The organism is Nocardia sp. PLKS1-43 (assembly GCF_059510335.1).
Genome location: NZ_JCAJZQ010000004.1, coordinates 621989 through 803902 on the forward strand (window position 1 = coordinate 621989; position 181914 = coordinate 803902).

181 protein-coding genes, 1 tRNA gene and 1 pseudogene (1 of these 183 running past the window's edge) are annotated in these 181914 nt (G+C 68.8%); 91 read left to right on the forward strand and 92 right to left on the reverse strand.

What is annotated here, in order from left to right:
- From hflX to AC5WS7_RS18550, 3 genes are all read left to right on the forward strand, one after another.
- Positions 1–1194, forward strand: partial view of a GTPase HflX gene (hflX, locus tag AC5WS7_RS18540; RefSeq protein WP_495955735.1) — the 3' portion only. The gene continues 327 nt to the left of window position 1, outside the view; only the last 1194 of its 1521 coding nucleotides appear in the window; the start codon falls outside the window, past its left edge; the stop codon is at positions 1192–1194.
- Positions 1195–1385: 191 nt separating this feature from the next.
- Positions 1386–2189: a lysophospholipid acyltransferase family protein gene (locus AC5WS7_RS18545; RefSeq protein WP_495955952.1), complete on the forward strand. Its 804-nt coding sequence runs from the start codon at positions 1386–1388 to the stop codon at positions 2187–2189.
- Positions 2190–2366: 177 nt separating this feature from the next.
- A complete protein-coding gene (locus AC5WS7_RS18550; RefSeq protein ID WP_495955736.1) occupies positions 2367–3512 on the forward strand; it encodes an acyl-CoA dehydrogenase family protein in 1146 nt (381 codons plus the stop codon).
- A gap of 62 nt (positions 3513–3574) precedes the next feature.
- Here AC5WS7_RS18550 and AC5WS7_RS18555 read toward each other — a convergent pair whose 3' ends face one another.
- The 3 genes from AC5WS7_RS18555 to AC5WS7_RS18565 all read right to left on the reverse strand — a co-directional run bounded on the left by AC5WS7_RS18555 (position 3575) and on the right by AC5WS7_RS18565 (position 5417).
- The gene (locus tag AC5WS7_RS18555; protein ID WP_495955737.1) at positions 3575–3799 is read right to left on the reverse strand and encodes a hypothetical protein; all 225 of its coding nucleotides are present in this window, start codon (positions 3797–3799) and stop codon (positions 3575–3577) included.
- Between the two features lie 342 nt (positions 3800–4141).
- On the reverse strand, positions 4142–4381 hold the full coding sequence (locus AC5WS7_RS18560; protein WP_495955738.1) for a hypothetical protein: 240 nt from the start codon (positions 4379–4381) through the stop codon (positions 4142–4144).
- Between the two features lie 55 nt (positions 4382–4436).
- Positions 4437–5417, reverse strand: coding sequence for an alpha/beta fold hydrolase (locus AC5WS7_RS18565; RefSeq protein WP_495955739.1), 981 nt, complete (start codon positions 5415–5417; stop codon positions 4437–4439).
- An 89-nt stretch (positions 5418–5506) separates the two neighbouring features.
- On the opposite strand from AC5WS7_RS18565, the gene AC5WS7_RS18570 reads away from it, so the two are divergent.
- Positions 5507–6094 carry a TetR/AcrR family transcriptional regulator gene (locus AC5WS7_RS18570; RefSeq protein ID WP_495955740.1) on the forward strand — a complete coding sequence of 196 codons (588 nt, stop codon included), beginning with the start codon at positions 5507–5509 and terminating at the stop codon, positions 6092–6094.
- 523 nt (positions 6095–6617) lie between these two features.
- Here the strand turns inward: AC5WS7_RS18570 and AC5WS7_RS18575 are convergent.
- From AC5WS7_RS18575 to AC5WS7_RS18585, 3 genes are read right to left on the reverse strand one after another with little or no spacing between them, the layout of a single operon-like run.
- On the reverse strand, positions 6618–7484 hold the full coding sequence (locus tag AC5WS7_RS18575; protein WP_495955741.1) for an SDR family NAD(P)-dependent oxidoreductase: 867 nt from the start codon (positions 7482–7484) through the stop codon (positions 6618–6620).
- On the reverse strand, positions 7484–8386 hold the full coding sequence (locus AC5WS7_RS18580) for an NAD(P)-dependent oxidoreductase (RefSeq protein ID WP_495955742.1): 903 nt from the start codon (positions 8384–8386) through the stop codon (positions 7484–7486). The genes AC5WS7_RS18575 and AC5WS7_RS18580 overlap by 1 nt, the downstream gene beginning before the upstream one ends.
- A gap of 3 nt (positions 8387–8389) precedes the next feature.
- Entirely contained in the window at positions 8390–8773 is a 384-nt protein-coding gene (locus AC5WS7_RS18585; RefSeq protein ID WP_495955743.1) for a carboxymuconolactone decarboxylase family protein, read from the reverse strand.
- Between the two features lie 206 nt (positions 8774–8979).
- Here AC5WS7_RS18585 and AC5WS7_RS18590 point away from each other — a divergent pair, with 206 nt between their 5' ends.
- On the forward strand, positions 8980–9630 hold the full coding sequence (locus AC5WS7_RS18590; protein ID WP_495955744.1) for a TetR/AcrR family transcriptional regulator: 651 nt from the start codon (positions 8980–8982) through the stop codon (positions 9628–9630).
- Between the two features lie 53 nt (positions 9631–9683).
- On the opposite strand, the gene AC5WS7_RS18595 is transcribed toward AC5WS7_RS18590, so the two are convergent.
- On the reverse strand, positions 9684–10310 hold the full coding sequence (locus AC5WS7_RS18595) for a TetR/AcrR family transcriptional regulator (RefSeq protein WP_495955745.1): 627 nt from the start codon (positions 10308–10310) through the stop codon (positions 9684–9686).
- A gap of 727 nt (positions 10311–11037) precedes the next feature.
- On the opposite strand from AC5WS7_RS18595, the gene AC5WS7_RS18600 reads away from it, so the two are divergent.
- The 13 genes from AC5WS7_RS18600 to AC5WS7_RS18660 all read left to right on the forward strand — a co-directional run bounded on the left by AC5WS7_RS18600 (position 11038) and on the right by AC5WS7_RS18660 (position 24716).
- Entirely contained in the window at positions 11038–11982 is a 945-nt protein-coding gene (locus AC5WS7_RS18600; protein ID WP_495955746.1) for an HpcH/HpaI aldolase/citrate lyase family protein, read from the forward strand.
- Positions 11979–12737, forward strand: a complete 759-nt coding sequence (locus AC5WS7_RS18605; RefSeq protein ID WP_495955747.1) for an SDR family NAD(P)-dependent oxidoreductase — start codon at positions 11979–11981, stop codon at positions 12735–12737. The genes AC5WS7_RS18600 and AC5WS7_RS18605 overlap by 4 nt, the downstream gene beginning before the upstream one ends.
- A gap of 10 nt (positions 12738–12747) precedes the next feature.
- Positions 12748–13710 (forward strand): TIGR03621 family F420-dependent LLM class oxidoreductase, encoded by a 963-nt coding sequence (locus AC5WS7_RS18610; protein WP_495955748.1) that lies wholly within the window; start codon positions 12748–12750, stop codon positions 13708–13710.
- Between the two features lie 25 nt (positions 13711–13735).
- Positions 13736–14617, forward strand: a complete 882-nt coding sequence (locus AC5WS7_RS18615) for an enoyl-CoA hydratase/isomerase family protein (RefSeq protein ID WP_495955749.1) — start codon at positions 13736–13738, stop codon at positions 14615–14617.
- A gap of 30 nt (positions 14618–14647) precedes the next feature.
- On the forward strand, positions 14648–15838 hold the full coding sequence (locus AC5WS7_RS18620) for a CaiB/BaiF CoA transferase family protein (protein ID WP_495955750.1): 1191 nt from the start codon (positions 14648–14650) through the stop codon (positions 15836–15838).
- A gap of 15 nt (positions 15839–15853) precedes the next feature.
- Positions 15854–17143 carry an aromatic ring-hydroxylating oxygenase subunit alpha gene (locus AC5WS7_RS18625; RefSeq protein WP_495955751.1) on the forward strand — a complete coding sequence of 430 codons (1290 nt, stop codon included), beginning with the start codon at positions 15854–15856 and terminating at the stop codon, positions 17141–17143.
- 13 nt (positions 17144–17156) lie between these two features.
- Positions 17157–17492, forward strand: a complete 336-nt coding sequence (locus tag AC5WS7_RS18630; RefSeq protein WP_495955752.1) for a hypothetical protein — start codon at positions 17157–17159, stop codon at positions 17490–17492.
- Between the two features lie 8 nt (positions 17493–17500).
- Positions 17501–18337 (forward strand): TauD/TfdA dioxygenase family protein, encoded by an 837-nt coding sequence (locus AC5WS7_RS18635; protein ID WP_495955753.1) that lies wholly within the window; start codon positions 17501–17503, stop codon positions 18335–18337.
- 67 nt (positions 18338–18404) lie between these two features.
- Positions 18405–19166, forward strand: coding sequence for an SDR family NAD(P)-dependent oxidoreductase (locus AC5WS7_RS18640; RefSeq protein ID WP_495955754.1), 762 nt, complete (start codon positions 18405–18407; stop codon positions 19164–19166).
- A gap of 27 nt (positions 19167–19193) precedes the next feature.
- Entirely contained in the window at positions 19194–20684 is a 1491-nt protein-coding gene (locus tag AC5WS7_RS18645) for an aldehyde dehydrogenase family protein (RefSeq protein WP_495955755.1), read from the forward strand.
- 73 nt (positions 20685–20757) lie between these two features.
- Positions 20758–21333: a hypothetical protein gene (locus tag AC5WS7_RS18650; RefSeq protein WP_495955756.1), complete on the forward strand. Its 576-nt coding sequence runs from the start codon at positions 20758–20760 to the stop codon at positions 21331–21333.
- A 176-nt stretch (positions 21334–21509) separates the two neighbouring features.
- Positions 21510–23057, forward strand: coding sequence for an AMP-binding protein (locus AC5WS7_RS18655; RefSeq protein WP_495955757.1), 1548 nt, complete (start codon positions 21510–21512; stop codon positions 23055–23057).
- Between the two features lie 48 nt (positions 23058–23105).
- Positions 23106–24716 carry an MFS transporter gene (locus AC5WS7_RS18660; RefSeq protein WP_495955758.1) on the forward strand — a complete coding sequence of 537 codons (1611 nt, stop codon included), beginning with the start codon at positions 23106–23108 and terminating at the stop codon, positions 24714–24716.
- An 86-nt stretch (positions 24717–24802) separates the two neighbouring features.
- On the opposite strand, the gene AC5WS7_RS18665 is transcribed toward AC5WS7_RS18660, so the two are convergent.
- Together AC5WS7_RS18665 and AC5WS7_RS18670 are read right to left on the reverse strand one after the other, a co-directional pair.
- Positions 24803–25840 (reverse strand): phosphotransferase, encoded by a 1038-nt coding sequence (locus tag AC5WS7_RS18665; RefSeq protein WP_495955759.1) that lies wholly within the window; start codon positions 25838–25840, stop codon positions 24803–24805.
- Complete coding sequence (locus tag AC5WS7_RS18670) at positions 25837–26907, reverse strand: phosphotransferase family protein (RefSeq protein ID WP_495955760.1); 1071 nt, start codon at positions 26905–26907, stop codon at positions 25837–25839. The genes AC5WS7_RS18665 and AC5WS7_RS18670 overlap by 4 nt, the downstream gene beginning before the upstream one ends.
- Before the next feature lie 250 nt (positions 26908–27157).
- Between AC5WS7_RS18670 and AC5WS7_RS18675 the strand changes: the two genes are divergently transcribed.
- The 4 genes from AC5WS7_RS18675 to AC5WS7_RS18690 all read left to right on the forward strand — a co-directional run bounded on the left by AC5WS7_RS18675 (position 27158) and on the right by AC5WS7_RS18690 (position 30678).
- A complete protein-coding gene (locus AC5WS7_RS18675; protein WP_495955761.1) occupies positions 27158–28144 on the forward strand; it encodes a LysR family transcriptional regulator in 987 nt (328 codons plus the stop codon).
- 147 nt (positions 28145–28291) lie between these two features.
- Positions 28292–28801: a hypothetical protein gene (locus AC5WS7_RS18680; RefSeq protein ID WP_495955762.1), complete on the forward strand. Its 510-nt coding sequence runs from the start codon at positions 28292–28294 to the stop codon at positions 28799–28801.
- Positions 28802–28849: 48 nt separating this feature from the next.
- Positions 28850–29587: a hypothetical protein gene (locus AC5WS7_RS18685; protein WP_495955763.1), complete on the forward strand. Its 738-nt coding sequence runs from the start codon at positions 28850–28852 to the stop codon at positions 29585–29587.
- Positions 29588–29622: 35 nt separating this feature from the next.
- On the forward strand, positions 29623–30678 hold the full coding sequence (locus tag AC5WS7_RS18690; RefSeq protein ID WP_495955764.1) for a phosphotransferase family protein: 1056 nt from the start codon (positions 29623–29625) through the stop codon (positions 30676–30678).
- Positions 30679–30720: 42 nt separating this feature from the next.
- Here the strand turns inward: AC5WS7_RS18690 and AC5WS7_RS18695 are convergent, their stop codons facing one another.
- Positions 30721–31518 (reverse strand): hypothetical protein, encoded by a 798-nt coding sequence (locus tag AC5WS7_RS18695; protein WP_495955765.1) that lies wholly within the window; start codon positions 31516–31518, stop codon positions 30721–30723.
- A 600-nt stretch (positions 31519–32118) separates the two neighbouring features.
- Positions 32119–32550 carry a hypothetical protein gene (locus tag AC5WS7_RS18700; RefSeq protein ID WP_495955766.1) on the reverse strand — a complete coding sequence of 144 codons (432 nt, stop codon included), beginning with the start codon at positions 32548–32550 and terminating at the stop codon, positions 32119–32121.
- Positions 32551–32727: 177 nt separating this feature from the next.
- Here AC5WS7_RS18700 and AC5WS7_RS18705 point away from each other — a divergent pair, with 177 nt between their 5' ends.
- Complete coding sequence (locus tag AC5WS7_RS18705; protein ID WP_495955767.1) at positions 32728–33621, forward strand: dioxygenase family protein; 894 nt, start codon at positions 32728–32730, stop codon at positions 33619–33621.
- Positions 33622–33636: 15 nt separating this feature from the next.
- Here AC5WS7_RS18705 and AC5WS7_RS18710 read toward each other — a convergent pair whose 3' ends face one another.
- Entirely contained in the window at positions 33637–35037 is a 1401-nt protein-coding gene (locus AC5WS7_RS18710; protein ID WP_495955768.1) for a CYTH and CHAD domain-containing protein, read from the reverse strand.
- A 135-nt stretch (positions 35038–35172) separates the two neighbouring features.
- Here AC5WS7_RS18710 and AC5WS7_RS18715 point away from each other — a divergent pair, with 135 nt between their 5' ends.
- Complete coding sequence (locus AC5WS7_RS18715; protein WP_495955769.1) at positions 35173–35562, forward strand: hypothetical protein; 390 nt, start codon at positions 35173–35175, stop codon at positions 35560–35562.
- Positions 35563–35577: 15 nt separating this feature from the next.
- Here the strand turns inward: AC5WS7_RS18715 and AC5WS7_RS18720 are convergent, their stop codons facing one another.
- From AC5WS7_RS18720 to ctaD, 6 genes are all read right to left on the reverse strand, one after another.
- Positions 35578–36036, reverse strand: a complete 459-nt coding sequence (locus AC5WS7_RS18720; protein WP_495955770.1) for a hypothetical protein — start codon at positions 36034–36036, stop codon at positions 35578–35580.
- Positions 36037–36156: 120 nt separating this feature from the next.
- Positions 36157–36972 (reverse strand): enoyl-CoA hydratase, encoded by an 816-nt coding sequence (locus AC5WS7_RS18725; RefSeq protein WP_495955771.1) that lies wholly within the window; start codon positions 36970–36972, stop codon positions 36157–36159.
- A 161-nt stretch (positions 36973–37133) separates the two neighbouring features.
- Positions 37134–38360, reverse strand: coding sequence for a cytochrome P450 (locus AC5WS7_RS18730; RefSeq protein ID WP_495955772.1), 1227 nt, complete (start codon positions 38358–38360; stop codon positions 37134–37136).
- A gap of 440 nt (positions 38361–38800) precedes the next feature.
- Entirely contained in the window at positions 38801–38989 is a 189-nt protein-coding gene (locus AC5WS7_RS18735) for a hypothetical protein (RefSeq protein WP_495955773.1), read from the reverse strand.
- Positions 38990–39206: 217 nt separating this feature from the next.
- Positions 39207–39539, reverse strand: coding sequence for a hypothetical protein (locus tag AC5WS7_RS18740; protein ID WP_495955774.1), 333 nt, complete (start codon positions 39537–39539; stop codon positions 39207–39209).
- A 15-nt stretch (positions 39540–39554) separates the two neighbouring features.
- Positions 39555–41300: an aa3-type cytochrome oxidase subunit I gene (ctaD, locus tag AC5WS7_RS18745; protein WP_495955953.1), complete on the reverse strand. Its 1746-nt coding sequence runs from the start codon at positions 41298–41300 to the stop codon at positions 39555–39557.
- A 342-nt stretch (positions 41301–41642) separates the two neighbouring features.
- On the opposite strand from ctaD, the gene AC5WS7_RS18750 reads away from it, so the two are divergent.
- Positions 41643–42152 carry a DUF6328 family protein gene (locus AC5WS7_RS18750; protein ID WP_495955775.1) on the forward strand — a complete coding sequence of 170 codons (510 nt, stop codon included), beginning with the start codon at positions 41643–41645 and terminating at the stop codon, positions 42150–42152.
- Here the strand turns inward: AC5WS7_RS18750 and AC5WS7_RS18755 are convergent.
- The 3 genes from AC5WS7_RS18755 to AC5WS7_RS18765 form a co-directional block, all read right to left on the reverse strand.
- The gene (locus tag AC5WS7_RS18755; RefSeq protein ID WP_495955776.1) at positions 42100–44520 is read right to left on the reverse strand and encodes a molybdopterin oxidoreductase family protein; all 2421 of its coding nucleotides are present in this window, start codon (positions 44518–44520) and stop codon (positions 42100–42102) included. The genes AC5WS7_RS18750 and AC5WS7_RS18755 overlap by 53 nt on opposite strands.
- Positions 44521–44652: 132 nt before the next feature.
- A complete protein-coding gene (locus AC5WS7_RS18760) occupies positions 44653–45135 on the reverse strand; it encodes a Dps family protein (protein WP_495955777.1) in 483 nt (160 codons plus the stop codon).
- Positions 45136–45207: 72 nt separating this feature from the next.
- Positions 45208–45849: a flavodoxin family protein gene (locus AC5WS7_RS18765; RefSeq protein WP_495955778.1), complete on the reverse strand. Its 642-nt coding sequence runs from the start codon at positions 45847–45849 to the stop codon at positions 45208–45210.
- Positions 45850–46190: 341 nt separating this feature from the next.
- Between AC5WS7_RS18765 and AC5WS7_RS18770 the strand changes: the two genes are divergently transcribed.
- Positions 46191–47387, forward strand: a complete 1197-nt coding sequence (locus AC5WS7_RS18770; RefSeq protein WP_495955779.1) for an alcohol dehydrogenase catalytic domain-containing protein — start codon at positions 46191–46193, stop codon at positions 47385–47387.
- Positions 47388–47392: 5 nt separating this feature from the next.
- Here the strand turns inward: AC5WS7_RS18770 and AC5WS7_RS18775 are convergent, their stop codons facing one another.
- The 5 genes from AC5WS7_RS18775 to AC5WS7_RS18795 all read right to left on the reverse strand — a co-directional run bounded on the left by AC5WS7_RS18775 (position 47393) and on the right by AC5WS7_RS18795 (position 50744).
- Positions 47393–47599, reverse strand: coding sequence for a CDGSH iron-sulfur domain-containing protein (locus AC5WS7_RS18775; RefSeq protein ID WP_495955780.1), 207 nt, complete (start codon positions 47597–47599; stop codon positions 47393–47395).
- Positions 47577–48233, reverse strand: a complete 657-nt coding sequence (locus AC5WS7_RS18780; protein ID WP_495955781.1) for a HemK2/MTQ2 family protein methyltransferase — start codon at positions 48231–48233, stop codon at positions 47577–47579. Before AC5WS7_RS18780 ends, AC5WS7_RS18775 begins: the two co-directional genes overlap by 23 nt.
- Positions 48234–48260: 27 nt before the next feature.
- Positions 48261–49325 (reverse strand): iron-containing redox enzyme family protein, encoded by a 1065-nt coding sequence (locus AC5WS7_RS18785; protein WP_495955782.1) that lies wholly within the window; start codon positions 49323–49325, stop codon positions 48261–48263.
- Positions 49326–49443: 118 nt separating this feature from the next.
- A complete protein-coding gene (locus AC5WS7_RS18790) occupies positions 49444–50262 on the reverse strand; it encodes a SigB/SigF/SigG family RNA polymerase sigma factor (RefSeq protein WP_495955783.1) in 819 nt (272 codons plus the stop codon).
- Between the two features lie 320 nt (positions 50263–50582).
- A complete protein-coding gene (locus AC5WS7_RS18795) occupies positions 50583–50744 on the reverse strand; it encodes a hypothetical protein (protein ID WP_495955784.1) in 162 nt (53 codons plus the stop codon).
- Between the two features lie 237 nt (positions 50745–50981).
- On the opposite strand from AC5WS7_RS18795, the gene AC5WS7_RS18800 reads away from it, so the two are divergent.
- The 6 genes from AC5WS7_RS18800 to AC5WS7_RS18825 all read left to right on the forward strand — a co-directional run bounded on the left by AC5WS7_RS18800 (position 50982) and on the right by AC5WS7_RS18825 (position 56867).
- Positions 50982–51998 carry a TIGR03557 family F420-dependent LLM class oxidoreductase gene (locus tag AC5WS7_RS18800; protein WP_495955954.1) on the forward strand — a complete coding sequence of 339 codons (1017 nt, stop codon included), beginning with the start codon at positions 50982–50984 and terminating at the stop codon, positions 51996–51998.
- A gap of 229 nt (positions 51999–52227) precedes the next feature.
- Positions 52228–52836, forward strand: a complete 609-nt coding sequence (locus AC5WS7_RS18805) for an Rv1733c family protein (RefSeq protein ID WP_495955785.1) — start codon at positions 52228–52230, stop codon at positions 52834–52836.
- A gap of 28 nt (positions 52837–52864) precedes the next feature.
- Entirely contained in the window at positions 52865–53680 is an 816-nt protein-coding gene (locus AC5WS7_RS18810) for a nucleotidyltransferase family protein (protein ID WP_495955786.1), read from the forward strand.
- 8 nt (positions 53681–53688) lie between these two features.
- Positions 53689–54423 carry a metallophosphoesterase family protein gene (locus AC5WS7_RS18815; protein WP_495955955.1) on the forward strand — a complete coding sequence of 245 codons (735 nt, stop codon included), beginning with the start codon at positions 53689–53691 and terminating at the stop codon, positions 54421–54423.
- A gap of 165 nt (positions 54424–54588) precedes the next feature.
- Complete coding sequence (locus tag AC5WS7_RS18820) at positions 54589–54789, forward strand: hypothetical protein (RefSeq protein WP_495955787.1); 201 nt, start codon at positions 54589–54591, stop codon at positions 54787–54789.
- A gap of 125 nt (positions 54790–54914) precedes the next feature.
- Entirely contained in the window at positions 54915–56867 is a 1953-nt protein-coding gene (locus AC5WS7_RS18825; protein ID WP_495955788.1) for an aconitate hydratase, read from the forward strand.
- A 23-nt stretch (positions 56868–56890) separates the two neighbouring features.
- Here AC5WS7_RS18825 and AC5WS7_RS18830 read toward each other — a convergent pair whose 3' ends face one another.
- The 6 genes from AC5WS7_RS18830 to AC5WS7_RS18855 form a co-directional block, all read right to left on the reverse strand.
- Complete coding sequence (locus AC5WS7_RS18830) at positions 56891–57577, reverse strand: PAS and ANTAR domain-containing protein (protein WP_495955789.1); 687 nt, start codon at positions 57575–57577, stop codon at positions 56891–56893.
- A 119-nt stretch (positions 57578–57696) separates the two neighbouring features.
- Positions 57697–58521: a SigB/SigF/SigG family RNA polymerase sigma factor gene (locus AC5WS7_RS18835; RefSeq protein ID WP_495955790.1), complete on the reverse strand. Its 825-nt coding sequence runs from the start codon at positions 58519–58521 to the stop codon at positions 57697–57699.
- Positions 58522–58640: 119 nt separating this feature from the next.
- The gene (locus tag AC5WS7_RS18840) at positions 58641–58823 is read right to left on the reverse strand and encodes a hypothetical protein (protein WP_495955791.1); all 183 of its coding nucleotides are present in this window, start codon (positions 58821–58823) and stop codon (positions 58641–58643) included.
- A 28-nt stretch (positions 58824–58851) separates the two neighbouring features.
- The gene (locus AC5WS7_RS18845) at positions 58852–59274 is read right to left on the reverse strand and encodes a CBS domain-containing protein (RefSeq protein ID WP_495955792.1); all 423 of its coding nucleotides are present in this window, start codon (positions 59272–59274) and stop codon (positions 58852–58854) included.
- 34 nt (positions 59275–59308) lie between these two features.
- Positions 59309–59635, reverse strand: a complete 327-nt coding sequence (locus AC5WS7_RS18850) for a plasmid stabilization protein (protein WP_495955793.1) — start codon at positions 59633–59635, stop codon at positions 59309–59311.
- A gap of 440 nt (positions 59636–60075) precedes the next feature.
- Positions 60076–61029: a TIGR03557 family F420-dependent LLM class oxidoreductase gene (locus tag AC5WS7_RS18855; protein ID WP_495955794.1), complete on the reverse strand. Its 954-nt coding sequence runs from the start codon at positions 61027–61029 to the stop codon at positions 60076–60078.
- A gap of 41 nt (positions 61030–61070) precedes the next feature.
- On the opposite strand from AC5WS7_RS18855, the gene AC5WS7_RS18860 reads away from it, so the two are divergent.
- The gene (locus AC5WS7_RS18860; protein ID WP_495955795.1) at positions 61071–62843 is read left to right on the forward strand and encodes a glycoside hydrolase family 15 protein; all 1773 of its coding nucleotides are present in this window, start codon (positions 61071–61073) and stop codon (positions 62841–62843) included.
- A gap of 31 nt (positions 62844–62874) precedes the next feature.
- Positions 62875–63933 carry an SDR family oxidoreductase gene (locus AC5WS7_RS18865; RefSeq protein ID WP_495955796.1) on the forward strand — a complete coding sequence of 353 codons (1059 nt, stop codon included), beginning with the start codon at positions 62875–62877 and terminating at the stop codon, positions 63931–63933.
- 11 nt (positions 63934–63944) lie between these two features.
- Here the strand turns inward: AC5WS7_RS18865 and AC5WS7_RS18870 are convergent, their stop codons facing one another.
- Together AC5WS7_RS18870 and AC5WS7_RS18875 are read right to left on the reverse strand one after the other, a co-directional pair.
- Positions 63945–65057 carry an enolase C-terminal domain-like protein gene (locus AC5WS7_RS18870; protein WP_495955797.1) on the reverse strand — a complete coding sequence of 371 codons (1113 nt, stop codon included), beginning with the start codon at positions 65055–65057 and terminating at the stop codon, positions 63945–63947.
- Positions 65054–67975 carry an FAD-binding and (Fe-S)-binding domain-containing protein gene (locus AC5WS7_RS18875; RefSeq protein ID WP_495955798.1) on the reverse strand — a complete coding sequence of 974 codons (2922 nt, stop codon included), beginning with the start codon at positions 67973–67975 and terminating at the stop codon, positions 65054–65056. Before AC5WS7_RS18875 ends, AC5WS7_RS18870 begins: the two co-directional genes overlap by 4 nt.
- A 160-nt stretch (positions 67976–68135) precedes the next feature.
- Between AC5WS7_RS18875 and AC5WS7_RS18880 the strand changes: the two genes are divergently transcribed.
- The 9 genes from AC5WS7_RS18880 to AC5WS7_RS18920 are packed head-to-tail and all read left to right on the forward strand — an operon-like array spanning position 68136 to position 74738.
- Complete coding sequence (locus AC5WS7_RS18880; protein ID WP_495955799.1) at positions 68136–69929, forward strand: thiamine pyrophosphate-requiring protein; 1794 nt, start codon at positions 68136–68138, stop codon at positions 69927–69929.
- A 26-nt stretch (positions 69930–69955) separates the two neighbouring features.
- Positions 69956–70522 carry a hemerythrin domain-containing protein gene (locus tag AC5WS7_RS18885; protein ID WP_495955800.1) on the forward strand — a complete coding sequence of 189 codons (567 nt, stop codon included), beginning with the start codon at positions 69956–69958 and terminating at the stop codon, positions 70520–70522.
- Positions 70519–71034, forward strand: coding sequence for a hypothetical protein (locus tag AC5WS7_RS18890; protein WP_495955801.1), 516 nt, complete (start codon positions 70519–70521; stop codon positions 71032–71034). Before AC5WS7_RS18885 ends, AC5WS7_RS18890 begins: the two co-directional genes overlap by 4 nt.
- Positions 71031–71294, forward strand: coding sequence for an MrpF/PhaF family protein (locus tag AC5WS7_RS18895; RefSeq protein WP_495955802.1), 264 nt, complete (start codon positions 71031–71033; stop codon positions 71292–71294). The genes AC5WS7_RS18890 and AC5WS7_RS18895 overlap by 4 nt, the downstream gene beginning before the upstream one ends.
- On the forward strand, positions 71287–71616 hold the full coding sequence (locus AC5WS7_RS18900; protein WP_495955803.1) for a hypothetical protein: 330 nt from the start codon (positions 71287–71289) through the stop codon (positions 71614–71616). Before AC5WS7_RS18895 ends, AC5WS7_RS18900 begins: the two co-directional genes overlap by 8 nt.
- On the forward strand, positions 71613–71852 hold the full coding sequence (locus AC5WS7_RS18905; RefSeq protein ID WP_495955804.1) for a Na(+)/H(+) antiporter subunit B: 240 nt from the start codon (positions 71613–71615) through the stop codon (positions 71850–71852). Before AC5WS7_RS18900 ends, AC5WS7_RS18905 begins: the two co-directional genes overlap by 4 nt.
- Positions 71849–72586, forward strand: coding sequence for an MnhB domain-containing protein (locus AC5WS7_RS18910; RefSeq protein ID WP_495955805.1), 738 nt, complete (start codon positions 71849–71851; stop codon positions 72584–72586). Before AC5WS7_RS18905 ends, AC5WS7_RS18910 begins: the two co-directional genes overlap by 4 nt.
- Entirely contained in the window at positions 72583–72930 is a 348-nt protein-coding gene (locus AC5WS7_RS18915) for a sodium:proton antiporter (protein WP_495955806.1), read from the forward strand. The genes AC5WS7_RS18910 and AC5WS7_RS18915 overlap by 4 nt, the downstream gene beginning before the upstream one ends.
- Positions 72931–72959: 29 nt before the next feature.
- Positions 72960–74738: a complex I subunit 5 family protein gene (locus AC5WS7_RS18920; RefSeq protein WP_495955956.1), complete on the forward strand. Its 1779-nt coding sequence runs from the start codon at positions 72960–72962 to the stop codon at positions 74736–74738.
- A 16-nt stretch (positions 74739–74754) separates the two neighbouring features.
- On the opposite strand, the gene AC5WS7_RS18925 is transcribed toward AC5WS7_RS18920, so the two are convergent.
- Both AC5WS7_RS18925 and AC5WS7_RS18930 read right to left on the reverse strand, forming a co-directional pair.
- Positions 74755–75330, reverse strand: coding sequence for a type 1 glutamine amidotransferase domain-containing protein (locus tag AC5WS7_RS18925; RefSeq protein WP_495955807.1), 576 nt, complete (start codon positions 75328–75330; stop codon positions 74755–74757).
- 141 nt (positions 75331–75471) lie between these two features.
- Positions 75472–76458: a TauD/TfdA dioxygenase family protein gene (locus AC5WS7_RS18930; protein ID WP_495955808.1), complete on the reverse strand. Its 987-nt coding sequence runs from the start codon at positions 76456–76458 to the stop codon at positions 75472–75474.
- A gap of 256 nt (positions 76459–76714) precedes the next feature.
- Here AC5WS7_RS18930 and AC5WS7_RS18935 point away from each other — a divergent pair, with 256 nt between their 5' ends.
- The 7 genes from AC5WS7_RS18935 to AC5WS7_RS18965 all read left to right on the forward strand — a co-directional run bounded on the left by AC5WS7_RS18935 (position 76715) and on the right by AC5WS7_RS18965 (position 83504).
- The gene (locus AC5WS7_RS18935) at positions 76715–77914 is read left to right on the forward strand and encodes an ROK family transcriptional regulator (RefSeq protein WP_495955809.1); all 1200 of its coding nucleotides are present in this window, start codon (positions 76715–76717) and stop codon (positions 77912–77914) included.
- Between the two features lie 53 nt (positions 77915–77967).
- On the forward strand, positions 77968–79053 hold the full coding sequence (locus AC5WS7_RS18940) for an ABC transporter substrate-binding protein (RefSeq protein ID WP_495955810.1): 1086 nt from the start codon (positions 77968–77970) through the stop codon (positions 79051–79053).
- Between the two features lie 4 nt (positions 79054–79057).
- Positions 79058–79915, forward strand: a complete 858-nt coding sequence (locus tag AC5WS7_RS18945; RefSeq protein ID WP_495955811.1) for an ABC transporter permease — start codon at positions 79058–79060, stop codon at positions 79913–79915.
- The gene (locus AC5WS7_RS18950) at positions 79891–80646 is read left to right on the forward strand and encodes an ABC transporter ATP-binding protein (RefSeq protein WP_495955812.1); all 756 of its coding nucleotides are present in this window, start codon (positions 79891–79893) and stop codon (positions 80644–80646) included. The genes AC5WS7_RS18945 and AC5WS7_RS18950 overlap by 25 nt, the downstream gene beginning before the upstream one ends.
- A gap of 39 nt (positions 80647–80685) precedes the next feature.
- Complete coding sequence (locus tag AC5WS7_RS18955; protein ID WP_495955813.1) at positions 80686–82029, forward strand: LLM class flavin-dependent oxidoreductase; 1344 nt, start codon at positions 80686–80688, stop codon at positions 82027–82029.
- Between the two features lie 201 nt (positions 82030–82230).
- Positions 82231–82821: a TetR/AcrR family transcriptional regulator gene (locus tag AC5WS7_RS18960; RefSeq protein WP_495955814.1), complete on the forward strand. Its 591-nt coding sequence runs from the start codon at positions 82231–82233 to the stop codon at positions 82819–82821.
- Positions 82822–82886: 65 nt separating this feature from the next.
- Positions 82887–83504: a dihydrofolate reductase family protein gene (locus AC5WS7_RS18965; RefSeq protein ID WP_495955815.1), complete on the forward strand. Its 618-nt coding sequence runs from the start codon at positions 82887–82889 to the stop codon at positions 83502–83504.
- Between the two features lie 372 nt (positions 83505–83876).
- Here AC5WS7_RS18965 and AC5WS7_RS18970 read toward each other — a convergent pair whose 3' ends face one another.
- Together AC5WS7_RS18970 and AC5WS7_RS18975 are read right to left on the reverse strand one after the other, a co-directional pair.
- A complete protein-coding gene (locus tag AC5WS7_RS18970; protein WP_495955816.1) occupies positions 83877–84026 on the reverse strand; it encodes a hypothetical protein in 150 nt (49 codons plus the stop codon).
- Between the two features lie 123 nt (positions 84027–84149).
- Complete coding sequence (locus AC5WS7_RS18975) at positions 84150–84548, reverse strand: hypothetical protein (RefSeq protein WP_495955817.1); 399 nt, start codon at positions 84546–84548, stop codon at positions 84150–84152.
- 356 nt (positions 84549–84904) lie between these two features.
- On the opposite strand from AC5WS7_RS18975, the gene AC5WS7_RS18980 reads away from it, so the two are divergent.
- Entirely contained in the window at positions 84905–85396 is a 492-nt protein-coding gene (locus AC5WS7_RS18980; protein WP_495955818.1) for a DinB family protein, read from the forward strand.
- A 31-nt stretch (positions 85397–85427) separates the two neighbouring features.
- Here the strand turns inward: AC5WS7_RS18980 and AC5WS7_RS18985 are convergent, their stop codons facing one another.
- Positions 85428–87119, reverse strand: a complete 1692-nt coding sequence (locus tag AC5WS7_RS18985; protein WP_495955819.1) for a DUF885 domain-containing protein — start codon at positions 87117–87119, stop codon at positions 85428–85430.
- Between the two features lie 135 nt (positions 87120–87254).
- On the opposite strand from AC5WS7_RS18985, the gene lhgO reads away from it, so the two are divergent.
- Positions 87255–88472: an L-2-hydroxyglutarate oxidase gene (gene lhgO / locus AC5WS7_RS18990; protein WP_495955820.1), complete on the forward strand. Its 1218-nt coding sequence runs from the start codon at positions 87255–87257 to the stop codon at positions 88470–88472.
- 125 nt (positions 88473–88597) lie between these two features.
- Here the strand turns inward: lhgO and AC5WS7_RS18995 are convergent.
- Both AC5WS7_RS18995 and AC5WS7_RS19000 read right to left on the reverse strand, forming a co-directional pair.
- A pseudogene (locus tag AC5WS7_RS18995) lies at positions 88598–88720 on the reverse strand (acyl-CoA dehydrogenase family protein); the annotation flags it as partial.
- Between the two features lie 215 nt (positions 88721–88935).
- Positions 88936–89784, reverse strand: a complete 849-nt coding sequence (locus tag AC5WS7_RS19000) for a TetR-type transcription factor C-terminal domain-containing protein (RefSeq protein WP_495955821.1) — start codon at positions 89782–89784, stop codon at positions 88936–88938.
- 119 nt (positions 89785–89903) lie between these two features.
- Here AC5WS7_RS19000 and AC5WS7_RS19005 point away from each other — a divergent pair, with 119 nt between their 5' ends.
- On the forward strand, positions 89904–90947 hold the full coding sequence (locus AC5WS7_RS19005) for a phosphotransferase family protein (protein WP_495955822.1): 1044 nt from the start codon (positions 89904–89906) through the stop codon (positions 90945–90947).
- Positions 90948–91071: 124 nt separating this feature from the next.
- Entirely contained in the window at positions 91072–91368 is a 297-nt protein-coding gene (locus tag AC5WS7_RS19010) for a hypothetical protein (RefSeq protein ID WP_495955823.1), read from the forward strand.
- A gap of 27 nt (positions 91369–91395) precedes the next feature.
- Here the strand turns inward: AC5WS7_RS19010 and AC5WS7_RS19015 are convergent, their stop codons facing one another.
- Positions 91396–91740 carry a MerR family transcriptional regulator gene (locus tag AC5WS7_RS19015; RefSeq protein ID WP_495955957.1) on the reverse strand — a complete coding sequence of 115 codons (345 nt, stop codon included), beginning with the start codon at positions 91738–91740 and terminating at the stop codon, positions 91396–91398.
- A gap of 179 nt (positions 91741–91919) precedes the next feature.
- Between AC5WS7_RS19015 and AC5WS7_RS19020 the strand changes: the two genes are divergently transcribed.
- The 3 genes from AC5WS7_RS19020 (at position 91920) to AC5WS7_RS19030 (ending at position 92748) form a co-directional block, all read left to right on the forward strand.
- Positions 91920–92339, forward strand: a complete 420-nt coding sequence (locus AC5WS7_RS19020; RefSeq protein ID WP_495955958.1) for an Hsp20/alpha crystallin family protein — start codon at positions 91920–91922, stop codon at positions 92337–92339.
- A gap of 89 nt (positions 92340–92428) precedes the next feature.
- Positions 92429–92608, forward strand: coding sequence for a hypothetical protein (locus tag AC5WS7_RS19025; protein ID WP_495955824.1), 180 nt, complete (start codon positions 92429–92431; stop codon positions 92606–92608).
- On the forward strand, positions 92596–92748 hold the full coding sequence (locus AC5WS7_RS19030; RefSeq protein ID WP_495955825.1) for a hypothetical protein: 153 nt from the start codon (positions 92596–92598) through the stop codon (positions 92746–92748). Before AC5WS7_RS19025 ends, AC5WS7_RS19030 begins: the two co-directional genes overlap by 13 nt.
- Before the next feature lie 4 nt (positions 92749–92752).
- Here the strand turns inward: AC5WS7_RS19030 and AC5WS7_RS19035 are convergent, their stop codons facing one another.
- Positions 92753–93406: a TetR/AcrR family transcriptional regulator gene (locus tag AC5WS7_RS19035; protein ID WP_495955826.1), complete on the reverse strand. Its 654-nt coding sequence runs from the start codon at positions 93404–93406 to the stop codon at positions 92753–92755.
- A 111-nt stretch (positions 93407–93517) separates the two neighbouring features.
- On the opposite strand from AC5WS7_RS19035, the gene AC5WS7_RS19040 reads away from it, so the two are divergent.
- Positions 93518–93649, forward strand: a complete 132-nt coding sequence (locus AC5WS7_RS19040) for a hypothetical protein (RefSeq protein WP_495955827.1) — start codon at positions 93518–93520, stop codon at positions 93647–93649.
- An 11-nt stretch (positions 93650–93660) separates the two neighbouring features.
- Positions 93661–93888, forward strand: coding sequence for a DUF6480 family protein (locus AC5WS7_RS19045; protein WP_495955828.1), 228 nt, complete (start codon positions 93661–93663; stop codon positions 93886–93888).
- A 96-nt stretch (positions 93889–93984) separates the two neighbouring features.
- Here AC5WS7_RS19045 and AC5WS7_RS19050 read toward each other — a convergent pair whose 3' ends face one another.
- Positions 93985–98385 (reverse strand): cation-translocating P-type ATPase, encoded by a 4401-nt coding sequence (locus AC5WS7_RS19050; RefSeq protein ID WP_495955829.1) that lies wholly within the window; start codon positions 98383–98385, stop codon positions 93985–93987.
- A gap of 321 nt (positions 98386–98706) precedes the next feature.
- Here AC5WS7_RS19050 and AC5WS7_RS19055 point away from each other — a divergent pair, with 321 nt between their 5' ends.
- Positions 98707–98847: a hypothetical protein gene (locus tag AC5WS7_RS19055; RefSeq protein ID WP_495955830.1), complete on the forward strand. Its 141-nt coding sequence runs from the start codon at positions 98707–98709 to the stop codon at positions 98845–98847.
- On the opposite strand, the gene AC5WS7_RS19060 is transcribed toward AC5WS7_RS19055, so the two are convergent.
- From AC5WS7_RS19060 to AC5WS7_RS19070, 3 genes are read right to left on the reverse strand one after another with little or no spacing between them, the layout of a single operon-like run.
- Positions 98844–99095, reverse strand: a complete 252-nt coding sequence (locus tag AC5WS7_RS19060) for a hypothetical protein (RefSeq protein WP_495955831.1) — start codon at positions 99093–99095, stop codon at positions 98844–98846. The genes AC5WS7_RS19055 and AC5WS7_RS19060 overlap by 4 nt on opposite strands.
- Positions 99096–99108: 13 nt before the next feature.
- Positions 99109–99948 carry an SDR family oxidoreductase gene (locus AC5WS7_RS19065; RefSeq protein ID WP_495955832.1) on the reverse strand — a complete coding sequence of 280 codons (840 nt, stop codon included), beginning with the start codon at positions 99946–99948 and terminating at the stop codon, positions 99109–99111.
- Positions 99949–99988: 40 nt separating this feature from the next.
- Positions 99989–100204 (reverse strand): hypothetical protein, encoded by a 216-nt coding sequence (locus tag AC5WS7_RS19070; RefSeq protein ID WP_495955833.1) that lies wholly within the window; start codon positions 100202–100204, stop codon positions 99989–99991.
- A 203-nt stretch (positions 100205–100407) separates the two neighbouring features.
- Between AC5WS7_RS19070 and AC5WS7_RS19075 the strand changes: the two genes are divergently transcribed.
- Entirely contained in the window at positions 100408–101451 is a 1044-nt protein-coding gene (locus AC5WS7_RS19075) for a polysaccharide pyruvyl transferase family protein (protein WP_495955834.1), read from the forward strand.
- Here the strand turns inward: AC5WS7_RS19075 and AC5WS7_RS19080 are convergent.
- From AC5WS7_RS19080 to AC5WS7_RS19160, 17 genes are all read right to left on the reverse strand, one after another.
- Complete coding sequence (locus AC5WS7_RS19080; protein WP_495955835.1) at positions 101419–102318, reverse strand: glycosyltransferase family 2 protein; 900 nt, start codon at positions 102316–102318, stop codon at positions 101419–101421. The two genes, AC5WS7_RS19075 and AC5WS7_RS19080, sit on opposite strands and share 33 nt — an antisense overlap.
- Complete coding sequence (locus tag AC5WS7_RS19085; RefSeq protein ID WP_495955836.1) at positions 102315–103181, reverse strand: glycosyltransferase family 2 protein; 867 nt, start codon at positions 103179–103181, stop codon at positions 102315–102317. The genes AC5WS7_RS19080 and AC5WS7_RS19085 overlap by 4 nt, the downstream gene beginning before the upstream one ends.
- Positions 103182–103227: 46 nt before the next feature.
- Positions 103228–103413: a DUF2795 domain-containing protein gene (locus AC5WS7_RS19090; protein WP_495955837.1), complete on the reverse strand. Its 186-nt coding sequence runs from the start codon at positions 103411–103413 to the stop codon at positions 103228–103230.
- A gap of 89 nt (positions 103414–103502) precedes the next feature.
- Complete coding sequence (locus AC5WS7_RS19095) at positions 103503–104834, reverse strand: UDP-glucose dehydrogenase family protein (RefSeq protein WP_495955838.1); 1332 nt, start codon at positions 104832–104834, stop codon at positions 103503–103505.
- A complete protein-coding gene (locus AC5WS7_RS19100) occupies positions 104824–105774 on the reverse strand; it encodes a glycosyltransferase family 9 protein (protein WP_495955839.1) in 951 nt (316 codons plus the stop codon). The genes AC5WS7_RS19095 and AC5WS7_RS19100 overlap by 11 nt, the downstream gene beginning before the upstream one ends.
- Positions 105765–106466, reverse strand: coding sequence for an SDR family oxidoreductase (locus AC5WS7_RS19105; protein WP_495955840.1), 702 nt, complete (start codon positions 106464–106466; stop codon positions 105765–105767). The genes AC5WS7_RS19100 and AC5WS7_RS19105 overlap by 10 nt, the downstream gene beginning before the upstream one ends.
- 43 nt (positions 106467–106509) lie before the next feature.
- Complete coding sequence (locus tag AC5WS7_RS19110; RefSeq protein ID WP_495955841.1) at positions 106510–107889, reverse strand: PfkB family carbohydrate kinase; 1380 nt, start codon at positions 107887–107889, stop codon at positions 106510–106512.
- Entirely contained in the window at positions 107886–108506 is a 621-nt protein-coding gene (locus AC5WS7_RS19115) for a D-sedoheptulose-7-phosphate isomerase (protein ID WP_495955842.1), read from the reverse strand. The genes AC5WS7_RS19110 and AC5WS7_RS19115 overlap by 4 nt, the downstream gene beginning before the upstream one ends.
- Positions 108469–109536, reverse strand: a complete 1068-nt coding sequence (locus tag AC5WS7_RS19120) for a glycosyltransferase family 9 protein (RefSeq protein ID WP_495955843.1) — start codon at positions 109534–109536, stop codon at positions 108469–108471. The genes AC5WS7_RS19115 and AC5WS7_RS19120 overlap by 38 nt, the downstream gene beginning before the upstream one ends.
- On the reverse strand, positions 109533–111080 hold the full coding sequence (locus AC5WS7_RS19125) for an HAD-IIIA family hydrolase (protein WP_495955844.1): 1548 nt from the start codon (positions 111078–111080) through the stop codon (positions 109533–109535). Before AC5WS7_RS19125 ends, AC5WS7_RS19120 begins: the two co-directional genes overlap by 4 nt.
- Complete coding sequence (locus tag AC5WS7_RS19130) at positions 111077–112699, reverse strand: carbamoyltransferase family protein (RefSeq protein WP_495955845.1); 1623 nt, start codon at positions 112697–112699, stop codon at positions 111077–111079. Before AC5WS7_RS19130 ends, AC5WS7_RS19125 begins: the two co-directional genes overlap by 4 nt.
- Positions 112700–112737: 38 nt before the next feature.
- Positions 112738–113721 carry an NAD-dependent epimerase/dehydratase family protein gene (locus tag AC5WS7_RS19135; RefSeq protein ID WP_495955846.1) on the reverse strand — a complete coding sequence of 328 codons (984 nt, stop codon included), beginning with the start codon at positions 113719–113721 and terminating at the stop codon, positions 112738–112740.
- Positions 113718–114968, reverse strand: coding sequence for a glycosyltransferase (locus AC5WS7_RS19140; RefSeq protein WP_495955847.1), 1251 nt, complete (start codon positions 114966–114968; stop codon positions 113718–113720). Before AC5WS7_RS19140 ends, AC5WS7_RS19135 begins: the two co-directional genes overlap by 4 nt.
- Positions 114910–115998, reverse strand: a complete 1089-nt coding sequence (locus AC5WS7_RS19145; RefSeq protein ID WP_495955848.1) for a glycosyltransferase — start codon at positions 115996–115998, stop codon at positions 114910–114912. Before AC5WS7_RS19145 ends, AC5WS7_RS19140 begins: the two co-directional genes overlap by 59 nt.
- Positions 115995–118064, reverse strand: a complete 2070-nt coding sequence (locus tag AC5WS7_RS19150; protein ID WP_495955849.1) for a catalase — start codon at positions 118062–118064, stop codon at positions 115995–115997. Before AC5WS7_RS19150 ends, AC5WS7_RS19145 begins: the two co-directional genes overlap by 4 nt.
- A gap of 123 nt (positions 118065–118187) precedes the next feature.
- A complete protein-coding gene (locus AC5WS7_RS19155) occupies positions 118188–119648 on the reverse strand; it encodes an MFS transporter (RefSeq protein ID WP_495955850.1) in 1461 nt (486 codons plus the stop codon).
- Between the two features lie 12 nt (positions 119649–119660).
- Entirely contained in the window at positions 119661–119882 is a 222-nt protein-coding gene (locus tag AC5WS7_RS19160; RefSeq protein ID WP_495955851.1) for a hypothetical protein, read from the reverse strand.
- A 155-nt stretch (positions 119883–120037) separates the two neighbouring features.
- Between AC5WS7_RS19160 and AC5WS7_RS19165 the strand changes: the two genes are divergently transcribed.
- Complete coding sequence (locus AC5WS7_RS19165; protein WP_495955852.1) at positions 120038–120619, forward strand: hemerythrin domain-containing protein; 582 nt, start codon at positions 120038–120040, stop codon at positions 120617–120619.
- Positions 120620–120637: 18 nt separating this feature from the next.
- Here AC5WS7_RS19165 and AC5WS7_RS19170 read toward each other — a convergent pair whose 3' ends face one another.
- Positions 120638–121441, reverse strand: coding sequence for a Zn-ribbon domain-containing OB-fold protein (locus tag AC5WS7_RS19170; RefSeq protein WP_495955853.1), 804 nt, complete (start codon positions 121439–121441; stop codon positions 120638–120640).
- Between the two features lie 322 nt (positions 121442–121763).
- Between AC5WS7_RS19170 and AC5WS7_RS19175 the strand changes: the two genes are divergently transcribed.
- Together AC5WS7_RS19175 and AC5WS7_RS19180 are read left to right on the forward strand one after the other, a co-directional pair.
- Positions 121764–123056 (forward strand): diguanylate cyclase domain-containing protein, encoded by a 1293-nt coding sequence (locus tag AC5WS7_RS19175; RefSeq protein ID WP_495955854.1) that lies wholly within the window; start codon positions 121764–121766, stop codon positions 123054–123056.
- Between the two features lie 124 nt (positions 123057–123180).
- Positions 123181–124254, forward strand: a complete 1074-nt coding sequence (locus AC5WS7_RS19180) for a DUF3349 domain-containing protein (protein ID WP_495955855.1) — start codon at positions 123181–123183, stop codon at positions 124252–124254.
- A gap of 248 nt (positions 124255–124502) precedes the next feature.
- Here the strand turns inward: AC5WS7_RS19180 and AC5WS7_RS19185 are convergent, their stop codons facing one another.
- The 5 genes from AC5WS7_RS19185 to AC5WS7_RS19205 form a co-directional block, all read right to left on the reverse strand.
- Positions 124503–125150 carry a response regulator transcription factor gene (locus tag AC5WS7_RS19185; RefSeq protein WP_495955856.1) on the reverse strand — a complete coding sequence of 216 codons (648 nt, stop codon included), beginning with the start codon at positions 125148–125150 and terminating at the stop codon, positions 124503–124505.
- 37 nt (positions 125151–125187) lie between these two features.
- On the reverse strand, positions 125188–126180 hold the full coding sequence (locus tag AC5WS7_RS19190; protein WP_495955857.1) for an Acg family FMN-binding oxidoreductase: 993 nt from the start codon (positions 126178–126180) through the stop codon (positions 125188–125190).
- Between the two features lie 84 nt (positions 126181–126264).
- Complete coding sequence (locus AC5WS7_RS19195) at positions 126265–127140, reverse strand: DUF302 domain-containing protein (protein WP_495955858.1); 876 nt, start codon at positions 127138–127140, stop codon at positions 126265–126267.
- Positions 127141–127298: 158 nt separating this feature from the next.
- A complete protein-coding gene (locus AC5WS7_RS19200; RefSeq protein ID WP_495955859.1) occupies positions 127299–129008 on the reverse strand; it encodes a GAF domain-containing sensor histidine kinase in 1710 nt (569 codons plus the stop codon).
- A 162-nt stretch (positions 129009–129170) separates the two neighbouring features.
- Complete coding sequence (locus AC5WS7_RS19205) at positions 129171–130145, reverse strand: Acg family FMN-binding oxidoreductase (protein ID WP_495955860.1); 975 nt, start codon at positions 130143–130145, stop codon at positions 129171–129173.
- Positions 130146–130321: 176 nt separating this feature from the next.
- Here AC5WS7_RS19205 and AC5WS7_RS19210 point away from each other — a divergent pair, with 176 nt between their 5' ends.
- Complete coding sequence (locus AC5WS7_RS19210; protein WP_495955861.1) at positions 130322–130954, forward strand: Rv1733c family protein; 633 nt, start codon at positions 130322–130324, stop codon at positions 130952–130954.
- A 51-nt stretch (positions 130955–131005) separates the two neighbouring features.
- Positions 131006–131641, forward strand: coding sequence for a CBS domain-containing protein (locus tag AC5WS7_RS19215; protein WP_495955862.1), 636 nt, complete (start codon positions 131006–131008; stop codon positions 131639–131641).
- Between the two features lie 115 nt (positions 131642–131756).
- On the opposite strand, the gene AC5WS7_RS19220 is transcribed toward AC5WS7_RS19215, so the two are convergent.
- Both AC5WS7_RS19220 and AC5WS7_RS19225 read right to left on the reverse strand, forming a co-directional pair.
- Positions 131757–132206, reverse strand: coding sequence for a pyridoxamine 5'-phosphate oxidase family protein (locus AC5WS7_RS19220; RefSeq protein ID WP_495955863.1), 450 nt, complete (start codon positions 132204–132206; stop codon positions 131757–131759).
- Between the two features lie 394 nt (positions 132207–132600).
- Entirely contained in the window at positions 132601–134064 is a 1464-nt protein-coding gene (locus AC5WS7_RS19225) for a bifunctional aminoglycoside phosphotransferase/ATP-binding protein (protein ID WP_495955864.1), read from the reverse strand.
- 179 nt (positions 134065–134243) lie between these two features.
- Between AC5WS7_RS19225 and AC5WS7_RS19230 the strand changes: the two genes are divergently transcribed.
- The 4 genes from AC5WS7_RS19230 (at position 134244) to AC5WS7_RS19245 (ending at position 137724) form a co-directional block, all read left to right on the forward strand.
- Positions 134244–134705 carry an SRPBCC family protein gene (locus AC5WS7_RS19230; protein ID WP_495955865.1) on the forward strand — a complete coding sequence of 154 codons (462 nt, stop codon included), beginning with the start codon at positions 134244–134246 and terminating at the stop codon, positions 134703–134705.
- A gap of 12 nt (positions 134706–134717) precedes the next feature.
- Positions 134718–136316 carry a phytoene desaturase family protein gene (locus AC5WS7_RS19235; RefSeq protein WP_495955866.1) on the forward strand — a complete coding sequence of 533 codons (1599 nt, stop codon included), beginning with the start codon at positions 134718–134720 and terminating at the stop codon, positions 136314–136316.
- 827 nt (positions 136317–137143) lie between these two features.
- Positions 137144–137272, forward strand: a complete 129-nt coding sequence (locus tag AC5WS7_RS19240) for a hypothetical protein (protein ID WP_495955867.1) — start codon at positions 137144–137146, stop codon at positions 137270–137272.
- Positions 137272–137724, forward strand: a complete 453-nt coding sequence (locus AC5WS7_RS19245; protein WP_495955868.1) for an SRPBCC family protein — start codon at positions 137272–137274, stop codon at positions 137722–137724. Before AC5WS7_RS19240 ends, AC5WS7_RS19245 begins: the two co-directional genes overlap by 1 nt.
- On the opposite strand, the gene AC5WS7_RS19250 is transcribed toward AC5WS7_RS19245, so the two are convergent.
- From AC5WS7_RS19250 to AC5WS7_RS19270, 5 genes are all read right to left on the reverse strand, one after another.
- Positions 137703–138080, reverse strand: a complete 378-nt coding sequence (locus tag AC5WS7_RS19250) for a hypothetical protein (RefSeq protein WP_495955869.1) — start codon at positions 138078–138080, stop codon at positions 137703–137705. The genes AC5WS7_RS19245 and AC5WS7_RS19250 overlap by 22 nt on opposite strands.
- Positions 138081–138105: 25 nt before the next feature.
- A complete protein-coding gene (locus AC5WS7_RS19255) occupies positions 138106–138606 on the reverse strand; it encodes an NAD-dependent epimerase/dehydratase family protein (RefSeq protein WP_495955959.1) in 501 nt (166 codons plus the stop codon).
- The gene (ligD, locus tag AC5WS7_RS19260) at positions 138542–139549 is read right to left on the reverse strand and encodes a non-homologous end-joining DNA ligase (RefSeq protein ID WP_495955870.1); all 1008 of its coding nucleotides are present in this window, start codon (positions 139547–139549) and stop codon (positions 138542–138544) included. Before ligD ends, AC5WS7_RS19255 begins: the two co-directional genes overlap by 65 nt.
- A 396-nt stretch (positions 139550–139945) precedes the next feature.
- A complete protein-coding gene (locus AC5WS7_RS19265) occupies positions 139946–140803 on the reverse strand; it encodes a cyclopropane mycolic acid synthase family methyltransferase (protein WP_495955871.1) in 858 nt (285 codons plus the stop codon).
- Between the two features lie 159 nt (positions 140804–140962).
- A complete protein-coding gene (locus AC5WS7_RS19270) occupies positions 140963–141607 on the reverse strand; it encodes a TetR/AcrR family transcriptional regulator (RefSeq protein ID WP_495955872.1) in 645 nt (214 codons plus the stop codon).
- A gap of 98 nt (positions 141608–141705) precedes the next feature.
- Here AC5WS7_RS19270 and AC5WS7_RS19275 point away from each other — a divergent pair, with 98 nt between their 5' ends.
- The 4 genes from AC5WS7_RS19275 (at position 141706) to AC5WS7_RS19290 (ending at position 145612) form a co-directional block, all read left to right on the forward strand.
- Positions 141706–142698 carry a substrate-binding domain-containing protein gene (locus AC5WS7_RS19275; protein WP_495955873.1) on the forward strand — a complete coding sequence of 331 codons (993 nt, stop codon included), beginning with the start codon at positions 141706–141708 and terminating at the stop codon, positions 142696–142698.
- 42 nt (positions 142699–142740) lie between these two features.
- Positions 142741–143736: an ABC transporter substrate-binding protein gene (locus tag AC5WS7_RS19280; RefSeq protein ID WP_495955874.1), complete on the forward strand. Its 996-nt coding sequence runs from the start codon at positions 142741–142743 to the stop codon at positions 143734–143736.
- A 372-nt stretch (positions 143737–144108) separates the two neighbouring features.
- Positions 144109–144813: a GAF and ANTAR domain-containing protein gene (locus AC5WS7_RS19285; RefSeq protein ID WP_495955875.1), complete on the forward strand. Its 705-nt coding sequence runs from the start codon at positions 144109–144111 to the stop codon at positions 144811–144813.
- Between the two features lie 46 nt (positions 144814–144859).
- A complete protein-coding gene (locus AC5WS7_RS19290) occupies positions 144860–145612 on the forward strand; it encodes a GAF domain-containing protein (protein WP_495955876.1) in 753 nt (250 codons plus the stop codon).
- A gap of 4 nt (positions 145613–145616) precedes the next feature.
- Here AC5WS7_RS19290 and AC5WS7_RS19295 read toward each other — a convergent pair whose 3' ends face one another.
- From AC5WS7_RS19295 to AC5WS7_RS19305, 3 genes are all read right to left on the reverse strand, one after another.
- Entirely contained in the window at positions 145617–148934 is a 3318-nt protein-coding gene (locus AC5WS7_RS19295; RefSeq protein WP_495955877.1) for a protein kinase domain-containing protein, read from the reverse strand.
- Positions 148935–149210: 276 nt separating this feature from the next.
- Positions 149211–149390, reverse strand: coding sequence for a hypothetical protein (locus tag AC5WS7_RS19300; protein ID WP_495955878.1), 180 nt, complete (start codon positions 149388–149390; stop codon positions 149211–149213).
- 167 nt (positions 149391–149557) lie between these two features.
- Positions 149558–150208, reverse strand: a complete 651-nt coding sequence (locus AC5WS7_RS19305) for a TetR/AcrR family transcriptional regulator (RefSeq protein ID WP_495955879.1) — start codon at positions 150206–150208, stop codon at positions 149558–149560.
- Between the two features lie 139 nt (positions 150209–150347).
- Here AC5WS7_RS19305 and AC5WS7_RS19310 point away from each other — a divergent pair, with 139 nt between their 5' ends.
- Genes AC5WS7_RS19310 through mhpA form a run of 5 tightly spaced genes read left to right on the forward strand, consistent with a single transcriptional unit; the run spans position 150348 to position 156238 of the window.
- Entirely contained in the window at positions 150348–151481 is a 1134-nt protein-coding gene (locus AC5WS7_RS19310) for a VOC family protein (RefSeq protein ID WP_495955880.1), read from the forward strand.
- On the forward strand, positions 151478–152416 hold the full coding sequence (locus AC5WS7_RS19315) for a fumarylacetoacetate hydrolase family protein (RefSeq protein ID WP_495955881.1): 939 nt from the start codon (positions 151478–151480) through the stop codon (positions 152414–152416). The genes AC5WS7_RS19310 and AC5WS7_RS19315 overlap by 4 nt, the downstream gene beginning before the upstream one ends.
- Positions 152413–154329: an acyl-CoA synthetase gene (locus tag AC5WS7_RS19320; protein ID WP_495955882.1), complete on the forward strand. Its 1917-nt coding sequence runs from the start codon at positions 152413–152415 to the stop codon at positions 154327–154329. Before AC5WS7_RS19315 ends, AC5WS7_RS19320 begins: the two co-directional genes overlap by 4 nt.
- Entirely contained in the window at positions 154326–154682 is a 357-nt protein-coding gene (locus AC5WS7_RS19325) for a DoxX family protein (RefSeq protein WP_495955883.1), read from the forward strand. Before AC5WS7_RS19320 ends, AC5WS7_RS19325 begins: the two co-directional genes overlap by 4 nt.
- Positions 154679–156238 carry a bifunctional 3-(3-hydroxy-phenyl)propionate/3-hydroxycinnamic acid hydroxylase MhpA gene (gene mhpA, locus AC5WS7_RS19330; protein WP_495955884.1) on the forward strand — a complete coding sequence of 520 codons (1560 nt, stop codon included), beginning with the start codon at positions 154679–154681 and terminating at the stop codon, positions 156236–156238. Before AC5WS7_RS19325 ends, mhpA begins: the two co-directional genes overlap by 4 nt.
- 370 nt (positions 156239–156608) lie before the next feature.
- Here the strand turns inward: mhpA and AC5WS7_RS19335 are convergent, their stop codons facing one another.
- A complete protein-coding gene (locus tag AC5WS7_RS19335; RefSeq protein WP_495955885.1) occupies positions 156609–157802 on the reverse strand; it encodes a cytochrome P450 in 1194 nt (397 codons plus the stop codon).
- Between the two features lie 135 nt (positions 157803–157937).
- On the opposite strand from AC5WS7_RS19335, the gene AC5WS7_RS19340 reads away from it, so the two are divergent.
- The gene (locus tag AC5WS7_RS19340; RefSeq protein WP_495955886.1) at positions 157938–158606 is read left to right on the forward strand and encodes a TetR/AcrR family transcriptional regulator; all 669 of its coding nucleotides are present in this window, start codon (positions 157938–157940) and stop codon (positions 158604–158606) included.
- A gap of 94 nt (positions 158607–158700) precedes the next feature.
- Entirely contained in the window at positions 158701–159720 is a 1020-nt protein-coding gene (locus AC5WS7_RS19345) for an amidohydrolase family protein (protein WP_495955887.1), read from the forward strand.
- 244 nt (positions 159721–159964) lie between these two features.
- Here the strand turns inward: AC5WS7_RS19345 and AC5WS7_RS19350 are convergent, their stop codons facing one another.
- On the reverse strand, positions 159965–160777 hold the full coding sequence (locus tag AC5WS7_RS19350; protein WP_495955888.1) for a putative antibiotic biosynthesis monooxygenase: 813 nt from the start codon (positions 160775–160777) through the stop codon (positions 159965–159967).
- A gap of 418 nt (positions 160778–161195) precedes the next feature.
- A tRNA-Pro gene (locus tag AC5WS7_RS19355) sits at positions 161196–161269 on the reverse strand.
- A 340-nt stretch (positions 161270–161609) separates the two neighbouring features.
- Here AC5WS7_RS19355 and AC5WS7_RS19360 point away from each other — a divergent pair.
- On the forward strand, positions 161610–162323 hold the full coding sequence (locus tag AC5WS7_RS19360) for an HAD family hydrolase (RefSeq protein ID WP_495955889.1): 714 nt from the start codon (positions 161610–161612) through the stop codon (positions 162321–162323).
- 61 nt (positions 162324–162384) lie between these two features.
- On the opposite strand, the gene AC5WS7_RS19365 is transcribed toward AC5WS7_RS19360, so the two are convergent.
- Positions 162385–163614, reverse strand: coding sequence for a helix-turn-helix domain-containing protein (locus AC5WS7_RS19365; protein ID WP_495955890.1), 1230 nt, complete (start codon positions 163612–163614; stop codon positions 162385–162387).
- Between the two features lie 332 nt (positions 163615–163946).
- Here AC5WS7_RS19365 and AC5WS7_RS19370 point away from each other — a divergent pair, with 332 nt between their 5' ends.
- On the forward strand, positions 163947–164972 hold the full coding sequence (locus tag AC5WS7_RS19370; protein WP_495955891.1) for a TauD/TfdA family dioxygenase: 1026 nt from the start codon (positions 163947–163949) through the stop codon (positions 164970–164972).
- 78 nt (positions 164973–165050) lie between these two features.
- Here AC5WS7_RS19370 and AC5WS7_RS19375 read toward each other — a convergent pair whose 3' ends face one another.
- Complete coding sequence (locus AC5WS7_RS19375) at positions 165051–166475, reverse strand: helix-turn-helix domain-containing protein (RefSeq protein WP_495955892.1); 1425 nt, start codon at positions 166473–166475, stop codon at positions 165051–165053.
- Between the two features lie 225 nt (positions 166476–166700).
- On the opposite strand from AC5WS7_RS19375, the gene AC5WS7_RS19380 reads away from it, so the two are divergent.
- Positions 166701–167078, forward strand: coding sequence for a hypothetical protein (locus tag AC5WS7_RS19380; RefSeq protein WP_495955893.1), 378 nt, complete (start codon positions 166701–166703; stop codon positions 167076–167078).
- Here the strand turns inward: AC5WS7_RS19380 and AC5WS7_RS19385 are convergent.
- A complete protein-coding gene (locus AC5WS7_RS19385) occupies positions 167018–169279 on the reverse strand; it encodes a sensor histidine kinase (RefSeq protein ID WP_495955960.1) in 2262 nt (753 codons plus the stop codon). The two genes, AC5WS7_RS19380 and AC5WS7_RS19385, sit on opposite strands and share 61 nt — an antisense overlap.
- Before the next feature lie 342 nt (positions 169280–169621).
- Between AC5WS7_RS19385 and AC5WS7_RS19390 the strand changes: the two genes are divergently transcribed.
- Positions 169622–170842 (forward strand): cytochrome P450, encoded by a 1221-nt coding sequence (locus AC5WS7_RS19390; RefSeq protein WP_495955894.1) that lies wholly within the window; start codon positions 169622–169624, stop codon positions 170840–170842.
- A 180-nt stretch (positions 170843–171022) separates the two neighbouring features.
- Here AC5WS7_RS19390 and AC5WS7_RS19395 read toward each other — a convergent pair whose 3' ends face one another.
- The 3 genes from AC5WS7_RS19395 to AC5WS7_RS19405 all read right to left on the reverse strand — a co-directional run bounded on the left by AC5WS7_RS19395 (position 171023) and on the right by AC5WS7_RS19405 (position 173617).
- Complete coding sequence (locus AC5WS7_RS19395; RefSeq protein ID WP_495955895.1) at positions 171023–172420, reverse strand: MFS transporter; 1398 nt, start codon at positions 172418–172420, stop codon at positions 171023–171025.
- A 79-nt stretch (positions 172421–172499) separates the two neighbouring features.
- Positions 172500–172934, reverse strand: coding sequence for a MarR family winged helix-turn-helix transcriptional regulator (locus tag AC5WS7_RS19400; RefSeq protein WP_495955896.1), 435 nt, complete (start codon positions 172932–172934; stop codon positions 172500–172502).
- Between the two features lie 50 nt (positions 172935–172984).
- Entirely contained in the window at positions 172985–173617 is a 633-nt protein-coding gene (locus AC5WS7_RS19405; protein ID WP_495955897.1) for a helix-turn-helix transcriptional regulator, read from the reverse strand.
- Positions 173618–173713: 96 nt separating this feature from the next.
- Between AC5WS7_RS19405 and AC5WS7_RS19410 the strand changes: the two genes are divergently transcribed.
- The 3 genes from AC5WS7_RS19410 (at position 173714) to AC5WS7_RS19420 (ending at position 176028) form a co-directional block, all read left to right on the forward strand.
- Positions 173714–174562, forward strand: coding sequence for an oxidoreductase (locus AC5WS7_RS19410; protein WP_495955898.1), 849 nt, complete (start codon positions 173714–173716; stop codon positions 174560–174562).
- 152 nt (positions 174563–174714) lie between these two features.
- Positions 174715–175572: a crotonase/enoyl-CoA hydratase family protein gene (locus AC5WS7_RS19415; RefSeq protein WP_495955899.1), complete on the forward strand. Its 858-nt coding sequence runs from the start codon at positions 174715–174717 to the stop codon at positions 175570–175572.
- A gap of 120 nt (positions 175573–175692) precedes the next feature.
- On the forward strand, positions 175693–176028 hold the full coding sequence (locus tag AC5WS7_RS19420; protein ID WP_067899872.1) for a histone-like nucleoid-structuring protein Lsr2: 336 nt from the start codon (positions 175693–175695) through the stop codon (positions 176026–176028).
- Between the two features lie 92 nt (positions 176029–176120).
- Here the strand turns inward: AC5WS7_RS19420 and AC5WS7_RS19425 are convergent, their stop codons facing one another.
- On the reverse strand, positions 176121–177326 hold the full coding sequence (locus AC5WS7_RS19425) for a COG4705 family protein (protein ID WP_495955961.1): 1206 nt from the start codon (positions 177324–177326) through the stop codon (positions 176121–176123).
- A gap of 242 nt (positions 177327–177568) precedes the next feature.
- Between AC5WS7_RS19425 and AC5WS7_RS19430 the strand changes: the two genes are divergently transcribed.
- Positions 177569–178177, forward strand: a complete 609-nt coding sequence (locus tag AC5WS7_RS19430) for a DedA family protein (RefSeq protein ID WP_495955900.1) — start codon at positions 177569–177571, stop codon at positions 178175–178177.
- 181 nt (positions 178178–178358) lie between these two features.
- A complete protein-coding gene (locus tag AC5WS7_RS19435; protein ID WP_495955901.1) occupies positions 178359–179582 on the forward strand; it encodes an oxygenase MpaB family protein in 1224 nt (407 codons plus the stop codon).
- A 73-nt stretch (positions 179583–179655) separates the two neighbouring features.
- On the opposite strand, the gene AC5WS7_RS19440 is transcribed toward AC5WS7_RS19435, so the two are convergent.
- Together AC5WS7_RS19440 and AC5WS7_RS19445 are read right to left on the reverse strand one after the other, a co-directional pair.
- Entirely contained in the window at positions 179656–180285 is a 630-nt protein-coding gene (locus AC5WS7_RS19440) for a GyrI-like domain-containing protein (RefSeq protein ID WP_495955902.1), read from the reverse strand.
- Between the two features lie 64 nt (positions 180286–180349).
- Positions 180350–180964 (reverse strand): TetR/AcrR family transcriptional regulator, encoded by a 615-nt coding sequence (locus AC5WS7_RS19445; RefSeq protein ID WP_495955903.1) that lies wholly within the window; start codon positions 180962–180964, stop codon positions 180350–180352.
- Between the two features lie 222 nt (positions 180965–181186).
- Between AC5WS7_RS19445 and AC5WS7_RS19450 the strand changes: the two genes are divergently transcribed.
- Positions 181187–181914: hypothetical protein (locus tag AC5WS7_RS19450; RefSeq protein WP_495955904.1), on the forward strand; the 728-nt coding region annotated here is incomplete at its 3' end.

Consider the following 181914-nt stretch of genomic DNA (forward strand, 5'->3'; position numbering starts at 1 on the left):
GCGCTGATCCAGCGCCGCGACAAGCCCGATCCGGCCACCTACATCGGCTCCGGTAAGGCCGACGAGCTGCGCGCCGTGGTGCTCGATACCGGCGCGGACACCGTGGTCTGCGACGGTGAGCTGACGCCCGCGCAGCTGACCGCGCTGGAGAAGGTCGTCAAGGTCAAGGTGATCGACCGGACCGCGCTGATCCTGGACATCTTCGCCCAGCACGCGACTTCCCGCGAGGGTAAGGCGCAGGTTTCGCTGGCGCAGATGGAGTACATGCTGCCGCGGTTGCGCGGTTGGGGTGAGTCGATGTCCCGGCAGGCCGGTGGCCGCGCGGGCGGTGCGAGCGGCGGCGTGGGTACCCGTGGTCCCGGTGAGACCAAGATCGAGACCGACCGCCGCCGTATTCGCGAGCGGATGGCGAAATTGCGCCGCGAGATCCGGGAGATGAAGACCGCCCGCGATACGAAGCGGTCGCGACGCACCTCCAGCGGCATTCCGTCGGTGGCGATCGTCGGTTACACCAACGCGGGCAAATCCAGCCTGATGAACGCGCTGACCGGCGCGGGCATCCTGGTACAGGACGCACTGTTCGCCACCCTGGATCCGACCACCCGCCGCGCCACCCTGGAGGACGGGCGCGAGGTCGTGTTCACCGATACCGTCGGCTTCGTCCGGCATCTGCCGACGCAGTTGGTGGAGGCGTTCCGCTCGACGCTCGAGGAGGTCACGGGCGCGGATCTGCTGCTGCACGTCGTGGACGGTTCCGATCCGCTGCCCGGCGAGCAGATCAAGGCCGTGCGCGGGGTGGTCACCGATGTGCTGCGCGAGACCGGCACCCCGGCGCCGCCGGAGTTGTTGGTGGTCAACAAGATCGACGCTCTGGACCCGATGGAGCTGACGCAATTGCGCGGGCTGCTGCCCGACGCCGTGTTCGTCTCCGCGCGGACCGGACAGGGCCGAGACGAACTCCGCGACCGCCTGGCCGACATTCTCGGCGGCCTGGATGTCGAGGTCAGCGTGCTGCTGCCGTACAGCCGGGGCGATCTGCTGTCCCGGATCCACGCGGACGGCAGCATCATCAGCTCCGACCACCAGGAATCCGGAACCCGGGTCTGCGCGCGTGTCCCGCGTGCACTGGCCGCGTCGCTGGCCGAATACGCCCACGCCGGAAGCGAACCGCAGGGCCTGGTTTCCCAGGGCTGATCGCACGAGGCCGAGTCCTCTCGAGGCCGGATTCGCGGCGTTCGGCCGGTGGCGCCTGCTCTGAGAATCCTCTCAGCCGGTATCGCTAGCATGGCGGCATTGCACACGGCCCGCAGGGAGAATTCTTGTCCGGTATCGAGCCGGTAGCGACGGCTACCGCCAGCACCTTGACGGATGGCGCGCCGCTACGAATGTCGTTGACCGAGAACGATATTCGAAGACTCGAGGCGCTGGCCGCGCCCTTCCGGGCATGGACGAGCCCGGTATTCCACGGATTGTCGAACATCCCCGCCGACGGTCCGGTGCTCCTGGTGGGCAACCACAATTTCCTCGGCATCGACACCCCCGTGCTGTGGCCCGAACTAGCGCGCACGCGCGGCCGGCTGCTGCGCGGTCTCGCGGAAAACGTGCTGATCACCGTGCCGGGCGTTCGGCATCTGCTGCACGGTATCGGGTGCGTGCGCGGTAACCGGGCGAACTGCCGCACCCTGCTCGAAGAAGGGGAGATGGTGCTGGTCTTCCCGGGCGGCGGTCGCGAGGCCGTACGTCGCAAGGGGGAGAAGTACGTCCTGAAATGGGAGGGGCGCACCGGTTTCGCGCGGATGGCGATCGAGACCGGAGCGCCGATCGTGCCGCTGGCGATGATCGGCGCGGACGACGTCTACGACATCATCTTCGACGGCGACGACCTGGCCATGCGCCCGGTGCGGATGCTCGTGCAGGCGCTGGGCATGCGCGCGCATCTGACTCCGCCGCTGGTGCGCGGCGTCGGCCCGACGCTGCTGCCCAAACCGGAGCGGTTCTACTACTCGGCCGGCACGCCCATCGAGACCACCCCGTGGGCCGACGCGCCGGATCTGGACAAGGCCGCCGAGGATCTGCAGGCCGTGGTCCGCAAGGCGCTCGAGGAGGAGTTGCGGTTCCTTTTCGCCGAGCGCGACCGCGACCGCGGCCGCACGCTGTGGGGCCGGGTGCGCGGCGCGATCGGCCTGTGAAGCCGCCGGGCCGTATTTCGGCAGGTTTACCGCGGTTCGGAGCCTCGCCACCCTCGACTGATTGGAGTGTCACGCAGTTGGGACCCATTTTTCGAGGATCGAAGTAAACGGCGATTCGACTTCCATGTACCGTATGGGCAGAGGCGAGGTAGCCCATGTGGTCACTAGGAGGTTGGCGTGGAGCGCACCCTTTTCGAACCGGAGCACGACCTGTTCCGGGAGTCGTACGGCAAATTCCTCGAGCAGTACGTCGCACCGAATCACGCGAAGTGGGAGCAGGAGGGCGTCGTCGACCGGCAGGTCTGGCTCGAGGCCGGTAAGCAGGGGTTCCTGGGCATGGCCGTGCCCGAGGAGTTCGGCGGCGGCGGTGTGAAGGACTTCCGCTACAACGCGATCATCACCGAGGAGACCGCCAAGGGCCAGTACTCGGGTCTGGGATTCACGCTGCACAACGACGTGATCGCCCCCTACCTGCTGGATCTGGCGAACGAGGAGCAGAAGCAGCGCTGGCTGCCCGGCTTCTGTTCCGGTGAGATCATCACCGCCATCGCGATGACCGAGCCCGGCACCGGCTCGGATCTGCAGGGCATCAAGACCCGCGCGGTCAAGGACGGCGACGACTGGATTCTCAACGGCGCCAAGACATTCATCACCAACGGCATCAACTCCGACATCGTGATCGTGGTCGCCCAGACCGATCCGGAGAAGGGGTCGATGGGCTTCTCGCTGCTGGTCGTCGAGCGCGGCATGCCCGGTTTCGAGCGCGGCCGCAACCTGGACAAGATCGGCCTCAAGGCGCAGGACACCGCCGAGCTCAGCTTCACCGACGTCCGGGTCCCCGGTAAGAACCTGCTGGGCACCGAGGGCATGGGCTTCATCCACCTGATGCAGAACCTCCCGCAGGAGCGGCTGTCCATCGCGGTGATGGCCGCCGCGGCCATGGAGAGCTGCCTGGATATGACCATCCAGTACGTCCGCGACCGCAAGGCTTTCGGCAAGCCCATCGGCGCACAGCAGAACACCCGCTTCGTCCTGGCCGAACTCGCCACCAAGACCACCGCGGTCCGCGTACTGGTCGACAAGTACATCGAGGCGCTCAACGACGGCAAACTCACCGTCGAGGAGGCCGCCATGGCCAAGTGGTGGAGCACCGAGGAAGAACTCGACCTCATCACCAAATGCCTGCAGTTGCACGGCGGTTACGGCTACATGCGCGAATACCCCATCGCCAAGGCATACATGGATGCCCGCATCCAGACCATCTACGGCGGCACCACCGAAATCATGAAGGAGATCATCGGGCGTTCGCTCAAACTCGCCTGATAGGGACAACACGGGGCGACCCGCGGATCCGATGAGCGGATCCGCGGGTCGCCAGAAGCCGGCTAGTTGTGCTGCAGCCGCTTCTTGGTCATGTCCTTGTCGTTCATGTCGGGCTGCGCCTGCTGCGTCTCACGCTTCATTCCGCCGCCCAGCCTGTCCGCATCCCGCTGCTGGTCGTCGATCATGCGATCCGAGTCGCGCTCCATACGCCGGCCCTGGTTTTTCGTGCCCTTCTTGGCCTTTCCGGCCATCTGGCCGGGTTTCCTGCCCCGATTGCGATCAGACATCTGAACCTCCACATCGGTAGGTCTCGTCCGAACTGCGATATCGGACGCGGAAATGCGTAGCGTCCGCCGAATCTCCGAGCGCTGTCGAAAGATCTCGCCTCCTCGGCGAGAACTGTCGGCAACCAGACAATCGCCGCAACTGCATAGACAACAATTGCGGCCCATCCATCCTGACGATGCCGGCGCCCCGATGTCAACGGGTCTGGTCATTCCGGGGCTCCGACCCTGGAAGCGTCGATCACGCCTGGTAGCGACCGGCGGAAAGCCTCGGTGGTCCGAGCGTGGATGCCACATGTGGTGCCGTACTCGATCCGGTTGGTCGAGGCGGCATCGTTCGCGGGTTCAGTGCGGCACGTCACCCCAGCAGTTCGGTCCTTCGCCGGTGATAGCGCAGATGGCGTTGAGCGCCGCATCGAGGAGGTTGCCCGAGCCGGATGAGGAACCGGAGTCGGCGGCAACTCCGGCGATGGGGGCGGGGGCGGCCGCCGATGCCGCTGGTGCCGCGGCCGAGGCGAGTGCCACGCCGACCGCGACGATGGCGGCGGCCCGTAGCGACGGGGTGCCTGCGATTCTCTTGTGCATATTGCGCAACTATGCCGTCGCTCGAGCGGGAGGCAAGCCCCAGAATCAGCGGGGTTCAGCGGGATGTCACTGTGGGCTCGCCGGGTTCGAGCTGGTCGGCGCGCTTTCGATCGATGAACGCGGTCAACGCGTCGAGAACCGCCTCGGGTTGCTCGTCGGGAATGAAGTGTCCGGCACCGGGGATGACGACCCCGCGTGTGTTGTGTGCCCAGGGGCGCAGCGAGGCGGCCATGTCCGGAATCGAGCCATGCGAACCGGAGATGCCCAGGACCGGGACGGTGATGTGTCCCCGGGCCAGCGCGTCGTGATTCTCGCGCGCGGATCGCGCGGCATCGCGGTAGTAGGCCAGCAGTGCTCGCAGGCCGTCCCCGGCGGCGATCGCGGCGGCATAGTGGTCGATCTCGGCGCTGTCGAACGTGCCGGGGGAGAGCGCCTTTGCCGTCAGAAACCAGTCGACGTAGTCACGTTCGCGACCGGTGAGCAGCGTCTCGGGTAGTTCGGGCACCAGGTGGAACGCGAAATGCCAAGTCTTCCAGGCTCGTTCGGGATCCGTGGGAACCGAGTCCGGGAGAGTGATGCCGGGGATGCCGGCGTCCAGCAACGCGACTCCGTGCAGTTGCTCTTCGTGGTTCAGGGCCAGTGTGAAGGCGACCCAGGCCCCGATGTCGTGGGCGACGAGCCAGTATTTCCGCACGCCGAGCTCGGTCACCGCGGCCTGGACGAGTGCTGCGACGGTGTGCGTGTCGTAACTGCCGTGCGGCCGGTCCGAGTGGCCCTGTCCGGGGAGGTCGATCGCGATCACGTGGTACCGCTGGGCGAGTCCGGGCATGACTGCGCGCCACGCCCACCAGGTCTGCGGGAATCCGGCGAGCAGGACGACGGCGGGGCCGGTCGGCCGGCCACCTTGTACGGCATGCAGCCGGACGCCCGCCACCTCGACCCATCGGTGGGTGAAGCCCGCGAGATCGGGCAGCGGCAGTTCGGAGATCGGGAGCCGATCGCGAGAGCTTTTCGGTGTGGTGGCGGTGTCATCCATATTTCCAGCCTAACTCATCTTGAACTAGTTAGTTCAAGATAGGATGGTGCGGTCGCAACGAACCGGTTCGAGAACGAGGTGCATGCCCGATGGTGGGGAAGAAGCAGTTCGACGTGGACGTCGCGCTCGATGCGGCGATGGTCCAGTTCTGGCGCGCCGGGTACGCCGACACCTCGCTGGACGACCTGTCCCGCGCTACCGGACTGAATCGCAGTTCCATCTACTCCTCGTTCGGCGACAAGGACGCGCTGTATCTGCGCTGCCTGGACCGCTATGCCACGCGGTACGGCGCCCGGTACGACCAGGCCCTGTCGGTCGCGTCCGAGGAGCCGCTGCGTGCGGTGCGAGAATTCTTCGACGTCACCCTGCGACGTATCGCGGATCCGGAGGTGCCGGACGGATGCCTGATCGCCCAGACCACGATGGCGATACCGGCGCTGAGCCCCGTCATCGCCGCGCGGGCGGTCGAAGCTCTTGCCGCACAACAGGATCGGTTGCGCAACGCCTTGACCGGCACCGAGTCGCTGACCGGCGACACCGCGGGCGAGTTCGCCGTTCACCTCGCGGCGGTCAACCAGTCACTGGCCGTGATGAGCCGGGCCGGGGCGAGTCGGCAGCAGCTGCGCACGATAATCGACGTCAGCCTGAACGCGCTCGAACAGGCGTTGCGGAGCTGACCGGGCGATCGAGCGGGAGGATGGTGTGACGGCCGACCAGCGCCGGGGCGATCGCCCGGTTCGCCGACGGTCTCGCAGACGAAACGACAAGGGGCGCGAATACCGTTCTGCGCGAAGGTGATCGGCGCGGCGCACGCTCGTGCCACCCTGTCTTCGCACCTCCACCACGCGACGCTCGGCTCGACTCGCCCCGATCGCCCAGATGCCCTCGCCGGGCTCGGCCGGGATGGCGTCGCTGGGTTCGGGCGGGGTGGTGTCGCTGGGTTCGGGTGGGGTGGTGTTGCTGGGTTCGGGCGAGATGGCGTTGAACACGGGGACAACGGGTTTGGCGGTAATCGAGCCGAGCAGCAGCTGCAAGGGTTGTGCGAAGCCGTGGTCGAGGACCATTCGCTCCGACAGTGCGGTGTCGATGCCTCGGCGAGTACCGATGGCGGCGGTCGAGATTCACGCCTTCACCCGCCTGTTCGGCCTGGGTTCGGGCGGGATGGCGTCGCTGGGTTCGGGCGGATGCTGTTGCCGGGATTCAGGCTCCGTAGCCGAGTGTGTCGAGCAGGTTCTCGGTTTCGTACCAGAGCCGGGCGGCGGCGATGTTGTCTCGGGCCGTGTCGCTCGGTGTCTCTTCGGCGTGGCGGTGGAAGTATCTTCCGCCATCGCGGCCGCCTTCGGGCTCGGTGGCGAGCCAGGCCAGCGTCTCGGCCGGTTCTTCGGGCGATACCGTATCGGCCGCCGCCATGTGGGCTTGCATCGTGGCGTCGCCGTGGGTTGCGAAATTGCTCGCGACCACGCCGGGATGCATTGTCTGCGCGATGATTCCGTCCGGGCCGGTGCGGCGGGCGAGTTCGCGGGTGAACAGGATGTTCGCCAGCTTCGCGCGGCCGTAGGCCAGGGCCGCGTGGAAGCGGCCGAGGCTCTGCAGATCGTCCCAGGCGAGACTGTCGACGATCCGGTGGGCGTTCGACGAAACGCCGAGGACGCGCACCGCGCCCGCGGGACTGCTTGCCGCGGTCGGGGTGAGCAGCGGCAGCAGTTCCCGGGTCAGCAGAAATGGGGCGAGATGGTTGGCCGCGAAGGTCGCCTCGGTGCCGTCCGCGGTGACGATCCGGCGATCCCGCACGCCACCGGCATTGTTGATCAGGATATCGAGTCGTGGTGTGCGGGAACGGATTTCCTCCGCCACCCGAGTGACGTCTGCCATGCGGGTGAAATCTCCACGCAGCATGGTGAATTCGCCGGTCGCCGAGATCTCGGCCGTGGCCGCGTCGCATCGTGCCGGATCGCGACCGACTCCGATGACGGTCCAGCCGAGTGCGGTGAGCCGGCGCGCGGTGGATTTGCCGATTCCGGAACTGGCTCCCGTGACGACCGCGACGCGGCGGCTGCCCTCGGGCATCACGCCGGTTCCTGTGCCTCGTTGCCCACCCGGACGCCGACCGCGTCCTCGAGCGGCTTCACCACCGAGGTGAAATCGGATTCGGGCCCCTCCCGCTCGAGCGTGGTTTCCCACAGGCGCGCCGCGGCGTCGGCGAGTTCCGTCGGCGAGCCGATGGCCTCGGCCTCTTGCAGATACAGCCGGACGTCCTTGACCATCAGGCCGGTGGCGAAGCCGAAATCGAAGGTGCGCGGGAGCACGGACCTGGGGAACTTGTCGCGGCTGGCGTGGGTCGCACCCGACCCGGCGTTGAGCACGTCGAGCATGACCTGCGGATCCAGGCCGGCTTTGACTCCCATCACCATGACCTCGGCGGTCGCGGCGAGGGTGGTGGCCGCCATGAGATTGTTGACCAGCTTCATGGTCTGCGCCGCACCGGGTTTCTCGCTGACGAAGATCGGCCTGCCGATGACCTCCAGAACCGTTGCGACGGAATCGAACTCGTCACGCGGGCCGGACACCATGATGGCGAGCGTCCCCTCGTTCGCGCCCTTGACGCCACCGCTGACCGGGGCGTCGAGCGCGGCGATGCCGCGTGCGGCCAGGCCCTCCTGATTGCGTTGCGCCACTTGACTTCCGACTGTGGACAGATCGACGAATCGCTCGATCCGGGAACCTTCGATCACCCCGTCGTCGCCCAGAGCGACTTGCGCGGATGCCTGCAGTGACGGCAGGCTCGCCAGCACCGTGCGCGCGCGGTCGGCGACCTCGCGCGGCGAGGACGCGGCGGTCGCGCCGAAGGCCACCGCCGCGTCGGTCACTGTTTCGCGGGTGTCGTAAACGACGAGGTCGTGGCCCGCGGCGGCGAGTCGGCGGGCCATCGGGAAGCCCATATTGCCCAGTCCGACGAAACCGATCTCCATGGCTCACCCCTCCTGGTCGTACTCGGCGAACGCCTCGCGGGCGATCCGGAAGCTGTCCACCGCCGCCGGAACACCGGCGTAGATCGCCACCTGCATGAAGATCTCCCGGATCTCCTCGCGGGTCACGCCGTTGGTCAGCGCGCCCTTGACGTGGGTTCGCAATTCGTGCGGGCGATTGAGCGTCGCGATCATCGCGAGATTGAGCATGCTGCGAGTTTTCGGCTCGAGTCCCTCTCGGCCCCATACCGCGCCCCAGCAGTACTCGGTGACGAGTTCTTGGAAGGGTGCGGAGAAGTCGTCGGCCTTGGCCTCCGCCGCTTGCACGTAGGCCTCGCCCAGGACCGCGGTCCTGATCTCCCGGCCCCTGTCGTAGGTCTGCCGATCCATCCCCGCTCCGTTCGTTTTCCAGGTGCGGGCAGGAGTCCGCCCATCAAGAAGTACACTCAGCGGTATATTTTGTCAACGACTGCGAAATCCGCCTGGCAGTACGAAAGATACTGTGGCCGTTGGAATCACGAGGAAGACGGATTCGCACGGCATGCCTGAGCCTGCCGATGCGGGGCGAAAAATATCCATCCCGGTATAATTGTTCGATGGTGGCAACTCGGCGCGGACGCCCTACGCGGGCACAGACGGCAACGCTCGACCTCGCGATCCGCAAGGCGGCTGTCGCGACTTTTCTCGAGTTCGGTTACCCGGGCGCGACCGTCGACGCCATCGCCCGTGCGGCCGGCACCACCAAACGTTCGGTCTACGCCCGGTACGCGGACAAGCGCGCGATCTTCATCGACGTCATCCCGTGGGCGTTGTCGCGCTACGCCGACAGCGACCGCGACGAGATGCCCGGCGACGACGAGGAGGAGGATCTCGAAACCGCACTGCTGCGGATCGGCCGGGTGGCGCTGGCCCGTGCGGTGGATCCGGAACACGTGGGTTTGATGCGGATCGCGATGAACGAGGCGGCTCGCTTCTCCGAATTCGACGTGGCCATGCATTCGATGATGTGGTCCGGGCGTCAGCGCGCGGTGGTGCGATTGCTCCGACGTCACCAGGAGCGCGGACACGTGCGGGTGGACGATATCCAGATCGCCGCCGAGCACTTTCTGGCGATGGTGGAACTCGTGCCGGGCCGTCTGGCGGACTTCGGTTTCTTCCGGACCGAGAAGGACTCCGAACATCATCTGCGGCAGGCGGTTTCGCTGTTCATGCGCGGAGCGGTGCCGCAACGCACGGGACGGCGCTGAGTCACCGGCGGTCCGGCGTCGTCGTGTGCCCGGCCCGCGCGACGAGGGCCGCGTCAGTCCGCATCCGGCGGGTGCGGGACGATCGTGCGGGACCAGGGCTTGCCTTCGAACAGTCGCACGAAATCCTCGGCGAACTCGGCCAATTCGCGATGCCCCAGGGTGATGCCCAGGCTCGATTCGTTGACCAGGGTGGCGCCGAGGCTGCTGATCACCACCGACATCATCGCGGGCGGCAGCTCCTCGACGTCGAAGCCGCGGCTGCGCAGGATGATGGTCAGCGCGGTGAGCTGGCTTTCCCGATAACGCTCGGCGTAGGCGGCGATCTCGGCGCGAATCTCCTTGCGGTGGTTGGCCAGTGCCATGAACTCCATCAGCAGCGCGGTGCCGCGGGCGTCGGTGGCCGTCTCCCAGAGGGCGCGCATCGGATTCTCCGAGGCCAGCGCCTTGCGCTGGCGTTCCAGATTGGCCTCGGCGCCCTTGCGGAAGACGGCCAGGAACAGGTCGTCCAGGGAGGGGAAGTAGTAGTACACGAGCGCGGGATTAACCCCGACCTTCGCCGCGACGCGCCGGGTGGTGGCTCCCGCGTAGCCCTCCTCGAGCATGAGTTCGGCGGTGGCCTCGATCAGTTGATCGCGGGTGTCGGTGTCGTCGCCGCGGCGACGCTTGCGCGGTGCGCTCACCGGGCCTCCTCACAACGTTCGCCGGTCGCCGCCCTGCCCGTGTCGAGTGCGCTCACGGCGCCCCTCTCTGCAGTGCTCGACCGCATCGTGCGCGCCACGCGCAGGGCCGATGATTCGCTCGCAGGCTCGCTCACGTGATCGAACCTATCAATAGCTGTTCAGCGGATGTCCCGGTGGAGGCCGTGCGCGCGGGACGCGGCGCGGCCGGCCGGGATCGAGGCGAGGGCGCACGGCCGCAGTACATGCCCGGGACGCCGCGGGTGCCCGCGGCGTCCGGCCGGAGCCCGACCGGCGGATGTTCGGTACGCGTGGTTGCTAATCGATCGTTTAGTAACGAGGTGTCGTACGGGCTGGCCCGCGTCGGATGAACCGGCATGAGCGCAGCTAGGCGAACTTTGGTGACGCGACGATGGCGGACGGGCGTTGACATGGTTCGACGATAGGTGTTAAACAGTTGTCGAACAAGTGGAACCCGGACGACCGGACGCGCAGCTCTCTCGGCGCCCGGCGGGACGGTCCTCGCGTCTACTCCAAAACTGCTGGAGTAACCGATATTTCAGTTCGCGGAGGTCGATTCGATGATCCTCTTCGAATGCACCGAAAGTTGTGTTGGGATGCAAATATTGATCGACCGGTTAGCGATCGGGATATCCGGCGCTCATCGGGCGCCGGCGCTTCGGGGGCGGCTTGTCGCGGGGCTGTCGGCCACGGCCGCAGGAGTCGCGAAATGACCGGCGCGACACCGGGAGTCGCCCGATCGCGGCGGTCGGAGCTGGCGACTCCGGCGAGCAACGAGTCCATGTGCGCCGCCGCGGCGCGGTCCGGTGCGGATCTGGTGTTCCTCGATCTCGAGGATGCCTGCGCCCCGTCGGCAAAGGCGGCCGCGCGGTCGATCGCGGTGCGCGCGTTCACCGAACTGGACTGGGGCCGGACCGCACGCGCGGTCCGCATCAACGGGCTGGATACGCCGTGGTGTCATGACGACCTGATCGAGGTCGTCACCGGTGCTCGCGATCGCCTGGATGTGGTGATCGTTCCGAAGGCACGGTCCGCCCGTGACGTGTGGTGGGTGGATGTGCTGCTCACCCAGTTGGAGACCAAGCTGGGTCTGTCGCACCGCATCGGGCTGGAGGTGCTGATCGAGGAGGCGGAGGGGTTGCTCAACGCCGCCGAGATCGCCACCGCCAGCCCGCGCTTGGAGGCGATCATCTTCGGCGTCGGCGATCTGTCCGCCTCGCTGCACGCTCGGGTGGGCGGCAATTTCCGTCCCGAGCCGGGCGCGTATCCGGGCGATTTCTGGCATGCCGCGCGGGTGCAGGTGCTCGCGGCGGGCCGCGCGGCCGGTATCGATGTGATCGACTCGCCGTATCCCGACTACGCCGATGCCGACGGTTACCGTGCCGACGCCGGGCATGCCGCGATGCTGGGATTCGACGGCAAATGGGCGATCCACCCGAGCCAGGTGCCGATCGCCAACGAGGTGTTCACTCCGACCGCCGATGAAATCGATCACGCCCGAACGCTTGTCGACGGTTACCGCGCGGCGCAGCGCAGTGGCGTGGGAGCGATCGGGCAGTCCGGTCAGCTCGTGGACGCCGGACATCTCCGTCTCGCGGAGAACGTCCTGGCCAAGGCCGCACTCGCGGGAATCGGAAGTGGTGCTACTCGATGAGCGATTCGAAATATGACGGACGCCTGGCCGGAAAGGTCGCGGTGGTCACCGGGGCGGGGTCTGGCATCGGCCGGGCCAGTGCGCTGCTGTTCGCCCGCGAGGGGGCGAAGGTGGTCTGCGCGGATATCAGTGGCGGGCAGGACAAGACCGCCGCCGATATCGGCGACGCCGCGGTCGCGGTCCAGGTCGATGTCGCGAAATCGGTTGAGGTGCAACGGATGATCGCCGCCGCGGTGAACTCGTTCGGCCGCTTGGACGTCCTGTTCAGCAATGCCGGGATGAGCGGCACCCGGGGGCCGATCGCCGATCTGGACGAGGAGTCGTTCGACACCGTCGTCGCGGTCAATCTCAAGGGCGCGTTCCTCGGCATGAAGTACGCGATTCCGGAAATGCTGGCCTCGGGCGGGGGGTCGGTGATCAACACCGCGTCCGCGTCGGCACTGGTCGGATGGAAGGGCATCGCGGCCTACTCCGCCGCGAAGGGCGGGGTCGTGCAGCTCACCAAATCCGCCGCACTGGACTACGCGGAGCGGAACATCCGGGTGAACGCGATCTGTCCGGGCATGACCTGGACCGGATTGGCGAAGGCCCCCTTGGACAGCGAGCCGCCGACCGATGTCGTGCCACCGCAGCCGATGAAGCGCTGGGGAAAGCCCACCGAATTGGCCGCGGCCGCACTGTTTCTCGCCAGCGACGAGTCCTCCTTCATCACCGGAACGGCCATACCGGTCGACGGTGGATACGTGGCGAGGTGAGCACCGGACAATGACCAGACCTTTCCGCTTCGCGGTGCAGGCCACCCGTGCGACCACGGCGGCCGAATGGCGCGAAACCGCAGGACACATCGAGGATTCGGGCTACTCCACCCTGTTCCTGGCCGATCACTACCTGGGCAAGGGCCCAGCCGCCAAGGCCGCCAGATGGCCTCCGCAGCATCTGGCTCCGATCGCGGCGATGTCCGTCGCGGCCGCGGTGACCAGTTCGCTGCGGGTCGGGTGCCGGGTGTTCTGCGCGGACTATCACGTCCCGGGCGTGCTCATGAAGGAGGCGACCACGCTGGACCTGTTGTCCGGCGGCCGGCTGGAGTTCGGCATCGGCGGCGGCTGGAGCGAGTACGAGTACCGGGCCATGGGCGTGCCGTTCGCGCCCGGCCCGCAACGGATCTCGAAACTCGAGGAGGTCGTCGCGCTGTTCAAGGCGCACTGCGCGGGTGAACCGCTGGACCTCGCCGGCGAGTACGTCACCGCGCACGATTACGCGGGATTGCCGCTGCCCGTGCAGAAACCGCATCCGCCGATCATGATCGGCGGCGGCCGCAAGCGGGTGCTGTCCCTGGCCGGGCGCGAGGCCGACATCGTCAGCATCAACAATGTCCCGTTCGACCCGGTCGACGCCGCGGGCCGCACGCCTCGGCAGGAAGCGGTGCGGCGCTTGGGATTCGTGCGGGCGGGCGCGGGGGACCGGTTCGCGAGCCTGGACATCGAGAGTTCCCCCTTCTTCACCGCGGTCACCGATGACCCGGCAGCGGCGCTGGAGCGGATCGCCGGGAGGTTGGGCATCCCCGCGGGCGGACTCGGCGATCACCCGAACGTCCTGGTCGGCACGGTCGACCGGATCGTCGAGCTGCTGCTCGAACGACGAGAGGTCTTCGGCGCGAACTACATCACCGTGCAGCAGAGCGAATACGAGGCGTTCGCGCCCGTCGTCGCGGCGCTGGCGGGGAGCTAGCGAGAGAAACTTCGGAAGGATCGACATGGTCAAGCGCTCGCGCTACAGCGAATACAAGGATCGGTACCGGAACTACCGTTTCGAACTCAGCGAGGACGGCATCCTGCTGATGCAGTGCCACACCGACGGCGGCTCGCTGGTGTGGGACTGGAAGGCCCACGACGATATGGCCGACGCCTTCGCCGATGTCGCGGGCGATCGCGAGATCAAGGTGCTCATTCACACCGGCACCGGCGAGAACTACAACGCCGACTGGGGATTCATGCCCGACGGCTCGCCCATCGATCCGCCGATCTACCAGGCCATGCCCGGTGATCGCGGGCTGTGGAAACTGGACGAGAAGGCCTGGTACAACCGCAATCTCATGTTCAACGTGCTGAACGTGGACGTGCCGATGATCAGCGCGGTGAACGGCCCGTGCAACATCCACTCCGAGGTCCCGCTGATGGGCGATATCGTGCTCGCCTCGGAAGACGCCTGGTTCCAGGACGTTTCGCACTTTCCGCGCGGGCAGGTCCCGGGCGACGGGCAGCACGTGATCTGGAACTTCCTGGTCGGCCACAATCGCGGCCGCTATCTGCTGCTGACGGGCAAGAAGCTCGCGGCGCGCGAGGCGCTGGAGTGGGGCGCGGTCGCCGAGGTGCATCCGAAGGACCAATTGCTGGACCGGGCTTGGGAACTCGCCCGCGAACTGGTGAAACGCCCGCCGCTGACGTTGCGCTACACCCGCCAGCTGTTCACCCACGAACTCAAGCGCGCGTTCCTGGACCAGATGGGCCAGGGCATCGGGTTCGAGACCTACGCCCAGCGCGGCTTCTTCCCGGCCGGGGGCCGGATGGAGCCGCTGGACCGGGCCTGGGACGACAAGCCGTGGAGCGGCGGGGCCGAACCGGGACCGCAGGACTGACGAAAGTCACAGTGCCGGAGGGATTCTCATATGCATGCGCTCGACGGAGTGCGGGTCCTGGACCTGGGCACCTACATCGCCGGCCCGTTCTGCGCGACCGTGCTCGGCGAGTTCGGTGCCGATGTCGTCAAGATCGAACGTCCCGGCAGCGGTGACCATCTGCGCCGCTTCGGCACCGAAACCGACTGCGGCGACACCTTGGTGTGGCTGTCCGAAGCCCGCAACAAACGCTCGGTGACGCTGAACCTCGCCGATCCGCGCGGCCGAGAGTTGTTGGCGGAGTTGGTCGCTCAGGCGGATGTGGTGATCGAGAACTTCCGACCCGGCGTGCTGGAGCGCTGGGGACTGAGCTTCACGGAGATCCGGGCGATCAACCCGCGCGCGATCCTGCTGCGGATGTCGGCCTACGGGCAGACCGGCCCGCTGGCCGACCAGCCCGGCTTCGCCCGGGTGGCGCACGCCTACGCGGGATTGTCACTGCTGGCGGGCGAGCCGGACGGACCACCGGTGACGCCCGGATCCACCTCGCTGGGCGACTACCTCAGCGGTCTGTACGCCGTGGTCGGCGTGCTGCTGGCGCTGCGCGCCCGGGAGAGCACCGGGCGTGGCCAGTGCATCGATATGGCACTGTACGAGCCGATCTTCCGGGTGCTCGACGAGATCGCGCCCGCATATCAGCAGTTCGGCTTCGTACGCGAGCGGATGGGCGCGGACACCGTGAACGTGGTGCCGCACAGCCATTATCGAACCGCCGACGACCGCTGGATCGCGATCGCCTGCTCCAACGACGAGATGTTCGCCCGGCTGGCCCGGGCCATGGGCGAACCAGCGCTGGCGGACCCGGACCGGTTCGGGCCCAAGGCATCCCGGCTCGCTGCCCGGGACGAGGTCAACGCGCTGGTCGGCGCGTGGGTGGCGGAGCTGTCCCGGGACGAGGTGCTGGCCCGCTGCCGGGCCGCCGAAGTGCCCGCGGGGCCGTTGAATTCGATCGCGGACATCTTCGCCGACCCGCAGTTCGCCCATCGCGGGACCATCGTCGGCGCCGAATCCCGGATCGGGCCGCTGGCAGTGCCGGGCGTGCTGCCGAAACTGTCCGAGACCCCCGGCGAGATCCGCTGGCTGGGGCGGGCTCTCGGGGCCGACACCGATGCGGTGCTGGCCGAGCTGTTACACCGCGACGCGGCGGAGATCACCCATCTGCGCGACGCGGGCGTCATCTGAGAAAGGTTGTATGTCATGGCAATTCAGGAGAAACTCAGCACGGGGCGGGGCAAGTTCACGCCCGAGTATCCGGAACTGGGCACCGGCCCGGTCGATTACGACGACGCGGTGTCCGAGGAGTTCTTCCGGGCCGAACGCAAGGCGGTGTTCGAGCGGGCGTGGCTGAAAGTCGGCCGGATGGAACAACTTCCACGCACCGGTAGCTACTTCACCCGGGAGCTGGCCGGGCTCGGCTCGATCGTGATCGTGCGGCAGGCCGACGGCACCGTCAAGGCGCTGCACAACGTCTGCGCGCACCGCGGTAACAAGGTGGTGTGGCAGGAGCATCCGGCGCAGGAGTCCGCGGGCTCGTGCCGCGTGTTCACCTGCAAGTACCACGGCTGGCGGTACGGCCTGGACGGCAAGGTCGCGCACGTCACCAACGAGGACCAGTTCTTCGACCTGGACAAGGGCGCCCTGGGCATGCCGGAGCTGCACTGCGACACCTGGGCCGGGTTCATCTTCGTGAACTTCGATCCGCACGCCCAGCCGCTGCGCACCTTCCTCGGGCCGAAGTTCACCGAGGTGGAGAGCTATCCGTTCGAGCAACTGACCGAGCGGTACGCCTACAAGACCCGGGTCAAGGGCAACTGGAAGTTGTCGATCGACACGATCCTGGAGTGGTACCACCCGCCGTACGTGCACGGCCGGTTCATCAATCCGGACGTGTCGAAGGCGGAGAAACTGGTGCCGCCGCCGGATGCGTACTACTACGACCTGTTCACCTCGCACATGCTGAACTCGGTGCCCGGCCCGCCGCCGCTGCCGCCGCGCGCGCCCGGTGAGCTGGGTCCGGCCAAGCGGGATCAGCGCTGGATCTACAAGCTGTTGCGGGCCGGTCTGTTCGGCCCCGACGACATCGCCGACCTCGGGCCGCTGCCGGACGTGCTCAACCCCGGCCGGATCAAGTCCTGGGGTAACGACGCCTACTGGTTGTTACCGAATTTCTCGGTGCAGATCTGGGCCCGCAATTTCTACATCACCTACCAGTACTGGCCCGAGGCGGTCGACTCGCACACCTACGAGCTCGACATCTACTTCACGCCGCCGCGCAATGCCGCCGAACGGCTGGCGCAGGAGATGACCGCGCAGACCACCATCGAATTCGCGATGCAGGACTCGAACACCGTCGAGGCCACGCATTCGGCCCTGGCGACCGGCGCCAACCGGCAATTCCACCTGTCGGATCAGGAACTGATGATCCGCAATTTCCACAAGGTCATCCGGGACACGGTGACCGCCCACCAGACCCTCGACGAGAAATAACCAGGAGCATCCGATGACGAACGCGGTTCTCCCCGCAGCATTCAGTGAACTCGAGCCCTGGGTCGAGACCTGGGCCAAGGCCACTCGCCAGGAACGCTACGACACCCGGCTCGCGAGCACCATCGAAGAACTCGACGCGTTCTACGACGCCATCGCCCCGCGCGCCGAGGAAGCCATCGACCACTTGAACACGTTCGATCTGAACGAGCTGCCCGAGGCCGAAACCCGGCTGCTGCGGCTGATGTATTCGCTGGTGATGGTCTCCTACCCGGTGAACGTGTTCAAGCAGCCGCGTATCCCCGATTCCGGCGCCTCGTTCTTCGACACCGTTTCCGAACCCGCGGTGTGAGGCCGGGTATGGGATACACCGTTTCCGAGCTCACGCCGGCGACCGGCGTGGAGTTCACCGGCGTGCGGGGCGGCGATCTGCTCGAGGAGAAGATCGCCGCGCAAACCCTCGACGCCCTGGACAGCCGTGGCGTCGTGGTGTTCCGGGCAGCACACGCCACCGACGACGAGCTGGTCGCGTTCGCGCGGCTGCTCGGTGAGGTGGTGCCGCTGCCGATGGGGAGTCATCCGAAATACCGTGAGATACAGAAGATCACGCGCGACGCGTCGAAGAGCAAGCTCGCCGCGTACCGGGAGGGGACGTTCCACTGGCACATCGACGGTTCGACCGACGCGGTGCCGAGCCGGGCGACGTTGCTGACCGCGCGGGAGATCTCCGGCGACGGCGACGGCGATACCGAATTCGCGAATACCTATGCCGCGTACGAGGGTTTGCCCGAGCCCGAGAAGCGCGCGCTCGACGGCCTGCGGGTGGTGCACAGTTTCGCCGCGTCGCAATTGCTGGTCGAGCCGAACCCGTCCGAACAGGAGCGTGCGGCGTGGGATCGCAACCCGTCGCGGGAACATCCGCTGGTGTGGACCCATCGCAACGGCCGCAGATCCATGCTGCTGGGGTCCACCGCCGAGAGGGTCGTGGGCCGCTCGCCGGCCGAGGGGCGAGAACTGTTGGACCGCTTACTGGAATGGTCGACTCGGTCGCAGTACGTGGTCCGGCACACCTGGCAGGTCGGCGATCTGGTCGTCTGGGACAACACCGGGATGCTGCATCGCGCACTTCCCTACGGGCCCGAGTCGACTCGTCTGATGCACCGTGCCTCACTGGCGGGCGAGGAGGCGGTCGCGTGAGTGCGCGGACAGCCGATGTGGTCGGGTCGAGGCTCGTGCCCGAGCGGAATGTCTGCGAGGTTGCGGCATGAGTGCGCAGACCGGGCGGGTCGCGGTGGTGACCGGCGGTGGTTCGGGAATCGGCCGGGCCATCTCACAGCGATTGGCGGCGAACGGGTTTCAGGTGGCGATCCTGGATCTGAACGGTACCGCCGCGAAGACGGTCGCCGAGGAGATCCGTGCGGCGGGACATTCGGCGACGGCGTTCGGCGAGGTCGACATCTCCGCGCGCAATCAGGTCGACGCCGCGTTCGAGCGGGTGCGCGCGGAACTCGGGCCGGTCCTGGTCCTGGTGAACAATGCGGGACTGACCGGGTTCAAGAAGTTCCTGCACATCACCGACGAGGTCTGGCGGCGGACCCTGGCGGTCAATCTGGACGGCACGTTCTACTGCTGCCAGGCGGCCGTGCCGGACATGCTGGCCGCCGGCTGGGGGCGGATCATCAACATCTCCTCCTCCAGCGCCCATTCCGGCCAGCAGTTCATGAGCCATTACGTGGCGGCCAAGGCCGGTGTCATCGGGTTCACCAAATCCCTCGCGCTGGAACTGGGTCCGTCCGGAATCACGGTGAACACCATTCCGCCCGGCTTCGTGGACACTCCCATGCTGCGCGATTCGGAGAGCCACGGGCTACTGGGCGGCACGGTGGATCACCACGCCGAACTCACGCCCGTGCGCCGCGCGGGCAGGCCGGAGGACATCGCCGCTGCCTGCGCATTCCTGGTCTCGGAGGACGCCGGATACATCACCGGGCAGGTGCTGGGCGTCAATGGCGGCCGAAATACCTGAGTACCACAATCTTTGGAGACGATCATCATGACCACTGAGCAATCAGCGGCATCCGCCACGAGCGGAAACGAATCGAAGGCCGACCGGCGACTGTTGATCGGCGGCCGGCTCGTCGACACGGCGCGGACCTATCCGTCGTACAACCCGGCCACCGAGGCCGTGGTGGGATACGCCCCCGACGCGACGGTGAACGACGCCCACCTCGCGATCGCCGCGGCGCGCGAGGCATTCGACAACGGAGTCTGGGCAACGGACGTCGCGCTGCGCATCCGGTGCCTGGAACAACTGCACCGGGCGTTGACCGACCACGTCGAGGAACTGCGCGAACTCACCATCGACGAGGTCGGTGCGACGCTGTCCCTCACTCGCGCAGCGCAATTGGAGGGCCCGCTCGAGATCGTGCGGTACTACGCCGATCTGCTGAAGACGTACTCCTTCACCGAGGACCTGGGTCCGGTCGAATATCTCGGCCAACAGCACCGGCGGTGGGTGGAGAAGGAGGCCGCGGGCGTGGTGTCGGCGATCGTCGCCTACAACTACCCGAATCAGCTGGCGCTGGCGAAACTGGCGCCCGCCCTGGCGGCCGGGTGCACGGTGGTGCTCAAGGCGGCGCCGGCCACCCCGCTGATCACCCTCGCCCTGGGCGAGATCATCGAGAAATACACCGACATCCCGCCCGGCGTGGTGAATATCCTTTCTTCGCAGGAGGTTTCGGTCGGCGAGGCGTTGACCATCCATCCCGACGTGGACCTGATCACCTTCACCGGGTCGACCTCGGTGGGCCGGTCGATCATGTCCGCGGCCGGTACCGGCCTGAAACGGGTATTCCTCGAGCTGGGCGGCAAGTCGGCCGCGATCGCGCTGGACGACGCCGACTACCAGGGCGTCGCGCAGTACGCGGCATTCGCCGCGACGCTCAATGCCGGGCAGGCCTGCGCGCTCACCACACGCCTGCTGGTGCCACGGGCGGATCACGACGCGGTCGTCGATCTCGTCGCGGCCAATATGGCCCGGGTGCGCTTCGGCGACCCGCACGATCGCAAGACCTACATGGGCCCGTTGATCAGCGAGGCGCAGCGCGACAAGGTCGACGGCATGGTGCAGCGTGCCGTGGCCGCGGGCGCGAAACTCGTGACCGGCGGTGAGAAGGCCGGGCCCGGATACTTCTACCGGCCCACCCTGCTCGCGGGTGTCGATCCGGACAGCGAGATCGCCCAGGAGGAGGTGTTCGGCCCGGTGCTGGCGGTGATCGCGCACGACGGGGACGACGACGCGGTCCGCATCGCGAACAACTCCGCCTACGGCCTGTCCGGGGCGGTGTTCAGCGCGGACCACGAGCGCGCCCTCGCGGTGGCCCGCAGGGTCCGCACCGGCACGTTCAGCATCAACGGCGGCAACTACTTCTTCCCCGACGCGCCCTTCGGCGGTTACAAGCAGTCCGGCATCGGCCGCGAAATGGGCGTCGCCGGTCTGGAGGAATTCCTCGAACGCAAGACCCTGGCCTCGATACTCGGCTGAGGCCGGGGTGCGGATTCCTATGGTCGTTCGATCCCTCGATACCCTCGATCGTGGTGTGTGTGCGATTCGCACGGTGGCCGATGCGCGGGCTCATGCGTGCAGGCATCGGTTGCGGTACCGGGTGGCGATCATCGCCCCGAGTGTGCTGGATGCGGTGCATTCGGTGGGGGGCTGGGTGTTCGATCGGGTGATGGCGGGCTGGGAGGTCACCGTCGTGGTGCCGGATCTGGGCGATCCGGCGCCGTTGCGGATTCTGGGTGCGGTCGTGGTGAATCTGGAGGATTCACTGGGTTCGCCGCCGGACGCGGTGCAGATCTGGCCGCATGAACTCGTGGTCGCGGCAACGGTTTTCGAGTCCGATGCGCGGGTGCGTGCGGGGGTGACGGCGAATCTCGAGGCGCACGCCGAGGCGATCATGTTCTGGGGGCGGTGCGAGGAGGGTGTTCGCAATGTGGAGCATCGGTTGTCCGTGGCCGCGCGGGCGTTCAAGGCCAGTGCGTTGATGTTGGCCGGGGCGCCGGCCGCGGCTGTGCCGGGCGTGGAGACGTTTCATCGCCGTGGCCCGTTGGGCGGTTCGGTGGCCGATGCCGTGGTCATCGACATCACGCGGAGGCTGCGTCGCCGCGGATACCTCGAATCCGACCGCTAGTTCTCCATTACCGCCAATTTGCTCTCGAGAATGAGAAGGACGTTCTACTCTCGACTAGAGCCAGGTTCTTTCAGCCGGGCTTCGCCGGATCGGATTCCCGGCGCCGCACCTCGTATCACCTCGATGGAGCGGCGGAGCGAGCCGCCGGCCGTCGTGCAGGGCATTGGAGCTCGAATATGCGTGTTGTCCCCCCGGATCTGGTCGAACGGTACGAACGCGAGGGGCGGTGGACCTCCGATACGATCGCGGATCTGCTCGCTCGCGGGTTGGCCGCCGCACCGGATACCGAGTTCCGAGTCCATTCCGCCGTCCGGCCGTGGTCGGGCACCTTTCGCGACGTCGAGTTGCTGGCCCGGAGGTTGGCCGGCGGGCTGCGCGCCCGCGGCGTTGGCGCCGGGGATACGGTCGCCTTCCAGCTGCCGAACTGGATGGAGGCGGCGGCCGCGTTCTGGGCGGCCGCGGTGCTCGGTGCGGTGGTGGTGCCCATCGTGCACATCTACGGGCCCAGGGAGGTGGACCACATTCTCGGCTCGGTCCGGCCGCGCGCATTCCTCACCGCCGACCGATTCGGTTCGCGCACTTACGATCCCGCGGTGTACGCCGGAGTGCCGATCGTCGGCGTGGTGGGCGGCCGGGATCGCGCGACGGCCTTCGAGGCCCTGCTCGCGGACGAGCCGTGGGCGGGGCGGGCGACGGTGGATCCGGCCGCGCCGGTACTGATCGCCTTCACCTCCGGAACCACGAGCGCGCCGAAGGGCGTGATCCACAGTCACCGGACCCTGCTGTTCGAGACTCGCCAGATGACCGCGCGGCGTCCCGCCGATCTGACCCCGCAGCTCATCACCGCTCCGGTCGGCCATTTCATCGGCATGCTCTGCGCGTTCCTGGTGCCCGTCCTGGAGGGCAGCACGATCGATATGGTCGACACCTGGAATCCGGAACAGGTTCTGGAGCTGATGACGACCTACGGCATCGCCGTCGGCGGCGGTGTGCCGTACTACATGACGAGCCTGGTCGACCATCCGAAGTTTACCCCGGAGCATCTGGCCCTGATCAAGTACGCGGGGCTGGGCGGTGCGCCCGTCCCGGTCGCGGTGGTGGAGCGGCTCACGGCGCTGGGTATCAAGGTCACCCGGTCCTACGGGAGTACCGAACATCCGTCGATGACGGTGTCGGAGTACACCGATTCCCCGGAAAAGCGGATCTACACCGACGGCTGTGCCGCGCCCGGTGTGGAGGTCCGGTTGAGCGTGGACGGCGAAATCCTCAGTCGCGGACCGGATCTGTGCCTCGGATACACCGACGACGCGCTCACGGCCGCGCGGTTCGATGCCGAGGGCTGGTATCACACCGGTGATATCGCCACACTCGATGCCGACGGATACCTCACGATCACCGACCGGACCACCGATCTGATCATTCGCGGCGGTGAGAACATCAGCGCACTCGAGGTGGAAGACATCCTGATCACCGTGCCGGGGGTGGTCGAGGCGGCGGCGGTGGCCGCGCTGGATACCCGGCTGGGCGAGCACGTGGCGGCGGTGCTGCGGCTCGCGGCCGATGTTGCGGCCCCCACCCTCGAGGATTTGCGCGCGCATTTCGCACACGCCGGTCTGGCCAAACAGAAATGGCCCGAGGAGATCCACATCGTGACCGATTTCCCGCGTACCGCGAGCGGCAAGGTCCAGAAATTCGTGCTGCGCCGGAACCTGCGTTCCGCGTAATTCCCGGCGTCCCTTCGCCGTTCGTTTCATTCCTTCCGGGAGACACCCATGTCCACAACCCAGGCCGGTCCCGTGCCGGACGACACCGGCGCACCGATCACCCACAGCGCCACCAGACTCGACGACGCCTCGAAATTGCGCATCGCCGCGATACTCGTGGTGATCGTGCTCTACACCGAAATCGCTCCGCTGCAATACACCATGGTCGCCGCCGCGCTGCAGAAGATGACCACGACCTTTCCCACGGTCGGCGGCAACATCAACTGGGCCGTGATCATCCTCGGACTCGTAGGCGCCTCGGCCACACCGGTTCTCGGCAAGGCGAGCGACATCTGGGGTAAGAAGCGGATGCTGCTCGTCTGCGGTGTGCTGTTCCTGGCCGGGTGCGTGATCTGCGCGACGACGAGCGACTGGACCGTCTTCCTGATCGGGCGCGGACTGTCCGCATTCGCCATCGCCACCCAGTTCATCTCCTACGGGCTGGTCCGGGACCTGTTGCCGCGCAAGTACGTTCCGATCGGGCTCGGCTTCATCGGAACCGGCGTCGGGTTCTCCGGCGTGGCCGCGCCGCTGATCGGCGGTGTGCTGGTCGACCATTTCGACTGGCGGTCGATGTTCTGGTTCCTGGCCGTGTTCACCGTGGTGCTGACCCCGCTGCTGATCTGGCTGGTGCCGGAATCCACTGTGCGGCTGCGTGATCGGATCGACCCGTTCGGCGCTGTGCTGCTGTCCGCGGGAGCCCTGCTGACCCTGTTGTATCTGGACAACGGGCAGAACTGGGGGTGGACGCGAGTGACGAGTCTGCTGTGGCTGGTCGTCGGCCTGATCCTGCTGGTGTCCTTCGTGTTCGTCGAGCGCCGGGTGTCGCGGCCGATCATGGATATGCGGCTGCTGCTGAATCCGAAGGTCAGCGTGGTGTTGTTGATGACGGTCATCGGCATGGGCGTCACCGCCGTGCAACCGCTGGCGCTCGGGTACATGACCCAGACGCCGGACAGCGACACGCTGCGCGGGCAGATCGCCGGGGGCGCCGCGGCGCGCGCGCAGGCCGCGGGCCATCCGATACCGCGTGACATGATTCGCGTATTCCTGGATCCCGGTTACAGCTACGGCAACGGCTACGGCATGGTCCAGTACGCGCTGCACATCGGTATGTGGGCCGGGGTTCTGGGCATGATCGTCGGCCCGTTCGCCGGTGCGCTGATCCGCCGGATCGGCGGGCGGATACCGGCGATCATCGCCTTCGCACTGCTGACCGTGTCCGCCGTCGGATTCGCCGTCTCGCACTACAGTCTGCTCACCTACCTGGTGCTGTACATCGTGTCCGGCATCGCCTTCGGCTTCCTGTACGCCGCGCTGCCCTCCCTCATCGTCGAGGCGGTGCCGCCGGAGCAGCAGGGGATCAGCAGCGGAATGCTCGGTGTGACAACGAGTCTGGGCACCGGGGCGGCCATGGCGGTGACCACTGCGCTGCTGAACAACAACCCGGTCGTCGCGCGTATCGATATCGCGGGCCACACGACGAGCCAGGTGATTCCGCAGGTGTTCGCCGATCGCGGTTATACCGGCAGTTTCTGGGTGATGGTCGGCACGACCGCCGTCGCCCTGGTGATCGCGGTGTTGATGCGGCACGGCCGCAAGCCCGCGACCGGCGGATAGCGCGATGGAGCTGCCGTCCTGGCGACGGCAGCTCCTCCGGCTGCGAATGGCGCAGCGCCCGTTGGTATTCGAACGCCGCGCTGCGTTCAGACTCCGAGCAGATCCAGACTGCGGTGGCGTTCGACCGCGCGGGCCAGCCGGTCGGTGAGATGTTCGATGACCGGGCGTTCGACCGCGCGCGTGATCGCCCACATGAACAGGCCGTAAGGCAGCGATGCGCGGTACAGCCACCAGGCTCGGTCGCGATCGGGCGGGGTGACGCCGTGCCGGTCCAGCCGGCCGAGGTAGTGATCGACCAGCTCGCGTTCGTGCCGGGCCAGGTCGTCCGGGTGCAGCACGGTCGCCAGATGATAGGCGACGTCCAGGGCCCAGACGCCGTGCTGAACCACCTGCCAGTCGATCAGGCCCGGACTGCCGTCCGGGAGCTGGTAGATATTGCCGGTGTGCAGATCGCCGTGTACCAGGCAGATCGCCGAATCCCGCGCGAGTGCGCCGATCGCGTGCATCGCCGCGATGAGCCGGTCGGCGCTGTGTACCTTCGTCGAGATCGCTTGTGCGCGACCGTCTTCGAGCTGTGATTGCAGTTGTTCGGCGGTCAGGTGCCCGGCGAGCGATACCGGGCGGGGCGGGAAGATACCGGTCGGCAACGGGAGTTTGCCGTTCCAGGTGGCCGCGTGCAGGGCGGCGAGCTGATCGAGTGTGGCCGTTGCCTGCTCGGCCCCGTACCCGACGCGCGGGTCCAGGAAGCGCGCTCCGGCGGCGACGAGGTCGTGCATCAGCACGAGTGCGTGACCGCCGCGCTCGTCCACCGCGGCGTACACACACGGCGGCGTGCGCACCGGAAGATGCCGGGCGGCAACACGATAGAAGTCGGCCTCGGCGCGCGCGGCGCGCCGGACGGCCGGGTTGAAGTAGCCCTTCGCGCACAGTGCGGCGGGTGCTCCGGTCGCCTGGGCGTACTCGACCCGGAAACGCACTTTGGTGGCAACGGTTTCCAGCCGCTCGACCGTCTCGGTGGCGGTCACGACGATATCGGCGTGCTCGGCGCGCAATGCCGCGGTGAGCCATTCCGGCGAGAGCACCACCGTCTCCTCTCGGGGCGCCGGGCCGCCGGGCGCGGTCACCGAACCCCCTCGGGCACAACGATGCCGGCCAGATCGCAGGCATGGTGCAGATACGAGAAATGCCGGGTGCCGGTGGCCGCCATCGGCGGCAGGGACCGGCGGCTGTGCAGACTCAGCAGGCCGACCTTCACCCGGGCGAACACCTCGTGCCAGTGCAGATCGTCCGGTGTGCGGCCGGTGGATTCACGCCACAGCGCGATCGTCTCCGCGCGAGTGCCCAGACCGTCCAGCCGCGGCACGCCCTGCCCGGCCGACAGCGATTCGTCGAACAGCAACCACCAGGCCAGGTCCGCCACCGGTCCGGCCAGCGAGACCTGTTCCCAGTCCATCACCCCGACCACCTGGAAGTCGTTGTCGTACATGATATTCCCGATCCGGGCATCGCCCCAGGACAGCCCGGGGACGGAGCTGGACGGCCGGTGGGCCTGCAGCCATTCCAGCAGCGCCAGCGCGACGTCCGGAGTCTTGTCCCCGAATGCCCAGTCCGCGTACGCATGCCAGTAGGACAGCTGTTGCTCGTTTCCGGCCGGGCCGTGCTCGGGCCGGTCCACGAACGCCACCTGGGTGACCGGCACGCGATGGATCGCGGCCAGCTGCCGCATCGAGTTCTCCCACAGCGTCCGGCGCTGCGCGGGAGTGGCGTCGAACAGCCAGCCCGAGGAGTTGTACACCGGCATACTCACCGGCACCCGGCCGCGCATCCGCCGCATCACGTAGAACGGCCTGCCCAGGACCGTGGGGTCGGATTCGAACCAGAGTGGTTCGGGCACCCGGACATCGGATCGGCCGAACAGGGCGCGCAGGATGTCGTACTGCAGCCGGAACCGGGGTTCGTAATACATCTGATGTTCCGGGCCGGGCGAGATCCGCAGAGCGTAATCCTCGACCCGGCCGTCGGCACGGGCTCGGATCAGCAGCGTCTCGTTGGAAGCGCCCGCTCCCCTGGGATAGCCGGGCGGTTCGATCTCGACCCGCGATGCGCCGAGCCGGGCGGTCAGCCACGGGTGCAGGGCGCTCATGGCGGCGTCGAGATCACGGCCTTTGGAAAATACGGGTGCATGCTCCATTGCGCGACACCATCAACCTCTCGGGCGATGACCGCCGAAGGCGGCCGGACGGAACGACCACAGGTCACCTCATCGAGCAACCATAGAATCGGATTCTCATCCACAGTAGAACATGACTCTCTTTTAAAGGAAGCAAAACTCCAGAGCGAAGGTGAGGTCAGCGGTTACCCATGGCCACGTCTGATGGGGTATAGAAAGAATGGGATTCTCGTGGTCCTCGGTTTCGGTAACGCCTGGTCAGGAGCAGCGCATGGATCTCAAACAGCTCAAAGCGCTGGTCACCGTGGCCGAGGTGGGCAGCGTCACGCGCGCGGCCGAACTGCTGCACCTGGCCCAGCCCGCCGTGACGCGCCAGATCCGCACGCTGGAGCACGAATTGGGCGTGGAGTTGTTCGAACGCAGTCACACCGGGATGCGACTGACGAATGCGGGTGCGGTGATGGTCGAGCGGGCCGGGCGGGCGCTGCGTGAGCTGGGCCGGGCACGGGCGGAGATCACGCCGCCGCCGGGTGTGGTGGGCGGGGTGGTGACCGTCGGCCTGCTGGAGAGCGCGGTCGATCTGATCGCCGGCCGGCTGACCTCGACGGTGCGGCGCGACTATCCCGGTATCGAATTGCGTATCGTCACAGCCTATTCCGGGCATCTGCAACAGTGGATGGACGACGGCGACCTGGATCTGAGCCTGCTGTACAACCTGTGCGACTCGCCGTCGCTGAATGTGGCCCCGCTGGTCAGCGAGCGACTATGGGCCGTGGCCACGGTGGATGCGGGTCTGTGCGCGGACCGGCCGGTGGCGCTGGCCGAGTTGGCGGCGCATCCGGTGGTCATGCCGTCGTCCGGACACGCGCTGCGGGTGTTGATCGATGCGGCGGCGGCCGAGGCCGATGTGGTGTTCGAGATCGGGGTGCAGACGAATTCGATGCATCTGCAGAAGTCGCTCGTCATCGCCGGGCACGGCTGGACGATTCTGCCCGCGGCCGGGATCGTGGCCGACGTGGCCGCGGGCCGGTTGAGCGCTGCGCCCTTGCGGCAGCCCGAGATTCGGCGATCGATCGTGCTGGGCATGCCGCGCGCCGGACGCATGCCCGCCGCCGTGGACCTGGTGGCTCAGGAGGTCGCTCGTTCGATGCGCGCGGCCGTGCGCGAGGGCGGGTGGCTGTCGGCGCGATGGTGCGGCGATCCGGAGGCGATCGAGCCGATGCCGCCGCGTCGATCGCGCGTCGATCGCACGGCGTGATCACCTGCGCGCGGGCATGCCGATCCCGCATGGGTGCATAGCGATTTTCTATTTTCCAAACGCGGCTCTCATCGATCATTATTCTCCGAGTAGGAGAATCTCATTTCCCCAAGCATTTATTCGCACGCACGACGAGGACCTGCGACGATGTATCACATTTCCAGAGCCACCGCGATGGTCGCCATGATATCAGCGGCTACGGTGATCTCCGCGGGCGCGGCTAATGCCGATGCGGTGAATCCGGCGCAATCCGCGCCGCAATCCAATCCCGCGGCTCCTGCCGACAATGCGCCGCAGCCCGCTCCGGTCGATCCGGGGGCCGAATATCTGAAGGCGTTCGACGGCATCGCGGGCACCTTCTCGAACGACTCCACCGTGGGACGCGTCGTCGGCACGACGGCAGGAATACTGGTCGGATGCCCAGTCGGCGCGGTCACCGGAGGAACGCTGTTCATTCCCGTCGCTCCGCTCACCCCGGTCGGAATCGTCGGCGGATGTCTCATCGGCGCGGCCGCTCTGGGATTCGTCGGCGGGACGGTCGGCAGTGTCGTCTCCGGCTCGCCCGCGACGATGAACGCATTGAATCAGCAATATCAATCGCTGCATTCCAAGGGGCTCATCGCCGCACCCGTTCCGGTGCAGAATAACGCGCGGTGAATCCGATTCTCCATCCGATTTTCGAACTATCCACATTGTGAGTAAAAGATGACATTCAAGAATAGCGGCGTGGCGGTAACCGCATTGACCGCGATGGCAGTGGTCGCGGCGGCAGGTGTCGCGAACGCCGATACCGCCGTACCCGCGGACTCGGCGAAAACGCCCACCGTCGCCACCGACGTCGCGCCGGGCGTCCGCTACAGCGATGATCCGGCTACCGGTCTGGCCGTCCTGCGCACCCCCTTCGGCACGGTTGCCGTTCAGGGCGGGCAGTTCGGCATCCAGGACACCGCGGGTCACACCGTGGCCGGGGCGGCGATCCCGGCGGCCGGTCCGTCGGCGCAGTCGACCGTCGCGCGCCCGGTTCCCGCCCAGCCGGCCGCACCGGCTCCGGTCCAGGTAGCCGCACCGGCGCAGCAACCGCCCGATGACGTGATGTCGGACCTGAATCAGGCTGTGGAAGCGGCCAATCCGCATATGGGTATGGCGATGGGCGTGGGCTCGCTCGCCGGTTCGATCATCGGTGCGGCCATCGGCTGCCCGTTCGGCGTCGCCACCGGCGGAACGCTGATGGCGCTGGCGACGGCGGGCACCATGACCGTTCCGGCGTTCGCCGCCACCTGCCTCGTGGGTGCGGTCGCGGTCGGCGGTGTGGGGGCGTTGGTCGGCGGGGTCGCGCTGGCGATTCCGGTCGGCATCGCGGCGGGAGCGCAGACGTTCAACGCGTTGCAGGCCCAGCATCATGCCCCGCACGCCGCGCCGCCCGCGGGTGGGGCCAGGGGCTGATACGAGCCCGAATGCCGAGCGGACCTGGAGGATCGGTGAGTTCGGAATCGTCCGGCCCCCCGGTCGGGATCGATGTCGTGTCGGTGGGACGGTGGCTGACGGAGCGGGTGGCCCGCGCCGCGCCGCCGTTCACCTACGAGCGGATCACCGGCGGGCATTCGAACCTCACGTATCTGGTGACCGATCGCGCCGGGCGGCGGTATGTACTGCGCCGTCCGCCGGTCGGTCACCTGCTCGCGACCGCGCACGATGTGATTCGCGAGCACGACATCATGCGGGCACTGGCCGGGTCCGGCCTGCCGCTGCCCCGGATGCTCGGCGCCTGCTACGACGAAAAGGTCACCGGCGCACCGTTCTACCTCATGGAGTACGTCGACGGTGTCGTGGTGGGGTCGCAGGCCGACGCCGAGCGATTCCTGCCCGCGCCCGATGCGCGCGAGCGGGCCGGACACGAGTTGATCGATGCGCTGGCGACCCTGCACGGCATCGATGTCGATCGCGCCGGGCTCGGCGAATTGTCCCGTCGCGGTGGCTATCTCGAACGGCAACTACGGCGATGGGCCGGGCAGTGGGCGGCGGCCGGACTGGACGAACTGGACGAACTGGAGGATATGACCGTCCTGCACGCCTGGCTCGTCGACCATCGGCCGGCCGAGACGACGCCGTGCCTGGTGCACGGTGACTTCCGGCTCGGCAATGCGCTGATCGACCGCAGCGGTCGTCTGCTGGCGGTGCTGGATTGGGAATTGTGCACTCTCGGTGAGGGATTGCTCGATCTGGCGTATTTCCTGCGGTCCTGGACGGCCCCGGATCTGCGGCCGGAATTCTCCCGGCCGCCCGGCCTGCAACCCGGGTTCGCCGCCGGTGCGGATCTGATCCGCCGCTATGCCGAACGCTCCGGTCGCTCGGTCGCCGACCTCGACTACTGGCGGGCCTTCACGGCGTGGCGATCAGCGGCGATTCTGGCGGGGGTGTATCGGAGATATCTCGACGGCCAACTCGGCGAGCGGCCCGGCGATCTGGAATCCTTTCGCGCCGAGGTCGTTTCGCGGATCCAGCAGGGGCTGGACATCGCCCGTGCGATCGGGTGATCGGGCGGCCGGATCACCGCTGGAGCGGCGACCCGGGCTCGCCTACGCGAAGTCGGCCGTGATGTAGTCGGCCGCGGCGGTCGTCCACGGCGTATCGGTTCCCGGCATGTTCTGCGCGGAGTAGAGCACGTGCTGGCCCTGCGGATACGGCGTGAGGTATCCGATCACGCCGTTGACCGCCTCGGCGTAGCGCTGAAGGTTGGCCAGCGGGTTCAGCATCAGGAATTCCAGCAGCTGGGCGAAGATCAGGTGGCCGGCGTTGCCGATCCGGGCGCCCTCGACGAACGAGAACGGCGAGATGCCGACATCGATCACGCGCAGTGGCGAATCGGCCGGTGACGCGGTGATGATGTCGCCCGGATTCGCGTACTCCCGGGTCGCGACCCCGGCCGGCCAGGTTCCGCGCTGGCCGTGCAGCCCGAACGTGGTCGGCGGGCACAGATTGTTCACCGAATCGCCCGCTTTGCGCAGCGGATTGGCGATGAAGACGGCGAAGGCGATCTCCAGGGGACTGCCGTCGGTGTTGGTGTACTGCCCCGATGCCACTCCCTCGAGAATTCGGCTCGCGCAGATCCCGCCGAGCGAATAACTCAGCAGCCCACAGACATTCGGCGACTGCTGGATCGCCTGCACCCCCGCTGCGGTGCCCAGTCGCACCGAGGTGTCCAGCGACGGCCCCCATAGGTTCGGGTCCGGCCCGACCGAGGCGGGCCAGTCGGGTTCGAAGAAACTGAAACTGGTGGCCGGCAGCAGATCGGTGATCGAGGCCAGCATGCCCGCCGGCGATCCGTCGGTGTTCCGCGTCTCCCCGGTGCCTCGCAACGTGATGATGTCGATCATGGATTCTCCTTGACCGCAACGGTTTTCCCGGTGCCTTCAGAGTAGACCCAGGGGTGTGACGTGCGCCACTCGGACTTTCGCGGCAGCATGACTCGAAGCCGTGATCCCGCGCCCGGACTCGGCGCCATCGTCGACGCCGGACAGCGCGTGGACCTCGGACACCACAACCGGCTGCGGGAACTCCCGCGCCCGCGCGAGGCCGTCGGCGGTCAGCGCGCTGTCGCGCGGCGCGGGCCGGATATCGACCTCGCGGGTGCTGGAGTTCGAGGGGCTCGCTGCCTCGATCGGCCGCGGGGACGGACGCGGCCGGACCGCGACCGAGGCTCATCGAGCGTGGTGCTCGATTCGGCACGCCGCCGGGAAACGTTCGTACACCGGACATTCCGCCACCGCGGGCGCGTGCTTCGGCACGCTGTGTCGCGGTGTGGCGTGCCGGTGTGCCGCCGGATTGCCTTGTGCGGGAGAAGCATTCACCCAACCCGGTGCCCGGCTCGCGCGTCGTCGACGAGCCGGCATTCCTCCGGCCGAACGCGCGGGTTCCGGCGTGCCCGGCCGATCGCGGGCAGGTCCGCCGGTCGGCGGTCAGCGGTGTCCGAGGGTTCAGCCCCGGGCTGACGAGGTCGCGGCGGCTCGGTCGCTGTGCCAGGCGGCGGCCAGGGCGGCCAGCAGTGTTCCCTTCAGATGGCGTGCTTCCCGGGTGTCGGTGCGGCGGGGCCGCAGCGCGTCGTCGAGCATCTCCACGAAGCGATGGCGGTCGACGCCGAAGGCGACCAGCAGGTCACCGGAGCCGGCTCCGCCGAACGGCGCCCAGCGAATGGCGAGTTCGATCACCGGAACCGCGGCGGCGTCGATCGACCGGGTGGCGCGCAGGAAGTCCAGGCCACGCAGCGACGACCGAACCCAGTGACAGTCGTAACGCCGTGCTGTCCGGGGGCCTGTTTCCTGCGCCCGCGGACGCGCCGGGTTGCGAGAGGAGGACTGCCCGCGCTGCGTCGTGCTGGAAGCATTCTGCTGTCGACGCTGTGGATCCATGGTGGCTTCCGATGGTCGTGGTGAACGGTCATCGCAAGCGTTCCCGGGACGGCCCCTCGCGGCCACGGCAGAACTACCTATCCGCATGCCTGTTTTCCGGGCACGAGCGACGCGCCCCGGCGACGTTCCGGGCCGAAGGCCGGTCATCGGCCGCTCGCACGCACGAGGATGATGAGTATGACCGAAACTCCCTCCGCCGAGCAGACCGCTGCCGAGGAGCGCGTCGTCGAGACGGTTCTGGCTTCCTTCGACGACACTCCGGACCCGCGCCTGCGGGAGCTGCTGCGGTCGCTGACCCGGCACCTGCATGCCTTCATCCGCGACGTGCGCTTGACCGAGCGGGAATGGCGCGCCGCGATCGAATTCCTGACCGAGACCGGGCACATCACCGACGACAAGCGACAGGAATACGTCCTGCTGTCGGACGTCCTCGGCGCGTCGATGCAGACCATCGCGGTGAACAACCAGGCCTACCGGAACGCCACCGAGGCGACCGTGTTCGGCCCGTTCTTCGTCGAGGCGGCCCCGCGGATCCCGCTCGGCGGCGATATCGCCGGTGGCGCCGCGGGACAGCCGTGCTGGGTCGAGGGCAGCGTCACCGACACCGACGGCAACCGGGTGCCGCACGCCCGGATCGACGTGTGGGAATGTGACGAGGAGGGCTTCTACGACGTCCAGTACCCGGACCGCCGGATCGGCGGCCGGGGCCGGCTGTACTGCGACGACCGGGGCGAATTCCGGTTCTGGGGTCTCACGCCGGTGCCGTACCCCATTCCGCACGACGGCCCGGTCGGCAGGATGTTGCAAGCGGTACGCCGGTCGCCGTACCGGGCGGCGCACCTGCACTTCATGGTCGCCGCCGCGGGGCTGCGCACTCTGGTCACGCACGTTTTCGTCGAAGGCGATCCGCAGCTCGCGATCGGCGACAGCGTCTTCGGCGTCAAGGACTCGCTGATCAGGAAGTTCGAACAGCAGGAACCCGGCACCCCGGCACCGGACGGCCGCGATCTGGGGGACCGGTCCTGGGCGCGGACCCGGTTCGACATCGTCCTGGCCCCCGCCGGCGTGTGATATCCGCGAACCGCGTCAGGCCGCCGAAGCCGCGGAGCGCTTGTGCACCGTCCGGCCCAGGGACTGCTCGATCGCGGCCGCGCGGGCCACTTCCTCGCCGTACAGCAGGCCGTAGGTGAAGCCGTTGCCGCCGGCGAGATGGGCCTGGATGCCCAGTGCGCGCAACTCAGCGCGCGCGACCACGGAATCGTGGTGGTCGCCGAGCGACTTCTGCAGCTTCTTCATCCGGCGGGCGTGCTTGCGGTGCCCGGTCGCCTCGGCCGCGTACCGGCTGCGTTTGGCGGCCTTGCGCACCTCGTGCAGCCCACGATCGGTGCCGAGCCGGTCGACCCTGCCGAACGCGCGCTCGACCCGGCGGCGAGTCTTCTTCAGCGCCTTGGCTTCCCGCTTGCGGTCCACGGGCAGCGCATCGATCTCCTCGAGCCGCTTCAGCAGCGTGAAGTACCGCTCGCTGTTCAACGCCTCGAGGACGTCGGTGTAGGCGCTTGCCCGACGACCGGCGAAGGTGCGGGTGATCCGCCGGCGCACGTCACCGAGCACCAATTCCTCCGGCAACGCATCGATCTGCTCGACCAGATGGCCGCGCAGCACGTCGATATCGCGCACCTCGCCCAGAACCCCTGCCACCCACTTCAATTCCGCACGCAGCGGCCGAGAACCCTTGAACGCCTGCAGGATACTGCGCAGGCGGCGGCCGGCCACGCGCATCCGGTGGATCGAATCGGGGCCTTCCTGCCGGACTCTGGTGTCCTGCCGGATCATCTCGTCCACCTGCGTACGGAAATACCGCGCGACCGCGCCCTTCGGCAGCGGGCGTGGCGTGATCCGATCGCCGAGCAGCCGCAGCAGCTTCGGCGGACTGTCCAGCGGCGCACCCAGTTTGGTCTCGACGGCGTCGAAGACGGCCCGGTCGCCTCCGGTCAGTTCGACCTCCGCCTCCTGCCACGACGCCACGGTCGAGGACTCGCCCAGCGTCTGCGCCGACACCTCGTCGGCGACGAGCTCCGCGGTCACCTCACCCTGGGCGTCCAGCAACCGCCACTGGCGTCGCTTGGTGCGGATGTGCGCCACGGGCGTGAGCGGTTCTCCCTTGGCGATTCCGCGCACGATATCGGCGAGCTCGCCGGGCACGCCCGCGGTCGCGTCGCCCGGCGGCACGCGGATCTCCTCGCGGCTGTCGCCGCCCGGCTTCAGCGGCAGCTTCACATGCCATCCCGCGTCGTCGCCGCCCGTCCTGCGGCGCAGCGTGACGCCCCGCCTGGCCAATGCGAGATCGGCCGTATCGTAATAGACGGCATCGAGCACCTGCTGCTGCGCGCGCGGGTCGAGCGTGATCCCGGGAATGCCATCGAGCACCGCGCCGCCCGTGTCCGGCAACCGGTATTTGCGTTCTGTCTCATTCGCTCGAGTGACCATGCCGGGCGAATACCACCGAGTCCGGTCGCCAATCCCGGCCGGGGCTCCCGGTTTGGACATTGCCCGCGTGGTCCGGCGCGAGCGGGCCGGAGGCTCGTTTCGCCCGGACCCGGCCAGGTATCGCTTTCGCGCTGGATGGCGCGGTCCGGCGCGCGGGGATTCGCGTGTCGGCCGGCGCGGTGTGAACCTGATGGGAGTGGATCGTGCCCGGTCGGCGTCGCGACGCAGGATCCGCGCCGCGCCCGCGCGCTGGACGTCGCGGACAAGGCCGAGCGTGCGCGGCGCTGCCACGCCGCCGCCGTCGATCAAGCCGTCCAGATCATGGCCTCGCTCGGCGCGCGCACACCGGCCGACCCGAACCCGCAGATGCTGCTGAAGAGGTTGTCCGCCACCGAGGTTCGCTCTTACGCGGAGATCCAGCCGCGCCTGGAAGCCGGTGTCCTGCTGCGCGAGCCGCCCGCCCGCTGGGCCGCGGACTGGGCGGCCGCCGACCCGGACGCCTTCCGCGCCGAGGTGTCCGGGTAGAACGCCGAGCCGGTACTACCTGCCGAAGCCGGCCAGCGCGTCGGCGAGCGTGCCGGTCTGCAGGGCATCGAGCGCCTGCTGACGGGTGTCGGGACAGTTCTGTGTCGTGATCCGGTCCACCACAGCGCGATCCGCGATCACCTGGGTGTTGAGCCCGCCGTTGCGGGCCGCCCAGTCGTGCACGATGAGATTGAAGTCCGTCTTGCGGGCCGCGGGGCCCTCGTCATGCCATTCGGCGATCTTCGGAGAGATCTTGTCGCACAGCTGTTTCGCCGCCTCGGGGGTCACGCTGTCGGGACGCGGGACATCCGATGTCGCGGACGGGGAGTTGAAGGTGATGGTGACGTCCGGGTGCGAGGTCGATCTGGTGGTGGGCAGCAGCGAACCGGAACCGCCTGCGTTGCAACCGGTCAGCGCGGCCAGAGCCGCCAGTGCCGCGGTGAGGGTGATGGTGGTCTGTCGAAGCGCGTACATGTGCATCCCTACGGGCCGTGATTCATCCGATCGACCGGCGATACCCCGCATTCGACGGCTCAATCGGCTGCCCCGGCGCAGGGTGCGTCGAAATCCGCGGACTCGGCGAATGTCCTTGCGCTACTTGGTGTCCCGGAACACCGCCGGACGGCCCTGCGCCCGCGCGGCGACGGCCTCCTCGAAATTGTCGGTGAGCAGGCGAATGTACAGCTGCCCCAGGCCTTCCGCTTGCATGTGCCCCTCGAGCGAGGAGGCGTCCAGGCCGCTCCACAACGTGCGCTTCGTCAGCTCGATCCCGGGCCGGGAGAAGGCCGCGATCCGGTCGGCCATGTCGTAGCAATAGTCCAGGAGTTCATCGCCGCTCACGCAATGTGATACCAGGCCGATGCGCTCGGCCTCGTGTGCGTCGACATCGCAGCCGGTGAGCATCATCTCGAACGCCCTGGAGGTGCCGACGCATCGTGGCAGCAGATACGACAGCCCGAGTTCGCTGGCGGTGAGGCCGTTGTTGACCCCGGCCGCGCGGAAGTACGCTCCGTCGCTCGCCACCCGGATGTCGGCGGCCAGGGCCAGGCACAGGCCTCCGCCGATGGCCGGGCCGTTGACCGCCGCGATGACGGGCTGGTGCAGGCGGCGCAGTGCCGAGATGAGGTCGTCGAGCACTTCCATGGAACGCAACGCGACAGTGGGCGCCGTCAATCCCGCCACATGCGGAATCGAACCCGCGGCTTTCTGGTCCGCGCCCGAACAGAATCCCCGCCCCGCCCCGGTCAACACCACCGCGCGCACCGAGTTGTCGTGCCCGATCTCCTCGAGGGCCGCTCGCAGCGGCAGGACGAGGTCGAACGCCATCGAGTTCATTCGCTCCGGCCGATTCAACGTGATGAGAGCGGTATGCGGCCGGGGCCTGTCCACGAGTACGAGTTCGTTGGTCATCCATTGTCCGGGGGTTGGCGGGTGTGGCGGCGCTGCCGGGCGCCATTTGTTTTACACGGTATAGACAGCTGTACGGACAGTACTATGACGCGCCGGTCGAAACAAGGATCGCCGGCGGGCCTCGGGCGCGCTTCGGGATGGCGTCGCGGCTGCCGGGAGGATCAGCGCCCTTCGATCCGGACCGGCATGTGCCGGATGCCCGAGTGCTTGTTGCTGCGGACGTACTCGACCGGACCGGTCGGGGTCAGCGAGCCGACTCGGTCGAGCAGGGCATCGAACATCACCCGCATCTCCATCCGCGCCAGCGCCGCCCCCAGGCAGAAATGGATGCCGCGCCCGAATGCCATGTGCGGGTTGGGATTACGGGTGATGTCGAAGGTGTGCGGGTCGGCGAAGACGGTGTCGTCGCGGTTGGCCGAGGCCCACCAGAGAGTGACCTTGTCACCGGCGGCGATGCGCCGGCCGTCGATCTCGACGTCCCTGGTGGCGGTGCGCCGGTTGTACGGGGTGGAGGACGCCCAGCGCAGAATCTCCTCCACCGCGGTCGGCAGCAGGCCGCGGTCGCGTTGCAGGCGCCGCCAGGTGCCGGGCGAGGCGGCGAGCGCGGACATGCCGATCGCGATGGAGTTCCGGGTGGTTTCGCTGCCGGCGGCGATGATCAGGCTCAGGAACAGGTGCTGCTCGCTGTCGGTGAGCGGCTCGCCGTCGATCCGGGCGTGCGTCACGATGGACAGCAGATCCTCGGCAGGTTCGGCGCGCTTGCGTTCCAGAAGGCCGGTGCCGTAGGCGAACATCCGGGCCTGCGCCCGCAGCAGGCGGTCGTTGGTCTCGCCGACCTCTCGTTCGTCGTAGTCGAGCGTCACGATGGCCCAGTTCATCAGCTCGTGCCGGTCGTCCTGCGGTACGCCGGCCAGTTCGGCCACCGCTTGCAGCGGCAGTTCGGCGGCCACGTCGGTCAGGAAATCGCAGTCCCGTTTCGCCAGCGCCGCATCGACGATGCCGACCGCGCGCCGGCGCAGGTCGTCCTCGATAGCCCGCAGCGCTCGCGGTGTCGTGGCGGGCGCCAGCAGTTTGCGGATCCGGGCGTGGCGCGGATCGTCCATCATGTTCAGCAGCGAGCCGACCGGAACCGGTAGCGGCATATCCTCGAGGGTGGTGCCGCCGCCGCTGCGCTCACCTCCCGATTCGGAGGAGAACGTCTCGGTGTCGGCCGCGGCCGCCACGATGTCGGCGTATCGGCTGAGCACCCAGAATCCGTCGCCGCCGGGGGAGTGCTCGGTAGGGGGATGAAACCAGACCGGGGACTCGCGGCGCAGCTCGTCGAAGACGTGATGCGGGAAGCCGGCGGTGAAGCGGTCCAGGTCGGTGAGATCGATATCCTCGTGCACGGCAATGGGCCTCCTTACCACCGGAACAATGACACGGCGCTCGGCCCGATGCCCGTGGCATGTCGAAAGACGTTGTCACGCACTGGAGAATCGGCGGGCGGGGGTGACGGAGAATCGAACGCCGAAGTTGTCGAAGGTCATCGGACGCGGGGCGTCGGGCAAGGGCTGCGGCCGGGACAGGAGGCGGTAGCCGGCATGGTCGAGCAGATGGGCGAGCAGGCTGCTGGTGGTGAACAGAACCAGGTCTCGGCCCGGGCAGACGGCCGGGCCCGCGCTGAAGGGTACGAGCTGGGGGTACTGCTCGGCGCGTCGTCGAGCCAGATGTCCGGTTCGAAGGTGTGCGCGAAGGGGACGGCGGGCACGACGACGTGGCCGCTCGTCCGATACCCGGTCTCCCGGGCCGTCCGGCGGCCGTGGCTCGGTTCGCGCGAACCGGTGGGCTATCGAAGGTGTGCGGCGGCGACGCCCCAGAACTGCATGGTGTTCATCAAATCGATCCGCCAGTCCCCCCAGCGGTCGTGATAGGCGTCCACGATGGCGGCGATATCGAAGTCGTCCCGCGTCGCGGCACCCTTCGACTCGACCATGTCGATGACGAACTCCCGTGCGCTTTCGGCAGTGTCCCGCATCGAGTTCCTTCCGTACGGCTTCGCGGCGGCGGGCAGCCTCGTACCCGCCCGACCGGACGACCAGCGGGATCGGCGTATGTCCTGAACAGGCTGTTTTCTCAACCGGCGCAGGACCCGATTCTCGGACCTCACCGACGTACCCGTAGCGGACCCGGCGAAACGCACGACTTTCCCGGCCGCCGCCGATCGTGGCGCCGGCCTGCGGCCGCAGGCGTCATCAGTGACCGCGTTGGTCGCGCAGCCGAAGGCCCTCGCGGGCTTTCATGCGCATGTGCTCGCGCAGCAGCAGCGCGGTTCCGGCGAGGAAGAGCAGGACCGTCACGATCGCGGCGACGATCGCCCATCCCGCGAATCCGTATCCGGCCGCGGTCAGTGTGAGCGCCAGTCCGACGATGCCCAGGACGAACAGAATCATGCCGGGCAGATTGCGTTCGTTCTCGAGACCTTCACCGGCATGGCTGCGCGTCGTGCGAGCGGTGTCCGGGAAGTTGTCCGCACCCGAACGCGGTCGCCGGAACGACCGGGTCCGAATTCGGTTGGTGTGATCCACGATTCACCTCCTGCGTTATTCGTCGAGTTGTGCGATATCGGTCCGTGCCGGTCGGTCGCCGCGAATCTCGGTGAGCCGGTGCCGATCCTGCTGCGCGGCCCGGCCCCAGCCGACGTGGGACTCGTTGCGCATGCGTTCGACCATGTGCGGGTAGTGCAGTTCGAAGGCCGGTCGCTCGGACCGGATGCGCGGCAGTTCGTAGAAGTTGTGTCGCGGGGGTGGGCACGTGGTGGCCCATTCGAGCGAGTTGCCCGAACCCCACGGATCGTCGACGCGGACGACCTCGCCGTATCGGTAACTCCTGAACACATTCCAGACGAAGGTCACCATCGACAGGCCCAGGATGAACGAACCGATGGTGGAAACGGTGTTCAGCGCGGTGAATCCGTCGCTCGGCAGATAGTCCGCGTATCGCCGGGGCATCCCTTCCGCGCCGAGCCAGTGCTGCACCAGGAATGTGGTGTGGAACCCCACGAACGTGGTCCAGAAGTGCAGCCGGCCCAGCCTTTCACTCAGGAACCGGCCGGTGAATTTCGGGAACCAGAAGTAGATTCCGCCGAAGGTGGCGAACACGATCGTGCCGAAGAGCACGTAATGGAAATGCGCGACAACGAAATACGTGTCGGTGATGTGCCAGTCCATGGCGGGGCTGGCCAGGATGACCCCGGACAGCCCGCCGAACAGGAAGGTGGTGAGAAAACCGATCGACCACAGCATCGGCGTTTCGAAGGTGAGCTGCCCGCGCCACATGGTCCCGATCCAGTTGAAGAATTTCACTCCGGTCGGCACCGCGATCATGAACGACATCAGCGAGAAGAACGGCAGCAGAACGGCTCCGGTGGCGAACATGTGGTGCGCCCACACCGCCATCGACAGTGCCCCGATCCCGAGCGTGGCGAAAACCAGTGCGGTATAACCGAATACCGGTTTGCGGCTGAACACCGGGATGATCTCGGTGATGATGCCGAAGAACGGCAACGCCACGATGTAGACCTCCGGATGCCCGAAGAACCAGAACAGATGCTGGAACAGCACCGGCCCGCCGTTGGCCGGATCGTAGATGTGACCGCCCAGGTGCCGGTCCACTTCCAGCCCCATCAGCGCCGCGGTGAGAATCGGGAACGCCAGCAGCGCCAGCACACTGGTGACGGTGATGTTCCAGGTGAAGATGGGCATCCGGAACATCGTCATACCGGGCGCGCGCAGGCAGACCACGGTGGTGAGCATGTTGACCGCGCCCAGGATCGTGCCCAGGCCGGACAGGGCCACGCCCATGATCCACAGATCGGCGCCGACGCCGGGGGAGTGGGCCCCGGCGCTCAGTGGGACGTAGGCGGTCCAGCCGAAATCGGCCGCGCCGCCGGGTGCGACGAATCCCGCCACCGCGATGCTCGCGCCGAACAGGTACAGCCAGTAACTGAGCGCGTTCAGCCGCGGGAACGCCACATCGGGCGCCCCGATCTGAAGCGGCAGAACACAATTGGCGAATCCGAACAGGATCGGTGTCGCGTAGAAGAGCAGCATGATCGTGCCGTGCATGGTGAACAGCTGGTTGTACTGCTCGTTCGACAGGAATTGCAGACCGGGACGGGCCAGCTCGATCCGCATGAGCAATGCCATCAGCCCGCCCGCCAGGAAGAACGACATCGACGTGAAGATGTACATGATGCCGAGCATCTTCGGATCGGTGGTGGTGGCGATCTTCCAGATCGCCGCGCCCTTCGGTCCCAGCCGCGCCGGAAACGGGCGTTCGGCCTCCATCCCCGGTTGTTCGGTCACAGGCGCGACAGCCACCGGCTCGACCCTCCTCGAATGCGCTGTGGTCACACAGTCGGCGGCGGTCTACCCGGGCCGGACCGGACGAAACGCTGGACCCGGGAATCGCCGCCGACCCGCTCGTACGGCCGCGGCGGGCGGGTGTGACCGGAGGGCATAGAGCCTGTGCGGGTGGGTAGCCGCGCGTCGACGCGCGATCCCACGATCATCGGAGTATGCATGGCATTGGTGACGGTCGTCGCCCTTCTCACCATCAGTGTGGTCGTCTCGGCCGGGGCGGGATGGGGCACGGTTGCCCTGGTGTGGTGGTTGGAACGGAGATGAACGATGACACGGGACGAACCGGAGGACCGCGCACCCGGCTCGGAGTGGGACCGGCGGGTCCGCGGTGAGACCGAACCCGAGCAGCTGGATCGGAATCTGACCGGTCTGCTCCAGGAACTGCGCGTGGTCCAGACCGGCGTCCAGCTGCTCACCGGCTTCCTGCTCACCCTGCCGTTCCAGACGCGGTTCGCATCCCTGTCCGCCCCGATCCGCGGGGTGTACCTGGTCGTGGTGGTGGCCTCGATCGCGGCCACGGTATTCCTGACCGCCCCGGTGGCCGCGCACCGCCTGCTGTTCCGCCGGCACCAGCTCGAGAAGGTGGTGAACACGGCGCATCACTTCGCCTTGACCGGCCTGTTCCTGCTCGGCGTCGCGCTCACCGGGGTGGCGGTGCTGATCTTCGACACGGTTGCCGGGCCGGTGGCCGCGGTGATCGCCGGCGTGGCCTTCGCGGCGCTGTTCACCAGTCTGTGGCTGGTACATCCCTGGTGGCAGCGTCGGCATCCGGACTGAGCCCGTGATGCGATGCGCGTGCGCCAGAAGGGCCGCCGACTCGGCGCACCTGTGCCGCCGCGGTCTTGAACAACGGTTGTTCGGACACCGGATCGATCTCGCTGTGCGTCAGTTCGTTGGCGGCCCGGGTGCGCGCGGCCTCGGGCACATCGGCGTCGGGCATGTCCCAGTAGCCGTAGTGGATGGGCACGAACACCACACCGGGCCGCATTCCGGTCAGCCTGGCGTGCGCGCGCAGGGCGCCGCGGGGAGTGCGGACCTCGATCAGGTCGTTGTCGGCGATACCGGCGGCCGCCGCGTCCACCGAGGAGATCTCCGCCCACACGTCCGGGGCCGCGGATCGCAACTGTGGTGTGCGGCCGGTCTTGGTGCGGGTGTGCGAGTGGTAGATCGTGCTGCCGGTGATCAGCGCCAGCGGATATCGCGAACTCGGCGGCTCCGGCGACGGGAGGTAGGGCGCGGCCTCGAGCATCGCCTTACCGTCCGGGTTGACGCTGCGATAGCGCTGCTCGTCCCGCGGTTCGCCGGTCGCCAGATCCTTTCCGTAGCTTTCGCATTCGTCGGCGTGGGCGAAGAAGACGCCGTTCGCGTACAGGCGGCCGGCCTCGTCGGGCGGTTGCCTGCGGGGCCACTGCACCCCGCCCTCGCGCAGCAGCTCATAGGACAATCCGGTGTAGTCGCAGGGGCGTCCGGCGCTGCACCGCTGCCATGCCGCGTAGGCGCCGCGCTCGTCGTCCCAGGGCGGCAGCGGGTTGCCGTCCCGGTCGCGCAGGTCCATCCGCCGGGCGAAGTCGACGAAGACGGCCAGATCCGGCCTGGCCCGGCCCGGCGGGTCGACGGCTCGTTCGGACAGGTGCACGGTGCGATCGGCATTGGTGAACGTCCCGGTCTTCTCACCCCACGCCGCCGCGGGGAGCACGACATCCGCCAACGCGGTGGTCTCGGTCGGGTAGATGTCCTGGGTGACGAGGAAAAGGTCCGGGCGGCTGAGGATTCGGCGAATCCGGGACAACTCGGGCAGCGAGATCGCCGGATTGGTCGCGGACACCCACAGCATGCCCAGGTCGCCGGTCTCGGCCAGTCGCATGATGCGCATGGCGTGCGTGGGTGGTTTCCCGTGCGCGAGGACGTCGGGTTCGACGTTCCACAGCCGGGCGAGTTGCCCGATGTGCTCGGGGTTGGCCCAATTGCGGAATCCGGGCAGATCGCCGCCGGCCCCGCACTCGCGGGTGTTCTGCGCGGCCAGCTGTCCGTTCATCTGCAACACGCCGCAGCCCGGTTTGCCGAGCATGCCCCGCACGAGATGGATGTTGTTCACCTGCACGGTGGCGGCGGTGGCCTGATGGGACTGGTAGAAACCCTGCAGCACGGTGGAGACCAGTCGCCGGGTGGTGCCGAGCAGGCACGCGGCGCGGTGGATCTGTTGTTCGTCCACATCGCAGATGTGCGCGGCTCGTTCGGCGGGCCATTCGGCGACGGCCGCGGCGAGGTCGTCGAATCCGACGGTGTGCGCGGCGATGTAGTCGCGATCGATCCAGCCGTGCTCGATCAGTTCGTGCAGCAGCGCGTTCATCAGCGCCATGTTCGTGCCCGGCCGAGGCGCCAGATGCACCGTGGCGTGCTGTGCGGCGGGGGTGTGCCGGGGGTCGACGCACAGCAGCGCCGGCGGGTGCGGGCCCGCGAGCCGGTCCAGAATCCGAGCCCACAGCACGCTCTGGCTCTCCGCGACGTTGTGCCCGTATAGGGCGATGACGTCGGCGTCGTCGAAGTCGTCGTACGATCCCGGCTGTCCGTCGCAGCCGAACGACTGTTTCAGGCTCTCCGCGGCGGTGGCCGTGCACAGGCGGGTGTCGCCGTCGAGGTGGTTGGTGCCGATGCCTCCGCGCGCGAGCGTGGCGAGGGTGTAGTACTCCTCGAGGAACAGCTGCCCGCTGGTGTAGAAGCCGATCGACCCGGGACCGCTGGCCTCGAGTAAGTTCTTGGCGCGCTGGACGATTCGGGTCATGGCGGTATCCCAGTCACACGGCACCAGCTGCCCGTCCACCCGGTGCAGCGGAGTGGTGAGCCGGTCGCCGTCCGCGGTGGCCCGCCAGCCGAACAGATCCTTGGGGTCGAGCCGGCCGCGATTGATCCGGTCGCAGGCGCGCCCGCGAACGCCGACGATACGTCCCTGCTTCACCGCGATGTCGAAGGCGTCGCCGTTGGAGTGCAGCACCGAGGCCGACGGCACCCACCGTTCCACCTCGAGTGGTGTGATGCCTTGTGCCAGTTGCATATCGACGCGGGCAGGCCACACGTCCCCGCGCCCGTACGGGGTGCGCGGGCCCCACGGATTCGCGATCCGCGAACGGCCGGTCTCGTCGATCATCAGTGGCTTCATTGATGACGCACTACCCGGGCCGTTACCGGCCAAACGGCTCCGGCCACCGCGAGCGGGCGGATACGAGCGGGCGGGCCCGGGCAGCTGCTGCCCGGGCCCGCCCGTCGCCGGTCGGCGTGGCTACGCGGCGGTGGCCACCTGTGCCTGCCACATCCAGTGCAGTTGTTCCAGTCGCGCGGCCATCTCGATGAACAGGTCCTGGGTCACCGGATCGGCCTTCTCGGTCTCATCGATCCGCTCCCGGAGCCGTGCGATGACCGCGGCCAGATTCTTCACGATCGCCTCGATGATCGCCCGGTCCTGCTGCCATCCCTCGGAAAGCCCTGTCGCCGAGGACTTCTCGGCCACCGTGGCCGCGCGGCCGTCCGGGCTGACCCCGATCGCCGTCGCGCGCTCGGCGGCGGCGTCGGTGAAATCCCTTGCGGCGGTGACGAGTTCGTCCAGAGCCAGGTGGACCGAGCGGAAGTTGGGGCCGATCACGTTCCAGTGCGCCTGCTTGGCGATCAGAGACAGGTCGATCAGGTCGACGACCGTCCCGCGCAGCGCGTCTCCGGTGACCCGCTGGGCATTCTCGTCGAGTGTGCTCGTAATCGGTTTCGACATCGCGATGTCGCTCCTTTCATCGATGTCCGGGCCATTCGGCCGGAGCAGGTACGTGGCGGGTCGTGCAGGAGGTCAGGAGTAGGCCGGGTATGCGTTCGCGCGCAGCAGCCGGGCCAGATGCGCGGCGTTTCGCGCGAGCGCCCGGGTGGTGGTGGCGACGGGCTCGGGCGGCTTGTCCAGGTCCTTGTAGTCGACCGATCCCATGGCTTCGCCGGTCCAGTACGTGGATCCCTGGGCCGGAATGGAAAAGCCGATATCGTCCAGCCCCTGGAACAGGTCCGCGGTCACCTTGTGGGCGCCGTCCTCGTTGCCGACGATCGCGGTGACCGCCACCTTGCCCGCCATCAGAGGGCGGCCCTGTTCGTCGGTCTCGCCGTTCTCCGCGTTCAGGCGCTCGAGCGTGCGCTGCGCGACCGAGCACGGATGACCCAGCCAGATCGGCGTGGCCAGGACCAGTACGTCCGCCGCGGCGACCTTCTCGCGGATGCGCGGCCACTGGTCGCCGTCGCCCTGGTCGGCGGTGATACCGGGGTGCACGACGTGATCGGCGACGCGGACCAGCTCGCCGTCCACGCCGTTGCCGGAGAGTTCGGCCAGTACCTGTTCGGCCAGGAGCTGGCTGCTGGAGGGGGCCGGCGACGGTTTCAACGTGCACACCAGCGCGACGGCCCGGAGGCGGTCGGAATCGCTTGCGGTGCTGTGGTTCCGGGGCATCGAAACTCCTCTCGCCGACGACAGTCGCAAACGCGCCGTCAGCGTTCGGTCTCTGCTGCGACTCTCGCCGCAATACCCGGCCCGGTGCCGCCCAAACAGCCGCGATCGGCGCGCGTACCCGATTGGGGCGGCTCGGCGGGGGTAGTGCGTCGTCGGGTCCGGTCGGGGCCCTCGGCCGTGGCGGCGACGCGATCGTCCGGCCGAACCGGCGACGAAAGGACAGACCTGTGCCCGCAACGCAGGAGACCGGCCGACACACCGGTACGAAGGACAAGGATTACGACCTGATCTGGTTCACCGATCAGGCCAACACCACTCCCGAGAATCGCTGAGCGGTAGTCATGAAAGCCGTGACGTGGCAGGGACGCCGCCGGGTGTCCGTCGACGAGGTCCGGGATCCGAGCATCGAGGCGCCCACCGACGCGATCGTGCGGGTGACCTCCACCGCGATCTGCGGTTCGGATCTGCATCTGTACGAGGTGCTCGGAGCGTACATGAGTCCGGGGGACGTGCTGGGCCACGAGCCGATCGGCATCGTGGAGGACGTCGGTTCGGAGGTGACCGAACTCACCCGAGGAGACCGGGTGGTGATTCCGTTCCAGATCAGCTGTGGCGGGTGCTACATGTGCACGGCCGGGTTGCCGACCCAGTGCGAGATCACCCAGGTGCGTCGATATGGAAGCGGCGCAGCGCTTTTCGGCTATTCGAAGCTGTACGGCCAGGTGCCCGGCGGGCAGGCGGAGTTGCTCCGGGTGCCGCAGGCCGACGCCACGCACATCAAGGTGCCGCACGGGCCCGGCGACGAGAGGTTCCTGTACCTGTCCGATGTGCTGCCCACCGCCTGGCAGGCGGTGGAATACGCGGCCGTCCCCGAGGGCGGCTCGCTGACGGTGCTGGGGCTGGGGCCGATCGGGGACATGGCGTGCCGGATCGCGTTGCATCGCGGTCTGCGGGTGATCGGGATCGACCGGGTGCCCGAGCGCCTGGCCCGCGTCGCCGCCAGCGGTGCGGAGGTGATCGATCGGTCGGCGGTGGACTCGAGCATCGGTGAGATGGTGCGCGGTATGACCGACGGTCGCGGAACCGACGCGGTCATCGATGCGGTCGGGATGGAGGCGCACGGCTCGCCGGTGGCCGAGTGGGCACAGCGGTCGGCCGCCCTGCTTCCGGATGTGTTGGGCCGCAAGGTCTCCGATACCGTGGGCGTGGACCGCCTGTCGGTGCTGAACGACGCGATCGACATCGTGCGCCGCGGCGGCACCATATCGCTGTCCGGAGTGTACGGCGGCATGGTGGACCCGCTCCCGATGCGAATCCTGTTCGACAAGCAGATCCAATTGCGGATGGGGCAGGCCAACGTCACCCGGTGGGCCGGGGACATCCTGCCGCTACTGACCGACGACGATCCGCTCGGCGTGGAAAGCTTTGCCACCCACCGGCTTCCGCTCGATTCCGCGCCGGATGCCTATCGGATGTTCCAGCAGAAGACCGATGGCGCGGTGAAGGTCGTCCTCGATCCCACCGCGCGTGCCGCCTGACGCGTTCAACCGGTCCTGCGCCGCCGCCGATGACTCGTATCGCACAGGGGATAGATCTTCGAGCGGCGGCACAGGCACACCGCGACCTGGAAACGGTCGCAGCGGACCACGGTCCCGTCGTCGGTGACCAACTCGACCGGCCCTTCGATCAGGGCCGGCCCTTCCGCGGTGAGGTGCACCCGGCGGGGTTCACCGGTTGATTCGGTCGGCACGGATGACCACCAGCTCCTCGTTCGTCTCGTCCGGTGCGATCAGCCCGGCCTCGCGCAGCCATGCCGCTCGCCTGCGGAGCACGGGTCCGAACGCGGTCGTCTCGCGCGCCACCACGGCGGCCTTCAGCCCGCCCGCCCGCAGCCGCTGGATCGTGGAATCCGTTCCGCACAAAGCCGATTGGACGATCAGCGCGGTGCCGTCGACGTTGAGCGCGGCGGGCAGCAGATCGCACAGCGGGTCCAGGACGGCACGCCCGGTCGGGCCCGCCTCCCAGGCCCGGGCGCGGCCCCGCGCCGGCGCCGTCGACGGGCCCGGAACGTAGGGCGGGTTGGCCAGGACGGCATCGAAGCGGCGGTGTCCGAGTATCTCGGCCAAGTCCAGCTTCAGCAGCTCCACCGAGATTCCGCGCAGCCGCGTGTTGCACCATGCGGACAACAGCGCCCTTCGGGAGATATCAACGGCCGTAACAGTTTTCGCACCCATGAGGTGTGCGTGCACGGCAAGCGCGCCGGTTCCGGTGCACAAGTCGAGCACATCCCGGCCCGGCGGGATCGCCGCCGCCGTCATGGCCCGCATCAGGAGCCGGGTGTCTGCTTGTGGCCGGTAGACGCCCGGCGTGCGGATCAATCTCATGGCGCGCGAATACCCCCGTGGCGGTGTTCAATCGGAGACGAGGTCGTCGGTGCGCAACGAGCTGCGGCCCGCGCCCCAGCTGTCCTCGAGCAGATGCCGTTCGATCCGCTCCTCCAGCAGGTTGGTGACCTGGATGCCGAGGACGATCGAGGCGGCCTGATCGGGCTCCTGCCGGAGCAGATCGCCGATCACCTCACGGCGCATGACCTGTTCGTGCACGGCGTCGGCCTCGACGTGTTCGGTGTAGAAGCGAATACAGGCCGGGTCGGCGTTCATCCGGCGCAGCGCGTCGGTCAGCTGTCGCGCCGCGGGCGGGGAGGTGATCTCCACGGTGGCGAAGTGGCCCACCAGCGCCCCGCGCCAGCGGCCGTGCAGGCCGAACAGCGACATCATGTTCACCAGGGCCAGCATCGGGGCCGGGACCACGTCCAGATAGTGCAGGTAGTCCGGGCACAGTCCGGCTCCCGCGAGCAGGTCGGCGAACAGCCGCGCGTGCACCCGGTCTCCGCGTCCGCCGCCGAACTCGTCGAATTCCACCGCGACCAGAGCGGCCTTGGCCTGCCCGCGCAGCCGCGGAATCGCCCACACGTATGGATCGGCCTCTTTGTGGTGGTAGATCGAGCGATGCGCGAAGTACTCGCGCATCTGCCACCATCGGCCCTCGGCCGACAGGTATGCGCCGACCCCGCCCGGTTCGGCCGGTGCGGCGGTCAGCGCGTCCAACTCGCGGTCCAGGTCATCGCCCCCGGCGACGTCGCGCAGCAGCGTGGTCGCGAAACGGTCCTCGAGGCTCGCGCGCAGGCGCAGCACCTCCGGATCCCATTCCCGGTCCGGGTGCACCGATTCGAAGCCGTGGTAGTGCAGCTCGTAGCACATGTGCAGGGCCAGGTGCAGGTCGTCACCGTACGGGTCGGCCGTGTCGATCCGGGGCACGGGCTGCGGGGGATCACCGCGCAGCAGGGCGCGCACCCCCGCGGAGATCGGCCCGCGCGGTCGCGGCAAGGCCGCGGCGGCGGGGTCGAGGACGACGGACGGCGCGTTCGCGGGGCGGTCGGCCGGGGATTGATCGGCTTCGACGGCAGTGGAAGTCATCACGAGGCTCCTCACGGTCGGAAATCATGCGCCGGGCAGCGTGGGCTCGACCGCAACGAGTGCGTGTTACCCGGGATCGGCGCCGGCATGCACGCACTTCGCACCCGGCGGGGGAGTCTCAGCTCGGGAGCGCTTGCTCGCGCAGGGCGGTCAGGGTATGGGTGAGGATGCGGCACACCTGCATCTGGGACAGGCCGATCTGTTCCCCGATCTGGGTCTGGGTTCGATTCTCGAAGAACCGCAGTCGCAGCACTTCGCGCTCGCGGGAGGGCAGCTCGCGCAGCAGCGGGGCCACGGTGAGCGCCTCCTCGGTGATCCGGTATCCGACGTCCTCGGTGCCGAGTTCGTCGGCGATGCGGGTGGCGGCGTGGTCGCGCTCGGTATCGCTGGGTGAGGTATCGATCGTGTCGGCGGTGTAGGCGTTGGCCGCCAGCAGCGCCTGGGTCATGTCCAGGCGATCGACACCCAGTTCGGCGGACAACTCCGAATTGGTGGGCATGCGGTGCAGCCGCTGCGCGAGCCGTTCCACGGCGGGGCCGATATCGGCCTGCAACTCCTTGGCCGGGCGCGGCACCCGCACCGCCCAGGTGCGGTCGCGGAAGTGCCGGCGCACCTCACCCATGATCGTCGGCACCGCGAAGGAGACGAACGTCGCGGCCTTGGCCGGGTCGTAGCGGTCGACGGCGAGAACCAGTCCGAGCGAAGCGACCTGGTACAGATCCTCGAAGGACTCCCCGCGCCGGGTGTAGCGACGGGCGATGTGCTCGGCCAGGGGAAGACACTGGTCGATGATCTCCACGCGCAGCCGGGTGCGCTCGGGATCGCCGTCGGGCAGGCCCGTCATCTTCTCCAGCCACGGCTCGATGCCGTCGTACGGGTCGTTTCCGCGGTGAGAACGTGCGCTGGGCGCCGAACGGGTGAGCGTTTGTGAGGTCATAGACACCTCCGGAGCGACGAGGTCGGTTGCGGTTCGGTGCGCTGTTGGTTTTGAACGTCACCACATCAGAATGTCGCGGCCTCCAGTATTGCCGAAACTGCCCGCCACGTCAGCCCCCGCGTGACGTGCGGAACACCGATCAGCGGCCACCAATTGCGGTCCCGACCGGCCGAATGCCGGCTCGCCACTTCCTCCCCGCGGGATCGCCGCTGATCGCTTCCGGGAGGGACGGCGGGAGGGAATACGCAATACATCCGGTCACGCCGAGTTCCTGTGCAACCACATTCGGGCGATCATCGCCCGTGCGGGCGGCGAGGGCATCAGGAGTCGGGGGCGGCCGGCGCCGCGCCGAACATGACGCGCTGCCACCAGTCGTCCAGCGGACTCGGTTGCGGCCACCGGACATCTTCGGTGCCGCCGGGGGGTTCGGTTGCCGCCGTACGGTTTTCGGAATCCGTGCGGTCGAGACGCATGGTCGACATCGCTCACTCCAGCTTGCTAGGGGTAAAGGCAGCGGCGTATTTCCCGAACGTGCGTACTTCAAACCGATTCGCCGAGGTGGCGGACCCGGGCACGGTTGCGCGCGGGCGTGTAGGAGGCCCGATTGCGGGTATCGCGACGCCGGGCGTGGCGTCGCCCTTTTTCGCCGTCCGATGCCGCGCCTACAGCTTGCGAGCCGGGGGTTGCCCGGACACGTCGGACGACGCAGGAGGTGCGTGGTGCAGATCGGATACAAGCTGGCCGCCGAGGCGTTCGGGCCCACCGAGCTGATCCGGCAGGCGGTCCGCGCCGAAGCGGTGGGATTCGATTTCGTCGAGATCAGTGATCACTTTCATCCCTGGCTGGACAATCAGGGCCACTCGCCGTTCGCGTGGACGGTGCTCGGTGCGATCGCCGCGCGCACCGAACGCATCGGGCTGGCGACGGGAGTCACCTGCCCCACCGTCCGCTATCACCCCGCGATCATCGCGCAGGCCGCCGCCACGGTGGCAGTGACGTCCGGAGGGCGGTTCACCCTCGGTGTCGGGTCGGGGGAGCGGCTGAACGAACACGTGGTGGGTACCGAGTTCCCGGACGCGGTGCGGGTGCGGCACGACAAGCTCCGGGAAGCGCTCGACATCATCCGGCTGCTGTGGCGCGGCGGATACCGCTCCTACCGAGGCGAATATCTGCAGTTGTCCGACGCCCGGATATTCGACCTGCCCGATGAGCCGCCGCCGATCGCGGTGGCGGCGGGCGGGACCGCGGCCGCGCGCCTGGCCGCCGAGTCCGGCGACGGCATCTTCGCGACCGAGCCGTCGGCGGACGTCGTGGCGAACTATCACCGCTTCGGCGGCGACGGTCCCTGCTATGCGGAGGTTCCGGTCGCGTGGGCGCGGGACGAGCAAGCCGCCGTGCGCGCGGCCCTGGACACCTCGCGGTGGGCGGTGACCGGCTGGAAGGTGATGAGCGAGCTGCCGAATCCCGCCAATTTCGCCGCGGCCACCACCACCGTCCGCGAGGACGACATTCGCGGCCAGTTCACCTGCGGCTCGGACCCCGAGGACTACGTCCGGGCCGTCCGGCAGTACCTCGACGCCGGGTTCGATCGTCCGGTGCTGATGAACGCCGGGCCGGACCCGGACGGATTCCTGGACCACTTCCGTGATGAACTGGGTGACCGGCTGCGGTTGTTGAGCGCCGACGCGGGCCGCCGATGGCCCACACCGGACTCCGTCGACGCCGCACCCCGCTGATCCGATATTTGCGCGCCACCGGTCGCTGATCCGCCGGATATGGACCGGTTCCGGACGATTGACCGAGGATCTGCCGGGTACGCGCAGAAAGAAGCCGCACATACCGCCGCTGTCGTCGACGAAGACGAAGATCCTCAACGACGAGAATCGCCGAGCGGGCCGGCCGGCGGCTTCGGTGGCATCGCGTAGCGACACGTGCAAATCTCCGAATCGATGGGAATCGACCGTGATGAACCGCCCATCCTTGCCGCGCAGACTCTGGCGTACCGCGCCCTGGAGTTCGAACCCGCTGATGCGTGGTTCGGACCGCTGGGAGGCGGCAGCCCGCATCATCGCCGTCGTACTGCTGCTGGCCGCCATCCCGCTCGCGGTGCACGCGGGGACGGCCCGCTACGAACAAGCCCTCGTGCAGGAACGCGCGGATGCCGCGGCGGCGACCACCGTGACCGCGATCGTGACCGAACACCCCACGGCGGTCGTCCAGGACAGCGCCGCCACCCCGAAAACGTGGCAGACGCGGGTCGCGTGGACCCGGGCCGGCCGCACGCGCACGGCCGTCATCGACGTCCCCCCGACCGTCGTGCCGGGTGACCGGCTCCCGGTGCGGGTCGGCGGGGACGGCCGCCCGATGCAGAACCTGTCACCGGCGGATCTGGCCATGGGCGACGGCGTGGACCGGGCGATGAAGGTGTTCGGCTGTACCGTCCTCGGGGTCGGCGCGCTGATGGCCGTGGTCAGTGCGTCCTGCGCGGTGCGGCGCCGCGCCGACTGGAGCCGGGAGTGGCTCGGTCTGAGCCGGACGGTCAATCGCGGATGGGATGTGCGGCCCGGCGAATAAGCCGGTGAGCGCAGGGTAGGTCGCGGATATGCACACAGGGATCGATCAGCTTCTGCACACGGTCACCCGGGTTGCGAATACGCTGCAGAGCGAGGACATTCCGTTCGCGGTCGCCGGGGGATGCGCGGTGTACGCCCGGGGCGGGCCGGCGTCGGAACACGACGTGGACATCTTCATCAAACCCGGCGACGCCCAGCGCGCCCGCCAGGTTCTGGTGCGGGCCGGGCTGCAGGCGGTCGATCCGCCGGAAGACTGGCTGACCAAGGTCTACGACGGAGAAACGTTGGTGGACTTGGTCTTCGAGCCGAACCAACGAGCCGTCACCGACGCCTTGCTGGCCCGCGCGAGCACCCTGCGGATCGGCTCGACGGTGGCGCCGGTGATCAGCGCCACCGATCTGATCATCGACAAACTCATGGTGCTCGATTCGCACCGGCTCGATTTCACCGCGCTGCTGCAGACGGCGCGGGAGCTGCGCGAGCAGGTGGACTGGACGCGGGTCGCCGAGGAGACCGGGACGTCACCGTATGCCCGGGCCTTCCTGGGACTGCTCGAGGATCTGCACATCAGCCGTGACGGCGACGCGGTCACCGACGACCTGTTGCCGCAATATCTCGCGGCCAACCTGCGCCGGGTGCTGGCGGAGGACCCGCGGACGGCCGAACTCGGCGTCCAGGTGAGCGTCCGGGACAACGCGGTGGTGCTCTGCGGTGAGGTGAGCAGTATGCGGAGGCGCGCGCAACTCGAGGACGTGGTGCGCCAGTACGCACCGAAAATGCGGGTGCACAACGATATTCGCGTGAGTGTCCCGGACGTCCCGGCCGATCACGAGCGGCTCGACTGATGGCGGGAATCATTCGGATCGGCGCGGTCGGTGACGTCCATCTGGGCGAGGATTCGGCCGGATCCCTGCGGCCCGCACTGGCGGCTCTGCCCGATCACGCCGATGTGCTGCTGCTGGCGGGCGATCTGACCCGGCACGGCACGGTGGCCGAAGCGCGGGTCGTGGCAACCGAATTCGCGCGCATCGGCGTCCCGGTGATCGCGGTGCTGGGCAATCACGACCACCACAGTGACGCCCAGGACGAGATCGCCGCATTGCTCGACGATCACGGCATCACCGTGCTGGAGGGCAGTGCGGCGACCATCGGCGTCGGCGGGTACACACTCGGCATCGCGGGAACCAAGGGATTCGGCGGTGGCTTCGCGGGCCGGTGCGCCAGCGCGTTCGGAGAACGCATCATGCGTGAATTCGCTTCGTACAGCGTCGATCTGGCCGATTCGCTGTGTGCCGCGCTGGATGGGCTGCAGACCGACGCCAGAGTCGCGCTGACGCACTACGCCCCGATCGAGGGCACCCTGCACGGCGAGCCGCGCGAGATCTATCCGTTCCTGGGCTCGTACCTGCTCGGCGAGGCGATCGATACGTGCGGAGCGGAGTTGGCGCTGCACGGGCACGCGCATGCCGGCACCGAACGCGGGACGACACCCGGCGGGGTCCGGGTGCGCAATGTCGCTCAGCCGGTCATCCACTCGGCCTTCGCGGTCTACGACCTGCCGGTGCAGGCACAGGCCCGCACCGCCTAGTCCTGGTGGGCATGTTCGGGCATCGCGCGCGCCGGACGGGCCCGAGAAGGGGATCGATGTCCAACTGCATAGCGCGGGAGGGGCGGGGTAAGGCGCTGTTGTGGTGATGGAAGCCACTGCGCGGCAGCGGTTGTCGCGCGCTCCAACGATGAAGGAGGTCCAGCGATGCCGGATCGTAACAACCCGGGTCAGTTCGGGAACCGGAAGGATACCCAGGAGCAGGCCAGTCGCGGCGGCCGAGCGAGCACCGGAAGTTTCGGTCAACCCAATGCCGCCGATCCGCGCGAGGCGGGCCGCAAGGGAGCCCAGGCGCAGCCGGTGGAGGCCAAGGCAAGGGGTGGCCAGCACAGCCACAGCGGCCGGTGATGCGCACGATGAGACCGGGCGGCGCGCGCTGCCCGGTCTCATCGGTGTCGCGCGGCGTGCCGGTTCGGGGAGTGCGGATCGGGTAACCGGCCGACGTACAGCTCATCCGGGAAGGAGCCGCAGTCATGGGTGCCACCCTCGCGCACAAGCTGATCGGATCGCACCTGGAGTCCGGGGAGATGACCCCGGGTGCGGAGATCGCGATCCGAATCGATCAGACCCTGACCCAGGACGCCACCGGCACGCTGGTCATGCAGGAACTCGAGGCCCTCGAACTCGACCGGGCGCGCACCGAGGTCAGCGTGCAGTACGTGGACCACAACCTGTTGCAGGCCGACGCGAAGAACGCCGAGGATCACGAGTATCTGCGCACCGCGGCACAGCGATTCGGCCTGTGGTATTCCAAGCCGGGCAACGGGGTGTCGCATCCGACCCATATGCAGCGGTTCGGAGTTCCGGGGAAAACCCTGGCGGGCTCGGACTCGCACACGCCCGCCGCCGGTTCGCTGGGCATGCTCGCGATCGGAGTGGGCGGATTGGAAGTGGCGCTGGCGATTTCGGGCCATCCGCTGCGGCTGCGGATGCCTCGGATATGGGGTGTTCGGCTGGAAGGTGAACTGCCGCAGTGGTGTTCGGCCAAGGATGTGATCCTCGAGATGCTGCGGCGGCACGGCGTGCGCGGCGGAGTCGGCTCGATCATCGAGTACCACGGCCCCGGTCTGGCCGGGCTGTCGGCGATGGATCGCCACGTCATCGCGAACATGGGCGCCGAACTGGGCGCGACCACGACGGTCTTTCCCAGTGACGAGGCGGTGCGGGAATTCCTGCGGGCGGAGGACCGCGAGCAGGACTGGACCGAGTTGGCCGCCGACGCCGACGCCGAGTACGACCATCGCGAGACCATCGATCTGGCCGCGCTCGAACCGCTCATCGCCCGTCCGAGTTCGCCCGGCGACGTGGTGCCGGTGCGCGAGGTCGCGGGCGAGCCGATCGCGCAGGTGGTGATCGGATCCAGCGCCAATCCGGGACTGCGGGATTTCGCCGTCGCCGCGGCCATGGTGGCCGGACGCCAGAGCGTTCCGCAGGTCAGTTTCGATGTGAATCCGACCTCGCGGGAGATCCTGTCCGACCTCATGGCGATGGGGGCCACCACCGACCTGGTCACGAGCGGCGCGCGGATCCATCAGGCCGGATGTATGGGGTGCATCGGCATGGGCCAGGCCCCGGCCAGCGGCGCCAACTCGCTGCGGACCATGCCGCGCAATTTCCCCGGCCGCTCGGGCACCGAGGAGGACTCGGTATGGCTGTGCTCGCCGGAGACCGCGGCCGCCTCGGCGCTGACCGGCGTCATCACCGATCCCCGGGACTGGGCCCGCGAAGAGCACGTCGAGTACCCGGAACTCGCTCTGCCGCAACGGCATTCGGTCAACACCGCGATGCTGGTCGCGCCACTGGACCCGGCCGCCGCGCGAGCTGTCCGGCCGGTCAAGGGGCCCAACATCTCCAGCCTGCCCGAATCCGGGGAACTACCCGATCAGCTGCGCGCGCCGGTGCTGCTGAAGGTCGGTGACGACGTGTCCACCGACGAGATCTCCCCGGCCGGGGCGCGGGCACTGCCGTTCCGCTCCAATATCCCGGAACTGGCGAAGTTCACCTTCACTCGGATCGATGCGTCGTATCCGCAACGGGCACAACAGCTTCCCGGTCCGGGGCATATCGTCGTCGGCGGCGGCAACTACGGGCAGGGCTCCTCCCGGGAACACGCCGCGATAGCGCCGCGCTACCTCGGCCTGCGGGCCGTCATCGCCAAATCCTTCGCCCGCATCCACTGGCAGAACCTGGCCAATTTCGGGGTCCTGGCCCTGGAATTCGACGACCCGGGCGACTACGACACCATCGACCGCGACGACGAACTGCTCCTGGACGACCTGCGCGACACCCTGCCCGCCCAGGACACGCTGCGGGTGCGCAACGTGACCAAGGATCGGTCGTTCGTCGTTCGGCACCGGCTGTCACAGCGTCAGGTGCGCGATGTGCTGGCCGGTGGCCTGATTCCGCGGCTGGCGCACTCGCGCTGATCCGGCTCCGCGGCCGGCCCGGATCATTCCGGGGGTACCCGCTCCTGCAGGGTGAGCAGGAGGTGGTCGAATTGCGTCACCACCTCGGGCGATGGTTTGGCGACTGTGGGCAGCTCGGCGATCAGCTGCTCGGCCAGAGCGCGCAGTTTGATGTTGGTCTCCTGGGAACGCCAGGTCAGCACCTTGAAAGCCTGGGCGGAGTTGATCCGGTACATGCACATGAGCACGCCCTTGGCCTGTTCGATCACCGCGCGCGAGGCGACGATTTCCGGTAGGCGCTGCTCCACCGTTTCGCGTTCGGTATCGGCGATGGCGTTGGACAGATCGATGTAGAAACCCGCGGTGCCCACGGGGCGTGCGTCGGCGTCGAGGATGCGATCGGCGACGACCATGACGGTGTGCTCGGTCCCGTTGGTATCGATGAAGCGGTGCCGGCTGGAGAACGGCTCCCCGTGCTCGGTGGACCGGGTGATCGCCTCGGCGACGTTGTCACGGTCGTCGGGGTGTTTGTGAGCGAGGAGTACCTCGGTCGTGGGCTCGATCTCTCCGGGCTGGTAGCCGTGCATCCGGTAGATCTCCGGCGACCACTCCCAGCGTTGGTTCGCGAACCAGAATCGGAAACGCCCGGCCGAAGTCCGCTGCCCGGCCGGGGAACCGGGTAACGGGTACTGATCTTCGGCATCGGGCGCCGCGGAAAATGGGGAACTCACCACTGAATTATGTCCTGGGTCGGTTTCGGCCGCGCACGGGCGTCGTCTTTCCGGCAGTCCTGCGATCAGCCGGAGAACAGCACGTCGTAGCGTTCCCCCGGCCTACCCGGATCGGACGGTCAGTCGCGCAGCGCTCGCTCGCGCAGACCGGCGAGTGTTGCGCTGAGCAACCGCGAGACCTGCATCTGGGATACTCCGATGCGCTCCGCGATCTCGGTCTGCGACCGGTTCTCGAAGAATCTCAAGCGCAACACCTCCCGCTCGCGCGGCGGGAGGTCGTTCAGCAGCGGCGCGATCGCCAGCGCGTCATCGGTGACCTGGTAGCCGTTGTCCTCGCTGCCCAGCTCTCGCACGACACGGGCGGCGCCGGGGTCGTGGTCGGGATCGTCCGGGGAGGTGTCGATGGAATCGGCGCTGTGCGCGTTGGCGGCCAGGAGTGCCTGGGTGAGTTCGGTCCGGCTGACGTCGAGTTCGGCGGCCAGCTCGGAGGTCGCGGGCATGCGGTACAGCCGCTGGGTGAGTCGCTCCACGGCCGGGCCGATGGCGCCCTGCAACTCCTTCGCCGGGCGCGGCACCCGCACCATCCAGGTCCGGTCGCGGAAGTGCCGCCGGACCTCACCCATGATCGTCGGGACGGCGAAGGAGATGAACGAGGAGCCCTTGCCCGGGTCGAAACGATCCACCGCGAGCACCAGGCCGAGGGAGGCGACCTGGTAGAGGTCTTCGAAGGCCTCCCCGCGCCGGGTGTAGTGGCGGGCGATGTGCTCGGCCAAGGGCAGGCAGCGGTCCATGATCTGCTCACGCAGCGATGCGCGTTCGGGATCGCGGGCGGTCATGGCCGCCATCTTCTCCAGCCACGGTTCGATGTCGTCATAGCTGTCGTTGCCACGATTGGACCGTGCGGTCGGAGCTGTCGCGGGGGCAACTGTCGGGTGCGAGGTCATGAAATACCTCCGGCGACCATGTCGGCTGCGGGCCGCGCTCCAGATTTTGAACGCCATCGCATCAGAAGGCCGCACCAACCAGTATGCCTGGATAGTCCCGCTGGGTCACCCGCGCGGAGTCACCGAATTTGGAAATCGCGCTCCAGGTCCGTGAGCAGCACCGCCACCCGATCGCCGCCGTCGAGGGGTTCGACCTCCGCGTACGGGACCGGCCCGTGCCGGACCACGCGTACCCGCATCGGCGAACGGCTGCCCACTCCGTCGGTTCGGGCGACAACTGTGCCTCGGGTGATCATCTGCATGATGTCCTCTCCGCTTTCGCCGACGAATTCAGGAGTCCGACTGGGAGACGGCGGACACCACCAGACCGGACTGTTCGTTGCCCACTGTGCGAGCGATGTCGGCCTGCGCGATGATGCCGACCAATTCGTTGCCGTCGAGCACCGGGACGCGCCGGATCCGATGTAGCGCCATCAATCTCAGCACCGTGGTCACGTCGTCGTCCGCGTGCACCATCACCGGTGTGCCCTCGGCCAGTTCTCCGGCATGCACTCCTCGCGGATCATGCTGTGTCGCAACGACTTTCACGACGATATCGCGGTCGGTCAGCATACCCTTCAGCTTCCCGTCCTCGCCGCAGATGGGTAGCGACCCGACGCCGAGTTCGGCCAGTGTCCGAGCCGCCTCGAGTACGGTGTCGCTGGCGCGCACGCAGCGCACCCCGGGAGTCATGACCTCTCGTGCGGTTGCCATCGGATCTGTCCTCCTGTGGTCCCGCGGGCGCGGGTCAGTCGCGGCCCAGGGCGTGGGCGAGCTGGGATTTGGTCATCTTGGAGCGGCCCTCGATATTGCGTTGGCGCGCTTCGTTGTACAGCTGGTCGCGGGTCGGCCCCTGGGCGCCCGAATGGGAGCGCTGTCCGCCGCGCCGCTGTGGCGAGGTGTCCCGGACCGTGGAACGGCTGGCGGTGCGCGTCTGGCCGGACTGGGCGCGGTTCTTGTTCACGGTCCGCGCGGCGATCTCCTTGGCGCGCCGATCACTCGCGCCGCGGGACTTCTCCGAATCGCGGATGTGATCGTATTCGCGCTCCTGTTTGTCGGTCCAAGCCTTGGGCATGACATACCTCCTGGATGGCAGGACCCGCGGATCGGGTCCGCTCGGCACTACTACTCGCCGCCTACCCGCTGATCGGCGATCGACACGCGCCGCGCCGATCGAATTGCCGCATTTTTTCCGTCCGTCTCGCCTCGTGCCGCTCGACGCCGGAAAGTGCGCCGTTACCAGGCGGGCGGCGCCGGATCGGGCACCGGCGGAAGTATCGGGCGGGGGTCGGGCTCGGGGCGCGAGGGGTACGGATCCGGCGGTGGCGACGGATCCGGGATCGGCGGCCGGGGAGCGGGATCCGGCACCGGCTGCGGCGGGGCGGGGTCCGGATTCGGCGGCAACGGGGCAGGGTCCGGGTTCGGTGGCAACGGGGGGCGAGTCATATCGGGCGGCTACCCCTCGCCCGGCTACGTAATCGGGCGGTACGACATCTCGACCCGCCCGTTCGGACCTCAGCGCAGCGCCGGCAGGATCTCCTTCTCGTAGGCGTCGAAGAAGCCGTCGAGATCCGGGCCGATCTGCTGGATGTACAGCTCGTCCACGCCAGCGTCGAGGTACGGCCGCAGCACCTCCAGGTGGCGTTCGGGATCCGGGCCGACGGCGAAGTGCCGTCGGCTGTCCTCGCGGTCGACCAGCGTCGTGGCCGCCTCGAAATCCGCTGGGCGGGGCAGGGTTTGGGCGAGCTGACCGGGAAGCAGATCGTTGGCCCACAGCCGGTGCGCGGCGTCGAGCCCCTCGCTTTCCTGTGCGGCCCAGGACACCTTGACCCCGGCCTGGACCGGTTTGTCGCCGCCGCCGCTGTCGCGGAAGGTGTCCACCAGCTCCCGGTCCGGCACCACGGTGCAGTAGCCGTCGCCGATTCGGGCGGCCAAAGCCGTTGCCTGCGGGCCGAATCCGGAGATGTAGATCGGCACCGGCTGCTCGGGCAAGGTGTAGATCCGCGCCTCCTGTACGCGATAGTGCGGCCCGTCGTGGCTGACGGTGCCGCCGCGGTGCATCCGGCGGATCAGCTGCACCGCCTCGTCGAGCATGTCCAGCCGGGTCGCCGGATCCGGCCAGCGATCGCCGAGGATGTGCTCGTTGAGCGCTTCGCCGCTGCCGACGCCGAGCGCGAACCGGCCGTGCAACTGCACCGCGGCGGTGGCGGCGGCCTGGGCGATGATCGCCGGATGCATGCGCACGGTCGGGCAGGTGACCGCCGTCGTCACCGGCAGCGTGGTGGCCTGCGACAGCGCCCCGATCGTGCCCCAGACGAACGGGCTCTGCCCCTGGGCGTCGTGCCACGGATGGAAGTGGTCGGAGATCCACAACCCTTCGAATCCGGCCTCCTCGGCACGTCGAGCCTGGTCGACGAGTTCGGTGGGGCCGAACTGCTCACTGGAGAGAAAGTATCCGATGCTGACCATGTCGCCCGGTTACCCCGGCGGCACGGTGGTATTCGCCGGGCATGATTCCCGATGCCGCCGCCGCGCCCCATGTCCTGCGTGAGTACTCGTTCCTGGCCGACGGGCAACGGGGAGCGCTGGTCGGGCCGCGCGGCGACATGTCCTGGCTGTGCGTGCCGGGGTGGGACGACGACGCGGTGTTCGCGACGTTGCTGGGCGGTCGCGGCATGTACTCGATCACGCCGGTGACGCCGTTCGTCTGGGGCGGGAGTTATGAACCGGGCACCCTGCTGTGGCGTTCGCGCTGGGTGGCCGGCTCGTCGGAAATCGGATGCCGTGAGGCACTGGCCTTTCCGGGCGATCCGCACCGCGCGGTGGTGCTGCGCCGGATCGTGGCCGAACGCGGCGATGCCGAGCTCGATGTATTGCTGCGCCCCGCAGCCTGTTTCGGAGCCCGGCCGCTGGCGGAGCCGCGCCTGGGCGCGGACGGAGTGTGGCGGGCACGGTCCGGACCGCTGCGGCTGCGCTGGTCCGGTGCGCCGGAGGCGACCGTCTCGGGTTCCGCGGACGATCTGTACTGGAAGACGCGGATCCGGGTGCCCGCGGGCGAATATCGCGACTTGGTGCTCGAACTCGCGGACATCGAGCTGCGGGACTCCGCCCCGGACCCGGAGAACCTCTGGGCCGCAACGGAATCCGCGTGGAAGCGGCAGGTCCCCGCGATCGCGCCGAGCGTCGCGCCGCGCGACGCCGTACAGGCCTACGCGGTACTGCGCGGGATGACCTGCGACACCGGCGGGATGGTCGCCGCCGCGACCACCAGCCTGCCCGAGCGCGCCGATCAGGGCGAGAACTACGACTACCGGTACACCTGGATCCGGGATCAGTGCCTGGCCGGCCAGGCGGTCGCCGCGGCCGGAGCGCATCCGCTCCTGGACGCCGCGGTGTCGTTCACCGCCGAACGCCTGCTGGCGGACGGACCCGACCTCGCACCCGCCTACACCACCTCGGGCAGGCCGGTTCCGGCCACCCGGGAGATCGAGCTGCCCGGTTATCCGGGGGCGCAGCCGGTGGTCGGCAACCGGGTGCGCAAGCAGTTCCAGCTCGACGTCTTCGGGGAGGCGCTGTCGCTGTTCGCCGCCGCGGGCCGGGCGGGCAGATTGACCGACGATCACCGCCGAGCGGTCCGCGCGGCCGTCGACGCGATCGCCGACCGGTACGACCGGCCGGATGCGGGCATCTGGGAGATCGATGACCGCCTGTGGACCCATTCGCGGCTGACCTGCGCCGCGGGGCTGCGCGCGGTATCGGCTTGCGACGCGACCGGCGCCGAGATCGATCGCTGTACGGCGATCGCCGATCAGCTGATGACCGAGACGTCGCGGACGAGTCTGCACGCCGACGGGGGCTGGCAGCGGGCGCCGGACCTGCCCGAGGTCGACGCGGCGCTGCTGCTGCCGATGATCCGCGGGGTGGTTCCGGCCGCGGATCCGCGCTACCGGGCGACCTTTCGCGCCGTGCTTCGCGAATTGTGTTCGGACCACTACATTTTCCGCTATCGCCACGAGGGATGCCGGCTGGGGGACAGCGAGGGGGCGTTCCTGCTCTGCGGATTCACGATGTCGATCGCCGCGGCGCAGCTGGGCGAGCCGGTGACCGCGATGCGGTTCTTCGAGCGCAATCGGGCCGCGTGCGGAACGCCGGGACTGTTCGCCGAGGAATTCGACGTCACCGAACGTCAGCTGCGCGGCAACCTGCCCCAGGCGTTCGTCCACGCCCTCCTGCTCGAGTCATCGATACGCCTTGCCGCAGTACAGGATTCGCCGGATCGGTGAGCAGCGATCCGGCGCGCCGGAAGGAGAGAATGTGAAGGAATCCCGAGTCGTAGTGGTCACCGGCGCCAGTGGCGGCATCGGCCGCGCGACGGCCCGCCGCTTCGCCGCCGAGGGCGCGCACGTGGCCCTGATCGCCAGGGGCAGTGCGGGATTGGCGGCGGCGGCCGAAGACGTCGAGCGCGCCGGGGGGCGCGCGCTGCCGATCCGCGCCGACGTCGCCGATTTCGACGCGGTGCACGATGCCGCGGACCGCGTGGAGGCCGAACTGGGACCGATCGACGTCTGGGTGAATTCGGCGTTCACGTCTGTGTTCGCGCCGTTCGCCGAGATCGAGCCCGCGGAATTCCGGCGCGTCACCGAGGTCACCTACCTGGGCTCGGTGTACGGCACGATGACCGCGCTGGCCCGGATGCGCAGGCGTGATCGCGGAGCGATCGTGCAGGTGGGTTCGGCGTTGGGGGAGCGGTCGATTCCGCTGCAGTCGGCCTACTGCGGCGCGAAACACGCGATCGACGGTTTCGTCGAGGCGGTGCGGGTCGAGTTGCTGCACGACCACAGCAATGTGCACATCACCCTGGTGCAGTCCCCGGCGGTGAACACACCGCAATTCTCCTGGGTGCTCTCGCGGCTGCCGAAGCGGCCGCAGCCGGTGCCGCCGATCTATCAGCCCGAGGTCATGGCCGAGGCCATCACCTTCGCCGCCGCGCATCCGCGCCGCAAACAGTATTGGGTGGGCGCGAGCACGGTCGGTACGGTTCTGGCGCAGCGGCTGGCGCCCGCGATCCTGGACCGCTACCTCGCGCGCACCGGATATCGTTCGCAGCAAACCGATTCCGACGAGCGGCCGCGCGAGAACAACCTGTGGTCGCCGGTGGATCGCGCGGGCGGTCGAGATTTCGGCGCGCACGGCGTTTTCGACGACCGGGCCCAGTGGCGCAGCCCGCAGGCCTGGCTGGCCCGCCGCATCGAATCGGTCGCGGGATTCTTGGCCTCCGCTCCGCGCCGAAACCCCTTGGAGCCGGCCTTGTTCGGACTTTCGCTTCGGGGGCGGCGCGCAGCCCGACGGAGACGATTCGCCGCTGGGCGCTGATCCGGCCCGCGTCAGGTGGTCAGGCGGAATCCTGCGGCCGACTCAGCCAGCGCCATACCGTGTCCGATGCCGGATGCTTCCACACCGTGCGGCGGGAGCATTCCGGCCACGACCTCCGGAACACCTTCCGCCAGAAGCGGTTCCAGGCGCACGTGGTCGGCGAACCATTCCACGTGGCGCAGATTGGGAATGGCGGCGGCCAGCGGCGCGTGCAGGGCCGGGGCGCAGTGCGCGGAGACCTCCAGCCCGTGCGCGGCGGCCAGGGCCGCGCACTCGCGAAAACCGCTGTACCCGCCGCAGCGGGTCACGTCCAATTGCAGGCAGTCGACCATGTCGACCAGGTCCGCGGCGTCGTACCGGTCGTAGATGTACTCCCCGGCGGCGACCTCGCAGCGCACCGCGCCGCGGACCTGCTGCAATCCGCGCGGGTTGTCGCTGGTGACCGGCTCCTCGAACCAGACCACGCCCAGGCGGTCGAGTTCGGCCCCGATCTCGCGCGCCTGTTCGATGGTGTACGCGCCGTTGGCATCGACCATCAGACGCGCGTCGTCGCCGGCCAGACCGGCGGCCAGCGCGGTCCGGCGCAGGTCACGGTCGACCGCCTGGCCCCGATCCTGGCCGATCTTGATCTTCATCGCGGTGCATCCCGCCGCCCGCCATCCGCCGATCTGCTCGGCGAGCTGGTCGTCGTCGAGCGTGGTGAAACCGCCCGAGCCGTATACCGGGGTGGCCGGGCGCACCGGGCCGAACAGGGTCGACAGCGGTGTGCGCAGCAGCCGGGCCTGTAGATCCCACAGCGCGATGTCGATCGCGCTGAGTGCGTGCGCGACCACCGAACCGGTGCCGATGTTGCGGCAGGCGCGCAGCATCGCGGTGCGAATGCCGTCGATGTCGAACGGGGAGCGGCCGTGCAGCACCGGCGCCAGATCGTGCGCCACCACCGCGGCCGTCGAGGCGCTGGTGTAACTCCAGCCCAGGCCCTGCTCCCCGCCCGCCCGCACCGTGACGACCACGGCGGTGGTGGCATCCCAGCTCAGCGTTCCGTCGGCCTCGGGTTCGGGCGTGGGGAACCTGTACGCGGTCGCGGTGACCGGGCCTTCGATGCGAACGTCCGTGGCGGTCACGGCCTTTCCTTTCCGATCGCCTCGGCCAGAAGTTCGGCGCTGTGGCGCGGTTCGGAGCTGGGCAGCAGATGCCGGAGCTGGGTGCGACAGCTGAAGCCGTCGGCCAGCACGCGGGTGCCGGGGGCGCGGTCGCGCACGGCCGGGACGAGCGCGTCCTCGGCGCAGGCGACCGACACCTCGTAGTGTCCGCGTTCGAAGCCGAAATTGCCTGCCAGTCCGCAACATCCGGCATCCAGGACCTGCACGTCGGCGCAGACGCCGGCGAGCAGCTCGCGGTCGCGGTCGTACTTCATGATCGCGTGGTGATGGCAGTGTGGTTGCGCCAGAACCTTTTCCGGGAGGGCGGGCGGGCGCCAGTCCGGGACGCGCTCGGCCAGCAGTTCGGCCAGGGTGCGGGTCTGCCCGGCCAGCCGGTGCGCATCCTCGTCCTCGTGCAGGAGTTCGGGCAGATCCGAGCGGAACACCGCGGCGCAGCTCGGTTCCAGAACCACGATCGGGGTTCCGGCGCGCAACTGCGGCTCCAGGATTCGCAGCGTCCGGCGCAGCACGCGCTTGGCCGTGGGCAGCTGGCCGGTGGAAATCCAGGTGAGTCCGCAGCACACGCTCCGGTTCGGGATCTGAACGCCGAATCCGGCCGCCTCGAGCACCGCGACGGCCGCGTCCGCGATCGCGGGTTCGAAGTTGTTGGTGAAGGTGTCCGGCCACAGCAGTACGGTGCCGTTCGGGGCCGATTCGGAAGTGGTTCGGGGATTGAAGGTTTCGGTGAATCGTCGCGTCGCGAACCGGGGCATGTCGCGACGCGGGTCTATCCCGCCCGCGCGGGCCACCAGCCGCCCCAGACCGGGTGCGTGGGTGACGGCGTTGGCCAGCGGCGCGATCGCGGTGCCCAGCCTCGCCCACAGCGGAATCCACCCCATCGAATAGTGCGCCATCGGCCGCAGCCGCCGGCTGTAGTGGTGCGACAGGAATTCGGCCTTGTAGGTGGCCATATCGACGTTCACCGGGCAGTCGCTGCGACATCCCTTGCAGGACAGGCACAGATCCAGGGCGTCGAGCACCTCGCCGGATCGCCAGCCGTCGGTGATGACGTCGCCGTTCATCATTTCGAACAGGACACGCGAGCGCCCCCGGGTGGAGTGCTCCTCCTCCCTGGTCGCCCGGTAACTCGGGCACATCACCCCGCCGTGCTCGCCGCGGCATTTCCCCACGCCCACACAGCGATTGGCGGCGACACTGAATCGGTCGCCGTCCTGGGGGAAGCTGAAATGGGTGGCCGGATCCCACGGCCGGTAGGCCACGCCCTGCCGCAGATCGCCGTCGAGCGGATGCGGATCCACGATCTTGCCCGGGTTCATCCGGTTGCGCGGATCGAACAGCGCCTTGACCTCGCCGAACGCGGCGACGACGCGGTCGCCGAACATGATCGGCAGCAACTCGGCACGGGACTGGCCGTCGCCGTGCTCGCCGGACAGCGATCCGCCGTATCCGGTCACCAGATGCGCTGCGGCCTCGGCGAATCGGCGGTAGTTCTCGATTCCCTCGGCGGTGCGCAGATCGAACGGAATGCGGGTGTGCACGCAGCCGTGCCCGAAATGCCCGTAGAGCGAACTGGATTCGTAGCCGAAGCTGGTCAGCAGCCGCTCGAAGTCGCGCAGATATTCACCCAGGCGTTCGGGCGGAACCGCGGCGTCCTCCCAGCCCTCGTGCGTCTCCGGCCCGTCGGGGGGATAGGCGGTGGCGCCGAGGCCGGCCTCGCGCGCGGCCCAGATCTCCGCCTCCCGCATCGGATCGTCGAGCAGGGACGAATCCGCGCCGGTTCGCTCGTGCAGGTCCTCGACCATCGCGTGCGCCTTGCGGTCGGCCGCGTTCTGGTCGTCGGCGTCGAATTGCGCCATGAGCCAGGCGTTTCCGTCCGGCAGCTGCTGTATCGCCCGCTCCGCCAGGTGTTTGCTGTGCTCCAGCTGCACCAGGCGGTGATCGAGGCCCTCGAGCGCCGCCGGTTCGTGCCGCAGCACGTGCGGAACGGCGTCCGCGGCGGCGTAGACGTCTTCGAAGCCCAGTACGACCAGCGCCTTCGCCTTGGGGATGGGGACCAGGGAGATCTCCGCGCGCAGCACCGTCGCCAGCGTGCTCTCGGTGCCGACCAACAGGGTGGCCAGATCGAACCCGTTCTCCGGCAACAGCGCGTCGAGGTTGTATCCGGAAACCCGCCGGGGGATGTGCGGATACGCCTTGCGGATATCGTCTCCGTATCGGTCGGCGATGCCGCGCAAGCCGGATATCAGGGTGTTCAGCCGGTCGTCCGGCCTCGATCCGTCCGTCGCCTCCGGCCCGCCGGAACCCACCCAGGCGCGCAGGCCGTCGTAGGTCACGATCTCCAGGCGCCGCACCGAATCGGCCATCTTGCCGTACGCCTGGGCGGTGGAGCCGCAGGAGTTGTTGCCGATCATTCCGCCGATCGTGCAGCTGACGTGCGTCGAGGGTTTGGGACCGACCATCAGCCCCTTCGGCTCGAGTTCCCGGTTGAGCCGGTCCAGCGCGATGCCCGGCTCCACGACCGCCCGCCGCGCCTCGGCGTCGACCGAGAGCACGCGATTGCAGTACTTGGTCCAATCGATCACCACCGCGGTGTTGCAGCACTGCCCGGCCAGGCTCGTGCCGCCGCCGCGCGAGAGCACCGGCACATCGTGCTCCCGGCAGATCGCCACCGTTTCGGCGGCATCCTCGGGGGTGCGGGGCACGACCACGCCCAGCGGCACCGCGCGGTAGTTCGAGGCGTCGGTGGAATAGGTGGCCCGGGTGCCCGAATCGAAGCGGACCTCGCCGTCGACTCGCTCGGTCAGCGCCTCCCGCAGGGCCTGCAGCGGCCACTGCGCGTGCCGGGATGGTGTGTGAGTCGCAGAGTCGGACACGGTCATTTCGGGAGCACCTTCCTGTCGGCGGCACGGTCGCGATGCGTCGCGGCTACCCGCGTGCGCGGATCGCACACGCGGCGATTGAGGCGCGAGTGCCCGGGTATCCGGCCGCCGAAGCGGCGACGCCGCCGCGGCGGACCGGACGACACGGACAGGAGCGAACATGGTTCAACTGGTTGGCGACTACGTCCTGCAGCGCCTGCGGGAATGGGGCGTAAAGCAGGTCTTCGGATATCCCGGCGACGGCATCAACGGTCTGATCGCCGCCTTCGGCCGGGCGGACAACGAACCCGAGTTCGTACAGGCGCGTCATGAGGAGATGTCCGCGTTCGAGGCGGTGGGATACGCGAAGTTCAGCGGGGAGATCGGGGTCTGCGCGGCGACCTCGGGCCCGGGTGCGATCCATCTGCTCAACGGCCTCTACGACGCCAAACTCGACCATGTGCCGGTGGTGGCGATCGTCGGGCAGACCGCGCGCAGCGCGATGGGCGGCAACTATCAGCAGGAGGTCGACCTGCAGTCGTTGTACAAGGATGTGGCCAGCGACTATCTGGTCGAGGTGAACGTCCCCAGTCAGCTGCCCAACGCGCTCGACCGCGCCTTCCGGATCGCCCGCGCGCGACGCGCGCCGACCGCCGTGATCATTCCGGCGGATCTGCAGGAGGAGCGGTACGAGGGGCCGACGCACGAGTTCAAGCAGGTGCCGTCGAGCCCTCCGACCGAGACCGGCGTGCGGGTGATTCCCGATACCGACGATATCCGCCGCGCCGCGGAGATCATCGAGGCCGGCTCGCGGGTGGCGATCCTGGCCGGGCAGGGTGCGCGCGGGGCCGCCGCCGAACTGACCGAACTCGCCGAGATCACCGGAGCCGGTGTCGCCAAGGCGCTGCTGGGCAAGGATGTGCTCTCCGACGAGCTGCCCTTCGTCACCGGTGCGATCGGCCTGCTGGGCACGCGGCCGAGTTACGAACTCATGCGCGACTGCGACACCCTGTTGATCGTCGGCTCGAATCTGCCCTACGCACAGTTCTTCCCGGAGTTCGGCCAGGCCCGCGCGGTGCAGATCGACATCGACGGGGCGATGATCGGAATGCGCTATCCCACCGAGGTCAATCTGGTCGGCGACGCGAAAGCGACACTGGCGGAACTGATTCCACTGCTGACCCGCAAGACCGACCGCACCTGGCGGGAGAAGATCGAGGCCGGCGTGGCGCGCTGGTGGGAGACGATCGAACGTCAGTCGATGCTCGACGCGCAACCGGTGAACCCGATGCGGGTGATCTGGGAACTGTCCCAACGGGTTCCGGACAACGCGATCATCACCGCGGACTCCGGTTCGTTCACCAACTGGTATGCCCGGTGCCTGCGGATGCGCGGCACGATGCGCGGCTCGCTGTCCGGCACGCTGGCGACGATGGGGCCCGGGGTGCCGTACGCGATCGGCGCGAAGTTCGCCCATCCCGAACGCCCGGCGATCGCGCTGGTCGGCGACGGGGCGATGCAGATGAACGGGTTGGCCGAGCTGATGACCATCGCGCGGTACCAGCACGAGTGGAGCGATCCGCGGCTGATCGTGTGTGTCTGCCACAACAACGATCTGAACCAGGTCACCTGGGAGCTGCGCGCGATGAGCGGATCGCCGAAATTCGAAGAGTCCCAATCACTTCCGGACATCTCCTACGCCGACGTCGCACGCTCGTTCGGGCTCAACGCCGTCGCCGTCGATGATCCGGGCGATATCGCCGGTGCCTGGGAGCAGGCGCTGCGCGCCGACCGTCCCACGGTTCTGGACGTGCGCTGTGATCCGGAGATGCCGCCGATCCCGCCGCACGCGACCTGGGAACAGATGAAGTCCACCGCCGAATCGGTGCTGCACGGCGATCCCGAGGCGTGGCACATGATGACCCAGGGCGTGAAAACCAAGGCGCAGGAATTCATCCCGAGCGGCAGAAGCTGAGCTGTCCACACAGCGAGGAGCTCGACATGCAGGACAAGGCCGAACAGGACGTCGTCGAGGTGCTGACCGCGCAGCACGAGCAGATCGCCACCCTGCTCGGGCAGATCCGGGGCCGGCACGAGGACCGGCGGCAGTTGTTCCACGAGCTGGTGCGCCTCCTGGCCGTGCACGAGAGTGCCGAGGAGGAGGTGGTGCACCGGGCGGCGCGGCGTGCCGCGTTCGGCGTCGACGATATGGTGAAAGCCCGTCTCGCGGAAGAGCATCGAGCCAAACGCCAGCTCGCGGACCTGTGCGACATGGATGTGGACGATCCCGGCTTCGGGCCCCGGTTCGCGCAGTTCGCCGATGCCGTCGCCGAGCACGCCGCGCATGAGGAGGCCGAGGAGTTCACCCTGCTGCGCGAGCAGTTCTCGCAGACCCAGCTGTACCGGATGGCCGATACGGTGCGGTTCGCCGAAGCGATCGCCCCGACCCGTCCGCACCCGAGGGCAGGCGAGTCGTCCCTGGCGAACGCCCTGATGGGGCCGCCGTTCGCGCTCTTCGATCGGGTCGGCGACGCCATCCGCAACCGTCGGGAAGGCGGGAGCGGATGAGCGAGCCGGTCTCCGGGGCGCGCACCGGGGCGGCGGTCGAGACGATCGCGTGGTGGTGCGCCTGCGTCGCGATCTGGCAGGCCACCGTGACGACGCCCAGCTGGCAGGAATGGGCGGCATCGGGGATATTCGCGATCCCGGTGGCCGCCTGTGCCCGTCCCGCGCGACGGGCCGCGCGCGGGGCGTGGCGGCTGCCGGCGGATTCGGCCCGGGCCGCGGCGCATCTGATTCCCGCGATCGTCGCCGATGCCGCGGGTGCGCTGTGGCTCGCGGCGCGCCGGCGCGGGGCGGGCGGCGAATACACCTATCTGCCACTGCCTTTCGAACATTCCGCGGCGCGGCGCGACGGTCGCGAAGCCGCCGCCACGGTGCTCACCTGCGCCACCCCCGGCGCGGTGGTGGTCGGCTCCGACCCAGAGCGTCAGCGTTTGGTGGTACATCGACTGCCGTTGCGGCCGACGGCGATGGCCCAGCGGATACGCCGCGTCGCCTCGACGGGAGATCGACTGTGAGCCATGGGATCTGGCTGCTCGCCGCGGCGGTGCTGTTGATCGGCGCGATCGGGCCGGGCCTGGTGGTGACCGCGCGTTCGGCTGCCGCGCACCGCCTGATCGGACTGCAACTGATCGGCTCGGAGGTGACCCTGGCACTGGTGGCCGTCAGCCTGGGGGTGGGCCGGCCGGATTATCTGATCGTGCCGTTCGTGCTGGCTCTGCTGTCCTTCGCCGGAACGCTGGTGTACGCGCGCCTGATCGGAGCGTCCGGTGACTGATCTGGTGCACTGGGCCGCAGCCGCGGTCCTCGGCCTGTCGGTGCTCGGCGCGGTGTGCGCGTCGCTCGCGGCGGTATGGGTCCGGGACGCGCCCACCCGGCTGCACTATCCGGGTATCGTCGGCTCGGCCAGCGGCCCGCTGCTGGCCGTGGCCGTCCTGTTCGACGCGGGCCCCGGAATGACCACGCTGACCGTGGTCGCCACCGTGGTCCTGCTGGGCTTCACCGGCACGGCTCTGACCGCGGCGATAGGCAAACTCAACGCGCCCCGTGCGGTGCGTTCGGCGGGCGGGGCGGGCGGCTCCGGCGAGGAGGAGCGATGAGCGTCCTGCTCGTGGTGTCGCTGATCCTGGTGGCGGTGGCCGGGACGATCGTGGTGTGCACCGACGGCCCACAGCGGCAAGCGGTTTCGCTCGCGGTGTACGGCGTGCTGCTCGCGCCGGCGTTCCTGTTGCTCGGCGCGCCGGACGTGGCGCTGTCGCAGATCGCGGTGGGTTCGGCGGTGGTTCCGCTGATGGTGTTGCTCACCGTGCGTATGGTGCGGCGGCAGCGCCGATGAGTACGGCGTGGCGGTGGGCGGTGTTCCTCCTCGGCGCCGCGGGCGTGCTGGCGGCGCTGCTGATCGCGGTCTGGCACCTGCCCGCGTTCGGCGCGGATGCGCACCCGTACCGGGACGCCGCCGTCGCCGCCGCCGCGCGGCAGAACTCGCCGAATGTGGTGTCCTCCGTCAACTTCGACCAGCGCGGGCTGGACACTCTCGGCGAGGAGGGCATCCTCGTCGCCGCCGTGGTGGGAGCGGCCACGCTGTTGCGTGAGACCGCGCCCGCGCGGCCGAAAAGGGACCGCCGCAGATCCGGGTTGCTCGCCGCGACGGCGTCGGCCGGTTACCTGATGCTGCCGATCACGGTGGTGATCGGCGCGGACGTCGTCGTGCACGGCCATCTGACCCCCGGCGGCGGATTCCAGGGCGGCGTCGTACTCGCGACCGGCATCCATCTGCTGTACATCGCCGGTGACTACGAGGCGTTGCGGCGCGTTCGGCCCTTGAGCTGGTACGAATTCGGGGAGGCGGGCGGTCTGGGCGCGGTGGTCGCACTCGGAATCGCCGGACTGGTCACCGGATCGGGGTTCCTGGCCAATATCCTTCCGCTCGGCCGGGCCGGGGAGCTGCTCTCGGCCGGGACCGTGCCGCTGTACAGCTGCGCGGTCGGAATCGCGGTCGGCAGCGGTGTGGTGGTGTTGCTGGCGCAATTCCTCGATCGGCACGAATCGGCTGGAAAGGACAGTGCGTGAACGTGTTTCCGTACGTGGTGGCCGTATGGCTGCTGCTGGCCGGCATGACCGGGGTGGTGCGCAGCCGCCATCTCGTGCACACGGTCGTATGCGTGTCGATCGCCCAATCGAGCACCTACGTCCTGTTGCTGGCGATCGGTTATCAGAAAGGGGCCACGGCGCCCATCTTCGGTTCCGCGAATCCGCCGGGGTCGCGGGTGGTGGACCCGATCGTGCAGGCGATGGCGTTGACCGACATCGTGGTCTCGGCGACGGTCAGCGCACTGCTGCTGGCCCTGGTCATCCAGGTCTCGAAGCGGCACGGCACGGTGGTTCCCGACGAACTGCACGCGCTGCGCGGCTGATGCTCGCCTCGAATACGCTGCCGCCCTTGGTGATCGCCGTGCCCATCGGTGGCGCATGCCTGCTGCTCGCGCTCGGGCGGCACATCTCGCGTCGCGTGGTCGACGGCGTCGCGCTGGCGGTGGCCGCGGCGGGCGTGGTGGCCGCGGGCGCGCTGCTGTACGCCACCGGCCGGGGGACGGTGGTGACGTGGGCGGGCGGCTGGCGGCCGGGGCCGCATTTCGCGGTCGGCATCGTGCTGGCCGCCGATCGGCTCGGCGCCGGCGCGGCGCTGCTGGTGGCGGTGCTCACCGTGCTCGGACTGCTGTTCGGGTGGCACTACTTCGACAGTCTGCACGCCCACTATCCCGCGCTGATCCTGATGTTCACAGCGGGCATGAGCGGATTCGTGCTCACCGGCGACCTGTTCGACATGTTCGTGTTCTTCGAGTTGATGAGCGTCGCGGCCTACGCCCTGACCGGCCTGAAGAACGAGGAACCCGAATCGGTCCAGGGCGCTTTGAATTTCGGTGTGATCAACTCGCTCGGCGCGTATCTGTGCCTGTTCGGCATCGGCCTGCTCTACGCCCGCACCGGGCAACTGGGTCTGCCGCAGCTGGGGGCGGAACTGGCAGGCCACGGACGAAACGTCGTGGTGCTCATCGGCTTCGGGCTCGTCGTCACGGGCTGGCTGGTGAAGGCCGCGGTGGTTCCGTTCCATTTCTGGCTGGCCGACGCGCACGCGGTCGCGCCCGCACCGGTGTGCCTGCTGTTCTCCGGCGTGATGGCGCCGCTGGGGGTCTACGGTCTGGCGAGACTGTACTGGTCGGCGTTCCGCGGCGTGCTCACACCGGCCGCCGCGCACCGGACGATGCTGGTGCTCGGGGTGGTGACCGCGGTGCTGGGCGCGGTGATGTGCCTGTTGCAACGGCATCTCAAACGCATGCTGGCCTACTCGACGATCGCGCACATCGGCCTGTTCCTGCTCGGCCTGGCCGCGGCCACACCGGCGGGCGTTGCCGCGGCCGCGCTGTACCTGGCCGGCCACGCGGCGGTGAAGGGCGCGTTGTTCCTGCTGACCGGAATCATCTTGTCGCAGTACCGATCTCTGGACGAACACGGCCTGTTCGGTCGCGCCCGCCGTCATCGCGGAACCGGGGTGCTGTATCTGACGGCGGGTCTGCTGCTGTCCGGACTGCCGCTCAGCGGCGTGGGCCTGGGGAAGGCGCTGCTCGAGGAGTCCGGCGACTCGGCCGCGCTCACGGCGACGGTGGTCGTCGTTTCCGCGCTGACCGGCGCGGCCGTGCTGCGCGCCGGATCGCGGGTCTTCTTCGGTCTGGGCGGCCGTCCCGGCGACGCGGAGACCGGTGAGGAGACCACCGGTGCGCACGAACAACCCGACACCACGCCGGTCGGGCGGCCGCCCGCGACGATGCTCGGCGCGGTGATCGCCCTCCTGGCGATCGGGGTGGCTTCGGGGCTGCCGGTGCTCGCGCGAACCGTCGGCCCCGCCGCCGCGCAGTTCTGCGATGCGGGCGACTACCGGGCGCACGCACTTCGCGGTGTCGCCGCGGCGGCCGCTCCGGCGGCGCCGCATATCGGCTGGACCCCGGCCGGTGTCGGGTGGGGCCTGGTGTCCGCGGCGCTGGCCGCGGCGGTCGCCGCCTGCGCACTCGTATTCGGTGCGAAGACGTTGCCGCGCAAGGTGGTTCGTCCTGTTCGGCTACTCATCACCGGACTGCACGGCGTGCACAGCGGCCATCTGGGGGATTACGCCGCCTGGCTGATGGTCGGGACCGCGGTCATCATTGGTCTGGTGACCGGCGGGTGACGGCACAGCGGTGGCGTCAGTGCGTGGTCGCCGCACCGAAGGAGGCACCGGCGATCGCCGCCGAGAACGCCTCGAGGTCGCCCGGATTGCGCGAGGTGATGAGCGTGCGGCCGTCCTCCGAGGAGTGCACCACCTGCTGATCGACCCACTGACCGCCCGCGTTGCGGATATCGGTGCGCAACGACGGATACGAGGTGACCGTTTGCCCGTCGGCGAGACCGGCCTCGACCAGCAGCCATGGGCCGTGGCAGATGGCCGCGACCGGCTTGCCCGCCTCCGCGAACGCGCGCACCAGTTCCACCGCCCGCGGTTCCTGACGGAGCTTGTCCGCGTTCACGGTTCCGCCGGGGATGACGACGGCGTCGTAGTCGGACGCGGACACCGAGCCCAGGTCGTTGTCCGGTTCGACGGTCACGTCCTTCTCGGTGTCGTGGACGAAGGTCTGCACCGAACTCTTCTCCGGAGCGGCGTGCACCGCACGGGCGCCGCGCTCGCGCAGCCGTTCCAGCGGTACCAGCAACTCGTCCCGCTCGACGCCGGTATTCGATGTGATGACCAGGATGTTCGGTGTTCCGAGCTGTGATCCCTGCATCGTGCCCTCCTCGACATTCGCTGCTCGTCCGGTATGACTCGGTGAGCGGCTACCCGCGAGGCGGCCCCGAAAACTTCGCGGCCCGGCGGCGGTGCCGGGATTCGCGGCCCGGCGGCGAGGCGCACCGGGCCGCGGCGTTCCTCAGGAGACCTTGACCTTCGCCTCGGTCGTGAACTCCTCGCCCGCGATGATCTGCGAGACGAATCCGTCCGGACCCACCGGGCGGTCGCCGACCACCGTCACCCGGTGCAGGGTCCGCGTCACGTCCAAGTGACCGAGGTCTTGCGGGCCGAGGTGGGCGGTGGCGCGGTTGTCCCAGACGGCGACGCTGGCGGCATCCCAGCGGAACCGGACCGTGTACCGGGGGCTGCTGAGGTGGCCGAAGAACAGCTCGAGGATCTTCGCGCTCTCGACCGGAGACACCCCGACGATGTGATCGGTGAAGCCCGGGTTGACGAACAGCGCCCGCTCGCCGGTCTCGGGATGCACCCGCACCACCGGATGTTCCGAGATCAGCAGGTTGTCGTTGATCCGGCGCGCGTAGGCCTCGTCGTCGTCGAACTTGCGGCCCGCCGAGAACCGGTGCACCGCGGTCAGGCCGTCGGCGAACTTGCGCAGCGGCTCGGACAAACCTTCATATGCCGCAACGAGATTCGTCCACGTGGTGTCGCCGCCGAATTCGGGAACCACCTCCGAGCGCAGGATGGAGATGGCCGGCGGGTTGACCGAGGCGGTGACGTCGGTGTGCCAGCCGCTGTAGTAGCTGTACTGGCGCTCCTGGGAGTCCGGCCGGGCCGAGCCGTAGCGCCGCTGGTAGACCTGCGGGTCGATGGTGAGGATCTGCGGGGCGTCGCTGGGCGGCGCGTCCTCGTGCGGGTGGGCGTGGGTGAGTTCGCCGAAGCGGCGGCCGAACTCGATCTGCTCGGCGTGGCCGAGGTGCTGGTCGCGGAAGAACAGCACCTTGTGCTTCAGCAGTTTGCGGCGCAGTCGCGCGACGGTCTCGTCGTCGAGCGGCCGGCTCAGGTCCAGCCCCTTGATTTCCGCACCGATATGCCCGGCCACCCGCTGCACGGTGAAGGCGCCCCCGTTGCCTGCGGTCGTTTCGTTCTTTTCGACAGCCAGCGTCATCTCACTACACTCCATCGGATTCGAATGCACCGGCCGAGAGTTGCCATCGGTGCGGTTGAATGTCGTGCGGCGCTGAATCTTCGCGGTCCGCACGGCGATTCCGATGGTAATTCCCGAATCGTGCGTGCCGCACTCGTTGGCGTCGTGGTGATTTCAAATATCCGTTCGGATCATGCTGAGGCGGAACGGTCACAACGGCATCCCGGTCTCGTAGGGTTGGGCGGAGACGAATGGGGAACAGACGGAACCGAGGCCTATGAGAGCCGCGAGAGGATGGCCGACGGCCGCGGGCGCGGTGCTGCGTGCGCTGTTGAAATCGGGGAGTGCATCGCGTTCGGTGATCGCAACGCACGCGGGCCTGTCCCCGGCGACGGTGACCGGTCAGACCCGGGCGCTGCTCGATGTGGGACTGCTGCGCGAATCGCCGCCGGCGGACCGGTCGCAGCGGGTGGGCCGGCCGCATTCCCCGCTGGAACTCGACCGGCGAAACGCGGTGGCGGCCATCCATTTCGCGGCGAGCCAGACCCGGGTCGCGGTGCTCGACATCGCGGGGACGATCATCGCCGACGCGCTGGTCCCGCACCGCAGCATCGAGGGCGCCGATCTGGTCGCGGACGCGGCCGCCGCGCTCGCCGCACTGCGCCGCGAACTTCCTTCCGACACAAGGATATTCGGCGTCGGTGTGGCGACCGGAGGCTGGGTCGACCCGGAGGCCGGTGTGGTGCTGTCACATCCGCTGCTGCGCCTGCGCGGCACCCCTGTCCGGGAGCTGCTGGCGCGGCTGACCGGACTGCCGGTCGAACTCGACAGCCACGCCCGCGCGATGGTGCACGCGGAGCAGCTCTTCGGCGTCCTGGGTTTCGAAACCTCGGCGGCGGTGCTGTTCGTGGGCAATGTCATCGATGCCGCGTTCGCCGTCGAGGGCCGGGTGCACTACGGCCCCGGTTCCTCGGCCGGATCACTGGCCACGCTCGTGCCATCCGGACTCGGACCGCACGCCGAGGGCCCGCTCGACGCCTACTCCGACCGGTCACTCGAAAAGCGCGCTGCCGCATTGCGACTCGTCGACAAACCCACCATTCCGGCGCTGATCGCCGCCGCCGGGACCGATTCGCGGGCGCACGAGCTGTTCCAGGAGCGTGCGCGCGGGCTCGCCGTGGTGGCCGCGACTCTGCTCGACGTACTGAATCCGGAGACGCTCATCATCACCGATCGCGCCTTCAGTCTTCTGCCCGGGGTGCGCGCCACCTACTTCGACGCCATCGCCGCGCGGGCGCAGATGGGTTCGTCCGCGCGGCACCGCGTCACCGGCACATCGTTTCCGGGGCGCTCGCTCGAAACCGCCGCCGCGACGGTGCTGCTGCATCGCCTCTACGCCGACCCGCTCGCCGTCGCGACGGACGGATTCGATGTGCGCCGAACGGCGGTGACGACGCCGCAGTTCGATTCCCGGTAATTTTAAATAGACCGAATATTGTGGGACACAACATAATTCGCGACGATCGACGGATGAGAAAGCTGATCGAAGCGCGACCGTCCGCGCACCGGATGCGCCGCACCCGCCGGGTCGGCGCGGCGTCCCTCGCGGTGCTGATCGCCGCCTGTGCCACCGCGGGCTGTGCGACCTCCGGCGGGTCGGCCGATCTCGGTAAGGCGCTACCGGCCGGCGTGCCGCCCGGGACCTCGCTGAAGATCTCCGCGACCGATATGAAGGTCGCGCTGACCAGCAGCGGGCAGATCGGCAAACTGCCGTTCACCGTGTCCGACTGGCCGAACATCTCCGCTGGGCCGGATGTGATCCAGGCATTCAAGGGGCATGCGGTGGACCTGGCGAACAACGCCGGAATTCCGTCCATTCAGGCGCGCGCACAAGGTCTGGACACCCGCATCGTGGCCGTGCTCTGGCGTAGCAGTCCCAACTACGGCCTGGCCACCGCCCCGGGCACAGCGATCCACACATTGGCGGATCTGCGCGGGAAGAAGATCGCGTTCTCGCCCGGCCAGGCACAGGGCGGGGTGGTGTTGCGGAGTCTGCGGCAGGCCGGGCTGAGCACCAAGGATGTCACGCTCGTGCAGCTCAACAGTCCGCAGTTCCTCACCGCGCTGCAGGCCGGGCAGGTCGATGTGGCGCCGCTGGCCGAACCGTCGCTGACGAAATATCTCACGCAGTACCGCTCCCAGGGCGCGACCACGGTGCCCACCAACGCCGTCGACGCGCTGAGCATTCTGTGGGCGCCGACCTCGGTGCTCGGCGACGACAAAAAACTCGCGGCGATAACGGAATTCGTCAAGTTCTGGTCGCGGGCCAAGGTCTGGGAGTGGGAGAACCAGGACCGCTGGATCGCCGACTACTACGTCGCGAATCAAGGGGTGAGCGAGGCGGACGGCCGCCGCATCATGGCCACGACGGATCGACCGTATTTCCCGGAGAACTGGGATCAGGCCATCGACTGGGAACAGAAGACGATCGATTTGATCACCGGCTCGGGCGCATTCGGGAAATCCTTCGACGCCCACCAGCTGTTCGACCGGCGCTTCGAGACGGTCGCCGGCGAAGCGGTGGCTCCGAACTATCGCACCATCGCACAGGGGTGAGGTCATGACCGTCGTTTCCGCGCATCTTCCCGCGCTCGCCGCGCCGGACAGGACGGCTGCGGCTGGTTTCACCGCGCGACCCGCGCGCCGTCGGCTCGGCCTGCGCCGGCAGCTCCCGTTCGCCAGGCTGCTGGGTGTGGCGCTGCTGCTCGCCGCCTGGTCGGCGGGTGCATACCTGGGATTGCTCGATCCGCGGAAATTGTCAGCGCCGTGGACGGTCACCGCGACCGCGTGGCGGTTGCTCACCGACGGGCAACTGCTCGCCGATATCGCGGTGTCCATGCAGCGGGTGGCCACCGGGGTGCTGCTCGGCGTCGTGATCGGCACCGCCCTGGCATTGATCGCCGGACTCTCGCGCACCGGAGAGTCGTTGGTGGACGGCGTGGTTCAAGTCAAACGTTCGATTCCCACGCTGGGCCTGGTGCCCCTGATGATCCTGTGGCTGGGTATCGGCAACGGCTTCAAGATCGTGCTGATCATGCTCGCCGCCGCGGTCACCCTCTACGTGCCCACGCATTCCGCATTGACCGGTATCGATCGGCGGCTCGTCGAATTGTCGGAGATCCAGAGCGTTTCCCGGTTCGAATTCATTCGGCAGGTGGTGATTCCCGGATCACTGCCCGGGTTCTTCCTCGGCCTGCGGCTCGCGGTGAATACGTCCTGGTTGGTGCTCGTGGTGGTCGAATCGGTCAATGCGACCGACGGCCTGGGAAAGATGATGCAGGACGCCCAGAACTACGGCCAGGCCGACGTCATTCTCGTCGCGCTGGCGGTCTACGGGATCTTCGGCCTCCTGTGTGATTCGGGAATCCGGATCCTGGAGCGAAAGGTGTTGTCGTGGCGGCAGACTCTGGCGGACTGACCCCGGCCGAAGATCCGGCCGGTATCGGTGCGGGTGTGCAACTGGCCGGTGTGACCCGTAGGTTCGGCGGCCGGGCGGTACTGGACGACATCGATCTGACGATTCCCGAGGGCCGGTTCGTGGCGCTGCTCGGCAAGAGCGGGTCCGGAAAATCCACGCTGCTGCGGGCGCTGGCCGGAATCGATCACGGCGTCGCGGGCGAGGGCCTGCTGCGGGTGCCGGCGCGCACATCGATGGTGTTCCAGGACTCGCGGCTGCTGCCCTGGAAGCGGGTGCTGGCGAACGTGTTGTACGGGCAGCCGCGTTCGCGCCGGGCCGCGGCCACGCGACTGCTGACCGAAGTGGGTCTGGCCGGACGCGAGAAAGCCTGGCCCGGTGAGCTTTCCGGCGGCGAACAGCAGCGGGCCGCGCTGGCGCGGGCGCTGGTGGGCGAGCCGGAACTGTTGCTGGCCGACGAGCCCTTCGGCGCCCTCGACGCGCTGACCCGCATCCGCATGCACGCGCTGTTGCGCCGCCTGGTCGCGGCGCATCGTCCGACCGTGCTGCTGGTGACCCACGATGTGGACGAGGCCATTTCGCTGGCCGAGCGGGTGCTGATCCTGGACCGCGGCCGCATCGCCGTGGATATCGACATCGATATCGAAGGCCCGCGCGACCCGGCCGAACCGCAGTTCCAACAGCTCCGGCGTTCGCTGCTGAGCGCTCTGGGCGCCGATCCGATCGCGGCGTGAGCACCGTTTTTCTACTACCGGAAAGAATTCCGCATACCGATGAGCAGAACCCTGCATTTGAACGCATTCCTGATGTCCACCGGCCACCACGAGGCGTCGTGGCGGCTGCCGGAATCGAACCCGTTGGCGCACTTGGATGTCGAGCATTACATCGGTCTGGCGCAGACCGCCGAGCGGGGTAGGTTCGACTCCGTCTTCTTCGCGGATTCGCCCGTACTGCAGGGCGATCCGGGCCGACGACCGGTCGGCAAACTGGAGCCGACGATCCTGCTGACCGCGATCGCGCTGCGCACCAGCCGGATCGGCCTGATCGCCACCGCCTCGACCAGCTACAACGACCCCTACAACCTGGCCCGCCGGTTCGCCTCGGTGGACTGGGTGTCCGGTGGCCGGGTGGGCTGGAACATCGTCACCACCGCCGGCGCCGACGCGGCGCGCAACTTCGGCCTCGACGACGTTCCCGACCATCGGCTGCGCTACGAGAAGGCCGCCGAATTCGTCGACGTGGCAACCAAACTCTGGGACAGCTGGGACGACGACGCCTATATCGGCGACAAGGAACTGGGCATCCACTCCGATCCGGACAAGGTGCGCGAGATCAACCACATCGGCGAGTTCTTCCGCGTCGCCGGGCCGCTCAACGTGCCGCGTTCACCGCAAGGGTATCCCGTTCTGGTACAAGCGGGTTCGTCCGAGGACGGCAAGGGATTCGCCGCTCGGTATGCCGAGGCGGTCTTCACCGCACAGCAGACCCTGGCAGACGGCAAGCGGTTCTACGCCGACCTGAAGGACCGCGCCCGCCGGCTCGGGCGCGACCCCGATACGGTCAAGATCCTGCCCGGAATCGTGCCCGTCATCGGAGATACCGAAGCGCATGCGCGTGAACTGGACGACCAGCTCACCAACCTGATCCGGCCGGAGTACCAGCGGCGCGCCCTCGCCGAGCGATTCAAGCTGCCCGTCGAGGCGCTCGACCTGGACAGCGAGTTGCCCGCCGATCTGCCCACCGAGGACGAGATCCAGGGGGCGAAGAGCCGGTTCACGCTGATCGTCGACCTGGCCCGCCGAGAGCGACTCACGGTGCGGCAGTTGATCGCCCGGCTCGGCGGCGGCCGCGGCCACCGGACCTTCGCGGGCACCGCGCAACAGGTCGCGGACACCATCGAGGAATGGTTCACCGACGGCGCCGCCGACGGATTCAACGTGATGCCCGCCGCCCTGCCTTCGGGCCTGGACACCTTCGTGGACCGGGTGGTGCCGATCCTGCAGCAGCGCGGCCTGTTCCGGACCGAATACGCCGAGTCCACCCTGCGCGGGCACTACGGACTCGCACGTCCGGCGAACCGGTTCGACGCGGCGCCCGACGCGGTGATCGCCCGGTGAGCCGATCGCATTCGACGGCCGATCAGGGCTGACGGCGGTATCTGCTGGTTGTATCTGTCACCGGTCAGGATGCGCGCGCAGCGACATGTGCGGAGGTTGGGATCGTGGCTTCGGATTCTGGGCATGGCAGTAACCACTTCAATTGACGTACTGTGATTGATGTGCTTCACTTGCCGTACTTTATGAGGCAAAGGTGGTGTGATGCGCCAGAACCCGGCCCGTCGGGCCGCGCTGCTCGACGGCGCCATCGAAGTCCTCGCTCGCGAGGGGGCGCGCGGGCTGACTCAGCGCGCGGTCGACAAAGAGGTAGCGGTGCCCATCGGCACCACGTCCAACTACTTCCGCAACCGCGACGCTCTTCTCGTCCAGGCCGGCGCCCGCGTCTACGAGCGGCTCAGGCCCGCGGAGGACGCGCTCACCGAGATGTTCGACCAAGCACAGGACGCCGCCTCGTACCGCACGATGCTGCGGGAGAGCACCGGCAGGGTCGCGGCCTTCCGATCCGGGCACCTGGCGATGCTGGAGCTTCGGCTGGAGGCGACCAGAAGACCGGAGCTGCGCACGCTGCTCACCGAACGGGTCCGCGCCGACATCGACGAGAACATCACCCGGCACCAGACTGCGGGCCTGCCCGGAGGCACGACCGCCGTGCTGCTGATGTACCTGGCCATGAACTGGCTGATCGTCGAGCAGCTCACACTTCCGGAAGTCTTCACAGACACCGAGCGAGACGAACTCCTCACGCAGGCAGTGGAGCGCATCGTCACCCCATTCTCCACATCCACGAAGTGACACCCGGTCGGGGTCGGCCCGCCCCTGAATCACCGTCCCCGCCACCGATCGACGAAGGATCTGCCTTGCGCAAGCTCGTGTACTACATCGCCTCCACTCTCGACGGTTTCATCGCCGGTCCCGACGGCTCGGACCCATCCGGCCCCGGCGGCTTCTGGACACCGTCCGAGGACTACCTACGGCACCTCATCACCCACTACCCCGAAACCCTGCCCGGCCCTGCCCGGGCCGCGCTCGGTATCACCGTGGCAGGCACTCACTTCGACACCGTCGTCGAAGGCCGCAAAAGCTATGAGGTCGGCCTCGCGGCCGGCGTGACCGACGCCTACCCGCACCTCAGGCACCTGGTCTTCTCCCGGTCACTGACCGAAAGCCCGGACCCCGGCATCGAACTCGTCGCCGATGACCCGGCAGCGACGATACGAGAGCTCAAACGCCATGGCGGCAAGGACGTCTGGCTCGTCGGCGGCGGGGAACTGGCCGGCGCACTCTACGGCGAGATCGACCGCGTGATCGTGAAACTCAGCCCGCTCACCATCGGCACCGGCATACCCCTGTTCGGACGGACCGCAGCGTTCGCGCCCAACGCATGGAAGCTCATCGACCACACCGTCCTCGAGAGCGGAGCGGCCTTCCTCACCTACGACCGAGGCCCCGGCACTCCTGCGCCCTCCAATCAGTAGACGCCGGAGAATCGGCTCATCGACTCGACCCAGGTCGCCGACGCCGGCTGTAGGCGGTGGGCCTTCTGGCGTGCCCGATGCATCAACCAGCACTCGGCCTGAAGTCGGCATTTCCGGACCTTCGAGGTGGAGGTGACAGCGTGCTTCTTTCCGGCTCGGTAACAGGAGCAACCTGTAGTTGGTGACAACTTCCGTCGCTGTGGGGCGTGGTGTCGGTTGAGTACTACCGGGGCAGAAGGACGGGAAAAACGCATACGGAAGGGAATCGCACATGGGACTCCGGGATACAGGTCGTCGCCTGTGGCGCATATGTGACACATGTCGCAAGGATTCCGGGTCAGGGTTACTCGGGGTGAGACAGCGCTGCTGCGATCAGTTCGCGGGCCGCGGTACCGTATCGAGCTTGGGCGTGTAGTCGCGCCGCGCGAGCCCGGGGAGTTTGCTCGGGTCGTCATTGCTCAGGAACAGCACGTCACCACCTCTTCGGAGTCGCGGCGGCAGGCACTTCCACTGCGGTCTCATGGCCCGGAATCTGCATGAGGGCCAGAGCTTCCGGGTTGTTCACCACCGGCCCGGACAGGGTGAACGTCCCTGTCCCCGAATCAGTCAGCGTAGTCCCCAGGTGGGTACCGGGTCGTAGCCAGTTCAGCAGGACATGAGGGATCTCGATCTGGTCAGGTGCGCCCGGCACCTTCCATCCCTGCACCAGGTGTTGTGGTCGTCGCCGATCCAGATCCGCACCCGGCCCTGCGGGTGCTCGGCATCGAGATCTGTTGCGCCGGTGTCGAATTCGAACTCATGTGCACCGGGCGTGATCGGTGCGCCCGAATCGTCGAGTTCGCCCCGCAATTCCTGTACCTCGCCGCCGGCGTCCTGCCGATGCCCGTAACAACTCGCCAGGCCGGGGGCGAAGCCCAGCGCGGACCGGACCCCGTCCCGGCCGGCCCGGGACAGCTGTGTGAGCGCCACGCGATCGCCCTCGCTCACCGCACCGACAACCGTGCCGCCGGTATCCACGCCGCGGCCCCCGGCGCGCGCCGCCACATCCGAAACGCGAACGCGCCCACCTCGTCCGACACCGCCCCACCGATCCTCTCATCACATCCGGACACCGGAACGAATGTCCGGCGGCATATCGACGCACCTGCGGCGCGGCGAAAACCATTGCCGCAAGCTCGATCTCGGAAACCACCGCCGAAACTCGCGTGGTCCGCTATCCGGGTGCGGGACCGAGCATAGGCCCGGGCACCGACACATTCAGGCCGAGCGGCATCGGTCCCGGTCAGCGTCATGCCCGGAATCGGATCTGCGATGATGTGCACGCGGACGGTGATCCGTCCGGCCGCGCCGAATCCGGCTCCGCCTCCGCCGATCCGCGATGTCGAGAGAATCGAGCTGACATGACATGGTCGAGACCACTGCTCACCCTCGGAGATGAGCGCCGCCTGCTGGAGGGGATGCTCGATCGCAACCGAGCGCAACTGGTCGACACGCTGCGCGGGCTGTCCGAGCCGGACGCCCGTCGCCGGTTGGTCGCGTCGATGACCACGCCGATCGGGTTGGTCAAACACGCGGCCGTGGCCGAGCGGATCTGGTTCCAGCACATCCTGGCCGGGGTGCCCAAGGATGCCTGTGACGGCGGCACGACCTCGGGAGATGCGAGCTTTGTCGTTGGCGACGAGGAGACCGTCGACGACGTGATCGCGGAGTTCGAGCGGGTCAACGAACGCTCGCGCGCGATCGCCGGCGGCTTCGGCCTCGACGAGATCCGGACGCATCCGGGTCTCGGCGAGGTCAGCCTGCGGTTCATCTACCTGTTCCTGATCGAGGACCTCGCCCGGCACTGCGGCCACGGTGACATTCTGCGCGAGCAGATCGAGCACCCGCGCTAGCGGTCATTGGCGCGCCGAACGCGAAACTCGTTCAGAGCCTGGACAATTCGTCCACCAGATCGTCCAGTCCCAACGATCCCTGGGACAGGGCGGCCATATGCCAGGCTTTGAGGTCGAAGGCGTCACCGTGGCGCTCGCGGGCCCTGTCACGGCCCTGGAGCCAGGCGCGCTCGCCGAGTTTGTAGCCGATCGCCTGGCCCGGCATGGTCAGGTAGCGGGTCAGTTCGCTTTCCACGAAATCGGCCGGCCGGCTGCTGTGCGCGCCGAAGAACTCCTGGGCGAGTTCGGGAGTCCAGCGTTCGCCGGGATGGAACGGGGAATCCGCGGGGATCGGCAGTTCCAGGTGCATGCCGATGTCCACGATGACGCGCGCGGCGCGCATCATCTGCGCGTCGAGGTAGCCCAGGCGCTGTTCGGCGTCGGTGAGGTAGCCGAGTTCGTCCATGAGCCGCTCGGCGTACAGCGCCCAGCCCTCCAGGTTCGCGCTGACGCCCCCGACGGTGGCCTGGTAGCGGGAGAGGTTCTCCGCGACGTGGACCCACTGGCCGAGCTGGAGGTGATGTCCCGGTACGCCTTCGTGGTACCAGGTCGAGACGAGGTCGTAGACGGGGAACCGGTTCCGCCCCATGGTCGGCAGCCAGGTGCGGCCCGGACGGGAGAAGTCCTCCGAGGGCTGTGTGTAGTAGGGCGCCGCGGCGCTGCCTGCCGGCGCGATGCACGATTCGACCCGCCGCACCCGCTCGGCGAGGTCGAAATGGGTGCCGTCGAGGTCGTCGATGGCCTGATCCATCAAACCTTGCAGCCAGACCCGGACCTCGTCCACGCCCTCGATGTGCCGGCCGTGCTCGTCCAGGTATTCCAGTGCGACCCAAGGAGTTTCGGCACCGGGCAGAATCTTCTCGGCCGCACGCTCCATCTCGTCGAGCAGGCGGTGGAATTCGGACCAGCCGTACGCGTACGCCTCGTCCAGGTCCAGATCCGCGCCGTTGAAGTAGCGCGCCCAGCGTGCGTAGCGTTCGCGGCCGACCGTATTCGGCGCGCCTTCGATCGCCGGTTCGTACACATCGCGGACCCAGTCGCGCAATTCGACGACCGCGGCGGTCGCCGCGCGTGCTGCGGTGTTCAGCTGTTCGCGCAGCGATTCGGGCCCCGCGGCCGCGAAGTCCTCGAACCAACCGCGGCCCGTGCCGTCCACGTCCGCCCACTCGGTGAGCTGCCGGACGAACGTGGCGGTCGGGCGCGGCGCCGCGTACAGCTCGCGCTCCAGGCCGAGTTCGAGGGATTCGCGGTACCCGCCCAGGGCGGCGGGCACGGCGGTGAGCCGTTCGGCGATCGCCGCCCAGTCCGCGTCGGTCTCGGTCGGGGACACGGTGAACACCTCGCGCACCGAATGGGCGGGTGTGGCGATGTTGCCCACGTGCCGCAGGCCCTCCCCGGCCTCGTGGACGGCCAGTTCCGCGGTGAGCCGCTCCCGCAGCAGACGACCGCACCGGCGCTCGACGTCACTGTCCGCGCCGGGCTGTCGTTCGGCCTCGTCGAGCCGGGCGAGGGTCCGCCGCGCCAATGCGGCCAGTGCCTCCTGACCCGCGGGGGACAGATCGGGCAGTCTGCTCGAACTCTCCGGTACACCAAGGTAAGTGCCGGTCACCGGGTCGAGGGCGACGAGTTCGTCGACATAGGTATCGGCGACCTGCCGGGGCAGCGGATTCGTGGTGTGCGACATAGGGTCCATCCTGGTATGCCCGCGCCGCGCGTGTCACTCCGATTGTCCGGCGACCCGCCGGGCGTGAACGCGTCCGGGGTGACCGGAAGATACCGTGGAGACTCCCCGCGGCGCGGGAGGAAAGGAACGGCCGTCATGTCCGTGAAGACGACAGCGATCATCGGCGGGGGCATCATCGGTCTGGCCGTGGCGCGCGAGATCACCCGGCGATCCCCCGGCGTCCAGGTCACCGTTTTCGAGAAGGAGACGGCGGTGGGAGCGCACCAGACCGGGCACAACAGCGGTGTCGTGCACGCGGGTCTGTATTACGAGCCCGGAAGTCTCAAGGCCGTGCTGTGCCGTCGCGGGGTCGGATTGCTCGAGGAATTCGCGCGCCGGCACGACATCCGATACGACAGGTGCGGAAAGCTGGTCGTCGCACAGTCATCCGAGGAGCAGGTGCGGTTGCGCGGCATCCACGACCGCGCGGTGGCCAACGGCGTCCCGGGCATCCGGATGATCTCCGCGGCGGAAATTTCCGATATCGAACCGAACGCTCGCGGCGTGGCGGCCCTGCACTCGCCCGAGACCGCCATCGTGGACTATCCGGCGGTGACCCGGGCGCTGGCCGCCGAGATCGAAGCCGCCGGCGGCAACGTCCGGCTCGGTCACCGCGTGCGCCGGATACAGGAGCGCTCCGGCGAGGTAGTGGTGCACGGCGACGGTTCGGCCGAATCGTTCGATCTCGTGATCGCTTGTGCCGGACTGCAATCCGACCGATTGGCGGTGGCCTCGGGGGAGGCCGCCTATCCCCGGATCGTGCCGTTCTACGGTGACTACTTCGTACTCGACGCCGCGAAGGCGGATCTGGTGCGCGGGCTGATCTACCCGGTTCCCGACCCGAAGTACCCGTTCCTGGGCGTACACCTCACACGTACTGTGGACGGCACTGTCGTACTCGGCCCGAACGCGTTCCTGTCCCTCGGCCGCGAGGCCTATCGCCGGGGGCGGATATCGGTCGCGGATACGTTGAGCGCCATCGGGTTTCCGGGCTTCTGGCGGTTCGCGGCGAACAACGTCCCCGCCGCGATCCGGGAGACGCGCACCGCGTTCAGCACCCGCTCGTTCGTGGAGCAGGCGCGCGTCTACGTCCCCGCGATCACGACCGCGGACGTGCACCGCGGGCCGCGGGGGATCCGAGCCCAGGCGATGAACCGCGACGGCAGCCTGGAGGACGATTTCGCCATCAGCGGCACGGCCCGGACGGTGCATGTGCGCAACGCCCCCTCACCCGGCGCGACGTCCGCGCTCGCCATCGCCGAACACATCGTGCGCGAGGCCTTCGGCCGCCTCGACCTGCCTGCATCGCGATAGCGCGGCCGCCGGCCCGGTGACCCGGCCGAGCAGGTGGTGATCGCACGGGACACGTAGTAGCCACCGTGCCGCGGAAACCGTTGCGCGGCAAACCGTCCTGCGCAGACTCCTGGGAACGACGGGGCGCGGCGCAGTTCGCTCTTCGCGATCGCCTGGATGTGCACCTCGTCCGGGCCGTCGAACAGCCGCATCGCGCGATGCCAGGCGTGCATGGCGGCGAGCGGAGTCGTATCGGTGACTCCGGCGCCGATCGGCGGCACGACGTGATCGTCCGGTCCGCATCGCGCCGCCAGGTATTCGGCTTCGGCCGGCAATACGGGCTCGCGCGTGAACCGGGCCATCCGCTCGTGTAGCTCCGCCGCCCGCTCCGAGGGCGCGGGGAGTTCGCATCCGGCTATGAACATCTTCTGAACGAAACCGATCATTTAATCGGTACTGAACTATGGGCCGCTGCGACGGGGCGTCAGCGAGGAACCCGGACGATATCGCGGGCGAAGTCGGTGTACTGCCGGGCGACCGCGGCGGGAGCCAGCTCGCCCGTCGGCGACCACCACTGCGGCAGCGCGGTGCACAGCGTCACCACCGCGCGTGCGGCTTCGCGCGGCAGCGGCGTGCGCATCGCGCCCCGGCGGCAGCCCTCGACGATCTCGTCCTCGACCATCTGCTGCACGTCCCGCCGGGCCGCCGCGATTCGCGTGCGATGCGGCTCGTCCAGGCTGCGCATCTCGCTCGCGCCGATGAATCCCAGTTCGCGCCGGTGGGTGTGGAAGAGGGCGAGGCATTCGACCAGGCGCTCGAGCCGCTCGACCGGGCCGTCGCCCTCGGCGCGGGCCGCGCGGCAGCGCTCGCGCAGATCGTCCATCGTCAGATCGAGCAGTGCGACCAGCAGGTGCTGTTTGGTCGGCCAGTGGTGGTACATCCCGGCGACGGAAAGGTCCGCGCGGTTGGCGATCTCGCGGATCGTCGCGCCGTGGTAGCCGAGTTCGACGAAGGCGTTCAGCGCGCCGGCGATCGGCGCGGGCAGCTCCAGTGGCGGAAAATCCCGCCACCGGCTGTCGGCCTCGTTCGCCGGCGGCGTCCCGCGCAGCGCGGCGGGATCGGTGCCGAACAGGCGGGCCGCAGCGGCGAGCCGCTCCTCGGAGATCCGCGCGAGTCCGTTCTCGATCGCGCTCCAGGTGCCGACGCTCACGCCGATCTCGGGAGCGACGTCCCGGATGGTGAGTCCCTTGGCCTGCCGGGCCGCGCGCAGCCGCTGTCCGAGCAACCGGCGCTCCTCGTCGGCATTCGATTCGCGCTGCTGTCCTGCGGTCAATCCGAAACTCCTTTCGCGGTGGGACGAGCGTAGTCGCCGTTGACAGCGCCGGAACGGTCGGCTAGCTTTCAACCCTGTTCAATTTCACCGGACGATCGCTCGGTTTCAGGATGGTGTTCATGTCGGATCAGACTCCCCCTGGTATCTCGGTGCCGGAACTCGAAAGTTTCGTCCGCGCCGAGGTTCCCGGTCTGCTCAACGGCCCGCTGCGGGTGGAGCTGCTCTCCGGCGGGCGGTCCAATCTGACCTATCTGCTGACGGACGGCACCTCGCAGTGGGTGCTGCGCCGCCCGCCGCTGGGGCACGTCCTGGCCACGGCGCACGATATGGCTCGCGAATACCGGATGTTGTGCGCTCTGCACCCCACCGATGTCCCGGTCCCCGAACCGTTGATCATCGCGGGCCCGGAAATCATCGGCGCGCCCTTCTACATCATGGAATTCGCGCGCGGGGTGGTGCTGCGCGATCGCGAGCAACTGGACCGGATCAGCGCCGGATCGAACGATCTCGCCACCGATCTGGTCGACACGCTCGCCCGGCTGCACCGGCTCGACCCGCAGGCGGTGGGCCTCGGCGAGCTGGGCCGCCCGCAGGGATATCTCGAGCGGCAGTTGCGCCGGTGGGATGCTCAGGTCGCCGCATCGCGCAGCCGGGAACTGCCGGATCTGGTGGATCTGGGGGAGCGCCTGGCCGGCGCGCTGCCGTTCGGCCGCTCGTCCGCGATCGTGCACGGCGATTACCGGCTCGACAACGTCGTGGTGGATCCCGTCGACGCCCGCGTGGTGGGCGTACTCGATTGGGAGATGGCCACTCTCGGCGATCCGCTGACCGATCTGGCCTCGATGGTGGTGTGGTGGGACGGTTTTCGCGGATTGGACAGTCCGGTCGCCGCGGTGCCCGGTGACGTGCCCGGGTTCCCCGCCGCCGACACACTGGTCGAGCAGTATGCCGTCCGGACCGGCTGCGACCTGTCCGAATTCGGGTGGTACCTGGGCTTCGCCTTCTACAAGATCGCCGCGATCTTCGAGGGAATTCACTACCGCACCCAGCAGGGACTGACCGTGGGAGACGGTTTCGAACGTCTCGGCGCGATGGTCCCCGCGTTGATCGACCGCGGTCACACGGCGTTCGCCGAATACGTCGGGCCCAAGGCCACCAGGTGAACCGGTCTGGCATCGGAACGGTGCGATACCCTGCGGCCGTGCGAACCGCGGTGGAGCGGTTCGGCGGCGTAGACGTCTGCGTCGACAACGCCAGCTGGCGAAATATGGAAAGACGTTGCGGGCCATGGGATTCGGCGCGGAATATGCCGATGCCGGGATCGCGAGTACATGCCGGTGGCCGGAAACCGCCATCGCCACCGCCGCCGTGGTGAATCTGCTGGGCGGGGCCGATGCGGCCGCGTACGCCCGTACCCCGGAGATCATGGCGGACGCCGCGACGCTGGTCTTCTCCGACGCCTCCCGCTACGCGAACCGGTGCGTGCTGGACGTGGAGGTACTCGACGAAGCGGGCATCACCGACCTGAGCGGGTATGGCGGACAGGCGCCCCCGGAATACGACATCTTCGTGGATCCGCGCTGACGCCAACGTGATTCGCGCGGCGGCCGCTCACTCCGGATCTCCGCGCAACCGGTCGCGTTCGGCGGTCAGCTCCGCATTGCTGTGCCGCAGTTCGGAATTGGCGTCTTCGAGGTCGAGGATGCGCGCGATCGCGACGAGGTTGACCCCTTGTCCGGCCAGGCTGCTGATTCGCGCGAGCCGTTCCAGGTCGTCGTCGCTGTACCGGCGGGTGCCGCCCGAACTGCGGGCAGGGGTGAGCAGGCCGTGCTGCTCGTACAGGCGCAAGGTGTGCGCGCCGACCCCGGCCAGTTCGGCGGCGACCGAGATTCCGTACACCGCGCGTCCCGGTGCCGGTAGGTGGCCCGAGTTCCGCGCGGGCGGGACGCCGTGCATGGCGGGCCGATGGTTGTCGTTTCGATCCGGCGGCATCGGTCTCCTTTCCTCTCGCTTCGAGGTTACCTCATCGAGATACTTGCACTCTCCTCCTTATAGTGCTAAAAAAATCTCAGGCAGTCCGCTTAGATTTTCTGAGTACCTTCGATGGAGAATGGAGTGAGTTGGAGGTGGCTACCATGTTGATGCGCACCGATCCGTTCCGTGATCTGGATCGTTTGACGCAGCAGATGTTCGGCACACCCGCCCGTCCCGCGGCGATGCCGATGGATGCCTGGCGTGAGGGGGAGGAGTTCTTCGTCGAACTCGATCTGCCCGGCATCGATCCGGATTCGCTGGATCTGGATATCGAACGCAATGTGGTGACCGTGCGAGCCACGCGCCCGGAGCTGGATCAGAGGCGTTCGATGATCGCCGCAGAACGTACGCGCGGGGTGTTCAGCCGGCAGCTGTTCCTCGGCGAGAATCTCGACACCGACGCCATTCGCGCCGAGTACCGGGACGGTGTGCTGCGCCTGGTTATCCCGGTCGCGGAGAAGGCCAAGCCGCGCAAGATCGAGGTCGCCAGGCACGACCAGCGTCAGGCCATCGACGCCTGAGGCCGAGGATTTCGAAGGAATCTGTGATGGTGCGCGCGGGCCGGTGCGTCACCCGGCCCGCGTCGACTCCTTTCTCGTGGAGGAAACGCATGACTTCCCGCACGCCGCAAGCGCTTTCGATCTCCCGGGCCGATGCCCTCGGCGCCCCCGTGGTGCACTGGCCCGAACCCAGCGGCTTGGAGAACTGGTGGAATCAGGTCGTGCGAGGCGAGCGCCCGCTCGCTCGCGCGTCCGCCCCCGACCAGGAGGCCGCCCCGTGTCCGCGATGACTCTGGTCGCCGTGATCGTGGCGGCGGTGTCCACCGCGGCCGTCGCGGGCTGGGGATGCGTGGCCGCCACCTGCTGGTACGAATCGCGCCGGTACTTCCACGGCCCGCATCGGACGCTGCCGCCGGTCGGCTGGCGGTAGGGGGTTACGGTATCGCCTCGGAGGCCGGACGTCTGTCCTCGGTGGAGGCCGGACGTTCGGGTGCGAGCTGAACCCCCGCCAGGCCCGTCCAGCACAGGCTCGCGGTCGTGGCGACGGCATCGCGTTTGGGCAGGGGTTTGCCGGTGGCCATCCAGTCCCGCGCGCAGGATTGGGCGATGGCGACCAGTTCGGTCGTGATCAGCCAGCCCTGTTCGGCGCGCGGCATCTGGTACGGCTCCAGCGCCCGTGCGAGGGTATCGATGCACATGGTCGCGGCCTGGTGCGCCATGCGCTGGGCCGACGGTTCGTCGGCCACCGAGGCGCCTGCCAGCAGGGCGGCACTGCGCGGGTGCATATCGGCGAAATCGAATACCGCGCTCACCGCGGCCTCCACGACCGAGCGCATCCCCTCGGCGCGGTCGAGGGCAGCGGTCAGCATCTCGCCCAGTACCTGGACCGCCTCGTGCAGGACCGTCAGATACAGCTCGAGCTTGCTCGAAAACGACTTGTACAGAACGGGTTTGCTGATTCCGGACCGGCAGGCGATCTCGTCCATACTCGCCGCCCGATAGCCACAGGCCGCGAACAATCCCGCCGCCGCGGCCACGATCGCACGCCGCCGCTCCTGCCTGGCCTTCGCCAATCTGTGGTCCGCCATGCCTGCCTCCTGGCTTCGACCGTACCGGGCGCGGCTCCCGGACCCGCATCGAAGTCCACATCGGGCCCGCGCGTCGCTGTTTACCTGCGACGAAACGGGTAGTCGCCGCACATGGAACTGTTGATACTGCTCGCCATCCCCGTAGTGGTCGCGGTGGTGCTGCTGCGGCGCAGGAAGACCAAGTCCGGGCGGGAACACACCCCCGTCATGGGTAACGAAGGCAGTCGTAAAGCCGACATCTGAAAGGCTTCGTGATGTCGATGGATCCCGATCCCCGCCGCACTCCCGATCTGGAAGCCGGCGGCGGGGTGTCCCCCGGCGCGACACCGCCGGACACCGCGCAAACCTCCGGACTCTCGGCGCCCGAGCCGCGCACGCGGCACCATTTCCCGCCCACCGGTACCGCGACTATCGCCGCGGTAGCCGGGGTGGTCCTGGTTTTCGTCGTCGTCGCGGTCCTGCTGCTGATCTTCTTGATCTGACCAGGGCGTCCACGCGCGGGTGAGTCCGGCGCACACCCCTGCCTCCCTGTGGTTGTCCGAACGAGTTCGGTCGCCACGGTCGGCAGGTGCTGTCGCTCAGCGCGCCAGGGCCCCGACTCCGGTCGCCAGCGCGGCCGACGTGCCGGCGATGGTCCAGCCGACCGGGCCCAGCGGGCGGCAGCCGAAATACGTGCAGACGCCCGGGGTCATGACCACCGCGACCAGGACAGCGCCGCTGGCGGTCGTGGTCGCCCAGACCAGCGGGCTGCGGCGTCCGGCCAGCAGGGTCTGGCCGAGTTGGGCGCCGATCAACGACACCAGCCCGATGGTGGACGCGCGCTTGGCGGTGCCGGTGTAGCGGCCGACGGTCCACCCGACGGTCGCGCCGAGTGTGGTGGCACCGGCCCGGGCGGCGATGGCCCGCAGCAGATCGCCGCCCAGATCCGCGGGCGGCCGGTCGGCGAGTTCGGAGGCCAGGTCCTGCGCGCGGGCGGTGTCGTCGTCGGAGGCGGGAGTTTCGGACGCGCCCCGGGGCGAGAGCGCGACCGCCATCGCCGGGAACATATCGGTGAGCATGTTGACCAGCAGGAATTGCCGGGTGCCCAGGGGCGCTCGCCCGGACAGCGCGGTGCCGAGCACGGTGAACGCCACCTCACCGGCGTTACCCCCCACCAGTATGCCGACCGCGTCGCTGATCCGCTGCCACATGCCGCGCCCCTCGCTCACCGCCGCCAGCAGCGCCAGCGGATCCGGATCGGTGAGCACCAGATCCGCGGCGTTGCGCGCGGCGGTGGAACCGCGGGCGGCGATGCCGATGCCGATATCCGCGGTGCGGATGGCAGCGGCGTCGTTACCGCCGTCCCCGGCCATCCCCACGACGTGCCCGGCCCGCTGCAACGCGGCGACGATCTGCACCTTCTGGCGCGGCCCCACGCGGGCGAACACCGTACTGCGCTCGATCAGCGCGGCCCGCGCGTTCTCGTCGAGATGATCGAGATCGCTTCCGGTGGTGACGGTTTCGGCGTCGATGCCGAGCTGGCGCGCGATCGCGGCAGCGGTCACCGGATGGTCTCCGGTGATGATCCGCACGTCGATGTCGTTCTCGTGCAGTGCGTCCACCACCGGACGGGACTGTGGGCGCGGTGTGTCGGCAAGGCCCAGGAAGCCGACGAGGGTCAATTCCTCGACCGCGTCCTCGACGTCGTCGGGCCTGCCGCGCAGGTTCCGCCGCGCCACCACTAGCACCCGGAGCCCTTGTGCGGCAAGCTGTTCCACCACCCGGTCCGCGTGTTCGCGGTCGTCGTCGGTCAGCGGGACGTCGGTGGGCTCCGCCTGCCCGGACGTGCGGCGCAGCCGGGTGCAGCGGGACAGCACCACCTCCGGTGCGCCCTTCACCGCCAGCCGCATCCGGTGCGCGGAGTGGCCGAGGGTGGCGGCGTAGCCGCGATCGGACTCGAACGGAATCTCCTCCAGCGCCGACCAGCTGTCCTGTTCCGGGCCGTGCTCCCGCGCCGCGTCCAGTACCGCTCGATCGGTGGCGTGCACCACCGGGCCGTCCGGATCCGGGCAGGCCCGGGCCGCTTCGCGCAGCAGATAGCCGGCGCGGGGGTCGTCGGCATCGGGCGACCACTGTCCGGCGAGGTCGGCCACCGCGGTGAGTTCCAGGCGGCCGTGGGTCAGGGTGCCGGTCTTGTCGAAGCAGATCGTGTCCACCCGGCCCAGTGCCTCGACGGTGCGGCTCGCGCGCACCAGCACGCCGCGCCGGGTGAGGCGGCGGGCGGCGGCCAGCTGGGCGACCGTCGCCACGAGCGGAAGTCCTTCGGGCACAGCGGCCGTCGCGACCGCGACGCCCCCGGCGATCGCCTCGCGCAGGCGGCGTCCGCGCAGCCAGGACAACGCGGTGACGGCGGTTCCGCCCGCCACGGTGAGGGGGAGCGCGCGCTCGGTCAGATGCCGGAGTTGCGCCTGCACCCCGCTGAGCGCGGGCGGGACCGCGGCGGTCGCGGCCCGCTGGGCCTCGGTATCGGTGCCGGTGGCGACGATGACCGCCAGGGCGTACCCGTTCACCACGGTGCTGCCCTCGAACACCATGCCGGACCGTTCGGCCAGGTCGGAACCCGGTGTCGCGGCCGGATACTTGTCCACGGTGACCGACTCGCCGGTCAGGGCGGACTCGTCCATCTCGAGGTCCTCCACGTGCACCAGCCGCGCGTCCACGGGGACGACGTCACCGGCGCTCAGCGCGATCACCTCACCCACCCGCAGGCAGTCCGCCGGAACGGTCTGCACTTCCGGATCGTCCGCCGGGCGGTCCAGCGCTGATCGCGGAACCCGATGCCCGACAACGGTTTCCGATTGCAGTAGGCGTCGCAGCGAGGACTCCGCACGCTGTCGCTGTAGTGCTGAGGCGGTGGCGTTGGCGGCGAGCACCGAGCCGACGAGAACGGCGTCGGCGGGGGAGCCGAGTATGGCCGACGCGGCGGCGCCGACGCCGAGGATCGGAGTGAGCGGATCGGCCAGCTCCTGGCGCAGTGTGCCGCCGAAGCGCATCAGCGGTCCCAGCGCCGCCAGGACTCGCCCGCCGCCGGCGTCGGCGGTCGGTTCCGCCGGTGGGCCCGGATCGGGCAGCAGTTCCAGTACGTCCTGGAAATCCATTGCGTGCCAAGGCAACAGCGGGGCGGTCGTGACGTCCGGCGCGTCGTGGCCGAGCTGCCACGCGGACAGCGCGCCCGACAGCAGGCCGCTGAACTGCGCGGCGGTCACCGGCCATCGGCTGTTGCGCCGCGGCGCGGTGGCCAGCAGCAGCGCGCCGAGCGCGGCGGCGGACAACGCCAGCACCCGGCCGCGTTCGCTGGCGTGCCGCGCCGGGGCCACCATGGTCGCCAACTGGTGGACCTGGGCCAGATCTCGGCACAGCAGGTCCGCGCTCCAGGGCACATGCCGGATGCCGCCGATATCGGCGCCGATCAGCCCTATCCCGACGTCCGCGTCGGCCAGTGCCCGGTGCGCGCGGCTCGAGGCCATCGCCACCACATGTCCGGCACGCTGGAGGCGCTGCACCGTTTCGTGTGTCCGCTCCCCGTTGGCGACGAATTCGTCTGCGAGAGAACGGGCATGGTCGTCGTGCTCGTCGCCGATCAGCACGATCCGCAGTCCGGCGCGCCGCGCCGCGTCGAGCAGGCCGGGAGTTCTCGGATCGAGTTCGCGGCCGACCAGCACCTGCCCGACGTCGCGGTCGTCCACCCGCAGCCGCCGCCAGTCCGGTCCGTGTGTCCGGTCCGGCTCGATCGGCCGCAGTTCCCGCCCCGAGGAGTCGGTCTCCGTCGCGGCCCCGGTCGACACGATGTGCTGCCCCACGCGCCACACCCGGTCGAGCGGCCAGTCGTCGTCCTCGGACCGGGCGTCGAGCACGATCTCACGATCTCCGGCCAGCATGTCGGCATCCACGACGAGCGTGTCGAGGCGGTCGAGCCGTCGCCACGCCACCGGATCCACGGTGACCACGCCCGCGACCGACATCCGCAGCGAGGCGACCGCGGCGAAGCATTCCCGGCTCGTCCGCGCGGCCTTGGGCGCGCCGAGGGCCAGCGCGCCGGCGATATCGCCGATGCCACGCCCGGCCACCGTGGTGATCATGCCCGCGAGCGCTCCGGTCGACGACTCGTCGGCGCTGCGCTCGACCGGGCCACCGGGGAGGTCCTCGGGGCGCGAATCCGAGGGCAGGGGTTCGGTGATCTGCTCCGGGGTCAGCCCCGCCACCCAGCGCCGCCAGCCCAGATGGCGGGCGCCCGCCTCGGCGAGCAACAGGCTGCGCAGCGCCGCGTCGACCAGCAGGCTGCCGGGATCCTCGCCGGAGATCTGCCCCACCGCCCCGGCGGCGCTGAGCAGCAGATCCGTGCGGGCCCGGCCGATTCCCGACTCCAGCAGTGTGCGCACTCGCGGTTGGGTATCCACCACAGCGGCTGCGGCGGAAAGGAATTCGAACGGGCCGCGGCGTCGCGGGAATACCGTGCCCATGGTCGCGAGGGCGAATCCGGTCAGGTCGGCGGCCAGGGAGATCGCCGAGGAGATGGCGGGCTCGAGATCGGCCGGATGCGCCGCGGTGGGGTCCCACTCGAGTTCGTCGACGCCGGCGGTGTGTTCGGCGTCCTCGACGGCCGCGACCGCGTCCTCGGGGTCGGCGTCCGCTTCCAGGTCGACCACCACATGTCCGGTCGCCGCGTTGACGTGCCAATCGCGGATGTCCGCGGACCGGCGCAGCCGCTTGCCCAACACCTCGGCCACCTGCGCGCCGCCGGTTCCGGCGAGTCCGCGAACCTCGATCAGTACGTGCGCCCCCATCTCGGCGATGCGGCGATCGCGATGCAGTTGCGGATCGGCCAGAGTGCCGAGTTCGCGGCGCAGCTGGGTGAGCGGGATCGCGGGTACCCGCCGCTGTACCTCCCGGACGCTCTCGCGCGCGACCCGCACCGGCGAGGTCACGGTCCCGGTCGCCAAGGACAGTCCGGAAGAGACTGTGCGAGTGGCTGTTCCGAGAAATGCGCGGATCACTTGTACACCTCCGTGAGCAGTGGCTTGCGCCGACCGACTACCCGGTGTGCCGATGTTCAACCGCTCGAAGGCGGGAATGGCGGCGGTCCGGAGGCGACGGCCGGGTGCGGCGGCGTCCGGAGACGTCCGAGGCGGCCGCAGCCGGAGAACGCCGAGGCCATGGGCCGGACGTGGGCGAACGCTGTTTGCGTGGGCTCCGCGGTGGTACTGCGGCTGTGCGGAAACTACGGCGAAACGACCATCGACACTCGAGAAAGGTTGGCAATCATGGCTTTTCAAGACATCATCGCGCAGCTGCGACAGGACATCACCACCGCCGAGGACGCGGGCGACGAGCCGACCGTCGCGCGGCTGCGCCAAGAGCTCGACAAGGCGTTGCAGCACGGTGAGGAGACCGGAGAGCGCTAGGCTCCCCGGTCCCGTATCGCCGAGCGCGGCCGGTGGGTTCCTCGGTCTATTCGCTGCCGCCGATACCCGAGGCGAATTCGTGTGACCGCAGCCGCCACCGGCATCCACCGGAGCGGGGCGGTGGTCCCGCCGCTGCCCGCGGCGAATCCGGCCAGCACCTCCCGCAGCGCGTCGGTCGCGTCATAGCGCGGCTGCCTGCCCAATTCCACCCGAGCCCGCGAGGTATCGAGCATCGGCAGGTGGATCATGGCGTCGAACAGGTCACAGGATCGGGCGGCCGCCGGTGACGGCCACCCGGGCTCCGGAGATGTAGCTGCCGTCGTCGCTGGCCAGCAGCACGTAGGTGGGGGCGAGTTCGGCGGGCTGCCCGGCCCGGCCCAGCGGGGTGTCGTCGCCGAAGTTCGCGACCTTCTCCGGCGGCATCGTCGAGGGGATCAGCGGTGTCCAGATCGGGCCCGGTGCGACGCTGTTGACCCGAATTCCCTTGGGGCCCAGCAGCTGTGCCAGACTCGCGGACAGGTTCGCGATGGCCGCCTTGCTCGCCGCGTACGGCGCCAGGGTCGGGGAGGGCATATCGGAATTGACCGAGGAACTGCCGATGATCGCGGAACCTCGCGGCATGTGCGGGAGCGCAGCCTTCACCAGCGCGAAGTAGGCGCCCACATTGGTCCGGAACGTGTAGTCGAACTCCTCGTCGCTGATCTCCTCCAGCGTCTCGTGTGTCATCTGGTAGGCGGCGTTGCTGACCAGGACGTCGATCCGGCCGAATTCCTCCACGGCGGTATCGATCACCTTCCGGCAGTGCTGCGGATCGGACAGGTCCCCGGCCACGGCCGCCACCCGGACCCGCTCGGCGCGCAGCAGGTCGATGACCTCCTGCGCGTCGTCGTGCTCGTCGAGGTACGAGATCAGCACATCGGCGCCTTCGCGGGCGAAGGCGATCGCCACCGCCCGCCCGATACCGCTGTCCGCGCCGGTGACCACGGCGGCTTTACCGGTCATCTTCCGGTTGCCGCGGTAGCTGTCCTCGCCGCAGTCCGGTTTCGGATCCATCCGCGACTGGACGCCGGGGACGCGCTGTCGCTGTTCGGGAAATCCCATCTTCTGTGCGCTCCTGTCTGCCGCCGCGAGTAACGGCTGTCTACCGCTGCTCGTCCGAATCGCGTTGTTGTGCAGCCGTTCTCGCCTCGGCCGTGGTTTCGGGGCGGATATCGGTCTCCGGGTCGTCGTCGGCGGGCGGTTCGGGATCACGCCATTCCTCGGCGCGACTGGACCGGTTCCCGCGCAGCGTGCCCTGCAATTCGTGCTCGAGCTGTTCGTCCATCCGTGGACCGTGTTTGCTGTTTCCCCTGTCCATGGCATGCTCCTTCGACGCGAAGCCAACGGGCGGCCGGGCCGCCCGGATGTCGTCGTACAGCGCCCGGCTACCCGCGCGACGTCGTGGCATGCATCGCGACGCCGCGGGTTCACCGTCGATCGCCTCGACGTTTGCCCAGGATGTCGCGGGGTAGTGCGCCGACGAGCAGATGAGCGTCGCTTCCGAAGCAGAGGAGGTTCGCGATGGGGAGCACCGGCCCCGACGTCCCGGTCGGCCGGATCACCGACGAACTCGGTGCCGACCGCGACGGTGGAATGGGTCCGGTAGCGGAGAATGCGCCGCATCCCGCCCTGCGCGTGCTGGTCGCCGGCTGGGCCAGCTTCCTGGACGGCGAGGCGACGGGCGGGGACGTGCTGAGCATGCGCCGGGTGTGCGGCGTACTCGACTCCGCGAACATCCCGCACGACTCGGTGTGGAGTCCCGGATTCCTGCCCGACGCAATGCATTTGGCCGATGCCGATCCCGGCGCCTATTCGCATCTGCTGTTCGTCTGCGGTCCGGCGCACGGCGAGCAGGTGCGGCGCCTGCACGAGCGCTATGCGCGGTGCCGGCGGGTCGCGGTCGGCGTCTCGGTACTCGACCCGCTGGACGAGGCGGTCACCGGATTCCATCGCATCATCGCGCGCGACGACCGATCCACCGCCCGGCCGGACCTCGCGGTCGCGGCCGCGACGACCGACGTTCCCGTCGTGGGCGTCGTGCTCGCGCCGGACCAGGCCGAATACGGCGCGGCGCGACGGCATCGACGGGTGCACGACGTGCTGACCAGCTGGCTGGCCGGACTGGACTGCGCGCGGATGGCGATCGATACGCGGCTGGCCACCGCGGACTGGCGGCACTGCGCGACCCCCGATCAGCTCGCCTCGATGTTCGGGCGGTTGGACGCGGTGGTCACCACTCGCCTGCACGGCTTGGTCTTCGGCCTGCGAGCGGGTGTTCCGGTGCTGGCGGTGGACCCGGTCGCGGGCGGGGGCAAGGTGACCGCGCAGGCGCGGGCGCTGGGCTGGCCGGCGCTGGTCGACGGCAGTGACCGGCTCGACCGCGGCTCGTTGGACCGCTGGTGGCAGTGGTGTCTGTCCGAACAGGGGCGTGACCGCGCGGTGCGGCGGGAATTCACCGCCTCGGACACCTTGGCCGGCGCACTGCTGGACGAACTGCTCAACAGCCCGTCCGCCGGTGCCGACGCGATCCGGTCAGCCGACGTATCGTCTTGCCGCAGAACGTGATTGCGGTTCCTCGAGCAGCAGCAGACCGGCCTCCACCTGCTCGGGCACCACGCGGCGATGCCGCAGCACCCAGGGGATCGAGGCGGCCGCCTCGGCGACCGCGCGGACCGTGGCGGCGTCCTTCGGCGCCCCGGCCAGCACGACGCGGGTGCGCCGCAGCGCGCTGCGCACCGGGCGGCGCAGCCACAGCGTCCACAGCGTATTGCGGATGCCGAGTTCCCGGCGTCGCGTGGCCTGCCGGCTGACCGAGGGCTCGTGGTGGATCACCATGTCCTCCAGCCACATCATCCACCAGCCCGCCGCGGCCAGATCCAGGGCCAGGAGTTCCTCCTCGCCGCCGAACCACATCCGTTCGCAGAATCCGCCGACCTCGCGGAACGCCGAGACGCGGAATATCGAGAGCGCGGCCATCACACCCAGCAGCGCGGGCCCGGGCATCCAATCCGGCGCCCGCACCGGCGATTCGCGCAGTTCGGGTGTGAGCGGGTCCTCCTCTAGCCCGGGAGCGACGAGACATCGCCCGGTCACCGAGCCCAGGGCCGGGTACCGGTCCAGCACGGACACGCCGAGGGTCATCGCGCCCGGCTGCCATCGGGTGTCGTCGTCGCAGAACGCGACATACGGGGTGGTCACCAGTTCGACCGCGCGGTTGCGGGCCACCGCGCCCAGGTTGTCGGCGAACGGCAACAACGTCACCTGCGGGAACTTCCAGCGAACCAGGTCCGGCGTCCCGTCGGTGGAACCATTGTCCGCCACGATGATCGGCCCGCAGTCGGTGAGCCCGGTCATGTGCCGCAGGGTGCGCTCCAGCTCGTCACGCCGGTTGTGCGTGATGACGACCGTGCTCACCGCCGATGTCGTCGTCATGGTTCGCGTCCTCGCTCTCGGAGCAGTGTGATCTGCGATTCGACCCGTCGCGGCAACGGTTTGCGAGCACCGAGGGCGCGGGGCAGGCGCGCGGTGACACCGAGTGCCACCGGAAGGGCGGTAGGTCGGCGCAGCACCCGTCCGCCGAGTCGGGCGAGCTGCCCGAGACATTCGCGGGCGGGACGGCGCATCAGTGCGGTGAGCACCGCATTGCGCTGCTCGAGCTGCAGGCGTGCGCGGGCGGGCAGCCGGTGGGCGGAGGGCATGTGCCGGCTCACCACGTGCGGCGAATAGCACAGCAGCCATCCCTCGGTGGCCAGATCGTAGGCCAGCAGCGTCTCCTCGCCCGCGAAGTGCAGGATCGGGGAGAAGCCGCCCACGGCGAGGAATGCCGCGCGCCGCACCACGCACGCGCCGGCCAGGAAGCCGAGGATCGAGGGTCCGGGCGCGCCCGGGACGGTGCCCAGCGGGCTCGCGCTCATCGAACGGTTCACCGGATCGTCGCGTTCCTCGTCGCCGACGAGAGTGCGCGCGGCGAGCAGACCCACCCCGGGGTGGGTGTCGAACAATCGTTCCGCGATTGCGAGGGCGCCCGGCGCCCACCACGCGTCGTCGTCGCAGAACGCGACGAACGGGGTCCTCGCGCGGTGTGCGCCGTGGTTGCGCGCCACCGCGCCGGCGTTGTGCGGAAGTTCGAGCAGCTCCAGCGCTCGAATCCGCCCCCGGAATCCGGACACGGCGCGCACGGTGTGATCCTCGGACGCGTTGTCCACCACGATCATCGGCGGCTGCGGATCGGACTCGGCGAGCCGGTCCAGGGTGACGCTCAGCTCCTCGGCCCGGTTGCGGGTCGCGATCACCACCGTCGTCCTGCTGTTCGCCGGCGTGCCGGGCGTGTCCGTGGACAGCTCAGAACACCGCCTTGCTCACCGCGTCGGGTCCGCTGAACGAATTCGGCGACAGGTGCTCCAGCTTGTCGATGACCTCGCTGTCGGCTCCGTTGTCCCGGGCCGCCGAGACCAGGCCGTCGCGGTCGCACGGGTACTGCACGCCGTGCAGGTACTTCTGCAGCGAGATCGGGTTCAGCTCACTCATGGCAACTCCTTCTCGGTGTGTTCGGCACGTTCGTCACCTGATCGACAAGCGAGTCCTGATCGCTTGTCGCCCAGGCCATACCCGTGCTCTTACCGATCAAACGAGGGCTCGGTTCTGCCGTTGCCGACGAGGGTGAACCCGTCGCGTCGCAACAATTCGGCATCCAGCAGATTGCGGGTGTCCAGGACCAGGCGCCGCCGCACGAGGTCCGCCACGCGGTGCCAGTCCAGCTTGGCGAATTCGGGCCATTCGGTGGCCACGACGACCGCGTCCGCGTTCCGGGCGGCGTCGTACGGATCCGTCGTCAGGGACAGCGAATCCGATTGCGGCAGTGCCAGTTTCGTGGACTTGTCGGCGGTCACGGCCGGGTCGTACGCACAGACGCGCGCACCCCGGGCGGCCAGCTCCTCGGCGAGCCGCAACGCGGGGGAGTCGCGCAGATCGGCCGTGCCCGCCTTGAACGTCAGGCCGAGCAGAGCCAGCCGCAGACCCGACAGCGAGCCGTCGGATCTGCCGACGAGGCGGGCGAGCGTGGCGACGGCGCGGTCGATCTGGGCCCGGTTCGCGGCCACGGCCGCCCCGAGCACGCCCATCGACACCTGCTGGGCCCGCGCGACGTGCAGCAGCGCCCGGGTGTCCTTCGGCAGACAGGAACCGCCCCAGCCGGGGCCGGGGCGCAGGAAGTCCGGACCGATGCGCGGGTCGGTCGCGAGGCATTCGCCGACGAGTTCGATGTCCGCGTGCACCTTTTCGCACAGTTCGGCCAATTCGTTGACGAAGGAGAGTTTGGTGGCCAGGAACGCGTTGCTGGCGTATTTGGCCACTTCGGCGCTCTCGTAGTCGACGATCTGCACCACGCACGATTCCAGTCCCCGGTACACCCGCGCGACGCGATCGCCGACCGCGCTGTCCGCGGTGCCGACCACGATCCGGTCGGCGTGCAGGAAGTCGTACACCGCATGGCTTTCGCGCAGGAATTCCGGATTGCCCGCGACGTGCAGGTCGTATCGCGCCGCTTCCCGTGCCGCCGCGCGGGTCGTGCCCACCGGCACAGTGGATTTCAGCACGACGATCGATCCCGGGCGCAGCAGTTCGTACAGGGCCGCGAGCACCGTGTGCACGGCGGTCAGATCGGCGGCGCCCGACGGGGTGGACGGCGTCGGCACGCATACGAAGACCAGGTCGGCGTCCGAAAGTTCTTCCAGGCGAACGTCGAACCGCATCCGGCCGGACCGGATACCTTGTCGCAGCAGCGGTTCCAGGTCCGGCTCGCGAAGTTCGGTGCGGCCCTCCCGCAGCCGGGCGACGCACTGCTCGTCGATGTCGACGGCGGTCACCGGCCAGCCGAGATGGGCCAGGCCCGCCGCGGTCGTGGTGCCGACGTATCCGGCGCCCACGACGCCGATCCGTTCATCCGACATGGCCGAACTCCATTGGCGTGGCGGCGATCCGGTCGTCCACGGCGGCGAGCACCTGGGATACGGTGATGCTCGCGAGTCCGGGATCGGTGGTGTCGCCGAGCGGATCTCCGGTGGTGCCGGACCACAGCACCCGGTGCAGGTCCGCGCTCCCGGCGGGCGGCCCCCAGCGATCGGGAGCGGACGGTCCGAACAACAGGACCGATGGGGTGCGCACGGCGGTCGCGAGATGTCCCATTCCGGTGTCGCCGCACACCACCAGGGCCGCCCCGCCGACCAGCGCGGCGGTGTCGGCGAGGTCCAGCTGTCCGGCGAGTACCCGATCGGCCGGGATACCCGCGGTCGCGGCCACGGACAACGCGAGATCGCGTTCGGCCGCGGAACCGGTGAGCACCACCGGCACACCGGCGCGGTGCAGATGGGCGGCGACCGCCGCGAACCGCTGCGGCGGCCACTGCCGGGCGGGCGCGCCGGCGCCCGGATGTACCACGACGGTCCCGCGCCGCCGCCGCGACGGGCCGGGATGCAGATACAGATCGCCCGGATCGCCGGTGATTCCGGCGAATCGCAGCAGGCGGCACCAGCGGTGCACCTCGTGCATGTCCTCGACCCACTCCGGCCCCGAGATGCCGGGATACTCCTCGTGCCGGTGGGTCAGCAGGCTGCGCGGACGGGTCCGCAGCAGCTCGGCGATGCTCTGCGGGCCCCGGCCGTGCAGGTTCACCGCCAGCGACGGGCCGGGCGGTAGCCGGGTCCGGCCCAGACCGGCGGTGGGGTGCACGGCGTCCACGGCTCCGGTGAGCCGGGCCAGGGGAGCCAGCGCCGGGGGCGCCGCCAGGACGATCCGGTCGGACGGCCGGTGCCGCCGCAGCGCGCGCAGAGCCGGGACCGCGGTGAGCAGATCGCCGATCCCCAGGGCACGCAGGATCAGGATCACGGCCACGAACTCTCCGTGGACGAGCACACGACCAGTTCGCGGACCTCGCATCCGGCGGGCTGCCGCAGTGCGAACAGCACCGTCTCGGCCACGTCCTCGGGCCGGTTCAACCGCACGTCCGGCGGCGGCTTGTACTGCTCGTCCCGGCCGTCGAAGAAGGCCGTATCCATCCCGCCGGGGATGAGCAGCGTCACCCCGACCGCACCGGCGGTCTCGGCGGCCAGGGCGCGGGTGAATCCCACGACGCCGAATTTGGCCGCGCAGTAGGCCGTCGCGTCGCCGACGGCCTTGAGGCCCAGGGTGGACGCGCAGGTGACCAGGCGTCCCCCGGAGGCGCGCAGATACGGCAGCGCGGCTCGCGCCACCGCGGCGGTCCCGAGCAGATTGACGTGGATCACCCGCTCCCAGTCCTTGGCCGGAACCTCGTCCAGCGCACCGCAACTGTCGATGCCCGCCGCGGTGAAGACGCCGTCGAGGGTGCCGCCCGCCTGATCGGTGAGGGTGCGCACGGCCTGCTCGGCCGCGTCGGTGTCCGCGAGGTCCACCTGCTCGAAGCGCATCCCGTCCGCGGGCTGCTGCCGATCGAGGATCAGGGGCGTGCCCCCGGCGCGAGCCACGGCGGCCGCGGTCGCCGCGCCGAGACCCGATGCGCCGCCGGTGATCAGGACATTGCCGGGACGGTTCTTCGCTGCGGTCATACTGTTCTCCTCGCGATGTGGAAAGACTGTGCGACAGAAGGGTTCACGCGGTCGCCCGCGCGGCGGCGACGAGCCGGGTGGTCGAGTAGCCGGGCAGCACGGGCACGAGGACGATCTCGCCGCCGTACCGGCGGACGGTGTCGGCCTCGGGCAGGTCGCTGTCGGCGTAGTCGTCGCCCTTGACCCACACGTGTGGGCGCAGACGTTCGAGCAGACCGGTCGGGGTCGGTTCGTCGAATACCGCGACCGCGTCGACGGAGCTGAGTTCCAACAGGATTCGCGCGCGATCGTGGGCGGTGACCACGGGCCGGTCGGCGCCCTTGCGATCGCGGACCGACTCGTCCGAATTGAGACAGACCACGAGTGCGTCGCCGAGGCTGCGCGCGTGCCGGAGCAGTGAGATGTGGCCCGGGTGCAGCAGATCGAAGCAGCCGCCGGTCGCGACCAGCCGTCCCCCGGACCGGCGGACGAACTCGGCAAGCGCGAACGGATCGTCCGGCGCGCCACGGTATTCCCGCCGAGCCAGGCCGCCGGCCGGGTGCACGCCGCCCTCGCCGACGAATACGGCCGCCGCCCGGACGGCCTGCTGCACCGCCCGGGACGGGGATTCATCACGGGCCAGTGCGGCCGTCGCGGCCACCGCGAACTCGTCTCCGGCTCCGCAGGTGTCCGCGCCGGCCGGAGCGTGGAACGCTTCGGGCACCGGGATATGTTCCGGGACACCGACATTGCGGTCGTAGCAGATCGCGCCCGCCGCGCCGAGCGTCACCGCGACGCTGTCGGCGCCCCAGCGCGCGGCCAGCGCCTGGGCCCGCGCGGCATCGTCCGGATGGTCGTGCGCGAAACCCGCGGCCTCGGCGCGATTCGGAGTCACCATCCGGGTCCCGGGCACGGGAACGTGCCCGCGCGGATGCGGATCCCAGACCACCGGGACCCGGGTGGCGGCGTCGGCGAGCAGGGTGCGCAGCTCGGATCCGGCGGTGACGCCGCGGCCGTAGTCGGCCACCAGTATCGCCTTGGAATTCCTTATGGCCCAACGTATTTCGGTGCCCAGTCGGGTGGGCGCGGCACATCCGTCGCCGGCATCGATCCGGACGATCGGCTGGCCGTCGGCCCGGGCGCGCGTCTTGCGCACGGTCTCGCCGCGCAGTGGGAGCGCGAGCACCTCGACGTGCGGGGTGAGCAGGTCGTGCAGCCGTCGCCCGGCGGCGTCGTCGCCCAGCGCGGTGATCAGCACCACCGGGCCGGCGATATGCCGTCCCGCCAGCATCGCGGCCAGCCCCGCCCCGCCCGGACGCTCGGACCTGCTCGTCTCGTCCAGGACCGGCACCGGCGCCTCGGGACACAGCCGCCGGGCGGTGCCGTCGATATCGACGTCCAGCAGCGTATCGCCGATGATCACCAGCGGCCGGTCGCGGCTCATGACGGCACCGCCAGCGCGCTGTCCAGGGCCGTGCACAGCGAATGAATCAGCACCAGGTGCATTTCCTGGACGGTCGCCACCGTCGGCGCCTCGACGGCGAGCGCGTCGATGCACAGCGCCGCGAGCGGATTCGGTGCGGGACCGGTGACCGCCCAGCTGATCACACCGGCCTGGGCCGCGGCCTTCGCCGCGGCCACGACCGCCGGACTGGTACCGCTGGTGGAGAACAGCATCAGCACGTCGCCGTGCCGCCCGTGGGCCAGAACCTGACGTGCGTAGAGCTGATCCGGCCCGTAGTCGTTGACGATCGCCGTGCCCGCGGAGGTGTCCGCGTGCAGTGCGATGGCCGAGAGCGGGCGCCGCTCGTGCCGGAACCTGCCGACCAGTTCGCCCGTGAGGTGCTGCGCCTCCGCGGCGCTGCCGCCGTGTCCGCAGGCCAGCAGCCGCCCGTCGTGCGCGTAGACATCCGCGAGCTGTTCCCCCCACCGCTGCACCCGCGCGGCCATGTGCGCGTTCACTTCCAGCGCCGCGCCGAGTGAGGCGAAATGGCGCCGGATCGAGTCCGTGCCGGTGGGGCCGTCACGGGCCGCGTCCGATCGCATTCCGGAGTCGGTCATCGCGTCCTGTCCTCTCCTCGGGGCGGGTCAATCGATCGACGGCCGAGACGATCGCGTCGTCGGTGATGCCGTCGAGACAGGGATGTCCAGGGATGGGGCAGACGCGGGCGCGGGTGTTCGCGCAGGCCGCCCGCTGGTCGCCGAGCAGTTCGTGCGGCACGCCGTAGGGCGCCCAGCGTCGCGCCGGGACGACCGGCGCGAACAGCGAGACCACCGGGGTGCCGACCGCGGCCGCGACGTGCGCGGGTCCGGTGTTCGGCGCGACGAGGACACCGGCACGCCGGATCAGGGCGGCGAGCGTGGCGAAATCGGTCTTGCCGCCCAGATCCGTCGCGTCGCTTCCCGCGACGACCGCGGTGAGCTCGCGTTCGGCGGGGGCGCCGGTGACCAGCACACGATGTCCGGCCTGGGCCAGGGCGGCGGCCACGGCGCGGCTGCGTCCCGCCGACATCCGCCGCGCCGGTACCGCGGCCCCGGGATGCATCACCACATAGCCGGAATCGCCGGCGAGCCCGTGGATATCGGGCAGGTCGGGGCGGATCCGCAGCAGTCCGTCGTCGCGCGGGTCCGGCGCGAATCCGGCGGCCTCGGCGAGGGACAGCGCGCGCTGCGGTTCGGGCAGGTCCTCGTCCACGAGGTGCCGCACGTCCAGCAGGGAGCCGGGATAGTCGACGCTGATCGCCGAGATCCGCCGCACCCCGGCCATTCTCAGGATCAGCGCCAACGGGAGCGGGGATTGATGGAACGAGGTGAACACCACCGCCTCGTCGATCCCCAGTCCCCGCAGCCGATCGGCCAGTGCGGTGATCTCGGTCGCGTTCGCCTCCGGCGGCTCGAGATCGACCCAGGGCGCGTGGAATTCGACGATATCGGCCACGCCGGGCAGTAATTCGGCCGCAGCCCGTCCGCGGGGACCGCACAGGAACACCACCGAGCCGGTACGCCGGGCAACCGCGCGAACCGCGGGCCCGCACAGCAGCACGTCCCCGGCGCTGTCCAGCCGGGCGACCAGGACGCGGCCCGCGCTCATCGCGCACCCGCCAGCACGAGCTCCACGGCGGACTCGAGATCCGGCGCGACCAGCGCCTCGGTGCCGGCGCGGCCGATCTCCTCCGCGCGGGTGCGGGCCGTGGGAACCAGCACCGCGCCCGCGCCCGCGGCCAGTGCCGCCTCGACGTCCGAGCCGATATCGCCGATCACCACGCAGCGGTGCACCGGCACGCCGAGCGCCTCTGCGGCGGCGGTGATCAGCCCGGGACGCGGTTTGCGGCAAGCACATTCGTCCTCGGCGCGATGCGGGCACACCTGCCAGGTGCCGAACGGCCCGAGCAGTTCCTCCACCCGACCCAGGACCGCGCACAGCTGGTCGGGGGAGATCAGCCCGTGCGCCACCCCCGACTGGTTGCTCACCATGCCGACGCGCACACCGGCCGCGCGGAGCCGGTCCAGTGCCCGGCGGGCGTCCGGAACGGGTTGCACGAGTTCGGGATCGGCCAGATACGGCACATCGGTGATGAGGGTGTCGTCCCGGTCGAACAGTACGGCCAGCGCGGGCGTGTGAACCGGTCGCGGCCGCCGGGAGCGACGCAGCATCTGCCATTCGCCGCGCAGCCGGTGCCAGCACGCGGCGGGCGGGATCAGCGCGCTGGTGAGCGACATGGCCGCGATCTCGGACCGGGTGCGCGGTCCGGCGGCGATCCGCCGGGCGGCGAATTCGGTTGTGCCGGTGAGCCACAGGCCGCCGGCGGCGATGGCGAGGCGGGGGCGGCGCCCGAGCGCCAGCCCGATCGCGGCGAGTCCCGCGCCGGTCACCGACGCGTGCCGGATCAGCCGCCCGCGGCCCTCGCCGATGCGCTGCCGCCAGCCGCGCCCGAACTTGTGCCGCAACAGCGCGTTGTCGGCATTGCCCGCTTGCGCCCGCAGCGAGGACAGCAGCGAGCCGGTCGCGGGCGGATGCCAGGTGACGCGCTCGCCCGCCACGATGCGGCGCCCCGATTCCACGATCCGCAGGGCCAGATCGGAATCCTCGCGGTAGGCGCGCGGGAAGCGTTCGTCGAACCCGCCGAGTTCGGCGAGCACCGCGCGTCGGTAGGCCATATCGGCGGTGATCCACCGGGCCGCGGCCAGCGCCGCGGTGCCGCGTTCGGCGTCCGTGGGCGGCCGCCGGGCGGGCAGCGGCACTCGCAGGTCCGCCTGCGACCCGGCGACCTCGGGCGGCAGGCCGCGCAGGTCGGCGGCCAGGCGCCTGCGCCAGTCGGGGGCGGGCACCACGTCGTCGTCGAGGAACGCGATCCACTCCGACCGGGCCGACCGCCACCCGATGTTGCGCGCGGCGGCCGGCCCGCGACCGCCCGAGCGAACCACCCGGATGGGAATCCCGATGTCCGGCAACGGAGGTGAGGCACCGCGATCGACCCGGTCGGCGCGCTGGTCCCACGGCCGGTCGTCGACGACGACAACCTCGGCCGGTGCGGGCCCGGGCGATCCGGCCAGGGCGTGCAGCACGGTCACCAGGCCCGCGCGCCCGATGGTCGGAATCACGACGGTGTAGTCGATTCCGCTCACCTCGCTCACCGCCGCACCACGAACGGTCCGATGGCGAGCAGGTCGACCGGTGCGGAACCGAAGCACTCCAGCGCGTCGCGCGGTGAGTCGACCATCGGTCGGCCCGCTGTGTTGAGGCTGGTGTTCACCACCACCGGCAGTCCGGTGCTGCGCTCGAACCGCGTGATCGTCTCGGCCAGCAGCGGGTTGTCGGACCGTTCCACGGTCTGGATGCGCGCGGTGCCGTCGACGTGGGTCACCGCGGGCAGTCGCTCGCGCCAGTGCTGCGCCACATCGTGCACGAACAGCATGTAGGGACTCGGCAGCGGTCCGCGGGAGAAGATCTCGTGCGCGCGCTCGGCCAGCACCATGGGCGCGACGGGCCGGAACTGCTCGCGTCCCTTGACGGCGTTGAGCCGCTCGGGATTCGCCGCGTGCCCCGGATGCGCCAGCAGCGACCGGTAGCCCAGGGCTCGCGGGCCGAATTCCGCCCTGCCCTGGAACCAGGCCACGATGTCGTTGCGCGCCAACGCATCCGCGACCGTTCCGGCGAGATCATCGGGCCGCTCGTAGCGGATGTCGGCGGCGCGCAGCGCGTGTTCGATCTCGGCGTCGGAGAAGCCCCGGCCCAGCGCGGCGGTGGTCATCGGTTCGATCCGGTCGCCCGATTCGGCGGCGATGCTCAGTGCCGCGCCCAGCGCGGTCCCGGCATCGCCCGCGGCGGGCTGCACCCAGACGCGTTCGAACGGGCCCTGATCGAACACCGCGGTGTTGGCCACGCAGTTGAGCGCGATACCGCCTGCGAGGGTGAGGTTTTCGGACGAGGTCTCGGTACGCAGCCACGCGCACAGGTCCAGGAGCACCTCCTGCAGGCGGCACTGCACCGAGGCCGCGAGATCGGCGTGCTCGCGGCGGAGCGGCGCACCGGGCGGCCGGGCGGGCGCGAAACCGTCCCAGTCGATCGGCTCGGTGCGGAAACCCCCGTCCGCCGTGCTGTACACGCTCCGGCGCAGGGCGTCGCGAAAGCGCGGCTGCCCGTACGACGCCAGGGCCATCACCTTGTACTCGTCACTCGAGCGGGCGAAGCCCAGGTGCGTGGTCAGGTCCTCGTACATCAATCCGAGTGAATGCGGAAGTGTTTGAGTGGCAAGCACATCCAGCTTGCCGTCGCGAAACATCCCCGCGAGCATCGAGGTGGACTCGCCGCGGCCGTCCGCGGTCAGCACCGCGGTCTCGCCGAACGGAGCCGCCAGCCCGCACGAGGCCGCGTGGGCGACGTGGTGCCGCACGAACCGCACCTTGGCCGGGTCCAGTCCGGGCAGCGCGGTCGCGAGGAAGTGCGGGGCCCGCTCGGCGTACCGGGTGCGCAGCGATTCCCACCCCGGGTCCAGGCCGTCGAGCCCGTGATCGACCTGGGCCGGATCGTAGGAGTACCCGACGGCGTCGATATCTGCGGGAGTGAGAGCGGCCTGCTCCAAGCACCACCTCGCGGCCTGTTCGGGTTGTTCCCAGGCGGCGAACGGCACCGGCGCCTTGCCGTGCTTGCGCCTGCTGAACCGCTCCTCCTCGGCGGCCGCGACCGTCCTGCCGTCGATGACGACCGCTGCCGCCGAATCGTGGAATATGGCGTTGATCCCCAGTACGCGCATCCGAACACCTCCTGTGGGTGCCCCCGGTCGTCGCCGAACTACCCGGCGTCTGCCGTGGTAAACGAGGCTTGTTCCCGCCGCGCGGCGAACCAGGCCACGGTGCGGCGCAGCCCGACGGCGGGGGTGACGGTCGGTTCCCAGCCCAGCAGTTCGCGGGCGCGGCTGATATCCGGGCAACGACGGCGGGGATCGTCGGTCGGGGTGGGCAGCCGCCGGATCGGTGAGCGGCCGTGGCCGATCTGCTGGATCAGCGCGGCGATCGCGTCGACCGTCATCTCCCGCGGGTTGCCGATGTTGACCGGGCCGGGATGTCCGGACCGGGCCAGCGCCAGCAGGCCGCGGACCGTGTCGTCCACGTAGCACAGCGACCGCGTCTGCTCACCGCTGCCGGTGATCGTGAGCGGCCGGTGACTCAGCACCTGTTCGATGAAGGTGGGCACCATCCGCCCGTCGTCGGCGCGCATGCCCGGGCCGTAGGTGTTGAAGATGCGCGCGATCACGGTATCGGTCCCGTACTCGCGATGATGCGCGCACACCAACGCCTCGGCATACCGTTTCGCTTCGTCGTAGACGCTGCGCGGGCCCACCGGATTGACGTTGCCCCAATAGTCCTCGCGCTGAGGATGTTCGGTGGGGTCGCCGTAGACCTCGCTGGTGGAGGCCAGCAGCAGCCGGGCGCCGTGCCGGCGGGCCAGGTCGAGCGCCGCGGCGGTGCCGTCGGCTCCGGCCTCGAGCGTCTGCACGCCCAGGCGCGCGTAGTCGACCGGCGAGGCGGGGGAGGCCAGATGCGCGACCAGGTCCACCTGCGCGATCCGGGGGAACGGCTCGCACACGTCGTGCTCGATGAACCGGAAGCGCGGATGCGATTCCAGCATCGCGATATGGGCCGGATCCCCGGTGCAGTAGTTGTCCAGGCCGACGACCGTCGTGCCGCGCGCGAGCAGGGTGGCGCACAGGTGCGAGCCGATGAATCCGGCGCATCCGGTCACCACCGCATGACGAAAGGGGAAGGCGCCGTTCATATCTCGACCTCCCGTGGTCCGGCGTGCCCGGCGAGGGCCGCGCTCGGGCCGAGTCCGGCCGCGGAACCGGCCGGCTGCACGGTGTGGTAGACGCGCAGCGTATCGGTGGCTATGCGATCCCAGGAATAGCGCGAACGCGCCCGCCGGCGGCCCGCCTCACCCATGGCGGCGCGCTCGCGGTCGTCGGCCAGGAGCCCGGAAACCGTCGCGGCGAGCACGTCCGGATCGCGCGGTGGCGCGAGCCGTCCGGTCACGCCGTCGACCACGGTGTCCAGCAGTCCGCCCACCGCGGACGCGACCACGGGCGTACCGCAGGCCATCGCCTCGAGCGCCACCATGCCGAACGGCTCGTACCACGGCGTGCACAGGACCGCGTCGGCGGAGCGCATCAGCGCGGGCATATCCGCACGCGAGACCGAGCCGAGCAGCCGCACCCGGTCCGCGACTCCGCAGTACCGGGCGATCCCGAGCAGCCGGCCGGCTTCGGGGTCGTGTTCGAGCCCGTCCGGGGGCGGTCCGCCCGCGATGAGCAGTTCGGCGCCGGGAATATCGGCCAGCGCCCGGATCGCGGTGTCGAATCCCTTGCGCGGCACCAGTCTTCCGACCGCCAGCAGCCGGGGCGGCGCGCGATGCCGGGCCTTCGGGCCGGGTGCGAAACGGTCCAGGTCGACACCGCATGGCACCACCGACGCCCGCGCGGGCGGCAACCCGAGACGGGTCAGTTCGAACACCTCGTCGCTGCTGGTCGCCACGACTCGGTCGGCGCTGCGCGCGACCGTCCGCTCGGTGCGGATCCGGCAATCCGGGCTGGTGTCCCGCGCACCCTGGTAGCGCTTCTTCACCACGCCCAGCGCATGGAAGGTCTGCACGACAGGCACCGTCGGCCCGCGGGCCGCGCGCAGGGCGGCCAGCCCGGACATCCAGAAGTGGGCATGGGCCACATCGGGCCGGTCCCTGGTCCAGTAGTCCTGCAGCAGCCGGCCGAATTCGTCCATGTGCGTGAGCAATTCGTCCTTGGGGACCGGGCTGGGCGGTCCGGCCGGCACGTGCACGACGCGGTACCCGTCCGGCGCGTCGACCTGCTCCGGCGTCACCGGGTCGTCGCGTCTGGTGTACACGGTGACCTGGGCCCCGCGCCGCGCCAGCGCGGCGGACAGCTCCGCGACGTGCACGTTCTGGCCCCCGGCGTCAACGCTGCCGATCGCTGCCAACGGGTTGGCGTGCTCGGAGATCATCGCGATCTTCATGGTGCGTACTCCCAACTGTCGAGGATGCGAGTCGCTTCGCGGCGTGCCGGGAGCAGGTTTCGCCGAGCACGTGATCCCAGTTCGCCAGGAAGGAGTCCAGACCGTGATTCGCCACAGCCCACCGCCGCGCGGACAGCCCGACTGCGCGAGCCCATTCCGGACGGCGGACGAAGCCCGAGATCGCTTCGGCCAGTACCGCCGGATCGGTGGCCACGACGCCCACGTCGGGCGGGAACGTCGCGGCCGCCTCCGTGGCGGCCAGCGCCACCACCGGCATGCCGATGTGCATCGCCTCGAGCACCGAGAGCCCGAGCGATGTCCAGCGGGCAGTGTGCACGAACACCCGGCGCCCGGCCACCGCCGCGTGCAGCGTGGACTGGTCGAGGTCCCCCGAGCCGTTGACCCGGTCGGCGGGCACGCCCAGTGCGGTGTGCACGTCGCCGGTGTCGATGCCGAACACGTCGATGGGCGCGGCGGCCGACAGCGGCGCGAGCAGGTCGGCGCCGGTGACGCGCATCCGGCGGATCGGCTCGTTGATCATCGTCGCGGCGCGCGGGAGATGCCCGTCGTACAGATAGCCGGGATCGACGATGCCGTGCCGGATGACCGTCGTCGGGCAGATCCCGTTGTCCCACATCAGATTGTTGAAATCCGTGACGTGCACCAGCGGGATGTCGCGGCGGTCCGCGAGCGGATGCCGGGTCGCGGTCGCCGGTCCGCCGGGAGTGTTGTGCTCGACGTAGACCGCAGCGACATCCCGGCCGGGCCGCCTGCCGAGCCATCGGGCCGCGAGTTCGAGTTCCTGCGGCCGCTGCAGCACGACGACGTCGACCGGGGTGTCCCGGAGCTGTTCCGGCGATATCTCGACCGCCGTATCGGGCCACGGCCGGCCGCAGCGGCCGCGGCCCCACTGACCGCCCTCGGGCAGCCGCGGCAGCAGATACGTGTGCCCGCCTCGCACGAACGAGGAGGTCCACGACCCGTGCACATGCCAGAGCAGGACGTTGAGCGGCTTCGCGGTACCGCTCATCCCGCGAACCGGGTCCAGTACCGGACTTCACGGCAGCGGGCGACGAAGTCGGCGGCCGAGCTGTCGGGCGCGCCGAGATCGACGAAGCCCGCGTCGAGTTCGGTCACTCCCGCCGCGGTGAACAGCGCACCGGCCCCGCTGTGCGCGACGAACTTGCAGTGGGCGTACGCGTCGCTGACGAAATCGCGGGCGGGCGGCAGCGAGGCGAGCTGTGCGGCGCCGTCGTCGGTCGCGAGGACGGCAACGGCGTCGTAGACCACCGAGGGCGCGCCGTCGATCTTCTCGTCCGCCTCGATCCGCTCGCCGTCGGCGGTGACGATGCCGCCGACCTTCACCGCGATGATCTCGAGCAGCGCCTTCTCGGCGGTGACCGCCTCGCGCAACGCGGAGATCAGCTTCCCGTCCACGCCGTCGGTGACCAGGACGCCGAACTTGCGGCCCGCGAACGTCTCCGGGCCGTTGCGCAGAATGCTCAACGCCGGCGACTCGGGCAGATCGGTGCGCGTCTCGCGCGCCGCGGGCAGGGGTTCGGGCAGTTCGGGCAGGCCCAGCCCATCGCAGACCGCTCCGGCCAGGTCCTCGTGCACGTTGCGCAGCGCGGCCACGACCCGCTGCCGGATGTCCACGCGCTCGCATTTGCTCAACTCGAAGACGAATCCGCTGATGATGTGCTGTTGTTCCACCGCGGTCTGGCTCGCGAAGAATTGCCGGGCCTGGCTGTAATGGTCGGCGAAGCTCTCCGCGCGCAGCCGGCGTTTGGGGCCGGATTCGGTCTCGGGCACCGAGCTGAAACCCCGTTCCGGGTCCTCGCGCGGGCCCTTGATGTCCGACGGCCACGAATTGGGTTCGTAATTCACCCGATTCGCGGGGTTGACCGTAGCCATGTGGCCGTCCTGCTGGAACGTGGCGAACGGGCATTTGGGCGCGTTGACCGGCAGATGGGTGAAGTTGGGGCTGCCCAGGCGCTTGAGCTGGGTGTCCAGATAGGAGAAGTTCCGGCCCTGCAACAGCGGGTCGTCGGTGAAATCGATTCCGGGAATGATGTTCTGGGTGCAGAAGGCGACCTGCTCGGTCTCGGCGAAGAAGTTGTCCACCATCCGGTCCAGCACGAGCTTGCCCACCCGGCGCACCGGAACCTGTTCCTCCGGAATGATTTTCGTCGGATCCAGGATGTCGAATTCGAACCGGTCGGCGAATTCCTCGTCGAACAGCTGCATGCCGAGTTCCCATTCGGGGAAGTCGCCGGAGCCGATGGCGTCCCACAGATCGCGGCGATGGAAATCCGGATCGGCGCCGTTGATCTTCAACGCCTCGTTCCACACCACCGACTGCATGCCCTGCTTCGGCTTCCAGTGGAATTTGACGAAGGTCGAGCGTCCCTCGGCGTTCACCAACCGGAAGGTGTGCACCCCGAACCCTTCCATGAAGCGGAACGAGCGCGGAATCGCGCGGTCCGACATGATCCACAGCAGCATGTGGGTCGATTCCGGAGTCAGCGAGACGAAATCCCAGAAATTGTCGTGCGCGGTCTGCGCCTGCGGGAAGCCGCGGTCGGGTTCCTGTTTGGCCGCGTGGATGATATCGGGGAATTTGATGGCGTCCTGGATGAAGAAGACCGGGATATTGTTTCCGACCAGATCCCAGTTGCCTTCCCCGGTATACATTTTCACCGCGAACCCGCGGACGTCGCGGGCCAGGTCGGACGAACCCTTGTTCCCGGCGACGGTCGAGAATCGGACGAACACCTCGGTGCGGCGGCCGGCTTCGCGGAACGGGTCCGCGACGGTCAGGTCCTGCAGCGATTCGTAGTTCTCGAAATATCCGTGGGCCCCGTAACCGCGTGCGTGCACGACACGTTCGGGAATGCGCTCGTGGTCGAAATGAAAGATCTTCTCGCGGAAGTGGAAATCCTCCAGCAGCGCCGGGCCGCGTTCACCAGCGCGCAGCGTGTTCTGGTCGTCGCCGACCACGACGCCCTGCTGGGTGGTGAGTCGTACGTCGTCACCGGATGCCTGCTGGTGGGTTTCCCCTCCATTGCCTGGTCGACCTGCATTTCCGTCGGTCATACCGTGCTCTCCTGTCGGGTGTGCGTCGAACCGTTCGGATATGTCCCGCCGGTACCCGCGCACCGTGCCGGTAAACGGCGCGGCGCGGGATCGCAACGAAGTGCGCACCGAAATCGGTGCGTCTCACCTGCGCGTTTCGACGGCCGCAGCGGATTCGGTCGCACTGAGCGGACGAGCCAGATCCTCCAGTGAGCGGCCCTCGGCCCGAACTCCGAATACGAGTTCGACAAGTCCCGCCGCGAACATCGCCGCCGCACCGATGACGAAGGCGAGTGCGGTGCGACCCGGATCGCCCTCGGCGGACAATTTCGAGAAGACCAACGGGCCGGCGATACCGCCCGCCGCGGTGCCGATCGCGTAGAAGAACGCGATCGCCATCGCGCGGGTCTCCATCGGGAAGATCTCGCTGACCGTCAGATAGGCCGCGCCCGCGCCGCACGAGGCGAAGAACAGCACGACGGTCCAGCAGGCCGTCAGCGTGAACGCCGAGAGTCCACCGGAATCGAAAAGCGCCGCCGTTCCCAGCAGCAGCACTGCCGACACCAGATAGCACCCCGTGATCATCGGCTTGCGGCCGATCGTGTCCATGAGTCCGCCCAGCAGCAGCGGGCCCAGGAAGTTACCGGCGCAGATGACGGCGAAGTAATAGCCGACCCGGTCGTCGGGCACGCCGAACGATTTCGACAGGATCAGCGCGTAATTGAACGTGATCGCGTTGTAGAGAAATGCCTGGCCGACGAACAACGCGAACCCCAGTACGGTCCGGCGCGGATAATGGCGCACCAGCACCGCGGCGATCTCACCGAAGCCGGTGGCCCGGCGTTGCCGGACCTCGATGCGCTGATCGCCCACGTCCGCCAAATCCGTGCCGGTATCGGCGCGGACCCGGTGCTCGATCTCGGCGACCAGATCGTCCGCCTCGTCCTCGCGGCCGTGGATGAACATCCAGCGCGGGCTTTCCGGGACATTGCGGCGCACCACCAGAATGATCAGCCCGAATATCGCCCCGAGCGCGAAGGTCAGGCGCCAGCCGACATTCGGCGGAAACAGCGCGGTGTTCAGCGCCACGATGGACAGCAGCGCACCGGCCATCGCGCCCAGCCAGTACGTTCCGTTGATCACCACGTCGACCCGGCCGCGATATTTGCGCGGAATCAGTTCGTCGATGGCCGAATTGATCGCCGCGTACTCGCCGCCGATGCCGAATCCGGTGAGGAATCGGAACAGCACGAACCACCACATCGAGAACGACATCGCCGTCGCGGCCGTCGCGGCGAGATATACCGCCAGCGTCACCAGGAATAATTTCTTGCGTCCCAGCCGGTCGGTCAGCCAGCCGAAGAACAGCGCGCCGACGCAGGCGCCCCCGATGTACAACGCCGCCGCGACACCCGAAACCTGCGAGGCCGTGATGGGCACGCCGCTGCCGGGCGCGGACAGCCGCGTCGCCACGCTGCCGACGACGGTGACCTCGAGACCGTCCAGGATCCAGACCGACCCCAGGCCGGTCACGATCAACCAGTGCCAGTGCGACCACGGCAGGCGATCCAGGCGAGCCGGGACGGCCGTCGAAATCGTGCGCATGATCGGGCCGCGTCAGCTGCCCTGCAGGCGGATCAGGGTGTTCAGCAACTCGGCCTGTTCCGCGAGCTGACTGTCCTGCGGGCCGGTGCCCACGTGTCGCACCAGCTCGTTCCGGTCGATCAACGCCATCCCGTCGCTCTCGCCCGCGTCCAGTCGTACCGCACCGGCGACCAGCACCAGCTGTGCGCCGGGATCACCGGCGTCCAGCAGTCGTCGCAGGTCGTCCGGAGTCACATACGGTCGCGAATTCTCGGAGTTCACAACGGGCGCATGCCCGCCGCGACCGAGGTGAAACGTGCGCGGTGGCCGGTTCGACGGGGGTGTTTTCCCGTCTCCGAGCCGGGTAGCCGCCCGACGCCGCACGACGAGCCTGAAAGGAAATGCTCCGTATGGATGTCTTGACTGTGCTGCTCACCGACCACAACGTGGTGCTGCGCATTCTGCGATCACTCGAGCGCGGCCGCGGCCGGGGAGAGGCCGAGCAGACCGCTCGCGCCGAGCTGGTGACCAGTCTGGTGATCACCGAATCCGGGCACGAAGCGGTGGAGGAGCAGTATTTCTGGCCGCTGGTCCGCAAAATGGTGCCCGACGGGGATGTGCTGGCCGACCACGCGATCGGTCAGGAGAAGGCGGGTAAGTACCTGCTGCAGCGGCTGGAGAAGGGCCCGGTCGGCAGCCCGGAATTCGAGGAGGCGCTGGCGACGTACATTCCGGCGGCGCGCGAGCACATCAATTTCGAGCAGACCCGGGTCTGGCCGCTGCTGCGGCAGTTCTGTTCCGCCCAGCAGCTCGAGGCGGTCGGGGAGAAGATGGTCGCGGCCAGGAAGCTCGCCCCCACCCGCCCGCATCCGAAGGCTCCGGCCCATCCGGCCGTGCAGAAGGCCGGTGGCATGGCCGTGGCCGCCCTGGATCGAGTCCGTGACCTGGTGACCGTGCGCCGGAAGCGGCAGCCGACGGGACCATGGCTCTGAGCCGGGCCGGTTCGCTCGCTACGGCGACGCGGAGTCCGGGTAGATCTGCCACCCCCAGGACAGCGCGTCCAGCAGATTTCGTTTGAAGGTGCGTGCGGTGCTGGTGTCGCTGACGCGCGGTCGCAGATTTTCCCGGATCGCCTGGACGAACCGCCATCGCGTGATGCCGAAGCGCACCAGCAGTTCCTCGCCGCTCGCTCCGCCGAAGGGAGCCCATTCGATCGCGAATCGGATCAGCGTCCGGGCGTCGGCGTCGAGTGAGCTGGACGTCGCGAGGAAATCGCACTGGTGCAGGCAGGATCGAACCCAGATCGGGTCGCCGGGCCGTTCCCGGGTCGGCTCGGTCATCGATTTCTTCGCTCTCCGCTGGTTCGAATGGTCGATCTGCCGGCGCGGGGACGTGGCGGCGGGGGCGGGGTCGGCCGCAATGGTGACGAACACCGGGAACTTGTCGGGGATCGCCTCGGGGGCGAATTTCACTCGCACCGGCCGGTCCGACGGCGGCGGGACTTCGCCCGCGAGCGTCGTGTAGATCCACGGGCCGTCGTCGAGTTCGACGATGGCGATCGTGGACGCCTCCCACTCGCCGGCGCCGTTCGCGGGGCGGTGCACGACCTTCCACGACACGATCGAACCCTGGCCGCAGGACATCACCCACTCCAGCGCCGTGGACCGGCACGCGGTGCAGGTGCGGACCACCGGCGCCAGGCGCAACCCGCAGGCGATGCAGCGCCTGATCATCAACGCCTCGCCGGGGTGCGGGCGGGCGGTATCGTCGAGGTGTTCGGGCCGGGTCGGCTGTTTCGGATCGTGAAGGTCCATGGCAGGCCTCCTGCGGTGTTCGCGGCAACAAGATGTCCAGGTAAAGGGTCGGCCGCGCGCCGCGTGCGCACATCGGTAGATCTACCGATCGGGTACCTGTTTCCCGGTTCGCGTGCATACGCCAGGGCAGTTGGGGCACTCCCTGGAGCCGAAGGTCCCTGATCTGCATCGATGTGACGATCTTCACAAATTCTCCGCACCGGCGATAATTCCCGCGACCGGAATCGGTGTGCGCAGTAGGTTTGAGATGTTCTGTTGTCTACAGGTCGTGGGGTTCGTTCTCGGAGTGGAGTGGTCCGCGAGTGGCCCGGCACCGAGGAGAATGTGGGTGGATGACGTCGAGGGGGTGCTGGCCAAGGCCTGGTTGAGGGCCTTGGCGGTCGATGACGCGGGGCCGGAGTCGGCCGTGTCGGCGCATCGGCTGCTGCGCGGCCTGATCATCGAGTTGCTCGCGGCGTTGCACACCGACCCCTTCGACCCGGCCGCGGGTGCGCAGGTGGGGCGCGCTCTGGTCGCGGCGCAGTGGACCGGTGAGGACGTTCCCTCGACTTCCGCGGGCGTGCTGTACCGGCTCGCCGACCATTGTCAGCATCCCGATGCCGCTTCCCGGCTGGCGGCGCTGCTCGCCGGTCTGGGACAGGGCCACCAGGCCGGGTTGTGCGATCTGCGCGGCTTCGAACAGCACCACGGCGAGCCTCCGCGCGATCGGGAGGCCGCGGCGCACGACTCCCGGTTCCGCATGGCGTTCGACAACATCGCCGCCGCCGTCGCGATCGGGGACACCGAAGGCAGGATGCTGGAAGCGAACAACGCGCTGGCCGAGATGATCGGCGTCCCGGTCGACTCGCTGCACGGGATATCGGTCTACGATTTCGCCCACCCCGACGACCAGGAGCATATCCGGAACCTGTTGTACGAGAAGCTGGTTCCGGCTCGCTCCGGCACGGTCACGATGGAGCGCCGGCTGGTGCGCGCCGACGGCAGCATCGGATGGATGTCGTTCGCGATCACCTACGTCCCGGGCGTCAACGGTGAGCCCGACTACCTCCTGGCCGTCGGCGGGGACGTCACCGAACTGCATCAGCGGCACGAAGAGCTGCATCGCGAGGCCCGGCACGACCCGCTGACGGGGCTGCCCAACCGCCGGCTGCTCGCGGAGCGGGTCGGCGAGCTGACCGCCTCCGCCCGCCCCGAGGACCGGGCCGCGTTCTGTTTCGCCGACCTGGATCACTTCAAGGTGATCAACGACCGGTACGGCCACAACGTCGGGGACAAGGCCCTGATTGCCGTCGCGAAGCGGCTGCGGGTGGTCATGCGTGAGCACGATTGCCTGGTGGCGCGCATCGGCGGGGACGAATTCGTCGTTCTCGTGCCGCCGCCGGCCGGCACCTCGCGCACCTCGATCATCGCCGATCAGCTGCTCTCGGCGCTGGCCGCGCCGGTCGTCATCGACGGTCACGAGCTGCGCATGTCGGCCAGCATCGGCGTCATCGTGACGCCCGTTGCCGGAGCCGACGCCGAATCTCTGCTCGCCGCCGCCGACACCAGCCTCTACTACGCGAAAACGAATGGCAAAGGTCACTGGGTGCTGCAGAATCTCGACGCTCCCGCCTGACGGGCGTCGAATTCGGCGGCGGGGCCGATGTACTCGGCGCGGCGACTACGGCAGACTTCCCATCGAAGCCGTCGCGACATCGAGATGAACGTGCGCTCACCGCGCACGGTATGGGAGGTCAGTGGTGGAGTGGTCGGACCTTCTGGCCCGGATCGTGGCGTGGTTGCGGGCCGGATATCCGCAGGGAGTTCCGGCGCAGGACTATGTGCCGTTGCTGGCCGTGCTGGGACGCCGGTTGAGCGAGGAAGAGATCGGTCAGGTGGTGGACCAGCTGATCGTGCAGGGCGCGCTCCCGGCCGACCGGGTCGATGCCGGTGTGGCGATCACCCGCCACACCCACGAGCTGCCCAAGGAAGCGGATCTCGCGCGAGTGCGTGACCGGCTGCGGTCCGGCGGCTGGCCGGTGGGCGGCGACTGGCAGCCGCCCGTGCCCGAGCCCGCCGCCGAAACCGCTGCGGCACTGGGTGTTCCGTCCGATGCGGACGATCAGGGCGGGGACCGGTCCGAGACGCGCATCGAGTACCACGAGAATTTGCGGCAGCTCGCCGAGTTGCTGCACGAGATGTGCCTGCGGGATCGCGCCGTGGTCTCGGCCGCGACGAACGCACTGGTCGAGGGTGACCTGGAGCAGGCACAGGCCGCGATCGACACCGGCGGTGCGGTGGAGGCGATGGCGCGGCGCGCCGAGGCCGAGGCGGTGCGGCTGCTCTCCTCGCAGGCGCCCGCGGCGGGGGATCTGCGGCAGCTGGTGACCGCGGTGCAGCTGACCGTCAACCTGCAGCGAATGGCGGTGCTCGCGACGCATATCGCGACGGCCGCGCGTCGTCGTCACCCCGAATCCGCGGTGCCCGAACCGGTGCGGCCGCTGATCGATCGGATGGGCAGCGTCGCGGTGGCGATCGCCACCAGCGCGGCGGCGGTGCTCGAAGCCCCGGCCCGCCGGACCGCGGACATGCTCGAACGGCAGGACGACCTGATGGATCACCTGCACGAAGAGCTGCTCGCCACGGTCCTGGGTCCGGCCTGGGACCACGGGATCACCGCCGCGGTCGACATGACACTGATCGGGCGCTATTACGAGCGTTTCGCCGACAACGCCGTCGAGGTCGGCCGCCGCACCATCCTGTTGGCCACCGGCGAAATCCCTGCCGCGCGATCATCGAGCATCCTCGAACGGAGTTCGGATCCCGAGGACTAGATCTGCCTTGCGGCGGGCCCCGGGAACGCCCGGGTGTCGTGAAAGTGTTGCCGGCGCCCGGGTTTCGCGCGGACTCGCGTGCCTGGGGCTGGTGTGATCCGCTGCCGCCGGATCCGGCGGCGGCCGAACGCCCGGTCGTGGTCGGTGTGGACGGCAGCGCCGACAGCCGGTTCGGGCGCTTGCGGCGCAGGCCGAGTCGGCGCAGCTGGTGGTCCCGGGCGGTCACGGGCGCGGCGGCGGACCGAGGTTCAGTGCGAATCCGCTTCTTCCACACGGAGTTTCGTTGCCAGCACCGCGGCCTGGGTGCGGCGTTCCATACCCAGTTTGGTCAGCAGGCGCGAGACGTAGTTCTTGACCGTCTTCTCGGCCAGGTACATGCGCTGGGCGATCTGCCGATTGGTCAGCCCCTCGCCGAGCAGTTCGAGCAGGATGCGTTCCTTCTCGGTCAGATCCGCCAGCGGGCCGTCGGGGTGGGTGCTGCACCGCAGCCGGTCCATGAGGGCGGCCGCTGCCCGGTTGTCCAGCAGTGAGCGCCCCGCCCCGACCGTCTTGATGGCCTCGGCGAGCTCCATGCCCTTGATGTCCTTCACCACGTACCCGCTGGCTCCGGCCAGGATCGCGTCCAGCATGGCCTGCTGGTCGGTGAACGAGGTCAGGATCAGGCACCGCAGGCCCTCGACCCTGGACAGCAGTTCCCGGCACAGCTCGATGCCGTTGCCGTCGGGCAGTCGCACGTCCAGCACGGCGACGTCGGGGCGCAACGCCGGAATCCGGGCCAGGGCGTGGGTCACGTCGCCCGCCTCGCCGACGATGGTGAGTTCGGGATCCTGCTCGAGCAGATCTGTCAGTCCCCGCCGTACGATTTCGTGATCGTCGACCAAGAACACCGTTGTCATTATGGTGGCCAATCCTTGACGAGAGCGTTGTTGCGAATCAGTGCCGGATCTCGAATATTTCCCCGAGGGGACGGCGTGGTGTCGGTGGCTGCGGTTCGGCCTCGGGCGCGGTGCCGACGCGGATGATCACCTGCGGTAATCCCGGGTGCGGCAGCAGCGCGGCGAGGGTCTGCCGTCCGGCGGGCAGTTCGGTGATGTGCGTCAGCGGGCAGGTGGCCAGGCCGGCGGCGGTGCATTCGAGCAGGATCGCGGAGAGCGCCTCGCCGGTGTGCAGCCACTGCGGTACCGAATCGTCGTACGAGCTCAGCACCACGAGCCGGGACAGGTCGCGGATATCGGCGCGGCGCTGGGAGTGCGCCGGCCGCGGGAAGGACCGGCCCACATCGACTCGGGCGAACTCCGCGTCGGAAGCCAGCGCGGTCGGCGGCACGCCCTCCGAAGGTCCGGAATGCCCTGTCCACCAATGTAATTCCTGTTGGTAGAACATGTCGTACTTGCGGGCGGCCGCGGATCCCTCGGACACCGCGGCCAGGCGGGGCCGGACCTCGTCGTCGAGAACATCGAAGTGCAGGTCGTGCGGTTCGATCAGTCGCCGCAGCGTGGGAACCAGATCGGTCCAGGCCGCGGGCGGAAGCATCGGAAGCCGGTCGGTGTGGCGGCGATCGATGGCCGCCGCGCGGCGCGCGATGCCGGGCGGCGGGTCGGGCCAGGCCCGGAAGTCCATGGTGGCCAGGTGGTCCCGCCGATCCGGATCGGGCAGGCGGGTGGTGTCGGTGTGCCAGCCCAGTGCCGCGAATACCGTGCGCGCGTGATGCAGTGTGGTGCCGCAGCTGATGATCTGCTGACGCCCGTGCGGGTCCGCTGCGGGGAGTTGGCGGTCGGGATCCGAGTACAGGTGCAGGCGGGCGCCGTCGAAGACCCAGTGCCACGGTTGGGAGTTGTGCAGCGATGGGGCGCGAGCGGCCCGGCTGACCGTGGTCTCGACCGTGTAGGCATCCGGTGCGGTGGCGATGGGATGGCTCGCTGTCATACCGCAAGCGTGCGGGATGGCGACCGTCGCGGATACGGCCTTTCGGGCCCGGTGCGGGGACGATGGTCCTTTCTCGCCCCGATCTCACCGCACCGTCGCGGGCGGGTGCAGCATGTCGAGGGCTTCGGTGAGCAGCCGGTGCAGCTGCTCGGCGATCTCCGACAGAGCGATGCCGCGGAAGGCGGCCGGAAGGGCGGTGGGATCGCATACTTCGACCAGCGTTCCGACGTCGTTGGCCCGGACCATCACGAGTGCCGACGACAACCAGGCCGCCTGCGGGTCCGCGGCGAGCGCCCGTGCCGTGAGCGACGGGTGGTAGGCATGCACCGCCAGGTGTTCCGCGATGTGTGCGCCGAGCCGGTCGCGCAGCAGCGCTCGCAGATCGGTTTCGGTGACGACCTCGAAACCCAGCCGGGTCAGCGCCTGCCGGGTGAATCCGACCGTCTGCTCGAACGGCCGGTCCACACATACGCCGATGACCGCGGGCCGGACGACGGGGATGCGGATCTCGGTGAGCAGCCGGCGCGGGTCGCTCGTCTCCTCGGGACCGACCAGATAGACCTCGGTCGGCGGGCCCGCGGGCCGATATCCGCACTCGCGAATCCACTCCTCCAGCGCCCGGTACGCCGTGTCCAGGTGGTCGTATCCGCCGTGGTGACACGTGCGGGCAACCAGGCTGCCGGGCTCCGCCACCACTTCGGCGCCGGACCACGGTCCCAGCGTGGTGCCGAGGTCCACCGGCACCCCGAAGTCGACCTCGATGTTCCCGTCGGTCTCGCCGTCCTGACGATAGGTGATCGTCGGGGCGCCGCAGGCGGTCAGGCCGACTCGATCGGTGGTGGCGGTCAGCTCGCGCATCCCGGCGGCGATATCCGAGCCGATCTGGTCCGGATGCAGTTCCCAGGCCAGGCGCAACATGGTCTGAGGAGTCGACTCGCACACGTTCACTCGGTATTCCACGACCGCCTCCTCGTGTCGGTCGACCTACCGCTGGTCACGGACGCGCCCTGGCCGGTGTGCGCGTAACGGCCAGTCAACGCGCATCGCGACCGGCGGCACAGGGCTTTTCGTCCGTTGTGCGGTGTCGTTGGTCCATCACACAACTGCGCCCGGCGGGCTCAGCGCAGCGGGGCCGTCCAGCGGATCCGGGTGCCCGGGCGGCCGCCGGGACCGGGCTCGGCGGCCGGGGTGACATCGAAGGAGCCGTGGCACTGCTTCGCCCGGTTCGCCAGATTGCACAGGCCGCTGGTCGGCCGGCCGGGCGGTATGCCCCGGCCGTCGTCCTCCACGATGATATTGAGGTCCTCGTCCACGTGGATCTCGATCCTCAGGTGGTCGGCGCCGGAGTGGTGCACGGCATTGCTGATCGACTCGCGGATCACCGCCTCGGCGTGGTCGCCCAGCTCGCCGTTCAGCGTCGAGAGCGGACCGGTGACCCGGACCGAGGTCGCGATCGGCGAATCCGCGGTCTGCCTGCGGACCACCTCGTCGATACGCCGCCGCAGGTGCCCGAGCACGGGATCGTCGCTGTGCAGGTCGAAGATGGTCGTGCGGATCTCCTGCACGACCTGCTGCAATTCCTCGACCGCTTCGGTGATCCGTTGCCGCACTTCGGGTTTGTTGCTGCGCGGCACCGTGCCCTGCAAGAGCAGCCCGACCGCGAAGAGCCGCTGGATCACCTGGTCGTGCAGATCGCGGGCGATGCGGTCGCGGTCGCTGAGCACGCTCAATTCCTGGACCCGTTCCCGGGTTGCGGCCATCTGCATCGCCGCGGCCGCCTGAGCGGAGAAGCTCGTCGCCAGGTCGAGGATTTCGTCGGTGTAATCCATCGATCCCTCTCGCCTCGTTGTGATCAGCACGCCGAGTGCGCAATTACCGGTGTGCAGCGGAAGCAGCAGCACCGGGCCGTCGCCGAGCAGTTCCGCACCGGATCCGGCGTCGAGTCGCCGCGCGGTTCTGGTGCGGAAGACGTCGCCGATGTCGGTATCGGTGACCTTCACCCTGGCCGGGACCGGACCGGAGGGGGCGACGCCCGTGATATCGAGGTGGGTGACCTGGTCGGCGGGCACGTCCGAATCGCGGCTGACCGCCAATATCGCCCGCTCGGAGGAGGTCAGCTGCCGCGCATGTTCGACCAGGTGTGCCAGCACCTCGCGGGTACCGCCCTCGCCGAGGAATTCGGCGGTCAGGTCGCGGATCGCGGAGATCCACGCATGTCTGCTGCGGGCGGATTCGTACAGATGTGCGTTGTTGATGGCCACCCCGGCCGAGGCCGCCAGCGCCTGCATCACGATCTCGTCGTCATCGGTGAACGCGTGGCCGTTGAGCTTCTCGGTGAGGTACAGATTGCCGAACACCTTGTCGCGAATCCGAATCGGCACTCCGAGGAAACTGTCCATCGGCGGATGATGCGGCGGGAATCCGACCGACGCGGCATGATCGGAAATACGGTCCAGCCGAATCGGCTTCGGCTCGTCGATCAGCACGCCCAGTACGCCGTGGCCCTGCGGCAGGTCCCCGATCAGGGCGCGCTGGTCGTCGTCGATGCCCTGATAGATGAACTGGACCAATTCGTGGCCCTGTCCTCGCACACCCAGGGCCCCGTAGCGGGCGCCGACCAGAGTCGTCGCGGTGCGCACGACGGTGCGTAGCGTCTCGTCCAGGTCGAGGCCCGACGTGACCGTCAGCATGGCCTCCACGAGGCCGTCGATCCGCTCACGGGCGTCACTGATCTGCTCGATGCGGTCTTTCACCTCATCGAGTAATTCGCGCAACCGCAACTGCGAGAGCGTCTCGCGTACGGAATACGTATCCGAGGACCGGGACATGACGCCCCCTTCTGCTGTGATCCCGCGATCTCAGGACGAAATCGATGAGCTCGGGAGAACACACAACAGTCTAGCCACCGACATCCGCGGTGGCAGCAGCCGACCGCCGGGCGAATTCGCTGGTGTCTGGGGCGGCGGAACGGATGGCGCTGATGCGGGCGCTCACCCGGTGACGTGCAGTATTTCGGCGAGAGCCAGGCGTGGCGTGCGCGGTTCCGGGGCGCTGTCCGGCGCGGCCGTGCCGACGCGGATCAGGGTCTGCGGCAGCGCCGTCGCGCCGATGAGATCGCGCACGATCTCGCGGCTGCGCCGGTATTCGGTCAGATGGGTGAGCACGCAGGTGGCGTAACCGGCCCTCGTGCATTCGAGCAGGATCGTCGAGAGCGCCGCACCGCCCCGCACGAGATCGGCCCGGCGATCGGAATCGGTCGACAGCACGAGCACGGTCGCCGCGTCCGGCAACACGGTTCGCCGCGGCCGGCGTTCGGTGAGCGGGAAGCCGCGGCCGAGCGGCACGCGGGCATGTTCGTCCGCCGACAGCAGCGCGGACTCGGGGATGCCGACGTCGGGATCGGCCATGCCGGTCCACCACATGAGTTCGGATTGGTACTCCGCGTCCCGATAACGCACCGCGGCGGTGAGGCTGCTGGCGTGCGCGAGTACGGCGCGGGCGGATTCGGGGATCACGTCCAGCATCGCGTCGGCGGGATCGAAGGTCGAGCGCAGCACCGTTTCGAAGTCCGCCCAACCGGCCGGCGGCCGCATCGGGCGCCGATCGGTGTGCCGTCGCGCGATGGCGTCGGCGAGTTCGCGTTCGGCGTCGGTGACCGAGGTGTGCGGTGCGAACCGGACGGTGGCGACATGGGTGCGGCGATTCGGGTCCGGAAAGTACGCGACCGAGGTGTCCCAACCCGCCGCGGTCAGCGCGGTGCGCAGATGGCCGAGACCGATTCCGCAGCTCAGGAACATCTGACGCCCGGCCGGATCGGTGGTGGGCAGCATCCGTTCGGGTACGGCGTGCAGATCCAGATGGTCGCGGTCGAACATCCAGCGCCAGGGCTGCGAATTGTGCAGCGAGGGCGCCGACCCCGCGCAACGGACTGCCTTCGCGACGATGTCGACGGGGAGTGCGGTCATGACCTCACGCTATTGCTCGCCGGGGCGTCCGGGAGGGGTCTTAGGGCCCCGAGTCACAGGGCCCCCGATCCCTTCCGAATCGCGGGCCTTCCGATGACATTCGGCCGTGCTGAACGGCGCGTGCGCGGGCAATGCTGAGATCTGCAGCCTTCGCGGGGAAACAGAGGACATATGCCATGTGGAGCATTCACCCGACCGGTCGATTCGCATCGGCGCGGTTGCGCTGGTACCGCATTCTCGGGCCGTGGAGCCGCAACCCCCTGCTGCGGCCGTCGGACCGGCTGCAGGCCGGTTTCCGGATACTCGCGGCGGTGCTGATTCTCGCGGCCGTGCCGGTGTGCTGTTCGTTCGGCACCGCGCAGTACACGCAGACGCTCGCGCGGATCAAGGCGGGCAATGCCGCGCAGACCGCGGTGACCGCGACACTGACGGCGGACCCCGTGGAGATGGTCGGCGGCACCGGCATGCACGACTCCGAGGTCACGATCGGCAACGACTGGCAGGCGGCGGTCGTGTGGACCGAGCAGGGAAGGCACGGTTCGGCGAAGGTCGTGGTGCCGGCCACCGCGCGGCGCGGGGACCGGATCCAGGTGTGGCTCGGGCCGGACGGCAGCCCGTCCGCGGGCCCGCTGCCCACGAGCGTGGCGGCCTTCCGCGGCATCGGCTCCGCGATCACGATGCTTTTCGTCGTCGTATCGGCCGTCGTGTTCTCCACCTGGGGCCTCGGGCAGCTGCTGGATCGGCGGCGCAGTGCTCGGTGGGAAGCCGAGTGGCGCTCGGTCGATCGGAACGGGACGGTCATGCCGTGACCGCGAAGCGCCCGAAAATCCTTGTGGCATAGGCAAACAGGAGGAGACATCATGTACGCCCGAGACATTCTGAGCCGTCCCGTGGTGACGGTGCGCCCGAAGACTCCGCTGCGCGAGGCGATCGCACTGCTGACCGAACACGGCTTCGCGGCTCTTCCGGTGGTGGACGACGACGAGCACGTTCTGGGCATGCTCTCCGAGTCCGACGCCCTCGCGGCGGAAAGCGCGCACACCGGTGCGAATGTCGAGGCGGCGATGGCTGTTCCGGCGCAGGTGGTCGATCCCGGCACCCTGACCGGCGTCATCGCCGCGCGCATGTTGGCACTGCATCTGCGGTCCATGCCGGTGGTCGAAGCCGGGGTGCTCGTCGGCATCGTGGCGCGGCGCGATCTGCTGCGCGCCCTGATCCGCGATGACGCCGCGATCGAATCGAAAGTCCGTGCGCGGCTGGATAATTACGCGGGCAGCCGCAGGCAGTGGGCCATCGCGGTCACCAACGGGCAGGTCAGCATCCGGGGCCTTTTCGCCGACGCCCACGAGGAGCGCACCGTCTCCGCGCTGGCCATGACCGTCGAGGGAGTCCAGGAGGCGCGCACCGTCCCCGAGTCGTCCTCGCCCTCGGGACAGGGGCAGGCGCCGCCGCTGTCGGAATGGTTGCGGCACAAGGCCGATGAGACAATCGGCTGAAAATCCCAACTGCCCGAGTGCCTGGCCGTTCGAGGTGAGTCGCGAATGTGCCGGGGCGACAGCGCCCGATCGACCCGCGGCCGTGGACCAAGCGCCTCGCCGGAGGCGATGACGGTCAATCGGATTCGGCGAAGCCGTCGAGGCGGATGCCATTGATGATGGACGGCTCGATCTCCACCACGACGTCCATGACGCGGTCCACCCACGGCTCGAGCAGCCGTTGGTACCGGGCGATCCGGTCCGGATCCTCCACGGTGCGCGCGATGCCGGTCACCACGACCGACCACCCGATGCAGCGAATCGGATCGATATCGTCGGCCTGATACGCCACGACCACCTTGTGATTCGCGCGTACGGTCGCGGTCAGCCGGGACGTGAGCCGGTTGCGGATGATGATCACCCCGTCGTCGACCAGGTGGGTGACCGGCCGGATCGCGGGCAGGGCATCCCTGGTGAACACCACGCGGCCATAGGGTGCGGCGGCGAGCAGCCGCAGGGCCTCCGATTCGCTGATGGGCATCGGGCGCTGCGGGCGGCCATCACCATCGATCTCGGACGCAGCCATGGCGCACAGTCCCTTTCGTAATGCCTCGTCGCACTCGGTTCGTACCTGACTCCGTGCTCGGACGAACAGCCGAACACGCTGACGACCGATCTGCGAAAGCCGGCTCATCGAAAAGACGAATACCCCGAAACGGCGGCGGATGAACCTGTCACCTCGCTGTGCGCCGAATGACGTGCACGTTCGTCGACCACAGATGGTTCCCCGCGCACGGCGGCCTCCGATCTCGCACCGACTTCGCGTACCTCCAGCCGAGCCTGCGGTTGCCCGCCATTCGTTCGGATCGTGCGCCGCGCGTGCGGTTCCGCGGCAGGTCCGGTGGTCCTCTGCCGAAGGGGCGTTGGTCTTCGGGAGCGACGGTGCGGCACTCACTCCTGGAATCTCGGCCGGCAACCGCTCACGACGTGAATTTCTCCTCCGCCCGGCGATAGATACGCAGCGCCGCGGCCTCGGTGTGCTCCAGCGATGCGGTGGTGTCCAGAACCGTCGCGCCGGGCCAGGGGGTGTGCTCGCCGGCCATGGCTTCGGCGATCGCCGGGGTGGCCTCCGATTGCGACCCGTTGCGTGCGGAGATTCGCGCGTCCGCGATCGATTGCGATGCGCTACAGCGTATTTCGATCAGATCCGACGCCGTCTCGGCCGCGACGCGGCTCGCCCGGCGGCGTTGTGCGGCATTGATCCAGCTGGCGTCGAGAATGACCGACCATCCGGCCGCGAGCAGTGTCCGCGCCTCGGCGCGCATGACCGCGTAGACGTGTTCCCGCGCGGCCGGTGCGTAGGCGCCGCGGTTGAATTCCCCGCTGCCGCCCGCCACCGCGCCGCCGGCGCGGGCATCGGCCCGGACCCGGTCGCTGGATATCAGCGCCGCGCCGGTGGCATCGGCGAGGCGGCGGGCGACCGTCGTCTTCCCGGTGCCGGGCAGTCCGCCGACCAGGACGAGCCGCACCGCACCGGCGGCCAGATGCCGCAGTCCGATATCGATGTGCGCCACGGCGCTCGCGCCGGCATCGCGCATGCCCTGACGGCGGCGGATGCACTCGACCTTCGCCCGCACGGTCGCGCGGTAGGCGGTGTAGTGGTGGCGCAACGAGTCCGGCGGGGCGTCGCGGGTCAGCCGCAGGTAGGCGTCGACGAACTGCGTGGCCAGGCCGGGATGGCCGAGCCGCTCCAGATCCATGGCCAGGAAACAGACGTCGTCGAGCCGGTCGACGTGGCGGAGTCCGTCGTCGAAGTCCAGGCAATCGATCACCCGCAAACCGTCGCCGGTCACGAAGACGTCCTCGGCGCGCAGGTCGCCGTGACCGTCGACGATGCGACCGGCGGCTATTCGCTCGTCGAACAGCGCCGCCCGGCCGTCGAGATAACGCATGGCCGAATCGGCAAGATCCCGCACCGAGGCGGGATCCACAGTCGAACAGCGCAATCCGGACAGCAACGAGCGCCAGCGATCGCGCACCGCGTCCACGGTCGCCGCGCGGTCGACGACCGGACCGGCGGGGGAGCGGTCGTGCCAGGCCGCGACCTGCCGCGCCAGGGCGGGCAGCGTCTCGCGGGCGACGGCAGGGTCGTCCAGCCGAGCCGACAGCCGCGCGGACTCGGGCAGCCGCCGCATCACCAGCATCGGTTCGCCGGAACCACCGGTCGGGTCGCTCAGCCATGCCAGGCCGAGATAGACATCGGGTGCGAATCGCCGGTTCAGTTCGAGTTCGCGAGCGCAGGCCGCCTCCCGCGCGGCGACGGTGGAGAAATCGAGAAAATCGGTCCGCACCGGCTTCTTGACCTTGTACGCCTGATCACCGAACAGCACCACCACCGCCGAATGGGTCTCGGCGAGCGCTGCGAAGGGGGCGTCGGTATCCATCGCTACCAGCCTCGCCGATCGCCGCCGATTTCGTGATGGGCGAAAGTCACCGAATGGGCGATAGCCACCGATATTGCCCCGGCCACTGTGGCCGAGTCGCCTCGGTCGATCCGTGTACGAGCCGCCCGCGCGGGTATGGCGTCGTCGTTGCCCACCTATCCCGAGAAGGAGGACGCATCATGACGACGGTGACCGAATCGGTCGACGTGCACGTGCCGGTGACGACCGCATACAACCAGTGGACCCAGTTCGAATCGTTCCCGGAATTCATGCAGGGCGTGAACCGGGTTCAGCAGATCGACAACACCCACACCCACTGGACGGTCGAAGTCGCCGGAGCGACAAGGGAATTCGATGCACGTATCACCGAACAGCATCCGGACGAACGGATTTCGTGGACCACCGAGGCGGGACCGAAGCACGCGGGTGTCATCACCTTCCACCGGCTCGACGGCGACACGACGCGAGTGACCGCCCAAATGGACATCGACCCCGAAGGTTTCGTGGAGAACGTCGCCGACAAGCTCGGCGTCCTGGACCACCGGGTGAAGGGCGATCTGAAGCGGTTCCGCGAATTCATCGAATCGCGGCAGCGCGAGACCGGCGCATGGCGCGGTGAGGTGAACCGCCCGCAGCCCTGACACGAGGCGTTCATGACCACGGAACACCTCGACGCGGTCGTCATCGGCGCCGGGCACCACGGACTGGTGGGCGCGGCGCTGCTGGCGGACGCGGGCTGGGACGTCGCGGTGCTCGAGGCCCAGCAGACCGCGGGCGGGGCGGTGCGCAGCGCCGAACCGGTGCCCGGCTTCCGGATGGACCTGTTCAGCGCCTTCTATCCCTTGGCGGTCGCCTCGCCGGTCCTGAGCGCGCTCGGGCTCGAGGATCACGGACTGCGCTGGAGCCGGGCGCCGGTGGTCTACGGCCATCCGGCCGGGCCGAGCGACGAGGACCCGGCCGCGGTCCATCCGCGGCCCGAGGCGACGGCCGAGGCGCTCGCCCGGCACGACAGCCGCGACGCGCGCACCTGGCTGCGCCTGAGCGAGCAGTGGCGCGAGTTGGCGGCCCCGCTGCTGCGCACGGTGCTGGGTCCCTTCCCGCCGGTTCGTGGGCCGGCCGGGCTGTGGCGGCGGTTGCGCACCGCCGAATCGCTGCGTTATCTGCGGTTCCTGATGCTGCCGGCGGGGCGGATGGTGGACGAGCTGTTCCACGACGAGGCCGCCAAACTGCTGATCCTGGGCAATGCGATGCACGCCGATGTGCCGGTGGACGCACCGGGAAGCGGCGCCTACGGGTATCTGCTGACGATGCTCGCGCAGGACGTCGGTTTCCCGGTTCCGGTCGGCGGCGCCGGCGCACTGACCGCCGCGCTGGTCCGTCGCGCCGAGGCGGCCGGAGCGCGGGTCCACTGCGGACGGAGAGTGGATCGCATTCTGGTCCGCGGTGGCCGCGCGTGCGGCGTTCGCACCGAGGACGGGACCCTGGTGCGTGCTCGCCGGGCGGTTCTGGCCGACGTGGACGCCCCCGCGCTCTACACCCGGCTGCTCGCCGAATCGGACGTCCCACCCGGAGTGCGCGCGGACCTGACCCGGTTCACCTGGGACGCGCCGACGGTGAAGGTGAACTACGCGCTGTCCGGGCCGGTGCCGTGGCGCGCGGCAGTGCTGCGCTCGGCCGGCACCGTGCACCTCGGTGCGGACCGGGCCGGCCTGACGCACTGGACCGCCGATCTCGGCACGGGGGTCCTCGCGCGGACGCCGTTCCTGCTGTTCGGGCAGATGAGCACCGCGGACCCGACCCGTTCGGCGGAGGGCACCGAATCGGCGTGGGCGTACACCCACCTCCCGCGCGGCGTCACCGACGACGCGGCGGCCGAACAGCTGGCCGAACGCGTCGATGCCGTCCTCGAGGCGCACGCGCCCGGATTCGGGGATCTCGTGCACGCCCGATTCGTCCAGCGCCCCGGTGACCTGTACGGCGCGGATTCCAATCTTTTCGGCGGTGCGGTCAACGGCGGCACCGCCCAACTGTTCCAGCAGCTCGTATTCCGGCCGTTCCCCGGCCTCGGCCGCCCGGAAACGGGTATCGAAGGCCTCTATCTGAGTTCGGCGTCGGCGCATCCGGGCGGCGGTGTGCATGGCGCCTGCGGCGCGAACGCCGCCCGCGCGGCCCTGCGCGATCACGGTCTGATCGGATGGCCGCGCCGAAAGGCATTGGGAGCCATCGGGAAAGCGGTGCGCGGGCGCGACTGAGGGCGGGCGATACCGCGTCGAAAAGCCTTGCGCGTCGTCGGGATGTGGTGTCGGGGCGTGGCCGAGCGTGTCTGATCGGTACCCGGGCCGCGCGAACGCCGCCCGCGCGGCCCGGTGGGACCACGGTCTGGTCGGATAGCCGGGCCGGAAGGTATTGGGAGCCATGGGGAAAGCGGTGCGCGGGCGCGACCGGGGGGCGGGCGATACCGCGTCGAAAAGCCTTGCGCGTCGTCGGGATGTGGTGTCGGGGCGTGGCCGAGCGTGTCTGATCGGTACTCGGGGCCCGAACGCTGCCCGCGCGGCTCGGTGGGGCCACGGTCTGATCGGATAGCCGCGCTGAAAGGCATTGGGAGCCATGGGGAAAGCGGTGCGCGGGCGGGTATGAGGCCGCGCGATACCGCGTCGGAAAATCCCGTGCGTCGTCGGGAATGTGGTGCGGGGGTGGCCGAGAGCGTTTGATCGGTGCCCGGGGTGCGAATGCTGCCTGCGCGGCCCGGTGGTACCACTGCCGAATCAGCTGGTCCAGTCGAAAGTGTCGGGTGTCATCCGGCAAACCGGTGGGCGGGGCGTGACGAACCGGGCGATGGGCGATCGCTGTGCGATGACAGCTTGTGCGGACGGTGAGCGCCGGCCGGCTGGTGAGTACTGCGGTTGGCAAGTGCTGTGTCACGGGGTGGGGGTGGCTCGGCGAAGGGGTCGGATGCGGGCTGCCTGTGTAGTGCGCCCCACTCCGGGCATACGGCCGGCAAACCGCTGTCGAACAGGAGCGAGTCATGCGATCACCTTGTTGTCCGTCCCGAATGCACGAGAGCTCTCACGCCAGGATCATGCCGATCATCGCCGCCGAGCAAACCGCGACCGGTGCCGCGCCGCCGGAGACCACGGTGGCCGAGCGCGCGAGGCCGGGCCTGCGCGGCCGTTCCGCGCCGCTGCGTGACGTCCGGGAGGTGCGCTGATGGTGGACGTGCGGATGGAGGTGCCGGGTTCGCTGGAGCAGGTCTTCGCGATCCTGGGGGACGGTTGGTCCTACGGGCACTGGGTGGTCGGCTCGACCCATATGCGCGATGTCGACCCTGGATGGCCGCGGGTGGGCACCCGGATCCACCACAGCGTCGGCGCTTGGCCGATCATGGTGCAGCAGGCGACGACGGTGCGGGCGGCGGATCCGCCGATCAGTCTCGAACTGGAGGCGCAGCTGTGGCCGCTGGGAGTGGCGTGGATCCGGATGGGCCTGGCGCCGATCGACTCGGAGACGACCGAGGTGACCATGAGTGAACGGGTCATCCACGGGCCGGGGAGCCTGATCCCCGATCCGGTCCAGGCGCTGGGCCTGAAGCCACGCAACCGGCAATCACTGCGCCGGTTGTGCGATCTGGTGGCCGCGCACTACGCGGACCCCGGGCGATAGTCCTCGGTGACCCCGATACCGGGTTCCCGAGGGGTCTGGTCCTGATGGGTGGGCCGCCCCGGCCGCAAACTCAGCGGCCGCGGGTCGAGGACCGGACTGTGCCAGCGCCGTCCCGCGCGCAGCCCGTCCGCGAGTTCGGTGGCGATGTCGATCGCCGCGGCGACGTCGTCGGCGTGCACGAGTTGCAGGCGCAACCCGTGCCACAGCGGCAGCGGCAGCCAGCGTCGTGCGATCACCCGGTGCGGAAACCACTGCGGCAGTAGCCAATCGCGGAATTCGGCCGCGGCGTCACCCTGCGCGATACCGCACGGGCGGATCCGGGCGACGCCGATCTCGGGCCGCTGGCCGGCGAACATGTCCAGCCGGGCCTCGAGCTCCGCCTTACCGGCACTGTAGGCGCTGCCGGCAACGGCCGGTGCGCGCCTGATCCTCCGTGACGCGCTGCCACCGCCGCGTGGGCGTGTACGCCGCCACCGACGACGCGACGGTCAGATGCCCGACCCCGGCGTGCGCCGCCGCGCGCAGCACGTTGTCGGTGCCGACGCGATTGGTGCGCCGCGCGGGCGGATCGTCGCGGCGCGGGTTCACCGCCCACGCCAGATGCACCACGGCCTGCGCGCCCTCGAAAGCCGCGGCCAGGACCGGCGCGGCCGCCGGACCGCCGATATCGCACCCGATCCAGCGTGCGCCCGAGTACGGCGGATATCCCGGGTCCGGCGGGCGGCGCCGATCGCGACCACCTCCCAGCCGGTCGCGGCCGCGGCACGCAGCACAGCGGTGCCGACATTGCCGCTCGCACCGGTCACCACCACTTTCATCAGGCCGTCTCCCGTACCACGTCCCGGGCGTTCTTATCGGTCCGCAACCCGATATACCGCGGATGCCGCAATCTGCCCTCGTTCGTCCATTCGGCGAAACCCAGCTGTACGACCATTTCGGGCCGGACCCATCGGGCTCCGGTCGGCCCGCGCAAACCCTTGGTGAACGGAGAATCCTTCTGTTCCATCTCCGACAATCGGTCGTGCAGGCCGCGCAAAGTCCGGGCATCGAAGCCGGTGCCGACCTTGCCCGCGTAGACCAGGTCGGGTCCGTCGTGATAACCGACCAGCAGCGCGCCCAAACCGATTCGGCTGCCCTGCGGAGCGGTATAACCGCCGACCACGAATTCCTGGTCTCGAACACATTTGAATTTCAGCCAATCGCTCGATCGGCGGCCCGCATACGCCGATTTCGCCGATTTGGCGATCACGCCCTCGTCGCCGCGCGCACAGGCCGCCCGATAGGCCGCGTTTCCGTCCTCGACCCGGTGGATGCTGTAGCGTAGCGGATCGGTGAACTGAAATGCGTTGCGCAGCAGTCGTTTACGCCAAATCAGCGGGAGCGCGGTGGTCGACGTCCCGTCCAGGTGCAACAGATCGAACAGGTAGTAGAACACCGCGACCCCCGAAGCGCGAGCCGCGCGCGGATCGGAGATGCCCAGTCGTCGCTGTAGCCGGGAGAAACTCGTCCGGCGCCCGTCGAACGCCACCACCTCGCCATCCACCACGAATCGCGTCGATTTCTGTGCGGCGAGCGCGTCCACGAGTTCCGGATACGTTCCGTTCAGCGGCCGGCGATTACGCGACAACAACCGAATCCGCTCGCCGTCGCGGAATGCCAGACATCGCATTCCGTCGAGTTTTCGTTCGAAGATCCAATCCGGATCGGAGAAGTGCTCTCCGGTCAACGTGGCCAGCGTCGGCGACCGCCACTCGGGTACCGATTCCGCGCGCAGCAATTTCCGCAACTCGGTCGGCAATCTGCCGGCATCGACGGCTTCGGTCATAATCCGGCCGTACCCGCTGCCCATCTCACGAAACTGGTGCCGGTGCCGACCGCGGCGTATTCACCGCGGGAATTCGATACCGCGCCGCTGATCGATTTCCGCCACGCGAGTGCACGCGGCAGGCCGCCGAGGACTCTGCTCGGACCGCCCGTTCCTCGCCCACCGGCTGACCGGCGAGCCAGAAGAAGTGCGACATGCGTCGGTGACCTCGGGGCACAGCCGTGTTCCGATGCGGGCGGGCGCATCGGATTCCGCGGGCACCCAGCACATCCGGCTGCCCTCGCGCGGTGGGCCGCACAACCATCTCCGGCTCGCGCACGGCAGCCTTCCGTCGGCCGCGTGCACCGGACCGGACGCCGTGCGCGTGGGGAGCCGGTCCCGTCGGCTACTCGGGGCTCACTTGGCGAGGGTGAACTGCATGACGTCCAGGTGCCCGCTGCGGAAGTGGTCGGCGCTGCCGGTGAGGTATCGCAGGTAGCGGGCGTAGGTTTCCGGCGAGGTGATGCGCTCCGCCTCGGCGCGGTTGTCCTGCAGCGCACGGGCCCACAGATCCAGGGTGTGGGAGTAGTGCTCGCGCAGGGATTGGATCTGCTCGGTGCCGAAGCCGGATCGCCCGGCCAGGCGGGTGATCACGGCGGGCTGTGGCAGTTGCCCGCCGGGGAAGATCTCGCGCCGGATGAAGATGTGGAACCGGGCGTCCTCGCGGGTGACCGGTATGCCGAGGCGGTGCAGGTCGGCGAGGCTGTGCCCGATGATGGTGTGCAGCAACATGCGTCCGTCCGGCGGCAGGATCCGATAGCAGCGGGCGAAGAATTCCTCGTACCGTTCGCGGCGGAAATGTTCGAACGCGCCGATGCTGACGATGCGGTCGACCTGTTCGTCGAATTGCTCCCAGCCCTGCAACCGCACCTCGACATCGGTCAGGCCCTGCCGCTCGATCTCACCGCGGACATGGTCGAACTGATTGCCGCTCAGCGTCAGGCCGATGACGCGCACGTCGTACTGCGCGGCCGCGCGGAACATCGTTGCGCCCCAACCACATCCGACATCGAGCAGGGTCTGGCCCGGCCGCAGGTCCAGCTTGCCCAGCGACAGGTCGATCTTGGCCAGCTGGGCCTGCTCCAGCGTCATGTCCGGGCGCTGGAAGTAGGCACAGCTGTAGGTCATGGATGGATCGAGGAAAAGCCGGTAGAACTCGTCGGAGACGTCGTAGTGCGACTGCACGTTCCGATAGAACGGGGCGAGCGTGGCCATGGCGGTCTCCCTGTCGTGTGGTCGATAGCTACCTGTGGCTTCCAGCTGTCTGCGTTCCGGACCGTCACCTGTGGTCGTTCCGACGATTACCACGTTCGACAGGGGCGAACGGCCTGATCGGGCAACGAGTGCCCGAGTCGGCCGGATCGGTGACATTGGTCAGCTCGAAGTCGTTCCCGAATGCCCCTTGCCCTCGAGCAGCATCCGGAGATCGTCGGTGAACCCGGACGTATCGGTCAGATCGAAGGCCACGCGCTGCAGCAGAAATCCGTGCAGCAGGCCCATCACCACGCGGGCGCCGTGTTCCGGCTGCACCGCAGGCGGGACGGTGCCCGCCGCCTGGCCGCGGCGCAGCGCCTCGGCGATGCCCCGCCGCACCGACTCGAAACCCTCGACGGCGCGAGCCCGCACCGCATCGTTGCGCAGCAGCTCCGACCACGTCTGCACCGCGCAGCGCAGCAGTTCCTCGACCGGTACCGCGCGGCCCGCGGCGTCGGTGACCGTCTCGGCGCTCAGTGCCTCCAGCGAGGCCGCCACCAGGTCGGCGACCGAGGTCACGCCGCTGCCCGCGGCCAGCCGTTCGACCGGTTCGAAGATCAGCCGGAACGCGTCGCCCGCGATGGCGAGGATGATCTCCTCCTTGCTCGCGAAGTAGCGGTACGGCGCCCCCGCCGAGACGCCCGCGGCGGCGGCGATATCGGGCATCGACGTCTGATGGAAACCGTCGCGTGAGAAGCAGCGACGCGCTGCCGCCACGATCTCCGCACGCTTGGCCTCGCGGTGTTCGGGCGTGATCCGCGGCATACCGGCCCTCCTAACGTGAATGGTCATTTACCTTGACATGCACCGGCGATGAGTCCACTCTAATAGTGAAAGGTCATTCACGGAAGCGAGGAGTCGCGATGAACGCGCCACTGCGAATCGGCGTCTACACCTACGAGCACACCGAGGCACTGTTCGACGGCCGCGTCCCGATCGACGGTGTGGACGCCACCTTCGAGTCCGCGCCGCTGGTGTCGGACATCTTCCGGCGCATGGTCGAGGGTCACTACGACGTCGCCGAATACGGCCTGACCTACTTTCTGCGGACCTTCGACCTCGAGGACTCGCCGTTCCTCGCGCTGCCGATCTTCCCGAACCGCAACTTCCGGCACTCGGCGGTCTTCGTCAACACCGCGGCCGGAATCGAGCGGCCGCAAGACCTCGCGGGCAAGACGATCGGGGAATTCGCGATGTTCGGGCACGACCCTGGAGTGTGGATCAAGGGGATCTTCGCCGACGAATACGGCCTGACTCCGGACCGGTCCCACTGGGTCATCGGCGGCACCGACCACCCGATCCCGCCGTTCGATTGGATTCCGCAACCCGTGCCGGAGGGCGTCCACGTGCGGCACGCGGGGGAGGGGGAAACCCTCGGCGCGATGCTCGAGTCCGGCGAAATCGACGCGCTGATCTCGGTCGATGTCCCGCGGGCCCTGCTGGACGGCTCGCCGGGGATCGCCCGGCTCTTCCCCGACCACGAGGCCGTGGAGCGCGACTACTACCGGCGCACCGGGATCTTCCCGCAGATGCACGTCCTCGCGGTCCCCCGGGAGTTGGCGACGCGGGCCGATCTGATGAAGTCGATCTATCGCGCCTTTCGCGAGGCCAAGGAGATCGTCCAGGAGAAGTACCGCCAGGGTGCGCGCAAGCAGCACATGGGTCTCCTCACACCCTGGTTCAGCAAGCACTTCGACGAGAACAGGACGTTGCTGGGCGAGGACTGGTGGCCCTACGGCCTCGACGCGAACCGCAAGGCGGTCGACACCTTCCTGCGCTACCACCACGAGCAGGGCCTCTCGAAGCGCCGGTTGACCAGCGAGGACATCTTCGTCCCGGCGCTGCTGGACACCTGAGTGGCAGCCGAACCCGTCGATCACCGAACCAAGGACCCCGCTGTGCCCACGCCGCATCTCGATATCGCGATCACCCGCTACGACCACACCCGAGCCCTGTTCGACGGATCGATCACCTTCGACGGCCTCGACATCACCCTGCACAGCCCCGCCATTCCCGAGATCTTCGCGGGTCTGGCCTCCGGCCGATTCGACGTCGCGGAATTCGGCCTCACTCACTACCTGCGCGCGCTGGACGCCGGCGCCGACCTCGTCGCCATTCCGGTGTTCCCGGCCCGGGCGTTCCGGCACTCCTCGATTTTCGTCAACACGTCCAAGGGAATCACCGGCCCGGCCGATCTCGTCGGCCGCACGATCGGCGAGTTCGGCATGTACGGCCAGGATTCGGGCATTTGGGCGAAGGGCATTCTCGGCGAGGAGCACGGGTTCGCGCCGGAGCGCAACCGCTGGCTCGTCGGCGGGCTGGAAAGGCCGCTGCCCAACGGATTCGATTTCACCACCCACCCGCACCCGGACGATGTCGAAGTCGGGTTCGCGCCACCGGACCGAACGCTCGCCGACATGCTCGACCGCGGTGAGATCGAGGCGTTGTTCGCCTCGAACGCACCCTCGCCCTACCTCGCCGGTTCACCGAACATCGCGCCGCTGTTTCCCGATCACGAGATTCGCGAGCGCGATTGGTACCGCCGCACCGGCATCTTCCCGATCATGCACACGGTCGTCGCGCGGCGTTCCCTCTTTCAAGGCAATCCCGATGTGGCCCAACGCCTTTACCGGGGCTTCTGCTCGGCCAAGGACATCGCCGCCGACCGGTATCGCGAGATGCGCCGGCTCTTCCAGGTCACCACGATGGTGCCGTGGATGTTCCAGCTCTTCGAGGAGAACCGGCGGCTCTTCCCGGACGACTGGTTCCCCTACGGAATCGACGCCAATCGCAAGGCCCTGGAAACCTTCGTGCGCTACTCCCGCGAGCAGGGAATTTCCCCGGTTCCGCGCGCCGTCGACGAGCTGTTCGCCGGTGAATTATCGAACACCTGACGCCCGGAAACGGCATGGTTCGGCCCGGTGATCACCTCGTGCCGAATCCTTCGGCTGGCTGGTGCAGGCGCCTCCTGATTGATGATTCCTGTTGAGACACAGCGAGATTCGATGCAAATGCCGTCGTTCGCCGAGGCGCCGGCGCGCACGCTCGGTTCCGCCTTGTCGGGCCCTGTCCGGGGGCCGCACCGTCGCCGGGCAGCGGAAAATGGCGCTGTGTTCCCGCGAACAACGGCCGAACGCAGCAGCGGGTGCCGTCGGGCGTGCGGTTACGGCTACGCTCGTAGTAATACCCGCCGAACGCTGGGTGACCGCACCTGGGTCTCAACGCGTCAGCGCACATCCCGCAGTGCTTGAACCAGGAAGGGACCTGTGGACGAGGGATTGGGGGGTCGGATTCGGACCGTGCTGACCGCGATCCGCAGGCCGCGCGGCGAACCGGATTGGGGTCGTCAGGTCTGTGTGGCTTGTACGTCCAGTCTGGTCGGTGTCGATTGCGCTGCTCTGACGATGCACACCCCCGGCGGCACCGCCGCGCCGATCGGCGTCAGCGACGTGTTCGCCGAACGGTTGCAGGACATGCAGTTGGTGGTCGGGGAAGGCCCCGGGTTCACCGCCTTCGCCACCGGCCGGCCGGTCCTGGTACCGGATCTGACTCCCGAAGCGGACCAGTGGCCCGTGTTCGTGCGCGAGGCCGCCCTGTTGGGGGCCTGCGCGATCTTCTCCTTCCCGCTGCAGGTCGGCGGAATCCGGATCGGCGTCCTGGAGCTGGCCCGGCGGGAATCCGGTCCGCTGCCGCCCAAGACGAGTACCAGCGTGGTACTGCTGGCGAGTCTGATCAGCTACACCCTGGTCGAGGACCTGGTCGGCGACGACGGGATGGAAGTACCGTCCTTCACGACCCGTTATCGCGATGTCAACGTCGCAACCGGGATGATTGCCGGTCAGCTGGGTATCCCGATCGATGAGGCATTCGTCCGGCTTCGCGCGGCGGCCTTCGCCGCGGAACAACCGCTCGTGGATATCGCCCGCGATGTGCTGAACCGGCACTTGGACGTGGACGGGGCCGCGGAATGATCGTTGACGGCGTGAATCCGGTGCGAGATCGTAAAGATTGCGAACTGTGGAAGGGTTGGTTGTGCAGCAGCAGCTGGTAGATCTGTTGTCGCGGATGACGGCGAACCTGGTCCGGGACGCGGATCCCGCGAGCCTTCTTCCGCTGACGATAGAGGCGTGCACTCAGGCGCTGGATGCCGAAACGTCGGCGATCATGGTCCTGGATCCGCGCGGCGGCATGCGTGTGCTCTCCACCGCGGGCGACCGGCCCGCCCTCATCCGCCTGCTGGAGACGCACGGCCACCACGGTCCCTGGTACGACAGCGCCGCCGAACAGGACGTGGTCGCCGGCGACGACATCGAACACGACGGGCGCTGGCCCGACTTGACCGCCGAGGCCGTCGCCGCCGGATATCACGCCATCTACGCGATGCCGATGGTGCTGGGCGAGCGTGCGGTGGGCAGCCTGGCGCTGTTCTACCGCGAACCCGCGGGCCTGACACCCGGCCATCGAGCGCTGGCCCAAACCCTGGCCGATCTGACGACGCTGTCGCTGTGCCAGGAGAGCGACGACGCACGGTACGACCTGCTCGCCCAGCGAACCCTCACCGAACTGGACGACCGAGTCCGCTACGAGCACGCCCTGGGCATGGTCGCCGGGCGATTGAACACCGACCTCGCCGACGCCGTGCTGGTCCTGCACCGGCATGCCAATATGTACGGCACGTCGTTGACCGCACTGGCCCAGGCCATCACCACCGGCAGCTTCGACTGGTCCCGAATCGACCCGCCGCAATCGCAACCGCAGCGGACGTCGTAGCCGTTCATCGGATGACAATCGCCGCGCTGTCAACTCTGCCGGGATCGCCCTGCTCGGTGATCCACGCGGCGATCTGGGCGCGTGAGGTGAATCCGAGTTTGGTCAGGATGTGTTCGACGTGTCCGGCGGCGGTGCGTTGGGAGATGTGCAGGCGGGTGGCGACGGCCTTGTTGGTCAGGCCTTCGGCGACGAGATCGGCGACCTCCCGCTCCCGTTTGGTCAGCTCCGCGGCTGCACCGGGAGACACGGCCTGCGGCCGCTCGTCCAGGGCGTAGCCGGTCGCGGAGAGCAGATCCAGTGACATCCCCTTGCGGTACGCGGCCTCGAATGCTTGCGCGCCCAGGGTGCGACGGGCCGATCGCGCACAGTCTTCGTGGTGGACTGCCGTTTCCGGGAACAGCACCGGGGAGGCGCCGATCTCCCGGGCCAGCGCGTGCGCCGCGCCCAGCAGTACGGCGGTGCGGCGCGCACTGCCGTGGGTGCCCACGACCCACGCCAGTGTCTCCAGCGCTATCGCGCCCATGTGCAGATTCTGCTGCTCCCTGGCCTGCTGCAGCTGTTTGCGTAGCAGGGCCAGGGCTCGGTCGCGATCGCCCTGGCACCAGGCGGCGACGGCCGCTCCCCACAGGGCGTACACCAAATGTACTGAACCGCCGTAGGATTCGATGACCTCCAGGGCTTCCTCGTAGCACGCCAGGGCCTGAGCGCAGTCGTTCCGCAACACGTGTACCCAGCCGAGCCCCAGCAGGCACCAGATTCGCCCGTAGACGTCGTCCTGCTCGGTGAAGACCGCGAGCGCGGCCCGCAAGGGGGCGTGCGCGCTGGGCGAGTCGCCGATGCTGACCGAGTGCAGGCTCAGGGCGAGATTCGCGAACGCCCGCACGACCGGGTGGTCGCTGCTCGCGAGCAGATCCCGTGCTTGCCGTGCTATCGAAGAGCCATCCGCGAGATCGTCCTGAGATTCGGTCACCAGACAGGCGCGCCACAGCGCTCTGGCGCGTGCCACCGTCGCGGTGGCGGGCTCGAGGGCGAGAGCGTGGTCGAGCCAATACCGGGCCTCGCCGAGCTGGCCCCGGGAGAACCAGAACAGCTGGATGGTCGCCGCGAGCGACAACGCGGCGTCGGGTTCCAGGTCGGTTGCCCGCAGACACGAGTTCAACGCTTCCCGGATGTTCGGCTGTTCGCGTTCGATGCGGGCGATCCAGTCGCGCTGCCGCGGGCCGAACCAACCGGCTTCGGCGCGCTCGGCGAACGCGCGGTACCAATCCCGGTGGCGGCGAAGCACTTCCGGGTATTCGCCGGCCTCGTGGATCTTGTCGCGCCCATACTCGCGGACCGTCTCGAGCATCCGGAACCGCACGACCGAATCGGACGTCTCCCGGATCACGACCGACTTGTCGACCAGGGCGGCCAATACGTCGAACAGATTCTCGGCCGCGAGGCCGCACGAGCACACCTGTTCCGCGGCGTCGAGTTCGAAACTGCCGGCGAATACCGAAAGCCGTACCCACACTTGCTGTTCGGCCGGGGTGCACAGGGAATAACTCCAGTCGATGCACCACCGCAGCGTCTGCTGGCGGCTGGGCGCGTTTCGGCTACCGCGGGTCAGCAGGCCATACCGGTCGGTGAGCCGTGCCAGAATCTGCTCGGGCGCCAGCGTGCGCAGCCGGGCCGCGGCCAACTCGATCGCCAGCGGCAGGCCGTCGAGGCGCTGGCAGATCTCGGCCACGGCGGCGACGTTGTCCTCGGTGAGCGTGAATTCGGGCACCGCGGCGGTGGCCCGTTCGACGAACAGTTCGACCGCCTCGCACCGGCGCGTCCCTCGCAGCGACAGCCGCCGATCCGGCGCGGGAACCGACAGCGGCCGCACCTGCAGCACCGCTTCGCCGCCGATGTTCAACGGCTCCCGGCTGGTGGCAAGGACCCGCAGTTTCGGACATGCCCGCAGCAGAGTCTCCACGACCTTCGCCGTCGCGTCGATGATCTGCTCGCAGTTGTCCAGCACCAGCAGTGCGCGGCGCGACGCGAGGTATTCGACCAGCACGTCCAGCACCGGCTGTGCCTGGGGGCGCAGCCCCACGGCCGCGGCGATCACGCCCGGCAGCAGCGCGCCGTCCTGCAACTCCGCGAGTTCGACCAGCCACAATCCGTCGGCGAACTCCTTGCGCGCGCCGACGGCCACCCGCAACGCCAGGCGCGTCTTGCCCACGCCGCCGATGCCGGTCAGCGTCACCAGCCGGTAATTCGCCAGCAGACGCTTGGCCTCGGTCAGATCGGTGCGCCGGCCGATGAAACTCGTCAACTCCACGGGCAGCGGCGCTTCGGCGCCGACCGGGGAACCGAACCGCCGCCGTACCGGCGCGCGGCCACTGATCAGCGGCACCGGTGGAACGGAGCCGGACTCCGGCGGTGCCGCGACCGCCTCGGACCGCACCGCCATATCGTCTACCGGTCGGCCGCGGTCGGCCTGTAGCCGCTGCAACTGCTCACCCAGTGCCTTGGGGGAGGGCCGCTGCGCGGGGTCGCGGGCCATCGCCCGTTCGATCACCGCCGCGAGATCGGCGTCGATGCCCTGCTCGCGCAGACTCGGCACCGGCTGGCTGGTGATGCGCAGGAATTGGGCCACGACCTGTTCGCCGCGGTGCCGTTCGAATGCGGCATGCCCGGTCAGCGCCGCGAACAGTGTCGCACCGAGTCCGTACACGTCGGCCGCCGGAGAGGGCGGCTCGCCGGCCAGAACCTCCGGCGCGGTGAACGCCGGCGAACCGGTGATCGTGCCGGCGGTGGTGTGGAATCCGCCGGGTATGCGCGCGATCCCGAAATCGGTCAGCGCCGGCTCACCGTATTCGGACAGCAGAATATTGCCGGGCTTGATGTCGCGGTGCAGGATGCCGAGCTGATGTCCGGTCTCGAGCGCCCCGGCCAGCTTCACCCCCAGGCGCAGTGTCTCCTCGACCGGCAGGGGGCCGTGACGGCGGATCCGCACCTCGAGGGAATCCTGCGGATAGAAGGGCATCACCAGATAGGGCAACCCGGACACGGTGGTACCCACCTGCAGCACCCCCACGATATTCGGATGCCCGGTCAGCCGGCCCATCGCTCGCTGCTCCCGGACGAACCGCTCCCGGTTCTCCTCGTCCAGGTCGGCGGTCAGCACCTTGATCGCCACGACTCGATCCAGGTCTACCTGGGCGCACCGGAACACCACGCCGAATCCGCCGTGCCCGATCTCCTCGGCGCCGCTGAATCCGGCATCCGCCAACTCCGCCGTGACCTCGCCGATCGCGGTGTGCTGTGTCTTCAACGGGTCGATATCGCCCATATGCCGGTCCTGCTTCGTGACACATCAAGGATATCCCCTGGTCGACGTGGCGGCCGTCGGCGTCGTTCGCGGGTGCGGCGTCACCCGGATCCACCCACCAGGTCTCGTGACGGCGATTGCGTGCCGGGCGGAGTGCGCCGGCACTGTCCGGCCGCGAGCAGCCGATGTGCCGGAGACGAGCGCTGGGATGAATCCCGAACGAGGGTGCGCCGGCCCGGATAGGGACCGGCCGCACCCCTCGTCGGCGCGCCGATCGCGGCGGTGCGCGGTGCGGCGTCAGGCGCCGAGCATGTTGAATCCGCCGTCGGCGTTGAAGTAGGCACCGGTCATGTGCGCGGCGTCGTCGGTGGCGAGAAACAGTGCGGTTCCGGCCAATTCGGCTGGGGCGGGGATGTGCTTCAGGCTGTCGCGGTTGGTGTCGTGGCATGACGCCGCACGTGGCGCAGGCGATCGCACTGTATTCGAACTACGAGGTCAGGACCGAGTGGGGAAGGTAACGGTCGATACTCGCCCCGACACCTGGCAGGCGTATGTCAATGGCTGTGTGGTGAAACGGGGTGCGGATCCCGAGGACGACAAATTTCCACACCGCGATTCGTCGCTCGATGCGGGCCTGCTGCGGGTCAGTTGGCGGGTGGCGGGTCCAGAGGAGGGAGCGGGCGTCGGCAGATCTCGTGGGCTTCCTCGGGGGAGAGGCCGAACATGCGGAGCAGGTCCTCGGCCACTCGGTCTGCGGCCTCGGCGTCGTCGCGTTCGGGGTGGTCGTGCAGGAGGCGTCCGAGGCACAGGGCCGCGCCGGCGACGATGGTCATCGACAGTTCTGGGTCATGGATGGTGAAGCGCCCGGCTTCGGCCGCGGCCTCGATGTCGCGGCGCGCGCGGGGTGCGAGCCCGCGGTCCGAGTTGGCCAGGCTGAAGCCGTCGTTGAGCAGGACCTTGCTGAGGGTGGGATGCCGGCGGTGCAGGCGGCCGGCGAGGCGGAAACTCTGCGCGAAGACCTGAGCCGGGTCTTCGACGTCGTCGCACAGCAGGTCGAGCAGTGCACCGTGCCGGTCGAGCGCCTCCTCGACGGCAGCCTGGAACAGCTCCTCGCGGCTCTGGAAATGGTTGTAGAACGATCCCATGCCGACGTCGGCGGCCTGGGTGATCTCGTGGATCGGCACGTTGATCTTGCCCTCGGCCAGCAGTGATTGCGCCGCGCCGACCAGTGCGGCACGCGTGCGAGCCTTGCGGCGTTCCAGGCGGTTGGGTTCGGACCCGTTGTGCGCGGTCATCGATGCACCTCACCTCTACTGCTGGGCAGACCCATCATCGTAGCTGATCGAGTCAATATTGACGGAATCGTCAGATAACTCTTGACTGACGCCTTGCTCGTAAGTGACGATATCTTCAGTAATTGGAAGGGAGTGGTCGATGAGCGGCCATCACGATGTACACAGCGGCCTGCACAGCGAGCAGGGGGCACACGCGGGTGAGCATCCGGGCCGGGCGAGCAATCCTGTGATCAAGGTGCTGGATCTGGCTTGGCTGGAGTTCGAGAAGCCCGACCTGGACCGCGCGGAGGCTTTCGCTCACGCCTTCGGCTTCTCCACCGCGCTGCGGACGGCCGGCGAGGTGCAGCTGCGCGGGACCGATCCGGGCGCGCCCTGTGTGCTCATCCGGCGTGGGGGTCGCTCGCGTTTCGTCGGTCCGGCCTTTCAGGCCGCGGATTCCGCCGATCTGCTGCGGCTCGCCGCGGCGACAGGCACACGAGCCGTGCCGCTGCCGGAGCCGGTGGGCGGACTGACCGTCGATCTCGAGGATCCGAGCCGCCTGCGGGTGCGGGTGGTCGCCGAGACCCACGAACTCGAGGCGCTGCCGGCGCAACGGCCTCACCTGTTCAACTTCGGGCACGAGGTGGTCCGGGTCAATGCCACGCAGCGACCGCCGCGGGTACCGGCACGTGTGCGGCGGCTAGGGCATGTCGTGGTTCAGACCAGGAAATACCGTGAGACCCTCGACTGGTATTTGCGGAATCTGGGCCTGATCGTCAGCGATTTCCTTTACTACCCGGGCCAGCGTGAGCGCGGTCCGGTGATGAGTTTCATCCGCTGCGACCGGGGTTCGGTGCCGGCCGATCATCACACGCTGGCGCTGACGCTCGGGCCGTCGAACCGGTATGTGCACTCCGCGTATCAGGTCGCCGACCTGGACGCGCTGGCGGCCGGTGGTGAGTATCTGCGTGAACAGGGTTATCGCCGATCGTGGGGGATCGGCCGTCATGTTCAGGGCAGTCAGATCTTCGATTACTGGCGTGATCCCGACGGGTTCATGGTCGAGCACTTCAGTGACGGGGACATGTTCGACTGCACCCTCGAGCCGGGCTGGGCGCCGATGAGCGCGTCAGGTCTGGCGCAGTGGGGCCCGCCCGTGACCAAGGACTTCCTCGGCCTCGGGCCCGGCGCCGAATCGCTGCGCGAGTTGCGTGCGATCGCCGGGGCCTTGCGTGAAGACAACGAATTCGATCTCCGCCGCCTGCGCGGCCTGTTGAAAGTGGCCAACTCATGAGCACATCCGTCCTGCGCACCGCCGACGCCTGGTGGGTGCAGACCCCCGCGGGCGCGGCCCGCATCGATACCGCGGCGACGACCACCCGGGAACTGCTGGCCGATCGCACCGCGATCGCGAGTGCGGCAGCAAGCTCGGAAGTCGTTGCGGTGGAGAGCCTTTCGTTGCTCTCCCCGGTGACCGCACCATGCCGGGTGGTGGCGCAGATGACGAATTTCGCTTCGCATGTGAAGGATTCGGGGATGGACCCGGAGACGGTGCCGCTGACGTTCTTCCGCAAGGCATCCGGATCGATCAGCGGACCCTACGACGACGTCATCCGGCCCGCGCATGTGAGCCTGCTGGACTACGAAGTGGAGATCGGATTGGTCTTCGGCGGTGAGATGCCGGTCGGGTCGGAGGTGACGGCGGAGAACCTCGCGGACTACATCGCGGGCCTGGTCGTCACGAACGATGTCTCCGCTCGCGATGTGCAGTTGCCGAAAACCCAGTTCTACGAGGCGAAGTCGTATCCGACCTTCACTCCAGTCGGCCCGGCGCTGGTGCTGCTGGACGCCGAGGAGCTGAAGCGGTTCGGCGATCTGCGGCTGCGGCTGTGGGTCAACGGTCAAGTGCGCCAGGACATGACGGTCGCGGACATGATCTACCGGCCGGTGGAGACGCTGGCGGCGCTGGCCCGATTCCAGCGGATGGACGCCGGGGACCTGCTGCTCACCGGTACTCCGGTCGGCACCGCGATCAGCGCCCCGCACAAGGTTGTGGAGATCATCGGCTCGCTGTTGCCGCCGAAGTTGAAGTGGAAGCTGTTCTTCCAGGGCCAGGCCAAGAATCCGAGGTATCTGAAGGATGGGGACGTGGTCGAGGCCGCGATCGGCACCGACGACGGCGCTGTGGACCTGGGCCGCCAGCGCACGGTCGTGAGGTACGCCCGATGACCGACAACTCGACCCTCGAGACCTCGACCGGGGACATGCTCTGGCCCCGGTACACCGGTCCGGAGGACCTGGCCGCCATCGAGGCGGTGCCGCTCGCGGCGCGTGGTCTGCCCGAATCGACCTACGCGCTGCTCACGCGTGCGGCGGCGTGGTGGCCGGAGCGCACCGCGATCACCGTGCTGCCGGAGGCGGCGCGGTGGCGAGAGCCGTTGCGGCGCAGCTACTCCGGGCTGCTGGCCGACGTGCACAGGTATGCGAACCTGCTGTATGGGTTGGGTGTGCGCCGCACCGATGCGGTGGCGTTGATCGCGCCCAACTGCGCGGAGCTGATCCCGGCGACTCTGGCCGCGCAGCTGGCGGGTATCGCCGCACCGATCAATGGCGGCCTGTCGCCCGAGCACGTCGCGGAGCTGCTGCGCCGCTCGGGCGCGCGGGTGTTGATCGCCGCCGGTCCCGAACTCGCGCCCGACACCTGGACCGCCGCAAGCGAACTCGCGGCGCGCGGTCTGCTGGATGCCCTGCTGGTGTTGCGTCCGACGGCGGCCCCGGAGCCACCGCCGGCCCTGCCCGGCATCGGTGGTGTCCGGGTCGGTTACCTCGGTACCCTTGCCGCCGAACACGATTCGACCCGTTTTCGCGGACATCCGCCGACGGCGTCGGATCTGGCGGCGCTGTTCCACACCGGCGGCACGACCGGTGTGCCGAAGCTGGCGGCGCACCGCCATTCCGGCGAGGTCGCCAATGCGTGGATGATCGCCGCCAACTCGCTGCTCGAGGACGAGTCGGTGATCTTCGCGGCGCTGCCGCTGTTCCACGTCAACGCGTTGGTCGTCACCCTGCTCGCGCCGCTGTTGCGCGGTCAGCCGGTGGTGTGGGCCGGTCCGCTCGGATACCGCGACTTCGCGCTGTATGCGGAGTTCTGGAATATCGTGGCGCACTATCGGATTGCCGCGATGAGCGCGGTGCCGACGGTGTACGCGGTGCTGGCGCAGTGCCCGATCGGCACCGACATCTCGAGCCTGCGTTATGCGATGGTCGGTGCCTCGCCGCTGCCGCTCGCGGTGCGCGAGGGCTTCCAGGAGCACACCGGGGTCGCCCTGGTGGAAGGGTATGGTCTCACCGAGGGCACGTGCGCGACCGCCCGCAGCTTCCCGGATGTTCCCCGGCCGGGCGCGGTCGGGCAGCGGATGCCCTATCAGCAGGTCGCGGTCGTCCGCACGGCCGAAGACGGGGTCTGGCAGGCGCTGCCCCCTGGCGAAATTGGTGTGCTGACCATCAGCGGCCCCACGGTTTTCGCCGGATACGTCACCGGCCACGACGAACACGGCCACCGCCTCGACGACCTGGGCACCGTGGTCGACGGCTGGCTCAGTACCGGCGATCTGGCCCATATCGACGCCGACGGTTTCATCCACCTGCACGGTCGCGCGAAGGATCTCATCATCCGCGGCGGCCACAACCTCGATCCCGCGAGCATCGAGGACGCCCTGTTGAGCCATCCGCAGGTCACCGCGGCCGGGGCTGTCGGGCGACCGGACGTGCACGCCGGAGAGGTGCCCGTCGCGTATGTCGCGCTCGCGCCGGGCGCCGAGGTCACCGAGGACGAACTGGTGGCGTGGGCGGCCGAGCGGGTGCACGAGCGTGCCGCCGCGCCCAGGACGGTCACCGTCCTGGATGCGCTGCCGGTCACCGATGTCGGCAAGCCGTACAAGCTCGGGCTGCGCGCGGATGCCACCCGCCGTGAACTCCTGGACGCGCTGGCCGCGATCTCCAGCGTCTCCGGTGTCACCGCCGCGGTCGAGGACGGCGCGATCGCCGCCACCGTCGAGGTGGACTCCGATACCGACCGTGACGGGGTCGAAGCGATCCTGGGCCGCTATGCGATCGACGCGAAAATCCAGGTGCGGCAATGAGACCCGTGACGAAGGCACTCGGGGGCCTGCTGGCGGCCGAATCCCTCTCCCTCGGGACGGCCAAGGTCGCGGCGGTCGCGTCGATGCGCGAGCGTGCGGCGCATCTCGGATACTCCACCACCGCTTATCGGGGCATCGGCGCGGTCGAGATCCTCGCGGCCAGTGGCGTGCTCGCGGGGCTGGTTCGTCCCGCGATCGGCCGGTCGGCCGGGGCCGGGCTGGTGCTGCTGATGACCGGCGCGGTCGCCAGTCATCTCCGAAACGGTGACGGCACAACCGAAATCGCGCCCGCGACCGGTACGGCTCTGATCGCGGCGGCCTACGTGGCCACGGTGACCGGTGGGTCCCGATGACTTCGCCGACGGTTCCGGTGCTGATCGTCGGGGCGGGCCCATCCGGGCTCACCGCGGCCACGCTGCTCGCCCAGTACGGGATCGAATCGCTGGTGCTCGAGCGGTGGGAGGGCGTCTATCCGCAGCCGCGTGCGGTCCATCTCGACGGTGAGATCCGGCGGATCGTGGAGCGTCTCGGTATCGGCGCGGGATTCGACGCGATCACCCGGCCGGCCCTGGGGCTGCGGCTGGTGGATCCGCGGCATCGGGTGCTGGCGCAGTTCGACCGCGATCCGGCCGGGGGGCGCAACGGATTCCCCGAAGCCAATCTGTTCGACCAGCCGGAGCTGGAGGCGCTGTTGCGCGCCAATCTGGCGCTGCATCCGGCCGTCACGCTGCGCGGCGGTGTGGAAGTCACCGGGCTGACAGTCGAGAAGGACTGTGTCCGAGTGGCTTTCGACGACCGTTCGACCGGCGGGACCGAGTCGGTGCGCGCCCGCTACGTGCTGGGTTGCGACGGCGCGAACAGCTTGGTGCGCACCGCGATCGGCGCGCGCATGCGGGACTTGCGGTTCGAGCAGCGCTGGCTGGTCGTGGACATCGCGACCACGGTCGATCCTGGGCACTGGGGCGGCGTGCATCAGGTGTGCGACCCGCGTCGAGCCGCGACCTACATGCGCGTCGGAACCACCCGCCATCGGTGGGAGTTCCGTCTGCGGCCCGGCGAAACCGCCGACGACTACCGTGATCTCGCTCGACTGTGGCCGCTGCTGGCCCCATGGCTGGCCGGCGCCGACCGCGAGGGCTTGGAGCTGGTCCGGGTGGCGGAGTACACCTTCCGCGCGCAACTGGCCGACCGGTGGCGCGCCGGGCGGGTATTCCTGCTCGGCGACGCCGCCCACCTCACCCCGCCGTTCATCGGGCAGGGCATGGGCGCGGGCGTGCGCGATGCCGCCAACCTCGGCTGGAAGCTGGCCGGGGTGCTGCGCGGCGAACTGCCGGAATCGGTGCTCGAAACCTACGAAGCCGAGCGGAAACCGCACGCGCACATGATGATCCGGCTGGCCAAGCTCACCGGCCTGACCATGACCGCGGGCGGCGAACTGGGCAATCGACTGCGCGGCCTGCTCGCCCCGCGACTGCACCGGCTGCCCGGACTGACCCGGACCCTCCTCAGCGGAGAGTCACCGCCGTTGCACCGCTCCGCGCTGGTGGTCACGCCGTCGCTGCGGCGAGGTCTGGCCGGACGGCTGGTCCCGAACGAACGGATGGCCGACGGGCAGCGGGTCGACGACCTCATCGCCGGGCGCTACGCCGTCATCACCACATCCGCCCCATCATCGGCGGAGGCGGCGATCGTCGAACAGCGCGGCGGTGTGGTGCTGCGTGCCATGCCGGGCACCGCGCTGCACCGCTGGCTACGCGGCGGACGCGCGGGCGCCGTGCTCGTCCGCCCCGACGGCACCGTTCAGACCTGCGGGAGAACGCTGTCGAAGCTGTGTTCGTCGCTGCCGAGTTTCACCCCGAGCGCCCGCCCGGCGCATACCGGCTCGGCAACCCCGAAAACCACTGACTGATGCCAATTGCGCTCATAACGATGCCGTCAGAGTCGTATCAAGCTAGCGGAATTATGCGTGATCGCTACCGCTGGACCCCTTGCTGAGGTCGGAGTAGGGGGAATCGCGTGTCTCGTCATTTGTTCGCTCTGGGCCGGTTCGTGGCCCGTCTGCCGCCGGTGGATGCCGGCGGTCCGGGTCGTCCTGCTGATCGGAGCGATGGCGTTCGCCGCCGGCACCGGCGGCAAGACCAACGACACTCGGATGCCAAGCCCTGCAGCGTCTGCACGATCGCCTGGTCGCTTCAAGATCGCCTCGGCGCTCGTGGTGCCGGTATTCGCGGGTCGGTTGCTGTCTGCCAGGTGGATGTCGTTCAGGCGCGCATGCAGGCTCATATTGATGGCCGGGCCGAAGCGGGCGTTGTCGATGTCCGCGGTCGACCCGGTGCCGGTAGTAGATCTCGGCGGCGGCCGTGCCGGCCACGGCCACCAGAACCACCACTGCGAGGATCGCGACGGCCGTGGGTGCGGGCGTCACATCGCTTCCCGCAGGGCGGCCACCGGGCAAGAACCGATGGCCGCCCGAGCTGCGGGGAGGCATCGCGGCGGATATCGAAGGTGTCGGGGTCTTCCCACTCGCGCGGGTCGCGGTTGGCGGAGGCGTAGATCACCACCACCCTGGCGTCGGCCGGGATCATGGTGCCCCCCAGCTCTGTCTCACGAATGACTTTGCGGGAGAACGCGCGTAGCGGAGACTGGTGGCGAACCACCTCGTTCACCGCGTTGGGGATCAGACCCGGATCCGAGCGCAGCAGCTGCCACTGCTCGGGGTGGGTCGCGAACAGATGCAGGGCACTCGAGATCGCACTGATCGTGGTGTCCAAAGAGGGCGCGAGGTAATCGATCAGCAGGGCCGGGCGTTCCGCACGGGACAACGTGCCCTCTTCGGCCGCCTGAAGAACCTCCGCTCCCAGGCTGTCGGGCCGCAAGTCCCCGTCACGGGCGAGTCGGCGGGTGTAGCGCATCATCTCGATGCTCGCGGGGGACGCGCGCAGCGTCCGGCCGTTGAGGGGGCCCAGTGCGTCGAATGTCGCTGCGGCCCAGCGCAGAAGATGTTCGCGGCCGTCGGCCGGCCATCCGATCAGATCCGGGACGACCGACATCGGCAAGGCGGCGGCCAGTTCGACACCGTCGACCGGACCGCTCGCCATGGCCGTTTCGACCGCGGCGACTGCCTGCCGGTCGATTGCGTCGCGCATCGTGCGCAGCGCCTTGGGTGTCATGTGCTGCGCCAGCAGTTTCCGGCGACGGCGGTGGTCTTCGCCATCGCTGTTGAGCGTGGTCCCGCGCGAGAGGCGGTTGGTCACCGGGCTGAGTGCGACACCTGCGCCCGAGATGAAGGTGTCCTCATCCCGCAACGCGGCTTTGCATTCGGCATACCGAGGCAACGCGTAGACGCGCTGCTTGGCCAACCACACCACCGGACCCAGGTCCCGCAATCGCGCGTAGTGCGGGTACGGGTCGAGGATGGCCGCCCGCGAATACAGGTTGAGCCGATAGGTCGGGGTGGCAACGCGGTTACGCATCGAAACTCCTCGGACACCGGAGGCTCTCGTCCGGCGTCGCAGGTAAGGCTTCGCCCGAGAACGCGGGCGACCTGTGAGCGGTGGTGGAGGGGCAGCAGTATCGGAGTAGATGGACCGTCGAAGGAAGGGGTTCCGATGGCCGCAACGGCAGCGAAGGGAGGTGCGACCCGCGCGGAGCGGGCAGCCGAAACCCGTCGACGTCTCCTCGACGTCGCGGTCGAGCTGTTCTCCGAGCAGAACTACGAGGACGTCGCCGTCGCCGATATCGCCAAGACGGCCGGGGTCGCCCACGGGCTGGTCTTCCATCACTTCGGCAACAAGCGCGGCATCTATCTGGAAGCCATGCGCGAGGCGGCCGACACCATCGTCGATGTGCAAGCTTCGGATTCCGCCCTTCCCCTCCCGAGCCGGATTCGTGCCGGATTGGCTGCTCACTTGCGTTATCTCGCCGCGCACCGCGGGTTCGCGCTGCGTCTGGTACTGGGCGGACAGGCCGCGGACCAGGAGACCTGGGACGCATTCGAAGCGGGGCGCTGGCGGGTCATCGAGCTGTGGGCTCCGGCGGTCGGACTCGACCCCGGCAACGCCGCCGTGCAGATGATGATGCGGTCGAGCATCGGAGCGCTCGACCAGGCCACCGTCTACTGGCTGCGCAACGGTGAGCCGTTCGAGGTGGAATCGATGGTCGACTGCATGCTCGAGCTGGCCCTGGCCGCGATGCGCGCCGCCGCGAAGCTCGATCCCACCCTCGATGTGACCATGGCGGTCGAGGTCATGCGTGACGCTCTCGGCGAGCAGAAGTGAGCCGCTCTTGACTGACGCAATCTTCTTAGGTGACGATATCGTCAGCTAAGGGAGTTTCACCTCCGAAAACTCCACTGCCGCAGAGGAGATCCGAGTGCCGGAAACCGTCATGTCGGGCTCGGCCCTACCGCTGCCCGGTGCCATCGATGTGCACGCGCACTTCCTCACGCCCCGGCTGCGGGAGGCGCTCGTGGCTGCCGGGCACGCTCAACCCGACGGAATGCCGGCCCTTCCCGAATGGAGCGCCACCGCGGCGCTCGAATTGATGGATCGCACAGGCGTCGAAGTCGCGCTGCTGTCGGTGTCCTCACCGGGCGTGTTGATGCAGGACCCTCGCGAAACCCGTGACCTCGCGCGGACCGTGAACGTGGAAGGCGCACGCCTGGTTCGCGACCACCCGACCCGCTTCGGACTACTGGCCTCGGTACCACTGCCCGACGTCGACGCGGCGATCGCCGAGGTAACTCACGCCTTCGATGAACTGGCCGCCGACGGTGTCGCCCTCGAAACCAACTACGGCGGTACGTATCTCGGCGACCCCGCCTTCGCTCCGTTACTGGCGGAACTGGATCGTCGCCACGCCGTCGTCCACCTGCACCCCACCTCACCGGCCTGCTGGCAGCACACCAGCCTGGGCCGCCCCCGGCCCATGATCGAGTTCCTCTTCGACACCACCCGAACCGTCGCGCAACTCATCCTCGACCGCGTCACCGAGCGATATCCGAATATTCGGTTCATCGTGCCGCACACCGGCGCCGCACTGCCGGTACTGGCCGACCGCATGGCTGGTTTCGCCGTGCTCGACTCGCCCGGATCGCCGGTGGACGTCCTCGCCGCGCTGGGCCGGATGCATTACGACGTAGCCGGATTCGCGCTGCCGCGCGCCTTGCCCGCTCTGATGCGACTCGTCGGCCCCGACCGCCTGCTCTACGGCAGCGACTTCCCCTTCACCCCGGATTGGGCGGTGCAGGGACTCGCCGAGGCACTCGCCTCGACCACGGTATTGAATCCTTCCGAACACCGGCTCATGCTCCGCGACAACGCCTTGGCGCTGTTCCCCCGGTTGCGATCCCCACAGGGCATTGCCGCGCCCCTCCGGTTCCGCCGGTCGTGAGCGGTTGCCAGGTTCGGCCCGAGTCGTGTCCGGGTGACGGCGTGCGTCGGGCTGGTTGCTGTCGGGCGTCTGCGAGCCTGATGGGAGCCGGCCGCGGTGAGAGGCCGGGCACACCGACCTGACGTCGACGGTGCCGCCCGGCGACTGGCCCTGGAGGGCCTGTTGGCCCGACGCCGGTGTCACCGGTCTGGTCGAGGTCTGGCGGGGGTTGAACTCGTGGGTGAGTTCCCGGCGTAGAGCGGGTTCAGCGATGCGCCGGCGTAGTGGCGAGATCTCGCAATCGTTCCGCGCGTGCGATTTCGGCGGGGGTGAACGGGTCGCCGGGGCGCACACAGCAGATCGTGCTGCCCCGCCCGGTATCGATCCGCAGAATTTCTCCGGGGGGTGTTCGATCCTCGGGTACGCCGTCGCCCAGGTAACGCGCACCCAAAAGCTCGGCCACCGCAAGCGGCAGTTCCTGAGGCTCACAGCTGACCCGCGCCGCGAGCGTGAGCGCCTTGGTCTGCCCATCGATGAGGGTCATCGCCGAAGCGGGCCAGACTCGGGTGTCCCGCCCGCCGGCGCGCCCGATCGCGGCACGCAATGTGCTGTCGGTGACCTCCGGCGGTGTCGCGACAATCAGCTCGTCCAGTGCATCGGACTCCATCCGGTGCACATGCACGGTCAAAATATTGGTTCCGATCTGGGCGAGCCCTTTTGTCAGTGCCTCCAGGTGCCCGGGTTCGTCATGTACCCGCACACGGATTCGCCAAAGCCTCTCGGCCCGGTGCATCCGTTCACGCGCTCGCAGCGCCGGGCCGTGCAACCATCGCGCCAGCAACCGTATCGCCGACGGTTCCACCACCCACACCGCCATCACGGTGACGGTCGCGGTCAGCACCAGCACGGTCACGGCGAACGGCAGTTCATAGTGCATTACCAGCGCATGCAACGTGAGTTCCACCGGAAAGATCGCTGCGAGCTTCACCAACGCCAGTCGAGTGCGGTGTGGATGCGGTAGCCGGCCACACACTTCGCACTCGAGTGCGCGGATCGGTCGTGGTCGCAAGGGGCGCATAGGCCCACTGTCGCCCCCCGCGATTGCATGATCGCTGTGCCGCTGTAACGAGACAGTAAATGCTTAGACGAAATCCCTTGAGCGGCAGTCATTTTCGCAGTGACATCGAACACAGCGTGGCGATGTTGTGGGCTGGCGCACATAGCTGCGTGACAACTGACCGTGCGCAAAACCGGCGCAGTCACTCCCGATGCAGCGGCCATGTTCTCTTGCCGAGCCGGTTGCGGCGACGCGGGTGCCTGCGGCTGCGAGAGCGTTTGTGCTGCATCTGCCCACTCGGACTTCGCGGTCGTGGACTTCACCTCGACTACAACCAACGGCAGCGTGGAACCACCCAAACCGTGTACAGACGCGTGCGCCAGGGACCGAACCAAACAGCAGGCGGGCCGGTAAAACCGGACCCACCTGCGTATGTATGTCGGGCTGACAGGATTTGAACCTGCGACCACCTGACCCCCAGTCAGGTGCGCTACCAAGCTGCGCCACAGCCCGTGGCTTCCGCTTTCGCGGTGCTCGACGAGATTACCCCACCACCCCCCGGTTGGACCAAATCGGCGGGCCGGTGGGGTGGAGGCGGGCCTGGTGGGGTGGCGAGGCGGGGGTTCGGTGTAGGGGAGCGGCGGGGGCGTGGTTCCGGGGCGGTCGTGCCGGGGGCGGTGGGCGAGCGGGTATTCCGTACCCCGGGCCGGAATCGTTGTTGTGGCATTTTCCAAATGCGCGCGTTGACGAATAGGTGTCTCTGGATCGGGGATGTCTCGAATGGTCTGAATCGCGTGTTTGGATGTATCCGCCGATTTCCACGGCGGGTGTTCTGCCGATAGTGTGCACGGGTATGTCGACATCTGAAGATTCGAAGCCGCATCCGATCCGGGCGGTCGTATTCGACTGGCGAGGCACGCTCGTGTCCGAACTGACGCAGGAGGGGTGGGCGCGAGAGGCGTTGCGGCTGGCTCGCCGTGAACATGATGATCACGCGGTCCGCACGTTGCTGGAGGACATTCGGAAAGCCGCAGGTCAGCCCAATCGTCTTCAGTCGCCGCACGGGAACACCAGCGCCGCGCGGCACCGGGAGACCTACTACACGGTGTTCGCGGACGCCGGTCTGGACGACGAACTCGCCGACGCCTTGTTCGCGGTGGATTCCGATCCGGCGTACAACATTTTCGCGGTCGACGCGGCGCACACCGTGGCAGCTCTTCTCGCGCAGAATTGCAAGATCGGTGTGCTGAGCAATATCCATTTCGATATTCGCCCGATGTTCGAGGAAGCGCGGCTGCTCGATGCGATAGATACCTTCGTGCTGTCCAACGAACAGGGAATTCAGAAGCCCGATCCGGCTATTTTCCGGCGTGCCCTGGAATTGCTCGGCACGCGCGCCGAGGAGACGCTCATGGTCGGCGACCGCGCGTCCCGTGACGGCGTCGCGATCGAGGTCGGCATGCCCACCCTGCTGGTTCCTGCGCTGACCGATCCGCAGCAGCGCCGGCTTCATCTCGTCACCAATGCCATCGGCGCTCCGCGCGGTTCCGAATCCGTACGAGTGTGATCGGACCGCACGATCCGGGCTGAGAAGCGCAGTCCGGCAGGGTGCCTCGAATCCGGCTCCTTCAGGTGAGCCGGATGGCACGTTCGAGTGCGCCGAGTCCCGCGTCGATTGCGGTGGGCTGGGCTCGGCGGCGCAGTTCGGCGACGAGGTCGTGGACCGTCGGGTGCTTGTAGACGTACTGCGGTGCCACGGCCGCGGCCCGGATCAGCTGTTCGACCGCGGCGGAATCGTCGGCGAGTTGACTGTAGGCCCGGGCGATTTCGATGCGGTGACGGGTCTGCCGTTCCTTGGACGGCAGCCGGTCCAGATCGATGCGATCGTGTCGCCGTAGCGCGATATCGGGGCGATGCAGCGCCACGGCGATCTCCGCGGCGTGGATATCACAGTTGGTGGGACCGAACACGGTTTGGAAGTCGTTGCGGTCCATGCCGTTTCGAGCCGCCGCGGATTCCGCCTCGGCGAGGTGGCCCCACGCCGACGCGGCGTCGCGGCGGCGGGCGCAGGCCACGGCGCACCGCAGGTGCAGTGCTCCCCAGAGTGAAAGTACTTGCGGCGTAGGCGCTTTCATAAGCTCTTGCAATCCGGTCAGGGCGGCTTCGGCGACCGTGAGCGCATCGGCGATCTGATGGGTGTGCAACAGCACGCCGCAGCGATCCCATGCCGACCACGCCCGCATCAGCGGGTCGCCCAGCCGGGCCGCGGCCGTGGCGGCGTTCTCCACCGCCGTCCAGGCCAGGTCGTGATATCCGAGCTGATTCAGTACGGTGCGGGCGACGTGTGAGGTTTCCACGATCAAGCCGTCCACGACGTCGCGCTCGGTTCCGGAGACCATCAGCACGGCGGTGTTCAGGGATTCGGCCAGGTCGGGTAACTGCCGCATCACCGCAGGCAGGTTCGCGGCCTGGCGGCGCCGGGTGATCCGATCGACCTCGGCGCGCAGATCGGTCAGCAGGGGTTGCGGCGCCACCGAACGCAGGCCGGGATGTCCCGACAACCCCAGGCTCGTGCGTCGCAGAGCTGTGCGAAGCGCCGGCACCGCAGCGTATTCCAGGTCCGGGCCGGCCTCGAGCGGCTGACCGAGCAGCCATGCCACCTCGACCTCGAGCACGCTGGAGAGCCGGTCGATCACCGAATGCTTGTCCAGGTTGATCCGGCCGGCCTCGACACCGCGCATCCAGGACTCGGATCGGTCCACCAGGCCCGCCAGCGCCGCCTGGCTCAGTTTCTTCGACCGCCGCGCTCTCCGTATCCGGGCACCGGTGGATATGGCGGCATCGGTGCTTGTGCCCATATATCAAGTTTATGGCGAACCGTCCGCTGAATCGTCAAGTAATTGACGGTTCCGGTCCGGGTGAAAGGGCACTATTCGGTAGAGCCATTCGGTTTCGATCTTTCACGCCGAGATTGCGAGGTGGACCGTCGTGCGCAGCGATTACTCGTACTGCGATTGCATTTGTGCGAACTCCGCCTCGTGGGCGCGAACTCGAACGCCATGCTCGGACGGCGCCGAACGAGCGTCGCGCAGTCGAAATTCGGAGCACGGGGGTGGTTGAGGCGATTACAGACACAGCTCACTTATGAGTACCGGATTACAACAGCGGTTTTATTCAGGGAGATCCACAGATGTTCGATCATGATATTTTCGCGCGTCCCGACGACGACGTTGCGAACACAGGTAATTCGGCGAGCGCTCGGCTCACCCCCGATGAAGTGCTGGTTCTGAGCGCACGGGAATCTACGCAGGTCTGGGCCGCTGCATCGCATGCGGCGCGGCGGCGGCGCTCGGACGAGGATCCCGTCGCGGTCGCAGCCGGCCTGATCGGCAGCTTCCCGGGGAAGCTGCTCGAGGCGCTGCACAGATTCCGCACGGTCGGCACCGAACACAACGTGCTGCTGCTCGGGGGAATGTGCGGTGATCTGCGCGGTCTGCCCGCCACCCCGCCGACCAGGACGCCGCGGGCGGCGATGCCGACGGTCGACGCCGCCGCACTGGTTCTGATGGCTGTGGCATGGGCGCTGGGTGAGCCGTTCACCTTTCGCTCGCTGATCGACGGGCGACTGGTCGAACACGTCGTCCCGGTGCTCGGTCAGGAGCAGGCACAGAGTGGCGCGGGGAGCGTCGCGGCGCTGGAATGGCATGTCGAGGACGGTTTCACCGATGACCGGTGCGACCACTTCGGACTGCTGTGCCTGCGCGGGCACCGCGGCGCGGCCACGGTGGTAGCGGCGGCCCGCAACCTGGAGCTGCCCGGCCACATCCGGTCGGTACTGCGCGAACCCCGGTTCGTCATGACCCCTTCGGCGGAGCACGACATCCCGGATGCGGACCTCGTCGCGATGCCGGTGCTGACCGGGCCCGACGAGGATCCGGAGATCTGCTTCGACGCGATCTACCAGCATCCCGCCGATCCGGACGACGAGGAGGCCGCCGCCGCGTTGCTCGTGCTGATCGAGGCGCTGGACCGGGCCGCGATCCGGCACCACTCGAGGCCGGGAGATCTTCTGCTGGTGGACAATCGGCGAACGGTCCACGGCCGCACCGTGTTCGAGCCGCGTTATGACGGCACGGATCGCTGGTTGCTGCGCACCTACACGTGCGCTTCGATCCGGGACCATCGCCGGCGAGGAGGTGGGCGCGCGATCGGCTGACCGGCCGCCGGAATTCCAGCGGGAATGTTCGTCGAGGCATGTCCTCGGCGAACATCTCGGCGGGCCGGGGACCACGGCTCAGCGGCGGCGAGCCGAGGCCGGCAGAGGCCTGTGTTCGGCGGACGAGACTTCGAGCAGCTGACGAACCCCGGCTGCCTCGGGGATGGCGATACGGCGCGATTCGAGGGAATCCAGGATTTCGACGATCCGTTCGTGGACCAGACCGAAACGCAGGTCGTCGGGGAGCCGATTCCAGGCGCTGGCGATCGTGCGGCAGCATTGCTCGGCCTGTCCCGCATCGAGGGCGGCCGCGGCGTCGTCGAGTTGCAGGAGTGCCACCCCGACGCGGTCGTGTCGGGCAGCCGGTAGTTCCAGCACCCGCGCCCGTAACGGCGTCGCATGCTCGTGCGCACCGACCAGCGCCAGGGCATTGGCCTGATGCCAGCGGAGCAGATACTCGCTGGCGTGGAAACCATCAGCGACGGTTGCGTTTTCGGGTAAGCGGTCGAACATCCGATCGGCCTTGCGCACCGCGTCGAGGGTTTCGCGATATCGGCCCGAACGTGCCTGCACGCCCGCCTCGGTGAGATAACCCAGCACCGCCGCGGAGTTGGCGTGTTCGGCGCCGGCGGACTGCGCGGCGCGCGCGGCGGCCGGGCCGAGGTCGAGCCGGCGGTAGCCCGCGCAAGCGTCGCAGGTCCACGCCGCGATCCACGCCTGCACGGTCTCGTCCTGCGCGCGCCTGGCCGCGCGACGGGCGATGCCGTACCACTCGAACGCATCGCCCGCGCCGGCCACATCGGTGAGCCGCATGGCGATCAGTCCGGCATTCTTGGCGTACAGCCGGTGCAGTCTGCGTCGCAGGTCCTCGCTTCGGGTGTTCAGCAGGCAGCTCTGGATGCGGGCCAGATCCACCATCCGGGCAGGAATGAAATCGGCAGGTGCGGTGTACAAGTGGTACCCGACCTGCTCCGTGCGTTCCTCCAGCGAGGCGACATGTGCCGTGGTGGCAGGCCGCGCGCGCGAGGCGGTGATCTCCTCGCCGAACAATTCGGCGGCCGGGTGCACCGCGACGGTCGCGGCGCCCGCCGAGGCGAGGCCGAGAAAGTTGCGTCGATTCATGGCGTCCTGAATTCCGTTGTCCGAGATCGGATCCGGGGGCGAGTAGTCGTTCCCGAAGCCGAGTCGGTCGGGTCTGGTTCGGTAGAGATAACAGAGTGCGTCCAGATAGCGCGGCGTCGGCACGTCTCGGCCGTGCTCCCACTGCGACAGGCGCTGATGGCTCAATCCCGCGCTGGGTGTCCCGCGCGATGCCAGCACTTCCTTCAGCAGCTCGACAGCCTCGGCGAGGGTGTACCCGCGCGCGACCCGATGCGCTCGCAGCAGCGACAGGCCGCACTGGTGGTGTACCGCGAGTGCGGCCTGATGCTCGGATCCTCCCGCGAGGTGGACCGCGTGGGCCACACGCCGGGCTTGTTTGGTGCTCTGTGGGCTGTTCGTCATGCGAACCACCGGTCCCTGAATCCCGTATTCGGTTATGGCGAGACCTTCAGATTATCCGGGTAGGGCAGGCTGTGTCCCTTTCTCGGGTCGTGCTGCCCGCATAGCGTGCAAAACCGCGTCGTGGTCCGCGAATTGCGCGAGGAATTCTTGTGCCGGCATTCTCGGCAGGCGATTCTCGAGGCAACCACCGGCGGAATTCCGGCGGACCGAGGGAATCGAGTCGATATGACCATCAATGAGACCGAATGGCTGATCACGAGTGACCGGATCCTGGAGGTGGCCTTCCGTGTCGACCTTCCCGAAACGCACTGCGGAATGTGGATCCTGTCGTACCTGCCCACCCGGTTGCGCGTGACTCGTGAGCAGGCTGTCATCGGGATGACGCTGGCCGAAATCGTGCTCACCGGACAGTTCGACGATGCCGATGCTCTCGTGCCCGAGGTCGCGCATCTCTATGCCGACCGGCTCGGATTCCCGCTCGTCGACGTGGCGTGCATGCTCGCCGCGCGATCATCGTGCCCGGATGCCGGCGGCATGCTCGGTCACGGGTTCGCAACCGTCGGGCGAGTGCCCTGGACATGTTCCAGCGGACGCGCGTGCTGATCGAGTTCGGTGCGGCGGGTGCCGTCGGAGCCGTTGGCGACGATGGTGACCAAGGGGCGGCGGCCGGGGCGTTGGATGCGTACCACGACGGAACCGTCTCGGGCACGGTCGATCTCGGCGACGGCCGCCATGCGCAAGCGGTGCAGGACCTGCTCGGTGACGTGGTCGAGTCCGTGTTCGTCGTACAGCAGCACCTGGACGCCGCGACCGCGGGCGGCGCGGGCGGCCGCGAGGACCGGGGAGTGCGCGAGCAGGGGCGCTCGCAGCGCATCGCGCAGTTCGGCTTCCTGCAACGCGCACTCGTCCCGGACGTCATCGATGGGTTCGGAACCGGCGAGCTGCTCCAGCAGGGGCCGGGTGAGTCGGCCCAGCCGCCGCAGTTGCCGGTCCCGTTCGGCGACCGCGGCCGCTTCGGCGGCTTCGGCGGAGATCCGGTGCAGGGTGTCCGCGCGCAGATCCAGGACCGTGCTGGCGACCGGGCGGATGACGCGGGCGAAGAACGTCGCGGCGACCAGCGGCGCGAGATACAGGAACGGGACGGTGAAACCGCGGGCGCCGTCGGCGGGCAGGCCGGCCCGGAGCCCGAACTCGGCGAAGACGAATGCCAGTGCGAGCCAGCCGAATACGACGCGGCCGCGCAGGCACAGGAAGGTGCACACCACGGCGGCGGAGCCGAGGGACCATTCCTGCACGGTCGTGTCGTGCCACATCGATCCCACGGCGCAGACGATCGCGAACTGCGCCGGTCCGCCCGCGCCGAGGATGGCCAGCGAGACTCCGAGGGAGGGCGGATCGCCCGGCGCGGCGAGGATCGCGGCCATCGCCGCCGTGGTCAGCAGCAGACAGGCCAGGGTCGGCCACGGATGGGAGAACAGCGCCGGGGTGGTCGCGATCGAGCCGGCGTAGGCGATCAGATAACACCCGAGGAGCAGCCGTGCCGCGGGTGCTCGCAGGCCGAGCAGAGTCCGCATACTCAGTGGCGCAGTCGATTTGGCGACCGGACCGCCGTACTCGTCCAGGGTCGCGCGACGATCGACGGGCGGTCCCGACCAGCGCAGCCGGACCGTGGTTCCCGCGCCGGGACGGGAGGTTATCGTGGCGCTGCCACCGCCCAGTTGCCGCATCCGGGCCCGGATGCTCAGCGTGATGCCGAGCCGGTCCGGACGCTCGGCGGCGGGGTCGAAACCGACGCCGTCGTCGGTCACGGTCACCTGGAATCCGTCCCCGCCGAGATGAATGCCGACGTGGCGATATGCGCCGATTCCCGCGTGCCGCAGACTGTTTCGCACCGCCTCGCCGGCGGCCGCGGCGGTCACGCTCACCGCCGCCGCGGGGAAGCCCCACCGCTCGGCATCGGCCGCGAGTTCGACGGTGACCGGCAGTTTCGGCTCGATCTGGTTGATCGCCGCGCGCAACCGGGCGGCGGCCGCTCGCCCCTCGAGTATCTGACCGAACGGATGTTCGAGGTCGTCGAGGTAGTTCAGGGTTCGTAAAGCCTGCCGCCGCACGGTGTCCCGCTCGCCGCCGCGCGCGGCGGTCAGCAGGGTGGACATCACCCAGTCGTGGGTCAACGCGGCGAATCGCGCGCGCTCGTCGGCGCGGCCGCGCATGGTGGCCGCCGACGCGGCGCCCCGGAACGCGTCGGTCTGGATCGTCTGCAGGAGCCGGCCCGTGCGAACGAACATCAGCAGCCCGGCCACGAACAGGGCACTGTAACCGCAGGCGTAGAGCAGATCCGGCAGGAACGGCACGTTGACCTCCGGTGCCCGCCCGGTGTGGTTGACGACCGTGGCGGTGAACGCCGCGACGACGAGCGTCGGCAGACTCGCCCACGCGGGCCAGGCGACCGCCGCGGACAGTCCGGCCAGCGCCGGAACGTCCGCGAGCCACTGATCGGCGTGCAGCGGAATGCGCTGCCAGGCGAACAGCCAGGCCGCGGTCGCCACGGGAAAGCCCAGCGCGGCGAACATCGCGGCTTGCCGCATCCACACCGAATCGCGATGAAAGCTCAACGCGCCCATGGCAAGTCCGGGTGTGAACACCACGACGACGGCGAACGGGGTCCACCAGGGCGCGGTCAGCCGGAACTGATCGCCGATATCGGGTATCAGGAGCGCGAGGGCGATCAGGTATCCCACCGCCACCACACGACCGGCCAACCGCAGGAAGCGTTCGGCAATGGCAACGCGGTCGTTCACCATCGCGATCACCCGCCCTGCTTATCCGCCCGCCGACCCGTTCTCGTACTTTACCCGCTGGTAGACGCGGAATCCGCGCGGCGATGCCGGCTTCGTGCGCTGAGTGGTTCCGAAAACGATCACCACTGCTATGCTGCTGGCTCAGGAATGGGGTGAGGAGCAATGACTTTCGAGGTCACGGCGGACAGCCGCGCTCCGTTTTCCCTCGTGCTCAACCGATTACAACCCTGATCGAGGATATGTCGCACACGGCACGCACGAACAGAACATCCGCGCCGACGGGCCGGCCGCACATGGCCGTGCCGCCCATCCGCACGACCGGACCGAGGTCGAGGTGAATCCCGAATGATCAACCCGCCGATGTACTCCGAGAGCGATCGCATCGCCCTGTACAGCCCGGAATTCGCCGCCATGCCGCACGAGTGCTACCGGGACATGCGCAAGCGCTACGGATCGCTGGTTCCGGTCGAGTTGTCGCCGGGGGTACCCGCCACTCTGGTGATCGGTTACCGCACAGCGGTGCAAATTCTGCACGATCCCGCGCATTTCCCGGTCGATCCGCGGTCGTGGGAGAAGGACGTCCCGGACGAGTGCCCGGTGAAGCCGATGCTGGCGTGGCGGCCGAACGCGATGCGCAGTTCGGGTGAGGAGCACCGGCGCTACCGGGATGCCAACGTCGCGGCTCTCTCGGCGGTCGATCTGCACGGCATGCACGCGGTGGTGGAGCGGATCGCGGTGCCGCTGATCGCGCGGTTCTGCGAGACCGGTTCCGCCGACCTGATCGCCGATTACGCACGGCCGCTTGCCTTTCAGGTCGTCAACGCGATGCTCGGCTGCTCGCCCGAGATCGGGCAGCGGGTCAGCACGGGCATCATGACCATCTTCGAGGGGGATGATGCGGCGGCGGGGAACACGATGCTGATCGGGGCGCTGAGCGAACTCGTCGCGGGCAAACGCGCCGAGCCCGGGGACGACGTCACCACCCGGCTGATCCAGCATCCGGCCGGGTTCGACGATCAGGAGGTCATCGAGCAGCTCGTACCGCTGTACGGCGCGGGTGTCGAGCCGGTGCACAACCTCATCGCCAATACGCTGCTGTCGATCCTGACCAACGACCGTTTCGCGGGCAGCCTGCTCGGCGGCAGCCTGTCCACCCGCGACGCGCTGGACGAGGTGCTGTTCCTGGACCCGCCGCTGGCGAATTTCTGCATGACCTATCCGCGGCAGCCGGTGTTGCTCGACGAGGTGTGGCTGCCCGCCCATCAGCCCGTGATCATCAGCATCGCGGCGTGCAACAACGACCCGGCCATCGGCGGCGGCGACTACACCGGCAACCGCTCGCACCTGGCCTGGGGCGCGGGGCCGCACGCCTGTCCCGCTCGCCAGTCGGCGTATCTGATCGCCCAGGACGGTGTGGACCAGCTTCTCGACGCGCTGCCCGAGATCGAACTGTCGGTCGAGCCAGACGAATTGGCCTGGCGCCCAGGGCCTTTCCATCGAGCCCTGACAGCGCTCCCGGTCACCTTCGATCCCGCGCGCCCCTTCGCCGGCTGGTATCCCAACTGACGACCTGTTCGCCGTAGCCGGAACACGCTGCGGCGCAGGCTTTTCCGGTTTGACTCGCTCGGTCACAGGCCCGCGGTGGTCTCGGCGACGCCGCCCGCTTCGCCGACGCGCGGGCAGCTGGAACGCACTGCGAGGGCCCGTGCGTCCAGGGCGGGCGACGGTGAGGTCGCGTGCTACGGGTCAGTCGCCGGCGGTGCGGGGCAGGCCGCGATCCAGGACCGTCAGGGCGAGCAGGGCGATGCCGACGCCGATCATGATCCACGCGATCGTCGCCACCCCGGAGCCGGAGACGTTGTCGCGAAACACGATTCCGGTGATCGCCGACGAGGCGATCGAACCGAGGTAGCCGAACGAGCGCATCAGCCCGGAGGCCGTGCCCAGCAGTTCCTGCGGGGTCTGGACGTAGAGGGCCAGTTGATTGCTGCTGGCCGCGCCCTGGGCGAAACCGAGCAGGACGGTGACCGCCAGGACGAGCACCGGCCAGGCCGGCGAGCCCAGGAACAGCGCGGCGACCGCGGCGAGCACGCACGCGACGGCCGCCCAGATCACCGGTCCGCGAACGAGATTGCGGCGCGAGATCGGGACGATGACCACCCCGGCGATCAGCGTCATCGGCAACAGCAGCAGACCTGCGGCCAGTTCCGAGAGATGACGGTCGGCCTCGAGCCACTGGGTGATGCCGTAGAGCACCAGGTACGAGGAGAACAACACCATGCCGAATCGAATGTAGGTGCGGGTCAACGCCATATTTCGGACCAGCAGCCGCACATCCAGGAACGGTGTGGCCGCGCGCAGTTCCCACAGCGCCTCGGCGACCCAGAGCGTCACGGTGGTGGCCAGCAGTGCCCAGTTCACCGTAGGCAGCCGCGCCAGGAACAGCAGCAGTGTGCTCATCGCGGCGGCGAACGCGGCGATTCCGGTGACGTCCAGCAGCGATGCGATCTCGCGTGCGGAGCGCCGCGCACCATCGCGTTCGTCCCCGGGGACCCACAGCAGTGTGCTGACCAGCGCGATGAGTGCGACGGGCACGTTGACGAAGAAGACCGACCGCCACCCGGCGAGCTGAACGAGTATGCCGCCCAAGGGAAGTCCGAGCGAGGCAGTGGCGATGCCCGCGATCTGCAACCCGCCCAGGACGCCGCCCGGCGGTTGGTTCAGTCCGGCGCTGTGGGCGCGGCGGCGGACGAGCACCATCGCCGTCGGATAGGCGCAGGAGGTGCCGAGCCCGATCAGGATCCGGCTGATCAGCAGAATCGCCAGCGACGGGGCGAATCCGCCGACCAGGCCGCCGAGCAGGACGAGCAGGATTCCGGCGAGGAAGACGCGTCGCGGGCCGAATACATCGGCCGCCTTGCCCGCGGTGGGCTGGGCGATCGCGCTGGCCACATAGAGCGCGGACACCAGCGCCGCGGTCTGCCCGATCGAGACGTGCACCCCCGCGGCGATGGGGACGAGCGCGGTCGCGATCAGAGAGGTGTTGACGGGGTTCAGGGCCGAACCGACGAACAGCGGCGCGGTGAACCGCCAGGTGAACGGGCGTTCGTCGAGAGACGTTGACGCCGAAAGCGTTTGGGGCATGGTGCTACCTCGGAACGGCGTGCGGGCACGCCGGGGCGGGCATCGGCTCCGGCCGCCGATGCGGTGAAAGGGAAGGGGGTCAGAGGAATTGGGCTATTCGCTCGAACAGCGCCGCTGCTCGGCGGATTTCCGCGATCTCCTCGGGAGTGAAGTTGTCGGCCAGTGCGCGGGCGATCTGCTCGGTCCGGTCGTCCCGGGCCGCGCGCAGCAGCTCGGTGCCCGCCTCGGTGAGGGACAACAGATGGCGGCGCTTGTCGTCCGGGTCGGGTACGCGGTGCAGCAGGCCGCGTGACTCGAGTCCGCCGACCGTCGCGCCCATGGCTTGGGGGGTGATCTGCTCCCAGCGGGCCAGGCCCGAAATGCTGTCCGGCCCACTGTGATCCAGGCGAACCATGACCGCCGTCTCGGGCACGCTCAGATCCCGCGTCTGGGTCTGCCTGGTGCGACGCTTCAACAGGCTCACTGCCCGGCGCACCGCGGTGGCCGTGGTCAGCAGCTCCTGTTCGCCTCGCATGAGTGAAGCCTAGATTGAGAAGGAAAAACTTGCAAGTTTATCTTCCAATCTCAGATGAGCCCGAGCTCCTGAGCGCGCGCACCGGCCTGGAACCGCGAACTCGCCCCGAGGGCGCTCATCAGTTCGGCGACGCGCCGGCGGTAGGTGCGCACGGACAACCCCAGGACGCGTGCGGCGGCCTCGTCGGTGGCGCCGGTGTTGAGCTGATCCAGGATGCGCGGTGCGAGCCTGCGCAATTCGGCCAGATCGCGGTCGTAGACGGCGAATTCCGTTGCGGCACGCCAGGTCGCGTCGAACAGCGACGCCACGCCGTGCACCACCTCCGGCACCGTCACGATGCTGTAGCTGCGCAGCCCGTAGGAGGTGTCCCCGGCCAGGATCGCCACCCGCCGGTCCAGGATGATGGTCTCGCTGATGTCCTCATCGCTGATCCGCACGCCGGCGCCGCGCTCGACCATGGTGTGCAGATGCTGCGACAGCGACGGGTCCAGCAGCGCAGAGGGCCGGTACAGCTTGCGCAGCGCGACGCCCGGACCCAGCGTGTGATGGCGGCCGTTGTGCCAGGTCGCGTGGTCCTTGGCCGCGCAATCGAAGCTGATCGCGGTGGCTTCGAACAGGTGTGCGGCACGTTCGGAGAGTTCCTGGTTACCGCGCACGACGGTGACCGATTGCGTCTGGGCCATGGTTCGAGTGTCGTGATGTCCGCCCTGGTCGTCAACGCGTGGCAGCTTGTTGCCGAATGCGGACATCGCGCCCGCCGATCGGCCAGGCTGATGAACATGACTGAGGCACAGACGATATCGGCCCGCGCGGCGGGCGAAGGGCGCCTGGGATCGTTCCGGGTGAACCGGATGGGTTACGGCACCATGAAACTGACGGGCTGGCCGGAAGGTAAACAGCCGACCCGCGACACCGCGATCGCGCTGCTGCGGCGCGCGGTGGAACTGGGCGTGAACCACTTCGACACCTCGCAGTTCTACGACCGCGACGGGATGAACGCCAACGAACTGCTGCGGGCGGCGCTGCATCCGTATCCGGAGGATCTGGTGCTGGTCACCAAGTTCGCCGGAATCCCGCCGGGGCTGACTCCCGACGGCCTGCGCCGGAACGTCGAGGCGAATCTGGAAACCCTCGGCGTGGACCGGCTGGACGTGGTGAATCTGCGGCTCGGTGAGGCGGTCGCGCCCGCGGAGGGCTCGCTCGAGGAGCCGCTGACCGCCCTGGCGAAACTCCAGGAGGAGGGCTTGATCACGCATCTGGGCATCTCGAACGTCACCCGGGCGCAGTTCGATCAGGCCCGCGATCTCGCGCCGTTCGTCTGCGTGCAGAACGCCTACAACGTCGCGATGCGCGATGCGGATCCGCTGATCGACGCCTGCGAGGAGGCGGGGATCGCATTCGTGCCCTTCTTCCCGGTCGGCGGGTTCCAGCCGTTGCTGGCCGAACATCTGCAGGCCGTCGCCACCCGGCACGGCGCGTCGGTGCCGCAGATCGCGCTGGCCTGGCTGCTGGCCCGGTCGCCCTCGATCCTGCTCATCCCCGGCACCTCGGATCCGGCGCATCTCGAGCAGAACATCGCCGCGGCGAATCTGCGGCTCACCGACGAGGATCTGGCGCTGATCGGCTGAATCGCGCTCCTCGGGCCCGTGGCGCACACCGCGCCACGGGCCCTGTTGTAATTGGCGCTGCGTCAACGCGGCCTGTCTCGCGGCGGTACGCTGACCGATACCTCGCGTCGCGGCCGCCACCGCGATGCGGCAGATCGATGCGAGAGGGTGCGATGAGTTCGGACGCCGACGTGAATGCCGACGATCAGGTGCTGCTGGAACGGGCGGGGGCGATCGCAATCGTGCGGCTGCATCGCCCCGATCGGCTCAACGCCTTCACCACCGTGATGTCCGAACGTCTCATCGAGGTATTCGACGAGACCGATGCGGACGATTCGGTGCGCGCGGTGGTGCTCACCGGCACCGGTCGCGCGTTCTGCGCCGGAGCCGATCTCGGCGCGGGCGGGGAGACGTTCGTCCTCGACGACGATCCGGACACCGGCGGCGCGCCCGCGGACACCGGCGGCCTGGTATCGCTGCGGATCTATCGGTCGAACAAGCCGGTGATCGTAGCGATCAACGGTCCCGCGGCCGGCGTCGGGGTGACGATGACGCTGCCCGCGGATATCAGAATCGCCTCGGACACAGCGAAATTCGGTTTCGTCTTCACTCGCCGGGGGATCGTTCCCGAGGCGTGCTCGACCTGGTTCCTGCCCCGGGTGGTCGGTGTGTCCACGGCGCTGGAATGGACCCTGAGCGGGCGCGTGGTGCCCGCCGCCGAGGCGCTCGAGCGCGGTCTGGTGCGTGAGATCGTGCCCGCAGACCGGGTGCTCGACCGGGCCCTGGAACTGGCCCGGGAGCTGGTCAGCGGCACCGCGCCGGTCTCGGTCGCCCTGACCCGGCAGCTGATCTGGCGCATGCTCGGCGCGGACAGCCCGCAGATCGCGCATCGCGCCGAATCCCTCGCCATCTACCTTCGCGGCGCCTCCGGAGATGCCCGTGAAGGCGTGGAATCCTTTCTGGCCAAGCGTCTTCCGGAGTTCCCGGATCGCGTCTCGAACGGATTGCCGGACCTGTTCGGCGCGCAGTGAGGGGCGGATATCCACGGCGGATGCCCGCCCCGGCCGCCGTATGCCGTTGTCGAGCGTGATCTCCGCTGGGATAAGGTTGCCGCTCTGGTTGATTCACCACGACGGAAGGGAATTTTTTCGATGGCCCGCAAGGTCATAGTCGAGCTCGTGGACGACTACGACGGAAAGTCACCGGCAGAGGAATCCGTGCTGTTCGCTCTGGACGGCGTGGAATACGAGATCGATCTGTCGGTGCTCAATGCTGCTGCACTGCGCGGCATTTTCGACCAGTGGACGCCGCACGCACGCAAGGCGGGCAGAACGTCGAAGGGCAAGGGACAGAAGCTGTCCCGCTCCTCGGCCGAGCGGGAGCAGACCGCGGCGATTCGGGAATGGGCGCGTAAGAACGGCTACTCGGTGTCCAGCCGCGGCCGCATCCAGGCCGAGGTCGTCGAGGCGTACAAGAAAGCCGGCTGAAATCGGCCGAGCCGCGGATCCGTCGCATCGTCGCGCGCCGGATCCGCGGCTCGTTCGGTTGACGGCCGATTTCGGTCGGGCAGAAGCCCGGGTCAACCGAGTGTGGTGAGCAGATCGGTCAGGGTACGGGTTTCGGTCGCCTGGTCCGGATGCTTCGCGCGGACCGCGTGCAGGGCGTCATCGATGCGGCCGTCGATGATCGTCCACGATGCCGGGTCCATGGGTTGCAGGGTGTTCTGGTCACTGTCCCAGGCTGTTTCGAGATCCTTGATGCGGTTTTGCGCCGCATCGTGCTGCCCGGCCCGGATCAGGGTGAGGGTGTCACGGGTGACGGTCCGGAATGTGGCGGTCTCGGCGGGCGGGAAATGCGCGTGGGCCGGTACGGCGACCGCGGGAACGGTTGCGGCGGCGGCCTCCTCGGTGCCGCCCGTGGTGGCGTGTGGCTGGGCATGGGCCCAGGCCAACAGCGCGGCCGCTGCCACCGCGACGACCGCGTAGTAACCGAGCATCAGTTGTTCGCGGGGCTTTCGAGGGGCGGGAGACGCTGTGGGCGAACGGGTTTCATCGTCGATGACGTCGCTGCGGGTGCGGGTCAGATATAGGACCGTCGCGAGGATGGCGACGAGGAACAGCACACTCGTGGCGGCGGTGCCCAGTCCGAGGCCGTGGTCGGCGGTGGGGGAGGCCAGCCAGTCGCCGAGGTTGGCGCCGAGCGGGCGGGTGAGTACGTAGGCGAGCCAGAACGACAGCACCGCGTTCGCGCCCAGTCGCCGTCCCAGCGCGATCGCGGCGATCAGCCCGGCCGGCAGCAGCACCGAGATTCCGGGGCTCCAGCCGGTCAGTTCCAGCGTCCAGTCGCCCGCCGCGGTGCCGAGCGCGAAGGTGACCAGAACGGCGAGCCAGTAGAACAATTCGCGCGGCGTGGTGCGGATGGAGTGGATCGAGAGCGTGCGTTCGCGCACGAACCAGATGCCGAAGACCACCGCGAGAACCGCGGTGAAGACGCTGGTGCTCAGCGCGAGCGGCACCGACAGGCCATCGGTGAGGATGTCGGTGTAGAGGGTGCCGGTCACGCTGAGCACGACCACGGTCAGCCAATACACGAACGGCACGTAGCGATCGAGCCGCAACTGCCAGATCAGCACCGCCAGCAGGACGAGGGTGAACAGCAGGGCGGTGAGGTTCAACCCGACGCCCAGCGTCATATTGATCCAGTCCGCGAAACTCTCGCCGACGGTGGTGCACAGGATCTTGATGATCCAGAACCACACCGTGATCTCGGGCACTTTGCTCAGCATCCGGCGGGATGCGCCGACGCCGGGGTTCGTCGTGTCTGTCACGGAGTGCGACGGTAACGAGCCGGTCCTGTGGATCCGCTGAGAATCGCGGTGTGGTCGCGGTCCTTCGCCCAGCGCGATCTCAGCGTGTTCTCAGCGGCGTTCGGACATTGTTGCGGCGTGATACCGATCAGACCTCTGGCCGAGTGCCGAACCGCGCTCCCGGCCCTGCCCGATGTCCTCGCCCATGGACGGGAGACGTTGTGCAGCAACTGATTCTATCCTACGGTCTGGTCGCGATCTTCGTGCTGATGGCCTTGGAGTCGGCCTGCGTCCCGATTCCTTCGGAGGTGACGATGATGCTCGGCGGCGCGCTGGCGGCCGGTGCGGTCAGCGGCCCGCATCCGAATCTGATCGTGGTCATCGTCGCGGGTACCGCCGGTAACGTCGCGGGCAGTTATCTGGCCTGGCTGGCAGGCCGGTACGGCGGGCGCCCGGCGCTGCACCGCTGGGGTCGCTACATCCTGTTGCGTTCCGAGGAGATCGACCGCGCTCAGGACTGGTTCGTGCGCCGGGGCGCGATGTCGGTGTTCTGGGCGCGCCTGTTGCCCGGCATCCGCACGTTCATCTCGCTGCCCGCCGGCATCGCCGCGATGCCGCCGCTGCGCTTCGGCGCGTACACCCTCGCCGGTTGCCTGCCGTGGACGGCGGCCCTGGCCGTGGCCGGTTATGCGGTCGGAGCCAATTGGCACAGTCTCGAACAATCCCTGCGCGGGCCCACCTATCTCATCGCCGGACTCGTGGTCCTGGCACTCGCGGTCGCCGGGCTCGTGGTGCTGCGCCGCCGGCGCGCGGCCGCCTCCGCGGAGTGAGGCGCGCGGGTCGTCAGCGGTAGACCCATCGCCTGACCGGCTCGTTCGCGGTGTCCTCCCGGGGCGGGGCAGCAGGTTCTGGAAATCGATCTTGCCAACTTCGCTATTCTGGTAGAGGATCTTGCCAGAAGTGCGGGTGCAGCGCCGACCGGTGCGCTGGCATCTACCGCGAAGGAGGATCATGGACTCGACCATTCCTACCCGGCACCCTGCGGCGCCCCGGTCCGTTCCTGGTGCCGGACTCGGCCCGTTCGCCCGGGTGCTCGGTCTGCGCGAGCCGACCCCGGCCCAGTTCCGTGAACTGGGGGAGGCGTTGACCGTCGGCGACGAGCCGATGGACGAGCTGGTGGACTGGATGTATCGCGAGGGAATGGCGACCGCCCGGCCGCTGTTCGAGCGGGCATTGCGCGAGGGGATCGCGGCGGTGCCGGACGCCCCCGCCCCGCTGCGGGAGTTCTTCGGCCACGTCGAGGCCGTGCCGGACTGGGTGGACTGGGACAAGATCCGGCGGGCCGAGCGAGTGATGAGCCTGAGCGGCCGCGACGCGCTCTACGTCGCGCGGGACATGTCCTTCCTGGGTGGGTATCTGGCCTCGGGATTCAACAAAACCCTTTTGCGCACAGGCGCTTTGGAGAAGGGGCCGGCCAAGCGCTTCGCCGAGACGACGCAGTGGGCGTTGGACGTCTCCTCCGCCGGTGGCATGCTGCCGCGGGGGCTCGGCTACCGGTCCACGGTCCGGGTGCGGATGATCCACTCGATGGTGCGCCGGCATGTGGCGGCCATGCCGGACTGGCGAGCCGAGGAGTGGGGACTGCCGGTCAACCAGACCGATATGGCCGCCACCATGGTCGGCGCGCTGATCGCGCCGACGGTCGGCGCGATCGGTCTCGGCATGCTGGTGACGCCGGGCGAGGCCGATGCCATGGCACATTTCACCCGGTATGTCGGCTGGGTGATGGGCGTGCAGGAACGCTTTCTGCCCAACGATTTTCGCGACAGCGTGCGCATCCTGTTCCACACCATGACCGCGATCACGAATCCGGACGAGACCTCGGCGCAACTGGCCATGCCGATGCTCGACGAGCCGCTGGGCTGGCATTACCGCTACCTGACCGGCCCGCGCCGCCGTATCGCCCGCTCCCAGCATCTGTCCATCGCCACCATGCTCCTGGGCTCCGGCGCGATGCGGAAGCTGGGACTGCCGCCGGTCGTGGTGCCGTGGTATCCATTGCTGCGCATACCGTTCAACCTCGTCCGGACGGTCTGGACCCGGGCCGTGCCCGGCCAATTCGAGCGCGCCGCCGTCCGCGGTCGCGCGGCGCAGCTGGCATTCATCCGCACTCTGACCGGTTCGGAGTCCGCGGACATCGGCGGCTCCGCCGAACACCTCACCGCGGTCGCCTGAGCGATTCTCCCCGCGCCGACCGGCATTCGTGGAGTGTGCCTCGAAAGGCGTTCGCCGGCGGCGCGGTTCGCGGTCATGCCCGCGCCGGGGTGATCGCCTCGACCGGCTGGCGCAGGATGGTGCGCAGCCGGGCCGGGGCGGTTCGGCGGAAATCGCTCAGGTAGATCTCGTGGTGCCGGCCGGTCATCGCCAGGCCGGACGCGGGGATGAACTCCTGGTGCATGCGGGCGAGGGTTTGGCCCTCGTCGTCGAAGGAACCGATGTGCAAGGTCTGCACGCAACGGCCTTCGTCGAGCGTTTCCAGTCGCACCCGGTGCGCAACGGCCGGATTTTTCGCGGCGGCCGCGGCGACGGCGGCCTCGAACATCGCCTCGGTGATCCAGTCGGGAACCATGGACATCATCGTCCAGTTCCAGCGGGATTTGTCCCGGGCGGTAGTGAACGCCGCAGGCTGCTCGGACCACCACAACCCCTCCAGCGGCATGACGACGTAATCGCGGCCGAGTTCCTGCTTGCTCGCGAACTTCAGCTTGTACGCCACCGGATACAGCGCCTCGACGGCCTCGGTGAACTCCGGCGCGGTGTTCGGATCGCCCCGCCCATCGACCATCACGTAGCGCATCGACGGTACCTCGACCACACGGAACTCCCCTGAGCCGGCTCGATAGCAGTCCATGGTCTTGCGGAAATCCGTCTTCGTCATCGCCGTCCTCCCGGTCGCGCACCATGCTTTCGGCCACCCTAGCGGCGGGCACCGACAATCGTTTTCATCTCGGATGCGGCGCCTTGGCGGAGGTCCGCGAGCGCCCGGCCTTCGCCGGTCGTACGGGTCGATCCGCCGATCCGAACAGCAGCTCGGTGATCTCCTCGGCGAGTGGCCCGGCGAGTGGTTCGCCGCTGAAATCGCTTGCCGCCCAACGTCTGACGCTGTCGGTCAGCAGAGTCTGCGCGATCCGCGCGGCGCGGGGGACGTCGGTTCCCGCGGGGAGTTCGCCGTCGCGTTCGGCCTGCCGGAAGGGTTCGAGGAACAGCGCGGTGAGCTGGTCCTCGGCCGTGCCGTCGGCCAGGGCGCGGCGTTCGAGCCGGTACGTCTCCAGGATGGTCTCGAAGACCAATTCGGGCGGGTAGCTGCGCATCTGGCTCTCCAGGGGGCCGATGATCGCCGCGATCACCTCTTCCACCCGGTATGGGCGGGCGAGGACCGCTTCGGCGGCCTGTTGCGCATCGCGCATCGTGAACACCTCGACCGCGAGCAGGACGTCCTCGCGGCGCGAGAAGTACACGTAGAACAGGGCTTTCGACACACCGGCGGCCTTGCAGATGTCGGTGACGGTGGTGTCCGCGAAACCCTTCGTACGCCACAGCGCGAGCGCCGCCTGCATGATCGCGTTCCTGCTGGCCTGTGAGCGAGCCTGCGTCGGAACGGCTCGCGATTGACCAGGGTCAGACTTCGAGTCTCGCGAAAGAGTGGACATAGCAGCATCATACAGTCGAAGCTAATATTGACTACAGTCAGGAACGGTGCCATGCTTCCGCCACGGACACGCGCCGCGAGAGCATCCACACCCGGATGCGGTGTCGTGCCGGCGGAAAGGAATGCGGGTATGCAAGTCCTGCTCGAAGACGAGAACCGCTCGGCGGCAACGAATCTGCGGGCCCAGCAGGTGGTCCTGTGGTCGACTCCCGCCGTCGCGGCCATACTGCTGGTGCTGTTCGCGGCGTTTCCGGGTTTCTTCCCGCCGATGTCGCCGAATATGACCGCCCCCCAGGTGGCCGAGTTCTACCGCGACCACACGGCGATGATCCGGTTCAGCATGGTCGGATTCAATCTTTGCGGAATCCTGATCGTGCCCTTCTTCGTGCTGATCCTGGCCCGGATGCAGCGGATGCGGGGCCAGAGCCACATCTTCGCGTTCTCGTATCTGTCCGCCGTGGTGGCCGGGGCGACGCTGTTCGCGTTGTCGGACATCTTCTTCGCCGTGGCCGCGTTCCGCACCGATCGGTCCGCCGATCTCATCCAACTGCTCGACGATCTGGCCTGGATCTTCTTCATCGCACCGATCGGCATGCTGGTCGCCCAGTTCGTGCTGTTGGCGCTGGCCGTCTACTTCGACGACGACCGAGATCCGGTGTTTCCCCGCTGGGTCGCGCACTATTCGCTGGTGACGGCGGTGCTGATGGCCCCCTCGGCGGGGGCGGCGGTATTGCGCGACGGTCCGCTGGCGTGGAACGGCCTGGTGTCGTTCTGGGTACGCAACATCGCGTTCGCCGCGTTCGTCGTGGTGATGTTCTTCGTACTGCGCTCGTCCTACCGTCGCGAGGCCCGGGAGGT

Coding starts and splice junctions, on each gene's coding strand:
- AC5WS7_RS18545 (WP_495955952.1), top strand. CDS start 1,386: ATGTCGTTGACCGAGAACGATATTCGAAGACTCGAGGCGCTGGCCGCG.
- AC5WS7_RS18555 (WP_495955737.1), bottom strand. CDS start 3,799: ATGTCTGATCGCAATCGGGGCAGGAAACCCGGCCAGATGGCCGGAAAG.
- AC5WS7_RS18560 (WP_495955738.1), bottom strand. CDS start 4,381: ATGCACAAGAGAATCGCAGGCACCCCGTCGCTACGGGCCGCCGCCATC.
- AC5WS7_RS18565 (WP_495955739.1), bottom strand. CDS start 5,417: ATGGATGACACCGCCACCACACCGAAAAGCTCTCGCGATCGGCTCCCG.
- AC5WS7_RS18570 (WP_495955740.1), top strand. CDS start 5,507: ATGGTGGGGAAGAAGCAGTTCGACGTGGACGTCGCGCTCGATGCGGCG.
- AC5WS7_RS18575 (WP_495955741.1), bottom strand. CDS start 7,484: ATGCCCGAGGGCAGCCGCCGCGTCGCGGTCGTCACGGGAGCCAGTTCC.
- AC5WS7_RS18580 (WP_495955742.1), bottom strand. CDS start 8,386: ATGGAGATCGGTTTCGTCGGACTGGGCAATATGGGCTTCCCGATGGCC.
- AC5WS7_RS18585 (WP_495955743.1), bottom strand. CDS start 8,773: ATGGATCGGCAGACCTACGACAGGGGCCGGGAGATCAGGACCGCGGTC.
- AC5WS7_RS18590 (WP_495955744.1), top strand. CDS start 8,980: ATGGTGGCAACTCGGCGCGGACGCCCTACGCGGGCACAGACGGCAACG.
- AC5WS7_RS18600 (WP_495955746.1), top strand. CDS start 11,038: ATGACCGGCGCGACACCGGGAGTCGCCCGATCGCGGCGGTCGGAGCTG.
- AC5WS7_RS18605 (WP_495955747.1), top strand. CDS start 11,979: ATGAGCGATTCGAAATATGACGGACGCCTGGCCGGAAAGGTCGCGGTG.
- AC5WS7_RS18610 (WP_495955748.1), top strand. CDS start 12,748: ATGACCAGACCTTTCCGCTTCGCGGTGCAGGCCACCCGTGCGACCACG.
- AC5WS7_RS18615 (WP_495955749.1), top strand. CDS start 13,736: ATGGTCAAGCGCTCGCGCTACAGCGAATACAAGGATCGGTACCGGAAC.
- AC5WS7_RS18620 (WP_495955750.1), top strand. CDS start 14,648: ATGCATGCGCTCGACGGAGTGCGGGTCCTGGACCTGGGCACCTACATC.
- AC5WS7_RS18625 (WP_495955751.1), top strand. CDS start 15,854: ATGGCAATTCAGGAGAAACTCAGCACGGGGCGGGGCAAGTTCACGCCC.
- AC5WS7_RS18630 (WP_495955752.1), top strand. CDS start 17,157: ATGACGAACGCGGTTCTCCCCGCAGCATTCAGTGAACTCGAGCCCTGG.
- AC5WS7_RS18635 (WP_495955753.1), top strand. CDS start 17,501: ATGGGATACACCGTTTCCGAGCTCACGCCGGCGACCGGCGTGGAGTTC.
- AC5WS7_RS18640 (WP_495955754.1), top strand. CDS start 18,405: ATGAGTGCGCAGACCGGGCGGGTCGCGGTGGTGACCGGCGGTGGTTCG.
- AC5WS7_RS18645 (WP_495955755.1), top strand. CDS start 19,194: ATGACCACTGAGCAATCAGCGGCATCCGCCACGAGCGGAAACGAATCG.
- AC5WS7_RS18655 (WP_495955757.1), top strand. CDS start 21,510: ATGCGTGTTGTCCCCCCGGATCTGGTCGAACGGTACGAACGCGAGGGG.
- AC5WS7_RS18660 (WP_495955758.1), top strand. CDS start 23,106: ATGTCCACAACCCAGGCCGGTCCCGTGCCGGACGACACCGGCGCACCG.
- AC5WS7_RS18670 (WP_495955760.1), bottom strand. CDS start 26,907: ATGGAGCATGCACCCGTATTTTCCAAAGGCCGTGATCTCGACGCCGCC.
- AC5WS7_RS18675 (WP_495955761.1), top strand. CDS start 27,158: ATGGATCTCAAACAGCTCAAAGCGCTGGTCACCGTGGCCGAGGTGGGC.
- AC5WS7_RS18680 (WP_495955762.1), top strand. CDS start 28,292: ATGTATCACATTTCCAGAGCCACCGCGATGGTCGCCATGATATCAGCG.
- AC5WS7_RS18685 (WP_495955763.1), top strand. CDS start 28,850: ATGACATTCAAGAATAGCGGCGTGGCGGTAACCGCATTGACCGCGATG.
- AC5WS7_RS18695 (WP_495955765.1), bottom strand. CDS start 31,518: ATGATCGACATCATCACGTTGCGAGGCACCGGGGAGACGCGGAACACC.
- AC5WS7_RS18700 (WP_495955766.1), bottom strand. CDS start 32,550: ATGGATCCACAGCGTCGACAGCAGAATGCTTCCAGCACGACGCAGCGC.
- AC5WS7_RS18705 (WP_495955767.1), top strand. CDS start 32,728: ATGACCGAAACTCCCTCCGCCGAGCAGACCGCTGCCGAGGAGCGCGTC.
- AC5WS7_RS18710 (WP_495955768.1), bottom strand. CDS start 35,037: ATGGTCACTCGAGCGAATGAGACAGAACGCAAATACCGGTTGCCGGAC.
- AC5WS7_RS18715 (WP_495955769.1), top strand. CDS start 35,173: ATGGCGCGGTCCGGCGCGCGGGGATTCGCGTGTCGGCCGGCGCGGTGT.
- AC5WS7_RS18720 (WP_495955770.1), bottom strand. CDS start 36,036: ATGTACGCGCTTCGACAGACCACCATCACCCTCACCGCGGCACTGGCG.
- AC5WS7_RS18725 (WP_495955771.1), bottom strand. CDS start 36,972: ATGACCAACGAACTCGTACTCGTGGACAGGCCCCGGCCGCATACCGCT.
- AC5WS7_RS18735 (WP_495955773.1), bottom strand. CDS start 38,989: ATGCGGGACACTGCCGAAAGCGCACGGGAGTTCGTCATCGACATGGTC.
- ctaD (WP_495955953.1), bottom strand. CDS start 41,300: ATGGAGGCCGAACGCCCGTTTCCGGCGCGGCTGGGACCGAAGGGCGCG.
- AC5WS7_RS18750 (WP_495955775.1), top strand. CDS start 41,643: ATGACACGGGACGAACCGGAGGACCGCGCACCCGGCTCGGAGTGGGAC.
- AC5WS7_RS18755 (WP_495955776.1), bottom strand. CDS start 44,520: ATGATCGACGAGACCGGCCGTTCGCGGATCGCGAATCCGTGGGGCCCG.
- AC5WS7_RS18760 (WP_495955777.1), bottom strand. CDS start 45,135: ATGTCGAAACCGATTACGAGCACACTCGACGAGAATGCCCAGCGGGTC.
- AC5WS7_RS18765 (WP_495955778.1), bottom strand. CDS start 45,849: ATGCCCCGGAACCACAGCACCGCAAGCGATTCCGACCGCCTCCGGGCC.
- AC5WS7_RS18770 (WP_495955779.1), top strand. CDS start 46,191: ATGAAAGCCGTGACGTGGCAGGGACGCCGCCGGGTGTCCGTCGACGAG.
- AC5WS7_RS18780 (WP_495955781.1), bottom strand. CDS start 48,233: ATGAGATTGATCCGCACGCCGGGCGTCTACCGGCCACAAGCAGACACC.
- AC5WS7_RS18785 (WP_495955782.1), bottom strand. CDS start 49,325: ATGACTTCCACTGCCGTCGAAGCCGATCAATCCCCGGCCGACCGCCCC.
- AC5WS7_RS18790 (WP_495955783.1), bottom strand. CDS start 50,262: ATGACCTCACAAACGCTCACCCGTTCGGCGCCCAGCGCACGTTCTCAC.
- AC5WS7_RS18795 (WP_495955784.1), bottom strand. CDS start 50,744: ATGTCGACCATGCGTCTCGACCGCACGGATTCCGAAAACCGTACGGCG.
- AC5WS7_RS18805 (WP_495955785.1), top strand. CDS start 52,228: ATGAACCGCCCATCCTTGCCGCGCAGACTCTGGCGTACCGCGCCCTGG.
- AC5WS7_RS18810 (WP_495955786.1), top strand. CDS start 52,865: ATGCACACAGGGATCGATCAGCTTCTGCACACGGTCACCCGGGTTGCG.
- AC5WS7_RS18820 (WP_495955787.1), top strand. CDS start 54,589: ATGCCGGATCGTAACAACCCGGGTCAGTTCGGGAACCGGAAGGATACC.
- AC5WS7_RS18825 (WP_495955788.1), top strand. CDS start 54,915: ATGGGTGCCACCCTCGCGCACAAGCTGATCGGATCGCACCTGGAGTCC.
- AC5WS7_RS18835 (WP_495955790.1), bottom strand. CDS start 58,521: ATGACCTCGCACCCGACAGTTGCCCCCGCGACAGCTCCGACCGCACGG.
- AC5WS7_RS18840 (WP_495955791.1), bottom strand. CDS start 58,823: ATGCAGATGATCACCCGAGGCACAGTTGTCGCCCGAACCGACGGAGTG.
- AC5WS7_RS18845 (WP_495955792.1), bottom strand. CDS start 59,274: ATGGCAACCGCACGAGAGGTCATGACTCCCGGGGTGCGCTGCGTGCGC.
- AC5WS7_RS18850 (WP_495955793.1), bottom strand. CDS start 59,635: ATGCCCAAGGCTTGGACCGACAAACAGGAGCGCGAATACGATCACATC.
- AC5WS7_RS18855 (WP_495955794.1), bottom strand. CDS start 61,029: ATGGTCAGCATCGGATACTTTCTCTCCAGTGAGCAGTTCGGCCCCACC.
- AC5WS7_RS18860 (WP_495955795.1), top strand. CDS start 61,071: ATGATTCCCGATGCCGCCGCCGCGCCCCATGTCCTGCGTGAGTACTCG.
- AC5WS7_RS18875 (WP_495955798.1), bottom strand. CDS start 67,975: ATGACCGTGTCCGACTCTGCGACTCACACACCATCCCGGCACGCGCAG.
- AC5WS7_RS18880 (WP_495955799.1), top strand. CDS start 68,136: ATGGTTCAACTGGTTGGCGACTACGTCCTGCAGCGCCTGCGGGAATGG.
- AC5WS7_RS18885 (WP_495955800.1), top strand. CDS start 69,956: ATGCAGGACAAGGCCGAACAGGACGTCGTCGAGGTGCTGACCGCGCAG.
- AC5WS7_RS18890 (WP_495955801.1), top strand. CDS start 70,519: ATGAGCGAGCCGGTCTCCGGGGCGCGCACCGGGGCGGCGGTCGAGACG.
- AC5WS7_RS18905 (WP_495955804.1), top strand. CDS start 71,613: ATGAGCGTCCTGCTCGTGGTGTCGCTGATCCTGGTGGCGGTGGCCGGG.
- AC5WS7_RS18910 (WP_495955805.1), top strand. CDS start 71,849: ATGAGTACGGCGTGGCGGTGGGCGGTGTTCCTCCTCGGCGCCGCGGGC.
- AC5WS7_RS18925 (WP_495955807.1), bottom strand. CDS start 75,330: ATGCAGGGATCACAGCTCGGAACACCGAACATCCTGGTCATCACATCG.
- AC5WS7_RS18930 (WP_495955808.1), bottom strand. CDS start 76,458: ATGACGCTGGCTGTCGAAAAGAACGAAACGACCGCAGGCAACGGGGGC.
- AC5WS7_RS18935 (WP_495955809.1), top strand. CDS start 76,715: ATGAGAGCCGCGAGAGGATGGCCGACGGCCGCGGGCGCGGTGCTGCGT.
- AC5WS7_RS18940 (WP_495955810.1), top strand. CDS start 77,968: ATGAGAAAGCTGATCGAAGCGCGACCGTCCGCGCACCGGATGCGCCGC.
- AC5WS7_RS18945 (WP_495955811.1), top strand. CDS start 79,058: ATGACCGTCGTTTCCGCGCATCTTCCCGCGCTCGCCGCGCCGGACAGG.
- AC5WS7_RS18955 (WP_495955813.1), top strand. CDS start 80,686: ATGAGCAGAACCCTGCATTTGAACGCATTCCTGATGTCCACCGGCCAC.
- AC5WS7_RS18960 (WP_495955814.1), top strand. CDS start 82,231: ATGCGCCAGAACCCGGCCCGTCGGGCCGCGCTGCTCGACGGCGCCATC.
- AC5WS7_RS18970 (WP_495955816.1), bottom strand. CDS start 84,026: ATGAGACCGCAGTGGAAGTGCCTGCCGCCGCGACTCCGAAGAGGTGGT.
- AC5WS7_RS18980 (WP_495955818.1), top strand. CDS start 84,905: ATGACATGGTCGAGACCACTGCTCACCCTCGGAGATGAGCGCCGCCTG.
- AC5WS7_RS18985 (WP_495955819.1), bottom strand. CDS start 87,119: ATGTCGCACACCACGAATCCGCTGCCCCGGCAGGTCGCCGATACCTAT.
- lhgO (WP_495955820.1), top strand. CDS start 87,255: ATGTCCGTGAAGACGACAGCGATCATCGGCGGGGGCATCATCGGTCTG.
- AC5WS7_RS19005 (WP_495955822.1), top strand. CDS start 89,904: ATGTCGGATCAGACTCCCCCTGGTATCTCGGTGCCGGAACTCGAAAGT.
- AC5WS7_RS19010 (WP_495955823.1), top strand. CDS start 91,072: ATGGGATTCGGCGCGGAATATGCCGATGCCGGGATCGCGAGTACATGC.
- AC5WS7_RS19015 (WP_495955957.1), bottom strand. CDS start 91,740: ATGCACGGCGTCCCGCCCGCGCGGAACTCGGGCCACCTACCGGCACCG.
- AC5WS7_RS19020 (WP_495955958.1), top strand. CDS start 91,920: ATGTTGATGCGCACCGATCCGTTCCGTGATCTGGATCGTTTGACGCAG.
- AC5WS7_RS19025 (WP_495955824.1), top strand. CDS start 92,429: ATGACTTCCCGCACGCCGCAAGCGCTTTCGATCTCCCGGGCCGATGCC.
- AC5WS7_RS19035 (WP_495955826.1), bottom strand. CDS start 93,406: ATGGCGGACCACAGATTGGCGAAGGCCAGGCAGGAGCGGCGGCGTGCG.
- AC5WS7_RS19040 (WP_495955827.1), top strand. CDS start 93,518: ATGGAACTGTTGATACTGCTCGCCATCCCCGTAGTGGTCGCGGTGGTG.
- AC5WS7_RS19045 (WP_495955828.1), top strand. CDS start 93,661: ATGTCGATGGATCCCGATCCCCGCCGCACTCCCGATCTGGAAGCCGGC.
- AC5WS7_RS19055 (WP_495955830.1), top strand. CDS start 98,707: ATGGCTTTTCAAGACATCATCGCGCAGCTGCGACAGGACATCACCACC.
- AC5WS7_RS19060 (WP_495955831.1), bottom strand. CDS start 99,095: ATGATCCACCTGCCGATGCTCGATACCTCGCGGGCTCGGGTGGAATTG.
- AC5WS7_RS19065 (WP_495955832.1), bottom strand. CDS start 99,948: ATGGGATTTCCCGAACAGCGACAGCGCGTCCCCGGCGTCCAGTCGCGG.
- AC5WS7_RS19070 (WP_495955833.1), bottom strand. CDS start 100,204: ATGGACAGGGGAAACAGCAAACACGGTCCACGGATGGACGAACAGCTC.
- AC5WS7_RS19075 (WP_495955834.1), top strand. CDS start 100,408: ATGGGGAGCACCGGCCCCGACGTCCCGGTCGGCCGGATCACCGACGAA.
- AC5WS7_RS19080 (WP_495955835.1), bottom strand. CDS start 102,318: ATGACGACGACATCGGCGGTGAGCACGGTCGTCATCACGCACAACCGG.
- AC5WS7_RS19090 (WP_495955837.1), bottom strand. CDS start 103,413: ATGAGTGAGCTGAACCCGATCTCGCTGCAGAAGTACCTGCACGGCGTG.
- AC5WS7_RS19095 (WP_495955838.1), bottom strand. CDS start 104,834: ATGTCGGATGAACGGATCGGCGTCGTGGGCGCCGGATACGTCGGCACC.
- AC5WS7_RS19105 (WP_495955840.1), bottom strand. CDS start 106,466: ATGACCGCAGCGAAGAACCGTCCCGGCAATGTCCTGATCACCGGCGGC.
- AC5WS7_RS19110 (WP_495955841.1), bottom strand. CDS start 107,889: ATGAGCCGCGACCGGCCGCTGGTGATCATCGGCGATACGCTGCTGGAC.
- AC5WS7_RS19115 (WP_495955842.1), bottom strand. CDS start 108,506: ATGACCGACTCCGGAATGCGATCGGACGCGGCCCGTGACGGCCCCACC.
- AC5WS7_RS19120 (WP_495955843.1), bottom strand. CDS start 109,536: ATGAGCGCGGGCCGCGTCCTGGTCGCCCGGCTGGACAGCGCCGGGGAC.
- AC5WS7_RS19130 (WP_495955845.1), bottom strand. CDS start 112,699: ATGCGCGTACTGGGGATCAACGCCATATTCCACGATTCGGCGGCAGCG.
- AC5WS7_RS19135 (WP_495955846.1), bottom strand. CDS start 113,721: ATGAACGGCGCCTTCCCCTTTCGTCATGCGGTGGTGACCGGATGCGCC.
- AC5WS7_RS19140 (WP_495955847.1), bottom strand. CDS start 114,968: ATGAAGATCGCGATGATCTCCGAGCACGCCAACCCGTTGGCAGCGATC.
- AC5WS7_RS19145 (WP_495955848.1), bottom strand. CDS start 115,998: ATGAGCGGTACCGCGAAGCCGCTCAACGTCCTGCTCTGGCATGTGCAC.
- AC5WS7_RS19150 (WP_495955849.1), bottom strand. CDS start 118,064: ATGACCGACGGAAATGCAGGTCGACCAGGCAATGGAGGGGAAACCCAC.
- AC5WS7_RS19155 (WP_495955850.1), bottom strand. CDS start 119,648: ATGCGCACGATTTCGACGGCCGTCCCGGCTCGCCTGGATCGCCTGCCG.
- AC5WS7_RS19165 (WP_495955852.1), top strand. CDS start 120,038: ATGGATGTCTTGACTGTGCTGCTCACCGACCACAACGTGGTGCTGCGC.
- AC5WS7_RS19170 (WP_495955853.1), bottom strand. CDS start 121,441: ATGGACCTTCACGATCCGAAACAGCCGACCCGGCCCGAACACCTCGAC.
- AC5WS7_RS19175 (WP_495955854.1), top strand. CDS start 121,764: ATGTGGGTGGATGACGTCGAGGGGGTGCTGGCCAAGGCCTGGTTGAGG.
- AC5WS7_RS19185 (WP_495955856.1), bottom strand. CDS start 125,150: ATGACAACGGTGTTCTTGGTCGACGATCACGAAATCGTACGGCGGGGA.
- AC5WS7_RS19190 (WP_495955857.1), bottom strand. CDS start 126,180: ATGACAGCGAGCCATCCCATCGCCACCGCACCGGATGCCTACACGGTC.
- AC5WS7_RS19200 (WP_495955859.1), bottom strand. CDS start 129,008: ATGTCCCGGTCCTCGGATACGTATTCCGTACGCGAGACGCTCTCGCAG.
- AC5WS7_RS19205 (WP_495955860.1), bottom strand. CDS start 130,145: ATGACCGCACTCCCCGTCGACATCGTCGCGAAGGCAGTCCGTTGCGCG.
- AC5WS7_RS19210 (WP_495955861.1), top strand. CDS start 130,322: ATGTGGAGCATTCACCCGACCGGTCGATTCGCATCGGCGCGGTTGCGC.
- AC5WS7_RS19215 (WP_495955862.1), top strand. CDS start 131,006: ATGTACGCCCGAGACATTCTGAGCCGTCCCGTGGTGACGGTGCGCCCG.
- AC5WS7_RS19220 (WP_495955863.1), bottom strand. CDS start 132,206: ATGGCTGCGTCCGAGATCGATGGTGATGGCCGCCCGCAGCGCCCGATG.
- AC5WS7_RS19225 (WP_495955864.1), bottom strand. CDS start 134,064: ATGGATACCGACGCCCCCTTCGCAGCGCTCGCCGAGACCCATTCGGCG.
- AC5WS7_RS19230 (WP_495955865.1), top strand. CDS start 134,244: ATGACGACGGTGACCGAATCGGTCGACGTGCACGTGCCGGTGACGACC.
- AC5WS7_RS19235 (WP_495955866.1), top strand. CDS start 134,718: ATGACCACGGAACACCTCGACGCGGTCGTCATCGGCGCCGGGCACCAC.
- AC5WS7_RS19240 (WP_495955867.1), top strand. CDS start 137,144: ATGCCGATCATCGCCGCCGAGCAAACCGCGACCGGTGCCGCGCCGCCG.
- AC5WS7_RS19245 (WP_495955868.1), top strand. CDS start 137,272: ATGGTGGACGTGCGGATGGAGGTGCCGGGTTCGCTGGAGCAGGTCTTC.
- AC5WS7_RS19250 (WP_495955869.1), bottom strand. CDS start 138,080: ATGTTCGCCGGCCAGCGGCCCGAGATCGGCGTCGCCCGGATCCGCCCG.
- ligD (WP_495955870.1), bottom strand. CDS start 139,549: ATGACCGAAGCCGTCGATGCCGGCAGATTGCCGACCGAGTTGCGGAAA.
- AC5WS7_RS19265 (WP_495955871.1), bottom strand. CDS start 140,803: ATGGCCACGCTCGCCCCGTTCTATCGGAACGTGCAGTCGCACTACGAC.
- AC5WS7_RS19270 (WP_495955872.1), bottom strand. CDS start 141,607: ATGCCGCGGATCACGCCCGAACACCGCGAGGCCAAGCGTGCGGAGATC.
- AC5WS7_RS19275 (WP_495955873.1), top strand. CDS start 141,706: ATGAACGCGCCACTGCGAATCGGCGTCTACACCTACGAGCACACCGAG.
- AC5WS7_RS19295 (WP_495955877.1), bottom strand. CDS start 148,934: ATGGGCGATATCGACCCGTTGAAGACACAGCACACCGCGATCGGCGAG.
- AC5WS7_RS19305 (WP_495955879.1), bottom strand. CDS start 150,208: ATGACCGCGCACAACGGGTCCGAACCCAACCGCCTGGAACGCCGCAAG.
- AC5WS7_RS19310 (WP_495955880.1), top strand. CDS start 150,348: ATGAGCGGCCATCACGATGTACACAGCGGCCTGCACAGCGAGCAGGGG.
- AC5WS7_RS19315 (WP_495955881.1), top strand. CDS start 151,478: ATGAGCACATCCGTCCTGCGCACCGCCGACGCCTGGTGGGTGCAGACC.
- AC5WS7_RS19320 (WP_495955882.1), top strand. CDS start 152,413: ATGACCGACAACTCGACCCTCGAGACCTCGACCGGGGACATGCTCTGG.
- AC5WS7_RS19325 (WP_495955883.1), top strand. CDS start 154,326: ATGAGACCCGTGACGAAGGCACTCGGGGGCCTGCTGGCGGCCGAATCC.
- mhpA (WP_495955884.1), top strand. CDS start 154,679: ATGACTTCGCCGACGGTTCCGGTGCTGATCGTCGGGGCGGGCCCATCC.
- AC5WS7_RS19335 (WP_495955885.1), bottom strand. CDS start 157,802: ATGCGTAACCGCGTTGCCACCCCGACCTATCGGCTCAACCTGTATTCG.
- AC5WS7_RS19340 (WP_495955886.1), top strand. CDS start 157,938: ATGGCCGCAACGGCAGCGAAGGGAGGTGCGACCCGCGCGGAGCGGGCA.
- AC5WS7_RS19350 (WP_495955888.1), bottom strand. CDS start 160,777: ATGCGCCCCTTGCGACCACGACCGATCCGCGCACTCGAGTGCGAAGTG.
- AC5WS7_RS19360 (WP_495955889.1), top strand. CDS start 161,610: ATGTCGACATCTGAAGATTCGAAGCCGCATCCGATCCGGGCGGTCGTA.
- AC5WS7_RS19365 (WP_495955890.1), bottom strand. CDS start 163,614: ATGGGCACAAGCACCGATGCCGCCATATCCACCGGTGCCCGGATACGG.
- AC5WS7_RS19370 (WP_495955891.1), top strand. CDS start 163,947: ATGTTCGATCATGATATTTTCGCGCGTCCCGACGACGACGTTGCGAAC.
- AC5WS7_RS19375 (WP_495955892.1), bottom strand. CDS start 166,475: ATGACGAACAGCCCACAGAGCACCAAACAAGCCCGGCGTGTGGCCCAC.
- AC5WS7_RS19380 (WP_495955893.1), top strand. CDS start 166,701: ATGACCATCAATGAGACCGAATGGCTGATCACGAGTGACCGGATCCTG.
- AC5WS7_RS19385 (WP_495955960.1), bottom strand. CDS start 169,279: ATGGTGAACGACCGCGTTGCCATTGCCGAACGCTTCCTGCGGTTGGCC.
- AC5WS7_RS19390 (WP_495955894.1), top strand. CDS start 169,622: ATGATCAACCCGCCGATGTACTCCGAGAGCGATCGCATCGCCCTGTAC.
- AC5WS7_RS19395 (WP_495955895.1), bottom strand. CDS start 172,420: ATGCCCCAAACGCTTTCGGCGTCAACGTCTCTCGACGAACGCCCGTTC.
- AC5WS7_RS19400 (WP_495955896.1), bottom strand. CDS start 172,934: ATGCGAGGCGAACAGGAGCTGCTGACCACGGCCACCGCGGTGCGCCGG.
- AC5WS7_RS19405 (WP_495955897.1), bottom strand. CDS start 173,617: ATGGCCCAGACGCAATCGGTCACCGTCGTGCGCGGTAACCAGGAACTC.
- AC5WS7_RS19410 (WP_495955898.1), top strand. CDS start 173,714: ATGACTGAGGCACAGACGATATCGGCCCGCGCGGCGGGCGAAGGGCGC.
- AC5WS7_RS19415 (WP_495955899.1), top strand. CDS start 174,715: ATGAGTTCGGACGCCGACGTGAATGCCGACGATCAGGTGCTGCTGGAA.
- AC5WS7_RS19420 (WP_067899872.1), top strand. CDS start 175,693: ATGGCCCGCAAGGTCATAGTCGAGCTCGTGGACGACTACGACGGAAAG.
- AC5WS7_RS19425 (WP_495955961.1), bottom strand. CDS start 177,326: ATGCTGAGCAAAGTGCCCGAGATCACGGTGTGGTTCTGGATCATCAAG.
- AC5WS7_RS19435 (WP_495955901.1), top strand. CDS start 178,359: ATGGACTCGACCATTCCTACCCGGCACCCTGCGGCGCCCCGGTCCGTT.
- AC5WS7_RS19440 (WP_495955902.1), bottom strand. CDS start 180,285: ATGACGAAGACGGATTTCCGCAAGACCATGGACTGCTATCGAGCCGGC.
- AC5WS7_RS19445 (WP_495955903.1), bottom strand. CDS start 180,964: ATGCAGGCGGCGCTCGCGCTGTGGCGTACGAAGGGTTTCGCGGACACC.